General features: G+C 69.8%; 218 protein-coding genes, 2 tRNA genes, 2 pseudogenes and 1 riboswitch (2 of these 223 cut by a window edge). Of the genes and pseudogenes, 119 read left to right on the top strand and 103 right to left on the bottom strand.

Annotation, left to right across the window (positions count from 1 at the left end):
• The 5 genes from BKA15_RS34765 to BKA15_RS36245 all read left to right on the top strand — a co-directional run.
• Window positions 1-859, top strand: the 3' portion of a protein-coding gene (locus BKA15_RS34765; protein WP_376766788.1) for a segregation and condensation protein A. Its footprint begins 71 nt before the window's first position; only the last 859 of its 930 coding nucleotides appear in the window; the start codon falls outside the window, past its left edge; it ends in the stop codon at window positions 857-859.
• Window positions 852-2168 carry an SMC-Scp complex subunit ScpB gene (gene scpB / locus BKA15_RS36735; protein ID WP_312878821.1) on the top strand — a complete coding sequence of 439 codons (1317 nt, stop codon included), beginning with the start codon at window positions 852-854 and terminating at the stop codon, window positions 2166-2168. The genes BKA15_RS34765 and scpB overlap by 8 nt, the downstream gene beginning before the upstream one ends.
• Entirely contained in the window at window positions 2152-2898 is a 747-nt protein-coding gene (locus tag BKA15_RS04575) for a pseudouridine synthase (protein ID WP_376766787.1), read from the top strand. Before scpB ends, BKA15_RS04575 begins: the two co-directional genes overlap by 17 nt.
• A 26-nt stretch (window positions 2899-2924) precedes the next feature.
• The gene (pafA, locus tag BKA15_RS04570) at window positions 2925-4295 is read left to right on the top strand and encodes a Pup--protein ligase (protein ID WP_179748491.1); all 1371 of its coding nucleotides are present in this window, start codon (window positions 2925-2927) and stop codon (window positions 4293-4295) included.
• A 280-nt stretch (window positions 4296-4575) separates the two neighbouring features.
• Window positions 4576-5469 (top strand): FKBP-type peptidyl-prolyl cis-trans isomerase, encoded by an 894-nt coding sequence (locus tag BKA15_RS36245; protein ID WP_312878820.1) that lies wholly within the window; start codon window positions 4576-4578, stop codon window positions 5467-5469.
• A 569-nt stretch (window positions 5470-6038) separates the two neighbouring features.
• Here the strand turns inward: BKA15_RS36245 and gluQRS are convergent.
• Window positions 6039-6941: a tRNA glutamyl-Q(34) synthetase GluQRS gene (gene gluQRS, locus BKA15_RS04560; protein ID WP_179748487.1), complete on the bottom strand. Its 903-nt coding sequence runs from the start codon at window positions 6939-6941 to the stop codon at window positions 6039-6041.
• A 163-nt stretch (window positions 6942-7104) separates the two neighbouring features.
• On the opposite strand from gluQRS, the gene BKA15_RS04555 reads away from it, so the two are divergent.
• Window positions 7105-7887 (top strand): phosphotransferase, encoded by a 783-nt coding sequence (locus BKA15_RS04555; RefSeq protein WP_179748485.1) that lies wholly within the window; start codon window positions 7105-7107, stop codon window positions 7885-7887.
• 268 nt (window positions 7888-8155) lie between these two features.
• Here the strand turns inward: BKA15_RS04555 and BKA15_RS04550 are convergent, their stop codons facing one another.
• Window positions 8156-9199, bottom strand: coding sequence for a LacI family DNA-binding transcriptional regulator (locus BKA15_RS04550; protein ID WP_179748482.1), 1044 nt, complete (start codon window positions 9197-9199; stop codon window positions 8156-8158).
• 133 nt (window positions 9200-9332) lie between these two features.
• Between BKA15_RS04550 and BKA15_RS04545 the strand changes: the two genes are divergently transcribed.
• From BKA15_RS04545 to BKA15_RS04525, 5 genes are read left to right on the top strand one after another with little or no spacing between them, the layout of a single operon-like run.
• Entirely contained in the window at window positions 9333-10661 is a 1329-nt protein-coding gene (locus BKA15_RS04545) for an ABC transporter substrate-binding protein (protein WP_179748480.1), read from the top strand.
• The gene (locus tag BKA15_RS04540; RefSeq protein WP_179748478.1) at window positions 10658-11560 is read left to right on the top strand and encodes a carbohydrate ABC transporter permease; all 903 of its coding nucleotides are present in this window, start codon (window positions 10658-10660) and stop codon (window positions 11558-11560) included. Before BKA15_RS04545 ends, BKA15_RS04540 begins: the two co-directional genes overlap by 4 nt.
• Window positions 11561-11566: 6 nt before the next feature.
• Window positions 11567-12475, top strand: coding sequence for a carbohydrate ABC transporter permease (locus tag BKA15_RS04535; protein WP_246322258.1), 909 nt, complete (start codon window positions 11567-11569; stop codon window positions 12473-12475).
• On the top strand, window positions 12472-13302 hold the full coding sequence (locus BKA15_RS04530; RefSeq protein ID WP_179748476.1) for a DUF6807 domain-containing protein: 831 nt from the start codon (window positions 12472-12474) through the stop codon (window positions 13300-13302). The genes BKA15_RS04535 and BKA15_RS04530 overlap by 4 nt, the downstream gene beginning before the upstream one ends.
• Window positions 13299-14843: a glycoside hydrolase family 43 protein gene (locus BKA15_RS04525; protein WP_179748474.1), complete on the top strand. Its 1545-nt coding sequence runs from the start codon at window positions 13299-13301 to the stop codon at window positions 14841-14843. Before BKA15_RS04530 ends, BKA15_RS04525 begins: the two co-directional genes overlap by 4 nt.
• On the opposite strand, the gene BKA15_RS04520 is transcribed toward BKA15_RS04525, so the two are convergent.
• Window positions 14803-15483: a hypothetical protein gene (locus BKA15_RS04520; RefSeq protein ID WP_179748472.1), complete on the bottom strand. Its 681-nt coding sequence runs from the start codon at window positions 15481-15483 to the stop codon at window positions 14803-14805. The two genes, BKA15_RS04525 and BKA15_RS04520, sit on opposite strands and share 41 nt — an antisense overlap.
• A gap of 223 nt (window positions 15484-15706) precedes the next feature.
• Between BKA15_RS04520 and BKA15_RS04515 the strand changes: the two genes are divergently transcribed.
• The 4 genes from BKA15_RS04515 (at window position 15707) to BKA15_RS04500 (ending at window position 18709) form a co-directional block, all read left to right on the top strand.
• Window positions 15707-16279, top strand: coding sequence for a TetR/AcrR family transcriptional regulator (locus BKA15_RS04515; protein ID WP_179748470.1), 573 nt, complete (start codon window positions 15707-15709; stop codon window positions 16277-16279).
• A 201-nt stretch (window positions 16280-16480) separates the two neighbouring features.
• A complete protein-coding gene (locus tag BKA15_RS04510) occupies window positions 16481-17464 on the top strand; it encodes a helix-turn-helix transcriptional regulator (protein WP_179748468.1) in 984 nt (327 codons plus the stop codon).
• Window positions 17461-18435, top strand: coding sequence for a helix-turn-helix transcriptional regulator (locus BKA15_RS04505; protein WP_179748466.1), 975 nt, complete (start codon window positions 17461-17463; stop codon window positions 18433-18435). The genes BKA15_RS04510 and BKA15_RS04505 overlap by 4 nt, the downstream gene beginning before the upstream one ends.
• 22 nt (window positions 18436-18457) lie before the next feature.
• Window positions 18458-18709, top strand: coding sequence for a type II toxin-antitoxin system Phd/YefM family antitoxin (locus BKA15_RS04500; protein WP_179748464.1), 252 nt, complete (start codon window positions 18458-18460; stop codon window positions 18707-18709).
• Between the two features lie 153 nt (window positions 18710-18862).
• Here the strand turns inward: BKA15_RS04500 and BKA15_RS37465 are convergent, their stop codons facing one another.
• The 3 genes from BKA15_RS37465 to BKA15_RS04485 are packed head-to-tail and all read right to left on the bottom strand — an operon-like array spanning window position 18863 to window position 20775.
• Window positions 18863-19390: a hypothetical protein gene (locus tag BKA15_RS37465; RefSeq protein WP_246322257.1), complete on the bottom strand. Its 528-nt coding sequence runs from the start codon at window positions 19388-19390 to the stop codon at window positions 18863-18865.
• Window positions 19387-19656: a hypothetical protein gene (locus tag BKA15_RS04490; RefSeq protein WP_179748460.1), complete on the bottom strand. Its 270-nt coding sequence runs from the start codon at window positions 19654-19656 to the stop codon at window positions 19387-19389. Before BKA15_RS04490 ends, BKA15_RS37465 begins: the two co-directional genes overlap by 4 nt.
• A 27-nt stretch (window positions 19657-19683) precedes the next feature.
• Entirely contained in the window at window positions 19684-20775 is a 1092-nt protein-coding gene (locus tag BKA15_RS04485; RefSeq protein ID WP_179748458.1) for a substrate-binding domain-containing protein, read from the bottom strand.
• Window positions 20776-20877: 102 nt separating this feature from the next.
• Between BKA15_RS04485 and BKA15_RS04480 the strand changes: the two genes are divergently transcribed.
• The gene (locus BKA15_RS04480; RefSeq protein ID WP_179748456.1) at window positions 20878-24195 is read left to right on the top strand and encodes a CBM96 family carbohydrate-binding protein; all 3318 of its coding nucleotides are present in this window, start codon (window positions 20878-20880) and stop codon (window positions 24193-24195) included.
• Here the strand turns inward: BKA15_RS04480 and BKA15_RS04475 are convergent.
• Together BKA15_RS04475 and BKA15_RS04470 are read right to left on the bottom strand one after the other, a co-directional pair.
• Window positions 24192-25973: an ABC transporter ATP-binding protein gene (locus BKA15_RS04475; RefSeq protein WP_179748453.1), complete on the bottom strand. Its 1782-nt coding sequence runs from the start codon at window positions 25971-25973 to the stop codon at window positions 24192-24194. The two genes, BKA15_RS04480 and BKA15_RS04475, sit on opposite strands and share 4 nt — an antisense overlap.
• The gene (locus BKA15_RS04470) at window positions 25966-27774 is read right to left on the bottom strand and encodes an ATP-binding cassette domain-containing protein (RefSeq protein ID WP_312878819.1); all 1809 of its coding nucleotides are present in this window, start codon (window positions 27772-27774) and stop codon (window positions 25966-25968) included. Before BKA15_RS04470 ends, BKA15_RS04475 begins: the two co-directional genes overlap by 8 nt.
• Before the next feature lie 86 nt (window positions 27775-27860).
• Between BKA15_RS04470 and BKA15_RS04465 the strand changes: the two genes are divergently transcribed.
• From BKA15_RS04465 to BKA15_RS04450, 4 genes are all read left to right on the top strand, one after another.
• Window positions 27861-28109 carry a hypothetical protein gene (locus BKA15_RS04465; RefSeq protein WP_179748449.1) on the top strand — a complete coding sequence of 83 codons (249 nt, stop codon included), beginning with the start codon at window positions 27861-27863 and terminating at the stop codon, window positions 28107-28109.
• 77 nt (window positions 28110-28186) lie between these two features.
• On the top strand, window positions 28187-28462 hold the full coding sequence (gene tatA / locus BKA15_RS04460) for a twin-arginine translocase TatA/TatE family subunit (RefSeq protein ID WP_246322256.1): 276 nt from the start codon (window positions 28187-28189) through the stop codon (window positions 28460-28462).
• A 99-nt stretch (window positions 28463-28561) separates the two neighbouring features.
• Window positions 28562-29404, top strand: a complete 843-nt coding sequence (gene tatC, locus BKA15_RS04455) for a twin-arginine translocase subunit TatC (protein ID WP_179748445.1) — start codon at window positions 28562-28564, stop codon at window positions 29402-29404.
• A 3-nt stretch (window positions 29405-29407) separates the two neighbouring features.
• Entirely contained in the window at window positions 29408-30298 is an 891-nt protein-coding gene (locus BKA15_RS04450; RefSeq protein WP_179748442.1) for a diacylglycerol/lipid kinase family protein, read from the top strand.
• A 110-nt stretch (window positions 30299-30408) separates the two neighbouring features.
• On the opposite strand, the gene BKA15_RS04445 is transcribed toward BKA15_RS04450, so the two are convergent.
• Window positions 30409-31137 carry a M23 family metallopeptidase gene (locus BKA15_RS04445; protein WP_179748440.1) on the bottom strand — a complete coding sequence of 243 codons (729 nt, stop codon included), beginning with the start codon at window positions 31135-31137 and terminating at the stop codon, window positions 30409-30411.
• A gap of 113 nt (window positions 31138-31250) precedes the next feature.
• On the opposite strand from BKA15_RS04445, the gene BKA15_RS04440 reads away from it, so the two are divergent.
• Entirely contained in the window at window positions 31251-32591 is a 1341-nt protein-coding gene (locus BKA15_RS04440) for a glycosyl hydrolase family 28-related protein (RefSeq protein WP_179748438.1), read from the top strand.
• On the top strand, window positions 32588-32980 hold the full coding sequence (locus BKA15_RS04435; RefSeq protein ID WP_179748436.1) for a right-handed parallel beta-helix repeat-containing protein: 393 nt from the start codon (window positions 32588-32590) through the stop codon (window positions 32978-32980). The genes BKA15_RS04440 and BKA15_RS04435 overlap by 4 nt, the downstream gene beginning before the upstream one ends.
• Before the next feature lie 76 nt (window positions 32981-33056).
• Here the strand turns inward: BKA15_RS04435 and glyA are convergent, their stop codons facing one another.
• Window positions 33057-34286, bottom strand: coding sequence for a serine hydroxymethyltransferase (gene glyA, locus BKA15_RS04430; protein ID WP_179748434.1), 1230 nt, complete (start codon window positions 34284-34286; stop codon window positions 33057-33059).
• Window positions 34287-34310: 24 nt separating this feature from the next.
• Window positions 34311-34404: riboswitch (ZMP/ZTP riboswitch) on the bottom strand.
• A 104-nt stretch (window positions 34405-34508) separates the two neighbouring features.
• On the opposite strand from glyA, the gene BKA15_RS04425 reads away from it, so the two are divergent.
• From BKA15_RS04425 to BKA15_RS04410, 4 genes are all read left to right on the top strand, one after another.
• On the top strand, window positions 34509-35750 hold the full coding sequence (locus tag BKA15_RS04425) for an acyltransferase family protein (protein ID WP_312878818.1): 1242 nt from the start codon (window positions 34509-34511) through the stop codon (window positions 35748-35750).
• Entirely contained in the window at window positions 35690-38548 is a 2859-nt protein-coding gene (locus BKA15_RS04420) for a DEAD/DEAH box helicase (RefSeq protein WP_179748432.1), read from the top strand. The genes BKA15_RS04425 and BKA15_RS04420 overlap by 61 nt, the downstream gene beginning before the upstream one ends.
• Before the next feature lie 36 nt (window positions 38549-38584).
• Window positions 38585-40285 carry a serine/threonine-protein kinase gene (locus BKA15_RS04415; protein WP_218871066.1) on the top strand — a complete coding sequence of 567 codons (1701 nt, stop codon included), beginning with the start codon at window positions 38585-38587 and terminating at the stop codon, window positions 40283-40285.
• 76 nt (window positions 40286-40361) lie between these two features.
• Window positions 40362-42002 carry a serine/threonine-protein kinase gene (locus tag BKA15_RS04410; protein ID WP_218871065.1) on the top strand — a complete coding sequence of 547 codons (1641 nt, stop codon included), beginning with the start codon at window positions 40362-40364 and terminating at the stop codon, window positions 42000-42002.
• 11 nt (window positions 42003-42013) lie between these two features.
• Here the strand turns inward: BKA15_RS04410 and BKA15_RS04405 are convergent, their stop codons facing one another.
• The 6 genes from BKA15_RS04405 to BKA15_RS04380 all read right to left on the bottom strand — a co-directional run bounded on the left by BKA15_RS04405 (window position 42014) and on the right by BKA15_RS04380 (window position 47065).
• Window positions 42014-42175: a hypothetical protein gene (locus BKA15_RS04405; protein WP_179748430.1), complete on the bottom strand. Its 162-nt coding sequence runs from the start codon at window positions 42173-42175 to the stop codon at window positions 42014-42016.
• Window positions 42172-42309, bottom strand: a complete 138-nt coding sequence (locus BKA15_RS04400; protein ID WP_179748428.1) for a hypothetical protein — start codon at window positions 42307-42309, stop codon at window positions 42172-42174. Before BKA15_RS04400 ends, BKA15_RS04405 begins: the two co-directional genes overlap by 4 nt.
• A 46-nt stretch (window positions 42310-42355) precedes the next feature.
• Window positions 42356-43495 carry a Cmx/CmrA family chloramphenicol efflux MFS transporter gene (locus BKA15_RS04395; protein ID WP_179748425.1) on the bottom strand — a complete coding sequence of 380 codons (1140 nt, stop codon included), beginning with the start codon at window positions 43493-43495 and terminating at the stop codon, window positions 42356-42358.
• A gap of 150 nt (window positions 43496-43645) precedes the next feature.
• Window positions 43646-44047, bottom strand: coding sequence for a VOC family protein (locus tag BKA15_RS04390; protein WP_312878817.1), 402 nt, complete (start codon window positions 44045-44047; stop codon window positions 43646-43648).
• Window positions 44048-44159: 112 nt separating this feature from the next.
• Window positions 44160-45569 carry a metallopeptidase TldD-related protein gene (locus BKA15_RS04385; RefSeq protein WP_246322255.1) on the bottom strand — a complete coding sequence of 470 codons (1410 nt, stop codon included), beginning with the start codon at window positions 45567-45569 and terminating at the stop codon, window positions 44160-44162.
• Window positions 45569-47065 carry a TldD/PmbA family protein gene (locus tag BKA15_RS04380; protein ID WP_179748421.1) on the bottom strand — a complete coding sequence of 499 codons (1497 nt, stop codon included), beginning with the start codon at window positions 47063-47065 and terminating at the stop codon, window positions 45569-45571. The genes BKA15_RS04385 and BKA15_RS04380 overlap by 1 nt, the downstream gene beginning before the upstream one ends.
• Window positions 47066-47172: 107 nt before the next feature.
• On the opposite strand from BKA15_RS04380, the gene BKA15_RS04375 reads away from it, so the two are divergent.
• Window positions 47173-48279, top strand: coding sequence for a serine/threonine-protein kinase (locus tag BKA15_RS04375; RefSeq protein ID WP_179748419.1), 1107 nt, complete (start codon window positions 47173-47175; stop codon window positions 48277-48279).
• 57 nt (window positions 48280-48336) lie between these two features.
• Window positions 48337-48861, top strand: a complete 525-nt coding sequence (locus BKA15_RS04370; protein WP_179748417.1) for a helix-turn-helix domain-containing protein — start codon at window positions 48337-48339, stop codon at window positions 48859-48861.
• Between the two features lie 27 nt (window positions 48862-48888).
• Here the strand turns inward: BKA15_RS04370 and BKA15_RS04365 are convergent, their stop codons facing one another.
• The 3 genes from BKA15_RS04365 to BKA15_RS04355 form a co-directional block, all read right to left on the bottom strand.
• Complete coding sequence (locus BKA15_RS04365; RefSeq protein ID WP_179748415.1) at window positions 48889-50841, bottom strand: vWA domain-containing protein; 1953 nt, start codon at window positions 50839-50841, stop codon at window positions 48889-48891.
• Between the two features lie 430 nt (window positions 50842-51271).
• Complete coding sequence (locus BKA15_RS04360; protein ID WP_179748413.1) at window positions 51272-52165, bottom strand: hypothetical protein; 894 nt, start codon at window positions 52163-52165, stop codon at window positions 51272-51274.
• Window positions 52162-52620 (bottom strand): DUF4262 domain-containing protein, encoded by a 459-nt coding sequence (locus tag BKA15_RS04355; RefSeq protein WP_179748411.1) that lies wholly within the window; start codon window positions 52618-52620, stop codon window positions 52162-52164. The genes BKA15_RS04360 and BKA15_RS04355 overlap by 4 nt, the downstream gene beginning before the upstream one ends.
• A 76-nt stretch (window positions 52621-52696) precedes the next feature.
• Between BKA15_RS04355 and BKA15_RS04350 the strand changes: the two genes are divergently transcribed.
• The 7 genes from BKA15_RS04350 to BKA15_RS04320 are packed head-to-tail and all read left to right on the top strand — an operon-like array spanning window position 52697 to window position 59066.
• Entirely contained in the window at window positions 52697-53194 is a 498-nt protein-coding gene (locus tag BKA15_RS04350) for a GNAT family N-acetyltransferase (protein ID WP_179748409.1), read from the top strand.
• A gap of 4 nt (window positions 53195-53198) precedes the next feature.
• Window positions 53199-53990, top strand: coding sequence for an imidazole glycerol phosphate synthase subunit HisF (hisF, locus tag BKA15_RS04345; protein ID WP_179748407.1), 792 nt, complete (start codon window positions 53199-53201; stop codon window positions 53988-53990).
• Window positions 53987-54913, top strand: a complete 927-nt coding sequence (locus BKA15_RS04340) for a 2-hydroxyacid dehydrogenase (protein ID WP_179748406.1) — start codon at window positions 53987-53989, stop codon at window positions 54911-54913. Before hisF ends, BKA15_RS04340 begins: the two co-directional genes overlap by 4 nt.
• Window positions 54906-55322 carry an HIT family protein gene (locus BKA15_RS04335; protein WP_179748404.1) on the top strand — a complete coding sequence of 139 codons (417 nt, stop codon included), beginning with the start codon at window positions 54906-54908 and terminating at the stop codon, window positions 55320-55322. Before BKA15_RS04340 ends, BKA15_RS04335 begins: the two co-directional genes overlap by 8 nt.
• Complete coding sequence (locus BKA15_RS04330; RefSeq protein WP_179748401.1) at window positions 55319-56590, top strand: glycosyltransferase 87 family protein; 1272 nt, start codon at window positions 55319-55321, stop codon at window positions 56588-56590. Before BKA15_RS04335 ends, BKA15_RS04330 begins: the two co-directional genes overlap by 4 nt.
• An 11-nt stretch (window positions 56591-56601) precedes the next feature.
• On the top strand, window positions 56602-58296 hold the full coding sequence (gene ilvD, locus BKA15_RS04325) for a dihydroxy-acid dehydratase (RefSeq protein WP_179748400.1): 1695 nt from the start codon (window positions 56602-56604) through the stop codon (window positions 58294-58296).
• Window positions 58297-58298: 2 nt separating this feature from the next.
• A complete protein-coding gene (locus BKA15_RS04320) occupies window positions 58299-59066 on the top strand; it encodes an SDR family NAD(P)-dependent oxidoreductase (RefSeq protein ID WP_179748398.1) in 768 nt (255 codons plus the stop codon).
• Between the two features lie 9 nt (window positions 59067-59075).
• On the opposite strand, the gene BKA15_RS04315 is transcribed toward BKA15_RS04320, so the two are convergent.
• Genes BKA15_RS04315 through BKA15_RS04305 form a run of 3 tightly spaced genes read right to left on the bottom strand, consistent with a single transcriptional unit; the run spans window position 59076 to window position 60721 of the window.
• Window positions 59076-59750 carry an anti-sigma factor family protein gene (locus BKA15_RS04315; protein WP_218871064.1) on the bottom strand — a complete coding sequence of 225 codons (675 nt, stop codon included), beginning with the start codon at window positions 59748-59750 and terminating at the stop codon, window positions 59076-59078.
• Window positions 59750-60265 (bottom strand): sigma-70 family RNA polymerase sigma factor, encoded by a 516-nt coding sequence (locus tag BKA15_RS04310; RefSeq protein ID WP_179748394.1) that lies wholly within the window; start codon window positions 60263-60265, stop codon window positions 59750-59752. The genes BKA15_RS04315 and BKA15_RS04310 overlap by 1 nt, the downstream gene beginning before the upstream one ends.
• Before the next feature lie 3 nt (window positions 60266-60268).
• Complete coding sequence (locus BKA15_RS04305; RefSeq protein WP_218871063.1) at window positions 60269-60721, bottom strand: hypothetical protein; 453 nt, start codon at window positions 60719-60721, stop codon at window positions 60269-60271.
• 168 nt (window positions 60722-60889) lie between these two features.
• Here BKA15_RS04305 and BKA15_RS04300 point away from each other — a divergent pair, with 168 nt between their 5' ends.
• Together BKA15_RS04300 and BKA15_RS04295 are read left to right on the top strand one after the other, a co-directional pair.
• Complete coding sequence (locus BKA15_RS04300; protein WP_179748392.1) at window positions 60890-61348, top strand: Rieske (2Fe-2S) protein; 459 nt, start codon at window positions 60890-60892, stop codon at window positions 61346-61348.
• A gap of 24 nt (window positions 61349-61372) precedes the next feature.
• Window positions 61373-62794 carry a CapA family protein gene (locus tag BKA15_RS04295; RefSeq protein ID WP_179748390.1) on the top strand — a complete coding sequence of 474 codons (1422 nt, stop codon included), beginning with the start codon at window positions 61373-61375 and terminating at the stop codon, window positions 62792-62794.
• Here the strand turns inward: BKA15_RS04295 and BKA15_RS04290 are convergent, their stop codons facing one another.
• Window positions 62795-63811, bottom strand: a complete 1017-nt coding sequence (locus BKA15_RS04290) for a M28 family metallopeptidase (protein ID WP_246322254.1) — start codon at window positions 63809-63811, stop codon at window positions 62795-62797.
• A 280-nt stretch (window positions 63812-64091) separates the two neighbouring features.
• Here BKA15_RS04290 and BKA15_RS04285 point away from each other — a divergent pair, with 280 nt between their 5' ends.
• A complete protein-coding gene (locus tag BKA15_RS04285) occupies window positions 64092-65141 on the top strand; it encodes a glycoside hydrolase family 172 protein (RefSeq protein WP_179758233.1) in 1050 nt (349 codons plus the stop codon).
• Window positions 65142-65259: 118 nt separating this feature from the next.
• On the opposite strand, the gene BKA15_RS04280 is transcribed toward BKA15_RS04285, so the two are convergent.
• Window positions 65260-65766 carry a HEAT repeat domain-containing protein gene (locus BKA15_RS04280; RefSeq protein ID WP_179748388.1) on the bottom strand — a complete coding sequence of 169 codons (507 nt, stop codon included), beginning with the start codon at window positions 65764-65766 and terminating at the stop codon, window positions 65260-65262.
• A 215-nt stretch (window positions 65767-65981) separates the two neighbouring features.
• Here BKA15_RS04280 and BKA15_RS04275 point away from each other — a divergent pair, with 215 nt between their 5' ends.
• Genes BKA15_RS04275 through ilvC form a run of 3 tightly spaced genes read left to right on the top strand, consistent with a single transcriptional unit; the run spans window position 65982 to window position 69343 of the window.
• Window positions 65982-67736: an acetolactate synthase large subunit gene (locus BKA15_RS04275; RefSeq protein WP_179758232.1), complete on the top strand. Its 1755-nt coding sequence runs from the start codon at window positions 65982-65984 to the stop codon at window positions 67734-67736.
• Complete coding sequence (ilvN, locus tag BKA15_RS04270; protein ID WP_179748386.1) at window positions 67733-68266, top strand: acetolactate synthase small subunit; 534 nt, start codon at window positions 67733-67735, stop codon at window positions 68264-68266. Before BKA15_RS04275 ends, ilvN begins: the two co-directional genes overlap by 4 nt.
• A 57-nt stretch (window positions 68267-68323) precedes the next feature.
• Window positions 68324-69343 (top strand): ketol-acid reductoisomerase, encoded by a 1020-nt coding sequence (gene ilvC / locus BKA15_RS04265; protein ID WP_179758231.1) that lies wholly within the window; start codon window positions 68324-68326, stop codon window positions 69341-69343.
• A gap of 68 nt (window positions 69344-69411) precedes the next feature.
• Here ilvC and BKA15_RS04260 read toward each other — a convergent pair whose 3' ends face one another.
• Complete coding sequence (locus tag BKA15_RS04260; RefSeq protein WP_179748384.1) at window positions 69412-69849, bottom strand: LIC_13387 family protein; 438 nt, start codon at window positions 69847-69849, stop codon at window positions 69412-69414.
• The gene (locus BKA15_RS04255; RefSeq protein WP_179748382.1) at window positions 69846-70286 is read right to left on the bottom strand and encodes a nuclear transport factor 2 family protein; all 441 of its coding nucleotides are present in this window, start codon (window positions 70284-70286) and stop codon (window positions 69846-69848) included. The genes BKA15_RS04260 and BKA15_RS04255 overlap by 4 nt, the downstream gene beginning before the upstream one ends.
• A gap of 121 nt (window positions 70287-70407) precedes the next feature.
• Here BKA15_RS04255 and BKA15_RS04250 point away from each other — a divergent pair, with 121 nt between their 5' ends.
• The gene (locus BKA15_RS04250; protein WP_179748380.1) at window positions 70408-71019 is read left to right on the top strand and encodes a TetR/AcrR family transcriptional regulator; all 612 of its coding nucleotides are present in this window, start codon (window positions 70408-70410) and stop codon (window positions 71017-71019) included.
• 135 nt (window positions 71020-71154) lie between these two features.
• On the opposite strand, the gene BKA15_RS04245 is transcribed toward BKA15_RS04250, so the two are convergent.
• Both BKA15_RS04245 and BKA15_RS04240 read right to left on the bottom strand, forming a co-directional pair.
• Entirely contained in the window at window positions 71155-71487 is a 333-nt protein-coding gene (locus BKA15_RS04245; RefSeq protein WP_179748378.1) for a DUF1801 domain-containing protein, read from the bottom strand.
• Between the two features lie 25 nt (window positions 71488-71512).
• A complete protein-coding gene (locus BKA15_RS04240) occupies window positions 71513-72547 on the bottom strand; it encodes a phosphotransferase enzyme family protein (protein ID WP_179748376.1) in 1035 nt (344 codons plus the stop codon).
• Window positions 72548-72754: 207 nt separating this feature from the next.
• On the opposite strand from BKA15_RS04240, the gene BKA15_RS04235 reads away from it, so the two are divergent.
• The 3 genes from BKA15_RS04235 to BKA15_RS04225 all read left to right on the top strand — a co-directional run bounded on the left by BKA15_RS04235 (window position 72755) and on the right by BKA15_RS04225 (window position 74573).
• Window positions 72755-73507, top strand: a complete 753-nt coding sequence (locus tag BKA15_RS04235; protein WP_179748374.1) for a DUF4097 family beta strand repeat-containing protein — start codon at window positions 72755-72757, stop codon at window positions 73505-73507.
• Window positions 73508-73573: 66 nt separating this feature from the next.
• Window positions 73574-74128, top strand: a complete 555-nt coding sequence (locus tag BKA15_RS04230) for a GNAT family N-acetyltransferase (RefSeq protein WP_179748373.1) — start codon at window positions 73574-73576, stop codon at window positions 74126-74128.
• 49 nt (window positions 74129-74177) lie between these two features.
• Window positions 74178-74573, top strand: a complete 396-nt coding sequence (locus tag BKA15_RS04225; RefSeq protein WP_179748371.1) for a DoxX family protein — start codon at window positions 74178-74180, stop codon at window positions 74571-74573.
• On the opposite strand, the gene BKA15_RS04220 is transcribed toward BKA15_RS04225, so the two are convergent.
• Together BKA15_RS04220 and BKA15_RS04215 are read right to left on the bottom strand one after the other, a co-directional pair.
• The gene (locus tag BKA15_RS04220) at window positions 74570-75025 is read right to left on the bottom strand and encodes a hypothetical protein (protein WP_179748369.1); all 456 of its coding nucleotides are present in this window, start codon (window positions 75023-75025) and stop codon (window positions 74570-74572) included. The genes BKA15_RS04225 and BKA15_RS04220 overlap by 4 nt on opposite strands.
• A 13-nt stretch (window positions 75026-75038) precedes the next feature.
• Window positions 75039-76904, bottom strand: coding sequence for a PrsW family glutamic-type intramembrane protease (locus tag BKA15_RS04215; RefSeq protein WP_179748367.1), 1866 nt, complete (start codon window positions 76902-76904; stop codon window positions 75039-75041).
• Between the two features lie 37 nt (window positions 76905-76941).
• Between BKA15_RS04215 and BKA15_RS04210 the strand changes: the two genes are divergently transcribed.
• Complete coding sequence (locus BKA15_RS04210; RefSeq protein WP_312878815.1) at window positions 76942-77823, top strand: RNA polymerase sigma-70 factor; 882 nt, start codon at window positions 76942-76944, stop codon at window positions 77821-77823.
• A gap of 390 nt (window positions 77824-78213) precedes the next feature.
• Here the strand turns inward: BKA15_RS04210 and BKA15_RS04205 are convergent, their stop codons facing one another.
• The gene (locus BKA15_RS04205; RefSeq protein ID WP_179748365.1) at window positions 78214-78753 is read right to left on the bottom strand and encodes a hypothetical protein; all 540 of its coding nucleotides are present in this window, start codon (window positions 78751-78753) and stop codon (window positions 78214-78216) included.
• Window positions 78754-78836: 83 nt separating this feature from the next.
• Complete coding sequence (locus BKA15_RS04200; protein ID WP_179748364.1) at window positions 78837-79400, bottom strand: O-methyltransferase; 564 nt, start codon at window positions 79398-79400, stop codon at window positions 78837-78839.
• 136 nt (window positions 79401-79536) lie between these two features.
• On the opposite strand from BKA15_RS04200, the gene BKA15_RS04195 reads away from it, so the two are divergent.
• Window positions 79537-79710 carry a hypothetical protein gene (locus BKA15_RS04195; RefSeq protein WP_179748362.1) on the top strand — a complete coding sequence of 58 codons (174 nt, stop codon included), beginning with the start codon at window positions 79537-79539 and terminating at the stop codon, window positions 79708-79710.
• A 107-nt stretch (window positions 79711-79817) separates the two neighbouring features.
• Here BKA15_RS04195 and BKA15_RS04190 read toward each other — a convergent pair whose 3' ends face one another.
• Window positions 79818-80876 (bottom strand): 3-isopropylmalate dehydrogenase, encoded by a 1059-nt coding sequence (locus BKA15_RS04190; RefSeq protein WP_179748360.1) that lies wholly within the window; start codon window positions 80874-80876, stop codon window positions 79818-79820.
• 84 nt (window positions 80877-80960) lie between these two features.
• Between BKA15_RS04190 and BKA15_RS04185 the strand changes: the two genes are divergently transcribed.
• Together BKA15_RS04185 and BKA15_RS04180 are read left to right on the top strand one after the other, a co-directional pair.
• Window positions 80961-82046, top strand: coding sequence for a branched-chain amino acid aminotransferase (locus BKA15_RS04185; RefSeq protein WP_179748358.1), 1086 nt, complete (start codon window positions 80961-80963; stop codon window positions 82044-82046).
• Between the two features lie 2 nt (window positions 82047-82048).
• On the top strand, window positions 82049-82531 hold the full coding sequence (locus BKA15_RS04180) for an NUDIX domain-containing protein (RefSeq protein WP_218871062.1): 483 nt from the start codon (window positions 82049-82051) through the stop codon (window positions 82529-82531).
• 273 nt (window positions 82532-82804) lie between these two features.
• Here the strand turns inward: BKA15_RS04180 and BKA15_RS04175 are convergent, their stop codons facing one another.
• Complete coding sequence (locus tag BKA15_RS04175; RefSeq protein WP_312879667.1) at window positions 82805-84004, bottom strand: IS30 family transposase; 1200 nt, start codon at window positions 84002-84004, stop codon at window positions 82805-82807.
• 381 nt (window positions 84005-84385) lie between these two features.
• On the opposite strand from BKA15_RS04175, the gene BKA15_RS04170 reads away from it, so the two are divergent.
• Window positions 84386-85195: an alpha/beta fold hydrolase gene (locus BKA15_RS04170; RefSeq protein WP_218871061.1), complete on the top strand. Its 810-nt coding sequence runs from the start codon at window positions 84386-84388 to the stop codon at window positions 85193-85195.
• Here the strand turns inward: BKA15_RS04170 and BKA15_RS04165 are convergent, their stop codons facing one another.
• Together BKA15_RS04165 and BKA15_RS04160 are read right to left on the bottom strand one after the other, a co-directional pair.
• Window positions 85196-86077 carry a DUF2797 domain-containing protein gene (locus BKA15_RS04165; RefSeq protein WP_312878814.1) on the bottom strand — a complete coding sequence of 294 codons (882 nt, stop codon included), beginning with the start codon at window positions 86075-86077 and terminating at the stop codon, window positions 85196-85198. It lies immediately after the preceding gene.
• A 30-nt stretch (window positions 86078-86107) separates the two neighbouring features.
• Complete coding sequence (locus BKA15_RS04160; protein WP_179748354.1) at window positions 86108-86833, bottom strand: hypothetical protein; 726 nt, start codon at window positions 86831-86833, stop codon at window positions 86108-86110.
• A gap of 73 nt (window positions 86834-86906) precedes the next feature.
• Here BKA15_RS04160 and BKA15_RS04155 point away from each other — a divergent pair, with 73 nt between their 5' ends.
• The 5 genes from BKA15_RS04155 (at window position 86907) to BKA15_RS04135 (ending at window position 95314) form a co-directional block, all read left to right on the top strand.
• Complete coding sequence (locus BKA15_RS04155; protein ID WP_179748352.1) at window positions 86907-88034, top strand: MerR family transcriptional regulator; 1128 nt, start codon at window positions 86907-86909, stop codon at window positions 88032-88034.
• Entirely contained in the window at window positions 88031-89293 is a 1263-nt protein-coding gene (locus BKA15_RS04150; protein WP_179748351.1) for an MFS transporter, read from the top strand. Before BKA15_RS04155 ends, BKA15_RS04150 begins: the two co-directional genes overlap by 4 nt.
• 112 nt (window positions 89294-89405) lie before the next feature.
• Complete coding sequence (locus BKA15_RS36730) at window positions 89406-91691, top strand: Ig-like domain-containing protein (protein ID WP_179748349.1); 2286 nt, start codon at window positions 89406-89408, stop codon at window positions 91689-91691.
• Between the two features lie 219 nt (window positions 91692-91910).
• Window positions 91911-93506: a citramalate synthase gene (gene cimA, locus BKA15_RS04140; RefSeq protein ID WP_179748347.1), complete on the top strand. Its 1596-nt coding sequence runs from the start codon at window positions 91911-91913 to the stop codon at window positions 93504-93506.
• 713 nt (window positions 93507-94219) lie between these two features.
• A complete protein-coding gene (locus tag BKA15_RS04135) occupies window positions 94220-95314 on the top strand; it encodes an IS110 family RNA-guided transposase (RefSeq protein WP_179747892.1) in 1095 nt (364 codons plus the stop codon).
• A 354-nt stretch (window positions 95315-95668) separates the two neighbouring features.
• Here BKA15_RS04135 and BKA15_RS04130 read toward each other — a convergent pair whose 3' ends face one another.
• Genes BKA15_RS04130 through BKA15_RS04115 form a run of 4 tightly spaced genes read right to left on the bottom strand, consistent with a single transcriptional unit; the run spans window position 95669 to window position 98781 of the window.
• Window positions 95669-95839 carry a hypothetical protein gene (locus BKA15_RS04130; RefSeq protein ID WP_179748345.1) on the bottom strand — a complete coding sequence of 57 codons (171 nt, stop codon included), beginning with the start codon at window positions 95837-95839 and terminating at the stop codon, window positions 95669-95671.
• Between the two features lie 22 nt (window positions 95840-95861).
• Window positions 95862-97025: an ABC transporter permease gene (locus tag BKA15_RS04125; protein ID WP_179748343.1), complete on the bottom strand. Its 1164-nt coding sequence runs from the start codon at window positions 97023-97025 to the stop codon at window positions 95862-95864.
• The gene (locus BKA15_RS04120; RefSeq protein WP_218871060.1) at window positions 97022-97750 is read right to left on the bottom strand and encodes an ABC transporter ATP-binding protein; all 729 of its coding nucleotides are present in this window, start codon (window positions 97748-97750) and stop codon (window positions 97022-97024) included. The genes BKA15_RS04125 and BKA15_RS04120 overlap by 4 nt, the downstream gene beginning before the upstream one ends.
• Window positions 97747-98781, bottom strand: coding sequence for an efflux RND transporter periplasmic adaptor subunit (locus BKA15_RS04115; RefSeq protein WP_179748341.1), 1035 nt, complete (start codon window positions 98779-98781; stop codon window positions 97747-97749). The genes BKA15_RS04120 and BKA15_RS04115 overlap by 4 nt, the downstream gene beginning before the upstream one ends.
• Before the next feature lie 220 nt (window positions 98782-99001).
• Here BKA15_RS04115 and BKA15_RS04110 point away from each other — a divergent pair, with 220 nt between their 5' ends.
• Together BKA15_RS04110 and BKA15_RS04105 are read left to right on the top strand one after the other, a co-directional pair.
• Window positions 99002-100234, top strand: a complete 1233-nt coding sequence (locus BKA15_RS04110) for a sensor histidine kinase (RefSeq protein WP_179748340.1) — start codon at window positions 99002-99004, stop codon at window positions 100232-100234.
• On the top strand, window positions 100234-100911 hold the full coding sequence (locus BKA15_RS04105; protein WP_179748338.1) for a response regulator transcription factor: 678 nt from the start codon (window positions 100234-100236) through the stop codon (window positions 100909-100911). The genes BKA15_RS04110 and BKA15_RS04105 overlap by 1 nt, the downstream gene beginning before the upstream one ends.
• Before the next feature lie 80 nt (window positions 100912-100991).
• On the opposite strand, the gene BKA15_RS04100 is transcribed toward BKA15_RS04105, so the two are convergent.
• Window positions 100992-102278 (bottom strand): thymidine phosphorylase, encoded by a 1287-nt coding sequence (locus BKA15_RS04100; RefSeq protein WP_179748335.1) that lies wholly within the window; start codon window positions 102276-102278, stop codon window positions 100992-100994.
• Between the two features lie 59 nt (window positions 102279-102337).
• Between BKA15_RS04100 and BKA15_RS04095 the strand changes: the two genes are divergently transcribed.
• The 8 genes and pseudogenes from BKA15_RS04095 (at window position 102338) to BKA15_RS04065 (ending at window position 109422) form a co-directional block, all read left to right on the top strand.
• Window positions 102338-102715, top strand: a complete 378-nt coding sequence (locus BKA15_RS04095) for a YciI family protein (RefSeq protein ID WP_218871059.1) — start codon at window positions 102338-102340, stop codon at window positions 102713-102715.
• Window positions 102716-102737: 22 nt separating this feature from the next.
• Window positions 102738-103559 carry a fumarylacetoacetate hydrolase family protein gene (locus BKA15_RS04090; RefSeq protein ID WP_179748333.1) on the top strand — a complete coding sequence of 274 codons (822 nt, stop codon included), beginning with the start codon at window positions 102738-102740 and terminating at the stop codon, window positions 103557-103559.
• Window positions 103560-103580: 21 nt separating this feature from the next.
• Window positions 103581-105089: a glutamate--tRNA ligase gene (gene gltX, locus BKA15_RS04085; protein WP_179748330.1), complete on the top strand. Its 1509-nt coding sequence runs from the start codon at window positions 103581-103583 to the stop codon at window positions 105087-105089.
• Window positions 105086-106150, top strand: a complete 1065-nt coding sequence (locus BKA15_RS04080; RefSeq protein ID WP_179748328.1) for a CPBP family intramembrane glutamic endopeptidase — start codon at window positions 105086-105088, stop codon at window positions 106148-106150. The genes gltX and BKA15_RS04080 overlap by 4 nt, the downstream gene beginning before the upstream one ends.
• 35 nt (window positions 106151-106185) lie before the next feature.
• Complete coding sequence (locus BKA15_RS04075; RefSeq protein WP_179748326.1) at window positions 106186-107028, top strand: siderophore-interacting protein; 843 nt, start codon at window positions 106186-106188, stop codon at window positions 107026-107028.
• Window positions 107029-107121: 93 nt separating this feature from the next.
• Window positions 107122-107409, top strand: a pseudogene (locus BKA15_RS37195) (hypothetical protein); the annotation flags it as partial.
• A 57-nt stretch (window positions 107410-107466) separates the two neighbouring features.
• Window positions 107467-108540, top strand: coding sequence for an IS30 family transposase (locus BKA15_RS04070; RefSeq protein ID WP_246322251.1), 1074 nt, complete (start codon window positions 107467-107469; stop codon window positions 108538-108540).
• 363 nt (window positions 108541-108903) lie between these two features.
• Window positions 108904-109422, top strand: coding sequence for an SRPBCC family protein (locus tag BKA15_RS04065; protein ID WP_179748324.1), 519 nt, complete (start codon window positions 108904-108906; stop codon window positions 109420-109422).
• Between the two features lie 54 nt (window positions 109423-109476).
• Here the strand turns inward: BKA15_RS04065 and BKA15_RS04060 are convergent, their stop codons facing one another.
• Window positions 109477-110136 carry a cell envelope integrity protein TolA gene (locus BKA15_RS04060; RefSeq protein ID WP_179748322.1) on the bottom strand — a complete coding sequence of 220 codons (660 nt, stop codon included), beginning with the start codon at window positions 110134-110136 and terminating at the stop codon, window positions 109477-109479.
• Window positions 110133-110666, bottom strand: coding sequence for an RNA polymerase sigma factor (locus tag BKA15_RS04055; protein ID WP_179748320.1), 534 nt, complete (start codon window positions 110664-110666; stop codon window positions 110133-110135). The genes BKA15_RS04060 and BKA15_RS04055 overlap by 4 nt, the downstream gene beginning before the upstream one ends.
• Before the next feature lie 164 nt (window positions 110667-110830).
• Here BKA15_RS04055 and BKA15_RS04050 point away from each other — a divergent pair, with 164 nt between their 5' ends.
• From BKA15_RS04050 to BKA15_RS04040, 3 genes are all read left to right on the top strand, one after another.
• Window positions 110831-111613 (top strand): SDR family NAD(P)-dependent oxidoreductase, encoded by a 783-nt coding sequence (locus BKA15_RS04050; RefSeq protein WP_218871058.1) that lies wholly within the window; start codon window positions 110831-110833, stop codon window positions 111611-111613.
• 67 nt (window positions 111614-111680) lie between these two features.
• Window positions 111681-112667 carry a hypothetical protein gene (locus BKA15_RS04045; protein ID WP_179748316.1) on the top strand — a complete coding sequence of 329 codons (987 nt, stop codon included), beginning with the start codon at window positions 111681-111683 and terminating at the stop codon, window positions 112665-112667.
• 54 nt (window positions 112668-112721) lie between these two features.
• A complete protein-coding gene (locus tag BKA15_RS04040) occupies window positions 112722-113006 on the top strand; it encodes a DUF6247 family protein (protein WP_179748314.1) in 285 nt (94 codons plus the stop codon).
• A 138-nt stretch (window positions 113007-113144) separates the two neighbouring features.
• Here the strand turns inward: BKA15_RS04040 and BKA15_RS04035 are convergent, their stop codons facing one another.
• The 6 genes from BKA15_RS04035 to BKA15_RS04010 all read right to left on the bottom strand — a co-directional run bounded on the left by BKA15_RS04035 (window position 113145) and on the right by BKA15_RS04010 (window position 120921).
• Window positions 113145-115163, bottom strand: coding sequence for a DUF4185 domain-containing protein (locus BKA15_RS04035; protein WP_179748312.1), 2019 nt, complete (start codon window positions 115161-115163; stop codon window positions 113145-113147).
• 144 nt (window positions 115164-115307) lie between these two features.
• The gene (locus BKA15_RS04030; RefSeq protein ID WP_179748310.1) at window positions 115308-116225 is read right to left on the bottom strand and encodes an ABC transporter ATP-binding protein; all 918 of its coding nucleotides are present in this window, start codon (window positions 116223-116225) and stop codon (window positions 115308-115310) included.
• Window positions 116222-117082 (bottom strand): ABC transporter ATP-binding protein, encoded by an 861-nt coding sequence (locus BKA15_RS04025; protein ID WP_179748308.1) that lies wholly within the window; start codon window positions 117080-117082, stop codon window positions 116222-116224. Before BKA15_RS04025 ends, BKA15_RS04030 begins: the two co-directional genes overlap by 4 nt.
• A complete protein-coding gene (locus BKA15_RS04020; RefSeq protein WP_179748306.1) occupies window positions 117075-118004 on the bottom strand; it encodes an ABC transporter permease in 930 nt (309 codons plus the stop codon). Before BKA15_RS04020 ends, BKA15_RS04025 begins: the two co-directional genes overlap by 8 nt.
• Before the next feature lie 5 nt (window positions 118005-118009).
• The gene (locus BKA15_RS04015; RefSeq protein WP_179748304.1) at window positions 118010-119098 is read right to left on the bottom strand and encodes an ABC transporter permease; all 1089 of its coding nucleotides are present in this window, start codon (window positions 119096-119098) and stop codon (window positions 118010-118012) included.
• Window positions 119095-120921 carry an ABC transporter substrate-binding protein gene (locus tag BKA15_RS04010; protein ID WP_179748302.1) on the bottom strand — a complete coding sequence of 609 codons (1827 nt, stop codon included), beginning with the start codon at window positions 120919-120921 and terminating at the stop codon, window positions 119095-119097. The genes BKA15_RS04015 and BKA15_RS04010 overlap by 4 nt, the downstream gene beginning before the upstream one ends.
• Before the next feature lie 267 nt (window positions 120922-121188).
• Here BKA15_RS04010 and BKA15_RS04005 point away from each other — a divergent pair, with 267 nt between their 5' ends.
• From BKA15_RS04005 to BKA15_RS03990, 4 genes are all read left to right on the top strand, one after another.
• Entirely contained in the window at window positions 121189-122187 is a 999-nt protein-coding gene (locus BKA15_RS04005; protein WP_179748300.1) for a VanW family protein, read from the top strand.
• A 30-nt stretch (window positions 122188-122217) separates the two neighbouring features.
• A tRNA-Gln gene (locus BKA15_RS04000) sits at window positions 122218-122289 on the top strand.
• Between the two features lie 80 nt (window positions 122290-122369).
• Window positions 122370-122442 (top strand) — tRNA-Glu (locus tag BKA15_RS03995).
• A gap of 334 nt (window positions 122443-122776) precedes the next feature.
• Entirely contained in the window at window positions 122777-123274 is a 498-nt protein-coding gene (locus BKA15_RS03990) for a hypothetical protein (RefSeq protein ID WP_218871057.1), read from the top strand.
• Between the two features lie 180 nt (window positions 123275-123454).
• On the opposite strand, the gene BKA15_RS03985 is transcribed toward BKA15_RS03990, so the two are convergent.
• Both BKA15_RS03985 and BKA15_RS03980 read right to left on the bottom strand, forming a co-directional pair.
• Window positions 123455-124603: an MFS transporter gene (locus tag BKA15_RS03985; protein ID WP_179748298.1), complete on the bottom strand. Its 1149-nt coding sequence runs from the start codon at window positions 124601-124603 to the stop codon at window positions 123455-123457.
• 52 nt (window positions 124604-124655) lie between these two features.
• On the bottom strand, window positions 124656-124793 hold the full coding sequence (locus BKA15_RS03980) for a hypothetical protein (protein WP_179748296.1): 138 nt from the start codon (window positions 124791-124793) through the stop codon (window positions 124656-124658).
• Between the two features lie 57 nt (window positions 124794-124850).
• Between BKA15_RS03980 and BKA15_RS03975 the strand changes: the two genes are divergently transcribed.
• Window positions 124851-125471, top strand: coding sequence for a helix-turn-helix domain-containing protein (locus BKA15_RS03975; RefSeq protein WP_179748294.1), 621 nt, complete (start codon window positions 124851-124853; stop codon window positions 125469-125471).
• Here the strand turns inward: BKA15_RS03975 and BKA15_RS03970 are convergent.
• The gene (locus tag BKA15_RS03970) at window positions 125460-126149 is read right to left on the bottom strand and encodes a winged helix-turn-helix transcriptional regulator (protein WP_179748292.1); all 690 of its coding nucleotides are present in this window, start codon (window positions 126147-126149) and stop codon (window positions 125460-125462) included. The genes BKA15_RS03975 and BKA15_RS03970 overlap by 12 nt on opposite strands.
• An 88-nt stretch (window positions 126150-126237) precedes the next feature.
• Between BKA15_RS03970 and BKA15_RS03965 the strand changes: the two genes are divergently transcribed.
• From BKA15_RS03965 to BKA15_RS03955, 3 genes are all read left to right on the top strand, one after another.
• Window positions 126238-127584, top strand: a complete 1347-nt coding sequence (locus BKA15_RS03965; protein WP_179748290.1) for an MFS transporter — start codon at window positions 126238-126240, stop codon at window positions 127582-127584.
• Between the two features lie 129 nt (window positions 127585-127713).
• Window positions 127714-127926 (top strand): VOC family protein, encoded by a 213-nt coding sequence (locus tag BKA15_RS34755; protein ID WP_218871056.1) that lies wholly within the window; start codon window positions 127714-127716, stop codon window positions 127924-127926.
• A 209-nt stretch (window positions 127927-128135) separates the two neighbouring features.
• Window positions 128136-128699, top strand: coding sequence for a hypothetical protein (locus BKA15_RS03955; protein ID WP_179748288.1), 564 nt, complete (start codon window positions 128136-128138; stop codon window positions 128697-128699).
• Window positions 128700-129064: 365 nt separating this feature from the next.
• On the opposite strand, the gene BKA15_RS03950 is transcribed toward BKA15_RS03955, so the two are convergent.
• Window positions 129065-129370, bottom strand: a complete 306-nt coding sequence (locus BKA15_RS03950; protein WP_179748286.1) for a MerR family transcriptional regulator — start codon at window positions 129368-129370, stop codon at window positions 129065-129067.
• A 131-nt stretch (window positions 129371-129501) separates the two neighbouring features.
• On the bottom strand, window positions 129502-130494 hold the full coding sequence (locus BKA15_RS03945) for an ATP-dependent DNA ligase (protein WP_179748284.1): 993 nt from the start codon (window positions 130492-130494) through the stop codon (window positions 129502-129504).
• 212 nt (window positions 130495-130706) lie between these two features.
• Here BKA15_RS03945 and BKA15_RS03940 point away from each other — a divergent pair, with 212 nt between their 5' ends.
• Both BKA15_RS03940 and BKA15_RS03935 read left to right on the top strand, forming a co-directional pair.
• Window positions 130707-131135, top strand: a complete 429-nt coding sequence (locus tag BKA15_RS03940; protein WP_281385192.1) for an Hsp20/alpha crystallin family protein — start codon at window positions 130707-130709, stop codon at window positions 131133-131135.
• A gap of 500 nt (window positions 131136-131635) precedes the next feature.
• Window positions 131636-131806: pseudogene (locus BKA15_RS03935) on the top strand (ANTAR domain-containing protein); the annotation flags it as partial.
• A gap of 24 nt (window positions 131807-131830) precedes the next feature.
• Here BKA15_RS03935 and BKA15_RS03930 read toward each other — a convergent pair.
• Genes BKA15_RS03930 through BKA15_RS03905 form a run of 6 tightly spaced genes read right to left on the bottom strand, consistent with a single transcriptional unit; the run spans window position 131831 to window position 139380 of the window.
• On the bottom strand, window positions 131831-132877 hold the full coding sequence (locus BKA15_RS03930; protein WP_218871055.1) for an ABC transporter ATP-binding protein: 1047 nt from the start codon (window positions 132875-132877) through the stop codon (window positions 131831-131833).
• Entirely contained in the window at window positions 132874-133944 is a 1071-nt protein-coding gene (locus BKA15_RS03925) for an ABC transporter ATP-binding protein (protein WP_179748279.1), read from the bottom strand. Before BKA15_RS03925 ends, BKA15_RS03930 begins: the two co-directional genes overlap by 4 nt.
• Before the next feature lies 1 nt (window position 133945).
• Complete coding sequence (locus BKA15_RS03920) at window positions 133946-134806, bottom strand: ABC transporter permease (protein ID WP_179748273.1); 861 nt, start codon at window positions 134804-134806, stop codon at window positions 133946-133948.
• Window positions 134807-134814: 8 nt separating this feature from the next.
• Window positions 134815-135825, bottom strand: coding sequence for an ABC transporter permease (locus BKA15_RS03915; RefSeq protein ID WP_179748271.1), 1011 nt, complete (start codon window positions 135823-135825; stop codon window positions 134815-134817).
• Window positions 135826-135865: 40 nt separating this feature from the next.
• Window positions 135866-137836 (bottom strand): ABC transporter substrate-binding protein, encoded by a 1971-nt coding sequence (locus BKA15_RS03910; RefSeq protein WP_218871054.1) that lies wholly within the window; start codon window positions 137834-137836, stop codon window positions 135866-135868.
• A complete protein-coding gene (locus tag BKA15_RS03905; protein ID WP_179748269.1) occupies window positions 137833-139380 on the bottom strand; it encodes an alpha-N-arabinofuranosidase in 1548 nt (515 codons plus the stop codon). The genes BKA15_RS03910 and BKA15_RS03905 overlap by 4 nt, the downstream gene beginning before the upstream one ends.
• A 78-nt stretch (window positions 139381-139458) precedes the next feature.
• Here BKA15_RS03905 and BKA15_RS03900 point away from each other — a divergent pair, with 78 nt between their 5' ends.
• The gene (locus tag BKA15_RS03900; protein WP_179748267.1) at window positions 139459-140445 is read left to right on the top strand and encodes a LacI family DNA-binding transcriptional regulator; all 987 of its coding nucleotides are present in this window, start codon (window positions 139459-139461) and stop codon (window positions 140443-140445) included.
• A 221-nt stretch (window positions 140446-140666) separates the two neighbouring features.
• Here BKA15_RS03900 and BKA15_RS03895 read toward each other — a convergent pair whose 3' ends face one another.
• The 3 genes from BKA15_RS03895 to BKA15_RS03885 all read right to left on the bottom strand — a co-directional run bounded on the left by BKA15_RS03895 (window position 140667) and on the right by BKA15_RS03885 (window position 143347).
• Window positions 140667-140900, bottom strand: a complete 234-nt coding sequence (locus BKA15_RS03895) for a hypothetical protein (RefSeq protein ID WP_179748265.1) — start codon at window positions 140898-140900, stop codon at window positions 140667-140669.
• 155 nt (window positions 140901-141055) lie between these two features.
• On the bottom strand, window positions 141056-142276 hold the full coding sequence (locus BKA15_RS03890) for an MFS transporter (RefSeq protein WP_179748263.1): 1221 nt from the start codon (window positions 142274-142276) through the stop codon (window positions 141056-141058).
• A gap of 96 nt (window positions 142277-142372) precedes the next feature.
• Entirely contained in the window at window positions 142373-143347 is a 975-nt protein-coding gene (locus BKA15_RS03885; protein ID WP_179748261.1) for a GlxA family transcriptional regulator, read from the bottom strand.
• Window positions 143348-143418: 71 nt separating this feature from the next.
• Here BKA15_RS03885 and BKA15_RS36240 point away from each other — a divergent pair, with 71 nt between their 5' ends.
• From BKA15_RS36240 to BKA15_RS03850, 8 genes are all read left to right on the top strand, one after another.
• Window positions 143419-143544 carry a hypothetical protein gene (locus tag BKA15_RS36240; protein WP_281385191.1) on the top strand — a complete coding sequence of 42 codons (126 nt, stop codon included), beginning with the start codon at window positions 143419-143421 and terminating at the stop codon, window positions 143542-143544.
• 176 nt (window positions 143545-143720) lie between these two features.
• On the top strand, window positions 143721-144695 hold the full coding sequence (locus BKA15_RS03880; RefSeq protein WP_179748259.1) for an ABC transporter substrate-binding protein: 975 nt from the start codon (window positions 143721-143723) through the stop codon (window positions 144693-144695).
• A 49-nt stretch (window positions 144696-144744) separates the two neighbouring features.
• Window positions 144745-145848 carry a FecCD family ABC transporter permease gene (locus tag BKA15_RS03875; protein WP_218871053.1) on the top strand — a complete coding sequence of 368 codons (1104 nt, stop codon included), beginning with the start codon at window positions 144745-144747 and terminating at the stop codon, window positions 145846-145848.
• 19 nt (window positions 145849-145867) lie between these two features.
• Window positions 145868-147112, top strand: a complete 1245-nt coding sequence (locus tag BKA15_RS03870; protein ID WP_179748257.1) for an MFS transporter — start codon at window positions 145868-145870, stop codon at window positions 147110-147112.
• Entirely contained in the window at window positions 147109-147966 is an 858-nt protein-coding gene (locus BKA15_RS03865; protein ID WP_179748255.1) for an ABC transporter ATP-binding protein, read from the top strand. The genes BKA15_RS03870 and BKA15_RS03865 overlap by 4 nt, the downstream gene beginning before the upstream one ends.
• Before the next feature lie 45 nt (window positions 147967-148011).
• Window positions 148012-149406: a hemolysin family protein gene (locus BKA15_RS03860; RefSeq protein ID WP_179748253.1), complete on the top strand. Its 1395-nt coding sequence runs from the start codon at window positions 148012-148014 to the stop codon at window positions 149404-149406.
• Window positions 149403-150428 carry a CNNM domain-containing protein gene (locus BKA15_RS03855; protein WP_179748251.1) on the top strand — a complete coding sequence of 342 codons (1026 nt, stop codon included), beginning with the start codon at window positions 149403-149405 and terminating at the stop codon, window positions 150426-150428. Before BKA15_RS03860 ends, BKA15_RS03855 begins: the two co-directional genes overlap by 4 nt.
• A 66-nt stretch (window positions 150429-150494) precedes the next feature.
• Window positions 150495-150770 carry a hypothetical protein gene (locus BKA15_RS03850; protein ID WP_179748249.1) on the top strand — a complete coding sequence of 92 codons (276 nt, stop codon included), beginning with the start codon at window positions 150495-150497 and terminating at the stop codon, window positions 150768-150770.
• Here the strand turns inward: BKA15_RS03850 and BKA15_RS03845 are convergent.
• Complete coding sequence (locus BKA15_RS03845) at window positions 150760-151446, bottom strand: TetR/AcrR family transcriptional regulator (protein ID WP_179748247.1); 687 nt, start codon at window positions 151444-151446, stop codon at window positions 150760-150762. The two genes, BKA15_RS03850 and BKA15_RS03845, sit on opposite strands and share 11 nt — an antisense overlap.
• Before the next feature lie 109 nt (window positions 151447-151555).
• On the opposite strand from BKA15_RS03845, the gene BKA15_RS03840 reads away from it, so the two are divergent.
• A complete protein-coding gene (locus BKA15_RS03840) occupies window positions 151556-152962 on the top strand; it encodes an MFS transporter (protein ID WP_179748245.1) in 1407 nt (468 codons plus the stop codon).
• 201 nt (window positions 152963-153163) lie between these two features.
• Here the strand turns inward: BKA15_RS03840 and BKA15_RS03835 are convergent, their stop codons facing one another.
• Entirely contained in the window at window positions 153164-153541 is a 378-nt protein-coding gene (locus tag BKA15_RS03835; protein ID WP_179748243.1) for a hypothetical protein, read from the bottom strand.
• Window positions 153538-153843: a hypothetical protein gene (locus BKA15_RS03830; RefSeq protein WP_179748241.1), complete on the bottom strand. Its 306-nt coding sequence runs from the start codon at window positions 153841-153843 to the stop codon at window positions 153538-153540. The genes BKA15_RS03835 and BKA15_RS03830 overlap by 4 nt, the downstream gene beginning before the upstream one ends.
• A gap of 115 nt (window positions 153844-153958) precedes the next feature.
• Between BKA15_RS03830 and BKA15_RS03825 the strand changes: the two genes are divergently transcribed.
• Window positions 153959-154210 (top strand): hypothetical protein, encoded by a 252-nt coding sequence (locus tag BKA15_RS03825; RefSeq protein WP_179748239.1) that lies wholly within the window; start codon window positions 153959-153961, stop codon window positions 154208-154210.
• Window positions 154207-154890 carry a hypothetical protein gene (locus tag BKA15_RS03820; RefSeq protein ID WP_179748237.1) on the top strand — a complete coding sequence of 228 codons (684 nt, stop codon included), beginning with the start codon at window positions 154207-154209 and terminating at the stop codon, window positions 154888-154890. The genes BKA15_RS03825 and BKA15_RS03820 overlap by 4 nt, the downstream gene beginning before the upstream one ends.
• On the opposite strand, the gene BKA15_RS03815 is transcribed toward BKA15_RS03820, so the two are convergent.
• From BKA15_RS03815 to BKA15_RS03785, 7 genes are all read right to left on the bottom strand, one after another.
• Window positions 154836-155831, bottom strand: coding sequence for an ABC transporter ATP-binding protein (locus BKA15_RS03815; protein WP_179748234.1), 996 nt, complete (start codon window positions 155829-155831; stop codon window positions 154836-154838). The two genes, BKA15_RS03820 and BKA15_RS03815, sit on opposite strands and share 55 nt — an antisense overlap.
• Window positions 155828-156841 (bottom strand): ABC transporter ATP-binding protein, encoded by a 1014-nt coding sequence (locus BKA15_RS03810; RefSeq protein WP_179748232.1) that lies wholly within the window; start codon window positions 156839-156841, stop codon window positions 155828-155830. The genes BKA15_RS03815 and BKA15_RS03810 overlap by 4 nt, the downstream gene beginning before the upstream one ends.
• 8 nt (window positions 156842-156849) lie before the next feature.
• A complete protein-coding gene (locus BKA15_RS03805; protein WP_179748230.1) occupies window positions 156850-157701 on the bottom strand; it encodes an ABC transporter permease in 852 nt (283 codons plus the stop codon).
• Window positions 157698-158765 (bottom strand): ABC transporter permease, encoded by a 1068-nt coding sequence (locus tag BKA15_RS03800; RefSeq protein WP_179748228.1) that lies wholly within the window; start codon window positions 158763-158765, stop codon window positions 157698-157700. Before BKA15_RS03800 ends, BKA15_RS03805 begins: the two co-directional genes overlap by 4 nt.
• A 45-nt stretch (window positions 158766-158810) precedes the next feature.
• Window positions 158811-160694, bottom strand: coding sequence for an ABC transporter substrate-binding protein (locus BKA15_RS03795; protein WP_179748226.1), 1884 nt, complete (start codon window positions 160692-160694; stop codon window positions 158811-158813).
• Window positions 160695-160923: 229 nt separating this feature from the next.
• Window positions 160924-161181: a CDGSH iron-sulfur domain-containing protein gene (locus BKA15_RS03790; protein WP_179748224.1), complete on the bottom strand. Its 258-nt coding sequence runs from the start codon at window positions 161179-161181 to the stop codon at window positions 160924-160926.
• Between the two features lie 11 nt (window positions 161182-161192).
• Complete coding sequence (locus BKA15_RS03785) at window positions 161193-162269, bottom strand: iron-containing redox enzyme family protein (RefSeq protein WP_246322250.1); 1077 nt, start codon at window positions 162267-162269, stop codon at window positions 161193-161195.
• Window positions 162270-162375: 106 nt separating this feature from the next.
• Between BKA15_RS03785 and BKA15_RS03780 the strand changes: the two genes are divergently transcribed.
• Complete coding sequence (locus BKA15_RS03780) at window positions 162376-162861, top strand: SRPBCC family protein (RefSeq protein WP_246322249.1); 486 nt, start codon at window positions 162376-162378, stop codon at window positions 162859-162861.
• On the opposite strand, the gene BKA15_RS03775 is transcribed toward BKA15_RS03780, so the two are convergent.
• The 3 genes from BKA15_RS03775 to BKA15_RS03765 all read right to left on the bottom strand — a co-directional run bounded on the left by BKA15_RS03775 (window position 162862) and on the right by BKA15_RS03765 (window position 166454).
• The gene (locus BKA15_RS03775) at window positions 162862-164439 is read right to left on the bottom strand and encodes a phytoene desaturase family protein (RefSeq protein WP_312878812.1); all 1578 of its coding nucleotides are present in this window, start codon (window positions 164437-164439) and stop codon (window positions 162862-162864) included. It lies immediately after the preceding gene.
• Window positions 164432-165382: an SDR family NAD(P)-dependent oxidoreductase gene (locus tag BKA15_RS03770; RefSeq protein WP_179748222.1), complete on the bottom strand. Its 951-nt coding sequence runs from the start codon at window positions 165380-165382 to the stop codon at window positions 164432-164434. The genes BKA15_RS03775 and BKA15_RS03770 overlap by 8 nt, the downstream gene beginning before the upstream one ends.
• A gap of 70 nt (window positions 165383-165452) precedes the next feature.
• Window positions 165453-166454, bottom strand: a complete 1002-nt coding sequence (locus tag BKA15_RS03765; RefSeq protein WP_179748220.1) for a DNA topoisomerase IB — start codon at window positions 166452-166454, stop codon at window positions 165453-165455.
• 117 nt (window positions 166455-166571) lie between these two features.
• Here BKA15_RS03765 and BKA15_RS03760 point away from each other — a divergent pair, with 117 nt between their 5' ends.
• Window positions 166572-166790 carry a DUF2188 domain-containing protein gene (locus BKA15_RS03760; protein ID WP_179748218.1) on the top strand — a complete coding sequence of 73 codons (219 nt, stop codon included), beginning with the start codon at window positions 166572-166574 and terminating at the stop codon, window positions 166788-166790.
• Here the strand turns inward: BKA15_RS03760 and BKA15_RS03755 are convergent, their stop codons facing one another.
• Entirely contained in the window at window positions 166791-167165 is a 375-nt protein-coding gene (locus BKA15_RS03755; RefSeq protein WP_179748216.1) for a VOC family protein, read from the bottom strand.
• Between the two features lie 127 nt (window positions 167166-167292).
• Window positions 167293-167586 carry a nucleotidyltransferase family protein gene (locus tag BKA15_RS03750; protein ID WP_312878811.1) on the bottom strand — a complete coding sequence of 98 codons (294 nt, stop codon included), beginning with the start codon at window positions 167584-167586 and terminating at the stop codon, window positions 167293-167295.
• A 159-nt stretch (window positions 167587-167745) separates the two neighbouring features.
• Between BKA15_RS03750 and BKA15_RS03745 the strand changes: the two genes are divergently transcribed.
• Both BKA15_RS03745 and BKA15_RS03740 read left to right on the top strand, forming a co-directional pair.
• Window positions 167746-168120 carry a PRC-barrel domain containing protein gene (locus BKA15_RS03745; RefSeq protein ID WP_179748214.1) on the top strand — a complete coding sequence of 125 codons (375 nt, stop codon included), beginning with the start codon at window positions 167746-167748 and terminating at the stop codon, window positions 168118-168120.
• A 16-nt stretch (window positions 168121-168136) separates the two neighbouring features.
• Complete coding sequence (locus tag BKA15_RS03740) at window positions 168137-169639, top strand: FAD-dependent oxidoreductase (RefSeq protein WP_179748212.1); 1503 nt, start codon at window positions 168137-168139, stop codon at window positions 169637-169639.
• Here the strand turns inward: BKA15_RS03740 and BKA15_RS03735 are convergent, their stop codons facing one another.
• On the bottom strand, window positions 169640-170077 hold the full coding sequence (locus tag BKA15_RS03735) for a methyltransferase (RefSeq protein ID WP_179748210.1): 438 nt from the start codon (window positions 170075-170077) through the stop codon (window positions 169640-169642).
• 244 nt (window positions 170078-170321) lie between these two features.
• Here BKA15_RS03735 and BKA15_RS03730 point away from each other — a divergent pair, with 244 nt between their 5' ends.
• From BKA15_RS03730 to BKA15_RS03720, 3 genes are all read left to right on the top strand, one after another.
• Entirely contained in the window at window positions 170322-171323 is a 1002-nt protein-coding gene (locus BKA15_RS03730) for a phytanoyl-CoA dioxygenase family protein (RefSeq protein ID WP_179748208.1), read from the top strand.
• 169 nt (window positions 171324-171492) lie between these two features.
• A complete protein-coding gene (locus BKA15_RS03725) occupies window positions 171493-172920 on the top strand; it encodes a polysaccharide lyase 6 family protein (RefSeq protein ID WP_179748206.1) in 1428 nt (475 codons plus the stop codon).
• Window positions 172917-173756: an AraC family transcriptional regulator gene (locus BKA15_RS03720; RefSeq protein WP_179748204.1), complete on the top strand. Its 840-nt coding sequence runs from the start codon at window positions 172917-172919 to the stop codon at window positions 173754-173756. The genes BKA15_RS03725 and BKA15_RS03720 overlap by 4 nt, the downstream gene beginning before the upstream one ends.
• On the opposite strand, the gene BKA15_RS03715 is transcribed toward BKA15_RS03720, so the two are convergent.
• The gene (locus BKA15_RS03715) at window positions 173757-174812 is read right to left on the bottom strand and encodes an aldo/keto reductase (RefSeq protein ID WP_179748202.1); all 1056 of its coding nucleotides are present in this window, start codon (window positions 174810-174812) and stop codon (window positions 173757-173759) included.
• 58 nt (window positions 174813-174870) lie between these two features.
• On the opposite strand from BKA15_RS03715, the gene BKA15_RS03710 reads away from it, so the two are divergent.
• Entirely contained in the window at window positions 174871-175440 is a 570-nt protein-coding gene (locus tag BKA15_RS03710) for an ArsR/SmtB family transcription factor (RefSeq protein ID WP_179748200.1), read from the top strand.
• A 482-nt stretch (window positions 175441-175922) separates the two neighbouring features.
• Here BKA15_RS03710 and BKA15_RS03705 read toward each other — a convergent pair whose 3' ends face one another.
• The 7 genes from BKA15_RS03705 to BKA15_RS03675 all read right to left on the bottom strand — a co-directional run bounded on the left by BKA15_RS03705 (window position 175923) and on the right by BKA15_RS03675 (window position 182963).
• Window positions 175923-176402: a DUF6247 family protein gene (locus BKA15_RS03705; RefSeq protein WP_218871052.1), complete on the bottom strand. Its 480-nt coding sequence runs from the start codon at window positions 176400-176402 to the stop codon at window positions 175923-175925.
• A gap of 47 nt (window positions 176403-176449) precedes the next feature.
• The gene (locus tag BKA15_RS03700) at window positions 176450-178024 is read right to left on the bottom strand and encodes an amidohydrolase (RefSeq protein WP_179748198.1); all 1575 of its coding nucleotides are present in this window, start codon (window positions 178022-178024) and stop codon (window positions 176450-176452) included.
• Between the two features lie 64 nt (window positions 178025-178088).
• Window positions 178089-178754 (bottom strand): class I SAM-dependent methyltransferase, encoded by a 666-nt coding sequence (locus tag BKA15_RS03695; protein ID WP_179748196.1) that lies wholly within the window; start codon window positions 178752-178754, stop codon window positions 178089-178091.
• Complete coding sequence (locus BKA15_RS03690; RefSeq protein ID WP_179748194.1) at window positions 178751-179749, bottom strand: arsenic resistance protein; 999 nt, start codon at window positions 179747-179749, stop codon at window positions 178751-178753. The genes BKA15_RS03695 and BKA15_RS03690 overlap by 4 nt, the downstream gene beginning before the upstream one ends.
• Complete coding sequence (locus tag BKA15_RS03685) at window positions 179737-180864, bottom strand: NAD(P)/FAD-dependent oxidoreductase (RefSeq protein ID WP_312878809.1); 1128 nt, start codon at window positions 180862-180864, stop codon at window positions 179737-179739. The genes BKA15_RS03690 and BKA15_RS03685 overlap by 13 nt, the downstream gene beginning before the upstream one ends.
• 205 nt (window positions 180865-181069) lie before the next feature.
• A complete protein-coding gene (locus BKA15_RS03680; RefSeq protein WP_179748192.1) occupies window positions 181070-182167 on the bottom strand; it encodes a hypothetical protein in 1098 nt (365 codons plus the stop codon).
• Window positions 182121-182963, bottom strand: a complete 843-nt coding sequence (locus BKA15_RS03675) for a hypothetical protein (RefSeq protein WP_179748190.1) — start codon at window positions 182961-182963, stop codon at window positions 182121-182123. The genes BKA15_RS03680 and BKA15_RS03675 overlap by 47 nt, the downstream gene beginning before the upstream one ends.
• Before the next feature lie 171 nt (window positions 182964-183134).
• Here BKA15_RS03675 and BKA15_RS03670 point away from each other — a divergent pair, with 171 nt between their 5' ends.
• Window positions 183135-183977 carry a helix-turn-helix transcriptional regulator gene (locus tag BKA15_RS03670; RefSeq protein ID WP_179748188.1) on the top strand — a complete coding sequence of 281 codons (843 nt, stop codon included), beginning with the start codon at window positions 183135-183137 and terminating at the stop codon, window positions 183975-183977.
• On the opposite strand, the gene BKA15_RS03665 is transcribed toward BKA15_RS03670, so the two are convergent.
• Window positions 183943-185994, bottom strand: coding sequence for a glutaminase domain-containing protein (locus BKA15_RS03665; protein ID WP_179748186.1), 2052 nt, complete (start codon window positions 185992-185994; stop codon window positions 183943-183945). The genes BKA15_RS03670 and BKA15_RS03665 overlap by 35 nt on opposite strands.
• 184 nt (window positions 185995-186178) lie before the next feature.
• Here BKA15_RS03665 and BKA15_RS03660 point away from each other — a divergent pair, with 184 nt between their 5' ends.
• From BKA15_RS03660 to BKA15_RS03650, 3 genes are all read left to right on the top strand, one after another.
• The gene (locus tag BKA15_RS03660; protein ID WP_179748184.1) at window positions 186179-186649 is read left to right on the top strand and encodes a DUF4279 domain-containing protein; all 471 of its coding nucleotides are present in this window, start codon (window positions 186179-186181) and stop codon (window positions 186647-186649) included.
• 72 nt (window positions 186650-186721) lie between these two features.
• On the top strand, window positions 186722-187558 hold the full coding sequence (locus BKA15_RS03655) for a helix-turn-helix transcriptional regulator (protein WP_179748182.1): 837 nt from the start codon (window positions 186722-186724) through the stop codon (window positions 187556-187558).
• Between the two features lie 91 nt (window positions 187559-187649).
• Window positions 187650-188075, top strand: coding sequence for a VOC family protein (locus tag BKA15_RS03650; RefSeq protein WP_179748180.1), 426 nt, complete (start codon window positions 187650-187652; stop codon window positions 188073-188075).
• Between the two features lie 63 nt (window positions 188076-188138).
• On the opposite strand, the gene BKA15_RS03645 is transcribed toward BKA15_RS03650, so the two are convergent.
• The 7 genes from BKA15_RS03645 to BKA15_RS03615 form a co-directional block, all read right to left on the bottom strand.
• A complete protein-coding gene (locus BKA15_RS03645; RefSeq protein ID WP_179748178.1) occupies window positions 188139-188756 on the bottom strand; it encodes a hypothetical protein in 618 nt (205 codons plus the stop codon).
• A complete protein-coding gene (locus BKA15_RS03640) occupies window positions 188753-190432 on the bottom strand; it encodes a dipeptide ABC transporter ATP-binding protein (protein ID WP_179748176.1) in 1680 nt (559 codons plus the stop codon). Before BKA15_RS03640 ends, BKA15_RS03645 begins: the two co-directional genes overlap by 4 nt.
• Window positions 190429-192096, bottom strand: a complete 1668-nt coding sequence (locus BKA15_RS03635) for an ABC transporter substrate-binding protein (protein ID WP_179748174.1) — start codon at window positions 192094-192096, stop codon at window positions 190429-190431. Before BKA15_RS03635 ends, BKA15_RS03640 begins: the two co-directional genes overlap by 4 nt.
• Before the next feature lie 20 nt (window positions 192097-192116).
• Window positions 192117-193121, bottom strand: a complete 1005-nt coding sequence (locus BKA15_RS03630; RefSeq protein ID WP_179748172.1) for an ABC transporter permease — start codon at window positions 193119-193121, stop codon at window positions 192117-192119.
• A gap of 24 nt (window positions 193122-193145) precedes the next feature.
• Complete coding sequence (locus BKA15_RS03625) at window positions 193146-194096, bottom strand: ABC transporter permease (RefSeq protein ID WP_179748171.1); 951 nt, start codon at window positions 194094-194096, stop codon at window positions 193146-193148.
• An 87-nt stretch (window positions 194097-194183) separates the two neighbouring features.
• Window positions 194184-194636, bottom strand: coding sequence for a DUF6314 family protein (locus BKA15_RS03620; RefSeq protein WP_179748169.1), 453 nt, complete (start codon window positions 194634-194636; stop codon window positions 194184-194186).
• Window positions 194637-194695: 59 nt separating this feature from the next.
• Window positions 194696-195439 carry a FadR/GntR family transcriptional regulator gene (locus tag BKA15_RS03615; protein ID WP_179748167.1) on the bottom strand — a complete coding sequence of 248 codons (744 nt, stop codon included), beginning with the start codon at window positions 195437-195439 and terminating at the stop codon, window positions 194696-194698.
• Between the two features lie 1648 nt (window positions 195440-197087).
• Between BKA15_RS03615 and BKA15_RS03610 the strand changes: the two genes are divergently transcribed.
• From BKA15_RS03610 to BKA15_RS03580, 7 genes are read left to right on the top strand one after another with little or no spacing between them, the layout of a single operon-like run.
• On the top strand, window positions 197088-198395 hold the full coding sequence (locus BKA15_RS03610) for an MFS transporter (RefSeq protein WP_218871049.1): 1308 nt from the start codon (window positions 197088-197090) through the stop codon (window positions 198393-198395).
• Window positions 198392-200125 carry a dihydroxyacetone kinase family protein gene (locus tag BKA15_RS03605; protein WP_179748163.1) on the top strand — a complete coding sequence of 578 codons (1734 nt, stop codon included), beginning with the start codon at window positions 198392-198394 and terminating at the stop codon, window positions 200123-200125. The genes BKA15_RS03610 and BKA15_RS03605 overlap by 4 nt, the downstream gene beginning before the upstream one ends.
• On the top strand, window positions 200122-200883 hold the full coding sequence (locus tag BKA15_RS03600; protein ID WP_179748161.1) for a triose-phosphate isomerase family protein: 762 nt from the start codon (window positions 200122-200124) through the stop codon (window positions 200881-200883). The genes BKA15_RS03605 and BKA15_RS03600 overlap by 4 nt, the downstream gene beginning before the upstream one ends.
• On the top strand, window positions 200880-201686 hold the full coding sequence (locus BKA15_RS03595; RefSeq protein ID WP_218871048.1) for a sugar phosphate isomerase/epimerase family protein: 807 nt from the start codon (window positions 200880-200882) through the stop codon (window positions 201684-201686). Before BKA15_RS03600 ends, BKA15_RS03595 begins: the two co-directional genes overlap by 4 nt.
• Window positions 201683-202537: a phosphogluconate dehydrogenase C-terminal domain-containing protein gene (locus BKA15_RS03590; RefSeq protein WP_179748159.1), complete on the top strand. Its 855-nt coding sequence runs from the start codon at window positions 201683-201685 to the stop codon at window positions 202535-202537. Before BKA15_RS03595 ends, BKA15_RS03590 begins: the two co-directional genes overlap by 4 nt.
• A gap of 48 nt (window positions 202538-202585) precedes the next feature.
• Complete coding sequence (locus BKA15_RS03585; RefSeq protein WP_179748157.1) at window positions 202586-203818, top strand: GNAT family N-acetyltransferase; 1233 nt, start codon at window positions 202586-202588, stop codon at window positions 203816-203818.
• 39 nt (window positions 203819-203857) lie between these two features.
• On the top strand, window positions 203858-204400 hold the full coding sequence (locus BKA15_RS03580; RefSeq protein ID WP_179748155.1) for a protein-tyrosine phosphatase family protein: 543 nt from the start codon (window positions 203858-203860) through the stop codon (window positions 204398-204400).
• On the opposite strand, the gene BKA15_RS03575 is transcribed toward BKA15_RS03580, so the two are convergent.
• The 4 genes from BKA15_RS03575 to BKA15_RS03560 all read right to left on the bottom strand — a co-directional run bounded on the left by BKA15_RS03575 (window position 204381) and on the right by BKA15_RS03560 (window position 209641).
• Window positions 204381-205940: an amidohydrolase family protein gene (locus tag BKA15_RS03575; RefSeq protein WP_179748153.1), complete on the bottom strand. Its 1560-nt coding sequence runs from the start codon at window positions 205938-205940 to the stop codon at window positions 204381-204383. The two genes, BKA15_RS03580 and BKA15_RS03575, sit on opposite strands and share 20 nt — an antisense overlap.
• A 71-nt stretch (window positions 205941-206011) precedes the next feature.
• A complete protein-coding gene (locus BKA15_RS03570) occupies window positions 206012-207700 on the bottom strand; it encodes an extracellular solute-binding protein (RefSeq protein ID WP_179748151.1) in 1689 nt (562 codons plus the stop codon).
• Window positions 207701-207731: 31 nt separating this feature from the next.
• Window positions 207732-208652 carry a carbohydrate ABC transporter permease gene (locus BKA15_RS03565; protein WP_179748149.1) on the bottom strand — a complete coding sequence of 307 codons (921 nt, stop codon included), beginning with the start codon at window positions 208650-208652 and terminating at the stop codon, window positions 207732-207734.
• A complete protein-coding gene (locus tag BKA15_RS03560; RefSeq protein WP_312878808.1) occupies window positions 208652-209641 on the bottom strand; it encodes an ABC transporter permease in 990 nt (329 codons plus the stop codon). The genes BKA15_RS03565 and BKA15_RS03560 overlap by 1 nt, the downstream gene beginning before the upstream one ends.
• Before the next feature lie 175 nt (window positions 209642-209816).
• Here BKA15_RS03560 and BKA15_RS03555 point away from each other — a divergent pair, with 175 nt between their 5' ends.
• The 3 genes from BKA15_RS03555 (at window position 209817) to BKA15_RS03545 (ending at window position 212340) form a co-directional block, all read left to right on the top strand.
• Window positions 209817-210566: a GntR family transcriptional regulator gene (locus BKA15_RS03555; RefSeq protein ID WP_179748147.1), complete on the top strand. Its 750-nt coding sequence runs from the start codon at window positions 209817-209819 to the stop codon at window positions 210564-210566.
• Between the two features lie 128 nt (window positions 210567-210694).
• Window positions 210695-211648, top strand: coding sequence for an N-acetylglucosamine kinase (locus BKA15_RS03550; protein WP_179748145.1), 954 nt, complete (start codon window positions 210695-210697; stop codon window positions 211646-211648).
• The gene (locus BKA15_RS03545) at window positions 211648-212340 is read left to right on the top strand and encodes an N-acetylmannosamine-6-phosphate 2-epimerase (protein ID WP_179748143.1); all 693 of its coding nucleotides are present in this window, start codon (window positions 211648-211650) and stop codon (window positions 212338-212340) included. The genes BKA15_RS03550 and BKA15_RS03545 overlap by 1 nt, the downstream gene beginning before the upstream one ends.
• 9 nt (window positions 212341-212349) lie before the next feature.
• Here BKA15_RS03545 and BKA15_RS03540 read toward each other — a convergent pair whose 3' ends face one another.
• Both BKA15_RS03540 and BKA15_RS03535 read right to left on the bottom strand, forming a co-directional pair.
• Window positions 212350-214404 (bottom strand): hypothetical protein, encoded by a 2055-nt coding sequence (locus BKA15_RS03540; RefSeq protein ID WP_179748141.1) that lies wholly within the window; start codon window positions 214402-214404, stop codon window positions 212350-212352.
• Between the two features lie 64 nt (window positions 214405-214468).
• Window positions 214469-215188: an IclR family transcriptional regulator gene (locus BKA15_RS03535; RefSeq protein WP_179748139.1), complete on the bottom strand. Its 720-nt coding sequence runs from the start codon at window positions 215186-215188 to the stop codon at window positions 214469-214471.
• Window positions 215189-215325: 137 nt separating this feature from the next.
• Between BKA15_RS03535 and leuC the strand changes: the two genes are divergently transcribed.
• From leuC to BKA15_RS03520, 3 genes are all read left to right on the top strand, one after another.
• Window positions 215326-216741 (top strand): 3-isopropylmalate dehydratase large subunit, encoded by a 1416-nt coding sequence (leuC, locus tag BKA15_RS03530; RefSeq protein ID WP_179748137.1) that lies wholly within the window; start codon window positions 215326-215328, stop codon window positions 216739-216741.
• A gap of 22 nt (window positions 216742-216763) precedes the next feature.
• Complete coding sequence (gene leuD / locus BKA15_RS03525) at window positions 216764-217375, top strand: 3-isopropylmalate dehydratase small subunit (RefSeq protein WP_179758212.1); 612 nt, start codon at window positions 216764-216766, stop codon at window positions 217373-217375.
• 124 nt (window positions 217376-217499) lie between these two features.
• A complete protein-coding gene (locus BKA15_RS03520) occupies window positions 217500-218045 on the top strand; it encodes an HU family DNA-binding protein (protein WP_218871047.1) in 546 nt (181 codons plus the stop codon).
• A 252-nt stretch (window positions 218046-218297) separates the two neighbouring features.
• On the opposite strand, the gene cofC is transcribed toward BKA15_RS03520, so the two are convergent.
• Window positions 218298-218966: a 2-phospho-L-lactate guanylyltransferase gene (gene cofC, locus BKA15_RS03515; RefSeq protein ID WP_179748135.1), complete on the bottom strand. Its 669-nt coding sequence runs from the start codon at window positions 218964-218966 to the stop codon at window positions 218298-218300.
• A gap of 75 nt (window positions 218967-219041) precedes the next feature.
• Between cofC and BKA15_RS03510 the strand changes: the two genes are divergently transcribed.
• Genes BKA15_RS03510 through BKA15_RS03500 form a run of 3 tightly spaced genes read left to right on the top strand, consistent with a single transcriptional unit; the run spans window position 219042 to window position 223599 of the window.
• Window positions 219042-219755: a lysophospholipid acyltransferase family protein gene (locus BKA15_RS03510; protein WP_179748133.1), complete on the top strand. Its 714-nt coding sequence runs from the start codon at window positions 219042-219044 to the stop codon at window positions 219753-219755.
• Complete coding sequence (locus BKA15_RS03505) at window positions 219752-220750, top strand: NAD(P)H-dependent glycerol-3-phosphate dehydrogenase (RefSeq protein ID WP_179748131.1); 999 nt, start codon at window positions 219752-219754, stop codon at window positions 220748-220750. Before BKA15_RS03510 ends, BKA15_RS03505 begins: the two co-directional genes overlap by 4 nt.
• A gap of 17 nt (window positions 220751-220767) precedes the next feature.
• Window positions 220768-223599, top strand: coding sequence for an AfsR/SARP family transcriptional regulator (locus tag BKA15_RS03500; RefSeq protein ID WP_179748129.1), 2832 nt, complete (start codon window positions 220768-220770; stop codon window positions 223597-223599).
• 17 nt (window positions 223600-223616) lie between these two features.
• Here BKA15_RS03500 and BKA15_RS03495 read toward each other — a convergent pair whose 3' ends face one another.
• On the bottom strand, window positions 223617-224708 hold the full coding sequence (locus BKA15_RS03495) for a trans-sulfuration enzyme family protein (RefSeq protein WP_179748127.1): 1092 nt from the start codon (window positions 224706-224708) through the stop codon (window positions 223617-223619).
• A gap of 116 nt (window positions 224709-224824) precedes the next feature.
• Here BKA15_RS03495 and BKA15_RS03490 point away from each other — a divergent pair, with 116 nt between their 5' ends.
• Window positions 224825-225066 carry the 5' portion of a D-alanine--D-alanine ligase family protein gene (locus BKA15_RS03490; RefSeq protein WP_281385379.1) on the top strand. It continues 871 nt past the right edge of the window, so only the first 242 of its 1113 coding nucleotides appear in the window; it begins with the start codon at window positions 224825-224827; the stop codon falls past the right edge of the window.

Here is a 225066-nt window from a genome sequence, read left to right as displayed (position 1 = left end):
CCACCTGGCGAACTTCGAGGGCCCGTTCGACCTGCTGCTGCAACTGATCTCCAAGCACAAGCTGGACATCACCGAGGTCGCGCTGTCCAAGGTGACCGACGAGTTCATCGCCCACATCAAGGCCGCCGGCGACCGCTGGGATCTGGAGCAGACCAGCTCGTTCCTGGTGGTCGCGGCGACCCTGCTCGACCTGAAGGCGGCCCGGCTGCTGCCGTCCGGCGAGGTCGACGACCCGGAGGACCTGGCCCTGCTGGAGGCCCGCGACCTGCTGTTCGCCCGGCTGTTGCAGTATCGCGCGTTCAAGATCGTTTCCGGCTGGATCGCCGAGGTGCTGTCCGAGCAGGGCCGCCGGCATCCGCGGCAGGTCGGGATGGAGCAGCACTTCACCCAGCTGATGCCCGAGGTGACGATCGGCGTCAGTCCGGAGCGGTTCGCCGAACTGGCGGCCAAGGCGATGACGCCGAAGCAGGCCGATGTCGTCTCGCTGGCCCACCTGCACGCGCCGACGGTGAACGTCCGCGACGAGGCCGTGATCCTGGTGGACCGGCTGCGCCGGTCCGGGGCGCTGACGTTCCGCGCGCTGACCGCCGACGCGACCGATCGGGTCGTCGTGGTCTGCCGTTTCCTGGCGCTGCTGGAGTTGTTCCGGGAGGCGGCCGTCGCCTTCGAGCAGCTCACCCCGCTCGGCGAGCTGACCGTACGCTGGACCGGTTCGGCCGAAGGGGACCTGACCATCTCCGACGAGTTCGACGCGCCGCCGAAACCCGCTGCGGACGAGGCCGCGGACGAGGGTGCCGGCCCGGACGCCGACGACGAACCCGCTCAGCCCGACCAAGATCAGGAAGGCGATCGTGACTGATCAGACCGCCGAGACGACGCCGGCCGAGGATCTCGCCGGTACGGATTCGCCCGCCGACCCCGGCCCGGTGGCGGATCGCTCGCCCGAGAACCAGGCGGCCGCGGCCCCCGAGGACGCACCGGCTGCGGAAGCCGCTGCAGAAGAGCAGGCCGCGGAACCGCCGGCGGCGGAGGGCGGCCCGGCCGAGGCGGCGGCGGAGCAGCAGGACACGCTGGTCGAGATGCCGAAGACCGACGACATCCCCGGCGCCCTGGAGGCGCTGCTGCTGCTGGCCGAGGAGCCGATGAGCGAGACCGTGCTGGCCCAGGCGGTCGGTGCGCCGGTGCACGTGGTCTCCGACGCGCTCGCGGAGTTGGTCGCGTTCTATGACGAGACCGGGCGTGGCTTCGAGCTGCGCCAGCTGGGCGGCGGCTGGCGTTACTACACCCGGGCCGAGCACGCCGACCTGATCGCCGGGCACGTCCTGGACGGGGCCCAGTCCCGGCTGTCCCAGGCGGCGCTGGAGACACTCGCCGTGATCGCGTACCTGCAGCCCATTTCGCGGTCCCGGGTCTCGGCGATCCGCGGCGTGAACGTGGACGGCGTGATCCGTACCCTGCTGGCGCGCGGGCTGATCGTCGAGGCCGGTGCCGACGCCGAGAGCGGGGCGGTGGTGTTCGCGACCACCGACTACTTCCTGGAACGGATGGGCCTCTCGTCGCTCGAGCAGCTGCCCGAGCTGGCACCGCACCTGCCCGAGGCGAGCGAGCTGGAGGCCGAGTTGTCGCAGTTCGCGACGATCAGCCAGGCCGCCGAGGCGGGCGGTCCGACCGAGGCCGTACCGCCGGGGCCCGAGGCCCCGGGAGCGTCCGCGTCCTCCGACTCCCCGGCCTCGGCCGGATCGCCCGACTCACCCGACTCACCAGCGTCTCCCGATTCGCCGGAGTCGCCCGCATCGCCGTCGTCGCCCGACTCGCCGAGTGAGCCGGACTCGCCGAGTGACCCGGACTCGGACGACTCGGAATCCACCGGTTCCGCTCCGGAGAGCGAGTCCGCGGAATCGGTGCGGGACGACGAATCCGAGAACGCGTCTGTCGACGGCGAGTCGGCGGGTACTGGGGACGGCGAGTCTTCCGATGCAGCGCCGGGCCTCGAGCCCACGGATCGCGCGGCGGACTCCGAAGCCGCGGACACGGCTCCGGACGCGGCATCCGCTGCCGCTCCGGACGGCGACGCCGACTCCCGCGACCCCGTACCGACCGACGATCCCAGGTCGAGCCCGCCGGTTCCCGGTGAACCCGCCACTCGGCAAGATGCGCTCGATGAATGACGAGGGCATCCGGCTGCAGAAGGTGCTCGCGGCGGCCGGGATCGCGTCCCGGCGGGCCAGCGAGAACCTGATCATGGCAGGCCGGGTCGAGGTCAACGGTGCGGTGGTGACCGAGCTCGGCACGCGGGTCGATCCGGAGACCGACCTGATCCGCGTCGACGGCGCCCGGATCCCGCCGCCGAGCCGGCATGCGTACGTCGTGATCAACAAGCCACGCGGCGTGGTGTCGACCATGGACGACCCGGAGGCACGGCGCACCCTGTCGGACTACCTGGCGGACCGGACGGACCGGCTGTTCCACGTCGGCCGGCTGGACACCGACACCGAGGGCCTGCTGATCCTGACCAACGACGGCGACTTCGCGCACAAGCTCGCGCACCCGTCGTTCCGGGTCCCGAAGACCTATCTGGCCGAGGTTGCCGGAGTGGTCAGCCGGGAGACGATCCAGCGGCTGCGGCAGGGCGTCACCCTCGACGACGGCCCGGTCAAGCCCGATTCGATCAAGCTCGTGTCCACCGCCGAGGACCGAAGTCTGGTCCGATTGACGTTGCACGAGGGCAGAAACCGGATCGTCCGCCGTACCATGGATCATGTCGGGCACCCGGTCCGTCGGCTCAGCCGGATCGCGATCGGCCCGGTCCGGCTGGGACAGCTGAAGGTTGGTGAGCTGCGCGACCTGACCACGGCCGAGTTGGGTGAACTGCTCGATTTGATCAGCAGGGGAGACTGAATCTCCGAGCCCGGTGAGGAGTGCTGATGGATCGCAGGATCTTCGGTCTGGAAACCGAGTACGGCGTGGCCTGCACCTCCGGCGGGACCCGGCGGCTGACGCCCGACGAGGTGGCCCGCTATCTGTTCCGGCGCGTCGTCACCTGGGGCCGGTCGAGCAATGTCTTTCTGCGCAACGGATCCCGGATCTATCTCGACGTCGGTTCCCATCCCGAGTACGCCACCGCCGAGTGCGACGACCTGATCCAGCTGATCGATCATGACTCCGCCGGGATGCGGATCCTGGAAGACCTGATCATCGACGCCGAGCAACGTCTGCTCAGCGAGGGCATTTCCGGCGACATCTACCTGTTCAAGAACAACACCGACAGCCACGGCAACTCCTACGGCTGCCACGAGAACTACCTGATCTCCCGGATCGGCGACTTCTCCAAGATCACCGATGTGTTGGTGCCGTTCCTGGTCTCCCGGCAGTTGATCTGCGGGGCCGGCAAGGTGCTCTACACCGCCCGCGGTGCCGAGTACAGCGTCAGCCAGCGGGCCGAGCACATCTGGGAGAGCGTGTCGTCGGCGACCACCCGCAGCCGGCCGATCATCAACACTCGCGACGAACCGCACGCCGACCCGGAGCGCTACCGCCGGCTGCACGTGATCGTCGGCGACTCGAACATGAGCGAGACCACGACGCTGCTCAAGGTCGGCAGTACGGAGCTCGTGCTGCGGCTGATCGAGGCCGGCATCGGGATGCGCGACTTCACCCTGGAGAACCCGATCCGGGCGATCCGCGACATCGCCCGTGACAAGACCGGCCGGACCAAGGTGATGTGCGCCAACGGCCGGCTGATCTCGGCGCTGGAACTGCAGAACGAGTACTTCGAGAAGGTGTCCGAGTTCGTCCGCCGGGACGGGCTGGCCACGCCGGCGATCGACCGGGTGCTGGACCTCTGGGAGCGCACCCTGCGGGCCGTCGCGGAGGACAAGCTGGCCCTGATCGACACCGAGATCGACTGGGCGATCAAGTATCAGTTGCTGGATCGTTATTCGGCCAAGCACGGCCTCGATCTGGCCGACCCGAGGATCGCCCAGCTGGACCTCGCGTACCACGACATCCGGCGGGACCGCGGCATCTTCACCCTGATGGAACGCCGCGGTACGGTCGCCCGGGTCACCACCGATCCGCGGATCTTCCGGGCCAAGTCGGTGCCGCCGCAGACCACCCGGGCCCGGCTCCGGGGCGACTTCATCGCGGCTGCGCAGCAGTCCCGCAGCGACTACACGGTCGACTGGGTGCACCTGAAGCTGAATGACCAGGCCCAGCGCACCGTACTCTGCAAGGACCCGTTCGTCGCCGTCGACGAGCGCGTCGACCGCCTGATCGCCTCCATGCGCCGCCCCTGACCTCGGGGCCCCGCAGTTTTTCACGTAACGTGAAAAACTGTCGCTTTACCAGGGAAGCTTCTCTGGTAAAGCGACAGGAAACGTGGTGAGGATCGGGCTCGGGGGCGTGGCTCGGGCGGGCTGACAGGTGGCACACATCGAGTCCGGGTAGGGTTTGCGGGTGCGTCTCTCGACCAAGTCTGCGTTCGCCGCTGTAGCGGCCCTCTCCGTCCTCGCGCTGGGTGCCTGCGGAACCCCTGAACCAAGCACGAGCGCGTCCCCCTCGGGCAGCCAGAGTGCGGTGCCGAGCAGCTCGCCGAGCCCGTCGGCCAGCCCGACGCCGAAGCCGGTCGAGCCGTCCAAGGACCTGTCGGCGATCACCGCCTCGGGGGCGTACGGCAAGGAACCCAAGGTCGAGTTCAAGGCGCCGTGGGCGATCAACGAGACGCAGACCAAGGTGCTGGTCGAGGGCAAGGGCGCCAAGGTCGCCGCCGCCGGGCCGGTCGAGGTCAGCTACTACGGCGTTAACGGGCGCACCGGCAAGATGTTCGACGAGTCGTTCAGCAGCGGCAAGCCGATCGCGTTCGACGTCGACCAGGTGATCGCCGGCTTCAAGAAGGGCCTGGTCGGCCAGAAGCAGGGCAGCCGGGTGCTGATCGCGATGCCGGGCAAGGACGGCTACGACGCGTCCGGCGGCACCCAGGACGGCAGCATCCAGGTCGGCGACACGCTGATCTTCGTGGTCGACATCGTGAGCATCCCGCTGACCGGCCCGGAGGGCAAGGCGGTCAAGCCCGCCGCGGGCCTGCCGACGGTCGCGGACAAGGGCGGCAAGCCGGAGATCACGATCCCGAAGTCCGACCCGCCGAAGGAACTCAAGTCCCAGGTCCTGATCGAGGGCACCGGCAAGAAGATCGCCGAGACCGACCAGGTGACGATCAACTACCGCTGGGTCGCCTGGAAGGACGGTCGCCTGCTGGAGGAGACGTACGGCGACAAGCCGGCCACCACCGCGCTGTCCGGCCTGCTGCCCGGCATGGTCAAGGGACTCGCCGGCAAGACCGTCGGCAGCCGGGTGCTGCTGGTCGTCCCGCCGGACCAGGGCTACCCGGACGGCAACGAGAAGCCCAAGATCGAGAAGGGCGAGACGCTGGTGCTCGTGGTCGACCTGCTGTTCAGCCAGGCAGGCCAGTAACGCGACACGTGGCCGCGCCCACAATTCGACATACGGAACATGCAAGTCGCCTATCTGCGGACATGAAGGCGAGCGTGACTGAAGGTATGACCAGGAATGCAGGCGACACAAGAACTCGTCGACGGCTCAAGCTGGCCATCGGCATGGAGCTCCGGTGTCGTTGACAAATGTCTAGCCCTGCTTCGAAGTGCTCGACAACGGCTGACGTATTGGTGGGCATTCTCACTCCTGTCGTTGCGGTCATTGCGGCTGGTGGTGTGGGTGTCATCGGGTTTCGATATGTATCCGATCGCTTCGACTTCGCGGCGCATTACGTCGCGGGCCTCGGCGGCACGATGCTCCTCCTCACGACACTGTGGCTCTGGCGGAGATTCCGATCGAGCCCTTGGCCCGTCGTGATCGTGGTCCTCGGTGCGTGTGCGCTCGGCGTGGGGGCGATGCACGACCATTCCCTTTTCGTTCGAATCGGAAACGGTCACTTCCGTTGATGTTCATCACGAGCATCAACCCGGGCGTGACGACACGATTTTCCTTGATCTCCGTGGGCGCGATCTTCCTGCTGGCCGGGATCATCCGGCCTGGTGCGGCACCGGTGTGATCAGCCAGGGTTCGCGCGGCAGCCTGCTGACCTCGAACCGGCCCAGCAGCACCTCGGGCGTGACAACCTCGCCGCTGCGAGCGAGGTCGAGCGAGGCGGCGATCATGGTCAGCACCTCGGCCGCGCCGATGCCGTGCCGGGCGAGCGTGCTCAGGGTCACCGCGCCGTCCCGCTTGGCCAGCCGGACGCCGTCGGCGTTCAGCGCCAGAGGTACGTGAGCGTAGGTCGGCACCGCCACGCCGAGCAGCCGCGCGATCCGGGCCTGGGCCGGGGTCGCGTCGAGCAGGTCGTCGCCGCGGACCACCTGGTCGACGCCTGTGTCGGCATCGTCCACCACGACCGCGAGCTGATAGGCCGTGCCGCCGTCGTTGCGCCGCAGCACCACGTCGTCGACCTCGCCGGTGATGGTGCCGTGCAGTAGGTCGGTCGCGGTCTCGGTGCCGCCGCCGCGGAGCCGGATCGCCGGCGCCCGGCGCTGGCGTCGCATCGCGCGTTCGGCCTCGGTGAGGTCCCGGCAGGTGCCCGGATAGCGGCCCGGCATCCCGTGCGGCGCGGAGACCGCCTCGGCGATCTCGCGGCGGGTGCAGAAGCATTCGAAGGTGTACGGCAGCAGGGCGGTCAGCGCCTCCGCGTAGCGCTCCTGCCGGGTCGACTGGACCAGCGGCACGCCGTCGAAGGTGAGCCCCAGTGCGGCAAGATCAGCGGCCTGTTGCTCCGCGTACCCGGGCCGGACCCGGCTCTGGTCCAGATCCTCGAACCGGAGCAGGAACCGGCGCCCGGTGGACCGGGCGAACAGCCAGGCCAGCACCGCCGTGCGCAGATTACCCAGGTGCAGTTCGCCCGTCGGGCTGGGAGCATAGCGACCGGCGGACACCCCGCCGACTCTAGTGGGGGTTGGGCACTCGATGATCGAACCGCGGCTGCTGGGTGAGCTCGGTCTCGATCATGGTGCGCGCCTCGAACCGATCCGGGAGCGGCCCGGTCACGGGGTCTTCCGGGTTCATGATCCGCACGGTTCGTCTGTCCTCAAGGTGTGGATGAAGCAATCGCCGGAGATCGCCAACTACCGGTTGCTGCAGCGTCTCGGTGTACCGACCGTGCGGGTGATCGCAGCCACGAGCACCGCCCTGCTGCTGGAGGACCTCGGCGGCGGCGAGCGGCGGTTGGCCCGCGCGGATGATCTTGCTGACCCGGCCGTGATCACCGCGCTCGCGACCTGGTACCGACGGCTGCACGACGCCGGCTCCGCACCCGGCGACTGGGCCGTGCCGTGGGAGCACGACCACCTGACCGTGGATGCCCTGCGCAGCACCGGCAGACGGCTCGGACTTGATCATGAACCCGCTTGGAACACGGCGGTCGAGTCCCTGGACGGATTGCTGGCCGCCGCACGCCGGCTCCCGCAAACCCTGGTCCACAACGACTTCCACGTCACCAACCTCGCCCTCGCGCGGGGCGAAGCGATCATGATCGACTTCGAGTTGCTGCGCACCGGCACCCGGGCCGGCGACCTGAGGAACGTGACCAGCCAGTTGGAGCCCTCCGCCCGCGAGACGTTCCTGGCGAGCTACGGTCCGGTCCCGACCGAGGAACAGGTGATCGACGCCCCGCTCGCCGTCCTGGGAGCGCTTGCACACTTCTGCGGCGACGCCGCCCGCCTCCCGCGCTGGACCCGGCTCCTGGTCGCCGAGGTCCGGGACGGCACCCTCGCCCGCAAACTCGCTGCCGTAGCGGACCTCCGCCGAACCACTCGCCTCGATCGCGTACTCGACGAGGAGTTGGCTCGCTGTGCCGAGGCGCTGGACCGGCTCGGTCCATGATCTGCGCTGCGCTGACCGTCCATGTTCTCGCGTCGCCTTGGCGGGTCGCCGTCGAGTGGTGAGCTATCGACGTGGTTTCGCGCGAGCAGCGTCGACAACTCACCCTCGAATCAGGACGCTTCGGCCACGCGGGCGGGTGACCGGAACCGAACACGAACCTGCCGCGCGCCGGGTCGTCCGCCAACGCGTCGGTCGCCCGAGCACCCTCCTCGACGCGCCGACCAGTCAATTCAGCAGCGACACGCTCCTTCGACAGGCTCAGGACTGGCTACCGCTGCTTTTGTGACCGGTCGGCGGAATTGGGTGGGCCGGAGCTGGCTCGGACCTGGAGGGTCATCGGGAGCCGTACGCCCTGTTGCAGTTCCCGGAGCCGGTCCGGCGTCGGCTCCAGGAGGTAGTCGATCAGCTGCTCGGCCATCGCACCGAGGGGAGAGGCCAGCGTGGTCACCGCCGGGACGAAGCGGGCGGCCTCGGGGATGTCGTCGAAGCCGACCACGCTCAACTGTTCCGGGACCCGCAGGCCGGCGCCGAGCGCGGCACCGATCAGCCGGGTGGCCAGGTCGTCGTGCGAGGCGACGATCCCGGTCGGCGGCTCGGGCCGGTCGAGCAGCCGCCAGAGCGCGGCCGCAGCCCCCTCCGCCGAGGAGTCGCACCGCTCCACCGGGCCGGCGGAGAGCCCGGCCGCGGCGAGCCCCTCCTGGAAACCGATCTCTCGCTCGACCGCGGCCAGGGCGCTGATCGAGCTGACGAAGGCCAGCCGCCGGTGCCCGAGCGAGACCAGGTGCTCGGTCGCGGCCAGGGCGGCGGCCCGGTGGTCGGCGGTGATCCACGGGGTGTCGGGCTGCGGTTGGTGGGCCGGGTCGATCAGCACGTACGGCAGCGCGTTCTGCTCCAGCCAGTCCGCCTCCCGCTCATCCAGGTCGATCACCGCCAGCACCACGCCGCGGGACTGCCGCCGCGAGATCAGCGCCAGCCAGTTCGCCCCGGCGTCGCGGTTGGTCAGCACGATCGACACCGACCGGCGCGCGGCAGCTTCGTCGAGGGCCCGGAACAGCGCGGCCAGGTAGGCCGACTTGAAGTTCGGCACCACCAGGTCGATCAGCTGCGGCGTGCGCCGGTCGACCAGCTTGATCTCGTACCCGGCGGCCTCGAGCAGTGGCTGCACCAGCCGCCGGGTCTCCGGCGAGACGTTGGAGCGGGCGTTCAGCACCCGGGACACGGTGGACACGGACACCCCGGCCCGGCGGGCGATCGTCTCCAGCTTGGCGGACGGCTGCGCCCTGGCGGCCGCGGCCCGGCGCTGCTTCGTCATCGGCCCTCCACTCGGCCAGGGTACGGGTTGCACCGTGGAATTTGCATGACCTTGACCCGGCTCCGGCCACCTTTATAGAAAGCGGTTACCGAGCCAACGCTGTCCCGGGTGGCGACGAGAGAGGAACGGGTCGATGACGACTGAACTGAGGACGGGCCTGTCCCGCCGCACTCTGCTCCGGCTGTCCGCGAGCGCCGGCGTGACGGCGGCCCTGGCGGCGACCGGCTGCAACCGCTTCGGCGGTGGCGGCCCGGCCACCTCGGCGGGAGAGATCAACTTCGTCTGGTGGGGCGACGCGGCCCGGGCCGCGTCGACCCAGGCGCTGCTGGACCTCTATACGAAGGAGAATCCGGGCACGACCCTGCGCACGGAATATCAGGACAGCGGGCCGTACGCCGACAAGCTGGCCACCCGGTTCGCCGCCGGCGACGTGCCGGACCTGTTCGCGCAGCGGCGGGATTCACTGCGGGAGTACGCCGACCGCGGTGCGCTGCTCGACCTGCGCGAGCACCTGGATCTGCTCGCGCTCGATGGCGTACCGGAGACGATCCAGCAGATCGGCGTCGTCGGCGAGTCGATGTACGGCATCCCGGCCGGGCTGAACGCCGTCGGGTTCGTGATCAACACGACACTGGCGGAGAAGTTCGGCGTGTCCATCCCGGACGGCGACACCTGGTCCTGGGACGACTACTTCGCCATGGCGGCCGCGATCACCAAGGCCTCCGGCAAGAAGGTGTACGGCGGCGATCTCGACTTCGGCACGCTGCAGAACGTCGTCGTCTTCGTCCGCCAGACCGGCGAGGAGCTGTACAACCCGGACGACACGCTCGGCGTCTCGACCAAGACGATGACCGACTGGTTCTCGCTCTCGGTGGACCAGCGCAGGACCGGCGCGCTGCCGCCGGCCGGCTTCGTCGAGGCGCTCGGCGGCGGCGCCGAGCAGTCGTACCTGGCCAAGGGCACGATCGCCTCGCAGGTGATCCCGACCAACAACCTGAAGGCGTACAACAAGGCCGCGGGCGGCAAGCTGCAGCTGAACCGGATGCCGGGCGAGGTGCAGGGGAAGCGGCGCGGGATGTCGATCGACACGGCGATGTACTGGTCGGTCGGCTCGAAGTCGAAGAACATCGACGGCGGCCTGAAACTGCTCGACTTCATCACCAACAGCATCGAGGGCAACAAGGCGGTCGGGCCGACCCGCGGCGTGCCGGCCAGCACGGTCGTCGCCGAGGCGATCGCGGATTCGCTGGACCCGGATGACAAGACGTCGGTCGACTACATCACCGGCCTGAGCAAGGAACAGTTGCCCGAGTCGCGGCCGGACCCGATCGGGGGCTCCGAGATCGCCGACCTGATCGCCAACCTGGCCACCGAGGTGATGTTCGAGCGGGTCGCGCCGGCCGAGGCGGCCAAGCAGTTCACCGACGGGGCGGCCAAGATCCTCAAGGCTGACAACTCATGACCGCCGCACCGATGACCCTCCGACGGCGGGGCCGGCGCTGGGACTGGTCCGGGTACGTGTTCCTGCTGCCGTGGTTCGCCGGGATGCTGTTCACGGTCGTCCCGTTCGGGGCTTCGCTCTATCTGTCCTTCACCGACTACAACCTGCTCAGCGCACCGCGCTGGGTCGGCCTGGACAACTTCGTCGGCATGATCAACGACGAGCGACTCCGGGCGTCGCTGGTGGTGACCTTCGTCTACACGTTCGTCAGCGTGCCGCTGTCGCTGGTGGCGGCCCTGGTCGTCGCCCTCTTGTTGAACAAGGGGATCAGGGGCCTGCCGATCTACCGGGCCGTGTTCTACCTGCCGTCGCTGCTCGGCGGAAGTGTGGCGATCGTCATGCTGTGGCGGCAGGTCTTCGGCACCAACGGGATCGTCAACGGTTTCCTCGGGCTGTTCGGCATCCAGGGCCCGAGCTGGGTGTCGGACCCGCAGACCGCGCTGTCGGTGCTGATCATGCTCAACATCTGGACGTTCGGCGCGCCGATGGTGATCTTCCTGGCCGGGCTGCGCCAGGTGCCCCTGATGTACTACGAGGCGGCCGCCGTCGACGGGGCTTCCCGCTGGCACCAGTTCCGGTCGATCACGCTGCCGCTGATCAGCCCGATCATCTTCTTCAATCTGGTGCTGTCCGTGATCGGCTCGCTGCAGACGTTCACCCAGGGATACGTGATGAGCAACGGGTCCGGCGGTCCGGCCAACTCGACCCTGTTCTACAACCTGTACCTCTACATCCAGGGGTTCAACCAGTTCAACATGGGCTACGCGTCCGCGATGGCCTGGCTGTTGTTGATCATCGTCGCCGTGTTCACCGGCATCAACTTCCTGGCCCAGCGGTTCTGGGTCTTCTACGAGAGCTGAGTCCTGATGGCCACGATCATGATCAAGGAGCCGCGGGCCCGGGCCCGCCGGCCGGAGTCCGACCTCGCCCACGTCGAGCGGTTGGGCAGCAACCGGGGGACCCGGTTCTTCCGGCACGTCGCGCTCTGCGCGATCGGCGCGGTGATGATGTATCCCTTGCTGTGGTTGCTGTCCAGCTCGTTCAAGGAAGACACCGAGATCTTCACCAACCTCGGCCTGTGGTCCACCGATTGGCGGCTGGACAACTACGTCGAAGGCTGGAACGCGCTGCAGTATCCGTTCGACCTCTACCTGGTGAACTCGCTGATCATCGCCGTGCTGACCATCGTCGGCAACCTGCTGTCCTGCGCGATGGCCGCGTACGCGTTCTCCCGGCTCGAGTTCCCGGGCCGGCGGATCTTCTTCGCGCTGATGCTGGGCACGCTGATGCTGCCGGGGCACGTGCTGCTGATCCCGCAGTACGTGCTGTTCTCCTCGCTGGGCTGGCTGAACACGTACCTGCCGCTGGTGGTGCCGAACTTCCTGGCCAGCAACGCGTTCTTCATCTTCCTCATGGTGCAGTTCATGCGGGCGCTGCCGCGGGAGCTGGACGACGCGGCGCGGCTGGACGGGTGCGGTTCGTTCCGGACGTTCTGGCGGATCATCGTGCCGCTCTGCACGCCGGCGTTCGCGACGACGGCGATCTTCACGTTCATCTCGACCTGGAACGAGTTCTTCTCGCCGCTGCTCTACCTGACCGACGCCGAGCTGTACACGGTGCCGCTGGCGCTGCGGCAGTTCATCGACTCGGAGGGGCAGAGCTCGTGGGGTCAGATGTTCGCGATGTCGGTGGTCTCGCTGGCCCCGATCATCGGCTTCTTCATCGCCGGCCAGAAGTATCTGGTCAAGGGCATCGCGACGACGGGACTGAAGTGACCGCTTCCTTGATCATCGACGGCGTGCCGGTCGCCGACTACCGCACCGGCGACGACCTGCCGGCCGACCTGGCGCCGCGGCCCCACCTCCATCCGGTACGGACCCGCGCCGGACTCGTCCTGACCGCCGAGCGCCCGGCCGATCACCGGCACCACCTCGGTCTCTCGCTGGCCGTGTCCGACGTGAACGGCGACAACTACTGGGGCGGCCGGTCCTTCCGGCGGGGGCAGGGTTCGCTGCCGCTGGACAACCACGGCCGGCAGCTCCGCCGTACGGTTCGGATCACCGAGACCGCGATCGAGGAGCGGCTGGACTGGCAGGACCGGGCCGGGGAGGTGGTGATCACCGAGCAGCGGATGATCACCGCGCGGCCGCTCGACGAGGAGTCCTGGTCTCTGGACTGGTCCAGTGAGTTGCGCGCCGAACGTCCGGTGCGGATCGCCTCGTCGGCTGTCAACGGCCGACCTGGCGCCGGCTACGGCGGCATCTTCTGGCGGTTCCCCGACGTCGGGAGGACCGAGGTGACCAGTCCGCTGGGCGACGGAGCGGAGGCGATCCACGAGCGGCGGGCGACCTGGATCGCGGTCCGCCACCAGGCGCCGGACGGTCGCTCCGGGACCGTCGTGCTGACCGAGCCGGGCAGCCGGGATCCCTGGTTCGTCAGGGATTCCGGCTATGTCGGCTGCTGCCCGGCGCCGGCGTCGACGGCCGCGGTCGAGCTGGCCCCCGGCGAGGTGCTGCAATGCCGGCTCGGCGCCGTCGTGCTGGACGGCTGGCACACCGACCCGGAACTGCTCACCGGCCGCCTGGTCCGGGCCGGCTCATGATCACGTACCGGAACCCGATCCTGGACGCGGACTGGCCCGATCCCGATGTGATCCGGGTCGGCGACACGTTCTATCTGGTGGCGTCGAGCTTCAACCGGGCGCCCGGCCTGCCGCTGCTGGCGTCCCCCGATCTGATCAACTGGGAACCGATCGGGCACGCCCTCGCTGCCGTACCGCCGCATGATCATTACCGGCTGCCGCGGCACGGCGGGGGAGTCTGGGCACCGGCGCTGCGCCATCACGACGGTCGGTTCTGGATCTGCTACCCGGATCCCGATCATGGCATCTTCATGATCACCGCGGAGCGGGCCGAGGGTCCCTGGTCGGAGCCGCAGCTGCTCTATCCCGGCCGCGGCCTGATCGACCCGTGCCCGTTCTGGGACGAGGACGGGCAGGCGTACCTGGTGCACGGCTGGGCGGCCAGCCGGGCCGGGATCAACAACCGGGTCTCGCTCTGCCCGATCAGCCCGGACGGCACTCGGGTTCTCGGCCCGAGCCGGACCGTGATCGACGGTGATCAACTCCACGGCTATCGGACCCTGGAGGGGCCGAAGCTGTATCGCCGCGACGGCTGGTATCTGATTTTCGCGCCGGCCGGCGGGGTCACCGACGGCTGGCAGTCGGTGTTCCGCTCCCGGTCGATCTGGGGACCGTACGAGGATCGGATCGTGCTGGCCCAGGGCGGCACCGACATCAACGGGCCGCACCAGGGAGCCTGGGTGGACACGCCGGCCGGGGAGGACTGGTTCGTCCACTTCTCCGACCGCGGGCCGTACGGACGCGTCGTGCACCTGCAGCCGCTGCGGTGGCGGGCGGACGGCTGGCCGGAGCTGGGCCGGACCGGCGAACCGGTCCGGGAGCATCCGGCTCCGGCCGGCCTGACGCCGGGCTCGGACGGCCTCGCCCGCTCGGACGACTTCAGGAGCACCCGGCTCGGACTGCTCTGGCACTGGCAGGGCAACCCGGACGACGGTTGGGCCGACCTGCGCGGCGACGGGCTGCTCCGGCTGCCCGGGTACGGCGACGATCCGGGCAACCTGCGCGACCTGCCCCGGGTTCTCGGCCAGACCCTGCCCGGCGGGCCGGGCACCGCGACCGTGCGGCTGCACCTGGACGGGGCCGCCGGAACGCGGGCCGGTCTCGTCGTGCTCGGCGAGCGGTACGCCTGGATCGGGCTGGAACTGACCGGCGACGGACCGCGGCTGGTCTGCCGGACCGGCGGTGCGAGCCCGGTCGAGGAGCCGCTGGCCGACCCGGTGCCTGCCTCGGCGACGGTCGAGTTGCGGGTGGACTGGGACGCCGAAGCCCGGTGCCGGTACGCGTTCCGCTGTGTTGAACGGGACCGGGAGGACACCGGGTCCTGGGTCTTCCTCGACTGTTCCTTCCAAGCCGTTCCGGGCCGCTGGATCGGCGCCGAACTCGGCCTGTTCGCGACCGCGCCGTTCGGCACCGAGCCGGGCGGCACAGCCGCGTTCGCGGCCTTCTGCCACGAGCACCGGGTCAGGCGGGCGGGAAGTGCTTCAGTCGGCGGGCCAGGCTGATCGCGGCGGCGACGCACCAGGCCATGCCGAGCAACCGACCGGCCAGGATCAGGATCGAGGCGTAGTAGATCGCGAGCGAGGCCAGCGAACCGACCGCGATCACCGCAACGACGATCGCGAAGATCCGGACCGGCTTCGACATCCCGGGGATCCTGGACGCCGCAAGGGCGAACAGACCGAGCAGTGCGACGTGCGCGGTGCCGCCGGCGATGAAGTTGGCGGTACGGAACGCGACGACCGCGTCCGGGCTGAGGCCGGCGACGAGCCCGCCGAGCACCAGGGACAGGACGCTGGAGATCACGATGCCGGCCACCGCTGCCGTACCGGCGGCGATCGACCAGCGCCGGGCCGGGCCGTCGGCCGACCGGGTGATCGCGGCGACCGAGGCCACGAACAGGGCGAGGAACGCGACCGAGACAAGCATCAGGATGGCCTGGACCGCGCTCGCCATGGTGTTCTCGATCAACCAGGCCCGGGTCTCCTCGCCGCTCACGTTCGGCTGCGGCGCGGTGCTGGTCGCGAACGAGGAACTGATCGGCCCGGAGATGAGATAGACCAGCACGAAGCCGGCCGCGCCGACCAGGGCCGGGACTGCCCGGCCCACGCCCATTCCGGCGGTGCTGGTGACCGTGTTCGACATGATGGTGCTCCTTGTGGATTCCGTTGTTCTGTTGGGATTCAGCCTGCTCTGGACGGGGCGCGCTGTCGTCCGTCGGAGAACGGGTTTCCGGCTGCGCCACGCTGCGCGATGCCGTACGTCTGCGTACGTAGTGGGCCTCCCGACGGACCGTGACATTTGTCCCTGGTGGCGCGCTGCGAGGTAAGGTACTTCAACCGTAGTGGTTCACCGCCGGAGGAGATTCATGGTCAGCAACCCGGAGCGTCGGATCGCCCTGCTGGACGCGGCGATCGAGACACTCGCCGACGAGGGCGCGCGGGGGCTCACGTTCCGCATGGTCGACGGCCGGGCCGCGGTGCCGATCGGCACCACCTCGAACTACTTCGCCAGCCGGGACGACCTGCTGACCCAGGTGGCCGCCCATCTCTACGTACGGTTCGCGCCGGACCCGGACGAGCTGGACCGGGCCGCCGCGGCATCCACCGTGGACGAGTTGATCATGGTGATGCAGGGCGTGGTGGCCCGGCTGATCGAACGCCGGTCGGTCTATCTGGCGATGCTGGAATTGCGGCTGGAGGCCACCCGACGGCCGGCCTTGCAGGAGATGTTCACCGAACGGGTCCGGGATGATCTTGCTGCCAACGTGGCCGGTCATGCCGCCTCCGGCGCGCCGGGCGACCGGAACACGGTGATCGTCCTCTACGTCGCGCTGGCCGGGTTGATCATCGAGCAGCTGACGCTGCCGGGCGTGCTGGCGGACGAAGGTTCCACCGACGACCTGGTGGCGCTGGTCGTCCGGTCTGTCGCTGGGGATTGAACTCAACCTCACTTCACGTCCTAGCGTGGACACCCTCAGCGGATTCCGACAGTGAGGAATGTCATGCGTGCGGCAGTCGTGGCCGGGCGAACAGTTGAGATTCCCGGCCTGTCCCGGGCCGGATCGGGGCAATCCGTCTGGTAGCGTTCGAGACCCGTCAATCGCACGGGTATTCGAACGAAGGTGACGCTGGATCCGCCCATGACCACCCGCAAGACCGAACGCATCCTGAACCTCACCATCTGCCTGCTGGTATCCGGCCGGTTCGTCTCCAAGGCTCAGATCCGGGAGGCGGTCGAGGCGTACCACGGGCTGAGTGCGGCCGCGTTCGAGCGCACCTTCGAGCGGGACAAGGACGAGTTGCGGGCGCTTGGCGTACCGATCGAGGTGGGCACCTACGACCCGCTGTTCGAGGACGAGCCCGGCTACCGGATCCGGCCGTCGGAGTTCGAGCTGCCGCCGATCGACCTGACCGCCGACGAGGCGGCCGTGGTCGGGGTGGCGGCGCGGGTCTGGCAGCACGCGTCGGTGGCCGAGTCGACGATGAGTGCGATCGCCAAGCTGCGCGCTGCCGGGATCGAGCCGGACACGTCCCAGCTGGCCTCGCTCGAGCCGTCGGTGCAGGCTCAGGAGCCGGCCTTCGAACCGCTCTGGAACGCCGTACTGCAACGGATCCGGATGTCGTTCACCTATCGCGGCGGGGCCCGGCGGACGCTCGAGCCGTGGGGGCTGACCTCCACCAAGGGCCGCTGGTACGTGATCGGCCGGGACACCGACCGGGACGCGGTGCGGATGTTCAAGCTGTCCCGGATCAGCGACGTGCCGCGGCGGGCCTCGAAGCCGGGCGCGTACCAGGTGCCTGATGATCTTGATCTGCGGTCGCTGGCCAAGTCGCTGGCGCCGGCCGAGCCGACCGCGACCGCGCTGGTCGCCCTCCGGCCCGGCAAGGCGCCGGCCCTGTCCCGGCGGGGCGAGCCGGTGGACGTCCGGACCCTGGGCGTCGAGCTGCCGACCGGGTTCGCGGCCTACCGGGTCGGCTATACCGAGCTGAGGTATCTGGCCGAGGAGATCACCCGGTACGCGGCGGACGTGGTGGTGGTCGAGCCGGCCGAGCTGCGGCAGGCCGTGATCGACCAACTGACCGAGGTGGTCGGCACCGTCCGTACCGTCGAGGCCGTGCGATGACCGGCACGTCGCAGAACCAGGTCCGCCGGCTGCTCAGCCTGGTGCCGTATCTGCGCGAGCACGACGGCGTCTCGCTGACCGAGGTGGCGGCCGCGTTCAACGTCAGCGAGGAGACCCTGCGCGGCGACCTCAACGTGCTCTGGATGTGCGGCATGCCGGGCCTGATGCCGGGCGACCTGATCGAGATCGACATGGACGCGGTGGACGGCGAGGGCGTGATCCACCTGTCCAATGCCGACTATCTGACCCGGCCGCTGCGGTTGGCCGCGGACGAGGCGCTGGCCCTGGTGCTGGCGCTGCGGACGCTGCGCGAGGTGGTCGCCGGCACCGACCGGCGGGCGATCGACAGCGCGCTGGTGAAACTGGAGTCGGCGACCGGCAGCGTCACGCCGTCGGACCGGGCCAGCGTCACCGTGACCGCCGCCCGGGAGGAGGTCCAGGACCGGATCGCCGACGCCCTGCGGCGCGGCAAGCGGCTCGACCTCACCTACGACGTGGCGTCCCGGGCCGAGACCACCCGGCGGATGGTCGACCCGCTGCGCGTGTTCGTCCTCGAGGGGTACGGCTATCTGGACGCCTGGTGCTACTCGGCCGGCAGCCTGCGAACGTTCCGGCTGGACCGGATCGCGGGCGTCGAGGTCACCGACATCGACGCCGAACCGCACCCGGGTGTCGTCCTGAAGGATCTGTCGGTCGGCTGGTTCGACGCGCTCAAGGACGCCCCGCTGGTCACCCTGGAACTGCGGCCGTGGGCGACCTGGATCGCCGAGTACTACCCGACCGAATCCGTGGTGCCCCGCGACGACGGCGGAGCCACCGTGACGCTGCGGGTGACCGACCCGGCCTGGCTGCGCGGCCTGCTGCTCCGCCTCGGCGGCGGTGCCCGCGTGATCGCCCCGCCCGACGCCGGCCAGTCCGCCGCCGAAGCCGCCCGCGAGGCGCTTGATCAGTACGCCGCGATCTTCGGGTAAGTCGAAGGGCAGAGGAGTCGCGATGGATCGGGAATGGAGTGTCACCGCAGCGAAGGCCCGGCTCAGCGAGTTGCTCGACCGGGTCATCAGCGACGGGCCGCACATGATCACCAGACGTGGCCGTGCGATTGCCGTGGTGGTCGCAGTCGACGAGTGGCGGCGCAAGTCGAAGCGTTCTGGCAGCCTGGCCGAGTTCTACGCCGCATCACCTCTGCGGGTTACCGGCTTCGAGATCGAGCGGCCCGGAGAATCGCACCGCGATCTCGCGCTCTAAGTCGCCTGTCACAAATCTGCAACGGAACGGCCTGGTTTTTGCCGGTCGTGGCGTTGGGGCGGCGTTGCATTGCAGATTTGTGACAGGTGGGTTCAGTCGGCTCGATTTCTGGCGAGGGTGCGCCGGATCGACCGCAGCACCCAGTCGGGTTCCTCAGTGAGTTGCGGCCAGGTCGCGTGAAGAACAGTCCAGCCGGCGGCTGGTCGACCGCCGAACGCCCTGCATGATCTGTTGCGAAGGGCCCGGATCGATGGCTGGGTTGGCAATGCCACGGTCGGGGTCGGCGGGGTGCTTTATGTCGCGGACCTGGTGTTTCGCGAGGCGCGCGTCGTGGTCGAGGTCGACGGGTATGAGTTTCATCGGTCCGAGGAACAGTTCCACGGGGACCGGCACAAGTGGACCGACCTCGCCGTTGAGCCAGCGGCGGCGTAGCTCGTTGTTGCGGCGGCGCGGCGTCTGGGCGAGCGCGTCGTCCAGATCGTCGAGGGTGAGGAGTCGGGTACGCCGGACCCGTTCGACCGCGGCGCCGTGGTCGGTGAGCGCGAGGTCGAGAGCGGTCAGTTCCGGTGCCGTGATCCGGATGCCGTCGAAGGTGCGGACCAGCGGCCGCGGGATCGTCTCCTGCACCAGTTCGAATCCTGACGGTGCGGTGCGTTTGCGGGGGAGGGCGGCGGTGATCACCGGGACGGCAGGTCGGGCCAGAAGGTGAGTCGGGCGGCGGCCCAGCGGGTCAGGACGAGGTCGTCGTCCCAGCTGGCGAGGGCGCGGAGCCGGACGTCGAGCCGGTCGACCGCTTCGGGTGGGGCAAGCACGCCGGGCAGCACGGCGGCCAGTCGGCCGCGTTCGACGAGTCGGTGCAGGGTGCGCCGGTGGTCGGGGTGGCAGCGCAACGCGTTCACGCCACGGCCCTGGGTGAGCAGGGCGTCGAGCGGATTCCGTACCTGCATCCGCTGATCATGCAGGCCCAGCCATGATCACGGCGGCGGGGCCGTGCTGGCGCGCAAGATCAACTCGGGGACCAGGGAGACCTGGTAGCCGGGGCGTTGCTCGTGGGAGCGGCGGCCCCGGCTGCGCAGCCGGTCGACGACGGTCTCCACGGCCATCGCGCCGATCCAGCGGCGGCGGGGCGTGACGGCGCTGAGGACGGGGTCGGGGCCGACCCGGACGCCGTCGTACGACAGCAGGGAGACCTGGTCCGGCACGGCGATGCCGGCGGCATCCAGGCGGCGGTAGAGCTCGAGCGCCTCCCAGTCGGCGTGCGCGAAGATCGCCGTCGCAGCTCCGGTACGGCAGCGCTCGACCACCTCGGCCAGCAGCGGCTGCCAGACGGACGGTTCGGGCTCCAGCGTGTCCGGATCGACCGGCACGGCGTGCACCTCGACCGGGCATCCGGGGCTCAGTTCGGCGGCGGCGTACTCGAGGCCGCGGAGCAGCGGAACGGCGGTCGCCGTGCTGCGGACCAGGCAGAGCACGGAGCGGTGGCCGAGGCCGGCCAGATGGCGCAGCCCGATCCCGGCGCCGGCGTGGTGGTCGGAGCAGACGTGGTCGATCTGGTCGGAGTCCGCGGTGTCGGAGTTGAACCGGTCCGGGTGCCAGGGCCGTTCGATCACGACTGTGGTCAGGCCGAGCGCGCGCAGTTGGTGGTAGCCGTGGCCGCGGTAGTCGACGGTCGCGACCAGCCCGTCCAGCCGCACCTCGCCGAGCCGGTGCAGGGCCGCGGTCTCCAGGTCCTCCCGGTAGGCGTAGGTGCCGACAACGAGCCGTACGTTGAGCGCCGCGGCGGCCGCCTCCGCCCCGGCGATGACCTCCTCGTAGTAGTAGTCGCCGACCGGCAGCAGCAGGCCGATCCGGAGCCCAGGTGCCGCCGTTCCCGGCTCGGCGCTGACCAGTCCGCCGTACACCCGCCGGCCGGTGGGCAGCTGGTCGGCGAGCCAGTCCAGGTCGCGCTGCACGGTCCGCTCGCTGACTCCGAGACGCTCGGCCAGCTCGGCCGTCCGGACCGATCCGCGGCGGGCGAACTCGCGCCGGATCGCCGCGCGGCGCTGCTCGGCCAGACCCCCGGTCACCCCGCTCAGCCTAGATGATCTTGTCGGGTTGTGTCGGTTCCGTTGCCGCCCGGCCGGTCCGCTTCCGAAGATCAACACCAACCCGCACACCCAAGGAATCCGATGCGACGACGCGCCTTCCTCGCGGCCGGTGCCGCCACCCTCGGCCTCGGCCAGCTGCTGCTTCAGGTGCAGCGGGCGGCCGCCGAGCCGATCACCGTACGTCCCGAACACCCGCGGCTGCTGCTCACCGACTTCGATCATCCGCGCTCGGTGATCAAGAACGATCCGGTTGCGGCCGCGTGGTACGACAAGATCAAGTCCGCGGCCGACCTGCTGCTCGACAAGCCGACGGTGACGTACCAGATCCCGGACGGGCTGCGGCTGCTGGCCACCAGCCGGGAGGCCCAGCACCGCGTCTACACGCTCAGCTTCGCGTACGCGGTCGAGGGCGACACCGGCTATCGGGACCGGCTCTGGGCCGAGCTCTCCGCGGTGTGCGCGTTCCCGGACTGGAACCACCAGCGGCACTTCTTGGACACTGCCGAGATGACCCACGCGGTCGCGATCGGCTACGACTGGTGGCACGCCGAATGGTCCGCCGAGCAGCGGACGACGCTGGAGACCGCGCTCGTGGAGTACGGCCTCAAGCCCGGCCTGGCGGTCTACGGCGGCGCCCCGACCGCGCACAAGTGGCCGACCTGGACCAACAACTGGAACATCGTCTGCAACGGCGGCATGATCACCGGCGCGCTGGCGGTCGCGGACCGGTTCCCGGACGTCGCCGAGGACGTGATTACGAAGGCGGTGGCCTCGCTGCCGCTGGCGATCGCCGAGTACGCGCCGGACGGTGGCTACCCGGAGGGCGCCGGCTACTGGGAGTACGCGGCGAAGTACCTCGTCCTCTGCCTGGCCGTGCTCGACTCGGCGACCGGCGGCGACTCGGGGCTTTCGGAGTCGCCCGGCGTCTCCACCACGGTCGACTTCCCGCTGCACCTGGCCGGCCCGACCGGCCTCGCGTTCAACTACTACGACGGTGCCGCCGGTGCGAGCCGGATCCCCGAGATGTTCTGGTTCGCCCGGCGGTTCGCCCGGCCCGACTACGCGTGGCTGGCTCGCCTCGGTGCGTCGACCCGGCAGCCGGGCTGGGCCCAATTGCCGGTCGGCCTGATCTGGTACGACCCCGACCGCACCCGCGGTCCGGTCGCCAGCGGCACCGCGCTGGACTCCTATTTCGATCACTGCGCGGTCGCTACCTCCCGCAGTGGCTGGGAGCGCGACGAGGCGCTCTACCTGGCCGGGAAAGCGGGGGACAACGCGACCAGCCATGCCGATCTTGATCTTGGTTCCTGGGTCCTGGACGCGCTGGGCCAGCGCTGGTTCGTCGAACTGGGCAGCGACAACTACAACCTGCCCGGCTACTTCCACCCGCCGCGCTGGACCTACTACCGGAAACGTCCGGAGGGTCAGAACACGCTCGTCGTCAATCCCGGCGAGGATCCCGGCCAGCGCCCGGATGCGGTGGGCAGCGTGGTCGCCCGCAAGTCCGGACCGGCCGAGTCCTGGTTCGTGATCGACGGTACGGGGGCACACCCCGACATCGTTTCCTGGCGCCGGGGCTGGCGGCTGTTCGATCACCGGCGCCGGGTGATCGTGCAGGACGAGATCACGATCAAGGAACCGGGCGATCTCTGGTGGTTCGCGCATACGAGCGCCAAGATCACGATCAGCGCCGACGGCCGCAGCGCCACGCTCGCCCTGGCCGGGCAACGGCTGCTCGCCCGGATCCTGACCCCGGACGCGACGTTCCTCGAACTCTCCGCGCGGCCGCTCTGGACGTCGCCCGATCCGCCGGGACAGGCGAGCAATCAGGGGCTGCGGAAGCTCTCCGTACGGCTGCCGGAGACGACCGCGGCGACGCTGGCGATCGAGTTCGTCCCGCTGATCCCGGGTGCCGCCCTGCCGACCCCGGCGTCGGTGACCGCCCTCGCCGACTGGCCGACGCCGGCGGCCAAGATCGCCACCCTGACCGACCTCGCCGTCGATGGCGAGACGATCCCGGGTTTTGCGCCAGGCAACTTCACGTACGGCGTCGACCTGCCCGACGATCCCAAGATCACCGCCGCGGCCGAGCCCGGAACCAAGATCAACATCCTGCCCGGGCGCAGCGACCAGCCGACCCGGGTGATCACGGTCCGGCCCGGCCACCAGCGAGGCGTCTACTGGGTGTGGCGGCGCACCCCGCTCGGCCTGGGCAACTTCCCGGAAACGATCATCGCCAGCACCGACGACGGCAACGTTCCGGTGAACACGATGGACGGCGACCCGGCGACCCGGTGGTCGGCCGAGGGCGACGGGCAGTGGATCGCGTACGACCTCGGCTCGGACGGCCCGGTCGATTCGATCAAGATCGCCTGGTCCAGCGGCGACACCCGGGTGGCCCGGTTCGACGTCGAGGTGGCCGCGGCGGGGGAGACCGCCTGGCGGCAGGTGTTCAGCGGCAGCAGCAGCGGCACCAGCGCCGAGTTCGAGACGTACGATCTCGAACCCGGCACCGCCCGTTACCTGCGGATCGTCGGCCACGGCAACTCCGCCAACGGCTGGAACTCGATCACCGAGGTCGAGATCCCCGGCCGCTCGGTCGACGTCCGCCGGGAGAACCGGCTGGAGTCACTGGCGCTCGCGGTCGGCCCGGTGCCGATCGGGAAGCAGGTGGCCGGCGAGCTGACCGGGACGATGACCGACGGCTCGGCCGCCGACGTGGCCGGGCTCACCATCGATTACGTTTCGCTCGATCCGGCGGTCGCGACCGTCAGCGCGGACGGCGTGATCACCGGCGTCACCGACGACACGGCCCGGATCGCTGCGATCACCCAGCTGCCCGATCACCGGCTGCTGCACACCCGGACCTCGGTCGCCGTCGCGGACCCGGACCGGCCCAAGTTCCCCTGCGTCGCGGACAGCTACGTCCGCGACGGAACGTATGCGGGGCAGAACTTCGGCGGCCACGGCGGCATGATCGTCAAGTACGTCCCCACGCCCGACAGCGGCTTCACCCGGCGCGCCTTCCTGGCCTTCACCCCGTCCGCGCAGACCCGCCCGATCAGCAGGGTCCTGCTGCACTTCTACGGCCGAGTGGCCGACAACAACGGGACCGAGACCGATCTGGTCGTCCGGCTCGCCGGCGGCGGCTTCGAGGAACGCCAGCTGACCTGGCAGAACCAGCCCGCGCTGGCCGACCGGGTCGGCGGGCTCCATCTCGACAGCACGGCCGGGTGGCACGCGGTCGACCTCACGGCCGGCCTGACCGAGTTGATCACCCGGGGTGCCGCGGTCAACCTGGCGATCGTCCAGGAGCCGGCCACCGGCCAGGGTCTGGCCACCGACCTGAGCAGCCGCGAGTCCGCCAACGCTCCGTACCTGGAGGTCCAGTTGGGCTAGCGGTAGGCGCGGGCCTGGAGTTCGAAGAGTTCGGCGTAGTGACCGTCGGACGAGAGCAGCGCTTCGTGGGTGCCGACCTCGAGGATCCGGCCATGATCGAGAACGACGATCAGGTCGGCCATCCGTACCGTGGAGAAGCGGTGCGAGACCAGCACCGTGATCCCGCCGGTCTCCCGCGCCGCGGCAGCGGCCCGTAGCGCGAAGCGTTCGTAGAGGGCGTGCTCGGCCTCGGGGTCGATCGCCGCGGTCGGCTCGTCGAGCAGCAACAGCAGCGGCCGGTCGCGCATGAACGCGCGGGCCAGCGCGACCCGCTGCCACTGCCCGCCGGACAGGTCGACGCCGCCGCTGAACTGCTTGCCCAGCTGGGTGTCCAGGCCGTCCGACAGCCCGTCGATCACGGTTTGCGCGTCGCCCTCCGCCAGCGCCCGGCGCAGCGCCGCCGGGTCGTCGATCCGTTCCAGGTCACCGATCCCGACGGCCTCCCGCGCCGTGAACTCGAACCGTGCGTAGTCGCTGAACGCCGCGGACAGCTGCCGCCGCCAGCCGTCGGGGGTGATCATGGTCAGGTCGAGCCCGTCGATGATCACTTCGCCCCGCGTGGGGTCGTACATCCGCGCCAGCAGCTTGACCAGGGTCGTCTTGCCGGCCCCGTTCTCGCCGACCAGGGCGACACTGGTGCCGGCCGGGATGCTCAGGTCGAGGTCGCTGATCACCTCGCGGTCGGTGCCGGGATAGCAGAACCCGACCCCGCGCACCTCGATCCCGCTCGCGATCCGGTCCGGAGCCGGCGTCGTGCTGTCCGACCAGGAGTGCTCGCGGGCGAACACCCGGACCTCGTGATAGCGCGCGAACCGGCGCAGCGACTCGGAGAGGAACGTCATCAGCTCGCCGGTGCCACTGGCAGCCCCGGCGACGGTGGGCGCCAGCAAGATCAACAGCGCGACGTCGCCGGCGCGGGCCTGGACGCCGCCGAAGAGGAGCCAGCCGATCGCGGCCAGGAAGGCGGCGGCGAAGATCAGCTGACCGCCGATCTCGATCCCGGCCGCTTTCCGGCGGGCCGTCGCCTGCACCGCGTTGATCGTCCGGACCTGACGCTGGACCCGGTCCAGCAGGACGTCCTTGAGCCCGAAGGTCCGCAACTCCATCGCGTTGGCCGGACTGCGGCAGATCCGGACCAGCTCGTGCACCAGCCGCGCGTTCGGCAGCATGCTGGTGATCGACGTCCAGGTCAGATTGTTCGACAGACGCGCAGCGGCCACGTGGACGCCGCCGACCACCAGCAGCCCGAGAAAGGCCGGATGCACGCTGACCAGCAGCACGCTGACGGTCACCAGGCTGCTGACCGTGCCGGCCGCGAACAACAGCGCGTAGATCGACCGACCCATCATCCGGGACTCGGACCGGAGCAGCGAGATCTGGTCGGCAAGGTCCGGCCGCTCATGCTGCTCGATGCCCGGGATCCCGGCCACCAGCTCGGCCAGATCGGCGTGGAACCGCTGCTCGACCCGGTCGTCCAGCAGTGCGTCCAGCGGCCGCCGCGCAGTCTGCACGACCAGGGCGGCGGCGTAGCAGCCGAGCACCAGCCACAGCGCGGTCCAGATCAGGTTCGGATCGCCTCCCGGGCTGAGGCTGTCCACCACCAGTTTGACCGCGTACGCCTGCGCCGGCGCGATCACCCAGCCGACGACGTTGAGCCCGATCGCCAGCAGGCACAGCGCCGGAGCGGCCCGGAACGCCGTCGCCAGCCAGAGCCGGACCGCGCCGAGTTGATCATTCATCGCCGCTCCCGTTCACCGGGCCACTGGTGTAGCGGGCCGCCTGCAGCCCGAACATCGTCGCGTACCGGCCGCCCAGCATGATCAACTCCGGATGCGTACCGGACTCGACGATCCGGCCGCCGTCCAGCACACAGATCCGGTCGGCGTCGCGGACCACCGAGAACCGGTGCGAGATGATCATGGAGGTGATCCCGGCGGTCAGGTTGAGGTACTGGTCCACCAGCCGGGCCTCGGCCCGTACGTCGAGCGCAGCGGCCGGCTCGTCCAAGATCAACAGCTTGGCGCCGCAGTCGACCGCGAACAGGGCCCGGGCCAGCGCGACCCGCTGCCACTGCCCGGCCGACAGGTCGGTGCCACCGGTCCATTCCTTGTCCAGCACGGTGTCCCAGCCCTGCGCGAGGTCGGGCAGCAGGTCCGCGACCCCGGACCGTTCCGCGATCCGGGCCCGATCGGCGTCGGTCAGCGGCCGCCGGGCACCGAGCGCGACGTTGTCGTCGAGCGACAGGGGATAGCGGGCGAACTCCTGGATGATCGGCGCCACCTGGCGCTGCCAGCGGGCCAGGTCGTCCGGGCCGAGCGTGGCCAGGTCGACGCCGTCGACCAGCACCCGGCCGGAGGTCGGCGGGTAGATGCCGGCGATCAGCTTGGTCAAGGTCGTCTTGCCGGCGCCGTTGACGCCGACCAGGCCGAGCGCCTCGCCGGCCCCGATCTCGAGGTCGAGGTCGGTGAAGACGTCCCGGTCGCTGCCCGGGTAGCGGAAGCCGACCCGCTCCAGCCGGATCTGCCGAGCCGGCGCCCGCCCCAGGTCGGCAGCGGGTCCGGCCGGGTGCGGATGCCGCTCGGCGATCACCGCCGGCAGCTCCATCATGGCCCGGTAGGCGGCGACGCCGCGGGCCACCAGGGCCGCGATCTCGGGCGTGCCGCTGCCGCTGATCGCCAGGATCGCCGTGATCGAGCTGGCCACGGCGGCCAGGCCGAGCCGGCCGGACTGGGCCGCGACGATCACCCAGGCGACCGCGCCCGCATTGACCAGCACGGACAGCACCAGCGGTGCCGAGCCGAGCAGGTAGCCGCGGCGCCGGGACCGCCACAGCTCGTCCATCGCCGAGGTCCAGAACCGCAGATACCGCCGCACCAGCCAGTCCTTGAGCCCGAACACGCGAAGTTCGGTCGGGGCGTCGCCCAGGGCCAGTTCGAACGGGTAGAGCGCCTTCCGCTCGCTCTCGGTGCTGGTGGCCCAGGCGGCGACCTCGTCCCGGACGAACCGGACCCGCCAGCGTTCCGCGGCCAGCACCAGGACGACCAGGGCCGCGGCGATCCACCACTCAGTCAGCGCGCCCAGCACGGCCGCCGAGGAGAGGACGGTCAGGCGTGCGCCGAGCAGGTTCGGCACCTGCCCCAGCGACCAGGTGATCTGATAGCCGCCGGTGCCGGCCGCGCGCTCGGCCTGGTCCAGCACCACCGAGTCCTCGACGTGGGCCACCCGGGCGCCGCCGGCCATCGGCCCGGCCATCCGGAGATAGACGTCGAGGCCGGCCACGTTGCCGAGCCGGTGCGCCGAGGCGGCCTGCAGCGGCGGCAGCACCTTGGTCAGCAGGAACAGGGCCGCGAACGCCGCGAACAGCGCCACCATGGCGGAGCGGTCGGTGACGCCGGCCAGGAAGGCGGGGACCGCGGCGACCACGAGCCCGATGGTCAGCGTGAACAGGGCCTGCGCCACCGCGTCGGCCACGGCCAGGGCCACCACGATCACCGTCGATCCGCGCGCCACTCGCCAGCCGTACCGCAGCAGTGTCAGCACTCGGACACCGTAACGATTCAATGTCCACCCCGCGAACGATTTCGCGGACTCCTTGCCGCATCCGCTCAGTCGATTAGGGTGGCCCCGTGCCGTGGCCATGGATCTTCATCGGAATCGCCGTCGGGGGCCTGGTCATGCTCGTCTGTTTCGGGGTGTGGTTGGCGCACAAGGCGTCGGACCTGTTCGCCGAGCTCCGGGTGCTGGCCCAGCGGGCCGGCCAGGGAGCGGAGCTGCTCAGCCGGATCGAGATACCGGACGGACGTTCGTCCGGTGAACTGATCTACCCGGATCACGATCCAGACGTGGTCGTACGCCACCGGGTGCCGACGACGTAAGATGACGATCACAGGCGTGGCTAGCGTCACAGCAACGTGAGGCAACCCACGGACGGAAAGAGGAAATCATGACCCCAATGGCATTTCCCCTCGGGCCCACCGAGTTGATCATCATTCTGGTCATCGTGGTCCTGCTCTTCGGGGGCTCGCGGTTGGCCGGGCTCGGCAAGAGCACCGGACGCGCGCTGAAGGAGTTCAAGGAGGAGACTTCGGGGCTCCGCAAGTCCGACGAGGACAAGGCCGATGCCGACAAGCCGGCCCCGGACGCCCGTACGACGGCCGAGCTGGACGCCAAGTCCGCCGACGTGCGTGCGGCCGAGCCGACCAACGCCGAGCTTCGCAAAGACGCCTGATCGCGCCCTGCTGCCGTGGCGTTGTCCCTGAAGTGGCGGCCCTCTCGGATCAATCTGAGTTGGCTCAAGCCGCCCAAACCGGCATCTCCGGACGGGTCGATGACCCTGTTCGAGCATCTGGCTGAGCTCCGCTATCGGCTGGTCATCTGTGTGCTGGCCATCCTGGCCGCGTCGATTGTCGCGTTCATCTTCAATGGGCCGCTGGTGAGTCTCCTGACCCGGCCGTACATCCTGGCCGGCGAGTTGGTCAAGGAGACGCGGCCGGAAATCAAGATGGAATTGATCTTGGACGGCGTGACGTCGCCGTTCACGGTGTCGCTCGCCATCGCGGGCTTGGCCGGTCTGGTCGTTTCGTCACCGGTCTGGCTCTATCAGGTCTGGGCGTTCATCGTGCCGGGCCTGCTGGCCAAGGAGAAGAAGTGGAGCCTGATCGTCGTCGGCGCCGCGGTCCCGCTGTTCCTGGTCGGCGTGAGCATGGGCTACTTCATCATGCCGAGGGCGGTCGCCATCCTGGTCGGCTTCACGCCCGAGGACCAGCAGCTCACGAACCTGCAGGGCTTGCCGGCCTTCCTGGGTTTCATGGTCCGGTTGATGGTGATCTTCGGGCTCGCGTTCGAGGTGCCGTTGTTCATCGTGATGCTCAACGTCGTCGGCGTGCTGCCGGCGAAGATGATCTCCAAGTACCGGGCATACATCATCTTCGGCATGTTCGTGTTCGCGGCGATCGCGACGCCGACGCCGGACGCGTTCACCATGCTGCTGCTGGCTCTACCGATGACGGTGCTGGTGATTCTCTCCGAGGCGATCGCGTACGCGCTCGACCGACGCAAGGGCAAGCTCAACAAGAGCGAGGACTCGGTGGACCACAGTGTCGACGACGACGCGGCCTTGCGCGCACTCGAGGCCGAGGAAAGCGGCACCACCAGCGACGAGAAGAAGTGATCGGTGACGCGCCGCGTCACGCTGGTCGTCAATCCGTCCTCCGGCAAGGGTCGGGCGCAGGAACTGCTGCCGCAGGTGGCCGGCCGTCTCCGTGACGGCGGCCTCGACCTGACCATCCAGCTCAGCCGCGACTACGCCGAGGCGCGCTCGCTGATCGACACCGCGGCCGCCGGTGGCGGTGTCGTCGCCGTGATGGGCGGCGACGGGATGATGCATCTCGGGCTGAACGCGGTCGCCGAGCAGTACGCGAGCGGCGACGAGACGGTCGCGCTAGCGATGATCCCGGCCGGCACCGGCAACGACCTCTGCCGCGGGCTCGGCCTACCGTCCAAGGACGCGATCGGCGCCACCCAGTTGATCGTGTCCGGCCGGCCGTCGCTGGTCGACCTGATGGAGGTGGCCGGACGCCGGATCGGCACGGTGCTCGCGACCGGCTTCGACGCGATGGTGAACCGGCGGGCCAACGCGCTGGCGTACCCCAAGGGCTCGATGCGTTATCCGATCGCGACGCTCGCCGAGCTGCGGGTGTTCTCGCCGCTGCGTTACCAACTGGTGATCGACGGCGAGCCGCGCAACCTGGACGCGATGCTGGTCGCCGTCGCCAACACCAGCTGCTACGGCGGCGGGATCCAGATCTCTCCGGATGCCGACCCGCGGGACGGCCGGCTGGACCTGACGATCATCCATCCGGTCGGCCGGTTCCGGCTGCTCCGGCTGCTGCCCAAGCTCTACACCGGCGACTTCGTCACCGACCCGTGCGTCGAGCGGTTGCAGGCCACCGAGGTCCAGGTCGACGGCCCTGGCCTGGTCGCCTTCGGCGACGGCGAACTGCTCGGCGCCACCCCGCTGACCGCCCGCGTCGCCCCCTCCGCCCTCCCCGTATTCACCCCTTAAACCCCGCCGACCGGTCACAAACGCAGGCGTTTGGGCGGCGTGTCGCTGCACAACTGACCGGTCGATCGCCGGTGACGAACGCCCGCACAAGAGCTACAGCGCGCTCTGCGTTACGGGCGGCGCAGGGCGAGCAGGTCGGAGGGATCCGTCGCAGTGCCGAGGCCGCCGTCGACCGCGCGCTGCTCGAAGTGGAGGTGGCAGCCGTCCGGGGCACCGAGGTCGCCGGTCTCGGCGATCGGCTGGCCGGTACGGACTCGGTCGCCTGGCCGGACCAGGACCTTGCGGGCGTGGCCGATCAGGACGTCGGCCGGACCGTCAGCGGTCTCGACCCGGATCCGAAACGCCTTCGCCCCGTAGGCGGCACCCGGCCGGCCCGGCCGGTCCGGGCCGATCACCCGTCCAGCCGCCCCGGCGCGCAGCAGCGTGCCGCAGGGGAGGGCGATGTCGATGCCGTGGTGGAACCCCTCGCCGTCGTCGCAGCGCGAGTCGGGGGAGTAGTACGGGGCGTCGGTGCAGCCGTAGTCGATCATGATCCGGCGCGCGCCGTCGAACCAGGGCGAGCGGTAGCGGCGCCGATCTTCGGTGAAGAACCGCCACCGCGGATCCGGCCGCTCTGCCTCCGGATCCGGTGACTTGGTCGGCGTCGCTGCGGATGGGGTCGGTGTAGCGGAAGGGCTCGTGCTCGACGGGGTCGTGGCAGTGCTCGGATCCGTGGACGGAGCAGGGGAGGACGGCACCGGGGTCGTCCCCGGATCGGGTCGCTCGGAGCAACCGGCCAAGCAGGTGGCCGCGGTGACGATGATCATGATCGCCGCGGCACACCGACCGGTCCGATTCATGACGCGAGGCTAGGTGCCCCGCCCGGGGTTGTCGAAACCGCGACGACCCACTTGAATGGGATACACAGATAGTGGATGTCCATCCCACATTGACACGGCGAGGTTGTCCCATCATGAATGACTCCCCACTGTTCGGTCGGCGCAGCTTTGTCAGGCTCGGCGGCGCCCTGCTCGGCGCCGCGGCCGTGACCCAGTTCGGCGCCCCGACGGCATACGGCGCTCCCCGTGAACTGCACGTCCGCGACTTCGGCGCCCGACCGGACGACGACTCCGACGACACCGACGCGATCCGGGCCGCGATCACCGCCGCGATCGGCTCCGGGCGACCGACCGTCGTACGGTTCGCGGCCGGCACCTATCGGCTGCGGCCGGACACCGACCTCGGCGCCAGCGTGCCGATCACCGGTGCGGACGGGCTGACGCTGGCCGGGGCGACCGCGCCCGACGGTGCGCCGGCGACCAGATTGCTCAGCGCGATTCCGCTCGCCAACGACCTGGCACCGGCGACCCAGTTCCGGCTGATCGACTGCCGCGGGCTGACTCTGCGCAACCTGGTCCTGGACTACGCGCCGCGCGCGACCACCTCGGGCGAGATCGTCGCGGTCGACGCCGCGACCGACTCCGTGACGGTCGACGTGTTCGAGGGTGCGGCCCACTTCGACGGCATGCGCTGCTACTCGGCGAACAGCTGGGACCTCGCGACCGGGCGGCTGAATCACGTGGCACCGTTGACGATCGGCGCGAACCCGGACCAGTTCGGCAACGTCTGGCACAGCCTTCCGGGCGGTTCCGGCCGGCGTTACACGATCACCGGCTTCGGCTTCTCCGACCGGGTCCGGCCGGGCGACGGGGCGTCCTGGCACTTCAACGTCGTCGGCGGCTCGTATAACGTCTACGCCCTGGGTTGCCGGGACCTCCGGCTGGAGAACCTGCAGATCAACAACGCGATCGGTGCCGGCATCCTGGCCGGCTACGGGCACAACCTCACCTGCCGGGACGTCAGCTATGCCCCCGCCGGACCTGATCTTGCGGTCGGTCCGCGCGATGCCATCCACCTGTCCAACAACACCGGCCGGCTGGACTACCGCGGCGGCCGGCTGGCTGGGGTGCGCTGGGACCCGCTGGTGTCGCGGAGCTCCTTCGTCCGGGTCGCCGCGATCGAGAGCGCCCGCAGGCTCACGCTCGAGCCGACGTCGGCGGGATCGCGGCCGCTGCCGTTCCAGGCCGGCGACGCCCTCACGTTCTGGGCCGGTCCGCTCCCGTCGACGGTACGGATCGCGGCCGTGACCCCGGTCGACGAGTCGGATTCGGCCTTCCTGATCATGCTCGACGCGGACCTGCCGGGCACCGTGTCCGTCGGCAGCCTGGTCACCAGCTCGGGTCACGAATGGGACGAGGCCCGGATCAGCTCGGCCACGATCGAGGGCAACATCGGCACCGCCCTCGTTTCATGAACAAGAACCTCGTCGTCGAACACTGCCGGTTCGCCAACAACGCCTACCACGACATCGGGTTCGGGACGACGAGCGGACCCACCGGCTCGTTCGCCCGGAACGTGATCGTCCGGGACAACGTGTTCGCCGGCTCCGGCTGGATCCGCAAGTACTCGAAGTTCGCGTCCAACGGGGCGATCACCACGTTCGCCAACAACGGCGCGTTCACGACGCAGCCGTACAACAGCTCGATCCTGATCGAGAACAACCGGTTCAGCGACCTGGCCGAGGCCGGCGTCTACCTGCGCAACGCCCGCGACGTCACCGTCCGTGGCAACAGCTACCGCCGGGTGACCCAACGCGTGGTGGTGGACGAGGCCTCGACCGAGCAGATCAACGTGGCGGACTGACCGGAATCCAGCCGACATTCGCGGATCATGGGCGATTCGGGCCCGATTCTCGCAAAGTCGGCTGGATTCCGGTCACTCAAGCCGGCAGCCCGGGTGCGGGGTGGGCGGCCATCAGCTCCGCCACCTCGCCGCGCACTCTCTCTTCGTCGCCGGTCCGGATCACCCGGTCGATCCAGTCCGCGATCGTGATCATGTCGGCGGTGCCGAGGCCGCGGGTGGTCACGGCCGGGGTGCCGATCCGTACCCCGGACGGGTCGAACGGCTTGCGGGTGTCGAACGGCACCGTGTTGTAGTTGGCGACGATCCCGGCCCGGTCCAGGGCCTTGGCCGCCGGCTTCCCGCCGATGCCTGTCGTGGTGAGGTCGATCAAGATCAGGTGGGTGTCGGTGCCGCCGGAGACCAGGTCGTAGCCGAGCTCGAGCAGCCGGTCGGCCAGCGCCTTCGCGTTGTCCACCACGGCCCGCGCGTAGTCGGCGAATTCCGGCCGGGCCGCCTCGCCGAGCGCGACGGCGATCGCCGCGGTCGTGTGATCATGAGGCCCGCCCTGCAGCCCGGGGAACACGGCCCGGTCGATCGCCTTGGCCCGGTCGGCGTCGCAGAGCAGCATCGCGCCCCGCGGACCGCGCAGCGTCTTGTGCGTCGTGGTCATGATCACCGGCGCGTGGCCGACCGGTGACGGGTGCACGCCGCCGACCACGAGCCCGGCGATGTGGGAGATGTCGGCGGCCAGCAGTGCGCCACACTCCCGGGCGATCTCGCCGAACGCGGCGAAGTCGATGGTCCGCGGGATCGCCGTACCGCCGCAGAAGATGATCTTGGGTCGCTCGGCCAGGGCAAGATCACGGACCTGATCAAGATCGATCCGGCCGTCCTGGCCCACCCCGTACCGGATTCCGCGGAACCAGCGGCCGGTGGCCGAGACGTCCCAGCCGTGGGTGAGGTGGCCGCCCATCGGCAGCCCCATCCCGAGGATCGTGTCGCCCGGCTCGGCGAAGGCGAGGTAGATCGCCAGGTTGGCCGGCGACCCTGAGTACGGCTGCACGTTGGCATGATCGACTCCGAACAGCCGGGTGGCCCGCTCCGCCGCCAGTCGTTCGACCCGGTCGACGATCTGGTTGCCCTCGTAGTAGCGGCGGCCCGGATAGCCCTCGCTGTACTTGTTCTGCAGCACGCTGCCGGATGCGGCGAGCACGGCGGGGGAGACGTAGTTCTCGCTGGGGATGAGGCGCAGCGTGCTCGCCTGGAATTCTTCCTCGGCGCGGAGAAGCTCCGCGACCTCAAGATCAGTGGTTGCCGTCAGTGTCATGCCAGGGTCCTTCCGGTCGTCGAGACCGGATGCCCAGGCGGGCGGCATCGCGTTTGGGGTTACGTCTTCGCGGCTCCCTCCGGGTTCACTCCCGGGTACGCCAGTCACCGCGACAGCATGATCATAACCACAAGGCTCAGGGCGCGTCTCCATCGAAGGTTGCAGGCGGGATGAATCCGATGGCCGATGTGACTACGGCAGCCGCTGCCTAGCGTCGATGGGGTGACGACGACCTCCCCCGAATCCATCGCCTCGACACCCTCGACCACGACGAGACTGCACGGCCTGGATGCGCTGCGGGCCGGGGCGCTGCTGCTGGGCATCGTGCTGCACGGGCTGATCCCGTTCCTGCCCGACGGCGGCTGGCTCGTGGTCGACCGCTACCGGAGCGAGGCCGCGCTGGCCGTGGTCTACCTGATCCACCTGTTCCGGATGGTGCTGTTCATGACGCTGGCCGGCTACTTCGGCCGGATGGTGCTGCAGCGGCGCGGGCCTGGAGCCTACGTCCGAGACCGGGCGCTGCGGATCGGCCTGCCGGCGGTGGCGTTCTGGCCGCTCGCGGTCGGGTCACTCGCCCTGATCGCCATCGCGGCAGGGACCCTGGACACCTCCACGACGACCCAGGCCGCACCGGACGTGCCCGGGCCGCTGGCGGTGCTGATGCCGGGCCACCTCTGGTTCCTGGTCACCCTGCTGCAGCTGGTGCTGGTCACGGTCGCCGGCCGGGCCGTCCTGGTCCGGGTGCTGGGCCGGGAGCGTTCCGGCCGGCTCGCGGGCCGGATCGGCTCGGTGCTCGCCTCCCCGGCCGGAGTCGGGATCGCGGCGCTGCCGTACCTCGCGGGGCTGTTGCTGCAGGGCGGCCTGGGCGACCTCGGCATCCAGGAGCCGCCGACGATCGTCCCGGTGCCGGGCGCGTCGGTCGCCTACCTGGGCGCGTTCCTGACCGGCTGGTTCCTGCAGGCCCGGTCCGACGCGCTGCCGCGGGTGGGCGGGCGCTGGCCGGTCCTGCTGGTGCTCGCCGCGGTGCTGTCGGTGGTCGGGTGGTTCGGTCCGGACTGGTTGCCGGGCCCGGCCGCGTCGGCGGTGGCCGCGCTGGCCGGCTGGGCCTGGACGTTCGGCCTGCTCGGGCTCGCGGTACGGACGCTGCGGCGGGAGCGGCCGGCCATCCGCTACCTGGCCGACGCGTCCTACTGGATGTATCTGCTGCACCTGCCGCTGCTGGTGCTGATCGAGCTCGGGCTGCGCGATCTGACCTGGCCGATCCCGGTCAAGCTGCTGATCGCGTTCACCGGCTGCACGGCGGTCCTGCTGCTCACGTACGACCTGCTGGTCCGGTCCACCTGGATCGGCCGCTGGCTCAACGGCCGCCGGTATCGGTCCGCCTTGGTACGGTGGGCGACGACATGGAGCAGGCGAGTTCAGATCCGGCCGCGGCGTACGCCAGGTTCCGGCAACGGCAGCTGAGCCCGCAGCTGGCGGAGTTCGCGGGCGGCTACGGCTTCGAGCTGGACGACTACCAGCGCGAGGCGTGCGCCCATGTCGAGAGCGGATCCGGCGTGCTGGTCGCGGCGCCGACCGGGGCCGGCAAGACGATCGTCGGCGAGTTCGCGGTCTTCCTGGCGTTGCGGAGTGGTCGGAAGTGCTTCTACACCACGCCGATCAAGGCGCTGTCCAACCAGAAGTACGCCGACCTGGTGCGCGCCCACGGCGCCGCGTCGGTCGGCCTGCTGACCGGCGACACCTCGATCAACTCCGAGGCGCCGGTGGTCGTGATGACCACCGAGGTGCTGCGCAACATGATCTACGCCCGGTCCGCGACGCTGGCCAACCTCGGCTACGTGGTGATGGACGAGGTGCACTACCTGGCCGACCGGTTCCGCGGCGCGGTCTGGGAGGAAGTGATCATCGGGCTGGCCGAGTCGATCCAGCTGATCGCCCTGTCGGCGACCGTGAGCAACGCCGAGGAATTCGGCGAGTGGCTGACCGAGGTGCGCGGCGACGTCGCCGTCGTGGTGTCCGAGCGGCGGCCGGTGCCGCTGTTCCAGCACGTCATGGTGGGCAAGCGGATCCATGATCTTTTCGCCGACGTGGCGCCGACCGCGCAGGCGACGCCGCAGCCCGGCAAGGCCGAGGTGAACCCGGAGTTGATCAAGATCGCCCGGGACGAGGGCCGCCGGGTCCGGGACGACTCGCGGCGGCCGCGCGGCCGGACCGGGAAGGGCAAACGCACCGTCGCGTACGGCAGCGGGCGGTACGGCGGCGCCGCGCACAAGCGGTTCGCCGACGGTGGCGCCGGACGGCCGTCCCGATCGATGGTGCCGAGCCGGCCGGACCTGGTGGAGCGGCTGGACGCCGAGGCCCTGCTGCCGGCGATCGTGTTCATCTTCTCCCGGGTCGGCTGCGACGCGGCGGTCGGGCAGCTGCTGGCGTCGGGCATCAAGCTCACCTCGCCGGAGGAGCGCCGGGATATCTCGCTGATCATCGAACGGCACGTGTCAGGTCTCAGCGGCGCCGATCTGCGCGCTCTTGATCATGGTCGGTTCGCCGAGGCGCTGGAGCGGGGGATCGCGGCCCATCACGCCGGGATGCTGCCCGCCTACAAGGAATGCGTGGAGGAGGCGTTCGTCCGCGGGTTGATCAAGGTCGTGTTCGCGACCGAGACGCTGGCGCTCGGGATCAACATGCCGGCCCGCAGCGTGGTGCTGGAGAAGCTGGTCAAGTACAACGGCGAATCGCACGCCGACATCACGCCCGGCGAATACACCCAGCTGACCGGACGGGCCGGCCGGCGCGGCATCGACATCGAGGGTCACGCCGTCGTGCTGTGGCAGCCGGGCCTCGACCCGCGGGCACTGGCCGGGCTGGCCTCGCGGCGGACGTACCCGCTGAAGTCGTCCTTCGCGCCCACGTACAACATGGCGGTGAACCTGGTCGGCACCGTCGGCCGGGAGCGGGCCAGAACCCTGCTGGAGCAGTCGTTCGCGCAGTTCCAGTCGGACCGGTCGGTGGTCGGCTGGGCCCGTACCCTCGCCAAGAACAGCGAGGCCGTCGCCGGCTACTGGGAGGCGGCCGAGTGCGAGCGCGGCGACTTCGCCGAGTACGCGAAGCTGCGCGCCGAGATCTCGGCGACGGAAGCCGAACTGGCCCGCAGCCGCAAGTCCGACCGCCGGGCCGAGGCGCTGGAGTCGTTGTTGATCTTGCAGCCCGGCGACGTGATCCGGGTGCCGCAGGGGCGGAGCCAGGGCTGGGCCGTGATCATCGACCCGGGCACCAGGGACCGCAAGGGTTCCTCGGATCCGCGGCCGCTAGTGCTGACCGAGGACCGGCAGGTACGACGGCTCAGCCTGGTCGACTTCCCGACCCCGGTGAAGGCGGTCAGCCGGATGAAGATCAACAAGCGGTTCGACCCGCGGGAACCGGCGTCCCGGCGCAACCTCGCCGCCGCGCTGCGATCCAAGCTGGCCGGAGTCGATCTTGATCCGCAGCGGCACCGGGTGCCGGCCGACCCGGAGCTCACCGAGCGGATCGCCGAGCTGCGGGAGCGGTTGCGGAACCATCCGTGCCACGAGTGCCCGGACCGGGAGGCGCACGCCCGCTGGTCCGAGCGCGCCCTCCGGCTGGAACGCGAGGTGGCCCAGACCGAGCGGCGGATGGCGTCGCGGACCAACACGATCGCGAACCGGTTCGACCGGATCTGCACCGTGCTGCAGTCGCTCGGCTATCTGGCCGACGGCGACGAGGTCACCGACGAGGGCCGGATGCTGGCCCGGATCTACAGCGAGCTGGACCTGGTCGCCGCCGAGTGCATTCGGGCCGGCGTCTTCGACGGGCTGAGCCATCCGCAACTCGCCGCCGTGCTGGCGTCGCTGGTGTTCGAGGCCCGGCGCAGCGATGACGGGATACGCCGGCCGCGGATGCCGGACAGTCGGACCGACGCGGCGATGACCCAGCTGCGGCGGATCTGGCGCGAGGTGTCCCTGGTCGAGCGGGACGCCCGGCTCGAGCCCGGGCCGGAGCCGGACATCGGCTTCAGCCAGGCCGCCTTCGCCTGGGCCGCCGGCCGGCCCTTGTCGGCGGTGCTCACCGACTCCGGCCTGACCGCGGGCGACTTCGTCCGCTGGGTCCGCCAGGTGATCGACTTCGCCGACCAGGTCGGCCACGCCGCCGGGCCCGGCGAGCTGCGGAACACGGCCCGGACGATCGTCACCTCGATGCGGCGGGGCGTCGTCGATTTCGTACCGGACGATTCGGACGACGTCTGACCCCTTGGCCCGACCCTGCTCCCGTAGGCTGACTCCGTGACACAGGAGCGGGGGCCCGGTGATCTGATCGACGGCCGGTTCCGACTGATCGAGCGCCTCGGTTCGGGTGCGATGGGGGCGGTCTGGCGGGCGCTCGACGAGGTGCTGCAGCGCGAGGTGGCGCTGAAGGAGGTCAAGCCGGCCGACCCGGGGCTGGCCACCGATCCCGAGTTCGCCGAGATGCTGCGGACCCGGGTGCTCCGAGAGGCCCAGGCACTGGCCCGGATCGACCACCCGCACGTCGTCACGATCCACCACATCGTCGACCTGCCCGGCGAGGTCCACCCGTGGCTGGTCATGGAACTCGTTCGCGGCGGCACGTTGGAGGACAGGCTCGCCTGCGGCCCGCTGCGGCCGGACGAGGTGGCCGAGCTGGGCCGCGGGCTGCTCGGCGCGCTGCGAGCCGCGCACGCCGCCGGGATCTGCCATCGCGACGTCAAGCCGGCGAACGTGCTGCTCCGGCCGGACGGCAGCCCGGTGCTGACCGACTTCGGCATCGCCGACCTCGCCGACACGTCCCGGCTGACGATGACCGGCGGGCTGACCGGGTCGCCGGCCTACATCGCCCCGGAGCGCCTGTACGGCAGCGAGGGCAATCCGGCCTCGGACCTGTGGTCGCTCGGCATGCTGCTGTACGTGGCCGTCGAGGGGAACCACCCGCTGCGCCGGGCGACGGCGGCCGCCACTCTGGCCGCGGTGATGTCCGGCGTGGTCCCGGCCGCGACCCGGGCCGGGGCGCTCGATCCGGCGTTGCGCGCGGTGCTGGTCGCCGATCCGGCCCGCCGGGCGAACGCCGAGCAGCTCGACGCGCTGCTGGTCCGGGCCCTCCAGCTGCCGCCCGCCGGCCTGGTCGTTGCCTCTCCGCTGCCGTACCCGACGTCGGCCGGCTCCCCGTACCCGGTGGCCGCCAGCGCCGGCTCACCCGCCGTCCAGTCCCTGCCCGGGGGCGGTCAGGGTTCGGCGACGAACCAGCTCTGGCCCCAGGTGCCGCCCAAGGAGCCGGCTTCGACGAAGCGCCGGTCCGGCGTCGGGGTCAGCGTCGCCATCGGCGCCCTGATCCTGGCACTGATCGCGGGTGCCGCGCTGATCGGCAACGCCGTGGTGCCGTGGTTCCGGCAGCAGGCGCTGTCGGCCGAGCAGCGCCCCGAGTGGTCCCCGTCGGCCGACGACGAGCCGGTGGACCCGCCTGCGGACAGGCCTACGAAGGAAGCTGCGAAGCCGACGCCCCGTGATTCACCCGAGGCCGCGAAGACCGTATCGCTGCACACCGAGAAGGGCATGGAGCAAGCGATCCGGGCGCTCAAGAAGAAGGCCGGCACCACGAGGTTCAGCCGGGTCGTCGTCTATCCGGACTACGCGGTCGCCGACGTACCCGTGAAGGGACGCAAGGGTGCCATCGACCGGTACAGCTATCGCGACGGCGTCGCCGAGCAGTCGACCTCGTCCAATGCCGGCCGGGAGGTCAAGGCGGTCGATGCGGCGCGGATCGACTGGAGCATCCTGCCGTCCCTGATGAAGCAGGCCAACAATCGCCTGAATCTGAAGAAGCCGGAGAACCGCTATCTGATCTTGGACGGCACGGGCATCTTCACCGACGGTGAACCGGTGATCATGGTCTACCTCACCGACAAGTACGGCGGCGGCTATCTCACGGCCGACCTGGACGGCACGGTGATCGAGGTCAATCCGGCCCAGTAGCCCGTCCGGAGGCACGGAGGCTCCCGGGACGTGTTCCGCGGGGCTCCGCGTCCCGCGCTCCCGTAGGCTGAGCCGGGTGACACAGGAGCGCGGGCCCGGTGATCTGATCGACAACCGGTTCCGACTGATCGAGCGCCTCGGTTCGGGCGCGATGGGCGCGGTTTGGCGTGCTCTGGACGAGGTCCTGCAGCGCGAGGTGGCGCTGAAGGAGGTCAGGCCGGCCGACCCAGGGCTGCTGGCCGATCCGGATTTCGCGCAGATGCTGCGGACCCGGGTGCTGCGCGAGGCGCAGGCGCTGGCCCGGATCGATCACCCGCACGTCGTCGCGATTCACAACATCGTCGACGTGCCCGGTGAGTTGCATCCGTGGCTGGTGATGGAACTGGTCCGCGGCGGCACCCTGGACGACAGACTGGCCGCGGGTCCGATGGCGCCCGCCGAGGTGGCTGCGATGGGCCGCGGGCTGCTCGGGGCGCTGCGGGCGGCGCATGCCGCCGGGATCTGCCACCGAGATGTGAAGCCGGCGAACGTGTTGCTGCGGCCGGACGGCCGTCCGGTGCTGACCGACTTCGGTATCGCCGATCTGGCCGACACGTCGCGGCTGACCATGACCGGTGAGCTGACCGGGTCGCCGGCCTACATCGCCCCCGAGCGGTTGCACGGCAAGGAGGGCAACCCGGCCTCCGACCTGTGGTCCTTGGGGATGCTCCTGTACGTGGCCGTCGAGGGCGTCCACCCGTTGCGGCGGTCCACCGCGGTGGAGACCCTGGCCGCCGTGATGTCCGGGGTCGTTCCGGCGGCGACCCGGGCCGGGGCTCTGGGGCCGGCGCTGGAAGCGGTGCTGGTCGCCGATCCGGCTCACCGGGCGACCGCGGAGCAGCTGGACCCGCTGCTGGCCCGCGCTCTCCTCCCCAACGAGCCCGGCGCGCCCGAGTCCAGCGGGCCCGGGCTCGTGGCGTCGTCTGCCGGCTCCCCGGGCCCGGCGGTAGCGAGCGGGGGCTCGCCCGCCGAACCGTCGCTGTCCGGTCATCCCGCGGACAGCGCCGCCGTCTCGAGTTCCGCGACCACCCAGCGCCTGACCGTCGAGCCGCCGCCGCGGCAGAGAAGACGCCGGCCGCGCGCCGTCGCCTGGGCGGTCATCGGGACGTTGGTGCTGGCGCTGATCGCCGGTGCTGCCTCGGCCGGGTTCGTGCTGGTACCGCGGTTCCAGGCGGCGCTCGCGGGCCAACCGTCCGGCGGTACGGAACCGACGACGTCGACCGAGGTCCCCGAACCGGTGAACCTGCACACCGAGGACGGCATGGAGGAGTTGATCAAGGTCCTCGAGGAGGCCGCCGGCACGACGGAGTTCAACCATTTCATCGTGTACGAGGACTCCGCTCTGGCCAGTGTCCCGGTCGACGGCGATCCGGAATCGGTCGACACCTACCTGTATCGGGACGGCACCGCCGAGCTGTGGCAGTCGGGCCCCGGAGAACCGGACGCCAGGACGGTCGACGTGTCCGAGATCGACTGGGATGTCCTGCCCAAGCTGCTGAGCCGGGCCGGCAAGAACCTGAAGACGGACAAGTCGACCAGCCGCGAGGTGTGGGTCGAGTACGACCCCTTCTACGGCACCCGGGTGATCAAGGTCCTGCTGTCGGGCAAGGCCGGCAACGGTGGCCGGCTGATCGCCCACCTGAACGGGGAGGTCATCGACATCATTCCTTCCGAGTAGCCATCCCAGGGCTACGGCGGCATGGTGATCGATGTCTCTTCGGACGTCCCTTCGTCGAGGCGCCAAGCGCCGAAGTAGAGCTCGGAGCGAGTCACGGTGGTGATGAGGCTCCGCGCCGAGACCGTGCGCATGAAGTCGATGACCGGCACCGCATCATCGGAGGCGAGACTCATCCGAAGTCGGCTGCGGAGTGATCAGCAGGATCCTCGGGGATGACGGGCTCCTCGCGCGACTCGGACGAACCGAGCCGCGCGAGCAGATCTCCGACCGGGTCATCGTCGAGGTTGCGTACGAGCATCTGGGCCATCGGGTCACCTCCATGATCGTTGCTTTCGATGATCTCACGGGCGTCGTCAGCGCAGTGCGCGCTGGACGGCGACGCACATGATCAGCGCGACCGCGACCAGCGCCCCGGCGATCCATGCCGGGCCCTGCAGCCCGAGGCCGGTGTCGAGGGACAGCCCGGCGACCGCCGGGCCGAGCGCGGCGCCCACGTTGAGTGCCGCGGTCGCGTACGCGCCGGCCATCGTGGGTGCCCCGGACGCCGCGTAGAGCGCTCGTGCGATCAGGGTGCTGCCGACGCCGAACGACAGGGTGCCGAGCAGCAGCACGAGGATGATCAGCACGGCCGGATGCGCGGCGCCGAGCGCCAACGCGACCCAGCCGGCCAGCAGCACCGGGCCGCCGGTCATGATCACCAGCCAGGGCCGTCGGTCGGCCAGCCGGCCGGCGATCGTCACGCCGGCGAAGGACCCGAGGCCGAAGATCATCAGCGTCACCGGCACCCAGACCGGGGCCAGTCCGGCCAGGTCGGTGACCACCGGCGCCAGGAATGTGAACACGCCGAACGTCGCCGCGTTGACCAGCGCGCCGACCAGCAGGATCATGATCAACTTCGGCCGGCGCAGTTCACCCAGCTCCCGGCCGAGGTCGACCGACTGCCGGTCCGGGTCGGGCAGCCGTACGGCCAGGACGCCGAGCACGGCCGGCACGCACAGCACGGCGATCGCCCAGAACGTCGCCCGCCAGCCGAGGCCGGTGCCGAGCAGGGCGCCGCCGGGCACGCCGGCGATGGTGGCGAGGGTCGTACCGGCGAGCAAGATCGACAACGCACGGCCCTTGCGGTCGGCCGGCACCAGGGCGACGGCGACACTCAGCGCGACGGCGAGGAAGCCGGCGTTGGTCACGGCGGCGATCATGCGGGTCGCGAACAGCACGGCGAAGCTGTCGGTGAGCGCTCCGGCGACGTGGGCCACCAGGAACAAGATCAGGAAGCCAGCCAGGGCGGCTCGGCGCGGCCAACGCCGGGCGAAGACGACCATCAGCGGGGCGCCGACGACCATGCCGATCGCGAAGGCCGAGGTCAGCAGCCCGGCCGTACCGACCGGGACGGCGAGGTCGGTCGCCAGCGCCGGCACCAGACCGGCCAGCATGAATTCCGAGGTGCCCATGGCGAACACGGCCAGGGCGAGCAGATAGAGCGGGAAGGGCATGACGAGAAACTCCGAGGTGAGAGGGACGAGGGGTCGTCTCGGTCACCGCGGTCAGCGACGATCAGTTGATCAAGTTCAAGTGATCACGGGGCTGACGGATGACCGGCAGCCCCGGTCCTGTCTGCCTCCGGAGTCGTCACGGCCGCAACGCTAACCGGTCGGGCGCGGCGCCACCAACTCGATTTCGAAGCCGTCGCTGTTGATCAGGTACGCGGCGTAGTGCTCCGGCCCGCCGGCGTACGGGTGCCGGTCCGGGAACAGCAGCGTCCAGCCGTGCCGTACGCCCTCGTCGGCGATCCGGTCCACCGTCGCCCGGGAAGCGTTGAGCGCAAGGTGATTCAGCCCGGCCGCGGTCCGGCGGTGCGGTCCGGGCAACACGTCCGGGGACTGCTCGACGACGACGTACGCGCCGTCGGCGGCCCGCCAGGACCGCCCGTCCTGCCAGTTCTGGTGCAACGACCAGCCCAGTTCGCCGAACAGCCAGGCCCATTCCGGCTCGGCCCGGGCCAGGTCGGTCACCCAGAGCTCGACGTGATGGACCGACGTCCTCACCGGGCCTTCCTGGCTCGCGGCACGTGTATCCGCGACCGCTCCACTCATCCGCGACCGTTGCAACGGTCGCGCGGGCGAGGAACAGTCGCGGCTGGGGTTGAGGTTGTGTTCGTCAACGGGCCTGGCTGACCGTCGACATGTTGAAGTCCGGCACTCGGACCGGAGGCATGACCGTCCGGGTGAACCAGTCGTTCCACTCGCGGCAGAGTGTCTTCTCCGACCGGCCGACCTCGGTGATCCGGGACAGCAGGTCGACCGGGGACTCGTTGAACCGGAAGTTGTTCACGGCGCCGGTGATCTTGCCGTTCTCGATCAGGTAGACGCCGTCGCGGGTCAGCCCGGTCAGCAGCAGGGTCTGCGGGTCGACCTCGCGGATGTACCAGAGGCAGGTCAACAGCAGCCCACGCTCGGTGCCCGCGATCATCTCCTCGATCGTCGCGGTGCCGCCGCCGTCCATGATCAAGTTGTCGATCTCGGCGACGGCCGGCCGCCCGGAGGCCGATCTGGCCGCCCACGCCCGGGTCCGGATCAGCTCGTTGAGGACGCCGTCCTTGACCCATTCGGTACGGGACAAGGGCATCCCGTTGTCGAACACCGAGCTGTTCTCACCGGACCTGCCGGTGATCACGAACGGGTCGCACTCGATGCCCGGCGCGGCCGGGTCGGAGGCGAGCGTGATCGGCAACTCGCTCAGCCGCTGCCCGATCCTGGTGCCGCCTTGCTTGTTGGAGTAGACGTTCCGGCCCTCCTCGGCGGCCCTCGCGCCGGCGGTCCAGTAGGCGTAGATCATCAGGTCGGCGATCGCGCCGGGCGGCAGGATCGTCTCGTACCGGCCGGGCGGCAGGTCGACCGGGTTGGCGTGCCAACCGAGCCGCTGGTTCACCTCGGCCACCAGCCCGGGGACGTCGAGGTCGCTGAAGTCGGCCGTCGCCGCCCCGATCCAGGCGGACGCGGTCAGGTCGGCCGTCTTCGCGTTCAATTCGAGCCGGCCGCTCTGCTGCACCGACCGGCGGCGCAGGCCGTCGCCGGTGGCGAGATAGCTGGTGGTAACGATGTGCTCGGCGAACCCGAACAGCAGCCGGCCTTCGTCGCCGGCCTGCCGGAACGCGTCGCCGAGCGCGGGCGCGACCGCGGTGAACACGTCGATGTCGGTGCCGGCCGGCGGCTCGTCGAAGTCGGCGTCCGGCTCACCGGCGGGCAGCGGCTCGGCGGCGTCATCGGCGGCGGCGGAGGCCCGGGCCGACCGTTCGGCGGCGGCCACCTGACCGGCCACGTCATGATCATCTCCGGCCTGCCGGCTGATCACGCCGGCCGCCGTGCCGCCGGTGACCTCGGCGAAGCTGATCACGGTGAGGTCCCGGCCGTGCATCTGGCCGTTGGTGGTGAGCTGGTTGTTGGCCCAGCGCAGGTTCGCCTGGTACGTCTCGCGGACCAGCACCGTCACCGGCAGCGTGGCGGCCGCCAGGGCGTCGGTGATCAACTGCTGGGCGGACGTCTTGGTCCCGGATTCCATCGCTGCCATCACTGGCCCCCCTCGGACACGGTGTTCAGGATGTTGACCTGGCGGAACAGCGCCGACGGGCAGCCGTGCGACACCGGCGCGATCTGGCCGGGCTGTCCCTTGCCGCAGTTGAAGGCTCCGCCCAGGTAGTACGTCTGCGGCCCTCCGACCGCCTCCATCGAGCGCCAGAAGTCGGTCGTCGTCGCCTGGTACGCCACGTCGCGCAGCTGGTGCGTGATCTTGCCGTTCTCGATCGCGTAGAAGCGCTGCCCGGTGAACTGGAAGTTGTAGCGCTGCATGTCGATCGACCAGGACTTGTCGCCGACGATGTAGATGCCGCGGTCGACCCGGCCGATCAACTCGTCGGTGCTCGGGCCGTTCTCGGCCGGCTGCAGCGACACGTTCGGCATCCGCTGCATCGGGATGTGGCCGGGGGAGTCGGCGAACGAGCAGCCGTTGGAGCGAAGCCCGCGGGCGGCGGCCATCTGCCGATTCAGTTGGTAGCCGACCAGGGTGCCCTCGGTGATGATCGGGAACGTCTGCCCGGCCACGCCCTCGTCGTCGTACCCGACGGTGGCCAGACCATGATCGACTTCGCGGTCGCCGGTCACGTTCATGACTTCGCTGCCGTAGTGCAGCGTGCCGAGTTGATCAACGGTCGCGAACGACGTGCCGGCATAGGCGGCCTCGTAGCCGAGCGCCCGGTCCAGCTCGGTGGCGTGCCCGATCGACTCGTGGATGGTCAGGTAGAGGTTGGTCGGGTCGATCACCAGGTCGTAGCGGCCCGCCTGGACCGACGGCGCCTTCGCGTGCGCGGCCAGCAGCTCCGGCAACTCGGCCACCTCGGCGTCGAAGTCCCAGCCGGTGCCGGTCAGATACTCCCAGCCGCGGCCGGTCGGCGCGGCCAGCGTGCGCATCGACGCGAAACCATGATCACCGACGCTGATCGCGGTCAGCTCGGGCTGCAGCCGGACCCGCTGCTGGATGGTCGTGGTGCCGGCCAGATCGGCGTAGAACTTGTTCTCCAGCACGTACCAGAGCTGGGCCTCGGCGTGGTTCACGCCGTCCGCGGCGAGCAGTCGGTCGCTCAGTTCGATCATCCGGCCGTCCTTCTCGGCATCGGCCACCTGGAACGGATCGAGCTCGTACGCCGAAACCCAGGTCGCGTCGGCGTAGACCGGTTCCGGCGCCAGCTCGACCCGCTCGGTGGTCAGCGGGCGGGACACCTGGGCCGTCCGGACGGCCTGCTCGGCCAGGCCGGCGGCCGCGTCCGTACCGAGGACGATGCCGGCCGCGAATCCCCAGGTGCCCTGGTGCACCACCCGGACCGCGAGGCCCAGCGTCTCGTCGTCCACCGCGGTCTCGATCTTGCTGTCGCGGTAGTTGCGGAGGCTCTGTTTGATCCGTTCGATCCGGACGTCGGCATGTTCGGCGCCGAGGTCCCGGGCCCTGCTCAGGGCCGCGTCGGCGACCGCGCGGAGGGGCAGGTCGGTGAAGGTCTGATCGAGCGCGGGCATGCTGCCGACCCTACCTGCGCGGCCGCCGCGGCGAAGCCGATTTCCCAAGGTCGGCGGGACCGGTGCCCCGGTGGCGATCCGCGACGTCGATCGGCGAGGATGGCGGGATGGGAGAGGTTTTCGCCGGCCGGTACGAACTCGTCGATCTGCTGGACGAGGGCGGCATGGGGACGGTCTGGCGTGCCTGGGATCTGCGCGAGTCGGCGTACCGGGCGGCGAAGGTGCTGAAGCAGTCCGACAGTGCGTCGCTGCTCCGGTTCGTCCGGGAGACCTCCTGGCGGATCGATCATGAGCACGTGATCACGCCGCTGGGCTGGGTCGGCGAGGACGACCGGGTGCTGTTCACCATGCCGTTGGTCCGGGGCGGCACCGCGGCGTTGTTGATCAAGGACTACGGCCGGCTGCCGCCGCTCTGGGCGATCACCCTGCTGGACCAGCTGCTGCAGGCCCTGGCCGCCGTGCACGCGGTCGGCCTGGTGCACCGGGACGTGAAGCCGAGCAACCTGCTGCTGGAGGCGACCGGGCGGGACCGGCCGGTGCTCCGGCTGACCGACTTCGGCATCGCGGCGGCCGTCGACGACCCGCGGCTGACCCGGGTCGGCGAGGTGATCGGCACTCCGGGCTATCTGTCCCCGGAGGCCGCGTACGGCGCCGATCCGGATCCGCGGCAGGACCTCTACGCCGCCGGCCTGGTCACCCTCGAACTGCTCACCGGCGTGAAGCCGGGGCCCCGCCCTGAGATCCCGGCCGAGCTGCAGGCCAGCCCGCTCGGCCCGCTGCTGGGTCGGCTGCTGGCGCCCCACCCGGCCGAACGGATCGGCTCGGCCGAGCAGGCCCGGGCCGAGCTCGCCACGATCCGGTGGTGGGGCGACCCCGGCGCCGAGATCGAGGTCTTCGACCACCTGCCGCCGCTGCCGGCCGGCTGGCTCCCGGACGGGCCGGCGACCCGGCCCCGGCCGCAGCCCGCCGCCGTTTCGGCCGTCTCGGCCGCCAGCGCGCCGGGACCGGTGTCGCCGCCGCAGCAAGCGCCGGAGCAGCCGTCGACCAAGCCCGATCCGGTCCTCCCGTACGCTCCGGCGTCGGGGCAGGTGGCGGCCGGGCCGCGGCCGGCGCTGGCCCCGGAGCGGCGGCGCCGGCTGACCGGGATCGCGATCGCCGCGGTCGGGCTCGGCGCGGTCTGCCTGATCGTCGCGCTGGTGTTGCTGCTGACCTGACCGCCGCTGTTCTCGTACCCTGGAGTCCGTTAACTCATGCAAACGGAGGTCGGTTCGATGGCGGCACCGGACGAGGTCGAGCGGGCCCGCGCGGAACAGACGAGGCTGTACGGCGACACGCTGCAGCGACTGGTCGGGCGCTACTGCGCGGCGCTCGGGCTGAGTCAGGGCAAGCTGGCCGAGCTGCTCGGGGTCTCGGCGCCGATGCTGTCCCAGTTGATCAACGGGCACCGGGTCAAGCTGGCCAACCCGGCCAGTGGGGAGCGGCTGCGGCTGCTGCACGAGGCCGTCGCCGACGTCGAGCTGGGCCGGCTCACACCCGTCGAGGCGATGGCCCAGGTCACCGAGGACCGCTCCGGCGATGTGCTCACGGCCCGTACCCGATCGGTGTCGCGGAACACGGTCCGCCAGGTGCAGGAGGTGTTCCGGCTGGCCGCCGGAGCCGACGAATATGCGGCCGTCGCTGCGGAGGTCCGCGACCGCCATCCCGCGGTCGCGGACCTGCTCCTCGCCTATGGGGTGTCCCGCACCGACGACGCGCTGCGCCACTTCGCCCGGATCACCGGCTCCAACGTCCCCTGAGCCTGTCGAAGGGCCGACGTGGTGCGGTCAGTGGCGGCGCAGCCAGACCAGCAGGCCGGTGCCGCCGCCGACCAGGACCACGGCCCCGGTGACCAGCGCCGCCGTCAACCCGGCCGGCGGTCCGGTCCGGCCGTCGTTCTCCGTACCCTCGCCTGAGCCACCGTCGCCGGGCTGGCCGTTGCCACTGGCCGGCGGGTTCGAGGCTGGCTGAGAGGCCGGCGGTTCGGGCGACTCGCTGGCCGGCGGCTCGCTCGACGGGGTCGCCGACGGACTCGGCGTCTCAGCGGGCGGGGGAGCGTCGTTGGCGTACTGCGGGGCGCCGTTCGGCGTTCCGATGACGCCGACGGTCAGCGTCATCGGGAGCGCGAAGGCGGGTTCGTCCTCGGCCTCTCGATCGAGCTGGATGGTCACGTAGAACTCGCCGGCCAGCGCGTTGTTCTGCTCGTCGCCGGAGCCGTCCCGGTTGGCCCAGCGGACCTCCTTGGTCTGCACCGCCACCTCGTTGCCCTGACGGGAGACGATGGACTGGTAGCCGGCCGGCTCGCCCTTGCCGAAGATCGCCTTCGCCGGGCCGCCGTACGGGGACAGCACGCCCACCGAGTAGCGCCGGGCACCGCGGGCCACCCACTCGTCGGCCTTGGCCAGCTTCGCGATCTGGCCGAGCACCTGAATCCGCTGGCCCCAGTCCGCCTTCACCTTGAACGTCTGGATCTCGCCCGGCATCACGTCGACCTTGTACGTCCCCGAGGTGATCGTCGGGGCATCGGCGAACGAACTGCCCGGCTGAATCGTCTTCGGGTTGCGCGGCGCCATCGACTGCCAGTGCGGGTCGTCCACCTCGGCCGGCAGCCCGACCCGGGTCGACACCGGCGGCTCCTCGTACACCCGGAGCTGGAATTTCTGCCCGGCCAGACTGTCCGAGAAATCCGTGAATCCCACGTGGAGCAGGAACTCCGTCGCCGCGAGGCAGTCCTTGTCCTTGGAGTGACTGCTGACGACGCCGCTCAGCAGCATCCGGGAATGCTTGCCGCCCAAGGCCGACGGGTAGGCCCAGCCGCAGGTCTCGTCCAGGTCCTCGGGGAGTACGAGCTTCATGGCGAGCTGGGTCCGCGAGGAGGGCGCCTGCAGGCTGGCGCCGATCCAGAACGTCGACTGCGCCTTGGTCCGCTTCAGGCGGTAGTACTTGACCGCCTCCGCCTCGGTCGGCAGCTTGTCGAGCCAGGAGCCCGGCCCGAGGTCCGGCGCCGTGGCCGGCTCGTCGCTGCCGGTGATCGGGGTTCCGCCGAGCCGGAACGGGCGGAAGGCCCGGGTGGACAGCCGGCTCAGGCTCTCCTCGAGCTCCTCGGTGTCGTCGGCGTCGTAGTAGTCGCCGTTGCCCTTGTCGGCGACGCAGCGCAGCTGCCGCTCGGCCTTGCCGGAGACGTTGAACCCGACCACGTCGATCTTCAGGTCGATCCCCGCGTCGGCGATCTTCTGGGCGACCGGGCACGGATCCGGTACGCAGGTCTCCTCGCCGTCGGAGACCAGCAGAATGGTCCGCTGCCCCTCGGTGCCGAGGTCCTTCGCCGCCTGCTCCAGCGAGTACGCGATCGGCGTCTCGCCGTACGGCTTGTACTTCCCGATCGCCGCCTTCAGCTTGGCCTGGTTCCCGGTGCCGATCGGCACCACCAGCTGGGTGTCCTGACAGGCGCCCTCGTCCTTGCGGTCGAACACCGTGGCGCCGTAGACCCGCATACCGACCTGGGCCTGGTCGGGCAGCGCGTCGACGACGTTGTTCAGCGCGGTCTTGGCGGCCTCGATCTTGGTCTTCCCGTCGCCCGCCTTCTCCTTCATCGACCCGGACGAGTCGAGGACGAGCAGCAGCTTGCCGTTGCCGTCCTCGGCCGAGGCCGGAGCCATCCCGACCAGCGTCAGGGTGACCAGGATCAGTCCCCCGAGGGCAGCGGCGGTGATCCGCCGAAGTCGTGATCGCCTACTCATTGTGCGTCCTCCCCGCGATCCATGTTTACGAGTGCAAATCTGTGTTTACTATTGCAAACGCGCGGGTCGTTGGCAAGTGCACACGTGGGCCGGTTTCGTCCGCGTCTGGTTCGGACTCCGGCCGAGCATCGCACATTGAACCGGCCAGCCCCAACGAGCGACCGAGCTCCCTGACTGGACGGAAACGGCAGCGGAATCGCTTCGGAAGCTGCCCTGATCGTCCACTCGGCGGGCGCGTCGGAGTCGCCGCTCGGCGGAATCGCCCGGGTGCAGCGAGGTTTCGCGGGGGTTGGCCGGGTGCGGAAGGGCGCGGGCTTCGGCTCTGTGGCGCCACGCTGCTCCGCCGACGGCTTCGGGGCTCCCGGGCTTCATCGAGTGGACGATCATGGCAGCGAAATCAGCCGGCCTCGGAGCTGCCCTTATCGTCCACTCAGTGAGTGCGGCGGTCGAAGAGTTGGGACCACTCTGAAGGGAAGTGTGGTGCAGGGCCGGCGTAGCCGCGGCGGCGCAGGTGATCGTGGACGATGTGGACGAGGCCGCGCGGGTCCCGCATCCGGGCGGCGGTCACCCTGATCACGGCGTAGCCGGCAGCGATGAGTTCCTCCATCCGCTCGATGTCGACGCTCCACTGCCATCCATCCGTACGGTGCTGGTCGCCCTCGTACTCGACGGCGACCCGAAAGTCGTCGTACAGCAGATCGACCTCGGCGATCCGGTGTACGTCGTCGCCGACCGACACATTGCAGCGGGGCTCCGGGAGGCCGGCCAGCGTCAGGAGCAGGCGGAGCTCGGACTCCTTGGGGGAGCGGGCCGTCGATCGGGTCAGTTGCGCAGCCCTCCGAGCCGTACGGCAGCCTCGGCCCGAAGCGGCGTCGGCTGCGGCGACGAGATCGGGGCCGGTCGCCCGGCCGAGTCGCACCAACCAATCCGCGGCGGCAACGGCTTCGACCAGATCAAGTTCGCGGCAGGCGTCGACCCAGGCGGCCACGGGCCGGGCGACCCGTCGAGACTGTTCGGGCAGTGTGCGGGTCCGCGACAGGCTGATTCCTGCAGTGCGTCGGCGCAGGGCCGTTGCGGACGCCAGCCGGATCGGACTCGTGTTCCCGACCGTGATCCCGTGCAGCTGCAGGGCCGTGACGCCGGTGATCACCGCGTCGGCCGGGGCGATCAGGAGCGCTGCGGCACAGCGATCGGCCAGCGTCGGTTCGGCGTCCGCCGGCAGGTAGACACCGCGCAGCACCCGCTGGTACCGCAGTCCCCGCGGTCGCCGCCCGTGCACCTTCTCCCACCGGGCGAGGAGCGCTCGCTGTTCGGGGGCGCTCATTCCAGGCCGTAGCCGAAGAGTGGCTGTGCCTCGGGCGTCATCGAGTAGCCGCGTTGCCAGGGCATCCGGCCCTCCGGATCCGGCCAGACGAGTTGGAGGGCCCGGTCGGCGTGACCGTAGACGGCGGTGACCACACCGAGCTCGCTCAGGTCGGTCATGTCGACCGCTGTCAGGGTTAGTCCGTTGCCGATCACGCGTTCCAGCCGGTCGCCGGGGCGGATGCTCTCTCCTCCGACCAGCCGCTCCGCAACCTGGTTGAGCAGACTCTGCGCCAATCTGGCCGGCAGGCCGAAGATGGCCAACTCGGGATGGCCGGCCGTCGTCAGGCCAACGGTGTAGGCGAATCCGGGTTCGGGATCGCCGATGTCCGGCTCGACGGCGACGACTGACCAGCCGCAGTCGTCGATCTTGGTCAGGACATCGAGCAGGTACGAGTCGATGTCAAAGGTTGGCATCGATGACCACCTCCGCGCTTGCGCTGGCTGAGGCAATCCGATTGCGGCGACCACGGAGACTCAGGACACTGTCCCGGTGCTCGAACTCCGTGTGCTGACCCCGGACGACTGGACGCTGTGGCGGGACCTGCGCCTGGCGTCCCTGCGCGACGCCCCGTACGCCTTCGGCTCGAAGCTGGCCGACTGGGCGGACGCGCCGGAGCAGCGCTGGCGGGAGCGGCTGGACCGGCCCAACTGGCACCATGTCGCCGCGCTGCACGACGACCGGCCAGTCGGCGTTTTGACCGGGCTGCCGGCCGAGGAGGTGGACGTGGCCGAGCTGTTGTCGTTCTGGGTCTCGCCCGAGGCCCGGGGGCAGGGTGTGGTGGCCGCGCTGGTCGGAGCCGTCGAGACCTGGGCTTCAGACCGTCGGGCCGGGGTCCTCCGGCTGACCGTACGGTCGGACAACGCGCGGGCGATCGCGTTCTATCGCCGGTACGGATTCGTCGACACCGGCCGGCCCGGGCACGCGCTGCTTGGCGGGGGCGCGGAGCTGATCTTCGAGAAGCCCGCTCAGTCGGTCGGAATAGGGTAGGCCCGTGACTGTAGCCGTGCGCGTGATCCCGTGCCTCGACGTCCACGGCGGACGCGTGGTCAAAGGGGTGAACTTCGTCGACCTGCGCGACGCCGGCGACCCGGTCGAACTGGGTTCGGTGTACGACGCCGAGGGGGCCGACGAGCTCACCTTCCTCGACATCTCCGCCTCGGTCGAGGGTCGCGAGACGACGCTCGAGGTGGTCCGGCGGACGGCGGAGACGGTGTTCATCCCGCTCACCGTCGGCGGCGGCGTCAGCTCGGTCGCCGACGTGGACACCCTGCTCCGCGCCGGTGCCGACAAGGTCGCGATCAACACGGGGGCGATCCACCGGCCCGAGGTGATCGGCGAGATCACCCGCCGGTTCGGCAACCAGGTGCTGGTGCTGTCGGTCGATGCCCGCCGGTCGCCGGACCAGCCGTCCGGCTTCGAGGTGACCACCCATGGCGGCCGGAAGAGCGCCGGGCTGGACGCGATCGAGTGGGCCCGCCGCGGCGTCGACCTGGGCGTGGGGGAGATCCTGCTCAACTCGATGGACGCGGACGGGACCACGTCGGGCTTCGACCTGGACATGATCGCGGCGGTACGGGCCGTGGTCGACGTCCCGTTGATCGCCTCCGGCGGCGCCGGCCGGGCCGAGGACTTCCCGCCCGCCGTCGACGCCGGTGCGGACGCCGTGCTCGCGGCCAGCGTGTTCCACTTCGGTACGCTGCGGGTCGCCGACGTGAAGGCGGCCCTCGCCGCCGCCGGCTACCCGGTACGTACGCCCGTCGGCGCCGGAGGTGGACACTCGTGAGCCGTCGGGTCTGGCTGCCCTTCCAGGATCTCGCCGAGGCCGAACGCCGGCTCGGCGGCATCCCGGACGGGCTCGAGGTGGACTGCTTCCCCGGCGACGGGGAGTGGCCGGACTCCATCGCCGAGGTCGAGTTCTACGTGCTGTCCAAGGCACCCAAGGAGGCCTTCTCCCGGGCCGCGGAGATGAAGAGCCTCAAGATCGCCCAGATCCTCTACGCCGGGTACGAGGGCGTCCTGCCGCACGTCCCCGAAGGCGTGACGCTGTGCAACGGCGGCGGCATTCACGACACCGCGACGTCGGAGATGGCGATCGCGCTGGCGCTGGCCAACGGCCGGCACCTGGACGAGTTCGCCCGCAACCAGGCCGAGGGCCTGTGGCGGGGCCGGATGGGCGTCGGGCTGGCCGACCAGCGGGTGCTGATCCTCGGCTACGGCCGGATCGGCGCGGCGATTGAGCGTCGGCTGGCCGGCTTCGAGGTCGCGTCGGTGACCCGGGTCGCCCGCCGAGCCCGTACCGAACCGGAGGTGTATCCGGTCGACCGACTGCCGGACCTGCTGCCGGAAGCCGACATCGTGTTCGTGATCGCGCCGCTGACCCCGCAGACCGAGGGGATCATCGACGCGGCAGCGCTGAAACTGTTGCCGGACAATGCGCTGGTGGTCAACGTCGCCCGCGGCCGGCTGATCGACACCGACGCCCTGGTGGCCGAGACGAGCACCGGCCGGATCCGGGCCGCGCTCGACGTCACCGATCCCGAGCCACTGCCGCCGGACCATCCGCTCTGGCGGATTCCCGGGGTCACGATCGTGCCGCACGTCGGGGGTGCCAGCACCGCGGGTGAGCCGCGGTCGGACCGCTTCCTGGCGAACCAACTGCGCCGCTACGCCGCCGGCGAGGAACTGGAGAACGTGATCAATGGCTGATCCGGACTGTGTCTTCTGCAAGATCATCAGCGGGGAGTTCCCGTCCCGCCGGGTGTACGAAGATGATCATGCGATCGCCTTCCTCGACCTGCAGCCCTGGCACCGCGGGCACACCCTGGTGGTGCCGCGCGAGCACGTGGCGAGCGTCGTCGAGGGTGCTCCGGTGATGGCCGAGCTCGGCCCGGCGATCGACCACTGCGCCCGGCTGCTGGTGGACCGGCTCGACGCCGACGGGCTGAACGTCGCCTCGTCGGCCGGTGCGGTCGCCGGCCAGGAGGTGTTCCACCTGCACGTCCACCTGATCCCGCGCTACGCCGACGCGCCCGGCCTGCGCAATCTGATCAAGCCGCAGCCGGCCGAGCCGGCCGAACTGGACGCCGTGCTGGCGCAGATCAACGGAGCCGCATGACCTTGACCAAGGACCAGGAAACGATCACGCGGCGGGTCACCGGCCGGACCCTCGGCCGGCTGGCCCTGGAACTGCTGCCGCCGTTCGCCGTCGCGTTGGTGATCTTGCCGTTCGTGATCTCCTTCGACGGCAGCTACTTCCCCTGGGAGCCGCAGACGATCGACCTGCAGGTGTACGTCTACGCCGTTAAGGATCTGCTGGCCGGCAAGGACATCTTCGCCACCACGACGCCCGGCTGGGGCCTCTACTTCATCTACCCGCCGATCGCGGCGATCCTGATGATCCCGCTCGCCTTCGGCCCGTACGCGATGTGGCAGGTGCTCTGGACCCTCGGCCTGGTGGCGGCCCAGCAGACCGTACTGCGGCGTTGCGGGGTGCCGCGCGGCTGGAAGCTCGCGGTGATCGGGATCGTCGTCGTCCTCGCGGTGGAGCCGATCCGGACCACGCTCGGGTACGGCCAGGTGAACACCCTGCTGATGGCGCTGGTGATCATGGACCTGCTGCCGGACCGGCCGGGGGAGCGGCGGCTGCTGCCGCGCGGCATCCTGATCGGCCTGGCCGCGGCGATCAAGCTCACTCCGGCGCTGTTCGTGATCTTCCTGTTCCTGATCGGGAAGCGACGCCCGGCGATCACCGCCATGATCAGCTTCGGCGTGCTGACCGGCATCGGCGCGATCTTCCTCTGGCCGCAGACGGCGTCGTTCTTCGGCGGGCTGCTGGCCGGCGACACCCGGACCGCGTCCCCGCTCTATGTCGGCAACCAGGCGTTGTCCGGCGTGTTCTTCCGGGTGCTCGGCGACTCGCGCGAGATCACCCTGGCCAGCCTCGCGATCGGCGGGCTGATCGCCCTGATCGGGACCGCGGTCGCGGCTCAGTGGTGGCGCCGCCGGCAGTACGCGTTCGCCGTCGGACTGGTCGGCCTGTGCACCTGTCTGGCCTCACCGCTGTCCTGGACCCATCACTACGTCTGGATCCTGCCGCTCGCGGTGGCGGTGGTGCTGCGGGTGCAGCGACCGGTGTCGCTGGAGCCGCTGCCGCTCTGGACCAAGATCATCGGCGGTGCCTGGGTGGTCTGGGTCTGTGCCTGCCCGGCGCTGGCCCTGCTGCCGTACGGTCAGGGCAAGGAGCTCGCGTACTCGCCGCTGCAGGACTTCGTCGGGCTGTTCGGACCGGTGCTCGGCACGATCATGATCATCGCCCTCGCGGTCGCGGAAGTGCGCCGCAACACGGTCCGTACCAGTGGGAAGCACGCGGTCGGCGGGGCGTAGATTACGGCGCTATGACCACCGATACGACCCCCGGTCCCGACATCAAGCCGCGCTCCCGCGCGGTGACCGACGGCCTCGAGGCCACGGCGGCCCGCGGCATGCTCCGCGCGGTCGGTATGGGCGACGACGACTTCGCGAAGCCGCAGGTCGGCGTCGCGTCCAGCTGGAACGAGATCACCCCCTGCAACCTGTCCCTGGACCGGCTCGCCAAGGCGGTCAAGGACGGCGTCCACGCCGCGGGCGGTTATCCGCTGGAGTTCGGCACCATCTCGGTGTCGGACGGCATCTCGATGGGTCACGTCGGCATGCACTACTCGCTGGTCAGCCGCGAGATCATCGCCGACTCCGTCGAGACGGTGATGGAGGCCGAGCGGATGGACGGCTCCGTGCTGCTGGCCGGCTGCGACAAGTCGCTGCCCGGCATGCTGATGGCGGCCGCGCGGCTCGACCTGTCCTCGGTCTTCCTGTACGCCGGTTCGATCATGCCGGGCCGGGTCGGCGACAAGGACGTGACGATCATCGACGCGTTCGAGGCGGTCGGTGCCTGCGTCCGCGGCCTGATCACCCGCGAAGAGGTCACCGAGATCGAGAAGGCGATCTGCCCGGGCGAGGGCGCCTGCGGCGGCATGTACACGGCGAACACCATGGCCAGCGCGGCCGAGGCGCTGGGCATGTCGCTGCCCGGTTCGGCCTCGCCGCCGGCGGTGGCCCGCCGCCGCGACACGTACGCCCGCCAGAGCGGCGAGGCCGTCGTCGAGCTGCTCCGCCGCGGCATCACGGCGCGGCAGATCATGACCAAGGAGGCCTTCGAGAACGCGATCGCCGTCGTGATGGCGTTCGGCGGTTCCACCAACGCGGTGCTGCACCTGCTGGCGATCGCCAACGAGGCCGAGGTCGAGCTGAGCCTGGACGACTTCGTCCGGGTCGGCAAGAAGGTGCCGCACCTGGGCGACCTGAAGCCGTTCGGCCGGTACGTGATGAACGACGTCGACCGGGTCGGCGGCGTCCCGGTCGTGATGCGGGCCCTGCTCGACGCGGGCCTGCTGCACGGCGACTGCCTGACCGTGACCGGCAAGACGATGGCCGAGAACCTGGCCGACATCAACCCGCCGGACGTCGACGGCACCATCGTCCGGGCGCTGTCGAACCCGATGCACCCGACCGGCGGCATCACCATCCTGAGCGGGTCGCTCGCGCCGGAGGGGGCGGTCGTCAAGAGCGCCGGCTTCGACACGACGGTGATCACCGGCACGGCGCGGGTGTTCGACGGCGAACGGGCCGCGATGGACGCCCTGGAGGACGGCACGATCACCGCGGGCGACGTCGTGGTGATCAGGTACGAGGGTCCGAAGGGCGGCCCCGGCATGCGCGAGATGCTGGCGATCACCGGCGCGATCAAGGGCGCCGGCCTCGGCAAGGACGTCATGTTGATCACCGACGGCCGGTTCTCCGGCGGCACTACCGGCCTCTGCGTCGGCCACATCGCCCCGGAGGCCACCGAGGGCGGCCCGATCGCCCTGGTCGAGAACGGCGACAAGATCACCCTCGACGTCGCCAACGGCACCCTGGACGTGGACCTCTCCGCCGAGGAGCTGCAGCGTCGGCGCGAGGCCTGGACGCCGGTCGAGCGGCCGGCTCCGCGCGGTGTGCTGGCCAAGTACGCCAAGCTCGTCCAGTCCGCCAACGTCGGCGCCATCTGCACCTGATCATGGAACCGGCCGGCATCGTGGTGACCGGCGGCGGCCAGGGCATCGGCCGGGCCGTCGTCGATCGCCTGCTCGCCGACGGCCACCGGGTGATCATCATCGAGCTCGAGCCGGCGGTCACCGCCTGGGCCGATGATCATCCGGCGGCCGACCGGCTCGGCGTCGTCACCGGCAGCGCCGCCGACCCGGCCGTGACCGAACGGGCCGCCGACCTGGCCGGGCCGCTGGCCGGCTGGGTCAACAACGCCGCCGTGTTCCGGGACGCCTCCGTGCACGCCGACCCGCCGGAAGCCGTGCTGGACGCGATCACGCTGAATCTGGCGCCGGCCGTGGTGGGCTGCACGACCGCCGTCCGCCGGTTCCGGGCCGCCGAGACCCCGGGCGCGATCGTCAACGTGTCCTCACACCAGGCGCGTCAGGCGGTGCCCGGCGCGACCCCGTACGCGACGGCGAAGGCGGCCGTCGAAGGCCTGACCCGAGCCCTGGCCGTGGAGTACGGCCGGGACGGCATCCGGGTCAACTGCGCCGCCCTCGGTTCGATCACCACCGCCCGCTACGAGCGCTACCTGGCCGACCTCGGCCCCGACGGCGCCGCCGCCACCGAACGCGAGATGGCCGCCATCCACCCGCTCGGCCGGGTCGGCCGCCCCGAGGAGGTCGCCGCCACCATCGCCTTCCTGCTCTCGCCCGACGCCGGCTTCATCACCGGCGCCGTCGTCCCGGTCGACGGCGGCCGTACCGTCCTGGCCCGCGACCCCGAGGCCCGCTGACGATCCGGCTCAGGGCGCGAGGGTGAGCAGCGTCTTGTTCGAGGTGGTACGGACCTCGATGGCGGCGATCTCGCTGATCGGGTGTGAGGTGGCGGCGGGGAAGCGGGCGTCCTGGCCGGGCTTCACCCGCCAGGCTCCGACCTGCTCCTCGGTGCCGTCCTTGGCGACGACGACCAGCAGGTAGACGCCACTCTTGCTGTAGCCGGGCCGCTTCTCGTACATGCAGTGCATGTCGACCTTGGTGCCCCAGTCGACCTGCTCCAGCCCGATTGTGGCCCAGACCGGGGCGTTGCTGACCGGGCTCATGGTCGCGGTCGGGATGGCGGTCGGCTCGTCGCCGACCGGCGGCCGGAAGATGATCATGATCACCAGGGCCAGGCAGGCGGCAGCGGCCAGCACGGCGGACCCGATCGTGATCACCCGGCGCCGGAGCTGTTCGCGGCGGACCTGGTCCAGCAGCTTGGGCAGCAGGTCCTCCGGCGGCGGGTCCGGGTGTTCGGCGTCGGTCGGCAGCAGGGAGGGCGGGACCTGCGAGAGCAACCCGGGCATCCCGGCCAGTTCCCGAACCGAATTCGCGCAGTCCGGGCATTCCCGCAGATGCTGCTCGTACTCCTGCCGGTCCTTCGGCGAGAGTGCGCCGAGGACATACGCGGCGTCGTAGGTCGCGAATCTGTCCTGTGGCATCACTCGGTCACCCCCATCTCCTCCAGCGCGAGCCGCAGGGCTCGCAGCGCATAGTGCAGCCGCGACTTCACCGTGCCCTCCGGCACCCCGATCCGGTGCGCCGCCTCCGCGACCGAGTGGCCGCGGTAGTGACACTCGACGACCACCTCGCGGTGTGCCGGCGAGAGCCGTTCCAGGGCCTCGGCGATGCTGAACACCAGCATGGACCGCTCGGCCTCGTCGTCGGCCACGGCATACCGCCCGGTGCCCGGCAGTTCGGCGACCGGCACCTCGCTGCGCGCCCGTACGGTGCGCCACTCGTCGATCACGATCCGCTTGGCCACGGTGAACAGCCAGGATCGCGCCGACTCGGCGTCCAGCACGTCGGGGTGCCGCCAGGCCCGGAGCATGGTCTCCTGCACGACGTCCTCGGCCCGGGCCCGGTCGCCGCCGGTCAGCCGGAGCGCGTACCACCAGAGCGCGGCGGCATGATCATCATGCAGCCGGCGCATCAGCTCCGCCTGGCCGTCCGGCACCCGTCACCCCACGGTGTTCGCTCTGGTACGGGATCGTAGCCAGACCACCATGAGCACGACACCGCCGACCGCGGCCACGACCTCCGCCACCGCGGCGAGCACGGCCTGCGCGTCCCAGTTCTGTTCCTGGACGCCGAACAGGCCGACCGTCGCCGAGATCAGGTACGCAGCGAACGTGGCGGCGCCGAAGCCGGCCGCGACGAAGGCCAGGAACCAGTGCCGGATGATCAACAAGGCGACACCGATGATCAAGCCGGCCACCACGTTGACCAGGAACAGTGGGCCGATCACCGGAATGTCGGAGAACCCGTCCAGGTAGAGCACCAGGTGGATGTCGGCCGACAGCAGCACCGCGGCCGCCACCAGGCCTCGGACCACCTGGAGCGCGGGCGTGGCCTCGGCCGTGACCACCGACCGTGCCGCCGACGGCCGCCGCGTCGCAACGGATTCACTCATCTCGAACCTCCCACCGACGTTTTCGCTACCGAAGGGATACGGATCCGGCGGGGCAGGCGTTCAATCTGGGCCAGAAGTTTTCGCGGTACGGGTGAACCGAGGCGAGTCGGCTCCCGTAGTGATGGTTGTTCCCTCGACCCCACTCGACCACGAGAAAGGGCACGACCCATGGAGTTCAGCACCCATCCGTCCCGCCGCCAGATGATCGTCGGAGTCGGCGCCGGCGCACTCGTCCTGGCCGGTTGCAGTCCCACGGCCCCCGAGACCGGAACCCCGGCCGGCCCGGCGAGTCAGCCGGCGGAGGGCGGCGAGTCCGGCCAGCCCAAGGAGGGCACCACGCTGACGGCGCTGGACCAGGTCAAGGTCGGCGAGGCCGTGCTCGTCAAGGCGGACGGCGCCGAGGTCCTGGTCTGCCGGCACTCGGACTCGGAAGCGGTCGCGTTCAGCGCGATTTGTACCCACAAGGGCTGCACCGTGGAGCCGAGCGGCCAGGAGTTGGTCTGCCCGTGCCATCAGTCGAAGTTCAGCCTGACCGACGGTGCGGTGCTCGGCGGCCCGGCCGAGGCGCCGCTGGCCAAGATCGACGTTCACGTGAAGTCGGGTCAGGTCGTCACCGGCAGCGCCTGAGGCCGCGTTTGTCACACTCGAACCATGAGGGGGAGCTGGGCCGCCGCGCTGCTGCTGCTGGTCGCGGCCTGCGCAGTGCCGGCGCCGATGCCCTCACCGGAGCCGACGCCGACTCCGGGTCCGCTCCAGCGCGCCACCAGCCCGCCGGCTCAGAGCCCGGCCCCGAGCCCGACCGCCCCGAGTCCGACCATCCCGAGTCCGACCGCGCCGCGGCAGCGGCTGCCGGTGGTGCTGGCCGTGCACGCCACCCATCCGGTGCTCGACGTGGATCTCGCGGCGGCCCGGGCCGTCGTCGAGCGGCGGGCCGATCGGCTCACGGCGGGCGGAGTGCGGTTCACGGTGGCCGGGCTGGACCGGGTCCGGACCGATCGCTCCGCCGTCGCGGCCGTGCCCGCCACCGAGGTCGACGAGACGGTACGGGTGCTCACGGTCGACGGCCGGCATCCGCTCCGCGACCCGGCCCGCTATCCGCTGACCGCTGCCTCTGACCGGCCGGTCGGTGAGGTCACCACGATCACGATCGCCGGCGACCTGATGCTGGCCCGGCGGGTCGCGGCGGCGCACCGGGACGACCCGGCCGCGACGTTGCGTCCGTACGCGAAACGGCTGGCGGGCGCCGAGATCACCGTCGGCAACCTCGAGTCGACGCTGTCCACCGACGGCGAGCCGACCCAGGGCGACGACTCGTTCGGCGCCGACCCGGCCGTGCTGGACGGGTTGCGGCTGGCCGGGTTCGACCTGCTCTCGCTGGCCAACAACCACATCGGCGACTACGGCCGGGCGGCGATGCTGCAGACCTTCCGCGAACTGGACGCGGCCAAGATCGACTACGTCGGCGCCGGTCGTGATCTTGATCGGGCGCGGCGTCCCGTGGTGATCACCGACGGAGCCGTGCGGATCGGTTTCCTCGGTACGGAATCGATCGGCGAGACTCCGGCCGCAACGAACAGGCGCCCGGGCACCAACCGGCTGAACATGCCGCCCCGCACCGGTCCGCTGGACCGCCGGGCCCTGGACCGGATCGCGGGCGACATCAGGGCGCTCAGCGAACGGGTCGACCTGGTGATCGTGATCCCGCACTGGGGCACCCAGTACACCCATGTCGCCGAGCCGAGCCAGCGCACCGCGGCCCGGGCGTTCGCCGAGGCGGGCGCCGATCTGATCATCGGCGGTCATCCGCACTGGGTGCAGGGCTGGGAGCCGCTCGGCGACGCGACCGTGGTGCATTCGCTCGGCAACTTCGTCTTCGACATGGACTTCCAGACCAAGACCAACGAAGGCGTGTTCCTGGAGATCGTCGCCTGGGACGGCGAGGTGCGGGCCGTCGAACCCGTCCCGTACGTGATCGACGACCGGTTCATTCCGGGGCCGGCGAGCCCGGCCCGGGCCCGCTCGATCCTGGCCGACATCGCCGAGCACAGCCGCGGGCCGTACGCCCGCCCTTGATCAACTCCGACCCAGCCAGGCCCACACGATCCGGGCCGCGCGGGCGAGTTGATCTTGATCGACCACGGACGGCACGTCGTCGGGGGAGTGGTAGCCGGCGTAGGCGATCTTGCCCAGCCGGGCGGCCGGGATCCCCGCTTTCTGGTACGACCAGTGATCGCTGGCCCGGTCCTCGCAGGCCCGGGTCCTGATCTTGGCGCTCCGGGCGGCGGCCAGAAGTTGATCTTGCAGGTCGGCGCCGCGGTCCCCGGCCCGGCAGACCGGCACCCGCTCGGCCGGCACCCCGACCCGGTCCAGCGAGACCATGCCACGGATCGCCCGGCGCTCGGCGGCGGACAGGTCGGCGACCAGCTGCTGGGAGCCGAAGTGGTGCAGCGCGTCGCCGTCGCCGCGCGGCTCCTCAGCTCCAAACGCGACGAACCGGACCGGGACGTCGGGCGGTTCGAGGCCGGCCAGCCGGGCCAGTTCGAGCAGCACCGCGATCCCGGACGCGTTGTCCTCGGCGCCGGGCGCCCGGGCCACGGTGTCCAGGTGGGCGCCGATCACCACATGATCACGGGCGGGATCGAGACCGGGCGAGTCGGCGATCACGTTGGCCGACGTGCCGGCCCGGACCGGCGTACCCCAGGAGTCCCCGGCCGGCACCTTCACCTCGGTCCGCCGGGTCCGGAACCCGAGCTCGCGGAACCGCCGCTCGACCAGGTCGGCCGCCTCGTAGAACGCCTTCGACGTCGCCTCCCGCGGCCCGATGTCCCCGGCCAGCCGTTCGACATCGGCCATCATCCGCCGCGCCGACACCTCGGCCGGAGCCCGGGTCGGCGACGGTGTCGGCGACTGACTCGGCGACGGACTCGGAGGCGAGGACGGTGTCGGCGTCAGACCCGGTGACGACGGGCTCGGCGAGCTGGACGCGGTCGGGGTCGGGGTCGGGGTCGACCCGCTCGGGTCTGGCCCGGCAGTGCAGCCCGCGACCAGGCTGACCATGATCAGCCCCACCCAGACGAGCGCACCGCGCATGCCCCGGAGCGTAGGCGCGGTCGACAAACCATCGGGCCGGCGGCGGATGTCGGGATTCCTCCACGGGCGGGCGGCTTGGCGCGATTGCCACGCGGAAACGTCACGCCCGTGGAGGAATCCCGACAATGTCCCGTCCACGCATCCGGCGGCGGGGACCGGCCGGGCGCGGCGGAGTGAGCGGCCCGCCTAGAGTTTGGGGTCCGACCAACGTCGCCGGGGGAGTAGCCGATGATCGACTGGACCATGATCACCAAGGCATCCGGCGCCGCGGAGCCGCTCGATCAACGCCGAGAACCCGACCGGCGAGCCCGGCCGGGCGGCGACCGAACCTTCGCCGCTCGGTCCGTCGAGGAAGGGCCGGCCGGCGATCGGCATCGACGCCGGCGGCACCGCGACGCTGGCCGAGGTCGAGGGCCCGGGGACGATCCGGCACGTCTGGCTGACCGTTCCGGACCGTACCTCCGCCGGGCCGTGGGTGCTCCGCGACCTGGTGCTCAGGATCTGGTGGGACGACGCCGAGACGCCGGCGGTCGAGGTGCCGCTCGGCGATTTCTTCTGCAACGGCTTCGGCGCCCGGGCCCTGGTCACGTCGGTGCCGATCGTGGTCGCACCGACCGGCGGGATGAACTGCTACTTCCCGATGCCGTTCCGCCGCAACACCCGGATCGAACTGGGCAACGAGCACCCCGGGCGGGTGGACGGGATCTACTACCAGGTCGACTACACGGTCGGCGACGAGCTGTCCGATGACACAGCGACCTTCCACGCCCAGTGGCGGCGCAGCAACGGCACCAGGCGGCTCGGCGAGGACCACGTCCTGCTGGGCGGGGTGTCCGGCGCCGGGTCGTACGTCGGCAGCTACGTCGGCGTCACCGCGCTGGAGCGCTACTGGTGGGGCGAGGGGGAGGTGAAGTTCTACCTCGACGACGACCAGGAGTACCCGAGCCAGTGCAGCACCGGGTTGGAGGACTACGCGGGCGGCGCCTGGGCGTTCCAGGACGAGCTGCGCCGCGACCCGCCGCCCAACCCGATCACCTTCAGCGCCCCGTACTGCGGCTATCCGTACTACTCGGCGACGGACCACACCGAGGCCTCGCCGTTCGCGACGCCCACCGCGCAGTCGCACGGCCTGTATCGCTGGCACCTGCCTGACCCGGTGATCTTCACCAGCCGGATCCGGGTCACCCTGCAGCAGATCGGCGCCTGGGACCACGGCCTCTTCGAACGCAACGACGACCTGTCGACCGTGGCCTACTGGTACCAGTCCGGTTCGACCGATCAGAACGTACGGCAGCCGCTGCCGGCCCGGGAGCTGCGTCGGCCCCGCTGATCACAACGCTCCCTGAGCTCGTCGAAGGGCAAGGCCCGATCTGGCCCGCCCTTCGACAGGCTCAGGGAGCGGTGATGCGGTCTGGCTCGCCGTTCCACAGGCTCAGGGAACGGGCGGGTCAGGCCCAGGCGAAGGCCCAGTCGACGACCTTCCGTACGGTCTCGTCGGGATCGCCGGCGAGCTTCTCGAGCAGCTCGCGCGGGCAGGCACGGTTGGCCGCGACCCAGCCGCGGACCTGGGCCGAGGGGTCGCCGGCCAGCCGGCGCAGCACCTCGGCGGAGGCCGACTCATTCCGGGCGACGCTGCTGCGGACGGTCAGATCGGCGTCCCGGCTCAGCGCGTCGAGGGTCTCCGCGGGAGCCTGCCGCTTGCTCGCGGCCGCCGCCCGGATCAGCGGATCGGGGTTGCGGGCGAGCAGCCGGATCCGGGCCAGGGTGCCGTCGGTGACCGGAGGCATCGGGTGCGCGGCCCGTACCTCCTCCGGACTCAGCTCGCAGGTGACCTGGCCCAGGGTGGCCCGCTGTTCCGGCGACAGGAAGCTGATGCACGACACCCCGCCGACTTTACGCAACCGGGCCGGTCCCGCCGCGTCGTACCCGCCGCAAACGCCAAGAAAGTAGGGCATCCGAGCGTCCTTCCGGATGCCAAGACACGATTGACACCCGGTGACCCGGGAGTAGGGTGTGGCTATGCGTCCGAGCATTGTCGTACTTCCAAAGCGTGTCGACTGAGCCGCCAAGCTCACCGACACGCTCCCTCGTCTGCCATTCGGCGGCGGGGGTTTTTTGTTGAGTACGTAGAGAATCGGCGCGATGATCATGGACGAGACGAGGAGTCATGATGGCTGAGAACGAGGCTGAGGGAGCTCAGCTGACCGGAGCACAGTCGCTGGTGCGGTCGCTGGAGCGGGTCGGCGCCGAGACCGTATTCGGCATTCCCGGCGGGGCGATCCTTCCGGCATACGACCCGCTCTACGACTCCAAGTTCGTCCGCCACATCCTGGTCCGGCACGAGCAGGGCGCGGGGCACGCCGCCGAGGGCTACGCGATGGTGACCGGCAAGGCTGGCGTCTGCATGGCCACCTCCGGCCCGGGCGCGACCAACCTGGTCACGCCGATCGCCGACGCGCACATGGACTCGGTGCCGATGGTGGCGATCACCGGGCAGGTCGCCGGGCCGGCGATCGGCACGGACGCCTTCCAGGAGGCCGACATCACCGGCATCACGATGCCGATCACCAAGCACAACTTCCTGGTCCGGAAGCCCTCCGACATCCCGGGCGCGATCGCGTCGGCGTTCCACCTGGCGACCACCGGCCGGCCCGGCCCGGTGCTGGTCGACATCACCAAGGACGCGCTGCAGAGCAAGTCCGGCTTCGAGTGGCCGACCGAGATCAACCTGCCCGGCTACCGTCCGGTGACCAAGCCGCACGGCAAGCAGGTCAAGGAAGCCGTGAAGTTGATCACCGAGGCGCGCCGCCCGGTGCTCTACGTCGGCGGCGGCGCCTTCAAGGCGGGCGCGTCGAAGGAGTTGGCCGCGCTGGTCGAGCTGACCGGAATCCCGGTGGTGACCACGCTGATGGCCCGCGGGGTGTTCCCGGACAGCCACCGGCTCAACATGGGTATGCCGGGCATGCACGGGACCGTGGCGGCCGTGGGGGCCTTGCAGCGCAGCGATCTGCTGATCTCGCTGGGGGCCCGGTTCGACGACCGGGTGACCGGCGAACTGTCCTCGTTCGCGCCCGGCGCCAAGATCATCCACGCCGACATCGATCCGGCGGAGATCTCCAAGAACCGGGTCGCCGACGTGCCGATCGTGGGCGACTGCAAGGAGGTGATCGCCGAGCTGACCGCGCTGCTGGCCGCGAGCGGCAGCCCGATCCGGATCGACGACTGGGTGTCCTGGCTGGTCGGGGTCAAGGACCGCTACCCGACCGGGTACGACGAGCCGGAGGACGGCTCGCTGTCGCCGCAGGCCGTGATCAAGCGGATCGGCCAGATCGCCGGTCCGGACGCGTACTACGTGGCGGGCGTCGGCCAGCACCAGATGTGGGCGGCGCACTACCTGCCGTTCGAGAAGCCGGGTCACTGGCTGAACTCCGGCGGCCTCGGCACGATGGGCTACTGCGTGCCGGCGGCGATGGGCGCCAAGGCCGGCCGGCCCGACGCGGTGGTCTGGGGGATCGACGGCGACGGCTGCTTCCAGATGACCAACCAGGAACTCGTCACCTGTGCCGTGGAAGGGATTCCGGTCAAGATCGCGGTGATCAACAACCAGAGCCTGGGCATGGTGCGGCAGTGGCAGACGCTGTTCTACAACTCGCGCTACTCCAACACCGACCTGAAGACCAACCGGGTGCCGGACTTCCAGAAGCTGGCCGAGGCGATGGGCTGTGTCGGTCTCCGGGCGGAGCAGCCGGGCGACGTGGACGCGGTGATCGACAAGGCGATGTCGATCAACGACGCGCCGGTGGTGGTGGAGTTCGTCGTGCACAAGGACGCCATGGTGTGGCCGATGGTCGCCGCCGGCACCAGCAACGACGAGATCAAGGTGGCCCGCGACATGGCCCCGAACTGGGAAGGTGAGGAACTGTGACCACGCACACCCTGAGCGTTCTGGTCGAGAACAAGCCGGGCGTCCTGGCCCGGATCTCCAGCCTCATCTCGCGGCGCGGGTTCAACATCGACTCGCTCGCCGTCGGGCCCACCGAGTTCCCCGAGATGTCCCGGATCACGGTCGTCGTCACCGTCGACGACATGGTCCTCGAGCAACTGACGAAGCAGCTCAACAAGCTGGTCGAGGTGCTCAAGATCGTCGAGCTGGACGACGCCGTACGCCGCGAGTTGATCTTGGTCAAGGTGAAGGCCCATGCCGACACCCGCGGCCAGATGATCGAGATCGTCGGGTTGTTCGGCGCCAAGGTGGTCGACATCACCGCGGACGCGATGACGATCGAGGCGACCGGCAGCCCGGAGAAGCTGGACGCGCTGCTGAAACTGCTGGAGCCGTACGGGATCCGGGAGCTGGTCCAGTCCGGCCTGGTCGCCGTCGGCCGGGGCAGTCGGTCGATCACCGACCGGACGATCCGGTCCGAGCGTCCGAAACCGATTCGAGTAGTGTCTTAGCGTTTCCCGGGCCGTAAACCCGATCACCCAAGGAGATTGAAGAACGTGGCAGCAGAGATGTTTTACGACGACAACGCCGACCTGTCGGTGATCCAGGGACGCAACGTCGCGGTCCTCGGGTTCGGCAGCCAGGGGCATGCGCACGCGCTGTCGCTGCGCGACTCCGGCGTCGACGTACGGGTCGGGCTGCAGGAAGGCAGCAAGAGCCGGGCCAAGGCGGAGGCGCAGGGGCTTCGGGTGCTCACCCCGTACGAGGCCTGCGAGGAGGCCGATCTGATCATGGTGCTGACGCCGGATCCGGCGCAGCGCAAGGTGTACGCCGAGGCGATCGAGCCGAACCTGGTGCCGGGCGACGCGCTGTTCTTCAGCCACGGCTTCAACATCCGGTACGGCTACATCAAGCCGCCGGAGGGCATCGACGTGGCCATGGTCGCGCCGAAGGGCCCGGGTCACCTGGTCCGCCGCGAGTACGCCGAGGGCCGGGGAGTCCCGGTGCTGGTCGCGGTCGAGCAGGACGCGACGGGCAAGGCGTGGGACCTCGCGCTCTCGTACGCGAAGGGCATCGGCGGCTTGCGGGCCGGCGGCATCAAGACCACCTTCACCGAGGAGACCGAGACCGACCTGTTCGGGGAGCAGGCCGTGCTCTGCGGCGGGGCCAGCGCGCTGATCCAGGCCGGCTACGAAACCCTGATCGAGGCCGGCTACCAGCCCGAGGTCGCGTACTTCGAGTGCCTGCACGAGCTGAAGCTGATCGTCGACCTGATGTATGAGGGCGGCATCGCCAAGCAGCGCTGGAGCGTCTCGGACACCGCCGAGTACGGCGACTACGTGTCCGGCCCGCGGGTCATCGACGCCCGGGTGAAGGAGAACATGAAGGCCGTCCTGACCGACGTCCAGAACGGCGCCTTCGCCAAGCGGTTCATCGATGATCAGGATGCCGGCGGCCCCGAGTTCAAGGAACTGCGGGCCAAGGGCGAGCAGCACCCGATCGAGGAGGTCGGGCACAAGCTGCGCGACCTGATGGCGTGGGTGAAGAGCCACGACGACGACTACGTCGAGGGCACCGCAGCTCGCTGATCATGACAGCACGGCGCCGGTCGGAGGGGTTAGCCCTTCCGGCCGGCGCTCTTCTTTCGGGTGTACGGTCAGCGCGCCGCCGCCGGCAACGGCTGAGTGCCGGAACGGTTCCGTGATCTTGTGGCCAGGGCGATCACGAAGGCGATCGACGCAACCGCGAACGTGATCACCGGCGGTCCGGGGATCAGGATGATCGCCAGACCGAGCGCGGCCAGCGAGGCGACCAGGGCGACGATGCCGAACGGCCGGAGCCGCTCGGCCGGCACTGCGCGGGTGATCATCCACAGCAGCAGCCCGACCACGAACATGGCCAGGCCCATCGCCAGGCTCACCCCGCGCGTCAACGACTCGGCGTTGAGCGAGACCGGCCCGACCTGGATCGTGGAGGCTCGGAGGGCGGCGTCCATCGCCGGATCACCGCGCAGGACGAACTCGAGGATGTCGTGCACGACGCCGGTGAACATCCAGGCGCCTGCCCCGACCTTGATCGCCGTTGCGTTCATCATGACCTTCCTTCCTTCGACGCCGCTTCGGTCGGTGCCGCGGCCAGGTCCGGCCAGCAGCGGGTGTCGGTGATCTGGCGCAGCGAGGCGACGGTGCCGCCCTTGACCGTCAGGACGTGGGCGAACGGTGCCTCCCAGCCGTCGCCGCGGTAGTGACCCAGCACGACCACCTCGTGATCGCCGGCGGGGAAGGTCCGTTCCGGTTCACAGCGCAGGCCCAGGCCGGGCGGCAGCTGTCCCCAGACGTTCGCCACCGCCGCACCGCGGCCGCGGTGCACCCGGGCTCCCGGCACGGGCAACCCCGGGCTCAGGGTGAGGACGAAGTCGGGATGCAGGGAGTCGAGGAGCGCGCCGAGGTTGTCGGGATGCGCCAGGCTTTCGTAGAAGCGGTCCGTTGCGGACACGGTGAGTTGGGCGACTGCGGATTGGACTCCGTTCATGATCATGAAGCTACGCCTTCGCGGATGACCGTGGCAACGCGAGCTTCGTCACATGCATGCATCCATGTATGTTTTTGATGTGGGATGATCGGCGTACCAGGAAAGGGAGACGAGGGGGAGTATGAGCCAGGTCACGTCCGGGCGCCGCCGGACCCAGGCGGAACGGATCGAACAGACGCGCAGCAGGCTGCTCGAGTCGGCCGCCCGCGGCTTCTCCACCTACGGGTACGGGAACGTGCGGCTGGAGGACATCGCGCGGGACGCGGGCTACACCAGGGGCGCGCTCTATCACCTGTTCGCCAACAAGGACGAGCTTGCGCTCGCCGTGATCGGCTGGGTGGAAGAGACCTGGCGGGCCGAGGTCGGAGATCCCGCCGAGGAGATCGACGATCCGGCCGAGCGACTGGTCTGGACCGCCCGGGCCCACGCCCGGTACTGCCGGAAGCAGGTCGCGGCCGTGCTGATGAGCCTGCGGGTCGAGTTCGCCGGCCGGGACCATCCGGTCGGCGCCGCGCTGTCGGGGGTGATCGGCCCGCTGGTCGCTGACCTGGCGAAGTTGATCACCCTGGGCCGCCGGCGGGGGAGCCTGCCACCCGGCCCGCCGCCCCGGATCGTCGCGCGGGCGTACATCGGAGTGCTGGAGGGCGTCACCTCGGGTGTGACCGGCGCGCCGCACGACGCCGACCTGACCGAGCGCGCCGTCCGCGGCCTGCTCGGCCTGCCGCAGAGCTAGGGACGCACGACACTAGCTACTGCTGTTGATCATGGAGCGGTGGCGGGATGCCGATCCGCGTCGACTCCTCGATGAGCTCCCGGAGCGAGGGGCGAGCGACGTCGTCGAGCGACCTGATCTTGAGACTGCGCATGGTCAGCTTCCCGCCGACCTGGCGGCCGCCCTCCGCGGGAGCAACCCCTGCGGGTCGCTCAGTTCGCCGCCGCGGTAGAAGCCGAGCGTCACGTGGGCCTTGACGGGCATCAGATAGGCGAACTGCTCGGAGAACTTCTTCGGTCCGGTTCCCCAGCCCACCGACCCCTGCTTGGGCCAGACGACCTCGACCGTCCGGGGGAGGACGTCGTACACCAGCGATCGGACGGCCCGGGCCAGCTCCTGCACGTCGGGCGAGTTGCCGGCGATGAGCTGCTCGAACGCAGCGTCCTCCGCCGGCCCGTCGTTGTTGATCATGCTCGCCGGTTCCACCATGGCAGCTCCCTTTCTGTTCGCGACCTCAGCCGAGCAAGGCGTCCTGCCAGGCGGGGAGCTCGGCCAGGACGGCCTGGGCGACGGGCAGTTCGCCGACGACGTGGTTGACGTGTTGCCGGGCGTCGTGATCGTCCAGGACGAGCGCCCACCGGCCGAGGGACCAGGCCGGTTGCCGGGCGATCGCGAGCGGCAGCATGGCCCGCTCCTCGGCGGTCAGCTTCGTCGGGGTCGCCGCATCGTACGCGTCCAGGAAGCGGCGGACCTGACCCCGGTCCTCGGCGGTCGGGAGCGCCCGGCCTGGTTCGAGCAGGAAGAAGTAGATCGTCAGCGCCAGGTCGTCGATCCGCGGCCGTGCCGCCATGAAGTCGAAGTCGAGGACGGCCGCGAGTTCGCCGTCGCGGAAGACGACGTTGTTGTCCCAGAAGTCGCCGTGCACGAGCTGGGTCAGCTGCCGGTCCAGCAGCGGTTCCTCGGCTTCGGCGACCGCCTCGAGATGGCGTACCGCACGGTCGGCGAGACCGGTCAGCACGGGGTCCCGCCAGCCCCGGATCCGGTCCGCGCCGCGCCGGGACGCCTCGAGCGCGTGCTCGGAGTGGATGTGGTTGGCCGCGGTCGCCGTCTCGCCGCCCGCCGGGATCGAGGCGGTCCGGAGCGCGTCGTGCAGCCGGGAGAGCACCCCGAACCCGGCCTCGAGCCGGGGCGCGGTGTTCATCCGCTCGTTCCAGTCGACGAACGGCTCCAGCTCCACCAGGCGCCCGTTGCCGAGCCGGACGAACGAGTGGCCCGAAGGCGTCCGGAGCGGCCTGACTGCGGGGAGACCGGCGTCGGCCACGGCGATCCGCGCCGCCTGCACGGCGGCCAGCCGATCGGGGTCCGTGTAGGCGCCGTGGATCCGGACGACCAGTGGACTCCGGTCCCGGAAGTCCAGCTTGAGGTTCGTCGTCCAACTGCCGCCGAGATCCGTCCAGCGGTCCGGCCGCCTGAGGTCGAAGTGCCCGGCGATCTCGGCCACCACCCCGTCGTCCGCCGCCACCCGCTCCTCGAGAAACACCGCCGTCATCCGGCCATTGTCGATCACCGGCCGTCGGCCTGCCTCCCCATTTCCGCCCCGCCTGACGACATGCATGCCCGCCGACGCCCGCACCACCGAGCCGGCCAGCGGTGGCCAGCCGACCGTTCGACCCGGTCGATGGTGGGGAAAACCCGAGGTCGGACTCGGAGGCTGCCCGGATTCCGGTGGGTCTTGATCATGCCTAGGTTCTTGGGTATGAAGCCGAAACGGGTCGCCATCGTCGTTGTCGTACTGCTCGTGGTCGTCGGGGTCAGCGCCGGCTGGTCCGCCTGGCGCAACCAGAACCCGGAACAGAAGTCGTTCGACTTCACCGGTCCGGAGCTCACCGTGGTCGCCGATGAGGGCGATCTCGAACTCGTCCCGGTCACGGGTCAGGACGGCCGGGTCTCGGTGACCCGGTGGTTCAAGACCAACAAGTGGCTCGGCAACACCGGCGCGGACTGGCAGCTCGAGGGCGGCCGGACGCTCCAGTTGACGTCACACTGCGAGGGCATGTTCGCCCGGTGCGACGTCCGCTACCGGCTGGAGGTGCCGGCCCGCACCAAGCTTCGGGTACGGGCTCAGGACGGCACCGTGCGCGGCAACGGGTTCGTCAGCGACCTGGCGATCGAGACCCGCGACGGCGACATCGAGCTGGACGACGCCCGCGGCCCGCTCAGCCTGGTCACCGACGACGGGACGATCCGCGCCACCGGCCTGGCCACCCCGCGGGTGAGCGCCCGGTCCGGTGACGGCGACGTACGGCTCGACTTCCTGGCCGCCCCGGAGAGCGTGGTGGCGACGACCGACGACGGGCAGATCGACGTGGCGGCCCCGGACGGCCCGTACAAGATCACCACGAAGGTCGACGACGGTGACGCGGAGAGCACGCTGCCACACGATCCCGCGGCCCAGCGGACCATCGACGCCAGCGCGCGCGACGGCGACATCAGCATCCACCGTCGCTGAGCCGGCACGGGTCTCGGCACCTGGTACGCCCGGCGCCCGCCGAGCCGGCCTGCGATGATCAACTCCATGGCCACTGACTCGACGCAACTCAGCCTCCGGCCGGCCGGCCTCGCCGACGCCGGCCGGATCGCCGAGCTCCACGCGGACAGTTGGCGCCGGCACTACCGCGGGGCCTACGCCGACAGCTTCCTCGACGGCGACGTGATCACCGACCGGCACCAACTCTGGGCCGCCCGGCTCGCCGAGCCGGACGGCACCGCGACGATCCTCGCCGAGGACGACGAGGGACTGGCCGGGTTCGTCCACGTGATGCTCGATCATGACGAACGCTGGGGCAGCCTGGTGGACAACCTGCATGTACGGTTCGCCCGGAAGCGGTCCGGCATCGGGCGGACCTTGATCACCGCGGCCGCGGCGGCGGTCACCGAACGGGCCGACCGGCCGGCGCTGCACCTGTGGGTGCTGGAACAGAACACTGCGGCACAAGGGTTCTACGCCGCGGTCGGCGGCATCCAGGTGGAGCGCGGCCTGGTCCCGCCGCCGGGCGGGATCGAGGGCCGACTCAACGGCAGTCCCGCCTGCCTCAGATTCGCCTGGCCCGAACCCGTGACGATCGGCTGACCGGCGGGCTACGCTCGGCCTCACCCGGGGATCCAGGAGAGGACCGAGGATGAGAATCGCTGTGTGGGTGATCTCGGGGCTGCTGGCCCTGTACTTCCTGTTCGTCGGCAGCAGCAAGGCGTTCGTGTCCTGGGAGTCCCTGGAGGCGCTGTCGCTCGGCGTGCCGGTGATCTTGCTCAAGATCGCGGGCTTCGCCGAGATCGCCGGCGCGATCGGCCTGATCGTCCCGGCCGCCACGCGGGTGCTGCCGATCCTGACCCCGATCGCGGCGATCGGACTGGTCGGGACCATGATCGGCGCGACGGCGATCAACATCGGCCTCGGTCAGCCCAGCGTTGCCGCGACGACCGGACTGGCCGGGCTGCTCTCCGCGTTCGTCGCCTGGGCCCGGCTGGCCGGCCCGGCCAAGGTCACCCCGCGCGCCCCCGCGACACCAGCCGCCTAGGGTTGGTCGGCGGGGGACAGCTGCCAGGCCGATCCCGGCCCGACGCTGAGCACCAGGTCGTCCGGCCGGAACAGCAGCCACTGCTCGGCATGATCATCCGCCGGGTCGGTCGAGGTCTCGAACGTGATCAACCGGGAGTCGCCGAACGCGAACGTCGTCGACAACGACGGCCGCTGCAGCGTGATCGCCGTCAGCTCGCGGCCGTTCAGCCGGGCCAGCGCGGCCGCGATCCGCTCGTCGGAGTCCTCGGAGCCGGCCCCCAGTTCGGCGCCGTGCTCGATCCGCCAGGCGCACTGCTGGATCCACAGATGGAACGCACCGCGCTTCGGGTCGGCCTCCCGGGCCGGCCCGAACTGCAGGTCGAGGAAGCTGCCGTGGCCCTTCCGGGCGCCCCACACGGACCGGCCGATCAGGTCCGCGGCCGCGTCCTCCGGCGTCGCCGGTTGGTTCATCGTGTCGTCCTCCTCAGGGGAACATCGCCTTGATGGTCTCGATGATCTCGTGGTAGCCGAGATTCTCGCCCGAGATCTCCTCGTGCACCCGCCGGATCTGATCCCGGGTCAGCGGCTTGTCGCGGTCCCGGTTCGCTGCCCGGACGGCGTCCTTGAACTGCTTGTTCTGGGCCTGGTTGTTGCCCGGCGTGCCGCCGCCACCACCGCCATGGCCCCCGTTCTGGGCAGCGGCCATCAGCGCGATGCCGCTCAGCCCGAGCACGGCCGCGATCTTGAGAATGCCTGCGATCGCGACACCTTCGGCCAGCACCCCGCCGCCGGCGAGGACCAGCGCGCCGCCCGGCGGGAACATCACGAACAGCCCGGCCAGTGCCATCAGGATCCCGACCGCGAGCAACGCCTGCCCGAGTGCCTCCAGGATGTGGTACGTGTCCAGGGCGCGACCGCTGCCCTCGGTGCCGGTCAGCGCGCGGATCACCGCGCCGGTGCCACCCAGCAGCGCGGCGGCGCCGATCGAGATCCGCAGCCCGGCCCGCAGCACGGCCTCGCCCCAGCCACCATGATCACGTTGACGCAGTTCCATGATCAACCGGACCAGCTGCCAGGCACCGTACAAGATCGCGATCACGGTGAGGGCGACCACGCCAAGGAAGACGGCCCGCGACTCCATCAGATTCTGCAAGCCACCGGTCGCCGGCACCGCGCCGACGACGAAGTACAGGAACAACGGCACGCCGAGAATCAGCCAGAGCACGACCCGCCAGTTCGTGATCAACTTCACCGGGTCGACCGACGGCCGCAGTTCCCTGAGCCGATCACCCTGCCAGGCCGCCCGGTCGAAGCTGCTGTCGATCATGACCGCGATCTCGCGCACGGTCGCCTCGAGCGGCGGCGCCTGGTCGGGAGTCGCGGCGCGGGCATAGCGGACCGAGCGCCGCGCCAGCGCGAAGCGAAGGGCCACCAGCGCCGACCAGGGCGGCCCGAACGTCGCGTATCGGAAGAGGACGAAGGCACCGGCCTTGCTGGACCGTTCGGCGCGCGTGACCAGGTGTTCGGTCTCGCGCCGGGCCGACCGCAGCAGGAACAGGTCGATCCCGACGGCCAGCACCAGACCGACCAGGACCAGGAACGGCAGCAGGTTCCGCAGCGCCTCGGCGACCGACAGCAGCCACTCGACGAAACCCTCGTGGTGGCTGACGATCGCGTAGTTGTTCACCGCGTGATCGACGCTGGCGTACAGCAGCGGAGCAAGGCCGAGCAGCCGCCACCAGCCCCGCATCCGGACCAGCAGCCCGAGGCCGAGCCCCGCCAAGGCGGTCCAGACCAGGTGCAGGTTCACCGCCGCGCCGGCCAGTCCGAGGATGTCCGCGGTCCGGACCGGCGGCGGCAGCCAGGTCAGCAGGGTCGGCCCTAGGCCGGTGATCTGCGGCGGCGCCAGACTGGGCAGCAGGAACCCGCCGCTACTGTCACCGATGGCCCGGCTCGCGGCGCCGGCGAACCGCAACATCGCTTCCATCCAAGCGAATCCGGTGCCGATCGCCGCACCGAGCAGCAGGTAGTCGGTCACGCCCCATTGCTTGTGCAGCCGGCGGGCCAGCAGCGCGATCACGATCAACGGCACCACCTTGACCAGTTCCTCGGTGAACGGGTCGACCGTGTGCGAGGCGGTCCTGATCACCTCGTGCAGCCGATCGCCGGTGATCATCGCGACCAGGTGGGTCCAGCCGAGCTCGCCGATCAGGGCGACCGCGCCGCACGCGTACGCCCCGGCCATGGCGGCCAGCAGCAGGGTGGACACCCGCACGCTCCGGGTCGCCGAGCCGAGCAACGCCAGCTGGATCACGCCGTAGCCGGCGGCGATGATCATCAGCAGGACCATGGCCCGAGACTAACGAGTCCGGCGTATTCTCGCCGACGTGATCACCCCGCCTGCTCAAAGCCATTACCACCGGCTGCGGCCCCGGCTGTTCGGGATCGCCTACCGGATCCTGGGTAGCGTCGCGGAGGCGGAGGACGTGCTGCAGGAGGTCTGGATCCGCTGGCAGGACTATCCGCACGAGCGGGTGGAGAACGTCGACGCGTTCCTGGCCACGACGACGACCCGGCTCGCGCTCAACGTCGCCGAGTCGGCCCGGAAGCGGCGGGAGACCTACCCGGGGCAGTGGCTGCCCGACCCGGTGGACACGAGTTCCGATCCCGCGCTCGGTGCCGAACGGGCCGAGGCGCTCGAGACCGCGGTGCTGCTGTTGCTGGAGCGGCTGACGCCGACCGAGCGGGCGGCGTACGTGCTGCGGGAGGCGTTCGACTATCCGTACGAGCAGATCGGCGCCATGGTGCAACAGTCCGCGGCCGGCGCCCGGCAACTGGTCAGCCGGGCCCGCAAGCACCTGGCCGGCAACCTGCGCAGCCGGGTCGACGCCACCGAGCAGCAGCGGCTGCTGGACGCGTTCCTGACCGCGGCCCGGGGTGGCGACCTGGCCGCCCTGGAGGACCTGCTGGCCGAACAGGCCGTCTCCTACTCCGACGGCGGCGGCCGGGTCCGGGCGGCCAAGCTGCCGATCCTCGGCGGGGACAAGATCGCCCGCGTCATCCGGGCCTTCTCGCCGCGGTTCTGGGAGGGAGCCGTGGTCACGCCCCGCCAGGTCAACGGCGCCGCTGCCGCGATGCTGTCCCACGACGGCGTCCCGTACGCACTGATCACGGTCTCGGCCGGCCCGGACGGCATCGACCGGGTGCTCTGGCACCTCAATCCGGACAAGCTGTCCCAACTTCAGGCCGTCCCCGACCTCGCCGGTTGACCGCCCCGACCACCGGCACCGATCGTCACTCTGGCCACAAGTTTTTCACGTAACGTGAAAAACTGTCGCTTCCCACGAGAAGTAACCCGCGTAAAGCGCCAAGAAGTGTGGGGAAGTCACGGGACCTGTCGAGAAGACCGCTACCGCCGCCGCTGAAACGCGGTCCGTGGGGCGGCCGGCGCGTGGAGGCGCGTAGCGGACGGGAGTGAATTCCTGCCGGGCAGTCGCGGCGGAAATCAACTGAGGTCGGACGGTTGCGTCAGAGCGGGGAGCACCAGACCGTTCAGGTGTCCGGTCGTCGGTGCCCTGCTGGAGGAGCGGGCCCTGCTGCCGGGCGATGACCCGGCTATCGGTGCGACCCGCTTCGCCGACCGGCAGGCATCCCGGTGATCAGCGGGACTTGACGCTGAGCGCGATCACTCGGGTGCCGTCCTTGCGGACGCCGGTGCCGACGTTGAAGGTACGGGACTGGTTGCGTTCGTCCTTGGAGCCGAAGACGTTCTCGTTGGACATCGAGCAGAGGTTGGCGAGCCCTTCGGGATCAAGGGCGGTGTGATGATCACCGCAGGCGCCGAATGAGGTGTTCAGGGCCTTCAACGCCGCGTCCGCGGACGCCTTGGGCACTTCGAGGGTGACGTCGAGGGCGTAGTCGTGGGTCACCGTGTAGGTCCCCTTGATCACCACCGTGTCGTCGGGGACGTCGACCTCTCCGTACAACTCGACGTCGGCGAGCGTGACCTTGTCACAGGTGTGGCCGTTGAAGGTGTTCGTGCACTGGGAGCCGTTCTCGGTCTGGAACGAGAACATCGGCACGCCCCAGTAGCCGGCGTAACGGGTGATCACGAAGAGGCAGATGCAGACGAACGCCACCATCAACAGGAGCCCGCCGAGCACCCGCACGAGCTTCGGCAGCCGTTCGCGTTCCGCCACGCGAACAGCATGCCCCAACGAACGGGCAGTTCCAATTCCGCGTAGGTTACGGAAAGGCGTCGCCGCTCAGGTTGCGTACGGCGTCAGCGGCGCACCGCGATCAGGACCGAGGTGTCCTCGGCGACCATCACGTCGACGCAGGCGAACCGCTCGTCGGACAACCAGGCCTGGCGCAGGCTGTCGATCCTCCCCGCCACGATCGGCGGCCAGGAAGCGGTCGGGACGAAGTCGTCGAGGACGATCATGCCGCCGTCGCCGAGCAGATCGACGATCTGTTCCCGTTCCGTGGTCCGGGCGGTGCCGGCATCGATGAAGATCAACGTGAACGGCGCGTGGTCGGCCAGCGTGGTCCAGTCGGCGTGCAGGACGTCGATGTCGTCGTGCTCGAACATCTCCATCACGCCGTGGGCGAGTTCCGGATCGAGTTCGGCCGTGATCACCCGGGTCGCCTTGGGCGCACCGCTGCGCAGCCAGGCGGCGCCGACGCCGCAGCCGGTGCCGCACTCGGCGATGGTGCCGGTCCGGGTCGCCGCGAGGGTCGCCAGCAGCCGGCCGGTCTCGCTGCGGGAAGTCTGGACGTAACCACGCTCCAGGGACATGCGGAGGGCCCGAGTCACCAACTCGGGCATTTCCGGGGGAGCGCTCATGGGCTCAGTGTGGCACCTTCCCCGGCGCCGCCAAGCCGGTCCGAATACTGAGAATCAGGTATCGCATCGTGGGTGCGAATTACTTTGGTGTCCTAGTATTTCTGAAAACTGCGAGGCACGAGTGAGGTTGTTGATCATGTACGAGATGTATCCCGAGGACTGGTCCGCCGCGGCGCGCTCTGGTCGCCGGGTCCTCGACGATCCGGACGCACCGCCGCGCCGTCGGCCGCGCAAGGCCCATTCCGTCACGCCGCCGGTGATCCGGCGTCAGCAGCGGTCCGGCCCGCAGTCGGTCGAGCCCGCCGCCTGATCGGTGTCGGTGCCCTGAATTCGTACCGGACGTCTGTGCTGAGCCTGCCGAAAACCCTTGTTTCCCAGGGATTCCGACAGGCTCAGTTGCCGTGGTACGGGCTCGGCTCAGACCGCGGCGGCGATCGCGTCGCCGATCTCGGTCGTCGAGCGCTGCTGGCCGGTCCGGGCGGCGAGGTCGGAGATCGCGGCCTTCTCCACGCGCGCGGCCTCCTCGGCCAGCCCGAGGTGATCGAGCAGCAGGGCGACCGACAGGATCGCGGCGGTCGGGTCGGCCAGACCCTTCCCGGCGATGTCCGGCGCGGAACCGTGCACCGGCTCGAACATCGAGGGGTACGCGCCGGTCGGGTTGATGTTGCCGCTGGCGCCGAGGCCCATGCCGCCGGTCACCGCCGCGGCCAGGTCGGTGATGATGTCGCCGAACAGGTTGTCGGTCACGATCACGTCGAACCGGGCCGGATCGGTGGCCAGGAAGATCGTCGCAGCGTCCACGTGCAGGTAGTCGGTGGTGACCTGCGGATACTCGGCCGCGACCGCCTCGAACACCCGGCGCCAGAGGCCGCCGGCGTTGACCAGCACGTTGTGCTTGTGCACCAGGGTGACCTTGTTGCGGCGCCGGGTGGCCCGCTCGAAGGCGTCCCGGACCACGCGCTCGACGCCGTACGCGGTGTTGACGCTGACCTCTGTCGCGATCTCGTGCGGGGTGCCGGCGCGGACCACGCCGCCGTTGCCGCAGTAGAGCCCCTCGGTGCCCTCGCGGACGACGACGAAGTCGATCTCCTTGCCCTCGGTGACCGACGGCGCGAGCGGAGTCGGCACGCCGGGGTAGAGCCGGGACGGCCGCAGATTGACGTAGTGGTCGAACTCGAACCGCAGCCGGAGCAGGAGCCCGCGCTCCAGCAGTCCGCTCGGAATGTCCTTCGAGTTCGGGGCGGCGCCGACCGCGCCGAGCAGGATGGCGTCGGTCTCGGCGAGTTCGGCGAGCACCGAGTCCGGCAGCACCTCGCCGGTCCGCTGCCAGGCGGTCGCGCCGAGATCGTACGGCTGCAGCGCGAAGCTGCCCGGCGCCGTGACGGCCTGGAGCACCTTGACGGCCTCCGCAGTGACCTCCGGCCCGATGAAATCGCCGCCGATGACGGCGATCGTCCTCGTAGTGGTCTGATTCACCGGCGCATCGTAGCGAGTCGGCTGCGGCGGTCGGCCGGGTATCTCGCAGAGCAGTAACCTCAGATCGACGAAGGAGTGCCACCGATGACTTTGAACTTTCCCCTGACCGCGAACCCGCAGCCGCGCAGCGACGCCGAGCGCGCCGCGATCCTGGCCAACCCGGGCTTCGGCAGCAACTTCACCGATCACATGGCGGTCGCCACCTGGACCGCCGACCAGGGCTGGCACGAAGCCGGCATCGTCCCGTACGGCCCGTTCAGTCTCGATCCCGCTTCGGCGGTGCTGCACTACGCGCAGGAGATCTTCGAGGGGCTGAAGGCCTATCACCACGCCGACGGCTCGGTCTGGCTGTTCCGGCCCGAGCGCAATGCCGCGCGGTTCCACCGGTCCGCGGTCCGGCTGGCGCTGCCGCCGCTGCCGGAGGAGGACTTCCTGGCCAGCATCGAGGCGCTGGTCGCGGCCGACCGGGCCTGGGTGCCGACGCTGGAGGAGCAGAGCCTCTACCTGCGGCCGTTCATGTTCGCGTCCGAGGTGTTCCTCGGGGTCCGGCCGGCGGCGAGGGTGACGTACAGCTGCATCGCCAGCCCGGCCGGCGCGTACTTCAGTTCCGGCGTGAAGCCGGTGAAGATCTGGGTCTCGACCAGCTACACCCGGGCCGCTCCTGGCGGCACTGGCGCGGCCAAGTGCGGCGGCAACTATGCGGCCAGCCTGATCGCCCAGGCCGAGGCCGCCGAGAACGGCTGCGAGCAGGTCGTCTTCGCCGACGCCGCCGAGCACACCTGGCTCGAGGAGCTCGGCGGGATGAACGTCTACCTGGTCACCGCCGATGATCAACTTCTGACGCCGGAGCTGTCCGGCACCATCCTCGAGGGAGTCACCCGGGAGTCGATCCTGATCTTGGCCAAGGACCACGGGCTGACGCCGGTGGAGCGCAAGATCAGCTTGGCCGAGGTGCTCGAGGGCGTCGGCTCCGGGGCGATCAAGGAGGTGTTCGCCTGCGGCACCGCCGCCGTGATCACGCCGATCGCCGAGCTGAAGGACGCCGACGGCAGCCACCGGGTCGGCATCGGCGAGGCCGGCGAGGTGACCGCCGCGATCCGGTCGGCCCTGCTGGACATCCAGTACGGTCGCGCCGAGGACACCCACAACTGGCTGCGCCGGGTCTCCTGATCTTGATCACACCGCACCGGCTCGCGGTTCGGGCCGCCGAACGGGTCTGGCGATCACTCCGCGGGAAGGCGCAGTGGCGGCTGCTCTGGCTCCGGCACGCGACCTTCATGATCGGCGTCACCGGTGCCGTGTTCGACTCGCGCGGCCGGGTGCTGCTGTTGCGGCACCGGTTCTGGGCCGGCTGTCCGTGGGGCCCGCCGTCCGGGTACGTCGAGCGCGGCGAGACCTTCGAGCAGACGCTGCAGCGCGAGGTCCGGGAGGAGACCGGACTGGAACTGACCGACGTCCGGCACCGCTTCGACCGGTCCGGCTTCCGGCTCCGGGTCGAGGTCTACCTCTCCGGCCGGCTGGTCAGCGACGGCCCGCTCCGGCTGGAGGAGGACGAGATCCTCGAGGCCCGCTTCTTCGAGCTCGACGAACTCCCACCCGACCTGCGCCGGATCCACCGCGAGTTGATCGAACAGGCCCACGCCGACCTCACCTAGACGTTCCTGAGCCCGAATCCACCGAACCCCAACCGAAGCGCTGGGCCGAAGTCGCGGCTTGTTGCGGCCAGGTGCGGGCGTGCAGCCGAGCGGACGATGTGACCTCGATCCCGGCGACGTTTCCCGGTCAAGCAGTCCGCTCGGTGATCCAGGGGCTCCGATCGTGACGCAACGGGCGCGGTGAACGGTAGTGGTGCGCGCACGGGCGGGCCGGGCCGGAGTGTCGCGATTTCTCTTCGCATCAGAGAGTTCAACGTTGCACCGAGGGCGGATTCAAGCTGCTGTCGCAACAGTGAGTAGTTGTTCAAGCTTCTCAGCGGGGGTCTGGTAGTTCAAGACTTTGCGGGGGCGTGTGTTGAGCAGGCGCTCGACTTCGGCGACTTGCTGGTCGGTGATCTTGGTGAAGTCGGTGCCTTTGGGGAAGAATTCTCGGATCAGTCCGTTGCCGTTCTCGTTGGTCGGGCGTTGCCAGGGCGAGTGGGGATCGCAGAAGAACACGGGGCAGCCGGTGGCGATGGTGAACCGGGCATGTTCGGCCATTTCCACGCCCTGGTCCCAGGTCAACGATCGCCACAACGCTGCGGGGAGCCGGGCGGCCATCTCGGTGAGCCGGTCGGTCACGGTGGCGGCGTCGTGGACGGTGATGCGGCTGATCAGGCAGAACCGGGTGTTGCGTTCGAACAGGGTGATCAGGGCCGAGCGCTGGTCACCGCCGATGATCAGATCGCCTTCCCAGTGGCCGGGCACGGCCCGGTCAGCGGCCTCGGCTGGTCGGGCCGTGATCTTGGCCTCGCCGATCCAGGACCGGTTGGACCGCGGCCCGAGCTTGGACCGGGGACGGCGGCTGGTCCGGCCCGACCGCAACGCCTTCTCCACGGCCAGCTCGTGCCGCAACGCTCCGGCGCCCTGGACGTAGAGGGCCTGGTAGATCGTTTCGTGGCTCACCTGCATAGCGTCACGCCCGGCGAAGTCTCGGGCCAGCCTGCCGGCGATCTGCTCGGGTGACTGCTTGGCGTTCAACCGGGCGATCACCTCGTCCCACAGCTCGGTCCCGGGCCTGAGCTTGACCCGGTCCGACTTCGGCCGCCGCCGCCGCTCGTCGGCCCGCCGCTGAGCGATCTTGCACCGGTAACGACCGTCCACGCTGCCGGCCTCGACCTCACGCTTCACCGTCGACCGGTGCACCCCCAGCTCTCGGGCGATCGCAGCATGCCGCCGGCGTTCCCGGAGCCGGATCGCGATCACCACCCGCCCGGCCAGCGTCAACCGGCCGTTCTCAGCCAGATAGTCACCCTCGGGCAGCACCCGCGGCTGCCGCGACCGCGGCGACCGCCGAAACGCACTGACCCCTGGGATCCCACCGATCCGACCCGGCTGCAATTCCATGCCCGCCAGATTGGCCCACCGCATCGCGCTCCGCCGGTTAACACCGACCCGGCGCGCCGCCTCCGAGCACGACTCGCCCGCCGCCACCAACTCCAACACCCGCGCCCGCAAACCAGCATCGACCGCCACAACAACCTCCAAGATCGTTGTTGCGACGACCGTATGAGCCCGCCGAGCGGTTGCGGGCGATGCCAAGAGAAATCGCGACATCTCACCCGCGCAAAATCGAGGGCGCGAACGGGGTTGGCGGATCCGGGCTGAGCTTGTCGAAGGGCAAGGCCCGATCCGGCTTGGCCCTTCGACAGGCTCAGGGCTCGAACTCCGGCTCGGCACGTCGACGGGCTTCAGCGCAGTTTCACCCCGGGGTGTGAGGCGGGTCACGTCAACGGGATGTCAAAGAGGGTCGGGGAGCTCCGAGGTAGCAGTGTTCGCGGAGCTACCGCGGCAACCGAGACCGAGGAGAACGCCATGTCCGAACTGTCCACCGTCACCTCCGCCGACGGCACCACGATCGCCTACCTGCAGACGGGCTCGGGTCCCGCGCTGATCGTCGTCAGCAACGTCGCCGAGGACCACACCGGGGTCGCCGGGTTGGTCGAGGCACTGGCCGCTGACTTCACGGTGATCAGCTACGACCGCCGCGGGCGCGGGGCCAGCGGCGATCCGCAGCCGTACGACCCGGCTCGGGAGATCGACGACCTGGCCGCGCTGATCGAGGTCGCCGGCGGCTCCGCGGCACTGGCCAGCGGGTCCGGCGGCAGCGGGTTGACGCTCGACGCGGCCAGCGCGCTGGGCGACAGGGTCACCGGGGTCTGCCTGTACGAGCCGCCGTTCATCGTCGACGACGCGAAGACGCCGGCGCCGGCCGACTACGTCGAGCACCAGGAGGCCCTGGTGGCGGCAGGGAAGCGCAGCGAGGCGGTCGAATACTTCATGACCGAGATGATCGGCGTCCCGGCCGAGTACCTCGGCCTGATGAAGCAGGACCCGTCCTGGGACGCGATGGCCGCGCTCGCGCACACGTACGCCTACGACGGCCGGATCCTCCGCGGCCTGCAGGACGGCACCCCGCTGCCCAGGGACCGCTGGACGATCGACGCGCCGGTCGCGGTGGCCGTCGGCAGCGAGGGCGAACCCTTCATCAAGGCCGGTGCCGAAGCCCTGGCCGGGGTGCTGCCGAACGTCACCGTGCTGACCCTGGACGGCCATGATCATTCGGCGTTCTGGATGGCGCCGCAGCCAGTGGCCGAGCAGATCCGCACCTTCCTGCTCGGCTGATCAGAACAGGGCTTCCTGGGTGTCCTCCGGCGGCGGCTCGACCGCCCGGACCGGGGCCGTGAAGGCGGCGCCGGCCGGGGCCGGGTCCAGCGGCCAGCCGGCCAGCAGCCGGGAGTCGATCATGGTCAGGCCGCGGTCGGTGCCGAGATAGAGGTCGGCGCCGATCGCGCAGTCCAATCGGCCCGCGAGCACCGCGCCGGGCACGAGCGGGAGTAGAGCCGCCCGCGGCTGCAGGCCGGAGTCCGGCAGCCCGTACGCCGAGCAGTGATCAACAATCTCGGGATCGGCGGTCCGAACCTGGCCGCCAGGCCAGTCCAGGGCGGCGGCCCGGTCGGCGGCCGCCAGCAGTTCGCGGGCCCGGTCGGCCGCAGTTCCCGGTCGGGTACGGGCCTCGTACTTGATCACCGAGCTGATCCGGTCCGGATAGCCGAGCGCGGTGCTGACCAGATGCTCGACCCGCCGTGCGGAGAGCAGCGGGCCGGCGGAGATGATCATGGACGCCAGCGCGCCCTGCTCCAGCAACCTGGCACGGCCTCGCTCGGTCGCGGTGATCCCGATCTTGATCTTGGTCCCATGATGGGCCAGATAGACGGAGAACTCGCGCGGATCGTCCAGCCGGGTGTCGGCGGCGACGGAGTCCCAACGGTCCAGGGTCTGGCACTCCGGGCAGACCGGACCTCGGGCCGAAGCAGGAAGCTCGCTGCGGGTCGGGCACGGGATGTGCCGGTCGCGGCGCCAGAACCCGACACAGCGCCGATCGGCCCCGACGGTCAGCGCGAGGTCGGCCCCGAGCGGCAACGGACTGGACGTCTCGTCGGACCAGTTCAGCTGCGCCCCGGCCGCGCTCCAGCCCGTACCCAGAACCCGCCGATCCGTCGCCACCCGGTCATTCTTCAGTACGCCACCGACACGTCACGAGGTCCGGCGTCGTGCGGGGTCCACCCGCTGCAGCCGTACGGCAGCGACGGTCATCGCGATCTCCAGCAGGATCGCGACGACCGCGAGCCAGAGGATGCCTTGCGTCATCGCGATGCCGATCACGACTGCGCCCAGGACCAGGAACGGCATCAGGGCCAGGGCCGCCCGGTTGCGGCGGAAATGCTCGGGCGAGCGGTCCAGCCGATTCTCTGCGATGGCCTGGCGCGGACGCAGCAGAATCTGCAGCGGACACAGCACCACGACGTAGAACGTCAGCGCCAACAGCAGGCCGGCGACGTAGCCGAGCAGGCCGAACAGGACCGACGGCACCGCCGGCCCGTCGGCCGGGAACCAGTAGTGCCACTTGTCCGCCGCCTGGGCCGCAGCCAGGGCGCCGGAGCTCCGTACCGAGAGCTCGGCCAGGCCCATCGCGATGACGGCACCGGCCGCGCCGAACACCGGGTACAGGAACCAGCGGCGCACCACGGTCGGCAGCGAGAGATCGTGTTCGCGCTGCCAGGCCAACTCGACCGTCGGGAACGCGCCGGCGATCGCTGGGCCGAGGAACATGAACCAACTGAGCGGGTTCTCGCCCTCCGGGTCGCCGACGGCCACGACGAACCCGGCCGCGCTGGACAGGACGCCGAACGCGGTGACGATCATGGCCGGCACCGTGTAGTTCTTCGCGATCCAGTTGCGGACGCGGCTGCGGTTCGCCATCCGGTGACCCTAACGGGCACTGTCGGCACGCCGCGCTTGACCTTCAGGTTGGTCGAATCAGCACGATGGTGCCGTGATCTCCCCGGACCTGCTCACCATCGGAGCCTTCGCCCGCCTGGTCGGGCTGACCCCCAGTGCGCTCCGGTTCTACGACGACTGCGGGCTGCTCCGGCCGCGCGAGATCGATCCGCAGACCGGGTACCGCTACTACGGGCACGACCAGCGCCGGGCGGCCGTGCTGCTGCGCCGGACCCGGGAACTCGACCTGCCGCTGGCCGAGGTCGAGGCAGTGCTCGCCGGGCCGCCCGAACGGTCGGTCGAGATCATCAGGGACCATGCGGCGAAGCTCGGCGCCCGGGCCGAGCGGACGGCCCGGACCGCGGCCGAACTGATCGCCGGACTGGAGGCCGAATCGCGTTCCGGTACGGAAGCCGAGCCGGTCGCCGAGACCACGGTCGAGGTCGCCGGCCCGGAACTGGCCGCGGCGATCCGCCAGGTCCGCAGCGCGGCGGAGCCGGCCTCGGCGCCGCGCGGTGTGCTGTTCGACCTGGGCTCGGTCGAGTCGGACGGCTCCGGCGAGCTGGCCGTCGTGGCCGACGGTCCGGCCTGGCTCGCGGTACGCACGCTGCCGGCGGTGATCACCGGCCTGGCCTCGGCCCGCCGGCTGCCGATCGCAGCCGCGGACACCGAGCCGCTGACCCAGCTGGCCCGCCGGCAGGACCGGCTGACCGTCCGCTTCGGGGCCGGCCGGATCGGTGCCGCTGCCGTACCGCCGCAGGTCGTCGCGGACCCCGACCGGCTGATCCTGCGCCACGAAGTCGATCTTCATCCGAGTCACCGGGCGGTCTTCGCCGACCTCGCGCCGTGGCGGTCCCGGGTGATCATGGACCGGGCGGCGGCGTCGGCCGCGCTGCCGGCCGACGCCAGCGTCCGGCTGGTGATCGACCATGATCACGTCGAGTTCCACGGCGGCTCGCTCGGGCCGGGCGAAGCGGGTGGCCCGCGGCGAGTGCCGGCGGTGTGCCGAGGCGTATCGCTGACGGTCGCGTTCGCCACCGAGGTGCTGGCGGCCGCACTGAGCGCCGGCCTCGGCCCCGACGTCCTGCTCGAGTCGAGCGGACCGGACCGGCCGGTCCTGGTCCGCAGCGCCGACCAGGGCAGCTTCACCTTGTTGATCATGCCCCAGCAGCCGCTGTCATGACGATCCGGGTCGCCGACCGGGTCCGGTCGAGGACGGCCGGCCGGGCGTTGTGGATCGGCGGGACCACCGTCGTCGGCACCGCCGACGTGATGCTCTTCTTCGTTCTCGCCTGGATCGCGTCCGGGCTCGGTGCCACCGCCAGCACCTTGATCAACTTGCTGATCACGGTACCGCGGACGGTCCTGCTGGTGCTCGGCGGAACGCTCGGCGACCGGTTCGGCGCCCGCCGGATGTTGATCATCACCGACGTGTGCCGGGTGGTCACCGTGCTGGTCGGTACGGCCGCGATCCTGGTCGCTCCGCCCGGCCTGGCCTGGCTTGCCGCGTTCACGCTCGCGCTCGGCGTGATCAGCGCGTTCTCGATGCCGGCGGCGAACACGATGCCGCGGCTGTTCGCGACGATCGACGAGCTGCCCAAGTTGTGGGCGAAGGTGAGCGGGCTGTCCCAGGTGGGCCGGATGATCGGCCCGCCGCTCGGCGGGGTGGCGCTGATCGCGATCGGTACCGCCGGCGTGTTCCTGGTCGACCTGGCCACCGCGTTGATCATGATCGGTGTCCTGGTTCTGGTTCGGCCGCCGTACCAACTGCCGACCGAGCCGCCCACAGAGTCGGTGCTCCGGCAGTCCTGGGCCGGGCTGCGGGCCGCCGCCCGGACACCGGGCATCCCACCGATCTACGGCGCCACCGCGCTGGTCGCGTCGGGCATCCTGCCGATCGTGTTCCTGTGCCTGCCGCTGCTCGCCCGGGAGCGCGGTTGGACGGCGGCCGCGACCGGCGTGGTCGAGGCCGGCTGGATCGCCGGGTCGCTGGTGATCACGCTGCTGATCGCCCGCCGCGGCATCCTGCACCGGGCCGGACCGGCCATGATCATCGGGCCGCTGCTCGCCGCAGTCGGGGCCGGGCTGCTCGCATTGGCGCCCTCGTATCCGTACGCACTCGCCGGCGCGGTCGCCATGGGTATCGGCACGGTGATCTTCACCAGCCACCTCGGGCCGCTGCTGCTGGACTGGACACCGGACGGCATGGTGTCCCGGTTCCAGGCGCTGTTCGTGCTGGTCCAGTCGGCGCCGCAGGTGATCACGATCGCCGCGTTCGGCGCGGTCGCCGAGCTGGCCGGACCGGTGCCGGCAACCGGCTGCGCAGCCGTGGTCTGCGCGGCCGCGAGCCTGGTCGTTGCGCTGAGCCCACGCCTGAGGACGGCCACCAGGCCCGTCGCGGACGGCGCCCCGGCCGAGGACGAGCCGGACTCGGCACCCTGAATCCCAGCTCGGTCGACCGAGTCTTGACACTCCTCAACCGCCCACGCATATTAGGGCCAGTCTCTATTTAGTGTCATGGTCGCCCGTAATAGATCGCAGGATGGAGTTCTCCGTGCGAACCGTCCCTCAGCGCCTCGGCCTGGTCCCGATCCTCATCGCGCTGGCGCTGGTCCTCGGCACAGCGCCGGCCTCCGCCGAGCCCGTTCGGCCGGGTCCGGCGGCCGAGCTTCCAGCCAGGTTCGCGGAGCCGGAGAACCTCGGCCCGCTGATCCGTTCGGTGGCCGTGTTCGACAGCGCGTACGGCGTCGAGAACGGCCGCGACGTGTTGTACACGACCGTGACCGGTTCGCCGGCGACCTTCCAGGTGATCGATCTGGACAGCCACACGCTGCTGCGGACGATCCCGCTGCCGGGTGCGGCGGACTCCTGGTCGCACGCCGTTGATCATGACGGCAGCGTGATCATCTCCGGCGGCGGGCACCTGTTCCGCTACCAGCCGTCCGACGCCACCGTGCGGGACCTCGGCCGTGCGCCCGGGGCGAGCGTCCTCTACGGCGTGTCCCCGGACGGCGCGGGCAACGTCTACGCGGGCACCTATCCCGATGGCAAGGTGATCAAGTACGACAGCGCCGCCGGCACCTTCACCGACTTCGGGTCGGTCGTGCCCGGTCAGGACTACGTCCGCGGCCTGGCCTACCACCGGGGCACTGTGTACGCGGGCGTCGGGATCACCGGGAGTCTCTGGTCGATCGACCCCGGCACCGGGGCCAAGACCGAGATCCCGCTGCCGGCGCGCCCGGAGTTCGACCCGGCGAGGCCGCCGAGCATCTACAGCCTCAATACCGCGGGCGATCTCCTGTTCGTCCAGCTCTCCGACGTCAACCTGTTGCTGATCTACGACACGGTCGCAGGCGCCTGGCTGGATACCGCGGTCAGCCAGTACCGCGGCCTCTACACGTCGCCGGAGCGGGACGGCAAGACGTTCCTGGTGGCCGGCGGGCGGCTGCGTTCGTTCGATCTGGCCACCCATGAACTGGTCGACACCGGGATCGCCTTCGGCACCTACCTGCGGCACTCGGCCTGGGTGGACGTCTCGGCGACGAATCCGGAGCTGCCCGGGCTGAGCCTGGTGACCGTGCAGTACGGCGGCGCGGTCAGTTTCCTCAACCCGCAGACGGGCCGGGTGATCAGCAAGCCGTCGATCCTCGAAGGCTCGCCGATCACCCTGCAGACCCTCGAGCGCGGCCCCGATGATCGGCTGTACGCGTCCGGCTATCCCGGCGGCACCGGCGCCCGGTTCGATCCCGAGGGCGGCGGCCTGACCAACTTCGCGCTCGGCCAGTCCGAAGGCATGGCGACGCTGGGGGACTCGCTCTACCTCGGCAACTATCCCGGCGCGATCATGCACGAACTCGACACCACCAAGCCCCTTGGTGCCGGAACCAACCCTCGGCAGGCCCACGACATCGGCGATGATCAAGATCGCCCGTTCGCGATCACGGCCGGCGACGGCAAGCTCTTCGTTGGCACCATCCCGACGTACGGAGCACTCGGTGGCGCGGTAACGATCAAGGACGGTGCCGTCTGGTCGACGTACCGCAATGTCGTCCCGGGCCAGAGCGTGATGAGCCTGGCCTACCGGGACGGCAAGCTGTACGGCTCGACCACCGTCTGGGGCGGTCTGGGCATCGAGCCGACGGAGACCGTGGCTCGCGTCTTCGTCTTCGATGTCGCGACTCGGACCGTGGAGAAGATCATCACGCCGGAGCTCCCTGGTGCGGTGACCGCCAAGGCGATCGGGGCGCTCAGTTTCGGTCCCGACGGGCTGCTCTGGGGTGCCGCCTGGGGAACGATCTTCGCGCTCGACCCCGCGACCCTCGAGGTGGTGAGGAGCCGCGAGATCGTCGCCACCGACTGGAACTTCAATCACCTGTGGCGCCCGATCCAGCTGCGCTGGGCTGCCGACGGGCTGCTCTACACGACGCTCGGCGGCAACCTGACCGTCGTTGAACCGCGATCGCTGAAGTCCCGTACGCTGGCCGCCACCGCGCTGATGACCCTTGCCGCGAACGGCGACGTCTACTACGCCGACGGCCCGGACCTGATCCGGATCCGCGACATCACGGCGCCCGACGCGCCCACGGTCAGCGCGCCGGCCCGTCCCGGACCGAGCGCCGACGACACTCCCGAGGTGTCGGTCCGGAGTGAGGCCGGGGCGCTGATCCAGCTCTGGAACGGCGACCAGGAGGTGGGCCGCGACACCGCCGGGTCCGACGGGGCGGCGACGGTCGTGGCCGGTCCGTTGGCCGACGGGACGTACCGCCTTCGGGTCACCGCCACGGATGCCGCCGGAAACCGGAGCCAGCCCGCCGACGTACCGCTGATCGTCGTTCGGTAGCGGGTTTTCGAGAGTCCGTGCCGACGGTGATCTGTCTCAGAACCTGGGACTGTTGGCACGGATTCCGGTTCGGCGGGGTAAGACTTAGCTCATGGTCTCGTCCTCGATCATTATCAGCTAGCGCGCCGAACGCCAGTTTGTCGCGCAAACCTCTCGTACCAACACGAGAGGTTTTTTGTTTGCCGCAAACGACCCCCCGATCCCGAAGGACCACGAATCATGCGAACCCAGCCCGAGGAGTTCCACGTCTTCGACACCACGCTGCGCGACGGTGCGCAGCAGGAGGGACTGCGGCTCTCGGTGCCGGACAAGTTGGCGATTGCGGGGATGTTGGACGAGTTCGGGGTGGACTACATCGAGGGCGGCTGGCCGGGCGCGAACCCCAACGACACGGCGTTCTTCCAGGCGATGGCCGAGGGGGAGGTCCCGCTGAAGAACTCCACCCTGGTCGCGTTCGGATTCACCCGCCGGGTCGGCGGCAAGGCGGCCGACGACCCGCTGACCGCGGCACTGCGGGATTCCCGGGCACCGGTCGCGTGCATCGTCGCCAAGAGCCATGACCGGCACGTCGAGCAGGCGCTGCGGACCACGCTGGACGAGAACCTGGCCATGATCACCGACACGGTGCGGCACCTGAAGGCCGAGGGGCAGCGGGTGTTCGTGGACTGCGAGCACTTCTTCGACGGCTACCGGGAGAACCCGGCCTACGCCCTCGAGGTCGTCCGTACCGCCAGCGAGGCCGGCGCCGAGGTCGTCGTGCTGTGCGACACCAACGGCGGGATGCTGCCGCAGTGGATGGGCGACGTGGTGACCGCGGCCGCGGGCACCGGCGCTCAACTCGGCGTCCATTGCCACAACGACACCGGCTGCGCGGTGGCCAATACGCTGGCCGCCGTCGACGCCGGCGTGATGCACGTCCAGGGCACGTTCAACGGGTACGGCGAGCGCACCGGCAACGCCGACCTGGTCACGATCGTGGCGAACCTGGAACTCAAGTACGGCTGGCAGCTGCTGCCGGCCGGCTCCCTGTCCGAGGCGACGCGCCTATCCCATGCGATCGCCGAGGTGACGAATGTTCCACCGAGCAATCGTCAACCCTATGTTGGCTTGTCGTCGTTCGCCCACAAGGCGGGCCTGCATGCCAGCGCCATCAAGGTCGACCCGAATCTCTACCAGCACATCGATCCGGCGCTGGTCGGCAACGACATGCGGATGCTCGTGTCCGACATGGCCGGCCGGGCGAACATCCAGATCAAGGGCTCCGAGCTCGGGTTCGACCTGTCCGACCGCGACGTGGCAGCGAAGATCACCGAACAGGTGAAGGACGCCGAAGCGGCCGGGTACACCTACGAGGCGGCGGATGCGAGCTTCGAACTGCTCCTCCGCCGTGAGCTGGGGCAGCTGCCGGAGTTCTTCTCCGTGCTGTCCTGGCGGGTGTTCACGCAGTCCACCCATGATCAGGAGACCGACACCGAGTGCACGCTGCGGATCACCGCGAAGGGCGAGAGCCATCGCGTGGTCGGCGAGGGCAACGGTCCGGTGAACGCTCTTGATCATGCCGTCCGGCAGGCGCTGCTGCCCGCCTATCCGGTGGTGGAACGGTTCGAGCTGATCGACTACCGGGTCCGCATCCTTGATCAAGGTCACGGCACCGACGCGACCGTACGGGTGCTGATCCAGACCAGCAACGGCCGCCGGGCCTGGACCACCGTCGGCGTCGGCCAGAACGTGATCGAGGCCTCCTGGGAGGCGCTCTACGAGGCCTACCTGTACGGGCTGATCCACACCGACGAGGACGCGTCGCCGGCGACCTGAGACGTCGAACGTGCCCTGAGCAAGGAACGTGCCAAGCGGGCGGCCGTGCCGAGCCGGATGTGTCGCGGGGCTGGGTATGGCGGCTGTGGCGGGCCGGATCGGTCGCGGGGCTGGGTATGGCGGCTGCGCCGCGCCCGATCTGACCTGCCCTTTGGCCTGGCACAGCCGGATCGTCCGCTATCCGTCGCTTGCTGGCCGAGCACGTCGCCGCCGGCCGCGAGATCGGCGCGGCTCGGACCGCGAGCCGCTGATCCCGCGCCGGGGAAGTCGATTTCTCTTGAGGTCGACCGATAGGCGGCCGTACAACGTTGCACCCTCTGACGCGAAGAGAAATCGCGACATGTGGCCCGGGGCCACCGCGACCTCCACGCCCGACCGCGAACCGCTGCGCCACCATCGCAGGCTCGCCATCATCGAGCGGACTGCTTGACCGGCAGAACTCGCCGGAATCGAGGTCATATCGTCTGTGAGGATCGTCAAGTGCCGTTCGCGGCGGTGGGTCTGACTCGCAAATCGTCTGGGCTTGGTGCCTTTGAGCGGATCTGTCGGCCTGTCGCTGCGAGCGGTGCTTGCTGCCACCGGGCGGCTGGGGGCGTGTCCCGATAGGGGCCTTGCCGTCACAAGAGCGCCATCACAGTCCTGACCGCTCCCTTGTGCCACCCGGTGACGGCCAATCCGTTCCCAAGCACAGGAGGAGATCGACCTTGTCCAGCATGCCGCAATCGCCAGTTCATTCCCAGCCCGGTCCCGACCCCGCCGGGGAGGTGGTGCTGGGGGTCGACACCCACAAGGATTTCCACGTCGCGGTTGTGCTGTCCCTGCTCGGCCAGGTGCTGGGCACACGATCCTTCCGGACCACGGCGGCGGGCTATCGGGCCCTGCTGGCCTGGGCGCAGAGTTTGGGGGTGGTGCGCCGGGCCGGGGTCGAGGGCACCGGCAGTTACGGCAAGGCGTTGACCCGTCAGCTGCTCGCCGCCGGGGTGGCGGTGGTTGAGGTGAATCAGCCCGACCGGGCCGAGCGGCGCCGGCGCGGCAAGACCGACGCCATCGATGCCGAAGCCGCGGCCCGGGCCGTCTTGTCGGGCCGGGCCACCGCGACCGCGAAGACCGGTAACGGGCAGGTCGAGATGCTGCGGATGTTCAAGCTGGCCAGGGAATCCGCGGTCAAAGCGCGCACCCAGACGCTCAACCAGCTCAAGACCATGATCATCACCGCCGATCCCGAACTCCGCGACCAGCTGACCGGCCTGACCACCCCGAAACTCGTCCGGCACTGCGCCGGCCTGCCCGACCAGCCCGTCACCGACATCACCGCCGCGGCCCGCTACACGCTGCGCCTGCTGGCCCGGCGCGTGCAGCAACTCACCGCCGAGATCACCGACCTCGCCCGCCAACTCAAAGCCACCGTCACCGCCCTGGCCCCCGCGTTGCTGCAACAGCAAGGGATCGGGCCCGACCACGCCGCGCAACTCCTGATCACCGCCGGCGACAACCCCGACCGGCTCCGCTCCGAAGCAGCGTTCGCCGCGCTCTGCGGCGTCAGCCCGATCCAGGCCTCCTCCGGCAACACGACCCGGCACCGGCTCAACCGCGGCGGTGACCGCCACGCCAACTCCGCGCTCTACCTGATCGTGGTCTGCCGGCTACGCCACTGCCCAGCCACCCGCGCCTACACCGCCCGCCGCACCGCCGACGGAAAGTCCAAACGCGACATCATCCGCTGCCTGAAACGCTACATCGCCCGCGACATCCACAAGATCATCACCGGAGCCCTCCGACCCGCAGAACCCGCACCCGCGACCCCTTGACAAACATAGGGGCATCCGCTCAGCGACGTACGCCGCTACTGCAAGCACCAGGTAGCGGATCCGCCGAGGTTCGGCCCGCCAGCAGGTTCGCGTTCGCGTTGATCGGGTGCTGTGCCCGCGCCGCGGCCGCGACAGCCACGGCCCTGCCCAGCTACTGGGTTCGGTGCCGTGGATTCGGGCTCGGGGAACGTGCTGCCTGCCGTTCGACAGGCTCAGGGCACGGACGTCCGTGGGGTCAGCCGACCGGTCGGGCGGTGTCGCGAAGTCTCCTGAGGTCGACTGCACGCTCTGATGCGAAGAGGAATCGCGACACGCCTTCCACGCTCTGGCTCTTCGACAGGCTCAGGGAATGGGTCAGCCGAGCAGGCCGGCGGGCAGCAGGCGGCCGAGTGCGAAGCCGATGCCGAGGGCGGCGATGATCCAGCCGACGACGACGGTCTTGGCGACGCCTCGCGGCCGGGCGGAGGGCAGGGTGATCGCTCGGTGCCCGGCCTGTTGATCTTGGTCGGGTGCGGTGGTGGTCACGGCGGATTCCTTTCGGTGGAGGCTATTCGAAGCGGAGGGCGTCGACCGGCTGCAGCCGCGCCGCGACCTGGGCGGGCCAGGTGCCGAAGACGATGCCGACCAGCGCGCTGAAGCCGAGCGCCAGGGCGAAGGTCGCGGGCTCCAGGGTGAAGGCCCAGCCGCCGAGCGCGGCGACGATCGCGGAGACGCCGATGCCGAGGCCGAGCCCGATCACGCCGCCGGTCAGCGAGAGCACGGTGGCCTCGATGATGAACTGGGTCAGGATGTGCCGGCGGCGGGCGCCGATGGCCCGGCGGATGCCGATCTCGATCGTCCGTTCCCGGACCGAGACCAGCATGATGTTCATGATCCCGATGCCGCCGACGACGAGGCTGATCGACGCGATCCCGCCGAGCAGCAGGGACAGCGTCGCCTGCACGGTCGCCAGCGTGCTGACCAGGGCAGCGAAGTTGGTCACGCTGAACGGCGCGTCGTCGCCGGCCAGCGAGTGCCGGGCCTTGAGGGTCGCGTTGATCGCGGCCTGGACCTCTTCGATCCGGTCCGGGTCGTCGACCTCGACCGTGATGGTGCCGAGGTACGGGGTGGCGGCGAACATGCCGCGCGCCGTGGCCAGCGGGAGGTAGACCGCACCGTCGGCGCCGAACCCCTGCGCGTCGTCGAGGATGCCGACCAGCAGGAAGTCGCTGCCGGCCACGGTGATCGTCCGCCCGATGTCCGAGCCACGCACCCCGAGCGCGTCGGCGGTGGCGCTACTGATCACGGCGGTACGGCTGTCGCCGGCCTCAGCCCAGTCGGGCAGGAACGCACCGGCCGCCAGCGTCGGCGCCGCCACCTCGGCATAGGTCGGCGAGACGCCGGTCAGGCTGGCCGTCGTCTCCTGCGCGCCGAACCCGACGGTGCCCCGGGTCGCGGCCTGGCCGCTGGTCTGCGCGACGCCCGGCAGGGCGGCGATCGCGGCGTCGTCGGCGTCGGTGAGGTAGGTGTCCGACTGGGCCGAGACGGTGATCCGGCTGGAACCGAGCGCGGACAGCGAACCGGTGATCCCGCTGATCGCCCCGTTGACGATCGAGGTCAGCGCGACCAAGGAGGCGACGCCGATGATCACACCGAGCATGGTCAGGAACGAGCGCACCCGGGCGGCCAGGATCCGTTGCAGCGCGAGCCGGGCGATCGCGAACCCGCTCATGATCGAACTCCGGTCGCGGCTCGGGTAGCGACGGGCGCCCGGTCGACCAGGTCGTCGCTGGTGATCTTGCCGTCCCGCAGGTGGACGTGCCGGCCCGCGACGGCGGCGACCTCGGCGTCGTGGGTGATCAACACGATCGTCCGGCCGTCGTCGTTGAGCCCGCGCAGGATCTCCATCACCATCTCGCCGGACCGGCTGTCCAGCGCCCCGGTCGGCTCGTCGGCCAAGATCAACGCGGGATCGGTGACGATGGCGCGGGCGATCGCGACCCGCTGCTGCTGCCCGCCGGACAGCATGGTCCGATCATGGGTCAGCCGGTCGGCCAGGCCGAGATCGCCGAGCACGTCGGTGGCCAGCCGCCGGGCCGCGCGGCGGCTCATTCCCTGGTACAGCAGGGGAGACGCGACGTTTTCCAACGCCGACATCCGCGGCAGCAGCTGGAACTGCTGGAACACGAAGCCGATCGCGCGGCTGCGCAGCTCGGTCAGCGCGTCGTCGTCGAGCCGTTCGGTGTCGTAGCCGGCGATCTCGACCCGGCCCGCGGTCGGCCGGTCCAGGCAGCCGATCAGGTTCATCATCGTCGACTTGCCGGAACCGGACGGTCCGACGATGGCCAGGAACTCGCCGGGCTCGATGATCAGCGACACCCCGGCCAGCGCCGAAGTCACGGTCTCGCCGGTCAGGTAGTCCCGGCGGACGTCGCTGAGCCGGATCACCGGGGTCATCGGCCGGTCTCCCCGGCTGCCGTACCGCCACCGGCGCTGTCGTCGTCGAACGGGCCGCCGCCGAACTGCGGCGCCGGCTGTGGCGCGCCCTGCCCGGCATCGCCGATGATCACGTCGTCGCCGGTCCGCAGGCCCTTGGTGATCTCCACCCGGGTGTCGCCGACCAGGCCGACCGTGACCGGCCGGACCTCGATCGTCCCGTCCGCGCGCAGCAGCCGTACGGTCGAGTCGCCGTTCTGGTCCGCGACCGCGGTCAGTGGCACCGACAGCGCCTGGTCCCGGGAACTGATCGTGATCTTGGAACTGACGCTCATCCCGATCCGGGCTGACTTGGGCAGCCTGCTGACCCGGATGATCACCTGGTACGTCTGCACGGCGGCATCCGAGCCGGCCCCGTCCGAACTCCCGTTGCTGGTGGCGCTCTGCGCGATCTCGGCGATCGTCCCGTCGAAGCCGGTCCGGTCGGTGTCCAGGCTGAGCTCGACGTTCTTGTCCTCGGCCAGCCGGATGACGTCGTACTGGCTGACCTCGACGACGACCTCGGATCGGCCGACGCCGAGCGTCGCGACCTCGGTGAGGACGGCCTGCTTGGCCGAGCTGACCGACCGTACGACGCCGTCGAACGGGGCGTCGACGTCGACCTTCTCGTCGTCGGCGTCACGGACGACGGCGAGCAGGTCGCCCTTCTCGACCCGCTCACCGGGACCGACCTTGAGCTCGTCCAACGTATACGTCGCCGTCTCGGTCGAGCCGGACGTGGAGCCCTGCGAACCGGACTGCTCCGTCTCCTGGCCGTGGACTGCGAGCAGCACCGGATCGGCCTCCGGCCGGATCGAGTACGTGTAGCGGTCCGCGATCACGCCGGTGTCGCTGACCGTCTTGCGGACCACGCCCTTCCCGACCGACTCGGTCAGATGGCTGCTGCCGGCCGTCGGCGCGGCCGGCCGGCCGAGGACCAGCCCCAACCCGGCGGCGGCCACCCCGATCACTGCCAGGGTCGCCGTCGCCACCCCGCGTGCTGCCCGTCCCATCGCGGCTCCTTCGTATCGCCGGCCGTGCCGACCGGTCTGCTGTCGAGCCTGGCTCGGCGGGACCGCAAAAACATCGTGCAGCCGGCGCACTCGGCCTACTGCGGGCGCAGTAGCCGGATCTACGCCGGACGGGGGATCGAATGCGGGCGGAAGATCGGGAATGATCGATGCAGCGCCGGCGCCGGTGCGTCCACTGCGGGGTGGTCGAGAGGAGATCAGCGTGGCCCAGACGATCTCGCCGCACCGACCAGCGGTGCTGCCCAGCCACTGGTCCGCCCTGCCGCGGCCGGTCCGCGACGCCGTGACCGCGGCGGTGCTGCTGGCCTTCAGCGTCATTCCACAGTTCATCACCGTGCTGCGCACCTCGCCGTGGCTCGTCGCGCTGTCCGCCGCCGTGGCCGTGGCCGTCGTGCTGCTGCGGCGCCGGGTCGAGCTGGTCGCGTTCGCGGTCGCCGGGTCCGCCCTGGTGCTGACCACCGTCGTCGACCACACCTATCCGGGCGCGATCCTGCCGGCCGCCGTCGCGCTCTACACGGTGACCAGCCGGCGTGGCCGGCGGGCCGGCCTGATCTGCCTGGGCTGCGCCGTCGCGGCCGTCCTGCTGGCGTACGTCCTCTCGCCGACCGCCACCTGGAGCGGCCGCGGCGACGGCCCGAACCCGCTGACCGGGCCGGCTCTGCTGACCGCGGCGGCGGCCCTGGGCGAGACGCACCGGGCTCGGCGGGCCTACATCAGGGAGATCACCGAGCGGGCCGAGCGCGCCGAGGCGACCCGGGAGTCGGAGGCGCAGCGGCGGGTCGCCGAGGACCGGCTGCGGATCGCCCGCGACCTGCACGACGTGGTCGCCCACCAGATCGCCGTGATCAACCTGCAGGCCAGCGTCGCCTCGTCCGCGCTGCCCGACCGGCCCGAGGCGGCCGAGGCCTCGCTCCGGGTGGTCCGGGACTCGGCCCGCTCGGTGCTGCAGGACATCGGCGGCCTGCTGGCGATGTTGCGCGACGAGTCCGAGGGCCGGGCCGTCGCGCCGGCCGAGCCGGTGGCCTCGCTGGACCGGCTGGACGAGCTGGTCGACGGGTTCCGCCGGGCCGGGCTGCGGGTCGAGCTGGCCTGGTCGGCGGCTCCCGGCACGCTGCCGCCGGCGGTCGACCTGGTCGCGTACCGGGTGATCCAGGAGGTCCTCACCAACGCCCACAAGCACGGGACCGGCGAGGTCGCCCTGACGGTCCGCCGCGATCCGTACTCGCTGATGATCATGGCTGACAACCCGGTCCCGGACGGCACCGAGCCGGTGGGGATCGAGGGTTGGGGACACGGGCTGCAGGGGATCCGGGAGCGGGTCGGGTCGGTCCGCGGCGCCGCCGAGGTGTTCCGGCCGGACGGCAGGTTCATGATCACGATCCGGATCCCGCTGACGCCCGATCGGGTCGCCGCGGGCGTGGAACAGGAGTCCTGATGACGGTCGGCGTGATCATTGTGGACGACCAGGCCTTGATCAGGTCGGCCGTCCGCAGCCTGCTCGACGGCGACCCCGAGCTCACCGTGCTGGGCGAGGCCCGCAACGGCGCCGAGGCGGTGCAGCTGGTCCGGACGCTGCGCCCGGCCGTGGTCGTGATGGACATCCGGATGCCCGGGATGGACGGCATCGAGGCCACCCGGATGATCATGGACGACCCGGAGACGGCCGGCTGCCAGGTGCTGATCCTGACCACGTTCGAAGATGATCACTACGTGTTCCAGGCGCTGCGGGCGGGGGCGAGCGGCTTCGTCGGCAAGGGCGCCGGCCCCGACGAACTCGTCCAGGCGGTCCGGACGATCGCACGTGGCGAGGCCCTGCTCTCGGCCCGCGCCACCCGGGCCCTGATCGACCGGTTCGTCCCGCGGACCCCGCAGACCGTGCCGGAGATCACGCCGGAGGCGGCCGGGCTGACCGAACGGGAACTGGAGATCGTCGTCCTGGTGGCCCGCGGGCTGTCCAACGACGAGATCGCCGAGCACCTCGTGATCAGCCCGCTCACCGTGAAGACCCACATCAACCGGTCCATGGCCAAGCTGTCCGTGCACGACCGAGCCCAGCTGGTGATCTTCGCCTACGAGCACAACCTATTCTCCCGGTACGGCAACGTCGGCTGAATCACCGTCGACGCTTCGGTGATCGGAAAACGCCCCGGAGATGTCGAGCGCGCGATATCGGCATCGGAGTCCTTCGCCGGTCAGGCGAGCCGGTCGATGATCACCGTGCGCTCCGGTACGGAAGCGTCGGCGATCGACCAGCCGCCGTCCAGCGCCTCCCGGGCCCGGCCGAAGCGCTCCGGCGTGTCGGTATGCAGCGTGATCAACGGCTGACCCGTGGTCACCCGATCACCGGGCTTGGCGTGCAGCTGGACCCCGGCCGCGGCCTGCACCGGATCCTCCTTGCGGGCCCGGCCGGCACCCAGCCGCCAGGCCGCGATCCCCACCGCGTAGGCATCCAGCGTGGCCAGGATCCCGTCCGCCGGCGCGGTGATCACCTCGGTCTCCCGGGCGGTCGGCAGCGCCGCGTCCGGGTCGCCGCCCTGCGCGCTGATCATGGAACGCCAGACGTCCATCGCCCGGCCGGAGGCCAGCGCGTCGGCCGGATCCTGATCATCGCGGCCGGCGGCGGCGAGCATCTCCCGGGCCAGGGCGAGGGTCAGCTCGACCACGTCGGCCGGGCCGCCGCCGGCCAGCACCTCGACCGATTCGGCGACCTCGAGCGCGTTGCCGGCGGTCAGCCCGAGCGGCGTCGACATGTCGGTGACCAGCGCCACCGTACGCACGCCGGCCGCGCCGCCGAGCTCGACCATGGTCCGGGCCAGGGCCCGGGCATCCTCGGGCTGCTTCATGAACGCACCGGACCCGACCTTCACGTCCAGCACCAGGGCCCCGGTGCCCTCGGCGATCTTCTTGCTCATGATCGACGACGCGATCAGCGGGATCGACTCGACCGTCCCGGTGACGTCGCGGAGCGCGTACAGCTTCGCGTCGGCCGGCGCCAGCCCGGCCCCGGCGGCGCAGATCACCGCGCCGACGTCCTCCAGCTGCCGCAGCATCGCCTCGTTGCTGAGCTTCGCCTGCCAGCCCGGGATGGACTCCAGCTTGTCCAGCGTGCCGCCGGTGTGGCCGAGTCCGCGCCCGGACAGCTGCGGCACCGCGACCCCGCAGGCCGCCACCAGCGGCGCCAGCGGCAACGTGATCTTGTCGCCCACCCCGCCGGTCGAGTGCTTGTCCGCGGTCGGCCGGGATAGCCCGGAGAAGTCGAGCCGCTCGCCGGTGTTGATCATGGCCTGGGTCCACCGGGCCAGCTCGGTGCCGTCGAGTCCGCGGAAGAAGATCGCCATCGCCAGCGCCGACATCTGCTCCTCGGCAATCGCGCCGCGGGTGTAGGCGTCGATCAGCCAGTCGATCTCCGCCTCGGCGAGAACCCCGCCGTCGCGCTTGGTCCGGATCAGATCGACCGTGTCGAAGGGCTCTGCCGTCATGCGAGCGAGTATGCCTGAGTCGGCCCGGCGCGGGTGACTCCGGCTGCGATGATCGGACCATGCCCATGTTTCTGATCACGATGGCGGAGCCGGCCCACTTCGATCGATGGGAGGCGATGACGGACTCCGAGCAGCAGGCGGTGCTCGATGCCTACGGCGCCTTCGTCGCCACGGTGCGGGAACGCGGGTCGGTGCATTACGGCGACGCCCTGGCCCGTCCCGACCAGGCCGTCACGCTGCGGCCGGGGTCAGCGGCCGACCGGGTCGCGGCTCCGGGACCGTACACCGAAACGGACCTGCAGCCGCACGGGATCTATGTCATCGAGCAGCCCGATCTGGAGGCGGCTGTGGCGGCGGCCCGGCTGCTGCCGGCGCCGTGCAGTATCGAGGTCCGGCCGCTGCTCGACGTGTACCACCACGCCCACCAGCCGGGCTGACGGCTGCGGCTACTGTGTCGCCATGCGTATCGCTCGTTTCTCGACCGGATCGGACCCGCAGTACGGCATCGTCGAACTCGCCGAGGACGGCGGCCAGCATCCCGACACCGTGGCGGTGCTCAACGGCGACCCGCTCGCGACGCCGGTCCAGCTGACCGGCGAACGGATCGAGCTCGACGCGGTCCGGCTGCTCGCCCCGGTGATCCCGCGCAGCAAGATCGTCGCGGTCGGCCGGAACTACGCGGCGCATGCGGCCGAGCTCGGCAACGAGGTGCCGGCCGTACCGCTCACGTTCTTCAAGCCGAACACGTCGGTGATCGGCCCGGGGGAGTCGATCATCCATCCCGACACCAGCAACGAGGTCAGCTTCGAGGGCGAGCTGGCGATCGTGATCGGCCGGATCGCCAAGGAGGTGCCGGCCGCCCGGGCCAAGGACGTGATCTTCGGCTACACGGTCGCCAACGACGTCACCGCCCGGGACCTGCAGAAGTCCGACGGCCAGTGGGCGCGGGCCAAGGGGTACGACACGTTCTGCCCGCTCGGTCCCTGGATCACCACCCACCAGAGCATCGAGGAGGTCAGCGACCTCACGATCCGGACCACGCTGGACGGCGAGGAACGGCAGCACGGCTCGACCAGCCTGATGATCCGCAAGATCCCGGAGTTGATCGAATACATCTCCTCCTACACGACCCTGTTGCCCGGCGACGTGATCCTGACCGGGACCCCGGAAGGCGTCGGTGTGATGAAGGCGGGCCAGGAGGTCAGCGTCGAGATCGACGGGATCGGTATCCTGACCAACCTGGTCACCGGCGGTTCCGGGACCAGCACTCCGACCACCTGAACGAACCGTAAGGAAAGCTCGATGACCCCCGACCCGGTGCTGGGTGACCTGGCACCCGAACAGGTCCGCGTCCGGTTCCCGCCGTCGCCGACCGGCAACCTGCACATCGGCAACGTCCGGAGTGCCTTGTACAACTGGGTTTTCGCCCGGCACCACGGCGGCACCTTCGTCCTGCGGATCGAGGACACCGACGCCGAACGCAACCTGGCCGAGTCCTACCGCAACATCTACGACTCGCTGCGCTGGCTCGGTCTGGACTGGGACGAGGGTCCGGAGAAGGGCGGGGAGTTCGGGCCGTACCTGCAGTCGGAGCGGCGTGAGCTCCACGCCGAGGTCGCGGCGAAGCTGCTCGAGGCGGGGCTGGCGTACAAGTGCTTCGACACGCCCGCCGAGCTGGAGGCGCGGCAGAAGGACCGGCCGAAGGGCGCTCCGCAGGGGTACGACGGCATCCACCGCAACCTGACGCCCGAGCAGGTGGCCGAGTTCGAGGCCCAGGGCAAGCCGTACGTGATCCGGATGAAGATGCCCGAGTCCGGCGCGATCACGTTCACCGACCTGGTCCGCGGCGACGTCTCGTTCGACGCCGCGCACCAGCAGGACTACGTCATCGTGCGGGCGAACGGGAATCCGCTCTACACGCTGGTCACCCCCGTCGACGACGCGCTGATGGGGATCACCCACGTGCTCCGCGGCGAGGACCTGCTGCCGTCCACGCCGCGCCAGATCGTGCTCTACCGGGCCCTCGCGGAGATCGGCGTCGGGCCGGGCCGGATCCCGATCTTCGGGCACCTGCCGACCGTGCTGGGCGAGGGCAACAAGCGACTGTCCAAGCGGGACCAGGGCGGCGGCCTGGCCGAGTACCAGGAGAAGGGCTACCTGCCGGAGGGGCTGCTCAACTATCTCGCCCTGCTCGGCTGGGGGATCGCCGACGACCGCGACGTGTTCACCATCGCCGAGATGGTGCAGGCATTCGACATCCGCAAGGTTAACGCCAGCCCGGCCCGGTTCGACCCGAAGAAGTGCGAGGCGATCAACGCCGAGCACATCCGGATGCTCGCGCCCGCCGAGTTCGTCGAGCACCTGTCCGGATTCCTCGGCCGCACCGGCCTGATCGGCGACCCGGCGACCGATGCGGAGCGGAAGTTGATCACCGACGTGGCGCCGCTGATCCAGGAGCGGATCAACACGCTGTCCGACTCGGTCGCCATGATCGACTTCCTGTTCACCGCCGACGACAAGATCATCATCGCCGCCGACGCCGGGTTGAAGGCAGACTCCGTCCCGGTCCTCGACGCGACGATCACCGCCTTGTCCGGACTCCAGGAATTCGATCATGAGGCGATCGAGGCCGCTCTGCGGTCGGCCCTGGTGGACGGCCTCGGCCTGAAGCCGCGGCACGCGTTCGGCCCGGTCCGGGCCGCGGTCACCGGGAAGCGGATCTCGCCGCCGCTGTTCGAGTCCCTGGAGTTGCTCGGGCGCGAGTCGACGCTGGCCCGGCTCACCGCGGCGCGGTCAGGCCTCGGCGGATGAACGATCGACGCCGGCAGCGGTCCGGCAATCCGGCGGTCCGCGGCGGCGCGGCCGAACCGAAGGCTCCCGCGAAGCCTCCGGCGCCGCGGCCGCAGCCGAAGGCCTCGTCCGCCGGGAGCGCTCCGGGCGGCAGGTTCGACGACGCGCTGGAGGTTCCGGCCGCCGGGCTGACGTACCCGCAACTGCTCCGGGTGCCCGGTTCGGCCTGGTGGCGGTCGCTACTCGGCGTCGCCTGCGGCCTGGCCCTGTTCCTGCTCCTGACGACGGTGATCAACCAGGCCATCGTGTTCGGCTTCTGGGCGGTCGGCTCGCCGCAGACACCGTACGGGGACTATGTGGCGGCCGCCACGCGGTTCGAGACGCCGGTCGGCATGCTCGGCGCAAACCTCGGCCTGGCCACCTTGATCGTGATCTGCGCGGTGCTGATGCCGCTGGTCCACCGGGTCAATCCGCGCTGGCTGATCTCGGTCCAGTCACACCTGCGCGGCCGCTATTTCGCGATCTGCCTTGCCCTCGGCATCGTCGCTCCGGTGCTGATCCAGGGACTCTCGACGCTGGTCGAGGGCGTCCCGGTGATCAAGCTCAATGATCATTTCTGGCTGTTCCTGATCGTGATCATCCTGACCTCGCCGCTGCAGGCGGCGGCCGAGGAGGTCTTCTTCCGCGGTTACCTGCTGCAGGCGCTGGGCAGCGTGATGAAGACTCCATGGTTCGGCATCCTCGCCTCGTCGTTGATCTTCGCGCTGTTCCACGGCGTGCAGAACCCGGCGCTGTTCGTCGACCGGTTCGCGTTCGGGCTGCTGGCCGCGATCCTGGTCTGGCGGACCGGCGGCCTGGAGGCGGGCATCGGGGCACACGTCGCGAACAACGTGCTGGCCTATCTGCTGGCCGGGCTGACCGGGACGATCTCCGCGACCCGCGGGATCCGCGAGATCGGCTGGGAGAACGCGGCCTTCGACGTCGGCGGCTTCGCCCTGTTCGCCCTGCTGGCCTTGCTGGTCGCGTCCCGGCTCAAGATCAGGCGAACCGTTCCGCCGCTGCCCCAACAGCAGTTTGGATAGGGTAACCTAACCTTCTCATTGCGAGGAGGGTTGCTGTGGCGCGGACGAATCTCACGGCTCGACGGATCAAGCCGGAGACCACCGAGTTGATCACGGTACGGGTGCTGCGCCGGGAGCTGATCTCGGAGCACTTCGTGCGGGTCACCGTCGGGGGAGCGGAGCTGGAACGGTTCGTGCCGCTCGGCTTCGACCAGTGGTTCCGGCTGTTCCTGCCGGTGCCCGGTGGCACCCTGGACCGGGTGCCGAGCCGGCTCACGACGCTGTCGTACGCGCGCTTCCTGACCGTGGCCAAGCTGGAGCGGCCGGTGCTGCGGAACTACACCGTGCGGGCCTTCCGGCCGATAGGTCCCGAGGGCCCGGAACTCGACATCGACTTCGTCCGGCACGGCTCGGGTTCGAACGGCTCTGGCGACGACGCCACCGCTGGCCCGGCCACGGTCTGGGCAGACACGTGCGAGCCGGGCGATGTGGCCGCGATCCTCGACGAGGGCGTCGGCTTCAACCCGCCGCCGGACACCGACCGGGTGATCCTGGTCGCCGACGAGACCGGACTGCCCGCCACCGCCGCCATCCTGGCCTCGCTGCCGGAGGGCACCCGAGGCGTCGCCGTGATCGAAGTGCCTGCGCTCGGCGACCGGCAGGAGCTGCCGGTGCCGTTCGGTGTCGAGGTCACCTGGGTGACGCGAGCCGACCCGACCGCCGTCCCCGGCCAAGCCGCCCTCGCCGTCGCCACCGACCTCGCCGGCCCCGACAGCACCGGCTACGGCTGGGTGGTGGGGGAGCAGTCGCTGGCCTCCGGCCTCCGCCGGCACTGGGTCCGAACCGGCACCCCGAAAGATCGCGTCATGTTCTGCGGCTACTGGCGCAGTCTTCGGTGAGATTCCGCCGCAGGGCGTTGCAGAGTTCGGTCAGTAAGGAACCATCGCGAACGAGTCTTGCGGTCCTGACCTGGCTCGAGGCGCACACCCGGAGTGAGTTTCAGCCGGACTTTGAGCCTGTTGCGGAATGGGGCCCAAGGGCGTTGCAGGTCGGACGGGGCCCGGTGCCGGGCGGCCCAACGTCGAGCGTGGAAGGTCAGGCCGCGTCTTGGCCCAGGTGACACAAACCTGCAATGGAACAGGCCTTGCCATCGATTTCGCGGCGGCGGGCTCAGACGGTCGTCGCAACAACGGTCTTGGGAGGTTGTTGTGGCGGTCGATGCTGGAGTGCGGGCGCGGGTGTTGGCGTTGGTGGCGGCGGGTGAGTCGTGTCGTGGTGCGGCGCGCCGGGTCGGGATTTCCTATCGGAGCGTGGTGCGGTGGGCCAATCTGGCCGGTATGGAGTTGCAGCCGGGCCGGATCGGCGGGATCGCTGGGGTCAGTGCGTTTCGGCGGTCACCGCGGGCGCGGCCTCCGCGGGTGCTGCCGGAGGGGGACTATCTGGCTGAGAACGGCCGGTTGACGCTGGCCGGGCGGGTGGTGATCGCGGTCCGGCTCCGGGACCAGTGGCGGCCTGCCGCGATCGCCCGGGCGTTGGGGGTGCACCGGTCCACGGTGAAGCGTGAGATCGAGGCCGGCAGCGTGGACGGTCGTTACCGGCCCAAGATCGCCCAGCGGCTGGCCGACGAGCGGCGTCGTCGGCCGAAGTCGGACCGGGTCAAGATCAGGCCCGGGACCGAGTTGTGGGACGAGTTGATCGCCCGGCTGAATGCCAAGCAGTCACCCGAGCAGATCGCCGGCAGGCTGGCCCTGGACTTCGCCGGGCGTGACGCTATGCAGGTGAGCCACGAAACGATCTACCAGGCCCTCTACGTGCAGGGCGCCGGGGCGCTACGCCACGAACTGGCCGTGGAGAAAGCGCTGCGGTCGGGCCGGACCAGCCGCCGGCCACGGTCCAAACTCGGACCACGGTCGAACCGGTCCTGGATCGGCACCGCCACCATCACCGCCCGCCCGGCCGAGGCCGAGGATCGGGCCGTGCCCGGTCACTGGGAAGGCGACCTGATCATCGGCGGCGGTAACCAACGCTCGGCGCTGATCGCCCTGTTCGAACGCACCACCCGGTTCTGCCTGATCAGCCGGATCACCGTCCATGACGCCGCGACCGTGACCGACCGGCTCACCGAGATGGCCGCCCGGCTCCCGGCAGCGTTGTGGCGGTCCCTGACCTGGGACCAAGGCGTGGAGATGGCCGACCACGCCCGGTTCACCATCGCGACCGGTTGCCCCGTGTTCTTCTGCGATCCCCACTCGCCCTGGCAACGCCCGACCAACGAGAACGGCAACGGCCTGCTCCGAGAGTTCTTCCCCAAAGGCACCGACTTCACCAAGATCACCGACGAGCAAGTCGCCGAAGCCGAACACCTCCTCAACACCCGCCCCCGCAAGATCTTGATACCAGACCCCCGCTGAGAAGCTTGCTCAACTAATCACTGTTGCGAAAGCAGCTTGAATCCGCCGGCCTTCGGGCAGTGGTTGCCTTGCAGATTTGTGACACCACCTCCTGCCTGGACTGGTGCGAACCGGACGGGACGCGCAGGGTTGTCGCGTCGAGGGCTCAGGTCGGCGCCGTCCGGTCGATGCAGCCTGTCGCCGCGGAATCTGCGACGGGCCTCTCGTGGCGGCGGAAATCCGCAGCAGTACGTGTCGTTTGGTGAACGGGCTGAATCCCCAACACGGTCAACTCCCGGCGAGCACTCCCACTCACCGGCGGAAGTTCACTGCGCAGCGGGGTTGGCCGATGAGTTCTCGGTGTCTTCGAGGTCAGTCCCGGGTATGACGCGTGATCGATGGGTACGCGAGAATCCGAGGTCCCTCGAGGCCGGCCGGGTGATCGACGCCCCGGTCGGCGACATCTTCCGCTTCCTGAGCGACCCGAGGAACCATGCCCGGCTCGACACCAGTGGCATGGTTCGCGGCGCCGCATCGGATGCCGTGATCACCGGGGTCGGGGACGTGTTCGTGATGAACATCTGCAACGAGTTCAAGGGCGAACACCAGGATGAGAACCACGTGGTGACCTTTGAACCCGGCCGCGCCATCGGCTGGGCTCCGGCGGAGCCCGGTGCGGTCCCGGCCGGCCACACGTGGACCTGGCACCTGGAACCGCTCGGTGCTGACCGGACCCTGGTGCGACACGCCTACGACTGGTCCCGCTTCACCCATCTCGCGATGCTGCAGCACCTGCCCGTGATCGACGGCCGCCAGTTGCAGGAGTCGATCGACCGGCTGGCCGCCGCGCTCGGTCCGGCAAGGACCCAAGATCAAACTGACCACACTGAGCGGACGCGTTGACCTCGATTCGACCTCGGTTTGTCGGTCAACGCGTCCGCTCGGCGCAGCGGTCGGTCAGCGCTCGGTGGCTCGGCGCTTCGCCTCTTCTTCGGCTTGCCGCTTGGCCGCTTCGTCCTTCGCGGCTTTCGCCGCTTCGCGTTCGGCTGCCTCCTGCTTCGCCGCCTTCTCCGCGGCTTCGCGCTCGGCGGCCCCGCCCTTCTGCTTCTGCTCCTGTTCGGCGGCGCGTTTCTCGGCTTCGGCCTGCTTCTGCTCCTGTTCGGCGGCGCGTTTCTCGGCTTCGGCCTGCTTCTGCTCCTGTTCGGCGGCGCGTTTCTCGGCTTCGGCCTGCTTCTGCTCCCGTTCCTTGGCGCGTTTCTCGCCTTCGGCTTGCTCGGCAGCGCGCCGCTCGGCCTCGGCCTGCCGCTTGGCGGCCTCCTCCTTGGTGCCCTCCCGCTCCGGCCCGGTGCGCTCTTGATCACGACTGGCAGTCGCGGCGGGTGGCTTGGGCTGGTCGGCCGGCTGGCTGATCGTGCCGGCGCTCTGCAGGGTGCCGATCAGCAGGGCGGACAGGGCCAGGGCCGCGATGCCGCCGGCGGCTGCACCGGCGTTGCGGCGGCGACGCTGCCGCGCCGAGCGGGCCCGAGCAAGATCATCGGCGACCGAGCCGGCCGGCGGTTCGCCCACGTAGCACTCGGTGAAGTCGATGGTGTCCTGTTGATCATGATGAAGGCTCATGGTTGTCCGTTCCTTCCGGTGCCGACGGGGTCCGCCGGTGTTCCGAGCTGTGCTGACAAGATCGTGTTGAGGCGTTCGAGGGCTCGCGAGGTCTGGCTCTTCACGGTGCCGGTGGTGATGCGGAGATCCTTCGCCACCTCGGCGACCGAGCAGCCCCAGCAGTGTCGGAGCACGACGATCCGTCGTTGCCGGGCCGGCAGCTGCTGCAGTGCGTCGAGCAGTGCCGAACGCTCCTCGTACGCCAGCGGTGTCGACTCGTCCACCAGCTCGAGCAGAGCGTCGTCGGGCACCGTGCGCCGCCTCGACGCGCTGCGCCACTCGTTGATCGCGGTCCGGCCGATGATCCGCCGGAGGTACCCTTCGGCACCCTCCGGCCGGACCCGTGGCCAGGCCAGGTAGAGCTTGATCAGCGCCTGCTGCACGATGTCCTCGGCGAGTCCCCAGTCACCGCACATCAGGTACGCCGCGCGCCGGCACCTGGTTCGGTGCGCGGTGACGAAGTCGGTGAACTCCGCGTCTCGCCCGTTCATCGCCCTCCCGTGATCGGTTTCGATTCCCTCACCGTGACATACACCGGGCGGACCCGATCGGTTGTCAGCCGACCCGGAATCTTCGGTTCGGGCGGGCGGGACGCGATCTTGACATCCCGGTCGGCAATGAGAGTGTGAGGTACGCCGTCGAAAGGATCATGATCATGAGGTTCACCGACAAGGTCGTCGTCGTCACCGGCGGAGCTGCGGGCATCGGCCGCGCCACCGGCGAGCTGATCGCCGCCGAGGGCGGGTCGATCGTCGTCGCCGACCTGGACCAGGGGCTGGCCGACGAGACCGCAGCCGCACTCCTGGAGCTCGGGGCGCCGCGGACCATCGCGGTCCGGGTCGACGTGGCCGACGAGGAGGACGTCCGGGCGCTGGCCGACCGGTGCCGGATCGAGTTCGGCCGGGTCGACGTCTTGATCAACAACGCGGCGGCGCGGCTCTGGGGACCGGTCACCGACGCGACCGTGGAGTCCTGGCAGCAGATCGTCGCGGCTAACCTGATCAGTGTCGGGCTGACCGGCAAGCACCTGATCCCGCTGATGCCGCCCGGCGGCGCGATCGTCAACGTGTCCTCCGCCAACGGCATCGTCGGCCGGCAGGGGATGGCGCAGTACGACGCCACGAAGGCGGGCGTGCTCGGGCTGACCCGGGCGATGGCTTGTGATCATGCCGAGGCCGGGATCCGGATCAACGCCGTGCTGCCCGGTCCGACGCTGACCGACTTCCACAAGAACCGGCTCCGGGCAGAGGGCAGGGAGATCGATCTCAGCCGGCTGGAGCCGCACAAGGGCGGCCCGGGCATCCTGCGGCGGCAGGCCCGGCCGGTCGAGATCGCGCACCCGATCGTGTTCCTGGCCAGCGACGACGCCTCGTACATCACCGGGACGATGCTGTCCGCCGACGGCGGGCTGGCCGCGGTCTCCGGCCACATCGGCTGACGTCCGGGCCGGGATTCGCCGCAGGAAAGGGGTTCCGGGGCCTCCCGGCCGGCCGTAGAGTGTGATCATGGAAGCCAGACTCACCTCGCGGCGGTCACTGTTGATCGGCGCCGGAGGACTCGCACTGGCTGCGGGCATGGGTACGCACGCGGAGGCACTCGGGCGGCACCCTCAAGATCATTCGAACCGGCTGCCGGAGACGGTTGCGCTGCCGAACGGGTTCCGACCCGAGGGCATCGCCTCCGGTCCCGGCACCCGCGGCTACGTCGGGTCGCTCGCCGACGGCGCGGTGGTCGCGGGCAGCCTGCGCGCCGGGCGGCTGGAGCCGCTCTGGCCCGGTGAGCCCGGCCGGGCCGTGCGCGGAATGATGTTCGATCACCGGACGGGGCTGCTCTGGGTGGCCGGTCAGGTCCAGGCAGCCGGCTTCGTCTGGGCGATCCAGGCCTGGTCCGGGGCTGTCGTCACGGCGATCCCGGTGCCTGGCTCGGTGTTCCTCAATGATCTCGTGATCACCCGGTCCGCGGTCTGGGTCACCGACTCGCGGCTGGTGCCCGACCGGCTGACCAAGATCGCGCTGCGGCGCACCGGCAGACCGACCGGGTCCGATCCGACCTTCCTCCCGCTCGGCGGCGACTGGCCGGCCGGCAGCGGCTCCGGCGTCAACGCGAACGGCATCCGCGAGCTGCCCGACGGCTCCCTGTTGCTGAACAACTCGGCCGTCGGCGGCCTCTGGCAGGTCGACCCGCGGACCGGCGACACCAGGAACGTGCCGGTGCACGGCGGTCCCGGGATCACCGCCGGCGACGGGCTGCTGATCGAGGGCCGGACGATCTACGTGGTCCGCGGCTCCGGTCAGGCCGAGATCTCGGTGCTGGCGCTTGATCGTTCCCGCACCGGTTGGAGCGCACAGTGGCGCGGCACCCGGACGGCCGACACGCTCGACGTCCCGTCCACTGCGACCCTGGCCGGCGGCGCACTCTGGGCGGTCAACGCCCGCTTCGGCGTGCCGGACCCGGGCACCGCCGAGTACTGGATCACCCGACTCCGCCGGTGACGGGTCTGGGCCCAACTCGGCTGCGATGTCGGTGGTCGGCCCTAAGCTGACATCATGAGCGCACAGCCGGTCCACGACGACAGCGACCCCGAGGACCCCGCTGAGATCTTGCGGGTGCTTCCCGAGAAGTGGCATTCGAGCTTTCTCGACGATTACCACGCGGCACTCGAGGCGGCACACGAGGTTCAGCATTGGGGAGAACTCCGGCTCCTGCTTCGTCTTTGGAGGCTGCGATCAATCGCCTACAGCAACCCCGAGTTCGAGCGGTCGCTCCTGGAAGCGAGTCGAGCACGACCGGGCAGTGGTACGCCGGTTCCCGGGCTGGACGACTGGAAGTGACCTATCGGGCGCAACTCATCGCCCAGGGAATGCTGCAGTTCCACGAACTCCAACGAGACCACGAGGGACTGATCTCGTTCTACGTAGACGATGACGCCGAAATCCTCTACATCTTCAACCTGGTGTGGGCGGGTTAGTTCAGCCCTCGACCGCGCGTAGCGCGATGTCGTCCAGTTGCAGGATCGCGTCTCCGCCGTCGGCGCCGTACCCGAGCAGCACGGTGATCGTGTCGACGCCCTCCGGGACCTCGATCACGGTCGACTGCTTCAGGTAGCTGTCCGCGACCGTCGGTGCGACTTCCTTGATCGACTCGCCGCCCTCCCAGCGGGCGCCGATCATCACCCGCCGGACCACCGCTGAGGTACGGAACCAGCCGGACAGTTCGATCTTGCTGCCCGGGACGACGCTGATCCGCTGGGTCACGTACTGTTCGCCGAGCGTCTCCGAGGTTCGGACCCAGGCGTTCTTCTCGCCCGAGTGGGACAGGTTGCCGCCGCCGTCGAAACCGTGGCCGGCCTTGCCCTCGAAGCCCCAGACGGGTCCGTAGTCGGAGGTCTGTTCGAAGCCGCCGTCGATCAGTTGCTGCCGGTGCGAGGCGGACAGCTCGGCCAGTGACGTGTAGCGGTGATCACCGCCGGCCGGCCCGATCAGCCGGACCCCGGTCGCGGACACGGTCGGGAACCGCAACGTGTACGCCTTCCGGGCGCCGGCCCGGCCGGCGACGAAGGCCGGGCTGATCAACTGGCCGCGGACGTCGACCCAACGGCCGTCCACCCGGGCCTGCACCTTGGGCGTGGAGACGAACCAACCGCCGTCCCGGCCGGCCCGCCCGGTGGTGAAGTCGACCCGGTTCAGGTCGACCTGCTCCGGCCAGGTGTAGCCCCACCAGCCCTGGTCCTTCACCTCGCCGTCGCGATCATCGACCTGGCTTTTCGCCGACCCGTCCCGGAGCGCCTCCAGGTCCGGCTGCCGGGCCGACTTCGACACCGGTACGGCATCGTCCCGCCGGCCAAGATCAACATCGGCGACCGGGTTGTCGGCCGGACCGTCCCGCAGCGGGACCAGCTCGACCCGCCGCAGCGAGTAGTGGTAGGAGACGCTCGGGTTCGGCAGGCCGCAGCAGACGTTGGACTGCAGCAGCATCGACCGCCCGTCCTCGGACAGGAACTTCGACGGCAGCGTCGTGCCGTAGCCGCCGAAGATCTCCGGCTGCAGGTTCAGCGCGGTGTAGTCGCGGTCGGCCATCCGCCGCCACGGCCCCCACGGCTGCGGCGCCTCGTACAGGTGGTGCGCATACTCCGACCAGCTCGAGTAGAGGTAGCGGCCCAGCGGCTTGTCGTACAGCACGTGTCCCTGCGACAGCACGGAAAGATCGTTCCGCAGACCTTGATCGAACATCCGCTGATAGACACGGCGCTCGTCGGTCAGCACCGGTTTCCGATCATCGATCTGGGCTGACCAGGCGGGTGCCGAAGCCGTGCCGGAGAAGAACTCCCAGGCCGTCCGGTCGGCGACCTGCTCGGCCGGCACCCGGGCCAGGAACAGGTCCGTCGGATCCGGAACGGTGTCACGATAGGAGTCGCGCCAGTTGCCGTCCAGCCCGTACGCGTAGACGTAGCCGTCCGGTGCCCAGGCGCCGCCCTTGCCGTAGTCGGCGAACCAGATCGTCGTAAAGACATGATCATCGAACATGGGCCCGGTCTCGTCCCAGGTCCAGGTCTTCCCGCCGTCCTCGGACTTCGCGATCGTCGCGGCCGGCGCGTCGTCGAAGTTGTGCGACAGGTCCTGCACGGCGAGGTAGAGCGTGTTGCCGACGCAGACCATGCCGGTCGGCTTGCGGCTGTAACCGCCGGTGGTCCAGACCCGGCCCACATCGTCGCCGACCGCGAGGTTGGCGCCGGCAAGATCATCGGCGGGCCCGGTGAGTTTGGCGACCCCGATGTCGAAGAAGGCGCCGTCCAGATCGAAGCCCCGTCCGTCGCCCCAGGCCGAATACAGGTTGTCGTCGTCGGCCCAGCAGGACGGCCAGAGATCACCGTCGGCCGCGGTGCCGTACCGCTCCGCCGATTCGATCCAGGCCGTCCCGATCCAGTCGCTCGGTTCGGCCTCCTGGCGGGTCGCGCGAGGCTCGGCCCACGCCGAGGACGCACCGATCATGATCAGAAGGATAGCGATCACGAACGTGCCCTGAGCCTGTCGAAGGGTCCTGGTCGGGGGCTTCGACAGGCTCAGCCCGCGTGTTCTCGGTGATCCCGCCAGTCGACACCGCATCGTGTCATCCCTTCGTTCCTCGGTTCGTTCCTAGGAGAGCCGTCCGGCCTGTTCCGGATCTGGTGCCACGGTAGCGGCTCCTTCCTCCTCCTCGGCCTCGACCTCGGCCAGGTTGATCCGGTCCTTCCAGCGCCGGTTCGGGTCGGGGATCGGCACCGAGGCCAGCAGTTGCGCCGTGTAGGAGTGCTTCGGCCGGGTCATCACCTCGCTGACCTTGCCGCGTTCGACGATGACACCGCGGTGGATCACCATCACGTCGCCGCCCAGATAGTGCACCGTGGACAGGTCGTGCGTGATGAAGAGGGTCGTCATCCGGTAGGTCTCCTGGAAGTCGAGCAGGATGTCCAGGAAAGCCTTGCGCACCTGGGCGTCCAGCATCGACACCGGTTCGTCCGCGATCACGAACGCCGGCCGCAGCATGTGGATCCGGGCCAGCATGATCCGTTGCCGCTGGCCGCCGGAGAGCTGGTGCGGATAGCGACCGAGCACCTGCTCCGGGTCCAGCCGGACCGCCTCCAGCGATTCCTTGATCAACTCCAGGCCGTCCTGGGGCGTCTTGGCCAGCCGGAACTTCTTCACCGCGGTCTGCAACACCCGGTCCACCCGGTAGAACGGGTTGAAGATCGCGTACGGGTCCTGGAACACGGGCTGGACGTTGCGCCGGTAGTCGTCCGAGGCGGCCCGGCTGAGCCGGTAGATGTCCTGCCCGTTGTACGTGATCGTCCCGGCGGTCGGCTTCTGCAGGCCGAGGATGTTCCGGGCGATCGTGCTCTTGCCGCTGCCGCTCTGGCCGACCAGGCTGATCACCTGGGGCGGCTCCGAGGTCAGGTCGAAGGTGGCGTCGTCGACCGCGGTGAGGTAGCCGCCGGCCGCCCCGCGGGCGTGGAACCGCTGCTGCACCTGCCGCAGCTCGATGATCTTGGACTCCGGTGCGGGCGTATTGGTCATCGGACCGCTCCTTCTTCCTGGCCCGACCGTTCGGGTGTTTCCATCCGGGGGATGGAGGCGATCAGGCCGCGGGTGTAGTCGTCCTTGGGTGCGTCGAACACCTGGAAGACGTCGCCGACCTCGACGATCCGGCCCCGGTGCATGACGGCGACCCGGTCCACCAACTGGGCGTGGACGCCCATGTCGTGGGAGATCACCACCAGCGTGACCCCGTACTGCTCGCGAAGATCGGCCAGGCTCTGAAGGATCACCCGCTGGATCGTCACGTCCAGCGCGGTCGTCGGCTCGTCGGCGATGATCAGGTCCGGCTCCAGCGCGACGCAGATCGCCATCAGCACCCGCTGCTTCATGCCGCCGGACAGCTCGTGCGGATACATCTGGGCGACCCGGGTCTCCAGCCCCACCTGGCGGAGCAGCCGCGGCACCATCTCCCGCACCTCGCCCTTCCGGTTCGGCGCATGCTCGATGATCACGTCGGCGAACTGGTCCCGGATCCGCATCACCGGGTTGAGCGAGTTCATCGAACCCTGCGGGAGATAGGAGAGGTTGCGCCAGCGGAGCGCCCGCAGGGCGCGGCCCTGGGTCTTGATCAGGTCGACCGGCGTGCCGCCGTCGGGCCGGAACGTGATCGAGCCCTGGGCGATCTGGCCGGGCGGCTTGAGCAGGCGGAGCAGGGCCAGCGCGAGGGTGCTCTTGCCACTGCCGGACTCGCCGGCGATGCCGAGGATCTCGCCGCGCCGGACGTCCAGGTCGACGCCCTGGACGGCGGTGAAGGCGCCGGTGCTGGTCGCGTACTCCACCGTGAGGTCGGAGACCTCGAGGATGTTGTCCGTTGCTTTCTCGGAGTCGCTAGGCACCGGTCACACTCCTCAGCCGGGGGTTGTAGACCTCTTCCAACCCGATGTTGATCAGGTTCAGCGCCGCGAACAGCAGAGTCAGCAGCGCGATCGGCACCACGAACATCGGCCAGGCGCCGAGGGTCAGGGCGCCGGTGTTGATCGCGTTGAAGATCAGGTGACCGAGATCGATCACGCCGGACGGCCCGAGACCGATCACCTCCAGACCGATCAGGCCGAAGATCGCGCCGAGCGCGGCGTTGGCGAAGCCGACGCCGATGTACGGCAACAGGTTCGGCAGCAACTCCTTGATGATGATCTCCAGGTCGCGGGCCTTGCTGACCTTGGCCAGCTCGACGTACGGCCGGGATCTCAGGCTGAGCACCTGCGACCTGATCGTCTTCGCCGCGAACGGCCAGGCGAAGATCGACAACATCAGGCCGACCTGGAACAGCGTCACTTCGCGGGTGTACGCAGACAGCGCGATCAGCAACGGGAAGGTCGGGATCACCAGCAGGATGCCGGTGAAGGTGGACAGGACGCTGTCCACCCAGCCGCCCTTGTAGCCGGCGATGAACGCGACCACGACGCCGACGGCGGTCGAGATGACGCCGGCGATGCCGCCGATCTGCAACGAGACCGCGGTGCCCTTGACCACCATGGCCAGTACGTCCCGGCCGAACTGGTCGGTGCCGAACGGGTGCGCCGCGGACGGCCGCAGCCATTTCCGGTACGCGGCGATCTCGATCGGGTCGGCACCCTGACCGATCGCGCCGACGATCAGTGGCGCCGACAGCGCGAACAGGACCAGCGCGGCGATGATGATCAGGCCGGCCAGCAGTTTCGGGCTGCCGGCGATGGTCCGGCCGACCGCGGCGACGAACCGGCGGGCCCCGCCCGCGACATCGGGCCGACCGGTGTCGGCGACTTCGGATGAGGACATGATCATCACCGCCAGTACTTCACTCGGGGATCCAGCAGCGGAAGCAGCAGATCCAGGATCAGGTTCGCGGTCAGGACGAAGAAGATCGAGATCGTGGTCACGGCGAGCACCGTGTTGAAGTCGAGCTGGTTGATCGCGGTGACCAGGGTGAAGCCGAGACCGGGGTAGTTGAACAGCTGCTCCACCAGCAGGTTGCCGTTGAAGATGAAGCCGAGCGAGATGCCGAAGCCGGTCACCTGCGGCAGGTAGCAGTTGCGCAACGCGTACCGGGTCAGGATCCGGTTCGGGTGCAGTCCCTTCGCCTCGGCGTAGTGCAGATAGTCCTCGCCGAGGATCGGCACCATCAGCATCCGGGTCGACAGCAGCCAGTTGAACACGCCGATGATCACGATCGAGCCGGCCGGCAGCAGCCCGTGCTGGATCAGGCTGCCGATGAACTCGGGGGAGAAGGCGACCGGGATCGCGGAGTCGTACGCCGAGCGGTTCGGCAGGATGCCGAGCAGGTAGGAGAAGACGTAGACCAAGATCAACGCCAGGAAGTAGAACGGCACGTGGCCGAGCGCGATCGACGTCGTGGTGGCCACCTCGGCGCCGATCTTGCCGCGCCGCCAGCCGGCGACGGCGCCGGCCAGGATGCCGAGGACGAAGGCCAGCACGGCGGAGATGCCGAGCAGCCCGACCGTCCAGGGCAGCGACTGGCCGACCACCTCGAAGGCCGGCGTCGGATAGTTGATCAAGGACGGGCCGAGGTCCTGCTCGAAGATCAAGCGCTGCATGAACCGCAGGTACTGGACGAAGATGTTGCCGTCCAGGCCGAACTCCTCGCGGTACTTGTCGATCACTTCCTGGCTGGCCTGCTGGTTGTAGACGTAGTTCTGCGCCAGCGTCTGGATGAACGTCTGCACCGGGTCGCCGGGGATCAGCCGGAAGAAGAAGAACGCGATCGTCAGCGAGCCCCAGAGCTCGACCAGATAGAGGCCGAACCGCCGGATCCCGTACTCCAGCAGGGGATGGGCGGACAGGAACCCGCGCAGGACAGGTGTCTTCGCCGGCCCGGGGCTGCTGCGCTCCCGGACCGCCGTGTCGGCACTCACGGCTCGACCTGGCCCGTGGGCTCCAACCTGCCGATCACGAACATGAAGTGTCCCCACCAGTTGAGCGGGACCTGGTAGAGGTCCTCGTCGGTCGGCCAGCCCTTCCAGTACGTGGTGTTGTAGTACTGCGGGTACCCGGTCTGGATGATCGGGATCACCGGCAGGTTCTGGTAGTAGATCTCCAGCGCCTGGTCCAGCAGCGGCTTGGCCTCCGGCGAGGTCGGATCCATGTTGGCCAGCTGCTTGGAGAGTTGATCAAGCTGCGGGTTCCGGAACCGGGTCTTGTTCTTGTCCACCGCGTTCTTGCCGACCGGCTGGGCGCGGTCGCTCTCCAGGTCGCGATACAGCTGCTCCGGGTCCTGCGAGATGTGACAGACCCAGTTGTCGGCGATGTCGAACTCGCCCTTCTGGAACTTCTCGTCGTGCACCGAGCCGCTCAGGCTGCGCATCGTCGTGGGTACGCCGAGCTTGTCCAGCTCGGTCTTGAGCATCGTGCCGATCACGTACTCGGGGCCGTCGACCGGGACCGGCGTGATGATCTCGATGGTGGCCGGCTTGCCCTTGTAGGTGCGCTTGCCGTCCGTACCCTTGGGGGCGATCTCGTCCAGCAGCTGGGCGGCCTTGGCGGGATCGTAGGTCAGCGGATACTTGTCGGCGATCGCCGGGTTCTTCCACTGCTCGAGGCTGGCGTAGTCGGCCCACGGGTACTGGGCCGGCGCGGTCTCCACCGGCCAGACCGCCCGGGCGATCTTGGGCCGGTCGATCAGGTAGCTGACCACCCAGTGCATCTTCGGTTCGGAGATCAGGCCCCGGGACGGATCGTTGTTCAGCCAGAACGCCCGCGGGCACGGGTCGTTGAACTGGGTCGTGATCAGATTCGGGTAGCCCTCGGCCCGGAGCTGCTTGGCGTGTTCCTCGTTGATCGACCCGACGTCGATCTGGACCCGCTCGAACGCCAGTGCCGCCGCGTCGGCCTGCTTCGCGGTGCTCTGGTAGATCACGTACTCCGGCTTGGGGTCGAGATTCTCCTTGTTCCAGTAGTCCGGGTTCTTCTTCCAGACGAACATCTTCTGGTTCTGGATCGCCTCGTCGAGGACGTACGGGCCGGTCCGGATCGGCGGGTTGTCCTTGAACTTGGTCGGTTCCTGCTTCTCCCAGATGTGCTTCGGCCGGACGTCGAACGAGCCGAGGATCGTGGTGATGAAGCCGTAGTGGATCCGCGGGTTCGACTTCTTGAGTTGGAGGACAGCGGTCTGCGGGTCCGGCGTCGCGACATCCTTGAGGAACTCCGCCCAGTCACCGCCACCGCCGAGCAGGTCCTTCCGGTCGCGCAGCAGCCGCAGTGTGAACTGCAGGTCCGCGGAGGTGAACGGCTCGCCGTCGCTCCACTTGGCCCGCGGCTCCAGGTTCAGCGTGAGCTCGGTGAAGTCGGGGTTGTAGCTGTAGTTCGTGGCCAGCCAGTTGATCCGCTCGCCGGTGGCCAGGTTGAGGTAGAAGAGGTATTCCTTGCAGAACACGTCCATGCCGGAGCCGGAGGGGACCCCGTTCGGGACGAACCCGTTCCAGCTGTTGAAGACGGTGTATTCGGTCTGGCCGACGATCAGCGTCTGCTCCCGCGGGGTCGGGATGTTCGCCTTGGCGATCTTCACCGTCCCGGTCGGCGAGGGCTTGCTGGAGCCGGTCGGCTCGTCACCGTACGACCCGCCGTCGTCGCCGGAGCATCCGGCCAGACCGGCGAGGGCCGCCGCGCCGCCGAGGCCGAGCAGCCCGCGGCGGTTGAACTGATAATCGAGTACGTCTCGCACATTCTCGTACTGGGCCATGGCAGACCATCCCTTCGGGCGCAACGTTGCGGGGATCTGAAAATCCGAGTTGGTTAAATCAATCCCTTTTAGTTGTTCTGGTCAAGGTCCATCTCACGGCCCGCAGCCCGCTTCGTCCGCATCGTGGAACCGGCGGATTCGTCAACCCTTCCGGGGGGCTCCTTGCACAACAAGTCGGCAACGAAATGTGCGATCGGCATGCAACGCGGGCCTACCGTCACGGCGTATTCGTACCGGACGGATCGGTGACGAGGTCGGGGAGGGAAGATGCGGGTGGAGTTCGACCACGCCGGCGGTGACGGTGCGGCTGCCGTTCGACAGGCTCAGGGCACAGCGGAGGATCGGGCGCCGGGCGCGGGCGGGAAAGAGGCTGCGTTGCCGGACGGGTTCCGGTTGCCGGCGGCACTGCGGGAGCGGAAGGCGAGGCTGACCGAGCGGTTCCCGGTCCTGTTCCCGGCCGCCGTGGCGCTGCGCCGGTTGCGCCGGAGGGCGTACTGGGCGGCGTCCGGCATCGAGTGGGCGAGCCGGCGCCAGGCCGAGGATCTGCCGGTCCGGGTGAAGCACCATGAGTCGCTGCTGCTGCGGAAGCTCGGCCAGTCCGAGATGTGGATGCAGCACAACAAGGTGACCAACCTGCGGCTCGCGGTGGAGCGGCTGGACGGTCTGATCATCGAGCCCGGCCAGGAGTTCTCGTTCTGCCGGACCGTCGGCAAGACCTCCCGTCGCAAGGGCTACATCGAGGGGATGCTGCTCGACAACGGCGAGGCGAAGGCCGGCGTCGGCGGCGGGATCTGTCAGCTGGCCAACCTGCTGCACTGGCTGGTGCTGCACACGCCGCTGGTGGTGACCGAACGCTCCGAGCACTCCTTCGACCCGTTCCCCGACGACGGTCGGGTGCTGCCCTGGGGCGTCGGCTGCACGATCTACTACAACTACGTCGACTTCCGGTTCCGCAACGAGGGGCCCGCGACCTACCAGCTGCGAGTGTCGGTGGGGGACCGCCATCTGGTCGGCGAGATCCGGTCCGACCGGCCGCAGAACGAGTCCTACAAGGTGTTCGCGGTCGACGAGCAGTTCGTCCCTTACCGCGGTCAGTGGTACCGGATGAACGAGATCTGGCGCAACGTGATCGACCGCCGCACCGGCGACCAGGTCCGCAAGGAGTTGATCAAGGAGAACTGCGCGATGATCAAGTACCCACCGCCCGGAGTGGCCGCGGCGGCGCGCCGACCCGCCGGTTTGGGCGAGGCCGAGGTCGTACAGTAAAGTTCATCCTCGTGCCGCGGCAGCGGCCGATGGGGTATGGGGTAATTGGCAGCCCGACTGATTCTGGTTCAGTTAGTCTAGGTTCGAGTCCTAGTACCCCAGCGACGGAAGCTTCCGATTCGCTGGATCGCAGAGCGTTTTGGTAGTCTTCCGCAGGCTGATCGGAGACGATCAGCAGCTAGGGCCCCGTTGTGTAGCGGCCTAGCACGCCGCCCTCTCAAGGCGGTAGCGCGGGTTCGAATCCCGTCGGGGCTACGAGCGGTAAAGCGCCCCTCACCAGGAACGATGCCTGGTGAGGGGCGTTTTGCTGTGTCCGGCTGGTGGCGGTTGGAACCGGGTGTCTACGGCTGTTCTCGGTCAATACGCGGTGAAGGTTTTCTGTGGCTGGCAGAGGCGCCTCGGAGTCGTCAGCCGGCGTGGATGCACTGGGGTGGTAGATCTGGAGACGGACATCGACGGGGTCCGCCGAGACAGCTGCGAAGGCGAGCGCTGCGATGCATCCGAACGTGGTCGAGCGGAACCGACCATGGAGGCCGGCGAGTTCTTCGCCAAGCTCAACAACCCGACCCAGAGCCAGGCGGGCTGACCGATGGCGACCGACGCCACGTTCACGACGCGCCGGCTGGCCGAGCAGCTGCGCGGCTGGGCCGCCGGCCTGTACGGGACCGAGGCCGCGGTCGAGCTGCTGATCCGGGCCTGGGCGGCAAGTTGTTGTCCGGCCCGTGGGATCCGCAATGAGGACAGCGCGGTCTGGTTCGACCCGGCCGGCATCGATGAGCCGAACCATTTGTCCGGTGGCGAGCGGCGCCTGCCTGAGGTCGCCAGGTCGTTGGCGTCGACCCGGCCAGTCCAGCTCGGCGATGCCGTGTCGGGGCTCGGCCGGCACGGCCTGGAGTTGATCCCGGCTGCGATCGCGCTGCCGGCAGTCACCAGCATTCCCGGCCGATCCTCGACGACCAGGGCGTGCCGACCGGGTTCGAACCGCTGGCCACCTTGTACCCGTGGCCCGAGGAGAAGCATCAGAGTTGATCATGGCCAAGTTGAACGCGGCTGCGCGGCAAGACGCCGGCCTCGGGGTGATGGCTGAATCGACCGCGGGCAGGTCACCAGTCGCAGCGCGGAACACGTCGAATCGCTGTCACTGGAGCCGACCACGGCATCTCGCGACTTCCGCTGATCATCCTCGGCACCGCAACCTAGGTCCGGACTCACCGGGGCAGCGACCAGGCGTCGTGACGATCATCGCCAGCGGCTCGACGGCTCGCCCTCATGCCCTTGCAGTACCGAGCAGACGCGGCAGGGCGACGCCTAGCAGCAGCATCGGGATTGCCATCGCGGCCACGGCGGTGGAGATCGGAAGCCCTACCGACAGGCCGGCGATCGAGCCGTAGGTGATCAGGGCGGCGCACTCCCTTCCGAGCCCGGCCGCCGATGTCACCGTGGCACGGACTTGGCCGGTGATTGCGTGCTGCAGCCGGATCTGCGTACACACTGTGACAAAGGTGGTCGCGGTCAGGGCCGCCGCCAAGCCGACGAATCCGACCGGATGCATGATCAGCGCGCCCCCCGCAAGAGCTACCGCGCCGATGATCAACGCGACTGCCGGGACCAGCGATCGGGTCGTCGACCAGCGCCCCGCCGCCCAGCTCGCCGCCGCGGTCATCACCGCCTGAGCGGCCAACAAGACCGGGATGATCACGGTCGGGACGCCGTCATCGCGCAGCAGCAGCGGCACGTATTCGTCGATGGCACCGAGGTTCAGGCACACCAGCACAATCAACACAAAGAACACGGCCCGATTCCGCCGCGTCTCCACCAGCCCGTCCCGCAGCGTGCGCAGGTAGCCACGGACGCCACCGTCGACGTGCCGAACCTGCGGCCGCTCCGGAAGCGTCCAGGACACCACGGCGGCGGCCAGACTGACTGCGGCGCTGATCCAGCCGACCAGCGGATACCCGCCCAGGGCCAGCAAGGGAGCGGCAGCGAGGGTCGCACCGACACCAGCCAGCGGCCCGATCGTCCCCGCGGTCCCAATCAACCTGCCATACGACCGCTCGCTGCCGGTCGCGGCCAACTCGTCGTACACCAGCGCCTGGAAGGTGCCCGATCGCAGCGCGCCCGCGACACCCCACAACACGAACCCGATCGCGAAGATCGGATACGACGGCACCGTGACCAACAATGCGCATCCGGCCGCTCGGAGCAGGCCCTCGATGATCAACAGCCGACGCCGCGAAACCCGATCGGCCAAGGCACCGGAAGGCACTTCCAGCGCAAAGGCAACGGCAGACCAGACGAAGAACAAGGATGAGATCTGCGCGGCCGACAATCCACTATCAGCGAAGATCAGCGCGTACACCGCAAACAGCGGGAGCGCCTCGCCAAGCGCCGACAGCGCGTAGACCTTGATCCGCAAGCCTCGCGGAAGCCAAGCAGCCCGGAGCCTGGTCATGGCAGTCTCGCCTCGCTCAGCTACCGGTGATCATGGGCGACGAACCGGCGCGCGGAACGGATGCGCGCGTCCAGCGCTCGCGGCGCAGCGATCGCCTGGCAACCAGTTCGTCGTACGTCCGCATACTCGTCACGACCGCCAGCGTGGTCGACACCGACCGACCGTGTCCACCGAATTGAGCGGCCGCGCGACACCAAGCCGCGGCCAGCTGATGACCGCTTCCGACCGAGACCGCCTGGCCGAGCAGATCGACCAGGCCCGCCGGCGGATGATCGGTGATCAGCTAAGCGACGAGATCGCCGCGGCCAGCTGGACATCACTGGCCGAGCTGGTCGGCCGGCGCGCTGCCGCAACCGTGATCGACACCGTCGTCGATCGCTGCACGGCCGACCTGACCGACGACATGCTCGGCCCGGACCGGACCGCCGCCTACGACGCCGCGACCCTGCTGCTCGACCAGCTGGCCCCACCCGCCAGCCACGGTTCGAGCTGGCAGCTGACCCCGCTGGGCCAGGCCGTCACAGCCGAGACCGTCACCGCGACGTCCGAGACCGTCACCGTCGCCCAGGCCGCCGAGCTGCTCGGCCAGACACCACGCAAGATCCGTTGGATGATCAAGACCGGCCGGCTCGCCGCCGACACCACCAGCGGTCGGCCGATCCTGGCCGCCGTGCTCGACCCGCTCGCCGACCAGAAGTCTCGCAACGGCGCTGACAGCCGTCAGGACGCCGGTACGGCAACCGGGCGGCACGTCTACGTCCAGGGCTGGGGCCGGTTGCCACTGCAGTGTTCTGATTGCCGGTGGTTTGTTTACTTGGCGTCATTCGGATGAGGGTGGCGTGCTGGCGTCGGGATCGATCGGTGGTGGGGGCTGCCGGAACGAGCCGATCAGCCGGACGATGGCCCTCCGGTTGCCTTCGATCATGATCAGGTTGTCGTCGATGGCCTGGTCCAGCGGGCGTCCGGTATAGATCAGGTCGCGCAGGATCGGTGGGCTGGTGGTGATCACCGCGTCCGGCAGGACCGCGGCGGCGCGGGCGACCTGGATCTCCGGACCGTCCAGGACAACTCGGAACCGGTCCGGCTCGAGCTGGAGTTCGTACTCGACACGTCGAGTCGAGCGAGTCCGTGGCTGGTAGGTCGCGCGGAGTGCGAACATCAATGCGTCGGTGCTCAATTCCGCGCCGGATGTGATCGGCAGGTCACTGCCCCAGCGGGCCAACTCCAGAAGGATCGGTTCGAGGCCGTGGCCACGCTCGGTCAGGCGGTATGCCCGGGTGGCGGCGGGCGGCCCGAGTCGGATCTGTTCCACGATGCCGTCTCGCTGCAGCTCGCGGAGCCGTTGCGCGAGGACGTTCTGGCTGGCCCCGGGCAGACCCCGGCGAACATCGGTGAAGCGTTTGGGGCCGAAGACGAGCTCTCGGACCAAGAGCAGCGCCCAGCGTTCACCCACCAGGTCGAGCGCCCGCGCGATACCACACGGATCGTCGTAGCTGCGTTCGCCGCGCATGGACACCTCCACAATCAGAGTCTATTGTGAGCACTAAGAAGTGCTACGTTAGCACCAAATAGTGCGGGCGGAACGAGGCGGGGAGATCATGACCGAGGAGAACCTGACCGGGACTGCCGCACCAGTGGTGCCCGAACCGTGGCGGCGTAACGTCGCGCTGTTCCTGACCGGACAGACGGTGTCGCTGTTCGGCTCGATGATCGTGCAGTTCGCCGTGATGTGGTACGTGACACTGGAGACTCGCTCCGGTCTGGCCGTCGCCCTCTTCGTGATCGCGGCATTCGCGCCGCAGGGGGTGGTGTCGATCTTCGGCGGCGTTCTGGCCGATCGGATCAATCGACGGAGGCTGGTGATGGCGGCCGACGCCGGGATCGCCGCTGCCACGTTGATGCTGGCGCTGTTGATGCTGAACGGCATCACCGATCTGTGGCTCATCCTGCTCGCGGTCGGCATACGATCGCTCGGTGCCGGCGTACAGACGCCGACCGTGCAGGCGATGATCCCGCAGATCGTGCCACCCGATCAGCTGATGCGGGTGAACGGGGTGTTCCAGACCATCCAGTCGATCATGGGGCTGGCGGCACCGGCGGCCGCGGCGGCGATCTACGCCTTGGCCGGTATCGTGCCGGTCTTCTTCCTCGACGTGGTCACAGCGGTGATCGGGATTGGGTTCCTCGCCCTGGTCCGCGTCCCCACACTGACCCGGGTGTCGCAGGCCGCGACCAGCTACCGCCAGGATCTGGTGGAGGGAATGCGGTGCATCTGGTCGCGGGGGATCGTCCGCTGGCTGGTGGGTGTGTTCGCGATCATGTTCCTGCTGACCGGAGCGCCCGGCTCCATCACCCCGCTGTTGGTCGCCCGCAGTTTCGGTTCCGAGACATGGATGCTGGCTGTGCTGCAGATCGCCTTCAGTGTCGGCATGATGCTCGGCGGTGTCTTGGTGGCAACCATTCTCGCGAAACGGAGCCGGATCGGTTTGATCCTGTTTGCCACGTACGGCCTCGCAATCTTCATCACGCTGCTGGGCTTTGCCCCGAATCTGTGGGTCTTCTACGGGTTCATGTTTACCCTTGGCCTGCTGGTGCCGTTGTTCTCGACGCCGTTCATGACGCTGATCCAAGAGACCGTCGAGCCGGGGCAGCACGGTCGAGTGTTCAGTTATGTCGCAATCGTGATGGCACTGGGCACACCGGTCGGCATGGCCGTGTTCGGGCCGCTGGCGGACATCATCAGCATCGAGAGCCTCTTGATCACGACTGGTGCGGTCGGGGTCGTGGTGATGACGATCGCCATCATGCTGCCGTCCGGACGCGCAGCGCTGGCTGCTGCCCGCGCACCAAATCCGGCATCAGACGACAACGGCACACCGAAGGATCCCGAATCGGGTCCGGAAGAGCCCGTGGCGGGTTCCGGTGGATCGGCGATCACCAGGTGATCGGGTGCAGGCCCCAGGCTCCCAGCCCTGGAACGCAGCAGCCGCTCAGTCGGCACCTCCAGTTGAGCTACTTGCCGAAGCGACAAGGGCGCGACGGGGACAAGATGGGGACACGAACAAGGAGAGACAATGAGCGAGCTGACCACCAAGCAGCCGGCCGGCACACCGACCTGGATCGACCTGGGCATCCCGGATCTCGACCGCGCGATGACCTTCTACGGCGCGTTTTTCGGTTGGGAGTTCGACGTGGGACCGCGCCGAGCTGCTTGGCCAGTCACCACGCAAGATCCGTTGGATGATCAAGACCGGTCGGCTCTGCCGACACCACCGGCAGCCGGCTGATCCTTGCGGCAGTGCTTGACCTGCTCGCCGATCAGGAGTCCCGCAGGCGGCGCTGTGAGCAGCCAGGATGCCCGTACGGGCAGCTGGGCGGCCGGTTGGTGCCCCGGACGGCCGGGAAATCTTGTCTGAGAGCGATTCTGAGCTGTGTGGCCCCCGTAGCTACGGGCCCGTCTGTTGCCGGCCAATGTTAATGCTCATAACATAGCCGCATGACTCGACGCCATGCCCGACCGATCCGATGGGCAGCGGCCCGGTTCGGGGTGTGCGCGTCGGCCGCGCTCGCCGCGCAGCTCTGGTTGCAGGCCACCTATCGGCAGGTCGAAGCGCCGGTCGCGCTCGCGGTCTACGGGTTGGAGACCGACGCGGCCACGTTGCGCGGCTGGTACGCCGACCTCGCCGAACGGTCCCGTCTGCTGCTGCTGATTCGGACCGAAGTGGTCGATCTCCTCTGGGCGGTTGCGCTGGCCGCGACCTTGATCAGCTTGGTGCACCTGGTCGCCGGCATCGGTGCGCGCCAGAAGCCGCGGCTGACCGAGGCGATGCGCCGGTGGGCGCCGCTGTTCGCACTGGGCCCGACCTTCGACCTGATCGAGAACGCGTTCTCGCTCGCGATGCTCACCGATCCGGCCGGATTCCCGAACTGGTGGGCGATGGCCCACGGCACAGCGTCACGGCTGAAGTTCGGATTCTCCGCCCTGAGCGCCGTCATCGGGCTCACGCTCACGGCCGTCGTGGTGTGGTCCGCGCGGGGTGGCCGAAACATCGCGGAGTGACGATCACTCCTGCCCAGTGTCTTGGTCCGAACGGCCGACACCGGCTGACTTCTTGATCATGAAGCCTGGACAACGACGACCTGTCGATCTCCGAAACCGGCGCGCGCAGCAGTTTCGGCGATCCGGTCGCCTTCTCGCGTCGCTTCCGAGCCCGGTACGGACTCTCACCGCGCGCCTTCCGCGCGGAACCGTTAGGAGCTCGCAGCCCAGAAACGCTGCGCCGCTGGCAGTTCGAGCCGGCGCATTCTGCGCCAACGACCAGATCGGCTGAGGTCTCGTGGCCAACCACAGGAAAGCCCGCCGTCTTCGACAAGATGCTCGCCACCACACGTGCCGCCGCGCAGAGCCGAATCGGCGGGCGGCCGCTACCGGTCCGGGGCGTCTCGTTGCTGGTCGAGTTGGCGACGGAGGCGGTCGTTTTGATCTTGGAGGTCGAGGACCATGGCGACGCCGGCGAGATTCAGCCCGGCGGTCATGAGCTCGGCGATCCGACGGAGCCGGTCGATGTCGTTGGGGCTGTAGCGGCGGGTGCCGCCTTCGGTCCGGTCGGGTTGGAGCAGTCCGGCACGTTCGTAGGCGCGGAGGTTCTGCGCTCCGGTCCCGCTCAGTTCGGCGGCGACGGTGATGCCGAAGACACCACGGTCAGGATCGGTGGTGCGGTAGCGGTTCATGCTGGCCTCCACTGCTGCGTCCAGGTCGAACTTTGTTCACCACCCATCCTAATCTTCTCGATCGCCATAGATTTGGTGTCAGAGGCGCATCGATCCCTGCTCGGGTACGTCGAGGCGCCCGGTGACCCTCCTCATGCCTCGAGGCGGAGGCCTTCGGGGATCTCGGCGGGGGTGAGATCGGGGCGGAGGCGCCGGAAGCGAAGCTGGCCGGGCCAGGAGTCGCGGGCGCGGCTGCGGCGGGCAGTGTCGAACCGGATCTCCACCACGCTGGTCGGGTCGACCTGGTGGTAGCTGCTCGGTTCGTACTCGTGCAGGGCGAGCGGCAGCTCCGCGGGCCAGGGGTGATGGCCCGAGGGTGGTTTGACGACGGCGGCGATCTGTCGGGCCGCGGGCGTGGAGAGTTCGGCGGTCCGGCCGGTGACGTGGAGCCGGCCATCGGGGTGTCGGCGGCCGACGATCAGGTGCAGCGGCTCGCTGAGACTGCCGGTGACGCCGCCGATGATCACCTCGGTCGAGGCATAGCGCTGAACCTTGCACCAGCCGCGGACGCCGGGCTGGTAGGTGCTGCCGGCGTGCTTGGCGATGATGCCGTCGATGCCGAGCCCGGCCAGGGCGCGGGTCCAGATCGTCGCGACGTTCACGTCGGCGGTCTGCAGCACCAACATCAGCTCCGACGGTCGCCCGGGCGGGATCCACTGCTGCAGCAGCTGCCGCCGCTGGGACAGCGGCCAGTCGGTCACATCGCCGTCCTGAGGGGAGCGCAGGACGTCGAACACGACGAAATGGCAGCGTTCGGAGTGCACCTCGATCGGCACCGGAGCGAGGTGGAGCAGTCGTCGCTGGAGTGCTTCGAAGTCGAGCCGGCCACCGGCCGACCAGTGCACGATCTCGCCGTCGATCATCGCACCACTGGGTACGGTGTCGGCCACGGCGGCCGCGATCTCGGGGAAGGCCCGGGTCAGGCCGGCACCGTGTCTCGACGTGAGTGACACCGATCCGGTGTCGCCGACGGTGGCGATACATCGAAGGCCGTCGAGTTTCGGCTCGAACAGCCAGCCCGGACCAGCGGGAAGCCGGTCGGTCAGCTTGGCGAGCATGGGTGAAGGCCTGCCTGGTCCCGTCATCTTGCCACCTCCCGTCTCGACGAAGTACCCACCGGGCGGGAACGTCAGACGCCGCTCGGCGCGATCGCGTTCTGTCGCCCGGGACTCGTCGTCTCCTCTCGATCCGGCCTTGAATCACTGTGACACGTTGATATTATCTGTGGTGATGACACAGATTAGGTGTCCCTGTCATCCATCAACGTGAGGCGTTCGGTGACTTGGGAGGTGAGGCCATGATGTTGATGCGCACTGATCCGTTCCGTGAGTTCGATCGGCTGACCCAGCAGCTTCTGGGTACCGCGACCAGGCCGGTGTTCATGCCGTTGGATGCCTGGCGCGACGGCGACGTGTTCCGGGCCGAGTTCGATCTGCCGGGCATCGATCCGTCGACGATCGACCTGGACGTCGAGCGGAACGTGTTGACGGTGAAGGCGGAGCGGCCGGTGGTGGAGACCACGTCGGAGCAGATCGCGGCCGAGCGTCCGCGGGGCGTCTTCAGCCGCCAGTTGATCTTGGGCGACAACCTCGACCTGGACCGGATCGAGGCGGGCTACACCCATGGGGTGCTGCAGGTGAAGATCCCGATCGCGGAGAAGGCGAAGCCGCGCAAGATCGAGATCACGACCGGCGCAGGCTCGGACCAGAAGGAGATCGCGGCCTGATTCGGGGCCGTGGTTTCGGCCGTCGTCCGGAAGGAGGCCGGCCCTCCAGTCTCTTCGGAACCGGACTGGAGGGCCGGACTTTTCCGTTCCGTCCTTGATCACCATGACGGCGACGCGCTGGCGATCCGCGTTCTGACCTGAGGCATGACCTCGGACAGCCGGGCGATGCGGACACCATCGTCTGCGCGAGCCTGCGGCCGTACGGCGAGCCGACCGACGCGTGGTGTGCGACCAGGAGGCGTTGAACGCCGTCCTCGCCGGCGACTGGGAGAGCTACCTCGCGCACCGCCTGGGCCGGCTGGCGCCCCGGACAGACCCCGCAGCGGATCCGTGCCGACACAGCGATCGATGGGCGGCACGATCGGATCGACACCGGAGCCGGAACAAGATCAACCTGAACCTCCCGACCTGGCGGGCCTGGATTCGCGGCTTCCCCACACGCGAGGTGTAACGTCGACTGGCCGCTCTCTCCGGCCGAGGTCGCCGCCCGAACGCGGGCGGCGCTGGACGGGAGGGCAATGATCGAGTACGCCAAAGGTGTCCTGGCCGAGACCCACGGCCTCACCATGGATGCCGCGTTCGACCGGCTGGTCGTCCTCTCCCGTGATCAGCAACGGCCGCTGACCGTCGTTGCCACCGAGGTGGTCGACCGGGCCTCGGCTCGTCACTGACGTTCCCGTGCCGGCAGGGCATGATCATCTTCCGTGATCACGTTCCTCAGTGAACGTGCCCGTCACGCTGCCACCGGCGTTGTCGTACAGGAAGCACTTGACCAGCCGGTTCCCGACCGGGAAATCGGGCGGGTTGGTTGACCGGCACCGCTCCATCACGTGCGGGCAGCGGTTGGCGAACTTGCAGCCGACCTGGCCGAACTCGCGGGCCTCGGTCGCGCCCAAGGTGATCTGTTGCGTCCAGGCGGCCTTGTCCTCCGGTACGGGCTCCGGGATCGACTCCTTGAGCAGCTGCGCGTACGGGTGCGCGGGATGATCAAGAACCTCCTCGACCGGGCCCGACTCGACGACGTGCCCTCGCAGCATGATCGCGATCCGGTCCGAGACGTAGTACGCGGTCGCCAGGTCATGGGTGATGTAGATGACCGTGACGCCCTCCTCGTCCCGCAGCCGCTTGAAGACGTTGACGATCTCCATCCGCAGCGACGCGTCGACCATGGAGACCGGCTCGTCGGCGACGATCACCTTGGGGTTCGGGATCAGCGCCCGGGCCACCGACACCCGCTGCAACTGCCCGCCGGACAACTCGTGCGGGTAGCGCTGCTGCACCTCCGCGAGGGAGAGGCCGACCGTTCGCAGCGCGGCGTCCACCGGCTCGGCCGCCTGCTGGCGGTTGTTCGCGATCTTGAAATTGATGGCGGTGTCGAACAGATACTCCTGCACGTGGCGCAGCGGGTTGAACGTCTCGAACGGGTTCTGGAAGACGGGCTGGACCTCCGCCATGAAGGCCTTGTGGCCGCCAACTCTGATCACCTCCGCGACCGGCGTGCCCTGGAATCTCACTGCGCCGCCCGACGGTGCTTGATCACCCAGCAGGACGCGCGCCAGAGTCGTCTTTCCGCTGCCGCTCTCACCGGCCAGCGTGAAGATCTCCGGCTTCTCGGCGGCCAGGCGCAGCGAGACGTCGTTGACGGCGACGAGCCGGCTCCCGGCCAGCAGCGAGCCGATCCGGAACGTGACGACGGCCCGGTCCAGTTCGAACAGCGGCGCTTCGGCCGCACCCGAGGTCACCGCAGATCCTCCGTCCGGTTCGGATCGGCCGCTCCGCCGCCGGCCGCCGTGAGGTCGGGCTCCGGCACCGGGAGCCCTTCCTCCAGGGCCACCGCGTGACAGGCCACCCGGTGCCGGTTCACGAGGTGCAGCGTCTCGGGGACCACCGTCCGGCACACGTCCATGGCCGCCGGGCAGCGGGGATGGAAGCGGCAGCCGGCCGGCGGGTCGGAGAGGTTCGGTGGACTGCCCGGCAGGCCCTGCCGAGCCGTCCGTTCCCCGATCTTGGGCAGCGACCCGATCAGATGTTTCGTGTACGGATGCCGCGGCGCCTGGAAGATCGTCTCGGTCAGACCCTCCTCCATGATCCGCCCGGCGTACATGATCATGACCCGGTCCGCGACGTTGGCATGGACCGCCATGTCGTGCGTCACCAGCAGGACCGTGTTGCCGCTGTCGGCCTGGATCTGCTTGAGCAGCTGCAGCACGCCTCGCTGCACCACGACGTCGAGGGCCGTCGTCGGCTCGTCCGCGATGATCAGGTTCGGCTGGAAGATCGTCGCCAGCGCGATCGCCACGCGTTGCCGCATGCCGCCGGAGAGCTGGTGCGGGAACGACCGGAGCACCTCGGACGGGAGTCCGAGCCGGGCGAGGTGGTCGCTCATCTCCTTGCGGAACGCTGCCCGGTCGCGGAGGCCCCGGTGGGTGGCGACGATGTCGGCGAACGTGTGCACGATCCGGCGGACCGGATTCAGTACGCTCATCGAGCCCTGCATGACGTACGAGATCCGTTTCCAGCGCATCGTCTTGCGCAGTTCGTCGGTCGTCATCGTCGCCAGATCGCGGTCGATTCCCGGTGCCGTGAACCGCACCTGGCCGTCGACCACCCGGAGCGGGTTCTTGATGTTGCCCGAGATGACCTTGATCAGCGTGGTCTTCCCGCAGCTCGACTCGCCCGCGAGGCCGTAGATCTCGTTCGGATACAGGTCGAACGAAACCCCGTCCACCGCACGGACGGTCCGGGAGACGCCGTAGGCCTCCGTCCGGTAGTACGCCTTGAGGTCGGTCACGCTCAGCAGGGGTTCCATGTCAGGCTCCGATCAGCCGAAGTCGGGTGCGGGGATCGATGTACTCGTTGACGCTGGACATCAACAGGTACAGGCCGACGAACAGCACCATCGCCACCAGCACGGGAGCGCCGATCCACCACCAGACGCCGGCCACCAGCGCCTGGTGCTGGTTCGCCCAGTACAGCGACGTGCCGAGGCTCGGCCGGCTCAGGTCCGACAGGCCGAGCACGCTCAGCGTGACCTCCATCCCCATCGACCACAGCATGTTGTTGATCGACGTCGCGAACACGATCGGCAGGACGAAGGGCAGGTGCTCGGCGATCATGATCCGCCACGAGCGTGCGCCGCTGTAGGAGGCCGTCCGGGTGAACGCCCGTTCCTTCAGGCTCAGCACCTGGGACCTGATCAGCCGGGCGTCCCAGGGCCAGCCGAACAGGCCGAGCAACACCGCCAGCAGATAGATGTTGAGCTGACCCTTGAACAGGAAGCCCAGCAAGATCAGGATCGGCAGCAGCGGCATGACCACGAACGAGTCGTTGATCGACATCAGGACCCGGTCGATCCAGCCGCCCCGGTAGCCGGCGGTCAGGCCCACCGCGATCGCGATCACGCGGCTGATCAGCGCCGTCATCAGACCGAGCAGCAGCGAGTTCCGTACACCGAAGGTCATCCACCAGAACAGGTCCTGGCCGCGGGACGTGGTGCCGAACGGGTGCTCGAGCGAGGGGCTGGAGTCCATGGCCACCACGAAGGTCTTGTCGGGCGAGTACGGCGAGACGAACGACAGCAGCACCATGATCAGGATCAGCCCGATCATCGCGAACGCGAAGCGGAACCGGACGTCGTACTTCAGGAGATCCCGGATGACTTTGATCATCATTGGCCGCCTCACTGGTGCCGGACGCGCGGGTCGAGCAGCGGATAGAGGAGATCGATCACGAAGACGGCGGTCGCGACCCCGACGATCGAATAGAGGGTGATGCCCATCATCAGCGAGTAGTCGTTGCGGAACACCGCCTGCAGGCTGAGCAGCCCGACGCCCGGATACCCGAAGACGACCTCCATGATCAACGCGCCGGAGAAGACGGTCCCCAGATCCATCCCCAGCCCGGTGACCTGCGGCAGCATCGCATTCCGGGCGACGTAGTGCGGCACGATCCGTCTCGGCGCGATGCCCGCCGTCTCGGCGTAGACGACGTAGTCCTCGGAGATGACGTTGCTGGTCAGCGCTTTCATCCCGACGAACCAGCCGCCGAAGCCGACCAGGATCAGGGTCGCCGCGGGCAGGGCCGCGTGCCACAGGTAGTCCAGGGCGAAGGTCAGGCTGAGCTCCGGCGTGGTGCCCACCCGGTAGGCACCGCTGAACGGGAACAGCGGCAGGACGTAGGCGAAAACGACGAGCAGGATGATCGCGACGACGTAGTACGGGATCGGCCGGATCGCCTGGCTCGCGACGTCGATCACGCCGAGCAGCCGCTTCCTCGGGAAGTAGCTCGCCAGGACGCCGAACAGGTTGCCCAGCACCCAGGCCAACAGGGTGGCGGCGAGGACGATCGACAACGTCCACGGCATCGCCCGCCCGACCAGTTCGCTGACCGGGGTCGGGAAGCTGGACAGGGAAGGTCCAAGATCACCGCGGAGCAGCCGGCCCCAGAACGCGAAGTACTGCTGGAGCGGACTGCCGGACAGGCCGTACATCTCCGTCAGCGACTCGCGCAGATGCTGGATGGCCTCCGGATCGATCGACGAACCGCTGCTGGTGATCAAGCCGATCTGCGACTCCACCGGGCTGGTCGGCGAGAGCCGCGGAATGATGAAGGCCACCGTCACGCCGATGAAGATCACGACGAGATACTGCACGATGCGCGGTATCAGGTAGCGCAGCAGGAAGGTCCGCACTCGCCTCTCCTTCGGGGTTGCGGGGAAAAGGTGACGGTGATCAGCTCTTCGGTTTGATCTGGGTGAACATGTATTTCGTGTTGCCCCAGTTGGGCACCGGATTCGTGTACGGGTTGTCGGCCGTGGGATAACCGGTGAAATACGTCGTGTCACAGACGGTGAACACGTTGTAGCTCATCATCGGGGTGACCGGCATCTCGGCCGCCGCGAGCTTGATGAACTCCTGGCCAAGCTCGATGCCCTTCGGATCGTCGAAGTCCAAGCTTTGGATCTCGGTGATGATGCGATCCAGGTCGGGATGCTTCCAGCGCATGGTGTTCGAGCCGGCGGCCCGTTTCCCGGACGGGACGTAGAACCGCGAATGCCACGAGTTCAGGAAGTAGAACAGGTCGGGATGGCCGCCCCAGGTCTCGATCGTCCAGCCGACCGCCGCGGAGTAGTCGCCCGGGCCGACCAGGTCGCCGGTGTTGTCGCGAGCGTCGTGGCTGGCATCGATGCCGAACTCCTTCCACGATTCCACGACCATGCTCGCCGCCCGATTCATCGTTGGATTGCTCTCGGCGGCACTGAGCAACGCGATCTTGAACGGTGAGCCGTCGGGCAGGGCCCAGGTGTCGCCCGCCTTCTTCATCCCGGCCGCCTGCATCAGCTGCTCGGCGGCCGCGAGATCGTGCTTCCACCAGCCGCGGCCGAGCGCGGTCTTGATCTGCTCCGGGTCGGTCGGGACAAGATCACCGAGGGTCTTGCGGGCCTCCTCGGCGGCGCGATTGGACGCGTCGGCGTCGAACGGCTTGTACGGCGTGCCGCCCACGTCGATGGTGAACTCGTTCAGCCACGATTCCAGCGGATCGAAGTAGTACTGGGGATACAGGCCGGTCGGCGGGACGTGGATCGCCGACAGCGTGGCCGCGCCGCGGTACGAGGCGAGCGATACCCGGACGATGTCGATCGCCAGGGTGAGCGCCCACCGCACCTCCTTGCGATCAAGACCGGGCTTCTCGTTGTTGTAGATGACCATCGGCAGCGTGGGGTCCGGATGCGCCCACGGGAAGCTGGGGAACCAACCCACCGACGACTTGCTCTCGTTGGCGAGTTTGATCATCCCCTCCGGCGCCAGGTCGTGGATGACGTCGAGGTTGTGCTGGGTCTGGGCGATCACGCGCTTGTCGCTCGGGCCGGGGGCGGTGTACATCGCGAACTTGGGGCCGGGCTCGCCGATCAGGCCCATGGAGGTCTTCTGCCAGTCCTCCCGCTTCTCCCACAGATACCAGTTGCCGTTCGGGTCGAAATCCTTGAGCTTGTACGCGCTGAGGCTGACCGGCGGGTTGAACTTGAACGCGAGCGGGTCGGATTCCTTTTCGAAGATGTGCTTGGGCATCATCCAACAGGCCGCCCAGCGGACCGTGAAATAGGCGTGGAACCGCGAATTCGGCTGTTTGAGGTTGAAGACCACCGTGTATTTGTCCGGCATCTCCATGCTGGCGACATTGCCCCGGAACTGTCCGGTGAAGGACCACCCGTCATTGTTCATGTGCAGGTCGACCGTGTAGTGCAGGTCCTCGGCGGTGAATTCGACCCCGTCGCTCCACATCAGGCCCTCGCGGAGCTTGACGGTCATCTGGGTGAAGTCGTCGTTGTAGATCGGCTTCTCGGCGGCGCAGGCGTTGTCCCAGACGCCGTTCACGCCGGCGTCCGGATCGATGTACCAGAGCGCGTCCAGGGCGATCTGCTGGAGTCCGGTCGACGACCCGGTGAAGCCGGGGCGCCACCGGTTGAAGTCGTCCGGCGTGGTGATCCGCCCGGTGGGGTTCTCCAGGATCAGGCAGTCCTTGCGCTGTACGCCGGGCGCGACCTCCCTGGTGCCGTCGGGTGGGGGAGCCTCTTCGCCGGGTGCTTGGCCGGGCCCCTGATTGGGGGCGCCCCGGTCGAGGTTGCAGGCGGCCAGGCCGGTGGTGGCGGCCGCGGCGGTGGCGGCGGCCAGGAAGCCGCGCCGGGTGATCGGATGCATCATCGTTGGTCCTCCGATTCGGATGGATGGGTACGGCCGGTCTCGAAGCCGACCGTGATGAAGGAGTGGGCCGGGATCGTGACCGTGAGCGTGTTCTCGGACAAGGTGGCGCCGTCGTAACCGACCGGCGCCACGGCGTCGGGTGCTTCACGGGTGTTGTGGGCCTGCGGGGAATCCGCCCGGAGGATCCGTGCGGACACGTCGGACGGGCTGCCGCCGCGCAGGTCGTAGGCGACGGTGTGGTCGGCCTCGGGATCGAGGTTGGTCAGCGAGATCAGCGCGCGGCCGTCCTTCGCGGTCGCCGTCGTCGTGACCAGCGGCACGGTGGCGTCGTCATGGTGCGCGGTGGGGGTGGCATCGAGCAGGTGGACGTCGAGCCGGGCGGCGTCGTGATGATCTTTGTTCATCTCGAAGACGTGGTACGTCGGCGTCTTGATCAACACGTCGTCGGAGGTCAGCAGCATGGCCTGCAGGACGTTCACCGTCTGCGCGATGTTGGCCATCACCAGGCGCCCGGCGTTGCGGTGGAACGCGTCGAAGTGCAGGCCGGCGATCAAGGCGTCCCGGAGGGCGTTCTGCTGGTAGAGGAAGCGCGGGTTGGTGCCGGGCTCGACGGCCCACCAGGTGCCCCACTCGTCCAGCACCAGGCCGATCCGGCCCTCGGGGTCGTACACGTCCATGACGTTGCTGTGCCGTTTGATCATGGTCTCGACCCGCCACGCGTTGGCCAGCGATTCGAGGTATTCGTCGGTGCTGAAGTCGGTCGCCCTGCCGGTCTTGCGATCCGTCATGGTGGTGTAGAAGTGGAACGAGACGGCGTCGAAGTAGTGCTTGGGGTTGCAGCCGCAGCCGTAGTCGCCCAGGGTCTGCATCAGTGACTGGGTCCAGGCGTAGTCGTCGCTGCGGGCGCCGGAGGCGATCTTGTACAAGACGTTGCCGTCGTGGTTGCGGCAGTAGGTGGAGTACTGCCGGGCAAGATCGGCGAAGTAGTCGCCGCGCATGTTGCCGCCGCAGCCCCAGGTCTCGTTGCCGATGCCCCAGTACTTCACCCGCCAGGGGTCGGGCCGCCCGTTCTCGCGGCGGAGACTCGACATCGGCGCCTCGCCGCCGCGGGTCAGGTACTCGACCCATTCGGCCATCTCGCGGACCGTGCCCGAGCCGACATTGCCACTGATGTACGGCTCGGTGCCGAGCTGCTCGCACAGGTCCATGAACTCGTGGGTGCCGAAGCTGTTGTCCTCGACCACGTTGCCCCAATGGGTGTTCACCATCGACGGCCGGTCCGCGCGCGGACCGACCCCGTCGCGCCAGTGGTACTCGTCGGCGAAGCACCCGCCGGGCCAGCGCAGGTTCGGGATCGCGATCTCCCGCAGCGCCTCGACGATGTCGGTCCGGATCCCCCGGACGTTGGGGATGGCCGAGTCCTCGCCGACCCAGATGCCGCCGTAGATGCAGGCCCCGAGGTGTTCGGCGAAGTGGCCGTACAGATGCCGGCTGACGGTCGGACCTGGCACGTCGAGATTGATCACTGCGCGGAGCTGGGACACGGATTCTCCTCAGTTGTTGGCGTCACGACCAGGGGTGGTCAGGAAAGGGGCTTCGCTTATAGTCGAGTGGTGACAGCGATGGCGGACGTTGCTCGTCGGGCCGGCGTTTCGACGATGACCGTCTCGCACGTCATCAACGGGAACCGGCCCGTGCGCGACGAGACGCGGGCTCGGGTGCTGGCCGCGATCGAAGAACTCGACTACCAGCCCAACCTGGCCGCGCGGGCCCTCCGGCGCGGGCGGGTCGGCGCGATCGGGCTCGCCGTCGGTCACATCGAGCACCCGTACAACGCGGACCTGGCCCGCGCGGTGACGGCCCAGGCCTCCGCCCTCGGCTACCACGTCGCGATCGAGGCGACCGGGGGACAGCTGGACGCCGAGGTGGCGACCTGGCAGCGATCGCCGCTGTTCTACGACGGCCTGTTGATCAACGCCACCCAGCTCGAACGGCTGCCGGACGGCGTACGGAACGACTTTCCGGTGGTGTTCCTCGGTGAGAGCATGTCCGATCCCGCGGTCGATCATGTGGCGATGGCGAACGTCGAGGGGACCCGGCTGGCCACCCGGCACCTGCTGGACAAGGGCTGCCGGCGGATCGCCATGGCGGGCGGCAGCCTGACCGCCGACACCCGGATGGTGACCCTGCGCACCGAGGGCTACGTGAGCGCCCTGACCGAGGCCGGGCTGCCCGTCGATCCGGCGCTGGTCGTCCGGACCGCCGGCGGTATGCCGCTGCAGGCGGGCGCGGCCACGGTCGCCGCGATGGTGGCCGCCGGTACGCGCTTCGACGGTGTCGTCTGCACCACTGACAGCTATGCGCACGGCGTGCTCCGCGGCCTGGCCGACGCGGGCCTGGGCTGCCCGGAGGGCGTCCGGGTGGTCGGCTTCGACAACCTCCCCGACGCGAGGTACGCGATCCCCAGCCTGACCTCCGTCGATCCCGACAACGAGAACCTCGTCGCGGCCGCGCTGGCGATGCTGATCGAACGCATGGAGGGATTCACCGGCCCGGGCCGCAGCATCACGGGGACGTGCTCGCTCATCGAGCGAGAATCCACCCGCTGACTCCGTCGTCGTCTGCCCCGTCATTGGCGCCGGCACCCTTCTTGTATCGATACACCAAGAGTGGTTGGACCGACTGTAAGCGACGTATCGCCCGAGCGGAAGGGCCGAAGGCCGCGACCCGGGACGTTGCCGGTCCGGGCTGCTCGATCGCGGCCCCGGGCGGACCGCATGCCGGGACGCGCGGTCGGACTGGCTGCGGGCGTGCCGTCGGCAGGCAGGGACTATCCGGGTGCCGGCCCGTCGCCGGGCCCGGCGGGTCCTTGGTGCGGGGGACCCTGGTGCGGGGGTCGCTGGTGTTCCCAGCCCTGGGCCGGCAGCGGACGGTGTGCCGGGGGCCCGTACGGCGCGTTCGGCGCGGGCGGGTACGGAGGTGTCGGGGTGCGGGCGGGCTTGCGGCGAGCCAGGACGACGATCAGCACGACCGCGCCGATGATCACCGGCAACCCGATGATCATGATCAGGATCAGTTCGATGGGGCCGATCGGGAAGGCGAGCGGGTGGATGGGAGTCTCCTGGTGAATGGTGGGACGGGGTCGTGGTTCCCCACGACGATAACAGCGTTATAGGCTCAGGGTCTGCGATCCTCCAGCCCGCGGCGAGCGGAGAATGATCATGGACGGACCGGCGCCGCGCGGCAGCGGTGTTCGGCGAGCCGGCGCTGCCGGCGGGCGCCCGGGGGACAGAACGGGACGGCCAGGGCGACGACGGCGGCCGCGGCCACGAGGGCGGTACCGTAGCCGAACCGATCCGCGCCGAGCCCGGCCAAGGCGGGTCCGATCAAGGTGCCGAGGGTGACCGCCACGTTGACGGCCGCCAGGCCTGCCACCGGATGGCCGGCGAAGACCCGCGAGCTCCAGATCCCCTGGGCGGCGAGGACGCCGTTGTAGAAGACGCCGAAGAGGATCGCGGCCGCTGTGGCCGTGGCGAGGTGACCGATGGCGAGGCCGAGCAGGGCCAGCGATCCGGCCAGCAGCAGACAGCTGGCCAGGTAGCCGCGGCGCAGGCCCCACCGGCCGAGGGCGCCGCCGCCGAGGGTGGCGAGGATGCCGGCGGCACCGCAGACGGCGTAGACGATCCGGGCCGTCGTCGGGTCGTGGCCGGCTTCGCGCAGGGCGTCGACGCAGAACGCCCACCAGACCGCGCTACCCAGGCCCAGCAGGACGGCCGAGACCAGCAACGGCCGAGACTTCGGGCAGATGAACCAACTCGGACTCAACTGCGGCATCCGCGCGGAGCCGCCCTCCCTGGGCGGCGCCAGCAGGACGGCGGCGATGCCCACGCCGACCGCCGCCACGACGAACGCGGCCCAGACCAGGCGCCAGCGATCACCGGCGACGATCGCGATTGGTCCGGCCAGCGCGACGCCCCACCCGGTGCCGGAACTGATCGCCGGCCAGACCCGGTCGCGGCGGCGCGGCTCCACCCGGGAGGACACCAATCCCGAGTACGGCGGCAGGGCCAGGCCGGAGGCCGCCCCGGCGACCAGCACGCCGAGCGTCAGCACCGCGGGATCGGATGCGGACGCCATGATCACCATGCCGCCGGCGGCCAGGGCCGCCGCCAGGCCGATCGTGATCTTGGCACCGAAGCGGTGCATCAGGACGACCACGGCGACGTTCGCGACCAGGTAGGCGGCATAGGTGGCCGACGCGATCAGGCCGGCCAACCCTTCGCTCAGGGAGAACTCCGACCGCATCTCTGGCAACAGCAGCCCGTAGCCGTAGCGGGCCAGGCCGAACGTAACCGCGATCAGGGCGACGCCGGGCAGCAGGGTGCGAACAGCGGGCTCGTAGGCAGTGCTCTGGTCCTGCCGAACTCCGGGCGTCGTCACGAATGCTCTCTACCCACCCAACCGCGCCCTCACTCCCACTCGTTGAGCGACCCTCAGACAGGGTTCGGGCGAGACCCGCGGCCCGCCGGCTCGGGCTCAGGCCGACCTCGTCGGCGCTGCGAAGGAGCGCCGGTAGGCGACCGGGCTGGTCCCGACCACGCGGCGGAAATGCTGGCGAAGCCCGATGGCGGTGCCGAAGCCGGCCCGGGAGGCGATCTCCTCGACCGAGAGGTCGGTCGTCTCCAGCAGTTCCCGGGCCCGTTGCAGCCGCCGCTGGATGAGCCACTGCCACGGAGTGGTGCCGGTCTGGGCCCGGAACGTGCGGTTGAGCGTCCGTACGCTGGTCGCTGCCTGCTCGGCGATCTCGGCCAGGGTGAGGTCGCGCTCGAGCCGGTCCTCCATCCAGCGCATGACCGGCTCGAGGCTGCCACCGGATTCGGGCTCGGCGTGGTGGATGAACTGGGCCTGGCCGCCGTCGCGCTGCAGGGGCATCACGGTGAGCCGCGCGGTCTGGGCGGCCACCGCGGAGCCGAAATCGCGCCGGACCAGGTGCAGGCAGAGGTCCAGTGCGGCCGCGCCGCCGGCCGAGGTGACGATGTCGCCGTCGTCGATGTAGAGCACCGAGTCCTCGACCTGGATGTCCGGATAGCGCGCCGAGAGCTCCGCGGCATGGCCCCAATGCACGGCCGCCCGGCGCCCGGCCAGCAGCCCGGCCGCGGCGAGCACGAACACGCCGTTGCAGATGGAGCCGATCCGGACCCCGCGACGGTGCGCGTCGCGCAGCAGGTCGACGATCTCCGGCGGTGGCGGGACGTCGTGCGGGTTCAGCCCGGGCACCAGGATCGTGTCGGCCTTGGCGGCCTCGGTCAGGGGGTACGGCGGCGTGACCTTGAACGTCTTGGTCCCGCCGGAGAAGGTCGTGGTCACCTCCGGCCCGCTGACCCGCACGTCGTACAGGGCTCGACTCCCGTGCCGCAGCGGCTGCGGGTAGGTCTGGCCGAAGATCATGCAGGGCATGGCGATGTCGATCCCGCCGGCCCCGTCCAGGGTGATCACCGCGACGACGTGCATGACCAGAATCTATCGGATCATGTCATTCTTGCCACTGGGTCGGCGCAGCCGCCGCGGGAACCATGGCGGTCATGGAGATCGGTGCGTTCCTGATTGCCCTGGCTGCGGGCGGCTTCGGCCTGGTCGCGCTGCTCGGGCTGGGCTGGTGGTTCGAACGCCTGCTCTCGCTCCACAGAAGGCGATCGGGCGGATCTTGAGCGACAGCGCCGACCGAAAGAGCGTGCGGCAGGTGGTCCAAGTCCGTTGGCCGGCGAGGCGTCATCTAAAATGACACTCATTATCGTTCCGTCGGTGAACGTGACCTGCCTGTCCTGAAAGGACCGCCCCCTCGATGCCTGTTCCCGTCCCTCGGCAAAGTCTGGTTCGGCGGTTCGTGGCTGCGCTGGCCCTGATGTCGGCCGCCGGATTGATCACCGCCTGCGGTGCCGCACCAGCTGCGCCGGCCGGTTCCGGCGGCAGCTACCCGATGACGATCGAGAACTGCGGCCGCCAGGTCACCCTGCCCGCGAAGCCGGAGCGGCTGTACGTCATCGGCGGCGAGGCCGGAACGATCGTGGAGGCGGCCGGCGGTGCGGCTTCGGTGGCCGTCTTCTCGCCGCTGGTCGGCGAACCGCTCGGCAAGGCCGAGGGTGCGTTCAGCCAGGCGACCAATACACCGATCAAGAGCTCGAAGGACATCTCCCGCGAGGTGATCATCGCGGCCGAGCCGGACCTGCTGGTGACGTACGGGCTGAACGAGTTCGCGCCGGAGGATCTGGCGGCGGCCGGCATCCCGACGATCATCCTGAGCGGCTACTGCGGTGGCTTCGGGGCCGGGCAGTCCGAGGTCCAGGATCCCCTCGAAGGCGTCTACCAGGATGTGGAGACGCTCGGTCGGGTGCTGGGCACCGACGAGACCGCCCGGGCGGCGGCAGCGGAGCTGCGCAGTCGGGTGGCGGCGATCCGTGACGGCGCCCGGCAGACGCCGCCGTCGAACAGCAAGGCGGCCGGCGTCTTCGTCGTCAGCGGGGACAGCCCGCTCGGCGCCTACGGCAGCCGGAGCATGCTGCATCAGCAGATGGAGGCGGTCGGACTGACGAACGTCTTCGAGAGCACCAGCGAGCGGTACTTCGAGCCGAACGTGGAGGCGTTGATCGCCGCGCAGCCGGAGCGCATCATCGCGCTCCACGAGCCGGGTGACACGACCGAGGAGCAGGCGCGGCTGGCCGTCAACGGGCGGCCCGAACTCCGTAGCCTCCCGGCGGTCTCGTCGGACGCGGTGCACGTGCTCAGCTTCTTCTACTCGGGACACGGGACGCTCGCCGTGGACGGCCTGGAACGGCTGGCCGAACTGCTCCGGGACCGATGACCGGTAGCGCCGCGGGCGTCTCGCGGCAGCCAGAACCGACCGGCCCGCGGTGACGAGGACGGCGGTCGACGCCACCGCCCTGGCGTCGACCGGTGCGGGTCGGACCGATGATCTTGATCATCGCCGGCGCCGGGTCCGGGTGATCGTGTGGATCACCGGACTCGCCGGGATCTTGATCATCAGCATTCCGGTGTCGGTCGGTCTCGGCCCCGTCTGGATCGGTCCGGGCACCGTGATCGCGATCGTCCTCGATCATCTCGGCTGGGCCGCCGCGGTGCCCGGTCAGGAAGCGGCGGACAGCATCGTCTGGCAGGTCCGCATCCCGCGGGTGCTGCTCGCCGTTGTCGTCGGCGCGGCCCTCGCGATCTCCGGCGCCGCACTGCAGGCGCTGGTCCGCAACGTGCTGGCCGAGCCCTATCTGCTGGGCGTGAGCGCCGGCGCCTCGACCGGTGCGGCACTGACGCTGCTCTTCGGGTTCGGTGCCACGATCGGGGCGGGGGCGCTCACGGGCAGTGCCTTTCTCGGCGCCCTGGCGGCGACGGCGCTGGTCTTCGTGCTCGCCACCCGGGGAGGCAAGATCACCTCGGTGCGGCTGCTGCTGGCCGGCGTCGCGGTGGGCTACGTGTTGAACGCGGCGACCAGCTTCTTGATCTTCGCGTCGGACACGCCCGAGGGGGCACGCGCAGTCCTGTTCTGGCTGCTCGGCTCACTGACCCGGGCCTCCTGGACGTCCGTACTGATCGCGAGCCCGATCGTGCTCGCCGGGCTGATGATCTTGGTCGTGATCTCCAGGAGGCTGGATGCGCTCAGCCTGGGGGATGACACCGCGCTGGCGCTGGGCAGTTCGCCGACCCGGGTCCGGGCGCAGGGGCTCGCGGTCGTCGCCCTCTGCGTCGGCGCGGCGGTGGCCGTCTCCGGTGGGATCGGGTTCGTGGGGTTGATCGTCCCGCATGTGGCCAGGCTGCTGGTCGGCGGTGTGCATCGCCGGCTGCTTCCGGTCGCCGCCCTGCTCGGTGCCTCGTTCCTGATCTGGTGCGACGTCGCGGCGCGGATGATCTTCGTGCCGCGCGAGCTTCCGCTGGGCATCATCACCGCGGTCGCCGGCGCGCCGTTCCTGATCTTCCTGGTCCGCCGGATGCGGACGACGAGCTGATCGACGGTGAGGTCCTGAGATGCTGTCGATCCTGCGTAACGCGCGGTTCCGTACCGCCTGGCTGAGCTACGTGACGTCGGCGGCCGCCGGTTCGCTGACGCCGGTGGCGATCACGCTGTTCGTCCTCGACACGTCCGGCGACCTCGCGGTCCTGGGATTGGCGCTCGGCGCTCGGACGGTCGGCTTCGTCGCGGGTTCGGTGCTCGGCGGTGTGATCAGCGACAGCTTTCCGCGGCGGAGCGTGCTGATCGGGTCGAGCCTGCTCCGCGGAGCGGCGATCCTGGCAGCGATCCCGGCGTTCGCCGCCCCGGTGCCGCTGCTGTGCCTGGCGATCTTCGTTGCCGGGACCGGCGAGGGGACGTTCCGCGGGGTCTACCAGGCGCTGGTCGGCGAGTCGGTGAACGGGCCGGAGCGGCAGCGGGCCAACGCCCTGTCGACCTTGAGCAGCCGGATCCTGCTGGTCGCCGGGCCGACGATCGCTGCGCTCGGCTACGCGGTCGTCGGTGGTCCGGCGACGCTCGCCTTCGCGGGCCTGCTGTGGTTGACCTCCGCCGCGACCGCGCTGATCCTGCCGCGCGGGGAACGTCCGCCGTCCGATGCCGCCCGGGCCCGGCCGTTCGCCGACTACGGCGAGCTGCTGCGCGAGGTGGTGCGGCATCGCTGGTTCGTCGCGGGCCTGGCCGCACTGGTGATCTGGCTCGCCCTCGGCTTCGCGGTCCAGCAGTTGACTCTGCCGCTGGTCAGCCGGACCCACTTCGGCGGCGACGTGTTCCTGGGTGTGGCCCTGGGTTGCTACTCGGCCGGCGCCGTGGTGGCTGCGCTGGTGCTGGCGCGCTGGCAGCCGGCGAAGCCGGGCCTGGTGGGCTTCGTGGGGCTGAGTCTGTACGGGCTGGTGCCGCTCGCCCTGGCCTGCGCCGCGGTCAGCCCGGAGGTCGCGCTGGTGTTGATCATGGCCGGGTACGCGCTCGGCGGGGCCGGGATCGAGGCGTTCAACATCCCGTGGTTCAGCGCGATCCAACGGGAGTTCCCGCCCGAGCGGCTGGGCCGGGTCTTCTCGTTCGATTTCATGATCTCGCACGGTGTCGCCCCGCTGGGATTGATCTTGCTGCCGTACGCACTCGACGCGGCCGGAACGATGGCCGTGCTGGTCGCCTGCGGACTGGCCACCATCGCCGCGGCACTCGGAGCGCTCGCCGTACCCGGGTCACGCACGTTCGCAGAGCCGAGGCTGGTCGCCCAACGGGTGGCGGAGGGAGATCGATGATCGAAGCGACTGGGCTGTCGTACGCCTACGACGGGATTCCGGCCCTGGCCGATGTCGATCTTGAAGCCGGGCCCGGCGCGATCGTCGGCTTGATCGGGCCGAACGGCAGTGGGAAGTCCACGCTGCTCCGTCTTCTCTATCGTGCCTTGACGCCGCAGTCGGGGAGCGTGATCATCGACGGCGTCCCGGTGCAGGCGCTCGGCTCCCGTGAACTGCCGCGCCGGGTCGCGGTGGTCGCCCAGGAACCGCCGGCGGAGATCTCGCTCACGGTGGCCGAGCTGGTCCTGCTCGGCCGGTCTCCGCATCGCTCGTCGCTGCAGGCCTACACCGGGCATGATCATCGAGTCGCCGCCGCCGCGCTGCACCGGGTCGGGATGCGGGAGTTCGCCGACCGAGGAGTCGGCACGTTGTCCGGCGGCGAGAAGCAACGGGCCCTGATCGCCCGGGCGATCGCCCAGGAGGCTGATCATCTTCTGCTGGACGAGCCCACCAACCACCTCGACATCCACTACCAGCACGAGGTGCTGCGGCTCGTCCGGGCGATGGGCGTGGCGACGGTGATCGTACTCCACGACCTGAATCTCGCGGCGCGCTACTGCGATGCGCTGGTCCTTCTTGATCATGGTCGCGTGGTGGCGTCCGGAACCGTCCGCGACGTGCTCAGGCCGGAGATTCTCGGGCCGGTCTACCGCGTCGGTGTGCGGGTGATCGACGACGACGGCTGCCCGCAGCTGATCTTCCGGCCCGATCTCGAGGAGCCTGGTCCCGGAGCCGAGACGGGCCCTGGATCACCGTTGCTATCCTCTGATCACCCACTGTCACCAAGTCTGGAAGGCTTCGATGGACCCCGGTAGTCCCTGCCCCCTCTCGTCGTGCACCGCGTCGGGAGGGGGATCTTGATGTTCTGGCTTCTGTCGTTGCTGTTGGGTCTGTTGATCGTCCTGGCGATCACGGCCGCGACCGGGTACTTCGTGGCCCAGGAGTTCGCCTACATGGCGGTGGACCGGTCCCGCCTCGCGGCCCGGGCCGAGGCCGGCGACCGGGCCGCAGCCCGGGCCTTGAAAGTGGCCCGGCGCACCTCCTTCATGCTGTCCGGCGCTCAACTGGGCATCACGGTCACCGGCCTGCTGGTCGGCTATGTCGCCGAGCCGTTGATCGGTGATGCCCTCGGGACGGCCCTGGGCGGCGTGGGAATCCCCGCTCCGGTCGGGTTCGCGGTCGGCACGATCACCGCTCTGCTGCTGTCGACGCTGATCCAGATGCTCTTCGGCGAGTTGTTCCCGAAGAACCTCGCGATTGCCCGGCCCGAGCAACTGGCCGTGTGGCTGGCCCGCTCCACGACGGTCTACCTGACCGTGTTCGGTTGGCTGATCAGCATCTTCGACCGGGCTTCCAACCGGCTCCTCCGGCTGGTCGGGATCGAACCGGTGCACGACGTCGAGCACGCCGCCACCGCTCGCGACCTGGAGCACATCGTCGCCGAGTCCAGCCTGAGCGGCACGCTGTCACCGGAGCTGTCCACGCTGCTGGACCGGATCATCGACTTCCCGAAACGCGACGTCGAACACGCCATGATCCCGGCGCCACGGGTCCAGACCGTGACGACCACGGACACGATCGGGCAGGTCCGGGCCCTGATGAGCACCGGACATTCCCGGTACCCGGTGCTCGACGCGGACCAGGACATTGCCGGCGTGGTGCAGCTGCTGGACCTGGTGGCGACCGGCCCCGGCCGGGACTCCGATCCGGTCACCGCGATCATGCGGCCGCCGGTGCTGGTGCCGACGTCGATGCCGCTGCCGAAGGCGCTGGAACACCTGTCCAGCCAGAACGCCGAGCTCGCCTATGTCATCGACGAGTACGGCGGCATGGCCGGCATCGTCACCCTGGAGGATCTGGCCGAGGAGGTGGTCGGCGACGTGAACGACGAGCACGACCTGCCGGATCCGGAGCCGGAGATCGTGATCGAGGACGAGTCCCGGTGGTCGATGGCCGGCGACGTCCACCTCGACGAGGCGGAACGCGTCCTGGGCCGCGACCTGCCCCGGGGCGACTACGAAACCGTCGCCGGTCTGGTGATCGCCGAGTACGGCGCACTGCCCGAGCCCGGCGCCCGGCTCGAGGTCGGGCTGCCGATCGACCCGGCCGAGTTGACCGAATCAGACCATCCGGAGGCCAGATCCATGATCATCGAGATCCTCGAGGTGGAGCGCCACGTCCCGTCCCGGGTACGGATCGCCCTCGACCGCGGGACCGCGCCCGCCAGCACCCCGGACGGGGGTACGGACCGATGACCGACCATCCGGCCGTCATCATCCCGGTCACCATCGGGCTGATCATCTTCAGCGCGTTCTTCGTCGCGGTCGAGTTCGCGCTGCTGGCTGCGAAACGGCACCGACTCGAGGACGCGGCCGCCTCCAGCCGGTCGGCCCGAGCCGCCCTGCGCAGTTCGACCGAGCTGACCGTCCTGCTCGCAGGCGCCCAGCTCGGCATCACGGCCGTCACCGTCGCCCTGGGCGCGATCACCAAGCCGGCCGTGCATCACTGGCTGCTGGTGCCGCTCGAGCTGGCGCATCTGCCGGGCGTCGTCGCCGACGTGATCTCGTTCGTCCTGGCGCTGTTCATCGTCACGTTCCTCCATCTCGTGATCGGGGAGATGGCCCCGAAGTCGTGGGCGATCGCGCACCCCGAGCGCTCCGCGACCCTGCTGGCGCTGCCGATGCGCGGGTTCATGGCGCTCACCCGGCCGCTGCTGCGGGCGCTCAACGGCGCGGCCAACTGGTGCCTACGCCGGGTCGGGGTGACGCCGGTGAACGAGGTCGCGACCGGGCAGACCAGCGATGATCTCCGCCAGCTGGTCGAACACTCGGCGAATGTCGGCGCGCTCGATGCCCGGTTCTCGGCCCAGCTGACCGAAGCGCTTCAGCTGGAACGGCTCACCGTGTCCGACCTCGTACCGCCGGGGAGTTCTCCGGCCACCGTACGACGAGACGCGACGGTGGCCGACCTCCAACTCGTCGCCGTCCGGTCCGGTCACCAACGGATCGTCGTCACCGACGACGAGGGCCGGCCCACCGGAATGGTGCACACCCGGGACACCCTGACGGTTTCGGGCGCTGCGCCGATCGGACCGCTGATCCGGCCCGTGCTGCGGCTGCCCGCGGCCACGTCGGTGGCCGAGACGCTCGCGGCGATGCGCAGCACCAACACTCAGCTCGCCGTCGCCACCACCGACACCGACCCGCTGGCCGGTGTCGTCACGATCACCGACGTCATGAAGCGGCTCCTTCCCGCGGTCGGGGTCACCACTGCGTAGACCTTGCTTCTACGTCTCGTAGAATCGCCGGGCCGGCGATCAACGTGACGCAGCGACAGGAGTTTCATGACGAGCCAGCCCGGGGCCACCGATCGATCACCCGGAACGGCCGGATTCTCCTGGCAGCCGCGGCAGGATGCGGTCCTCACGGTGTGCAAGGCGTGCCGGCCCGACGACGCCGCTCGCTGGTTGCGGCAGTTCCGATCAGCGGTCCTGCGTGCCCTCCGGGCCGACGCGATCGCGATCACCCTGGCCGGCTGCACCCGACTCTGCCCTTGCGATGGCCGGGTGGCGCTGGTGCTCAGCCTGCCGGGGGCCGCCGTCGGCCTGATCACTCGGTGAGCCGGCCCCGGATCTGAGCGGTGACCGTGGCGATGAGGCTCTCGAACTGCTCGTCCGGCGTCGGAGCGGGCAGGGCCGCAGCCTCGCGCAGCGTCGGGAGGTCGAGGTCTGCCCGGGCCTCGAGCCAGGCCTGGGGGACGAGTGGCGAGCCGCCCGCCGTGCCGGCCTGGTCGGCTGGATAGTCGACCAGTAGGGCGAAGGACAGCAGTTGCAGGGCGAGGTGTCGGTGGACCTCCAGTGCGGCCGGCAGGCTGAGCCCGACGTCGCACAGGAGTCGTAGCAGGCGCTCCAGGTTGATCAGGCGATTCGGGTGGACCGCCGTCGGGGGTGCGTCCTCCTCGATCGAGATCAGCAGCGCCCGGGGCCACCGTCGATAGAGACGGCGCAGCGAGCCGGCGTAATCGGCGATGGACTGCTCCCAAGCTTCCGGGTCGAGCGTGGGCGGCTCCCAGGCCTCGATCATCAGGCCGACCGCGAGATCGATCACCTGCTGGCGGTCGTCGACGTAGTTGTACAGCGCGCGTACGGTCACGCCCAGCTCACCGGCCAGGGCGCGCATCGTGACGGCACGGAAGCCCTGCACTCCGGCCAGTTCGAGAGCCTTCTCAGCGATGGCGGCACGGGTCAGGACCGGGCGTCCCTTCCTGGTCGCGGGGCGGCGTCGCTGGCTCGGCACGACGACAGGGTACGCCGTTCGTTAAACTTCACATGCGTTGACTTTAGTGAATGCACCACCAAGACTGAAGACGTCCCTTTCACCCTTCGCACAGCCGGAGAGAGTACGAATGCCCGCCGAGAAGTCCCGCCGTGTTCCGCCCTTCACCGGGGTCCTGCTGCTCGTCATGGTCACCACGGGCCTGGTGGTCGTCGACGCCACGATCGTGACCATCGGGCTCCCGCAGATCGGCGCCGAGCTCGCCGGGGGTTCGTCGGCCGAGTCGGTGGTGGTGACCTATCTGATCACGATGGGTGCCGTCACCCAGGTCGCCGGCAGTGTCTCCGACCGATGGGGGCGGCGACCGCTGGTCCTGGCCGGGATCGCCCTGTTCACGCTGGCGTCGCTGGCGGCGACCCAGGCACCGACACTGGTGTTCCTCGACCTCGCCCGGGTGGCTCAGGGCGTCGGGGCGGCAGTGATCATGGTGAACGGTATTCCGCTGCTGGCCGGCCGCTATGACGGCGAGGAACGCAACCTCGCGATCGGCGCGTGGGGAAGCTTCGCGACCGCGGCCGGGCTGATCGCGCCGGCCGTCGGTGGACTGCTGATCGACACCTTCGGCTGGCGGGCGGTCTTCGCGATCAATCTGCCGCTCGGGGCGGCGGCCCTGCTGCTGGCGGCGCGGGTGCTGCCGCGGTCACGGCGGGCGGGACCGGAACCGCGTCCACGTCCGGACTGGGCCGGCAGTTTGTTGATCATGGTCGGTCTGGGTACGGCGACGATGATCATGCTGCGGTCGGACCGGGCCGCGTGGACGGGCGCCGACACCGTGCTGGCGGCCGTCGCCGCCGTGGCGTTGATGATCTTCATCATCGTTCAGTTCCGGGTGGGTTCGCCGACCCTGGAACCGCGGCTGTTCGCGAAACCGGCGTTCTCCGGTGCGATGGTCGCGATCTTCCTCTCCCGCGCCCTGACCACCGGGGGCGCCGTCTACCTGGTGCTGTACTTCGCCGAGGCTCTCCGCCTCGGCCCGACCGAGGCGGGCCTGCTGATGACACCGATCTTCGTCGCGCAGATGATCACCGGCATGGTCGGCTCGAAGCTGCTCAGCTACTGGCCGCCCGGCCTGGTGATCGGCCTCGGGTACGCACTCAAGGCCGTCGGACTCGCCGCCCTGGCCGTCCTGGTCACGCCGGACACCCCATGGTGGGTGCTCCTCGTCCCGCTGCTCGCCTGGGGTGGCGGCGGCGGAATCGCCGGTGCCCCCGTCATGGCCGTGGCCGTCAACGTCACCGACCCCGACCGCGTCGGCATGGTGGCCGGCACGGTCTCCAGCCTGGCCTCGCTCGGAGCCGGTGTCGGCACCGGGATGCTCGGCGCTGTCTTCGCTGGCTACGGGGGGAGCAGCCCGCAGGCTGTTGCCGACGGTGTCCGGGCCGTCCTCCTGGCGGCCACGGCGCTGGCGGTGCTGGCCGTACTCACCACCCTTGTCCTGATCAACCCGCGCCGGGTCCCGCGTCCGACCCCGCAGTGACCGTTGGCGGGGGAGTCACCAGGGCACGGCCGCTCGCGGCTCGGGCACTCGAAGGTTCAGAACGGAGCGGAGTCGGGACCAACGGCCCGCCACGACGTCGCCATGCCGAAATGATCATCGAGCGGACGGAAAGGGCAGGTTCTGCGCAAGATCGTTGCCATGAGCGTCCACTGGATGCTCGACCGGCTCAGGAACTGATGATCAGGCCTTGCTGGACTGGTTGCCGGCTCTGGAGTTCACGGACCCGGTCCCGGGCTGCTCGGGCCGGAGCAGTGCCCAGCCGAGGAAGCCGAACAACAGCATCCAGCCGGCAATGGTCAATCGAGCCAGGACGAACGGCCCGAAGATCGCCGGCGTGAGCGGAACGATGACGTAGATCCCGAGGACGAGCAAGATCAACCGTCGCCACCCGCGCCACTGCCCGGCGGTGAGCGCCGCGATCCCGAAGATCATCAGCGAGACGCCGTTCAGCAACGACACCGCGCCGTAGATGCCGCCGATCACGCCGGCCAACTCCGATCCGGAAGCCGAATCGGCGGCCAGGATCGCGACCAGTTCGGCTCCCGCCAGCAGGCTCATCGAGACCACGGCGAGAATGCCGCCCACCGCCGCGAAAACCGGCCACCGCCGGCTCGTCCCGAGCGCCACACCGTGAGCAGGCCGTAGGCGAGCGCGACCTGGTGCACGAAGAAGAATGCCTGGATCGCGGTGTATCCCGGAGGGCTGAGCGGAAAGCTGTAGCGGTCCGCTCCGACCGCAGGCGGTACGAACGCGAGGAAGACCCCCGCCGCCGTGCCGGTCAGCCCGGCGATGACCAGCGCCCAGCCTCTCGGGCGAACGTCGATCGTCGCCGCTGTGACGCGTGCCGTCGTGGTCGTCATGATCTGCCTCCACCTCTCGATGGGCCCGCGATCTTGCGGGCCCGTACGAGGATCGACCGTAGAATCTGGCTCAGCCGCGCACATCCGTGGAATCACTCAACTGTTCGGGGCGCCCATGAGTACCGACCCCTCACCTCCCGCGCCGGCGCCCGACCCGCGCCGGCTGCTCGACCTGGCCCGCTCCGAGTACCGGCGGGGGTCACTGGAGCGGGCCTGGCAGGCCTGCCGGGAGGCCGCCGCGATCGGCCGGGCCACCGGCGATGCGGGCCTCCTGGCCGACGCCGCGACCGTCATCCCGGGTCCGGCCGTGGGAGCGTGGAGCCTGACGGCCGAGCGGCATGCCCGGCGCAGGAGGCGCTCGCCATGATCGGCGCGGACGATCCAGAGCGGGCCGTGCTGCTGCAGGCTGTGCTGGTCGCCACCCGGGACCCGTGGAATGCTGCGGAATCCCTTCCGAACAAGAGGATCTCGGTCGCCGAGGCGCAGAAGACCTCGGCCCGGCTGCACGCCGAGCTGGCGGCCGCAGTCGGACCGGCCGCGGTGCTGACCCGGCTGGACCGGGCTCGGGAACTGGCCGAACTCGCCGCGGCAACGGGGCGCGACGAGGATGCGGCCTGGGCGTCGCTGTATCGGCTCGAGGCCCACTATCAACGAGGCCGGCGGCTGGAGATCAATGCCGAGTTGATGCGCCTGGCCGCAACCGTACGGAGGCTGCGCACGCCCGTCTGGGACTCGCGGGTCGCTCCGGGATCGCGGCTGCGCTCAGGGACGCTGCCGATCGTCGCCGGCCTTGCTGATCTTGTCGTCCGGGGCGAACTTGAGGCCCAGCGCGGCGGTGATGATCAGCAGCAGGCAGGCGATGATGGCCAGGTTGTCGCCCATCATCCCTTGTTCGGTACGGATCGCCGGCCGGATCACGACGCAGATGATCAACAGGCCGAGGCCCATCCGGAGCAGCACCCGGGCGGCTGTCTTCATCATGATCGTCGTCCTCAGGCCGCGTCGTCGGTGAGGTGGACCAGCGGCGGGACCTCGTCGGAGAAGTGACAGGCCGACCGGTGCCCGGTGCCGATCTCGGTCAGGGCCGGGGCCTGCTTCCGGCAGACGTCCTGTACCAGCGGGCAGCGGTTGGCGAACACACAGCCGGAGGTCGCCGGCTCGCCGATCATCCGTTCCGGGTCCCGTCCCTCCTCGTCACGCTTGCGGACCAGCACCGGGTCCGGCACCGGGATCGCCTGCAACAGCATGTGGGTGTACGGGTGCCTCGGTGACGTGATCAACTCCTCGACCGGGCCCTCCTCGACGATGTAGCCGAAGAACATCACCGCGATCCGGCCGCCCTGGGCGAAGTACCGCACCACCCCGAAGTCGTGGCTGATGAACACGTACCCGATGCCCCGGTCGCGCTGGAAGGACAGCAGCAGGTCGAGGATCGCCACCCGCATCGACACGTCGAGCATGCTGGTGACCTCGTCGGCGACGATCAGGCTCGGCTGCAGGCTGATCGCCCGCGCGATCGAGACCCGCTGCCGCTGGCCGCCGGACAACTGGTGCGGGTAGCGCTGCAGGAACGCCGGGGTGGCGTCCAGGCCGACCTGCTGCAGCAGCTTGATCATCTCCGGCTGCACGGTGCGCCAGGTGGCCAGCTTGTGCTGCAGGATCCCGGGGGCCAGCGTGCTGCCGATGGTCAGGCCGGGGTTCAGCGAGCCGTACGGGTCCTGGTGCACCATCTGCACCTTGCGCCGCCACTGCCGGCGTCGGTTGCCGCGCAGCCCCGCGATGTCGGTGCCGTCGAACGAGATCCGGCCGCTGCTCGGCTCGTGTAGTCCGGCGATCAGCCGGCCCAACGTGGTCTTGCCGCAACCGGACTCGCCGACCAGCGCCACGATCTCGCCCTCGCCGGTGGACAGGTTGACGTCGTGCAGCACCGGACGTCCCGAGCCGGTGGCGTACGTGTGGGTCACATCCTGGATCTCGAGCAGACTCACGCCTTCGACACCTCCACCAGTTCGGGCCTGCGGTTGACGACGTGACAGGCGACCAGATGTCCATGATCATCGCCGAGCAGCGGCGGCTCAGTCTCGTGGCACAGGTCCTCGGCCCGGGCACAGCGCGGCGCGAACCGGCAGCCGCCCGGCAGTTCGGCGAGGTTCGGCACCGCGCCGCCGATCGGCCGGACCCGGAGCCCGGCGTCCAGCACGCTCGGGATCGCGTTGATCAACGCCTCGACGTAGGGGTGCCGGCGGCCCGCCTTGAAGATCTCCTCGACGGTGCCCGACTCCACCAGGCGGCCGGCGTACATGACCGCGACCCGGGTGGCGAGCTCCGCGACCACGGCGAGGTCGTGGGTGACGAAGATGATCGTCACCCCGAGCGTGCGGTGCAGATCCTTGAGGATGTCGATCACCAACCGCTGGTTGAGCACGTCCAGCGCGGTCGTCGGCTCGTCCAAGATCACCACCGACGGCCGCAGCAGCAGCGCGACGGCGATCGCCACCCGCTGCTTCATGCCGCCGGACAGCTGGCTCTCGTACGACTTCCAGATCCGGTCGGCCGGCAGTTGGACCAGGTCGAGCAGATGCCGGAAGTAGTCCCGGCCGTCCTTCGGGTCGGCGAACACCTCGGGATGGGCCTGCAGGATGTGGTCCACCTGGGTGCCGATCGTCAGCACCGGGTTGAACGCGTTCATCGCGCCCTGGAACACCATCGCGAGCTCGGCGCCGCGGAGGGCGTTCAGTTCCCGCTTCGACATCGTGGTGGTGCTCGCCCCGCGGAACCGTACCGTGCCGCCGGTGATCTGGCCCGGCGGCGGCACGATCTGCAGCAGCGAGTACGCCAGCGTCGACTTGCCGCAGCCGGACTCGCCGACCAGGGCGTAGATCTCGCCGGCACCGACGCTGAGGCTGACGTTCTCGACCGCCCGCACGGAGCCGGGGCCGTCACCGAACGCGACGGTCAGGTCGTCGACCTCGAGCAGGTGTTGATCGTCGTTGGTCACGGGGGAGCTCACTGGACACGCAGCCTCGGGTTGAAGACGCTGTCCAGCGCCCGGGAGAAGAACACGAAGGACACCTGCAGGATGACGATGGCGGCCATGGGGGAGAACAGGTAGAAGGCGCTGTCGGTGGTGTACAAGGCGCCCTGCGCCATCGCCAGGTTGATCATGATGCCCCAGTTGTTGCCGCTGATCGGCGCGATGCCGAGTAGGAACAGGCCGACCGAGGCGTAGATCGCGCCGGTGATCGCGAGCAGGAAGTGGATCGCGACGTACGGGCCGACGTTCGGCAGCAATTGCCGGCCGATCATGTTGCCGAGCGAGACCCCCTGGAGCTGGGCGGCCTCGACGAAGTCGCTGCTGCGCAGGCTCATCGCCTGGGACCGGATCGCCCGGGCCAGGCCCGCCCAGGCGGTGATCGACAGGATGCAGGCCAGCACGAACGGGTTGGTGGTGTGGATCACGCTGGCCAGGACGATGATCAACGGCAGACCGGGGATGGTCAGGAAGATGTCGGTGATCCGCATGACGATCGTGTCGACGACACCGCCGATGTAACCGGTCAGCAGGCCCACCGCGACACCGATGAAGATCGTGATCACCGCCGACATCACGCCGACGATCATGATCGGCTGGGTGCCGACGATGATCTGCTCGAGCACGCCCTGGCCGAGCGAGTCGGTGCCGAGCGGGTGCTCCCAGGACGGCGGCTGGTAGGCCTGGCTCGCATCCTGCTCGTCACCCACCTGGACGAAGACCGGCCCGAAGATCGCCACCAGGCCGTAGATCAGGACGATCACGCCGCCGACCAGGGCACCCTTGTCGTTGCGCAGGATCCGCCACAGGTCACTGAGGAACCTCATGCCATCGTCCCTCCGGCCGGCAACACTTCCTGGTCCGGATCGGCGGTCTTGTCCACGGCCCGCTTGCGCGCCGCCGGATTGGCGATCCGGGGATCGACCAGCGGATAGAGCAGGTCGACCAGCAGGTTCGTGACGATCACCGAGACGGTGATCAATAGGAAGCAGCCCATCATCAGCGAGTAGTCCCGTTGATTGACCGACTGGATCATGTAGAACCCGATCCCGGGGTACTGGAAGTACGTCTCGATGAAGACCGAGCCGCCGAACATGAAGCCGATCGAGAGGGCCAGCTGGGTGACCATCGGCAGCATCGAGTTGCGGCCGACGTAGGACTGGGTGATCCGGCGGTCGCTCAGGCCGCGGGCTTCGGCCGCCCGGACGTACTCCGAACCGAGGACCGAGATCGCGCTGCCCTTCATGCCGAGCGCCCAGCCGCCGAAGGAAGTGATCACCGACGCCACGATCGGCAGGAAGGCGTGGTAGAGCACGCTGAGCAGGTACGGCCCGTTGAAGCCCGGCGTCACGTCGACCGCGTAGGCGCCACCGGACGGGAAGACCTGGTAGACGCTGGTCAGGAAGTACAGCAGCGCGATGGCCACCAGATAGCTGGGCACGGCGCTCAGGAAGGACACGATGAACGTCATCGCCTGGGAGAACCGGCTGTTCTGGAACGCGGCCATCATCGCGCCGATCGCGATCCCGATCAGGAAGCTGATGATCAGCGACACCGCGACGACCATGATCGTCCACGGCAGCGCCTCGGCGATCACCGCGGTCACGGTGGTCCCGGGGTTCATGATCGGAACCCCGAGATCGCCGCGGATCGCACCCCACACGTACTGCAGATACTGCTCGCCGACCGGCGCGTTCGGCGTCACGCCGTAGACGGAGCTGATCCGCTGCTGGATCTCGACCTCGCTCAGGCCGCCCTGCATCCGCAGCTGCGCCTCGAGCGCCGCCATCGGGTTGCCCGGCATCAGCCGGATCATGAAGAAGGACAGCGAGATGACGATGTAGATGATCAACAGCGACATCGCCAGTCGCTTCACGACATAGGAAACCATCGGCGCCTTCCGGATAAGGGGGTGTCACCGGGTGACGGGGAGGGGTCAGGGCTTCGGGGTGATGAAGCCCTGCTGGATCGCCAGCGAGACGCCTCCGTTCATGTCGGCGGCGATGATGTCCCACAGCTCGCTGGTGTTCTGGTCGTTCAGCGGCGGCCAGTTGGTGAATTCCTTGGTGGAGAAGGGGAACTGGTAGACCTTGGTCGCGTACCAGATGTACGGGACCTCCTCGTTCACCAGCTGGGCCCAGTTCCAGACCTGGGCATTCATCTCCGGACCCGGCTCGATGGCACGGACCTGGCCGTCAATGGTGCTGACCACGTCCACCTCGCCGAGACCGGGGACGTTCTTCGTCGGGCCGAAGCCGATGCCGCGCTTGCCGGCGTAGTTGCCCAGCTTGCTGAAGTTGTAGCCCGGACCCAGCAGCGAGTTGTACATGCCGAGCGGGTTGTTGCCGCCGACGAAGCCGGAGCCGATGTCGAAGTCGCCGTTGTGCTGATCGGCGTTCTGCTGGGCGCCGGAGGTCGCGTTGACCTCGGACTTGATCCCGAATGCGGTCAGCGCCTTCGCCGCGGAGTTGAACGAGGTGACGATGTCGGTCGTCTCGGCGTTGGCGATGAAGGTCAGCGTGAACGGCTCGCCGTCCGGCTTGATCCACTGATCACCCTTCTTGGTGAAGCCCTCGCCCTCCAGCAGTTGGGTCGCCTTGGCCTCGTCCACCGGGTACTTGTTCAGCTGGTCGAGCTTGCCCTGGTCCAGATAGATCGCTTCCAGGGAAGGCGAGATGCCGGTGTTGACTTCCTTCCAGGTGCCGCCGGCCGCCTCGTCGGTGCCGTAGGCGGCCTCGCTGATCTGCTGCCGCGGGATCACGTATGCCAGCGCCTGCCGGACCGCCTTGGAGTCGAGCGGCTTCTTGCTGCTGTTGAACAGCATGGTGAACCCGAAGGCGAGCGGCAGCGCCGTGTTCGAGTCGGGGGTCTTCTTCCAGCGCTGCAGGATCGGCGGCGGCATGTACACGTTGGAGAAGTGCACGTTGCCGCTGAACAGCTGCGGGTAGACCGTCTGGGTCGAACCGTTCAGGTAGCGGATCCCGGCGAACGTGATCTTGTTCGCGTCCCAGAAGCCGTCCCACTTGACCAGCTTGGCTTCCTTGGTGGTGATGTTCTCCAGCTGGAACGGGCCATTGCCGATCAGCTTCTCCACCTTCATCGCGGCCAGGTCCTTGAACGCCGCGCTCATCCGCTTGAACTCCGGCAGCTTGCCGGCCTGCTCCGGGTCCCGGTGCGCGGTCGTGTAGTACTTGATCACGTCCTGCTTCAGCTCGTCGGTGACGAGCTTGCCGTACACGCTGGACGGGTACGGCCGGATCGCGTTCAGGATGTCCAGCTTGGCCAGCGATTCCGGCTGACCCTCCTTGAGCGTGAACGCGACGGTGTGATCATCGACGATGTCGACGCTGGTGATGTCGTTCCAGAACCCGTCGCCGCGCAGCGCGTTCAGGATCGCGGTGTCGTGCAGGTCCTTGCTGGTGACCGGGGTGTCGTCCTGCCACTTCGCGTCCTCGCGCAGGTGGACGTTCAGCTTGCCGTCGACGATCTCCCAGGTGTCGGCCAGCTGCGGGATGAACTCGGTCAGGCTGGGCGACTTCACGATCGCCAGCCGCAGCGTGACGAAGTCGTTCTGGATGCCGAGCCCGTTCACGTTGTACGGGTTGAACGACCAGGTCGTGTTCCAGCTGCAGCAGGGGAAGAACGTCAGGAACTTGCTCGAGTCTCCCGGCGCCGTGGGGTCGGAGGCGGCACCGGCGCCCGGCGTGCCGCCACCGGCGGTGCCGGCCGTGCAGGCGGCCATCAAGATCAGCGCCGTGCCGGCGGCGATCAGGGCCAGCAGGTGTTTCTTGGCGCGCACAACCGTTCGATGTAAGGACATCGTTGATCCTCCTCGGCCCCGAGGCCGTCCGCGTAGATGGGCAAGACCGATCATGACCGAGGACGACAGCATTAGTAAAGGGGATGGAGGAATTTGTGATCAAGAAGCTGGAAAGTGGTCGCTCGCTACGCGGGGCGTGTCCGTTCCGCGAACATTCTCGTCCGTTTCGAACCTGTACCGAGCTTGGCCTGATGCGTAGATTCCGGATCGCGATGATCACTCGTGATGATCATCGTTCGGTCTGGTCCGCCCCGGCGGCTCGTTGCCGGCGCTGGACCAGCTTGTGCATCCCGTCGCACCACGGCGGCTGGGTCGAGGTCCCGCAGCGACAGACCGCGACGACGGGCCGGAGTACCGGGTGCGCCTGATCGTCCTCGTCGATGATCATCGTGGCGCCGCGGACCAGCACCGGGCCCTCCGGGCACGGTTCCAGGTCCAGAGTCTCGTCGCCGACGCACCGCAGCGGTGTCCCGGCGGCGTTGATCATCCGGCAGCTGATCATGATGACGTCGCGAACTCGGTGAGCGACCGCGGCGGTGCCGGTGGATCGACCAGGTGCCGGTCGTCCTGCCAGGCCGCCAGCAGCGGCCGGGCACTCAGGTCGTCCACCGCGAGGCAGGCCACGGCGCCCAGCGCGATGTCGCGCTGCAAGCCGGGCTCGTCCTTGATCATCGCCGCGCAGATCCCGCGGACGGCGAGCTGTTCGTGCACGGCGTCGGCCTCGACGTGCTCGTCGAAGTACTGGGCCACGTTGTCGCCCAGGCCGACCCGCCGGATCCCCGCTGCGTAACGGCGAGAGGGCACCGAGCTGGTGGCCTCGAACGCGGCGAGATGTCCCATCGCCGCACCCCGGCGGCCACGATGCAGGCAGAACCGCGACATCACGGTGCTGATCGCGAGGGTCTCGGCCGGCACCACGTCGACGTAGGCGCCGTAGCCGGGGTCGAGGCCCGCGCCCCGCAGCGCGGTCGCGAAGAGGTCCTGATGCACCCGGTCGGCCCGGCCGTCGCCGTACTCGTCGTACTGCAACTCGACCAGCCCAGCCTTCGCCGCTCCGGTCAGCCGCGGGATGGTGAAGCTGTGCGGGTCGGCCTCCTTGAGTTGGTAGATGCTGCGCAACAGCAGCAGCTCCCGGACCTGGTCCAGCGTCGCGCGCCGCTGGACGTGCTCCGCGACCGGCGGGCTGTCGAAACTCTCGGTGAGCGCGAACAGCTGATCCGGGAAGTCCTCGGCCGGGACCGCGGCCAGCAGGTCGACCGGGCCGGCGCATTCGCGCTCCAGGGCGATGTCGAAGATCGTCTCGAGGGCCCCGCGGACGGCCAGCAGGACCGGTGACCACTCGGCCGCGTCCGGCGCGTCGTCGAAGGAGCGGTAGTGCAACTCGTACAGCACCCACAGCGTGAGCTGAAAGTCGGGATCGTGCAACGCCACATCGGGCTCGGGCAGGTCGGGCACCTTGATCAGTGACTCGTCCGGCCGGCGGATGGCGGCCGTGACGGCTGCGCTCAGCGGGCCACGCGGGTGGGGCAGCAGCATGATCGTTCCTCTCGTCTCGGCCGTGCGGCCGGTGATCATGGACTACCCGGGATCCGGCTCCCGAAACATCCGGGCGCGCCCGGCGCTGCGTTTGCGGCTCCGTCCCGCGGGTACCTGTCCGGCGAGCCGAGCGGAGGAGTGGCCGATGGAATCCCGGACCGGGCACCGCCCTGGGGGCAACACGGTCAGCCTGCGGATGACGGCGTCGGCGGCCGAGGTCTTCGCCGTGCTCGGCAACGGCTGGCTGTATCCGAGCTGGGTGGTCGGCGCGTCCCGGATGCGTGAGGTCGACGAGGACTGGCCGCTGCCGCGGTCCGAACTGCACCACTCGTTCGGCGTCTGGCCGCTGTTGATCAACGACACCACGACGGCGCTGGAATGGCAGTACGGACGCCGGCTGGTGCTGCGGGCCCGCGGCTGGCCGGTCGGTGAGGCCACCGTCGTGATCACCCTCGAACCGATCCCCGACGGCTGTGTGGTCTCGATCGACGAGGACGTCGCCGCCGGACCGGGCCTGGCGGTGCTCGCTCCGGTACGCCGGGGCCTGTTGCGGGTCCGCAACCGGGAGGCGCTGCGCCGGCTCCGGTTCCTGGCCGAGGGCGCCGCGGGGACGTACGAGGACCAGGCCTGATCAGGCCGACCGGCTGAGCCGGCCGAGGGCGGCCGCCGTGAGGGCGGCGCGCGCCGCGTTCGCGCCGCAGGCGCCGTGCACCGCGCCGCCCGGGTGCGCCGACGACGAGGCCAGGTAGAGCCCGCGGAACGGGGTGGTCGGCCGGCCGGTGCCCGGGATCGGCCGGAAGATCAACTGCTGGTGCAGGCCGGCCGTCCCGCCGCCGAGAGCACCGTCGGGCAGCCCCTCGTTCCGCTCCTCGAGCTCGGCCGGTCCGAGGATGCGGCGGGCGAGGACCGTACTGTCGAAGTCGGGCGCGTAGCGGCGCAGCCGATCCTGCACCCGGTCGGCGAACCGTTCTTGATCATCGGCGGACAGCCGGCCGCCCTTGATCACGCCGGCCTCGTCGGCGTGGATCTCCCGCGGCAGATGGGTGTAGGCCCACAACGACTCGGCACCGGCCGGGGCCCGGCTCGGATCGGTGATCGCCATCTGGCCGACCAGCAGGAAGGGCCGTGCCGGGACCCGGTGATGCGCGACCTGGGCCACCGCCAGGGCCAGGTCGTCGGTCGAGTCGGCCAGGTGCACCGTGCCGGGCGCCACCACCGGCGGAGTCCGCCACGGTACCGGCCCGGACAGCGCCCAGTCGATCTTGAACGTCGCCGGGTCCGGGTCGAACACGGCCATCGCCGCCCGGACCCGGGCCGGCAGATCCTCGGCCGCGATCAGGTCGCCGTACAGGCTGGTGGCGGGCACGTCCGCGATCACCGCCCGGGTGCGGATCCGTTCCCCGTCGGCGGTACGCACTCCGACCGCCCGGCCGCGGTCCAGCAGGACGGAGTCGACCCGGGAGTCGCATCGCAGTTCACCGCCCCGGGTCGCCAGCCGCTCGGTCAGGCTGCGGGTCAGCGAGCCGGCGCCGCCGCGGGGGACCGGGAACCCGTGGGTGTGGCCGACCATGGCGAGCAGGAGGCCCATCAGGCCGGAGCCGGACGCCGCCAGCGGGATGTCGGCATGGGCGGCCAGGCCGGTCAGCAGCAGCCGGGCCCGCTCGCCGCCGAAGCGACGTTCGGCCAGCGTGCTGGCCGGTTCGAGCAGCAGCCGGACGAAGCCGAGCCCGCCGGCGCGGCGCAACCGGGCCAGCAGCGCGAGCCCTGGCCCGAGCGGCGGGAACGGCTGCAGCAGCGCCGTCGTGAGCTGAGTCCCGGCCGCGCGCCAGCGTTCGTACAGCGCGAGCCAGGCGTCGCCGTCGCCAGGATGATCATGATCGAGGTCCGTCGCGGTCAGCTCGGGATCGCGGTGCAGGATGGCCCAGTCGCCATCGGGGAGCGGATGGCCGATCACGGCGGGCGCGTGCACCCAGTCCAGCCCGAACGCCTCGAGCCCGAGGCCACCCAGGGCGGGCGAGACGGCGGCCAGCGGATAGAAGCTGCTGAACGTGTCGTGGACATAGCCGGGCTGGACGTCGGTGTCGGACCGGACCGCGCCGCCCGGCTCGGGCTGCGCCTCCAGCACCAGGACGTTCCAGCCCCGGTCGGCGAGCAGGTTCGCGGCGACCAGGCCGTTCGGCCCCGAGCCGATGATCACGGCGTCACGCACGCGCGGCCTCCCGGGCCCGGTCCCGGGCCGCCTGCCGCGCACCCCGAGCGCGCCGGAGGCGGAGCAGCCGCCGGGCCAGCGCCCGCAGGCCGGCCGCGCCGCGATCCGTGCCGAGGGCGGCGGCACCGGCGTCCAGCACGCGGGTGGGCAGCAGCCGGGTCGCCGCGGCGACCAGTCGGGCGTGGCCCGGTACGAACTGTCGGGCCGGCGGCGCGGAACGGGTCAGGGCGCGGGCCACGGCCGCGGCCATGGCGGCCGGATCTGCACCGTAGCGATGGGCCAGCAGGGCCACCGTCGGTGCCGCGTCGAGCAGCGCCCGGTAGCGGTCGTCCGAGCGGTGCCGCGGCAGCCGCAGAACTTGATCATGGGCGCGCAGCCAGATCCGGGTGGCGAAGACGCCGGGTTCGATCAGGCTGACCCGGATCCGTTCCGGGGCGAGTTCGGCGCGCAGCGAATCGGTCAGTCCGACCAGGGCGTGCTTGGTCAGGGCGTACGGACCGAACAACGGCAGCGGCACGGCGGTGATCAAGGAGCCGACGAAGATCACCCGCGCGTCGCCGTAGCTGTGCCGGGCCTGGCGCAGCGCCGGCAGCAGTTCCTGGGTCAGCCGCAGCGGGCCGACGACGTTGGTCGCCAGCAGTTCGGTGATCATGGCCGGATCCGCATGTTCCAACGGCGTCGGTACGGCAGCGCCGGCGTTGTTGATCACCGCGTAGAGCGGGCCGCTGCTCCGGAGCCGGCCGGCCGCGCGCTCGACCGACTCGGGATCGGTCAGCTCGAGCAGAACCGGCCGGATCCGATCGCCGTCGCGTCGCAGCGCGGCGGCGTCGGCCTCGGTACGGACCGTTCCCCAGACGTCGAACCCCGCCTCGTCCAACTCGGCGGCGATGGCCCGGCCGAGCCCGGACGAGACACCGGTCACCAGGACCTGACGTCGCATCATGTCTCCTCACCCGGGTCGCTGCCTGGTGTTCGGGTACCCGGCACGGTTCGCGGACAAACCCCGGCCGCGGTCAGCCGAGCAGGTCGACGACGGCGCGCTCGACCCGCAGCGGATAGGGCGGTGCGGCGTCCGCGCGGAGGCCGGCCACGACGGCGGGCGGCAGCACCGCGCCTTCGTGGAACAGGTCGATCAGCCGCGGGTGAATGTACGCGGAGCGGGCGATCGAGCGGGTGTTGCCGAGCCGCTCGGCGACCTCGTCGATCACCTGCAGGACCTGGGTCCGGCGGCGCCGGTCGGTGCCGGCCGGGTCCGCCAGCGCCAGCAGGAACCCGGCCTGGACGGTGGCGTGCCAGGTGCGGAAATCCTTGGCGGTGAAGTCCGGGCCGATCACCGTGGCCAGGTAGTCGTTGATGTCGTCGGCGGTCAGGTTGTGCCAGCGGCGACCGTCCTTGAAGGCGAGCAGTTCGGTGCGCTGCGCCCGCCGCCGGGCGAGGGTCCGGACGACGTCGGCGGCCAGCCGGTCGGTCACCTCGATCTCGGCGAGCTCACCCGACTTCGCCGGGAAGACGAAGGTCATCGTGGCGCCGGAGAGGTGGACCTGGTCCGGCCCGAGCGAGGCCAGGCCGAGGCTGCCGTACCGCTGCTTGTAGGACTCCGAGCCGACCCGGAACAGGCCGCGGTCGAGCAACCGGAACGCCGCGGCCAGCGCCTTCGCCCGCGGCAGCCCGGTCGCCTTGAGGTCGCGGACGACACGCCGCCGGGCGGGCGGCAGCCGCTCGGCGAGGCCGAGGATCCGGTCGAACTTCGCCTCGTCCTGCCGCCGGCGCCAGTCCGGGTGGTAGAGGTACTGGACCCGGCCGTCGCTGTCCGTACCCACGGCTTGGAGGTGGCCGTTCGGGTCCGGGCAGATCCAGACGTCGGTCCAGGCCGGCGGGATGGCCAGGGCCCGGCACCGGCGGACCTGGTCGTCGGCCAGGGCCGAACCGGCGTCGTCGAGATAGCTGAAGCCCCGCCCGCAGCGCCGGCGCCGCCAGCCCTTGGTCCGGTCGGTCACCCGGCGCAGGCGGGTCACCCGGAACCGTCCTCAGGAAATCCCCGATCCCGTCGTGATGGCCTGCCATTCTGGGTACCTTGCCGGCCGAGCCGGTCTCGGCCGTCGATCGGCCTGTCCCGAGCGAATGGAGGTCGCATGACCCGTACCGAGTTCCATGTCGTGCCCGACCGGGGCGCGTGGGTGATCGAGCATGCCGGGCGGTCCCTCGGCCGGCACGACAGCTTGGCTGCCGCCGTCGTCGCGGCCAACGACCGGGCGCGGCGGGTGCAGCCGTCGCGGGTCATGGTCCACGACGAGGACGGCCGGGTCTTCGACCAGGCGAGGCCTGACGCCCCGATCCCGGCCCGCACGTGATCATCGCCGGTCGAGTTCCGGGTGCGGCTCGGTGAACACGCAGAACTCGTTGCCCTCCGGATCGGCCAGCACGACGAAACTCTCCGAGCCGGTCTGACCGACGTCGCAGTGCCGGGCGCCCAGCTCGAGGAGGCGGGCCACTTCGGCCTCCGGGTCTGCCGCGCCGAAGTCGAGGTGCAGCCGGTTCTTGACCCGCTTCGGATCGTGGGTCGGCTGCAACCAGACCGAGGGCCCGGTGCTGCCCTCCGGCGGGTGCAGGTGGATCGACTCCGTACGGGCCGGCTCGGTCGGGTAACCGAGGGCGGCGGACCAGAACTCGGCCTCGCGCTGGACGTCGTCGACATCGAGCGTCCACTGGGCAACGGCGATCGGCATCGGGGGGCCACCTTTCGGTCGAGTGCTTGCCGGTTGAGGTTCCCTCCCCGCGGTGTCCTCAAACCCGGCGCTCGCGCCACCGACGCATCGTCAAGGCCGCATCGCGCATCTCGCGCAGCAGCAGGAGTTACGCCGCAGAGAGCGGCCGCACATCAGCGAGGATCTGACCGCGGATGTACTTGTTGATCGACTTGCGCGCGACCAAGTCGACCGGGCGACCAAAGATGTCCGCGAGCTCGTCCTCGAGGTCGAAGAGTCTGAAGCCGAGGCGAGCGTGGGGCTTCAAGACGTACAGAAGATCGACGTCGCTCTCCGGTCCATCCTCCTCGCGGGCGGAGGATCCGAAAACCTCCAAGGACGCGACACCGTAGCGCTCACATACTTCGCGCAAGCGCTCCAGGTCGGCCTTGGTGATGAGCACAGTGAAAGATTAGCCGAGAAGCGGCGAACGGATACGGCACGCGCGACTGTCCGCCAGGCCGCCTTCCCGGTCGCGCGGTCGCTCGAACCTCGGCGCCCCTCGCGGGATTGACCCCCACCGGTTCCGGGTACGGGAGCGGTGAGCGACTGAGGAGGGGTCATGACCATCGGGAACTGGGACGCCTGGAACTTCCGGTCCGAGCCGAATGAGGCGTGGCCGTTGATGGCCAAGCTGGTCGGCTTCCGGGTCCACGCCACGGACGGCGAGATCGGCAAGATCACCGACGCGTCGACGGAGGAGAACGCGAGCTGGATCGTCGTCGACACCGGGCCGTGGATCTTCGGCCACCAGGTCGTCCTGCCGGCGGGCACGATCAAGCGGGTCGACTGGGAGCACGAGTCGGTCGGCGTGGATCTCAGCAAGCAGGAGGTGGCGGACGCGCCGCCGCCGGAGACCGAGTTCGGCTCGGTCCAGGACGAGGAGTACCGGGGCCAGTTGGGTACCTATTACGGGACCGTCGTCACCTCTCGTTGATCTTGGAAGGAGTCCGATGGAGCAGGGCAGCGTGTGGCTGGCGACGGCCGAACTGCCGCGGCACCCGGCGCTCGCCGCCGATCTCGAGGTCGACGTTGCGGTGGTCGGCGGCGGACTGGTCGGACTGACGACGGCGCTGCTCGTCGCTCGCGACGGTGCCCGGGTCGCGGTGCTCGAGGCCGCCGGGATCGGCGCCGGCACCAGCGGCCGGACCACCGGGAAGGTGACCTCGCAGCACGGGCTGATCTATGCCGACCTGGCCGACCGGCACGGCGGGGACGTCGCCCGCGGCTATGCCGAAGCCAACCAAGAGGGACTGGCGAAGGTCGCCGAACTGGCCGGGCAGCTCCCGGTCGACTGCGAGGATTCTCGGCTGCCGGCCTTCGCCTACGCGGTGCGGCCCGAGGGCCGGGAGCGGATCGCCGCGGAGGTGTTGGCGGCGCAGCAGGCCGGCCTGCCGGCGACCGGGACCACGGACGTTCCGCTGCCGTTCCCGGTCTCGGCGGCGATCCGGTTTGATGATCAACTTCTGATCCATCCCGGCCGTTATCTGGCCGGATTGGCCGGTGCGGTGTCGGCCGCCGGCGGAATGATCTTCGACGGGACCAGGATCGGGGAGTTCGACAAACGTGGCAACGACGGAGTGCGGCTCACCGCGGTGAACGGGGTACGGGTGCACGCGGACCGGGCCGTGCTCGCCACGCTGCTGCCGCCCGGCCTGGTCGGCGGCTACTTCGCCCGGACCCGGCCGACGCGGTCGTACGCCCTCGCGGTGACGCTGCGTGGTCCGGCTCCCGAGGCGATGACGATCTCGGTGGACGACACCCCGACCCGATCACTGCGGCCGTGGCGATCGGACGGGCTGATCGTGGTCGGGAATGATCATGAACCCGGTGCGGAGGCCGACACCGAAGCCGGCTATCGCGACCTGGAGACCTGGGCCCGGGCGAACTTCGACGTCGTCTCGGTCGATCACCGGTGGGCGGCGCAGGATTACCGGACGCCGGACCGATTGCCGTACGTCGGCCGGACGCCCTTCAGCAGCCGGATTCTGACCGCGACCGGCTTCGCCAAATGGGGCCTCAGCAGCGGCACCGCGGCCGCCCTGGTGCTGGCGGACCTGATCGCCGGCCGGCCGGGCCGCCCGTGGCAGTCGATCTTCGACGCCACCCGGATCGGTGACGCCGCGTCGGTCGGCAGGTTGATCAAGGACAACCTCTCGGTCGGTACGGAGTTCGTCGGCGGTCGGTTCGGTGCGGCGGGCGATCCGGCGGACCTGGCACCGGGCCGGGGCGGTCTGATCATGCTCGACGGCAACCGGCTGGGCGGTTACCGCGATCCCGGCGGAACCCTGCACGCTGTCACCCCGACCTGCACCCACCTCGGCTGCCCGCTGCACTGGAATCAGGCCGACACGAGTTGGGACTGCCGGTGCCACGGCTCGCGCTTCGACGCCGACGGCGCGGTGCTGGAGGGGCCCGCGGTCGAGCCGCTGGCCCGGCACGAACCGGCGGAATGATCAGGAACCGGACCGCAGATCCACCTCGCGGAGCGGATCGCCACCGTCGATGAAGAGCCGGCCGTGCGGCGCCAACGCGGCCGCGAGCCGAGCCCGCGCAGCCACGCCGGCGACCGGATGCCGGCCGTCCAGGGCGCCGACCCGGACCGCGAAGGCGAGATCGTACTGCGGCTCGCCGGGCTCGAGTTCGAAGTCCTCGACGGCGACCCGGCGCAGCCGGAGGACCCCGGCGGCGATGAGGTCCGCGGAACCGTTGCTGGCCTGCTCGATCGCCGTCGCCGAGCGGTCGATCATGAGGATCGTCCCGCCGCCGGTCAGCCGTTCGGCGACGGCGCGGGCGGCGGCACCGGGCCCGCCGCCGATCTCGAGCACCCGCAGGCCCGGGGTCAGCGGGAGGGCGTCGACGATCTGCCGCAGCCGCGGTGAGAGCTCTGCCATGAGAGTGATCCTTTCGGTCGAGAAGGGTTGTCGTCCGGTAGGACCGCCGCGCGAGGGCAGAATCGTCGCTGATCAGCACCGAGTTGGATCACGTCTGGCAATGGCCGACCTCAGGCAGCTCAATGAATCTTCCAGTCGCTGGGCGGATCGGGACGACCGATTGACTGCCGACATCCGACGATTTAGCTTCGAACGGGACGGCGAGGTTTCCACCGTCGCCCGGGGCCCAACCGTGAGGGTGATCATGACCGGCACATTGACTGCCGCCGAACTGGACCATTTCGAGACCGAGGGTTTCCTGCTCAAGCGGGGCCTGCTCGACCCGGCTGCTGATCTTGCGCCGGTGCTGAGCGAGTACGCGGGCGTTCTCGACGGCCTGGCCGAGCAACTGCACGCCGACGGCATGATCAGCTCGACGTACGCGGAGCTTCCGTTCGCCGACCGGGTGAACGCGGTGTTCGCCGAGAGTGGCCGGGACCACACCCAGCACTTCGACTTCTCGCTGCCGCAGGGCGGGACCAAGCCGGACACCCCGCTCTGGGTCGGCCCGGCCGTGTTCGCCTTGCTCCGCAACGCCGCGATCCTCGACGTGATCGAGTCGATCATCGGCCCGGAGATCTGGTCGAATCCGGTGCAGCACGTCCGGCTCAAGGTCCCCGAGCACCTGATGCCGCCGGATCCGGAGACGGGCCGGCCGAAGAACGTCGCCACTCCGTGGCACCAGGACAACGGCGTGATCACCGAGGACGCCGATGACACCGAACTGGTCACGGTCTGGCTGCCGCTCGGCGACACCGATCCGGCCAACGGCTGCCTGATGGTGAAGCCGCGCAGGCACCGGGAGGGACTGCTGCCGCACTGTCCCGGGAACTCGCCGATGGGCGCCCGCCGGGGCGGCGTCGGCGGCCTGGCGATCCCCGGGATCCACCTCGGTGGCGAGACCCTCGACCTGCCGATGGCGGCCGGTGACGTGCTGTTCATGCACCGGCGCACCCCGCACGCCGCGCACCGCAACACCAGTGATCATCTCCGGTGGAGCTTCGACCTGCGCTACCAGCCGATCGGGCAGCCGTCCGGCCGTGACGCCTACCCGGGCTTCGTCGCCCGCAGCGCGGCCGATCCCGGTGCGGAGCTGCGCGACCCGCAGGCCTGGGCCGACTCCTGGTACGCCGCTCGGGCCGCCTCCGAGCTCCCCTCGGACCGGCGCTTCAACCGCTGGGACCCGGACGCCGCCGCCTGCGCCTGACCCGACGGCCGTTCCCTGAGCCCGTCGAAGGGGCAGCTGACTTGCCCTTCGACAAGCTCAGGGAGCGGTGCAGTATTCATCGAATGAATCCTTGACCGGTGCGCGAACTCGTACCTACTCTGTAACAGAATTTGCGCGAATCAGTGCAAATCTGAACAGGGGAGGGTTCATGCAGCGTCGTACGTTCCTTGCCGCCTGCGGAGTCGTCGCGGGCACGGCCGGGTCGATGATCACGGGCACCGCGGCGGCCGCCGACGCGGTCCGGGTGGACAGCCTGGACGGGCTCCGCCGGGCGGTTGCCGAGGCCCGGCCGGGTTCGGTGATCGTCCTGGCCGCCGGCAGCTATCAGGTCCCGGCCGGGGAGCCGCTCGCGATCACCGGCAAGCACGGCACCGAGCGGGCACCGATCATGATCAAGGCCGCCTCGGTCGGCGGGGTGGAGCTGACCGGTGAGCAGAGTTTCGACCTCACCGACTCCTCCCACCTGGTGATCAGCGGCTTTCTGTTCCGGCAATCGACCACGCTGGAGGTGCCGGCCGACTGTCACCACGTCGAGCTGTCCCGGAACTCGTTCCGGCTGGCCGATCTGGAGGGCCTGCACTGGGTGATGATCCGCGGTGATCATTCCGTGGTCGATCGCAACTCGTTCTCCGGCAAGTCCACCCTCGGCATCTTCCTCGGCGTCGAGGGCGGTGCCGGCGCCGACGTGATGGCGCAAGGCGTCAAGATCACCAGGAACCACTTCACCGACCACACGTTCGCCGGCAGCAACGGCGGCGAGCCGATCCGGCTCGGCCTCAGCGGGCGGGCGCTCGGCGACGCCGGAGCCCTGGTGGAACTGAACCTGTTCGAGCGCGTCGACGGCGACCCGGAGGCGATCTCGGTCAAGTCGTCCGGCAACCTGATCCGGCACAACACGATCCGGGACTCGCTGGGCGGCATTGTGCTCCGGCACGGCAACGGCAACCGGGTCGACGCGAACCATCTGCTCGGCGGCCGGAACGGGATCCGGATCTACGGCGATGATCACCTGGTGATCAACAACTACCTGCACGGGATCACCGGCTCCGGGATCGTGCTCGGCAGCGGCAGCGTCCGTGATCATCTGCCGGGGGAGTCGCCGGAGTCGCGGCGCGGCAACGACGCGCCGGACCGGGTCACCCTCGCCCACAACACGGTGATCGACTGCGGCACCGGGATCAGTGGCGAGTCGCACCGGACGCTGCCGCCGCTGGACTGCGTGCTGGCCGACAACATCCTGGTCGGCGCGGCCGGCCGGCTGACCAACCTGCCGTTCCAGGACGGTACGGCCTGGGCCGGGAATCTCTTCTGGGGCGAGGCTCTGGACGGTACGGCGCCGGCCGGTGGCTTCCGCCGGATCGACCCACGGCTGGCTGCCGGACCGGACGGCGTGCACCGGCTGACGCAGGGGAGTCCGGCGATCGGTGCCGCCTCGCGCCGGCACCCAGGCGTCGGTCATGATCTTGACGGCGACCAGCGCGGTCGGCTGCGCGACGTCGGCGCCGACGAGTACGCGACCGGGCGGCCCCGGTTCCGGCCGCTGGTCGCCGCGGACGTGGGACCGCTGGCCCGGTGAGCGGCGTCGACGAGGTCGTCCGTGCCCAGCTCGACCGGCTCCGGCTCGACCTCGTCGTGGCCAGCCGGATCACCCGGGTGCCGCGTTCCTGGGCCCGGCCGAGCCAGCCGGATCCGTACAGCAGGCTCTATCTGATCTTGTCCGGCGAGGGTCTGCTGCGGGTCGGTGACACGGAGCTGTCACCGGGCCCGGGTGATCTCGTCTATCTGCCGGCCGATCGTCCGGTGGCGTACGGAACGGTCAGCGACGACACGTACCTCAAGCACTGGCTGCATTTCTCCGCCCTGATCGGCGACAGCGATCTCGGCGAGGTGCTCGAGCTGCCGTACGTGGTGCCGAGCCGCGATCCCAAGATTGCCGCCGGACTCTTCGAGCGGGTGGCGGCGATCGACCGGGACCCGCCGACGCTGGCCACCCCGCTGCGCCTGCGGGCCGCCCTGTCGGAACTGTTCGGGCACTACCTGGAGAGCGCGCCGCCCGGCTCCGTGCGGCTGGCCGGGGGACCGCAGCCCGAGGGAGCCGGCGCCTTCCGGCGGGTGGTCCGGTTCGTCGACGGTGCGCTCGCCGAGTCACTGACGCTGGACCGGCTGGCCGCCGAGGCGGGCCTGCCGCCGGCCGAGTTCGCCCGCCGGTTCAAGATCGAATTCGGCCTGTCGCCCAAGCAGTACGTGAAGCGGGCCCGGATCGAACACGCGCAGCGGGAGCTGGTCGACACCGACCGGCCGATCGAGGAGATCGCCGCCGACGTCGGGATGGACCAGTCCTACTTCAGCCGCGCCTTCCGTCAGGTCAGCTCGATCACGCCCAGCGACTACCGGCGGCTGTACCGACCATGATCAACGCCAGGGAGCGTTGGGCTTCGGCGGCTCGACGTACCGCCGCCGGGACGGGTCGGCCAGCCAGGGTGGCGGTGCGGGCGCGGTCGGCTCGTAGACATTCGTGCCGGGCGGGACGATCTCGTCGATCCGGTCCAGCGCAGCGTCGTCGAGCCGGGCCGGCGCGTCCAGGATCGACGTGAGTTGATCTTCGGTACGGGGACCGAGCAGCACCGCACTGACCGCGCGATGGCTCAGCGGGAAGGCTGCCGCGAGGGCCGGCAGGGTACTGCCCAGGTCCGCGGCGACCTTGATCAACTCCTCGACGGCGTCGAGCTTGCGCGCGGTCACCGGGTCGGCCGGGTCGAACCACTCCGGCCGCAGCCTGGCCCGCGCTCCCGGCTCGGTCGTGGTGTCGCCGCGCCGGTAGCGGCCGGTGAGGAAGCCCCAGGCCAGCGGGCTCCAGGTCAGCACGCCCATGCCCTGCCGCTCGGTGACGACCAGCACGTCCCGCTCGATCCCGCGGGCCAGCAGGTTGTACGGCGGCTGCTCGGTACGGAACGGCCGCAACCCGTGCCGGTCGGCGATCCGCTGCGCCTCGACGAGCTCGAACGCGGGGTAGACCGAACACCCGAAGACGCCGATCTTGCCGGCCTGCTGCAGGTCGGTCAGGGTGGCCAGCGTCTCGGTCAGGTCGGTGTCCCAGTCCGGCCGGTGGATCTGGTAGAGGTCGACGTGATCAGTGTCCAGCCGGCGCAGGCTCGCCTCCACGGCCCGGGTCAGGTGGCGGCGGGAATTGCCGCTCCGGTTCGGACCCTCGGCGAGCGGATAGTGACCCTTGGTCGCCAGCACGACGTCGTCGCGATGTCCCTTGAGTGCCTTGCCGACGATCTCCTCGGATTCGCCGGCCGAGTACATGTCGGCGGTGTCGATCAGATTGACGCCGCGGTCGAGGGCGGCGTGCAGGATCCGGGCGCACGCCTCGTGATCGGGATTGCCGGCCGAGCCGAACATCATTGTGCCGAGGGCGTACTCGGAGACCTCGAGGCCGGTCCGGCCCAGCTTGCGGTAGCGCATGATCACGAGAGTAGGTCCGCAAGAAAATTTGCGCAAATATGCTTGCTAGGCTGGGCGGATGCGAGACGGTTCACCCGGTGACGTCCGGCAGGTCCACGATGCCCGGGCGCTGGCGGCCCTCGGTCATGCGGACCGGTGGCGAATCATCGATCGGCTCGCCGTGTCCGGCACGGCGACCACCGGAGAACTGGCCGATGCCCTCGGCCTGGCCACCGGCAGCATCTCGCACCATCTGAGGGTGCTCGCCGAGGCCGGGCTGGTGGAGCGGGCGCCGGACGGTGACGACCGGCGGCAGCGTAGTTGGCGGCTGGTCAGCCGCGGCCTGCGCTGGAGCCCCGCCCAGTTCCGGGACAGCGCCGCCGAGGCGGTCGCGACGGCGGCGGACGGAGCGCTGCTGGCCCGCCAGTTCGAGAGCGCCCGGGCCTTTCTCGCCTCGGCCGAGGAGCCGTGGGACGAGGCCGCGTACGGAAGCCATGTCTGGCTCCGGCTCACCCCGGCCGAACTGGTCGAACTCGGCGCCGAACTGGACGAGCTGCTGCTCCGCTGGCGGCGGCGCGAACTCCCCGACGACGGCGCCGAGCGGACCACCGTCCTCGCCTTCGCCCGCGCCTTCCCCACCGACCCCTGAAAACCCCGCCGACCGGTCACAAAAGCAGCGGTTTTGGCGGCGTGTCGCTGCAGAGTTGACCGGTCACGGCGCCCGGCCACGCCTTCAACCTCACCCCGAGTCGCCGTGCCCATCGAGCCGGATGTGCCCTCGATTCAGTCGGTCTCCTTGGGGTGTCCCAGCGTGGCCACATCCAGCCACACCGTCTGCCGACCGTCGTCGATCCGATACCAGAGACGACCTCCGCCGGTCACCTCGAGTTGCCACACCTCGAGGCCGTCCTTGGTACCGAGCGCGCCCTTGAGTCGGTGCTGCCGATGGTCCGGCCGGCTCGGTCGGGGATGGGATCGGAGCACCTGCCAGGCACGCAGCGCGTTCCCGGTTGCCTGGGCGCAGACGTCTTCCCACCCACGCGCGGCTTCGTTGGTGCCATACCTGACCTCCCACTCATCAGGGCCCGGAGGTGGTGCGACTCGCTCCCTCCGCTTCGGAGCCATGGCCGGTTATGCCGTCGGCCGAGTGACCTGGCCCGCATCGACGGTGTCCGGACTGCGAAGGGCGCGGAACAGTTCGGGATCCGCGTAGACCTCGGCGGAATGACGCCACTGCTCGATGAGATCGAGCATCGGAGTGAAGTTGTCGAGTTCTTCGCAGGCCTCCATGACATCGATCAGCTCTCGGGCGAACTCCAGCCGGTCCTCGTCCGGGAGGAAACGAACCCAGCGGAACACCATCGGGAGCAGGTCGAGCAGGTACTGCGACCTGGTGGTCGGGCTGGCCATGATCGCCCGCAGGAGCCGGATGGCGACACCGACGACCTCCTGATCTTGGCTGGCTTGAGTGGCCGCGACCAGGACCAGGTCCTCGGCTCCGCGACGGTTGAGTCGGAGCGCATGCCGAGGTGCCCGGTTCAGCTTCTCCACCGTGTCCTTGGGAGACTGAATCAGTTCCGAGAACGTCACTTCCTGCAGATTCTGCGGCATACTTCAAAGGTACCTTTGAAGTCACGGGCGGACAAGCCGATGGGTGATCAACGCGGCCAGCAGCGCTCGCCGGCGATCCAGGTCTCGCCGACCCGTACCTCCGCGAGTTCCTCGGCCGGCACCGTGAACACGTCGCGGTCCAGGATCACGAAGTCCCCGGCGGCACCCGGCTCCAGCACTCCGACCGGACCAAGATCGGCAAGCGTCCGGGCCCGGCCGGTGTAGAGCAGTAGGGCCTGCGGCACGGTGACGGCCTCGGGGCGGCCGATATCGGTGCCGTCGTGGGCGATCCGGCGTACGGCCGCGGCGACGGAGCAGAACACGTCGTCGGCGTCGTCCCAGGCGGTGGCCGGGCGGTCCGAAGTCAGCGCCAGCGGCAGGTCGGAGTCGTAGAGCGCCCGGATCGGGTACGCGACTCGCGCCTGGTCCGGCCCGAGGTTGTTCCGGTAGGCCGAGGTCTCGGCGAACAGGAAGATCGTGTGCGTGGCGATGCCGAACCGGACCCGGGCCCGGGTCAGTCGATCCACCAACTCCGGCGCGACCAGGGTCGCGTGCTCGATCCGTACCGACGGAAGGCCGTCCAGCCACGGCTCGTCGTCGCCGAGCAGGTCGACGACGCGGTTCAGGGCCCGGTCGCCCATCGCGTGGACGGCGAGTTGGACCCGGTTGCGGCGGGCCCAGCCGGCGGCCTCGCGCAGTTCGTCGTCGCCGATGCTGCGGAGGCCGTGCTCGCAGGAGTCGGGGTACGGGTCCTCGACCCAGGCCGTCCGGTTCGAGAAGGCGCCGTCGGCGAACACCTTGATGCCGGCGATCCGGATCGGGCCGGTGCGATCGTCGTCGGTCAGGTCGGCGAGTTCGGGCTGCCAACCGGGATAGAGCGCGACCCGCGGCCGGAAGCCGAGCTCACGCGCGGCCCGGAAGGCCGCCAGCGGGTCCGGTACGAAACTCGACAGCAGATCGCAGACGCCGGTCAGGCCGTGGGAGAGGAAGTGCTCGTTCAGGTCGGCCAGCCGCCGCGCGATCGTCGCAGTGTCGGGCTCCGGGATCCGCTCCGCGACGGCATCGACCGCGGCGATCTCGGTCAGCACGCCGGTCGGGCTGCCCTCCGCGTCGCGTTCGAAGCGGGCGCCCGGCGGGTCTGCCGTCGCCGCGGTGATGCCCGCGAGTTCGAGGGCACGGGTGTTGCACGAGGCCGAGTGGCCGTCGCAGCGCCGGACCAGCACCGGCTGCGTGGTCGACACGCGGTCCAGGTCGGCCGCGTTCGGTGTCCGGCCCTCCGGGAATCGCGCGTCGTCGAAGCCGGTGCCGAGGATCCAGGTGTCCGGCTTGCCGTACGACGGATGCTCGCGAAGCCGGTCCAGCAACGCGGCGAGCGAGGACACCCGCGGCGGCAGGCAGTCGATCGCGTCGGCCTGGGCGGCCATGACCGCGGGATGGGTGTGGACGTCGAGCAGGCCGGGCAACACCACTCGGCCGCCGAGGTCGGTGCTCGGCTCGCCCGTCACCTCGGCCGCGTCGCCGACCCAGCTGACCCGGCCGTCCTCGATCCGGAACGCGGTCGCGAAGTCGTCCTCGGCGCGGCCGGTGAAGACCTTCGCGTTGCTGAACAGCCCGTCGCTCATCGACACTCCCGGCCGCGGCGCAGCGGCTGGATGATCATGGATTCAGCCCGGTGATCATGGACCATCAGACGAGGGTAGCGGCGAGGACGGCGTCGCCGCGGACCGGGTCGACGTGGTGCGCGGCGACCCGGCCGAAGCCGGCGGCCAGCAGGGATTCCCGGTGATCCTCGATCGTCATCGCGTTGCCCGCGCCGAGCGCCTCGGCACCGCGCCGGGCGAAGGCGTCGGCCAGCCGAGGCTCTCGCCGGGCGTCGCTCCACCACTGCTGCCAGCCGGCCAGCGCCTGCCGGTCCGGCACCGTCGGGCCGAACCGGTCGGCGTTGATCAGGGTGGCGCCGCCCGGCAGTCGTTCGGCGAGCCGCCGGTAGAGGTCGGCCACCTCGTCCCGGCCCGGGTAGTGCAGCGCCCGTACGGCGACGACGACGCGCGGACGGGACGCAGCGAGCCAGGCGGTGTCGCGGAAGTCGGCCTCGATCACGTTGACGGCGTGCACCTCGCGGGCGAGCAGGAGCAGGACCGGGTCGGCCTCGACACCGGTGAGCCGTGGCCGGTCCCCGACCCGGGCGCGGAGGGCGGCCAGCAGGGATCCGGTGCCGCAGCCCAGCTCAACGACCGGTCCGCTGGACGCCCGGGTCAGGTCGGCCACGAGCGGAAGACAGCGCTCCAGGCCGGGGCCGAACCTTGGCTGCAGCAGTTCGAACCGTGCCGCCAGGATCCCGAGCTCGCTCACCGTACGGCCGCCGGACGCCGGCGCAGCAGGGCGGTGAGCATGATCAGGTGCGGGAACTCGATCAACATCCCGGCGACGATGGTGGCCACCACGGCCGGCCGGTCCGGGAAGGTGACCGCGGCGATCGCGATCATCAACGGCGCGTTCCGCGCCGACGTCGTCATGGTCAGGAGGACCTGGTCGGGACGGTCGAAGCGGCCCGCCCGCCGAACCAGCTCGCCGATCGCGAGCATGATCAGGAAGAAGGCCGCGACCGTGCCCAGGATCCGGGGCAGCCCGGGCAACTCGGCGACCAGCGTGTCGGCGTGGCCGGCGAAGATCGTGACGATCAGCGCCGCGATCGTCCACGGCACCAGCCGTCGGGCGGTGGCGATGATCACGTCGACCGCTGCGCCTGGCAGCAACGACCGGATCAGTTGCCGGGCGAGGACCGCGGCCAGCAGGGGAGCGACGAACCACTGTCCGACCGTGATCGCGATCGCCTCCGGCCGGTAGCCGAGGTCGGCGGCACCGAGCACGGCCCAGTAGACCGGGCAGAGCAGCAACTGGGCGATCAGGTTGATCGGCAGCAGCACGGACCCGGCCGCCACGTTGCCGTCGGCGAGCCGGGTGAAGCCGAGGAACCAGTCGGTGCAGGGAGCGGTCAGGTAGATGATCAAGCCCAGCCAGACCTCCGGCCGGTCGCCGCCGAACAGCCGGGCGATCAGCACCGCGAGCAGCGGCACCAGCAGGAAGTTGATCAAGAGCGCGACGACGATCACCCGGCGATGGCGGCGGAACCGGCGTATTCCAGACAGCCCGACGTCGAACAGCAGCAGGAACACCAGCAGCAGCACCAGAGCATCGGTGCCGGTGGCGAGTACGGCGCCGGCCGGCGGACTGGCCAGGCCGACCAGGGTTCCGATGATCACCGCAGCGACGAGCAGGCCGGGCAGCAGCGGGCCGACGGCGGCGGTCCGGCCGGTGGCCGCGGCCGGCGGGGTCAGCAGGCGCATTCCGTACCACAGCAGGAGAGATCGTCGGTCCACATGCCGGCCGAGCGCCAGTACTCCAGGGCCGAGGCGTCGCGGCCCAGCCGGTCGGCGACGGTCCGGGCCACCTGAGCGAACCGCTGCCGGAACTTGTAGATGAAGCAGAATCTCAGTTGGTCGTGCCGCAGGCCGGCGCCGGCCAGGAAGACGCCCGGGGTGGTGGTCGACTCGTCGTTGGCGTCGACCAGTGGCCACCCGTCCGGGCGCCGGGCGAACAGCGGGCTCGCCGGACCGAGCCCGGAGCCGTAGCCGGTGGCGACGATCGGCGCCGAGTCGGTGATCAACTCCGTCCCGGTGCTGGTGCGGGCTCGGTAGCGGCCGTCGTCCAGCGCGGCGAGTTCGGTGATCCGGGCCGTGCCGATCAGTGTGAGCCGCCCGGTCTGCTGGGCGGTCCGGAGCCGTTGCCGGGTTCGCGGTGCCAGCAGGAACGACGGGTCCGAGCCCTGCCGGGCGTCCCACGGGTGCTCCGGGTCGACGACCGTCACCTCCGCGCCGTGCCCGATCTGGTGGCAGGCGAGGTCGATGCCGGACTCGTACCCGCCGATCACCAGCACCCGGCCCTTGCGCGGAGCCCAGGCCGGCTCGGTCGAGGCGTGCTGGCCGAGTTCGGCGCCGTCGAACGTCGGCCGCCCCGGATCGCCGAACTCGCCGCCGGCCCAGACGACGGTCCGGGCCCGCAATGCTCCCCGGGAGGTGGCGAGCCGGAACCGCCGCGGCTCGGCATGGATCCGGTGCACCTCGGTACGGGACCGGACCGCGATCCCGAAGTGCTCGGCGACCGCACCGAGATAGCGGGCGTAGCCGGGTCCGTCGGGGTAGTCGACGCCGAGCGAGAACGCCGGCGAGGTCATCGGATGCACGGCATTGAGGTCGGTGGCGCCGAAGCCGTTGCCGGTGAACGAGGGCGTCAGGAACCGCTGCTCGGCCGGCCAGTCCAGAAACGTCTGGCCGATCCGGCCCCGCTCGACGACGGTCCAGGTCAGGCCCCCGATCGCGGTCAGGGCAATCGCCGTCCCCAGTCCCGCCGGACCGGCCCCGATGATCACGCAGTCCAGCTCCCGACTCGTTCGTCGCGCCACGCCCGGCCTCCTCTTATTGAAAATGGATGTCAATAAGATAGAGCAGGTACGTGCTCGTGGGGCGACCGGGTCAGCTGATGGGACTCACGGGGCCCGCTTCCTGCGACGTACGATCCGGCCGATCGCGGCGACCGGGTCCGGCCCTGACGCACCCGGGATCGCGTGACCACGGCCGGCTGGGCCCCTTCAGTTCCGAGCTCGTGACCTACCAGCCGAGGACAAGGTCGCCGGTCGGGTGCCGAAGCTCGAGCTTGCGGTCGCCGAACGCGGAGCGGCAGTACGCATTCTCGAACCGCGGGTAGTCGGCCAGTGAGATGGGTGCTCCGTTCACGACAAACGGGTCGTTCCAACCGAACTGAACACGTCCGCAGGACGGAGAGGCATACTCCATTCCCCAGGCATCCCCGGAGACCTCCGAATCCACAAGGCCGTCAACGAACTCTTCGAAGGAACCGCAGGTTCTGGCGCTGCCGAGCTCACAGATCCACACATTGTTGTGGCCACGCGCGACGAGATCGTAATGATCGGCGACCTCGGGACGAACACAATCGGCGAACCACTCCGACGGAAGTCGGGTCTCCGGGTCGTCACGTTGCCAATGCGTCGGCATCAACGAGTACAGACCCACGTACGCATCACTGCGTCGCCCCAGAGTCCAGTTGCCCCGCTCGACCACGTCCTCAAAGTGGCCCTGCGGAAAATAGGCGTGCGTGAAAAGCTTGGGATACTGCGGATGATACGCGAGGTCAGGTCGAATGTGGTACAAGCCGACGAAAATGTTCCGGTAGGCCATCCCTTTGGGTAGTACGCCATCACCGATCCAATAGTTCGGACGCCCGGCAAGGTTCGGAGAGCCCGGATGTGTCGTATAGACCACTGCCTTTCCGCCGAGCGATGCCTTCCAGACCTGCTGCTGATAGGCGGCCTTTCCGTACCGATACTGCTGCACCGCGCCGAGCATGAACTCCCGCGTCCGATAGGTGTACACATTGGCCTGCTCCATCGCCGTCGGGTCTGGATTGCGATCGTACGGCTGGCCCGCTGAATCGAGAATGCGATAGTAGTCGTGATAGGCCTTGATCAGAGGGTACATTCCATAATCCTCCGGGCAGAACTCGACCGACGACTGCACGACGTCTCGATGGTTGTACATCTGCGCACCCCAGAAGAACATGAGGTCGCGCGGATCGTCCGGCCGAACGCCGTACTTCGGGGCATCCTCGACGGTCAGGCTGTGGCGTTCGCGATTCTCGAACTCAGGAGGATCGTCCGCGCTGATGGCGTCCAGGACGTCGGGAATCACGTAGGAGGATGACACCGCGAACCCGAGGACGAAATGATACTGTTCCGGCGCGCCGCCATGACCCCAAGTACAACCACTGCAGTCCCCGCACGTCCTGAAGTGCCGGATTGATCGCTTGTCTGAAGTAGGTCCGCCCCTGGGTGCCGCCAAGGTCTCCATCGAACGAATTAAGCAGAGTATGAAACATGATCAGGCTGATCACGTCGCCCGCCTTCTTGCGGATCACCTCATCCGGTGCGAAGTCATAGAGGTTCAGAAGTGCCGCCAGGTCCTCCGCGTAGTAGCAGGAGGAGTTCCACTCGCTGAAGCTGAACCGCATTCTCCAGTCAAGCCAGCGCGTCAGCATCTGCTCCGCATGTTCACGGTGCCATTGACCGCTTCTGCCGTCATTCCCGAACACAGCGTCAGGGCCGAGCAGGTTTGCCGCGAGGTACTCGTTCGAGTGAAAAAGGATCTGATGGTTCTCAGTGAAGTAGCAGCCACCTGGTCCGCCCGGTTCGTCCATCCAGTAGCGGTCTGCTTGAAGGGTGCCCAGCAACTCCTCTCGAATCTCGGCCGGCAGGATCTTCGACTCCGGGTAACGGTAAAGGATTCGGAGAATGCTCGCTTGAGCGAAGTCGCAGCAATCCTCCCGATCGCGGATGGCCTGGATGGCTGCCGCGTACGAGGTCCGCTCGGCGGCCGCGACTGTCTCCCCGCGGCGCTCGAGTTCTAGCCGAGCGAGCTCAATCCCGATCAGGTTGGGGAATCGCTGTTGCATTCCGGAAGGTACCGAATCGACCGCGTCCTTCAACATCGATATCCCTCGACTGTCGCGATCCGCGGCGTGCGTCGTCCTGGCTGAGTACCCAGTCGCCATTGTCGTCCCTCCAGAGGTTCCCTGTGGTTTGCGTGCTCTCCGTGACCTTGAACCATCCTGACGCACGTCGTCCGGGCAGGGGATTTCCGCGTCGCTAGGGTTGGGGTCATGACAGTCGGAGCACGGGGGAGTGGTGATGATCTTCGGCTCGTCGATGATCACCGGATCGGTGCCGGCGTCCGCGAGGTGATCGTCTACGGCCGGGACTGCCCGGAGCTGGCCGAGGCCGGGATCTCGATGGTCGGGCTGTCGGATGTGTTGGACGAATTCCGCTTCGTGCGTACGGATCCGGCCGAGGCCCAGCTGCTCGCCTGCCGGGACGGCCGCGGCGCGGTCTGGGTGGACGGGAAGTGGGTCACCTGCCGGCCCGGCTTCGCCTACCTCACCCCGTCGCACGCCCCGCACGCCTACCGGGCCTACGAGAACACGCCGTGGTCGGTGGCCTGGGCGTCGTTCCGGCCGCTCCGGGCCGGCGTCGCCGGGCCGCTGCTGCGGCCGGTCGAGGCCGAGCTGTGGACCCAGTTGATCAAGGCCCTGCACACGGAGCAGGCCGGCGCCGCCGATCCCGAGGTTGTCCGGATGCTGAGCGGGCTGATCACGCTCTACCTCTCCCGGCAGCTGGACACCGGGGCGGATCCGCGGCTGGCCCGCCTGTGGCGAACGGTCCGGCAGCGGCTCACCGACGACTGGACCCTGGACCGGCTCGCCGAGCAGGCCGGGATGAGCGCGGAACACTTGCGCCGGCTCTGCCTTCGCGAGTTCGGTCAGACGCCGTCGGCGATGGTTCGGGGCCTGCGGATGGAGCAGGCCCGGCTGCTGTTGCGGACCACGGACCTGACGCTCGCCTCGATCGCCCGGCAGACCGGCTACCGGGATGCGTTCTCGTTCTCCCGCGCCTTCCGACGCGTCGTGTCGATCAGTCCCGACCGCTGGCGCCGCCGGCACCGCTGACCCGGGTGTTCCACTTCTGCCGGCGCTCCGGATCGGCGAGCAGTTCGACGAACGCGCCGCCGACCACGGACCTGGCTTGGAACGGCCCGCCGACGTCGGCGACCCGGCCGTCGTCGGTGTGGTATACGTCGGTCAGCGCGATCCGGGACGGCGTCTCGTTCAGCCAGCGGTAGGCCGCGTTGATCATGATCGCCCGGAAGTCGGCGTCGTCGATCAGCGCAGCGGTCCACAGCGACCAGTCGAACTTGGTGTAGCTCTCCCGGTTGTCCAGCGGCAGGCCGTACGGGTTGATCTTGGTCCGGTAGTACGCGAGCTCGCGCTCGATCACCGTGCGCGGCACCAGGTCGAGGCCGAGCAGCCGGTCCCAGACCAGGTTGTACTTCTGGCTCCAGGTGTCCTGGGCGCCGAACGCGAGCGCCGTGTGATCATCGAGGTCGGCGTCGGCGTACCACTGTTTGATCATGGACTCGGCCGTGGCCCGGTAATCGGCCGCCGCGGCCGGATCGCCGAGCGCGGCCGAGATGTCCGCGTAGCAACGGATGCCGACGATCGCCTTCGCGGCCAGGTTGACGTTGTCGGCGAACGGACCGGCGAAGTCGTCGGTGCACAGCTGCTCGGCCGGCGAGGCCCCGTGCTCGACCAGGTAGTCGGCCCAGGTGCGCAGCAGCTCGGGGTGCCGCTCGGCCAGGCTCCAGTCGCCGGTCAGTGTCCCGAGCGCCCCGATCAAGATCAACATGTTGCCGCACTCCTCGAGCGGCATCTGGTGATCCTCGGTGTCCTCGCCGCCGCCGTACACCTGGCCGTTGGCCAGCGGATAGGTGCCGAGGTCGTGCGGCGCGTACCGGAAGCGCCAGCGCGGCGACGCCGCGTAGTCCATGATCGGCAGCAGCTGGGCGATCAGCAACTCGGGCCGGAACAGCAGGAACATCGGCGCCGACGGGTAGGTCACGTCGACGGTGCCGATGCAGCCGTTGGAGTAGTTCTCCTTGGAGAAGTAGAGCAGCGTGCCGTCGTGGTCCTGGACCAGTTTGTGCGCCGCGAGGCACTGCCGATAGGCGAGCGAGGCGACGGCCGCGTACTCGGGACCGCCGACCGCGGCCAGGTCGGCCTCGACCTCGGCGTCGAAGGCGACGCAGCGTGCCTTGATCGACGCGAATTCGGCGGCGGCCCGGCGCAACAGCTGCTCGGCGGTCAGGCCCTGCGCCCGCCAGTACGGCCGCAGCTTGCGCTGGTGGTACTCGATCGAGAACTGGTCGTCGTAGGCGACGATCAGGTGGCGGGTCTGCGGACGGTCGCGGCCCACGGTGAGGGAGGCCGTGCAGGCCGCCGCGGGAGCCTTGCGGCCGGCCGGTGCCGGGAACTCCAGCGAGTCGCTGGCCGGCAGCGGTTCACCGGCGGTGAAGGCGTCCAGCGCCGCGCCGCCGTGCACCATCACGGAGCGATCGAACTGGCCGTCGGCGAAGGCGAGGTAGGCCCAGCCCCAGTCGATCCGAAGATCATCACCGCTCCGGTTCAGCACCCGCTGATCGGCGTTGCCGAAGCCGGCGACCATCAGCCCATCGACCGCCGGCCGCACCGCGACCACGGACTGGGTGCCGCTGTCGACGCTCAGTTGGGCCGGCAGCTGGAAGAACAGCTCGACGTCATGATCATCACCGTCGACCGACTCGACGCCGAATTCGAGATAGGTGACCGGCCAGGACAGCAGGACCAGGTCGTCCGGCAGCGCCGGGGTGATGAAGCTGAGCGTGAGCCGTACCCCGAGCTCCTCGAACCGGTAGACCGTCCGGGTCGGATGCACGGCCACGTCGAGCTGCGGCATCGCCTCCGCGCCGTGCCGCCCGATCACCCGCCGCGCCGTGCCATCGATCCGGATCGCACCGACCAGCGGCTGCACCGCCGACGTCCAGTGCTTCGTCGGTGCGTCGGTCAGCCGGTCCGCCATGGACCAGACGCTGAGGTACGGATCGACGGTGATCAACGGGACCGCCGGCGGGCGCAACGCTGCAGAACTCATGCCCCCGAGCCTGCCCCGCCCCACCCCACCGGACCATGGCCCCGCTCCACCTCTCCCTACCCCGAATCCACGCCACGCACGACACGCTCAGGGAGCGTCGTGGCTTGCCCCTCGACATCGGATCAGTGAACCGACTGCTGCTCGGTGCTGGAATTCCTGGTCCGGCAGCCCTAGCCTCGGGTCGGTGCGAATTCGGCAGTACGTCTACCTCGCCCTGACCAGCAGCAAGGTCTCGGCCGTTCAGATCGGCCGGCGGATCGGCCTGGAGCCGGACGAGGTCGGGGTGCTGGGCAGTCGCCGGGCCGATCCGCCGAGACCGCCGCGGCACAGCTGGAAGTTGGTCTGCCGGGAGCCCGGGCTGCGGGTGGACGAGCAGATCGGGCAGGTGCTCGAGCGGCTCCGGCCGCACCGGGACACGATCGCCGAGCTCGCCCGCGAACTGCGCCGCGACGACCCGACCCACGGCGGCGGGCGGTTCTTCGTGGTCCGTAACTTCGATCACGAGGACGGCGAGGAGGAGCTGCTCAGCCCGCCCGACGCCGAGCTCCAGAGATTGCCGGGCCAGCACCAGTTGCTCGGCTTCGACCTGGACGCCGAGCTGATGGCCTTCCTGGTCGATGCGGAAGCCGACCTGGACGTCGACGAGTACGGCTGAGCCCGGCGAAATCCGCACCCGCGGCACCCGCTTCGTGGCACGCTGCTCCCAGCGGGCGTCGGAGGGGAGGCCATGTCACGATCGGGAGCCGAACTGGGTGCGTTCCTGCGCGCTCGCCGGGCCGGACTGCAGCCGGGAGACCTCGGTCTGCAGAGCTACGGCAGCCGTCGGGTCGCCGGCCTCCGGCGCGAGGAGGTCGCGTTGCTGGCCCAGGTCAGCACGTCCTACTACACCCGGATCGAGCAGGGTACGGCCGGCGTCATCTCGGCCGCCGTTCTCGAGTCGCTGGCCCGGACCTTCGAGTTGGACGACGATGAACGGGCTCACCTGTTCCGGCTGGCCAAGGTGGCGCCGGCCGAGCCGGAGCCCGGGCCGGGTGGCCTCGACCGAGACCTGGACCGGCTGGTCAAGGCGATCGATCCGGTCCCGGCCGCGGTCCTCGGCCCGTCGATGGACATCCTCGGCTGGAACCGCACCTGTCACCTGATCTTCGGCAGTCACCTGACGTTCGAGCTGCCGATCCGGGAACCGGAGCGGTCGAACTGGATCCGGCTGTTGTTCGTCGATCCGGAGTATCGGCGGCTGTTCGTCGACTGGACCGAGGTCGCCACCGACGTGGTCGGCCGGTTGCGTACGTCGTCGGGGCGCTGGCCGGCCCACGGCGGGCTGCGGGAGTTGATCACCGACCTGGGTGAGCGCTGTCCGGAGTTCCTCGAGCTGTGGCACCGCCATCCGGTGCGCGACCGGCCGCTCAGCGGGGTGCGACTGGCCCATCCGGTGCTCGGACCGCTCGAGCTGTCCGACGTGGTGCTGAGCCCGGTCGGGCGGGACGATCTGCGCCTGCTGATCTTCCTGGCCGAGCCGGGAAGCCCGACCGCCCGAGTGCTCGACCGGCGCCGCGCTTCCTGACCCTGACAGTGGCAGGCAGCACACGGTCTGGAGCGCTGCCGGCGGAGGCGCCATCGTGGGTGGTCCAGCCCCTCCACGTCAGGAGATGATCATGAAGTTGACCAGTGTCTACCCGGTGCTGATGGCGCGCGATGTCGCTGCCGCGGCGGCGTTCTACCGCGACGTCCTCGGGTTCGAGACCACCTTCGAGGCCGACTGGTACGTCAGCCTCCGGCAGGGCCTGTGGGAGCTGGCTCTGCTCGACCCGGACCATCCGACCATCCCGGAGGGCTTTCGCGGTTCACCGGCGGGCGGCGTCCTGCTCAACCTCGAGGTGGCCGACGTCGACACCGTGTACCAGGACCTGACCGCCCGCGGCGTCGAGGTCGCGTTGCCGCTGCGCTCGGAGGACTTCGGCCAGCGGCACTTCATCGTGCGCGGGCCGGACGGCGTGCTGATCGACGTGATCACGCCCATTCCGCCGCAGGGTGAGTACGTCGAGCAGTTCGCCGACGCGGCGACGCCGGTCGACGGCTGACCCCACGGGGTACGAAGAACGCCGCCGCCACGACCAGCGTGGCGGCGGCGTTCGCCGTCCGGCTCAGCGTCGCAGCGACCGGAACTGCAGGGTGGCGAACACCCCGACCACCGCCGCCTGGACCAGCACCCAGCCGCGGCCCAGGAGGCTCGGCTCGGCAGCAGCCAGCGCGAAGACGATCGACGCCACCACCCAGGCGAGATTGATGATCACCGGCAGCCAGTCCGCCGGGCGCGGCTCGGGTGCGCGGGCGGCCATGATCAGCGGCACGGTCACGAGCACCAGGAACAGCCCGACCCCGACCAGGAGGGCCGGCGCGACGCCCAGCACCGGGGCGATCCGGTCGGCGAACACCAGATAGCCGAGGCCGTTCAGTCCCGTCACGGCCGCATCCAGGCCGAACCACAGCCGCCGCCGGTCGACCTTCGACTGCGGTATCGCGGTGGCTGGTCCTCCGGCGGTCATCGCCGCCACCCGGCGCAGCGATCGGTGATCATCAAGATGAGCTCGGTCATGATCAACTCCTTCCTCGAGCCGGCCGGTCCGGCCCGGATCCCAGCTTGGGCGGGAATCCGTGGCACAACCAGACCGCGGCGCGGGTGCCACTGGCAGTGGCAGGCAGCAGTGGCAGGCACCGGCGGCCGGTGCGGCGGCGAGTTCGGGTCGGGTCGTGATCATCATTCGCCGGAGAGCTGCAGCCAGGCCTCGCGGCGCTCCCGCTGCTGGTCCGGATCGGCGACCGGCACGGCGGCCAGCAACCGTTGCGTGTAAGGCTCCGCGGGCCGGCTGAGCACCCGCTCGGTCGGCCCGGTCTCCACGACCCGGCCCTGCCGCATGACGGCGATCCGGTCCGTCAGCTGGCCGACCACGGCCAGGTCGTGCGAGATGAACAGGCAGCCGAAGCCGAGCTCGCGGTGCAGGTCGGCCAGCAGCTCGATGATCGTCTGCTGGACCGAGACGTCCAGCGCACTGGTGGGTTCGTCCGCGATCAACAGCTCCGGGTCGTTCGCCAGCGCGCGGGCGATCGCCACCCGTTGCCGCTGCCCGCCGGACAGCTCGTGCGGCAGCCGCTGGGCGAGCGCCGGCCCGAGCCGGACCGCGTCGAGCAGTTCCAGGACGCGGCGCCGGCGAGCTGTCGGCGCCGCTCCGGCCAACTGCAGCGGCTCGGCGATGCTGTGCTCGATCGGGTGCCGCGGATTGAGGCTCGACCCCGGGTCCTGGAAGATCATGCCGAGCCGCGATCGGGCCCGGTGCAGCACCCGCCGGTTGGCCCGGGTGATGTCGATCCCGGCCAACTCCACCGAACCGGCGGCGGCGCGGACCAGCCCGGCCAGCGCCCGCCCGATGGTGGACTTGCCGGAGCCGGACTCGCCGACCAGCCCGACCAGGTCACCGCGGCCGATCCGCAGGTTCACCTGCTCGGCCGCGGTGACCGCCCGGCCGAACCCGCCGCCCGGGTAGGTCACCGTCACCTGTCTCAGCTCGGCCGCCGGCGGAGTGTCGGATTCGCTGTCCGGTAAGGGATCCGGCGCGGGCTCGGCCTCGGTGATGGTCAGCCCGGCCAGTTTCGGTACGGCGCCGAGCAGGGTTCGGGTGTAGTCGTCGCCCGGGTCGGCGAACAGCTGCCGTACCGGCGCCGATTCGACCAGCAGGCCCGACCGCAGCACGGCCACGTCGTCGGCCAGATCGGCCACCACGCCCATGTCGTGAGTGATCAACAAGATCGCCATGCCGAGCTCGTCGCGGAGTCGCCGGAGCAGGGCGAGGATGCCGGCCTGCACCGTGACGTCGAGCGCCGTGGTCGGCTCGTCGGCGATCAACACCTGCGGGCCGTTGCCGATCGCCATCGCGATCATGCAGCGCTGCAGTTGACCGCCGGACAACTCGTGCGGATAGGACCGGGCGATCCGCAGGCCGTCGGTGAGCCCGACCTGGGCCAGCAGTTCGCGGACCCGGTGCCGGGCGTCGGCCGGGGACAGGTTCCGATCATGCGCCCGGAGCGCCTCGGTGATCTGCCAGCCGACCGAGTAGACCGGGTTCAGCGCGCTGGCCGGCTCCTGGAAGATCGTCCCGATGGTGCCGCCGCGGACTTGGCGCAGCCGTTCCGGCGGTGCGCCGAGCAGTTCCTCACCGGCGAGCCGGATACTGCCGGCGACGCGCGCGGTGTCCGGCAGCAGGCCGAGCGTCGCCAGCGCGCTGACGCTCTTGCCGGAACCCGACTCGCCGACCAGCGCGAGCACCCGGCCGCGCTGGACCGCGAAGCTCACCCCGGCGACGGCCTCGACCTCGGCGCCGCGTCCCGACCGGGGCCGGAACGTGACGCCGAGGTCGGCGACGTCGAGGACGGGAACGCTCATTGCTTGAGCGTGACCTTGGTGTAGTTCGGATAGGCCGGGAACGTGCCGATCGCGAAGTTCTGCACGTTGGAGCCGTGCAGGAACGAGTTCTTCGTGTACGTCAGCGGGATCACCGGAGCGTCGGTCATGATCTTCTTGTCGATCTCCGCCCAGATCGCCTCGGCCGCGGCCGGGTCGATCGTCCCGGTCGCCTTCTTGACCAACTCGTCCACCTCCGGATTGCTGTAGCGGGAGATGTTGTAGTTACCGTTGCCGATCTGGCTGGACGCGAACAGCGGCTGGATGTTGCCGTTGGCCGACGGGAAGTCCGGCTGCCAACTGCCCAGGTACAGGTCGTAGTCGCCCTTCGGCCCGGTCGCCGTCTGGATCAGTGCGTTGGAGTCCAGCGGCCGCAGGGTGACCGTCACGCCGGCCTTCGCGAAGCCCTGCTGTAGCGCCTGCGCCTGGGCCTGGTCGGAACCGTCGTCGCCGACGATCAAGGTCAGTTTCAGGTCGGACTGGCCCGCGTCGGCGAGCAGCGACTTGGCCTTCTCGATGTCGCCGGTCGCCGGGGCCGGGTAGAGGTCGTACACCTGGCGGCCGGGGATGCCGGGCGTGATCAACGTGGTCGCGTAGTCGCCGGAGATCGGTCCGCCGACCGCGGTCAGGTACGCCTTGCGGTCGACCGCGTACTGCAGCGCCTGGCGAACCTTCACGTCCTTCAGCGCGCCGCGCTGGGTGTTCATCGCGAGGTAGGACAGGGCACCCGGCTCGGACGTGACCAGCCGTTCCTTGGCCTGCGGGTTCGCCTGGGCCTGGGCCAGTTGGGCGGCCGGTACGAAGCCCGCGCCGAACGCGTCCTTCGCCTCGCCGGAGTCGGCGATCAGTGCCTGGGCGGCGACCGTGTCGTCCTGGCTGAGCTTGAACGTGATCTTGTCCGGGCCGGCGGTGCGGACCTGGTCGGTCTCCCGCTTCCAGTTCTCGTTGCGGGTCAGCCGCATCGCGACGCCCTGGTCGTAGCTCTCGACCGTGTACGGACCGGAGGCGGCCGGCTTCTGGCCGTACGTCGCCGGGTCGTTGTCCTTCGCCTTCGGCACCGGCGAGAACGCGACCGTCGACGCCACCCACGGCCAGTCGCCGTAGGGCACGTCGAGCTCGAAGACGATCGTCCTGTCGTCCGGCGTCTTGATCGAATCGAGCTCCTGGCCCTGGTACGGACCGTCGTAGTCGCCGCCGCCGGTCAACAGCGTCTTGTGGTACGAGAGTCCGCCGGACAGCTCCGGCGCGAAGGACCGCTCGATGCCGTACTTGATGTCGGCGCTGGTGATCGGCGTGCCGTCGTCGAAGGTCAGCCCGTCCTTCAGGGTGAAGGTCCAGGTCTTGCCGTCCTCGCTGGGCGTGCCGGTGTCGGTGGCGAGGTCCGGGACCACGGCCGGCGGCTTGCCCGGGGCGATGTCCCAGGCGGTCAGCCGGCGGTGCACCAGGGCGTTGGAGGTGATCGCCAGGCCCTGGCTCTTGGCCGGGTCGAACGCCATCTCGGTGGCCGACGTGAAGATCGTCAGTGAGCCGCCGGTGGTCGGCGGGGCCGAGTTCCCGCCGCCCGGGCTGGGCGCATTGGCGTTGCAGCCGGTCAGCGCGATCACCGCCGCGGCGATCACCGCTCCCGCGAGTTTCAGTCTCTTCATGATCAGGTGGATCCTTCCGTTCAGTGCACCGCAGCGCGTCGGGCGCGGGGGTCGAGGAGGCCGTACGCCAGGTCGATGACCAGGTTGGCCAGGATGATCAGGAACGCCGAGAACAGGGTCACCCCGACGATCACGGGAAGATCGAGATTGCCGACGGCATCCAGCAGCAGGGCACCGAGCCCGGGCATCGAGAACACCCGCTCGGTGATCACGGCGCCGCCGAGCAGGCCGCCGAGGTCGAGACCGAACACCGTCGCGATCGGCAGCAGCACGTTGCGCAGCGCATGCAACGGGATGATCCGGCGCTCCCTGAGTCCCTTGGCCCGGGCGGTGCGGATGTAGTCCTCGTTGAGCACCTCGAGCAGTTGGCCGCGGGTCAGCCGGGTGTAGATGGCGGCGTTGATCAAGGCCAGCACACACCAGGGCAGCACCAGGTGCCAGAGCCAGTCGATCATGCCGTCGGCGATCGGTGAGTAGCCGCCGATCGGCACCATGTCGAGCGTGAAGCCGAACAGTAGGATGCCCAGCAACCCCACCAGATAAGAGGGTGCGGAGACTCCGGCGATGGACAGCGTCATCAGGGACCGGTCCAGCAGACTGCCCCGGCGCAGCGCGGAGATGGTCCCGGTGCCGACGCCGATGATCAGCCAGAGCACCGCCGCGCCGATGGCCAGCGAGAACGTCACGCCGATCCGGTCCATGATCAGCTCGGTGACCGGCTCGCTGAGCCGGAACGAGTAGCCGAAACAGGGCGCGTCGCACTGGATCGCGGCCGGGCCGGAGCCGAACGTGCGGCCGGCGACGATGCCGAGGCCGAACTGGACCACCTGGGTGTACCAGGGCGAGTCGAAGCCCATGAACGTGCGGGCCTGTTCCAGCCGTTCCGGGGTGCACGGGCGGCCGCAGGACAGCTGGGCCGGGTCGGCGGGGGACAGGTAGAAGACGGCGTACGTGACGAACGTCAAGATCACCAACACCAGCAGCATGCCGCCGATGCGGCCGGTCAGGTAGCGCAGCAGGTTCATCGCACAGTGCTCATCGGTTTGGGCTCATCTCCCGATCCCGGCCCGGGCCGTGACGGCCGTGCGCGGATCCAACGCGTCGCGCAGTCCGTCGCCGAACAGGTTGAACGCCAGCGTGATCAGGAACAGCGCCGCACCGGGGAAGATCAGGAACATCGGGTCGGTCCCGACCCAGCCGATCGCCTCGCCGATGGAGCGACCCCAGGCCGGTGTCGGCGGTGGCACGCCGACGCCGAGGAAGGACAGCGCCGCCTCGGTGCCGATCTTGCCCGGGATCGAGATCGTGGCGAAGACGATCACGGTCGCCGCGAGGTTCGGCAGCAACTGGCGGAACAGGACGTGCGCCGTGCCGCCGCCGGCGATCTGGGACGCGATCACGAAGTTGCGGTCCTTCAGCACCAGCGTCTGCGACCGGACCACCCGGGCGATGCCGGGCCAGCCGAAGAAGCCGATCACGACGACGATCAACACCGGTTTCGGCAGCCAGGCCGGCACGATCGCTCCCAACGCGATCATGAACACCAGGCCGGGGAAGCCGAACACGACGTCGGCGGTCCGGCCGAGGATGCGGTCGGTCCAGCCGCCGAAGTAGCCGGCCAGCAGGCCAACGACGACACCGATCACCACCGACACGACGGTCGCCGCGATGCCGACCACGAGCGAGGTCCGCGACCCGTGCACGACGATGGCGAACAGGTCCCGGCCGGTCAGCGGCTCGACGCCGAACCAGTGCCGGGCGCTGATCCCGCCGCCGAACCCGGCCGGGGCGCCGGTGGCGTCGAGGGCGTCCAGGTCATAGGTGTACGGGTCGTGGCCGGAGACCATCGTGATCACCGGGGCGAAGATCGCTGCCAGCACGAACACGGCGATCGTGACCGCTCCGAAGACCGCACCCGGGTCGGCGCGAAGACGCCGGAGCAGGCTCCGGGCGCCGGTGACCCGGTCGGTGACGCCGGCGTCGGCGTACCCGTCGGTCATCGTGTGGCACCTCCCTCGTCCCCCGGTCCGCTGCACGGTGTTGCCACGCGTGATGTTGCCACGAATGCCATCCGGAATCGCGTCATCTCACGTCGCCTCGGCGGTCGCGTCGGCCCCGTACGGTCTGGTAAAGGTGAGCCTGGTGGTGCTCGTGTAGTCCTTGCGCGGCCCGGTCACCCGCCACACGATGATCATGCCGCCCGTCTCCGGAGCGGGTTCGACGGTGCCTGCGTAGTCGTCGTCCCCGCAATCGTGCCGGACCGTTTCGCCGGGCCGCCAGCGATGGAAGAGCCGGCCGTCGTCGAAGGTGAGCCGCCAGCCGTCGGGGCCGGGCGCCAGGTAGTAGGTGCGGGTCGCCGGGCCGCGGTAGTCGCGCCACTCCAGAAGGCATTCCTCGAACCAGCGGAGCCGGTCTCCGGCCGGCTCCGGAGCGAGGGTGAGCCGCCCGGTGGCCGTACCGCGGACGTTGTTGCGGCGGTCGTCGATCACCCGGTCCAGCTGCCAGGTGCCGAGCAGGGTGAGCGGATCCGCGACGTTCATCGCGCGCTGATCACCGCGTTGTCGATCATGTGGCGTGGCCGATCATGAGGCGGCGCCGATCATGTGGCAGGCCCCGGTTCGATCGCGGCGAGCCGGGCCGAGGCGGTGGCCATGTGGGCGGCCATCGCCGATGCGGCGGCATCCGGGTCCCGCTGGCGCAGCGCGTCGTAGATCGCGGCGTGCTCACGTACGGCGGTCTCGGCGTGCTCGCCGTCCTGGACCGCGCGGTCGACCCAGATCCGCAGCAGGGAACGGACGATCTGGAGCAGGTCGAGCAGGACCGCGTTGCCGGTACTGGTGGCCAGCAGATGATGGAAGGCGAGATCGGCGTCGACGAACGCGGCAAGATCACCGACGCCGGCCCGCATCCCGTCCAGGTGCTCGCCGAGCCGGGCGAGTTGATCATCGTCCAGCCGCTCCGCGGCGAGCCGGGCGGCGAAGATCTCCAGGCCGGACCGGACCTCGATCAACTCCAGCGTGCTCCGCTCGCCGATCACCATGCCCCAGCGCAACGACTGCGGCAGCAACTCGCTGGCGTGGCCGCGCAGGTAGGTGCCCGACCCGGGCCGTACGTCGACGATGCCGAGGATCTCCAATGCCGCCAGCGCTTCCCGAACCGCCGACCGGCCGACCCCGAGCGTCGTCGCGAGCTGCCGTTCCGGCGGGAGCCGGGTGCCGGGCGCGATCGAGCCGCCGGTGAACAGGTCGAGCAGCCGGTTGGCCACCGCCGACACCGCGGACCCGGTCGGCAGCGCCCCGAGCGCGGCGCTGATCTCGGCCGATTGATCCCGGTACGCAGGCATGTCGCAAACCCTAACCCCCACCCCCATCCCGCCGACCAGTCACAAAAGCAGCGGTTTCTACGGCGTGTCGCTGCACTTGTGACCGGTCGGCGAGCGCGGGCAGCCGTCGGGGTGGGGCGAAGACTGCTGGGCGACTGACCAAGCGGCGGCTCGATTCCTTCGTGGTGATCGTTGGCGGGCGGTCGGGATCAGGGCGAGTCGTCGACGCGGTTCGGCGATTGCCGCGTCGACTTCTCGCCAGTCGGCGGCGGTGCTGTCCGGTCGACGGAGGCCCGACGTCGCGAGGGCCCGAGTGGGGTTGCCTGCCGCGGGGTCGGGCCGCCCGGCGTGGAGGCGGGACAGACGGGCGGACTCCGGGCGGGTCGGGGTCGAGGTCGGGCGAGGTCGGGGCGGGCGAGGCGAACTCGGGGCTGGGTGGGTCGAGGTGGGTGAGGTCGGGCCGGGTCGGGTCGAGGTGGGGTGGACTCGGATCGGGGGTCGAGGTGGGGCGGACTCGGATCGGAGTCGAGGGGGGCGGACTCGGATCGGGCGGGGTCGAGGCGGGTGGGACCCGGGCCGGGCAGCAGCGCCGTGGCGGGCCGAACTCGGGCTGGCGGGGCGAAGTCGGGCGGGCGAGGGGAACTCGGGGCTGGGCGGGGCCGAGGTGGGGCGGGGCCGGCAGGGGCGGGGTCGAGGTGGGCGGACTTCGGGCTGGCGGGGCGAAGTCGGGCGGGCGAGGCGAACTCGGGGCTCGGGGCCGAGGTGGGGATGGGCCGGGCAGGGCGGGGTCGAGGTGGGGCGGACTCCGGGCGGGGTAGAGACCGGGGCGAGTCGGGGGCGGGCGGGGCCGAAGGGGGCAAGCTCGTTGCGTGCGATGGGGCGAAGTCGAGGCGGGGTGGGACGGACGCATCTCGCCGGAGTCCTGTCGCCAAACTCCACGAGTCGTGACCTGGAGGCCGTATTCGGCTCCTAGTGCTCGAGTTGCGGAGTTCTGGCGACACCCTGAGCCCGTTAGCCGCAGCGGCGGGGGTGCCGATTTGGGGAGCGGCGGGCCGGACTCGGGGCGCGGACCAGAGGTGGGGCGAGGGGGCCGAGGCGGGGCGAAGCCGGGGCTGGGCTGGGCCGAGGTGGGGCGGACTCCGAGCGGGCGGGGCAGAGTCGGGGCGGGCCGTGGGCGCGGACCAGAGGCGGGGCGGGGGCCGAGGCGGGGCGGGCCGTGGGCGCGGACCAGAGGCGGGGCGGGGGCCGAGGCGGGGCGAAGCCAGGACCTGAACCGATAGCCGCGGCGGGGGCCGACTGGGGCGAGGCTGCGGTTGCCGGGTGGGCCGGGCTCGGGAGCTCGGCGCGATGATCCGGGGTGCAGAACACGCTGCGATCCTCGCGCGCGTTCCGGGACTGGGGGAGCCTCGATGGCGAAGCCGGCACCTTGACGCGTCCGGTCGGCGTCGCGCCCTTACCCGGAGTCTCGGGTTCGCTCACCCTCGGGCCGATCGACCGGTCACAAGTGCAGCGACACGCCGTCAAAACCGCTGCTTTTGTGACCGGTCAGCGGAAATGGGATTGGTCAACCGGTTGACAGATTCGCGGCGGGCGGGTGAACATGATGCGCATGAGGGCAGTGCAAAGTGGCCAGGAGCCTCGGCAGCATCCGACAGCGGCAGCAGGAACGGTGGAGCGGTCGGCGATTCGGAAGATCGCCGTGCGGCTGGTCCCGTTCGTCGCATTGATGTTCTTCATCAACTACCTGGATCGGACGGCGATCGGGTTCGCCGCACCGAACGGGATGAACACCGATCTCGCGCTGTCGGCGGCGCAGTTCGGGTTCGCCTCCGGGGTGTTCTTCATCGGCTACATCCTGCTGGAGGTGCCGTCGAACCTCGCTCTGCACCGGTTCGGGGCCCGCCGCTGGCTGGCCCGGATCATGATCACCTGGGGCATCGTGGCGGCGCTGTTCACCTGGGTGCAGGGGTTCGAGCAGTTGGTCGTGCTGCGGTTCCTGCTCGGCGTCGCCGAGGCCGGCTTCTTCCCGGGCGCGATCCTGTTCCTCAGCCTGTGGGTGCCGGCCCGGCACCGCAGCAAGATCCTGGCCCTATTCTACCTGGCCCAGCCGCTGACCACGGTGATCGGCGCTCCGCTGGCCGGCGTGTTGATCAACCAGCACGGCGTGTTCTTCGGGCTCGAGGGTTGGCGGTTCATGTTCCTCGGAGTCGCGTTGCCGGCCATCGTCGTCGGCGTGATCGCCTGGTTCTACCTCAAGGACAGCCCCAAGGACGCGCGCTGGCTCACCGACGCGGAGCGGGACTGGCTGACCGCGGAGTTGCGCGCCGAGAACAGCGGGGACCAGCGGCCGCACACGTCGATCAGGCACGCGTTCGGCAGTGGTCGGGTCTGGCTGTTGTCGATCATGTACTTCGGGTTCATCTACGGCCTGTACGCGCTCGCGTTCTTCCTGCCGACGATCATCAAGGGGTTCCAGGCGGCGAGCGGGACCACGTTCGACGTGGTGCAGCAGGGGCTGATCACCGCGATCCCGTACCTGCCGGCGGCGGTGGCCCTCTACCTCTGGTCGCGCGACGTGACCCGGCGCGGTCTGCGCACCTGGCACATCGTCATCCCGGCGGTGCTCGGTGCGGTCAGCATCCCGCTGGCCCTGTTCGCGCAGAGCCCGGCGCTGACGATCGCGATCATCACGATCACTGCGATGTCGATCTTCTCCGTGCTGCCGAACTTCTGGACCTTGCCGACCCGGTTCCTGTCCGGCGCCGCCGCGGCGGCCGGGATCGCGTTGATCAACACGGTGGGCAACCTGGCCGGCTTCTCGGCGCCGTACGTCACCGGCGCGGTGCACGACCTGACCGGCGGCTATCAGGTGCCGATGTTCATCGTCGGCGGCTTCCTTGCCCTCTCGGCGGTCGTCATGGTGGTGCTGGCCCGGCGGGGTAGCGTCGCCCTGAACCCTGACGAGGAGGCCAGATGACCCGACTGTTCAACGACCCCACCGCGTTCGCCGACGAGTTCGCCGAGGGCTTCGTCGCCGCCAATCGGCGCACCGTCCGCGCCGTGTCCGGCGGTGTGGTGCGCGCGACCGCCGTCCCGCCCGGCCAAGTGGCAGTGATCATCGGCGGCGGCTCCGGCCACTACCCGGCCTTCGGCGGGCTGGTCGGCCAGGGCCTCGCCCACGGCGCCGCGCTCGGCAACATCTTCGCGTCGCCGTCGGCCGGCCAGGTCTACTCGGTGGCGAAGGCCGCCGAGACCGGCGGCGGTGTGCTGCTCACGTACGGCAACTATGCGGGCGACGTGCTCAACTTCGACGCGGCCCAAGATCGCCTCCGGGCCGAGGGGATCGCCTGCGAGACCGTCACGACGACCGACGACATCTCCAGCGCCGGCCCGGCGGAACGGGATCGCCGCCGTGGCGTGGCCGGCAACCTGTGCGTGTTCAAGATCGCCGCGGCCGCCGCCGAGGAGGGCCGCGAGCTGGCCGAGGTGGTCCGGCTGGCCCGGCTGGCCAACGACCGGACCCGTTCGATGGGCGTGGCGTTCGGGGGATGCACGCTGCCCGGTGCGGGGGCGCCGCTATTCGAGGTGCCGGCCGGCAAGATGGCCGTCGGCCTCGGCATCCACGGCGAACCGGGCCTGTCCGAGACGGACGTGCCGACCGCCGACGAATTGGCCGAACTGCTGGTAGGCAACCTGCTGCGGGAACTGCCGGACGGCGTGCCGACTCCGGCCGGCGCGCGCGTGGTGCCGATCTTGAACGGGCTCGGTTCGGTGAAGTACGAGGAGCTGTACGTCGTCTACCGGCGGGTCGCCCAACTGCTCGAGGACGCGGGCGCGGTGATCGTCGAGCCGGAGGTCGGCGAGTTCTGCACCAGCCTCGACATGGCCGGCGCCTCGCTGACCCTGTTCTGGCTGGACGACGAGCTCGAGGCGCTGTGGCTGGCCCCGGCCGACACTCCGGCGTACCGGAAGGGTTCCGTGACGGCGGCCGCGGCGGTGGACCAGGCGACGCTCGACGCCGCCGCCGACGCAGACGTCCCGCCGGCCAGTGACGAGTCCCGCGCGGCCGCGGTGATCATCGATGCGGCGCTGGCGGCGATCCAGGACACCCTCGACCGCTCCGTGGACGAACTGGGCCGGCTGGACGCGATCGCGGGCGACGGTGATCATGGGATCGGCATGCAGCGCGGGGCCCGGGCCGGCCGGGCTGCCGCGGCGGAAGCGCTGGCCGCCGGCGCGGGCGCCGGGACGCTGTTGATCAAGGCCGCGGACGCCTGGGCCGACCGGGCCGGCGGCACCTCGGGCGCGCTCTGGGGTGTCGCACTACGGGCGCTGGGGGAGCGGCTCGGCGATGCCGACCCGGCCTTCTCGGCTGCGGTGGTGGAAGGCGTCGCGGCGGCCCGCGACGGAGTGATCAACTACGGCAAGGCCGAGGTCGGCGACAAGACCATGGTCGACGCGCTGGTTCCGTTCGCGGACACCCTGGCCGCTGCCCTCGGTGAGGGTGCCGACCTGGTCGAGGCCTGGCGCCGCGCGGCGGACTCCGCGACCAAGGCCGCCGCGGCGACGTCGGATCTGCTTCCCCGCAAGGGAAGGGCGCGGCCGCATGCCGAGAAGAGCCTCGGCACGCCGGACCCGGGTGCGCACTCGTTCGCCCTGATCGTCGTCGCCGTCGGCGACGTCCTGGACGGTGCCGTCGGCGGATGAGTCAGCACAAGATCACCATCGGCGTGAGCCTGAAGATGTACTTCGGGCACGCCCGGACGCTCGCCTGGTGCCGCGACGTCGCGCGGGTCGCGGCACAGCGGCCGGGCATCGTGCCGGAGCGGGTGGAGTTGTTCGTGCTGCCCACGTTCCCGGCGCTGGCGCCCGCGATCACGGCGATCGACGGGGCTCCGGTGGCGGTGGGCGCCCAGGACCTGCACTGGGCCGACTCCGGCGCTTATACGGGCGAGGTGTCGGCGGTCGAGCTGGCCGAACTCGGCGTCCGGTACGTCGAGGTCGGGCACGCCGAGCGGCGCCGGCTGTTCGGCGAGACCGACGAGGTGATCAAGCTCAAGACCGCCGCCGCCCTGCGGCACGGCCTGGTCCCGGTGCTCTGCGTCGGCGAACCGGACCGGGTCGACGCGGACGCGGCGATCGGCATCGTCCATGATCAACTCGATGCCGCGCTGGCCGAGGCGCCGGCCGGCCGGGTGATCATCGCGTACGAGCCGGTCTGGGCCATCGGGGCGCCGCAGCCGGCACCGGACGAGCACATCCGGGCCGTCTGTGCCGCCCTGCGCGGCAGCGGCCGTGACACGGCTTCGGTGATCTACGGCGGCGCCGCCGGGCCGGGCCTGCTCGGCCGGCTCGAGGGGACCGTCGACGGCCTGTTCCTGGGCCGGTTCGCGCACGACCCGGCCGCGCTGGCCACCGTGCTCGACGAGGCGGCGGCACTGGTGATCAAGGAGGACGCTCGGTGAACGGCAGGCTGGGTCTCGGCAGCTACGCGTACTTCTGGCGGCATTCGGAGCGTGCGCCGGAGCCGCTGACGCTGGCCGACGAGCTGCGCCAGACCTGGGACGCCGGCCTCGACCTGTTCCAGATCTGCGACTACGCGCCGCTGCTGGACTTCACCGAGGCCGAGTTGCGCGCGACCAGGGCGGTCGCGGACGACTGCGGGGTCGAGCTCGAACTCGGCACCAAGGGCGTCGCCGTCGATCACCTGACGCGGTTCGCCGAGCTGGCCGTGATCTTGAACGCGCGGCTGGTCCGCAGCATGGTGCTGCCGGCCGACCGGGACGCCGGGTTGGCCGAGGTCGAGGCCGGCCTGCGCCAGGTACTGCCGCGGTTCGCCGAGGCCGGGATCGTCCTCGCCCTCGAGACGTACGAGCAGCTGCCGTCCACCGACCTGGTCGCCCTGATCGAGAACGTGGCCGACCCTGCGCTCGGGATCTGCCTGGACCCGGCCAACAACGTGGCCGCCCTGGAGCATCCGCGCGACGTGGTCGAGCGCTGTGCGCCGTACACGAAGAACGTGCACGTCAAGGACTTCGCCTTCACCCGGACCGGCGGCTGGATCGGCTTCACGCTGGAGGGCGTGCCGCTCGGCACCGGGCTGCTCGATCTCGATCACCTGCTGGCCACGGTCGACCCGGTCGGCCGCGGCATCACCATGATCACCGAGCACTGGCTGACCTGGCGCGGCGACTACGCCGAAACCGCCCGGCTGGAAGGCGAATGGACCGATCAGACGATCACCAGAATGAAGGAGCACCTGACATGACCGAGCAACTGACCATCGCCGTGATCGGAGCCGGCGGCAAGATGGGCATGCGGATCTCGAACAACCTGCAGCGCACCGCTCATGCCGTCCGCTACGCCGAGACCTCGCCGGCCGGCCGGGACCGGGTGACCGACGCCGGTCGCGAGGTCGTGGACTCCGCCGAGGCCGTCAAGGGCGCGCAGGTGATCGTGCTGGCGGTGCCGGACCTGGCCCTCGGCCCGGTGACCGAGGAGCTGGTGCCGCTCGCCGAGCCCGGGGCGATCGTGCTCACCCTCGATCCGGCCGCCGCGTACGCCGGGCTGCTGACCACCCGGGACGACGTGATCATGGGCGTCGCGCATCCCTGCCATCCGTCGGTGTTCCTGGAGCGGACCAGCAAGGAGGAGTGGGCCGACACGTTCGGCGGGATCGCCGCGCCGCAGGACGCGGTGGCGGCGATCGAGTCCGACGACCCGGCCCAGAAGTCGATCTTGGAGACCGTGATCCGGGCGATCTACGCGCCGGTGATCGACGTGCACTGGGTGACCGTCAAGCAGTTGGCCCAGCTGGAGCCGACGCTGGTCGAGACCGTGGCCTGCATGATCGGCCGGCTGCTGAACGAGGCGCTGGAGGAGGCCGTCCACACGATGGGCGTGCCGGAACCGGCCGCTCGCGCGATGCTGCTTGGCCACACCCAGGTGGCGCTGGCCAACGGGCTGCGCGGCGACAACCCGTTCAGCGACGCCTGCCTGATCGCCATGGACTACGGCCAGGAGACGATCATCAAGGAGGACTGGAAGAAGATCTTCTCCGACGACGAACTGGACAAGAACCTGGCCCGGATGCTGCACCTGGAGTCCATCCAGCGCTGACGTACGAAATCGCTGGAACCGCCGTCAGCGGGGTGTCATAGTGCGGACATGACCGACCCGACGGCCGCCGATGATCTTGTCCCGCTCGCCGACGGCCTGGTGCTGCGGCAGGCCCGGGCCGCCGAGCTGGATCAGATCGGCGCGCTGCTCACCGATCGCGGAGAGCCGGGCGATGCCCTTGATCATCGGCTGGTCGTCCAGGACCCCGATCTCGGCTGGCCGGCCTGTGCCGTGGTCGTCGACGGCGAGCGGGTGGTCTCGACGGCGACGCTGCTCGACGAGGTGATCCGGGTCGGCGACGTGCTGCTGCCGGCCGGCCAGGTCGAGCTGGTCGCCACCGACCGGGCGTACGAGGGACGTGGCCTGGTCCGCGCCCTGATGGCCTGGGCCCACCGCCGGTCCGCCGCCCGCGGTCAACTGCTGCAGATCATGATCGGGATCCCGTACTTCTACCGGCTCTTCGGGTACGAGTACGCGATCGACATCAACCCCGCCCGACCGGCCCAGGCGCCGACCGGGCCCGTCGGGGCAGGCTTCCGGCCGGCCCGCGAAGAGGACCTGCCCGGCCTGGCCGCACTACAGCAGCGCAGCCAGGCCGGCTTCGATCTTGCCGTGCCCCATCCGGCGGCCCGCTGGCGCTGGCTGCTGCACCAGGACGCCAGCGAACTCTGGGTGCTGGAGCGGGCCGGCAACCTGGCCGCCGGGGGCCGGGTCCGGCGCGGCGACGACGAGCTATTGCTCGCCGAGGCCGCCGCGGACGACGAACCGGCGGCGCTGGACCTGCTGCGCGGCGTCGCCGGCCTGGATCCCGACGCGGCATTGCGCGTGGTGGAACGGCCGGGCACCCTGGCCGCGACGGCCTGGCGGCCTCACCTTGATCACGAAGCGCCCCAGCGGGCCGAGGAGTACTACGTCCGGATCCCCGACGCGGCTGCCCTGTTGGACCGGCTGCGGCCGTTGTTCTGGCGGCGGTTGGCCGGTGCCGGACTGGACGCCGGCGGCCGGGACCTGGTGATCTCCACCTTCGGTGCGCACTACCGGCTGCCGACCGGCGACGACGGCCTGGGCCCGGTGATCACCGGCGGTCCGATGCAGAGCCCCGGTGTTGCCGGTGCGGTCGGCGTTGCGCCGGACCAGCTCGGGGCGCTGCTGTTCGGACCACGCGGGCTCGACGGCCTGACCCGGCTGAGGCCGGATGTGTACGCTGCCGACGCGGAGTTCTACGGCGCGATCTTCCCGCCGCTCACCGCCGACGTGCTCAGCTACTACCTGCCCTACTGACAGGCCGGCCGCGACAAGGGTTTTCGGGAGGTGGAGCTGGTGCAGGTCAGTCAGGTCGTCGTCTGTCCGCAGTGCCGGACGTTCTGGCCGGTGGGCGGTCCGGCCCGGTGTTCCGCTCCGGGCCATGATCATCAGCGGCACGAGGTGCATCGGCATCGCGACATCGTCGAGCTGCCCGACGCGACCCGGGTGACCGCGGTGTCCTTCGACGTGACGGATCCGTACGCCCGGGACCGGCGGCCCGACTACGGCGTCTACCTGGACCGGGCCTGGCAGCCGCCGTGGCCGCATGATCATCTCGACTGGCCCGACTTCGGCCTCCCCACGGATCAGGAAGCCATGATCACAAGCCTGCGCCGGGTGCTGGACCGGGCGCGGGCGGGGGAGCGGGTCGAGCTCGGCTGCCTCGGCGGCCACGGACGCACCGGCACCGCCCTCGCTGCTCTGGCCGTCCTGACCGGACACCCGGCCGCCGACGCGGTCGCCTGGACCCGTACCACCTACTGCCCGAAAGCCATCGAAACCCGGGCCCAAGAGTTGTTCATCACCCACCGGATCGGCGTCAGTTGCGGTCGGACCTGATACCGCAGCAGCGGGCGACGACGGTCTCCGCGGCCGGCGGCGGAGTCACCTTCGCCTCGGCCTCGACATCGGCGAGCATCTTCTCTCGTTCTGCCCGAGTGATCAGCTTGCCGCGCGTGATCACCGCGTGGATCTTCTGGGTGTTGCGGATGTTCGCCAGCGGGTCGGCGTCGACGACGAGGAGGTCGGCCCACTTGCCCGGCCGCACCGTCCCGCTCAGATGGCCGAGATCGACTGCCCGGGCCGCGTCGCGTGTCGCCGCGAGGATCGCCTGCATGGGAGTGAGTCCGCCGTCGACGAGCCAGCCGAGCTCGTCGTGGACGCCGAACCCGGCGAAGATGTACGCCACCAACGTGCCGCCATCGGTGCCGGCGATCAACGGGAGCTCGGCCTCGGCGAGCTTGCCCACCAGTCGGAGGGTTTCCTCGTGGTACGCCTGACGGGTCGCCGTCTGCTCCGGGCTCCACGGCGGGCCGAGCGAGTCGTTCCAACGCTCGATCAGCCAAGGCGGCAGGTACTTCGCGCGCGGGTCGTCCTGGTGGACCTCGGGCGGAAGATTGAAGAACCGGTGCACGGTGAGGGTCGGCGTGAGGAACGTGTTGTGGCGGCGCAGGGTGGCGTAGAGCCGCTCCGCACGACGCTCGTCGTAGGACTTGATCGCCTCCATTTCGAGGTTGCGGACGAAGAAGTACGACTCGTAGGGATTGGCGGGGTCGACGGGCCTGTTCGCGATGAGTGTGCGGTACTCGTCCGCCATCGCCGAAGTGTCGATCGGGATGCCGTGCAGGTGCTCCTGCGTCCGGATTCCCAGCTCGGCCGCCCGGGAGAGGGAGACCTTGTCGGGCACGTGGCCGGAGAACGGTAGGCCCTGACGGCGCGCCTCGCGGGCGATGACCTCGAACAGCTCGGGCGACATGAGCGACCAGTGCTTGACGAAGTCGGCCCCGGTCTCCTTGGCCTCGCGTACGGCGGCGCGCGCCTCCTCCGGCGTCTTGACGACAAGGCTCGCGCCCGGGAACGCGGCTTGTGCGATCGGGCCGTCCATCAGCTTGCTCCCGATGATCATGCGGGGGCCGAGGATCTGGCCGGCCTCGATCTGGTCGCGCATCCCGCTGAGGTGGGGAAACCCCATCATTTCGCGGACCGCCGTGACTCCGTTCGCGATGAACAACGGGAGCAGGAGCTTCGGGTAGTTCTCAGTGTGAGCGTGCATGTCCCACAGGCCGGGCAGCACGTACTTGCCCCGTACGTCCACGACCTTGACACCGGCTGGAAATTCGTGACGTGACTGACCACCAACGGCGATGATCCGGTCGCCGACGATGACGATCGTGGCCCGGCTGAGCGGCTTCTTCCCGGTGCCATCGATGAGGGTGCCGCCGACCAGGACGAGCACGTCGCCCTTTCCCTCGGCGAATGCCGCCGGCGCCGCCGCGATTCCCGTGAGTGCCAGCCCACTCGTGGAAAGCCATGCCATGAATGCTCGTCTACTGAGTCCCGCCATCGTGTCTCCTCCATTGGAGTCAAGGTCGTCGGCCATCAATCTAATGCCGCGCAGCCCGATGGCTCTACAGCGCCGACGCCGATCACCCTCAAGTCGGCATGGGGAGGTCAGCGGGTGGCGAGCTGCTGCTCCAGGTCTGCCTTGATCTGATCACCGCCGCGCCGATGCCACTCGGTCTTGAACGCCTCGAAGTCCGACAGCGGCCGGCGGCCGGAGACGATCTGGTTGATGTAGTCGTCGGTGATCTTCTCCAGCACGCCGCCGAGCCGATCACCGACCTCGGACGGCAGGCTGGCCACCGGGTTGTCGAAGCCGTCGGCGGCCAGCGCCTCGGCATAGGCGAGCGCGTCGGAATACCCGGTCGGCGTTCCCGGGTAGTAGTACGCATGCGGGTAGCCGGTGAGACCGGTCAGCTCGGCCTGCAGGGTCGGGTCGTCGACCGACGTCGGCTCGTGATCGTCGTTGTAGTTCCAGTGCCGGCCCTCAATGCCGAACCGGTTGATCATGTATTCCTTGGTGCCGAAGCCGGCGGCCAGGTAGTCGAGGCAGCGCAGGATCGTCTCGATCCGGCCCGGCTTCTCGGCGGCCTTGGCGGAGATCGCGGCGCGGGAGAACCAGCCGGTCGTCTTGACCCACTTTCCCTGGCCGCCGTCGTGGCCGGGCGGCAGCAGCGGGATCGTGCCCGGATGCTTGACGATCATCTGCCGGCCCTCGGAGGTCGCGGCGAAGGCGTACCCGATGCCGCCCTTGGCGATCCCGATCTGACTCGAGGTGAACATGCCGAGGACCTTGATCTCCTGCGCGTTCAGGGCCAGCGCGTCCGGATGGTAGCCGCCGGCCTGCCAGAGGTCGCGACACCAGGTGATGGCCTGCTCGTACTCGGGGGTGTCGACCCGGGCGACCAGCCCGCCGTCGGTGACCTGCCAGTCCGGGCCGACCCGGAACATCGAGAGGATGAACGGCATGATCGACCCGGGGAAGGCGCCGATGCCGTACGGGGTCTGACCGTTCTGCGGCGGGATCGCCTTCGGGATGTTGATCAGGAACTCCCGGAACTCCTCGGCGTTGGCCGGCGGTCCGGCCAATCCGATCTTCTCGGCCCAGTCGCCGCGGAAGATGAAGACCGTGTCCACGGCGGGCACCGGGTTCGCCACGCCCATCACCCGGCCGTTGATCATGGTGTTCTGCCAGGCCGCCACCGGGATGTTGGCTGCCAGGTTGGGATAGTTCTGCATCTTGTCGCCGGCGAGGTGGTCGGTCAGATCGGCGAAGGCGCCCTGCTTCAGCGCCTTGTCACCGATCGGGTTCGGCAGCAGCCCGGTCACGTCCGGCAGGTCGCCGCCGGCGAGCAGCGTGGCCAGTTTCGACTCGTAGGCATCCGACGGACCCCACACCTTCCTCAGGTCCATCCCGAGCCGGTCGTTCAGGTCCGCCCAGAAGGGATTCTGGCCGACCGGGGGAGGCGGCGGCGACCAGATGATCGAGAACATCGACATCGAGGTGCCGTCGCCGGGCTTCTCCGGCCAGGACACCCGCAGCGGGTCCGGCACCTTGGCGTAGGCGTTCGGCAGGCCGGGCACCTTGCTTCGGATCTCGCCCTCCACCGGCGGCGCCGGGATGTGCTTCGGCACTTCGGCGGGCCCGCCGGACGCGACCGGCGGCGCACCGGCACCCTCGCCGGTGATCGCCGAGCAGCCGGCGCCGGCCACCGCCAGCGATGCGCCGATCCCGGCCCGGAGCAGGCGGCGCCGGCCCAGCGGGCCCTCGGTCAGGGCGGGAATTCCATGATCACTCATGACAAGTCGACCTCTCTGCGTGCGCCGGCGATCAGCCCTTGATCGCACCGGTCAGCACGCCCTTGGTGAAGTACTTCTGCAGGAAGGGATAGACGAGCAGGATCGGCAGCACGGCGAGGGCGACGACGGCCATCTGTACCGACTCCGGCTGCGGTGGGGTGTGGTTCGGGTCCTCGATCTGCGGCATCGGGGATCCCTGCACCACATAGAGATTGAGGACCAACTGGATCGGCCACTTGGTGGCGTCGTTGATGTAGAGGAGCGCGGTGAAGAACGTGTTCCAGTAGCCCACCGCGTAGAACAGGGCGATCACTGCGCTGACCGCCTTGGACAGCGGCAGCACGATGCTGGTGAAGATCTGCCGGTCGTTGCAGCCGTCGATCCGGGCCGCCTCGATCAGTTCCCGGGGCAGCTGCAGATAGAAGTTCCGCAACACCACCAGGTTGAACGCGCTGATCAGGCCGGGCAGGATCATCGCGGCGTAACTGTCCAGCAGGCCGAGGCTCTTGATCAACAGGAAGTTCGGGATCATCCCGGCCCCGAACAGCATGGTGAAGAGTGCCAGATACAAGATCACCCGCATCCCCGGCAGGTCGGCGGTCCGGGTCAGCCCGTACGCCATCATCGACGTGCAGACCATCGAGCAGGCGGTGCCGACGAGCGTCACGCCGATCGACACCAGCAGGGCCCGGGTGACGATGCCGCCGCGGAGGATCGAGGTGTACGCCTCCAGACTGAACCGCTCCGGCAGCAGGCCGCCGAATCCGACCTCGGCCGAGTCGGCGAGCGACACGGCGATCACGTTGAGGAACGGGTAGAGCATCAGCACCGTGATCAGCACGATGACGATGATCTTGAGCGCCTGGACCGGCGGCGACGGCTTGCCGACCCAGATCGGCCGGGTCTCCCGGACCCGTGGCCGCCGTCCTGTCGCACTCGAGAGAGTCGCCATCAGAACAGTCCCTCCGCGCCGAACCGCTTGGACAGGGCGTTCGCGCCGAGGACGAGCAGCGTGCCGACGACGCCCTTGACCAGGCCGACCGCCGTGGAGAAGCCCCAGTCGCTGCCGACCACCCCGCGGAAGTAGACGAACGTGTCCAGCACCTCGGCCGCCGCCGCTCCGACCGTGTTGTACTGCAGGTAGATCTGCTCGAAGCCGACGGTCAGCACGTCACCGAGGCGCAAGATCAACAGCAGCAGGATGACCGGCAGCAGCCCGGGCAGGGTGACGTGCACGATCCGCCGCCAGGCGCCGGCACCGTCCACCGCCGCGCTCTCGTACAGCTCGGTCGGGATGGTGGTGAGGGCGGCGAAGAAGATGATCGTGCCCCAGCCCGAGTCCTTCCAGATCACCTGCGAGGTGACCAGCAGGTGGAACGTCTCCGGGTTGCTCATCAGATTGACGTGCTCGATGCCGACCCGGCTCAGCACGTCGGTGACGATCCCGGTGCCGCCGAGGATCTGCTGCCAGATCGAGATCACGATCACCCAGGAGATGAAGTGCGGCAGATAGACGATCGACTGCAGCCACCGCTTCACCCGCGTGCTGATCAAGGAGTTCAGCAGCAGGGCCAGCGCGATCGGCGCCGGGAAGGCGAAGATGATCTGCAACAGCGACAACTGCAACGTGTTGATCACCGCGTGTCCGACGTCCGGGTCGGTGATCAACCGCCGGAAGTTCTCCAACCCGACCCAGGGGCTGTTGGCGAAGCCGAGGAACGGGGAGTAGTCCTGGAACGCCGCGACGTTGCCCAGCATCGGCACGTAGGCGAAGATCACGAAGAAGATCAATCCGGGCAGGACGAAGGCATACATGCGCCAGTGCCGCCGGGCCAGCAGCCAGCGCCGACGTCGGACCCGCCCGGACGTTGCGGCGGCCCGATCCGGCACCGCGGCTCGCGCCCCGAGCCGGCCCAGTTCGGGGCCGGTTTCGCTGATCACGGACACACGCTCCTTGGGTCGTCGCGCAGGATGTCGCACTGAGCCGACGCAGTCATCGTCGAACGGGCGCAGGTGCCGCCACAACCGCCCTGGTTAGACCAGTCGTTACCTGTTTCCGCCCGACTCGGTGCAGACTGGTTCAGCACAGCTCGTCGTGGGACCCGAAGGAGCGAACGTGACGCAGGAGGCGGTGACCTCGAAGGTCGACCTGGTCCGGACCCAGCTGCTAAACCTGATCGACCAGACCGAGGAGGGTACGGCGCTGCCCTCGGAACGGATCTTGGCGGCCCGGTTCCAGGTCGCGCGGATGACGCTGCGCCGGGCCATGGATGATCTTGCCTTCGACGGCCTGATCGTCCGGCAGCACGGGCGCGGCGTGTTCACGGCGCGGCCGAAGGTGGCCGGCAGGCTGGCCGTGTCGTCGTTCTCCGAGGACACCCGGCGGCGCGGCCTCACGCCCGGGACCCGGGTGATCGCGTTCCGGAAGGGCCGGGCCGACCGCAACGTCGCCCGCCAGCTGAGGATCCCGGTCAACGACTTCGCCTACTTCTACACCCGGCTGCGGCTGGCCGACGGGGTTCCGATGGCGCTGCAGCACTGCACGCTGGTGGCCGACGCGGTGCCGGACCTGACCGAGGAGGACCTGACCGGTTCGCTGTACGAGTCGTTGGAGCGGCGGTACGGCGTCAAGATCAACGGGGCGACGGTCGATCTCGAGGCCGTGATGCCGGACGCCCGCAGTGCGGAACTGCTGACCATCCCGGTGAGCCAGCCATGCATTCAGCTCCGCGGGTTCGGACTGGACCAGACCGGCCGGGTGGTGGAGATCGGCCGCAGCCTGTTCCGCGGTGACCGGTATCGGCTCAGCAGTTCGTTCTCCCGCGGCGATCTGGGCCCGCGGCGGGCCCGGCCGAACGCGCGTTGAGGCCCGATGATCAACATGGTCAGCTGGTCTAATCCGGATCGCCGGAGTCCCTGGCCGGGACCGTCCCGGCCACCTAGCTTCGTTCCCGTTGGCAGGGCCGTTGCCGGACCGAGGCCGAGGAGGCGGGCGTGAGGCGCTGGATGGCGATCGACGTCGGCCAGACGACGGTACGCGTGCGTACCTCCTGGACGTCGGAGGTGATCACCGCGCCCGGCTTCCACGACCCGGCGGCGGACCCGGTCGCGGCCGCCTTCGGTGCCGTGCGGCCGATCCTCGCGGCGTTCGCCGGCTCCATGATCGACGACGTGCCGGTCGTGCTGGCGATCGGCCACACTGGGTTGCCCGAGCCGGCGGAGGGACTGGATGCGGTAGCGAAGTTGATCTTGGCCGAGCTGCCGGTGGTGAGCGAGGTGCGGTTGTTCCCGGACGCGGTGACGGCGCATGCCGGGGCACTGTCGGGGCGGGCCGGCGTCGTCGTGGCGGCCGGGACCGGCACCGTCTGCCTCGGTGTCGACAGCGCCGGCCGGGCGGCCCGCGTCGACGGCGTCGGTCACCTGGTCGGTGACGCCGGGAGTGCGTACGACCTCGGCCGGGCCGGCCTGCGCCAGGCGGTCTGGCACCAGGAACGACGGGAAGCGGCGTCGGCCCTGTACGAGGCGGCGCGGCGCCACCTCCTGGACGACCTCGACCTCGGCGACGACCTCGGCGCCTCCCTCCGCCGGCTGTGCTGGCTGCCGGATCGGGTCAAGCTCGTCGCCGCGTTCGCCCGGCCGGTGATCGACTCCGCCCAGGCCGGCGATCAGGTCGCGGCCCGGCTGGTCGGGCAGGCGGCGGCGGACCTGGCCGCGACCGTGCGAGCCTGCGCCGCCCTGATCGAACCGGCCGCCGAGGACCGCCGGATCGCCTGTGTCGGTGGGATGTTCGCGAGCGATGCGCTGGCCCAGCCGTTCCGGGCCGCGCTCGACCTGGCCGACTGGCGGGTGGTCCCGGCCGACGGGACCGTACTGGACGGCACGGTGCTGCTCGCCGGAGACTCGCCGGGCCTGCATGCTTCGCTGGGCCACTTTCGGAAGGGATCGTGATGACCGCGACGTTCACCGAACAGATTCCGCAGCACGGGCTGATCGTCTCCTGCCAGGCGACCACCGGTTCGCCGTTGCGCGAGTCGATGATCATGGCGCTGATGGCCGAGTCGGCGGAGCTGGGCGGCGCGGCCGGGTTGCGCGCCAACGGGACGGCGGACGTCGCCATGATCAGCTCGCGGGTCGACCTGCCGCTGATCGGGATCAACAAGCTCGGCGACCCTGCGGGCGTCTTCATCACCCCGAGTGTCCAGGCGGCACTGGAGATCGTCGACGCGGGGGCGACGATCATCGCCCTGGACGGGACCCAGCGGCCGCGGCCGGACGGCAGCTCGCTGGCGGACCAGCTCGCGATGATCAAGGCCGAGACCCAGGTGCCGATCATGGCCGACGTCGACACCGTCGAGGCCGGGATGGCGGCCCGGCGGGCCGGCGCGGACGTCGTGGCCACCACGCTGTCGGGCTACACCGGCACCGGCGACGGCGGTCCCGGCCCCGACCTCGGCCTGGTCACTGCCCTGGCCGCCGCCGTCGACTGCCCGGTGATCGCCGAGGGCCGGATCCGGGACGAGTCCGAGGCCCTGGCTGCCCTGGCCGCCGGCGCCTACGCGGTCGTCGTCGGCAGCGCGATCACGAACCCGGTCCTGACCACCCGCCGCTTCGTGGACCGCCTGGGCACCTTCGCCAGCTGAGCCGGTCGATCACTCAGTCCCGACGGTGACCGGGATCATCGAGTTGATCACGTCCTGCGCCTCGGCCGGGTCGGGCCGGACCTTGGCCAGCTCGTCCCAGAGGGTGCTGCCGCGGTCGCGCAGGGCAAGGGCGGTGACGCCCCAGGCCGGCGCCCAGCCGAGCTCGAGGCACCAGGCGCCCCAGCCGGCGTCGCCGGAACTGCCCCAGTAGGCCCAGCGGCGGAAGTCGAAGGAGCGGAACCAGCTCCCGTCCAGCTCCGGCCGGTCGCTGCGAAGTTGGATCCTGATCAGATAGTCCGCCAGCCGGTCGGCGGCATCGGTCACTCGATGATCATCGAGGACGCCGGCCGCCTCGTACAGGCCGAGCAGGGCGAAGCCGGAGGAGTAGAGCTGGTCGGAGGCGGGGTCGCCGGTCGCGAAGATGATCGGCTCCTCGGTGGTGCCGTACTCCTCGTTGCTGCGCGCGACCTGGAACAGATCGATGCCGCCCGCCTCGACCTCACCGATCCCGCCGCTCGCGTCCTGGCGGCTGAGCAGGGCGTCGATCACGTCGGACAGCCAGCCGCGGAACCGGTCCGACGGCTCGACCCGGAGCTGCCAGGCCAGCGGCAGCAGGATCCGGGCCAGCTCGGTGACGTCGTTGCGCCGCCAGCCGCCCGGGAAGCGTTCCATCATGGTGATCAGGGCGGTCCGGGTCCGGTCCAGGAACGGCCGATAGCCGGTCGCGGCGTAGGCCCACTGGTAACAGGCCCACAGGTACGCCTCGAAGTGCGCACTGGGATTGATCAAGGATCCGTCGAAGTAGTGCTGCCAGCCGTGCTCGGCGAGCTGCGGCTGATCGATCCGGTCACCGCGGAAGCCGGTCCGGCCGGTGGTGCGGAAGTTCGCGGTGATGGCGCTGATCAACTCGCGGTGCCCGTCCGGTACGGCGAGCGTCGCGTCGGCGAGCAGCCAGGCCAGGATGACCCGGGCGTTGTCATCGCCGTAGTTCGCGATCTCCCAGGCGGGCGTCCCGACGCCCCAACCGATCAGTCCGTACGAGGGCCGCGCCGGATCGGACCGCTCGCCGCCGCACAACCCGGACGGTCCGCGGAGGTAGTCGATCAGGTTGCGCGCGGTCCGCGGACCGTCCGACCCGCGGTCGTCGAGGGCCAGCACCATCGCGGTCTCGGCGATGCAGTCCGCCCGCAGCGGCAGCCGGATCCGCTGGCTGCCGTCCGGCTGGATCGTCGACTCGAAACCCTCCGCGACCCCGTGGCTGCCGTCGCCGGTGCCGGCCGGCAGCCGGTCCCGCTGCACCGCCTCGCCGGTGATCATGAGCTCCCGCACCGCGCGTTCCTGATCTTGGTCGAGCAGCAGGCCGGCCCGGCGCAGCCAGTCCTGATAGGCCGTCACGGCCGCGGCGGCCGCGTCGGCGGGCAGCACGTCGTCGCGGCCGAACCGTGGCGACACCGCTCCCGGGATGATCATCGCCGGCGGCTCGACGGTCGGCTGCAGGACGCGCAGGATTCCCTGCCACAGGGCGATCCAGGCCGACTGGGGCTCGTACCGGCCGCGGCCGAAGCGGCTCAGCTGGGTGGTGGCGACCAGCACCGGTGCGTCCGGCAACCGGTAGAGGGCCGACCAGGCCGTCTCCGGCAGCCCGTACACGGCGGTGTCGAACCCGGCCACCCGGGCCAGCCAGAGCAACGTGTCCGGCTGCCGAGTCGGCAGATAGCGACAGGCGTGCACGGCGAGCAGACCCAACTCAGGGCCGAGCCGGGGATCGGTGATCACCAACCGCTCCAGCGTCGCCGTCTCCGGCTCGGCGTCGAGTCCGGGCAACTCGGCCGGGTACTCGACCAGCACCGACACCTGTCGTTCGGCCGCGACGGTGATCAACTCCGCCGGAAAGGCGGTCCGCCGCTCCGGATAGCCGTCGGCGAGCACCAGCACCGTGTCACCGGCCGCGGCGGCGTCCAGGGCCGCGGCCGGCTCCTCGTACCGGAGTGGACGGTGATCATCGGTGGTCAGCGCTCGGAGCAGGTCGTTGTCCGCCGTGCAGCAGAACAGAATCCGGTTCATGGACCGTCACGCTAGTGATCATGACCGGGCCCGACACCCAACTCCGTTAGACCACCCGCGCGGGTCAGTCGCCGCTGCGGCGCAGGACCTCGCTGAGCCGCTCGGCGGCAGCGATCACGGCCGGCGCGTGCAGCCGGCCGGGCTGCCGGGACAGGCGCTCGATCGGACCCGAAACGCTCACCGCGGCAATGACCTTGCCGGACGGGGACCGCACCGGGGCCGAGACCGACGCCACACCGGGTTCGCGCTCGCCGACGGACTGGGCCCAGCCGCGACGACGTACCGCGGCGAGTGCCACGGCCGAATAGCGGGAGCCGCGCAGGCCGCGCTGCATCCGGTCCGGCTCTTCCCAGGCCAGCAGGACCTGCGCCGCGGAGCCGGCGCTCATGGTCAGCTGGGTGCCGACCGGGACGGTGTCGCGGAGCCCCGAGGTGCGCTCGGCGGTGGCCACGCAGACCCGGTAATCGCCTTGCCGGCGGAACATCTGGGCGGATTCGCCGGTGATGTCACGGAGCCGGGCCAGCACCGGTCCCGCGGTGGCGAGCAGCCGGTCCTCACCGGCGGCGGAGGCGAGTTCGGCAAGGCGAGGGCCGAGGATGAAGCGTCCTTGCAGATCGCGGCTGACCAGTCGATGATGTTCGAGAGCGACGGCGAGCCGATGGGCTGTGGGCCGGGCCAGTCCGGTGGCGGCGACCAGTCCGGCCAAGGTTGTCGGTCCCGTCTCCAACGCACTGAGCACCAGTGCGGCTTTGTCCAGCACCCCGACACCGCTAGAGTTGTCCATGTCCTGATATTGCCGTCTCGGATGCTGGAATGCAAGTCGACAACAGGTAGCTCCGGCAACTAGGACGAGAGCCTGGAGATTCGTTGCGGGACGAGTATCTCCGACGACATTTTTCATTTTTCAGAGGAAGTGGACCAATGGGCAAGACGTTGAGCGAGAAGATCTGGGACGACCACGTCGTCCGATCGCATGCCGGGGAACCGGACCTCCTCTACATCGACCTTCACCTGGTCCACGAGGTCACCAGCCCCCAGGCGTTCGACGGCCTGCGCCAGGCGGGCCGACCGGTTCGCCGGCCCGATCTGACCCTGGCCACCGAAGATCACAACACGCCGACCCTCAACATCGACCAGCCGATCGCCGACCCGGTGTCGCGGACGCAGGTCGACACGCTGCGCAAGAACGCCGCCGACTTCGGGGTACGGCTGCACAGCCTGGGTGATCTTGATCAGGGCGTGGTGCACATCATCGGCCCGCAGCTGGGCCTGACCCAGCCCGGGATGACCGTCGTCTGTGGCGATTCGCACACCTCGACCCACGGTGCGTTCGGTGCGATCGCGTTCGGCATCGGCACCTCCGAGGTCGAGCACGTACTGGCCACCCAGACGCTGCCGCAGGCGAAGCCGAAGACGATGGCCGTCAACATCAACGGCGACCTGCCCCCCGGCGTCGTCGCCAAGGACGTCGTGCTGGCGTTGATCGCCAAGGTCGGCACCGGCGGCGGTCAGGGCTACATCGTCGAGTACCGCGGCTCCACCATCGAGAAGATGTCGATGGAGGGCCGGATGACGATCTGCAACATGAGCATCGAGTGGGGCGCCAAGGCCGGCCTGGTGGCACCCGACCAGACCACGTTCGACTATGTGCAAGGCCGTCCGCACGCTCCGACCGGCGCCGACTGGGACGCCGCGGTGGAGTACTGGAAGACGCTGCGGACGGATGAGGACGCGACGTTCGACGCCGAGATCGATCTTGATGCGGCGCAGCTGACGCCGTTCGTCACCTGGGGCACCAACCCCGGCCAGGGCGTCCCGCTGTCGGCTGACGTACCGGATCCCGAGGTGTTCCCGGACTCCGACGACCGCATCGCGGCGACGAAGGCCCTGGAATACATGGATCTCCGGCCGGGCACGCCGATGCGGGAGATCAAGGTCGACACCGTCTTCCTGGGTTCCTGCACGAACGGCCGGATCGAGGACCTGCGCGCCGCGGCCGAGGTGATCAAGGGCCGCCAGATCGCCGACGGGGTACGGATGCTGGTGGTGCCCGGGTCCGCCCGGGTACGGCTGCAGGCCGAGGGCGAGGGCCTCGACGTGATCTTCAAGGAGGCCGGCGCCGAGTGGCGGGCCGCCGGGTGCTCCATGTGCCTCGGCATGAACCCCGATCAACTGGCGCCGGGGGAGCGGGCGGCCTCGACCTCCAACCGGAACTTCGAAGGACGGCAGGGCAAGGGCGGCCGGACCCACCTGGTCTCGCCGCCGGTCGCCGCCGCGACCGCCGTCACCGGAACCCTGGCCGCGCCGGCCGATCTGCCGGCCGCCGTCTCGGCCTGATCGTCAAAGGAATCGCGTGATCATGGAAAAGTTCAGCAGTCATACCGGTACCGCGCTGCCGCTGCGTCGCAGCAACGTCGACACCGACCAGATCATCCCGGCCGTCTACCTGAAGCGGGTCACCAAGACCGGCTTCGAGGACGGGCTCTTCGCGGCCTGGCGGGCCGATCCCGACTTCGTCCTCAACCGGCCGGAGCACGCCGGCGCGACGATCCTGATCCCCGGACCGGACTTCGGCACCGGGTCGTCTCGCGAGCATGCCGTGTGGGCGTTGCAGAACTACGGTTTCAAGGTCGTGATCGGCTCCCGGTTCGGCGACATCTTCCGCGGCAACTCGGGCAAGGCCGGACTCTTGATCGCGGTGGTCGACCAGAAGATCATCGAGGAGCTGTGGGAGTACGTCGAGGCCGACCCGAGCCGTGAGCTCACCGTCGACCTGGCCGAGCGCAAGATCACGGGCGACGGCTTCGAGACCACGTTCGAGATCGACGACTACACGCGCTGGCGGCTGATGGAGGGGCTGGACGACATCGGCCTCACCCTGCGGCACGAGGAGTTGATCGACGGGTACGAGAGCAAGCGCCCGTCGTTCAAGCCGGCCACACTACCCGCCAAGGTCGAGTCGGCCGGCTGAGCTCCGGAAAGGGTGCCGAACGGCCCGATTCTCTTGCGACACGGCGTTTTCTCCGCGTTGGTGTTTGTCAGGACGCGTGGACTTCCCTAGCGTTATTCCTGCAGACGTACGGTACGGCTGCCCATTGGCCTACAACAAGGCTTGGAAAGTGTTCGTAAGAAGGGAAGCTGTGAACAAGGCTGAGTTGATTGAGGCGTTGTCGACTCATTACGAGGGCAACAAGGCTGAGGCGGCCCGGGCGTTGAACGCGGTGGTGCAGACCATCACGTACCAGACGGCGTCTGGCGAGAAGGTTTCGATCACCGGGTTCGGCGTCTTCGAAAAGGTGCACCGGTCGGCTCGGATGGTTCGCAACCCGCGGACCGGCGAGCGCAAGCGCGCCAAGGCCACCGCGGTCCCGCGGTTCCGTGCCGGCTCGGATCTGAAGGCGTTCGTCTCCGGTGCCAAGAAGGTGCCGAAGACCACCGCCAAGAAGGCCGCCGCGAAGACGACGGCCACCGCGACCGCCGCGAAGAAGACGGCGGCTCCGGCGAAGCGCGTCGCCAAGGCCGCACCGGCCAAGACGGCGGCGACCAAGAAGGCAGCGGTGAAGGCGCCGGCCAAGAAGGCCGCACCGGCGAAGAAGGCTCCGGCGAAGAAGGCAGCGGCGAAGAAGACCGCGAAGCGCTGAGCCACGCACCACTGAAGATCGAAATCCGGGCCGACTGCAACTGGTCGGCCCGGATTTTCATGTCCGCAAGGTGTTCCGCGGCACGGATCAACGGCGCGACCCGATGATCACCCGTGCCCCATCCGACCCACCTCACCAACTTTCCTGTCGCTTTACCTGAGAAGTAACTCGCGGGAAGCGCCAGTTTTTCACGTAACGTGAAAAACCGACGGGCAGCGATGTGGGGTCGGCACAGGGGGTCGCGGACGGGGGTCAGGCGATGCGGGACCAGGCGCTGACGGCGGCGCGGGAGGCCGGGCCGAGGCCGAGGCCGGCGATCTCGGCAAGATCATCCTCGGTGTCGACGTCGAGCCGGGCGTCCGGTACCGGGCGGCCGATCAGCGGATCGGTCAGGGCGACGGCGCCGCTGGCTCGGTGCGCCGCCGCCGAGCCCGGACCGAACCGGGGGTCGAGCGGCACGCCGTCGGCGAACAGCATGGTGGTGCCGATCTCGTCCGCGTCGGGGAGGAAGCTGCGCGGCTGCCGGGCAGCGGTGTCGATCACCGCGCGGAGTGTCTCCGGACGCAGCGCCGGCAGGTCCGCGACACAGGCGAACAGCCTCCGGATTCCCTGCCGGTGCAGGAATTCCTCACCGGCGCGCAGTGCCTGGTTGAGCCCGCCCGGCTCCGTCTCCGCGACCAGGTCGACCGACAGGCCGTGATCAACGAGCCGCGCCTGCAGGTCCGGTTCGGCGGTGACGATCACGGTCCGGGCGGCGCCGGACAGGACCCGTACCGTGTCCAGCAGCATGGCCCAGACCAGGTCGCGGCGGAGCGGACCGGGCAGGGTCGTCAGCCGCGATTTCGCCAGGCCCAGAGGCTTGATCGCCACCACCGCGCCGAGGACGGGCGCGGGGCGGAGCGTCGCCGAAGGTGCTTCCATGGCAGCCATGGTGCCACCGTCGTCCCAGCGGCATGCCTGAGCCCGTGTCCGACCACACGCCCTAAGGTGTGACTGGTGGAGCATCCCCGTCGCCTGCCGGACATCGTGGCCCGGGTCGCCGAGCCCGGCGAGCCGGCGCTGCGGCGTACGGTGTGGCTGTTGAACGCGACCTTCGGGCGGCTGACCCGGCGGGACTGGCGTGGCGCCGACAAGATGCCGCCCACCGGCGGCCTGGTGATCGTCGCCAATCACATCTCCAACGTCGATCCGCTGGCGCTCGGTCAGTTCGTGGCCTATGCCGGCCGCTGGCCGCGCTTCCTGGCCAAGGAGTCGCTGTTCCGGGTCCCGGTGTTCGGCGCGTTGATCACCCGATGTGGCCAGATTCCCGTGCAGCGCGGCACGCAACAGGCCGGACACGCGCTCGATCGCGCGATCGACGCGGTACGATCCGGCCGGTCCGTGATCATCTACCCGGAAGGAACGATCACCGTGGACCCCGACCTCTGGCCGATGGCCGGCAAGACCGGCGCTGCCCGGGTCGCGCTCGCCACCGGTTGCCCGGTGATCCCGATCGGGCAGTGGGGCGCGCAGGAGATCATGTACGGCAAGCGGATCCACCTGCCGCGACTGCTGCCGCGGAAGACGCTGCGGTTGATCACCGGGGATCCGGTACCGCTGGATGATCTTCGGGACCGGCCTCTCACCGCGGATCTGCTGCGGCAGGCGACGGACCGGATGATGGAGTCGATCACGGCGCTGGTCTCGACGCTCCGGAACGAGGATCGATGACCGCCCGGGTGACAGTGATGGGCTCCGGTTCCTGGGGAACCGCGTTCGCCCTGGTGCTCTCCGACGCCGGCCAGCAGGTCACCCTGTGGGCCCGGCGCCCGGAGCTGGCCGCCAAGATCAACAGCCAGCACTGCAACCCGGACTACTTCCCGACGATCGACCTGCCGGACACGTTGCGCGCCGATCATGATCCGGACCGGGCCATGGCGGACGCCGAGTACGTCGTGCTCGCCGTGCCCGCGCAGTCGTTGCGGGCCACGATGGCGGGCTGGCGGATCCCGGCCGATGCCGTGGTGATCAGCCTGGCCAAGGGTATCGAGCTCGGCACCGGCTACCGGATGAGCCAGGTGATCAGTGAGGTCGGCGGGATCGGTGCCGACCGGATCGGCGTTGTCACCGGCCCCAACCTGGCCCGGGAGATCGCCGAACGGCAGCCGTCCGCGAGCGTCGTCGCGAGCACCTCGCCGGAGACCGCGATCCGGCTGCAGGAGCTCTGCCACACCAGCAGGTTCCGCGCCTACACCAACCACGACGTGGTCGGCTGCGAGCTGGCCGGCGCGACCAAGAACGTGATCGCGCTGGCGGTCGGGATGGCCGCCGGGCTGGGCTTCGGCGCTAACGCGACGGCGTCGGTGATCACGCGCGGGCTGGCCGAGACGGCCCGCCTCGGCGTGGCCCTGGGCGCGGACCCGTACACGTTCTCCGGACTGGCCGGCCTCGGTGATCTTGTGGCGACCTGCTCCTCGCCGCTGTCCCGGAACCGTACCTTCGGCGAGGAACTCGGCTGGGGCCGGACAGTCGCGGAGATCTCCGGCGAGACCCGGCAGGTGGCCGAGGGCGTCAAGTCCTGTGCGTCGATTCAGGACCTGGCCCGGCGTTCCGGCGTGGAGATGCCGATCGTCGACCAGGTCGCCGCGGTGATCGCCGGCACGATCACGGCCAAGGAGATGATTCCCGCGCTGATGTCGCGATCGGCCAAACCGGAGCGGTACTAGTCCGTGCGGGCAGAATCATGATCACGGTGCAGATCCGGGTGCTGGGTGAGGTCGAGCTCTGGCGGGACGGCCGGCGCGTCGAGTCGCTCGTCGGCAAGCAGCAGGCGCTGCTGGCGACCCTGCTCACCGCGCCCGGGTTCGCCGCCAGCCAGGACTTCCTGATCGAACAGCTCTGGCCGGACAGCGAGCCGGCGGCGGCGACCGCGGCCCTGCACTCCTGCGTCTACCGGATCCGCAAGGCGATCGCCTCCGATGCGGTACGGCTGCGCCGGGACGCCCGGAACTACCAGCTCGAACTGGAGCCCGGGGTCGTCGACCTGCAGCGGTTCGAGGCACTCGCCGAGGGCGGTCGCGCGGCCCTGGACCGGGGCGACCACCAGGGCGCCACGACACAGCTGCGGGCGGCGCTGGAGCTGTGGCGCGGAGATTCCTTCTCCGGCGTCGATCTGCCCTCGGTGCGGGACCGGGCCCGGTCGGTGGACGAGGCGCGGCTCGACGTCGCCGAGTGGTGGCTCAGTGCGGAACTTGTGCTCGGTCACCACGAGGAGGTCGGCCGGGAGGCGGCCACCTTGATCTCCCGGAATCCCTTGCGGGAAAGGCTTTGGGAGCTGGAGCTGCTGGCGCTCTACCGGGCCGGCCGGCAGACCGTCGCGCTGGAGCGGTACGGGGAGCTGCGCCGGCTGCTGGCCGACGAGCTCGGCATCGACCCGTCGCCGGCGCTCCAGGAGCTGCACCGGAAGATCCTGGCCGGCGCCGAGGACCTGCGGGCCGACCGGCCGGACCGGGCCGTCGATCGGCGACCGGTCGCCGTGCCCCGGCAGGTGCCGGCCGGAGTCGGCCGGTTCGTCGGCCGCGCCGCGCTGCTGGCGGAACTGACCAGGCTGTCCGGGCGGCCGCGGGCCACGGAGCCCTTGCTGGCGGTGATCACCGGGCCGGCCGGGATGGGCAAGACGACGCTTGCCGTGCACTGGGCGCACCTGATCGCCGGCGACTACCCCGGCGGTCAGCTCTACGTCAATCTGCAGGGATTCGACCCGTCCGGTCAGGTCCGGACGGTCGGCGACGTGGCCCGCGGCTACCTGGTCGGGCTGGGCGTGCCGGACGGTGACCTGCCGGCCGACGTCGATGATCAACTTGCGCTGTTCCGGACGATCACCGCCGACCGGAAACTGCTGATCATCCTGGACAACGCCCGGGACGCCGAGCAGGTCCGGCCGCTGCTGCCGTCCGGCCCGGGCTGCTGCGTGGTGATCACCAGCCGTGATCAACTCGCCGGCCTGATCGCGACCGAGGGCGCCTGGACGCTGCCGCTGACGTTGCTCGAGGACGCGGAGTGCGAGGACCTGCTGGCCGGCCGGATCGGTGCCGATCGGGTCGCGGCCGACCGGCAGAGCGCGGCCAAGATCATCGAGATCTGCGGCCGGTTGCCGCTGGCGCTGGCGATCGCGGCGGCCCGGGTGTCCGGCCGGCCGCAGTTGTCCCTGGCCGGCGCGGTCGAGTCGCTGTTCGATCCGCGGCGCGGGCTGGACGCCCTCGATGCCGGCACCGCGGTCGGCGATCTGCGCCAGGTCTTCTCGTGGTCGTACGCGACGCTGGATGCCGAGGCGGCGCGCCTGTTGCGACTGCTCGGGGTTCATCCGGGACCCGAGATCGGGAGTGGGGCGGTGGCCAGTCTGGCCGGGCGCCCGCCGGCCGAGGTTGCCCGGCTGCTGGACCGGCTCGTCGCGGCCAGCCTGATCACCGAGTACGAGCCCGGCCGCTACCAGTTGCACGACCTGCTGCGCCGCTATGCCGCGGAGCTGGCCGACCGGGTCGACGGGGCGACGGAACGGCGGCAGGCCGAACTGCGGGTTCTTGATCATTATCTGCGCACGGCCGCCCGATCGGTGGCCCTGGACGAGCCGTCCCGGCCGCCGATCGAGCTGCCACCGCCGGAGCCGGACGTCACGCCGGAGGAGCTCGACCACAACGACCTGCTGCGCTGGTGCCGGGTCGAGCACACCGTGCTGACCGCGGTCGTGCGGCGCGGGATCGAGCTCGGGGCCGACCTGGCGGTCTACGCCCTGGTCTGGGCCATCCGTACCTATCTGGCCACGATCCAGCCGCCGCTGCCCGACCTCGCGTTCAGCCGGGCGGCCCTGACCGCGGCGCAGCGGATGGGCGATCCGACGGCCGAACTCGGTGCGCGCAGTTACCTGATGTACAACTACGCCGATCTCGGCAGACTGGACGACGCGCTGCGGGAGGCCGAGATCGCGGGAGAACTTGCGGCCGCGCTGGACCGGCCCCGGGAACGGGGCGTCGTCCTGATCGCCGCCGGTCACGTTCGTTCCACCAAGACGGGCAACAAGGCCGACGAACTGCCGTACAACCGGGAGGCGCTGCACTGGTTCCGGAAGGCCGGGTACACCCGCGGCGTGGCCTTCGCGCTGAACGCGGTCGGTGAATCCGAGTTGTCCCGCGGCAACGGCGCGGCCGCGCTGCAGCACTGCCTGGAGGCGGTCGAGACCTATTCGGGCGAAGGGGACGACGCCGGCCTCGGTGATCTGGTGGACACGCTCGCGGCGGCGTACGCGACGACGGGGGACCTCGACCTGGCGGTGACGACCTTCAGCCGGGCCATCGAGCTGTACCACAGCGCGGGCTTCCACCGCGCCGCCGGCGATTCCTGGGTCCGGCTGGCCGGCTTCTACGAGGAGGCCGACCGCTCGGCCGACGCGCTGCACGCCCTGCGCCAGGCGCTGGCGATCTATCAGGAGACGGCACCGGACCGCGCCGATCAGATCCGGCGGCGAATGGTCAGTGCCGCGACGCTGCGTCGGCTGCGCGACCGGAGCCGCGCGTCCTGATCAGCCCATCCGCCCGATCAACCCAGCCCGCGCAGGGCATGATCAAGATCGGCCCAGAGATCCTCGACGTGCTCGACGCCGACGGACATCCTGATCAAGCCCTCCGGTACGGTCGGCAGCTCGCCCGCCCAACGGCGGCGGCGCTCCAGCATCGACTCCACGCCGCCGAGGCTGGTCGCGAACACCCAGAGTCGCAGCGCCGCCACGAACCGGTCCGCCGTCTCGGCGTCGACCAGTTCGATCGACAGCAGGCTGCCGAAACCGGGGTAGCGCACCTTCCGTACCGCGGGCTGGGAGACCAACCGCTCCGCCAAGATCATCGCCGACGCCTGGGCCGCCGCCTGCCGGAGCGGGAGCGTCCGCAGCCCGCGCAGGACCAGGTACGTCTCCAACGTGCCCGGGATCGCACCACCGAGCTTGCGGGACACCTCCAGCCGCTCGAAATGATCATGGTCGTCGCGGTCCCGCACCACGACCGCGCCGAGCAGCGCGTCCGAGTGCCCGGAGATGATCTTGGTCGCCGAGTGCAGCACCAGGTCGGCACCGTCCCGCAGCGGCTGCTGCAGCAGCGGCGAGGCGAACGTGTTGTCGACCACCAGGACGGTGCGCGGGTCCCGGCCGGCCGCGATCGCGGCCAGGTCGGCGACCTCCATCATCGGATTCGTCGGCGACTCGAGCCAGATCAGGTCCGCGCTGCGCGCCGCGGCCAGGAACGCCTCGGTGTCGGTCAGATCGGCCTCCCGGACCGTCCACCCGTGGCGCAGCGCCCGCTGCTCCATCGCCGCGGCGACGCCGAGGTAGCAGTGCGCCGGCCGCACCACGACGGTGCCGGGCCCGAACAGGTCCAGGATCGCGGCGGCCGCGGCCATCCCGGAGGCGAAGGTCAGGCAGCGGCCACCTTCCAGCTCCCCGATCGCCTGCTCCAGCGCCTGCCAGCCCGGGTTGCCGTAGCGCCCGTACCCGATTTCCGGGCCGTCGGTGCGCGGGCTGCCGACGTACGTCGCGGCCGGGATCAGCGGCGGATTCAACGGAGCGTCCGGAACCCGCTGCGGGCGCCCGGCGGTGACGGCGACGGTCTCGGGGCGCAGGCGTGGCTGGCTCTCGGTCATGGCGACAGACTAGGAAGGACACGCCCGAGGCCGGGGCGCGGGGTGGACTCGACCGGGACCGACTTGGGTAGGGTCGGCTGCGTCAACGGCCTAGGGAGTACCTGATGAGCGATGTCCTGACCCGACCCCGGGTTGCGGTCGTCTTCGGCGGCGTCAGCAGCGAGCACAACGTGTCCTGCCTGACGGCGGCGGGCGTGCTGGGCGCGATCGACCGGGACGCGTACGACGTGATCGGTGTCGGCATCACCAAGACCGGCCGCTGGCTGGTGATGGAGCCGGACGCGGTGCTGGCGCTCCAGGTCAGCGATCACCGGCTGCCGGAGCTGACCGAGTCCACCGCCGACGCGGTGCTGGTCCG

It is taken from the genome of Microlunatus parietis (assembly GCF_013407955.1).
Taxonomy (GTDB): Bacteria; Actinomycetota; Actinomycetes; order Propionibacteriales; family Propionibacteriaceae; genus Microlunatus; species Microlunatus parietis.
The sequence above is the reverse complement of the archived record's forward strand: the minus strand, read 5'-3'. Positions and strand labels throughout refer to the sequence as shown.

What these genes read in the sequence shown, in the direction of transcription:
- BKA15_RS04575 (WP_376766787.1), top strand. Translation starts at nt 2,152, where the DNA reads ATGCGCTCGATGAATGACGAGGGCATCCGGCTGCAGAAGGTGCTCGCG.
- pafA (WP_179748491.1), top strand. Translation starts at nt 2,925, where the DNA reads ATGGATCGCAGGATCTTCGGTCTGGAAACCGAGTACGGCGTGGCCTGC.
- BKA15_RS04555 (WP_179748485.1), top strand. Translation starts at nt 7,105, where the DNA reads ATGAAGCAATCGCCGGAGATCGCCAACTACCGGTTGCTGCAGCGTCTC.
- BKA15_RS04550 (WP_179748482.1), bottom strand. Translation starts at nt 9,199, where the DNA reads ATGACGAAGCAGCGCCGGGCCGCGGCCGCCAGGGCGCAGCCGTCCGCC.
- BKA15_RS04545 (WP_179748480.1), top strand. Translation starts at nt 9,333, where the DNA reads ATGACGACTGAACTGAGGACGGGCCTGTCCCGCCGCACTCTGCTCCGG.
- BKA15_RS04540 (WP_179748478.1), top strand. Translation starts at nt 10,658, where the DNA reads ATGACCGCCGCACCGATGACCCTCCGACGGCGGGGCCGGCGCTGGGAC.
- BKA15_RS04535 (WP_246322258.1), top strand. Translation starts at nt 11,567, where the DNA reads ATGGCCACGATCATGATCAAGGAGCCGCGGGCCCGGGCCCGCCGGCCG.
- BKA15_RS04525 (WP_179748474.1), top strand. Translation starts at nt 13,299, where the DNA reads ATGATCACGTACCGGAACCCGATCCTGGACGCGGACTGGCCCGATCCC.
- BKA15_RS04520 (WP_179748472.1), bottom strand. Translation starts at nt 15,483, where the DNA reads ATGTCGAACACGGTCACCAGCACCGCCGGAATGGGCGTGGGCCGGGCA.
- BKA15_RS04515 (WP_179748470.1), top strand. Translation starts at nt 15,707, where the DNA reads ATGGTCAGCAACCCGGAGCGTCGGATCGCCCTGCTGGACGCGGCGATC.
- BKA15_RS04510 (WP_179748468.1), top strand. Translation starts at nt 16,481, where the DNA reads ATGACCACCCGCAAGACCGAACGCATCCTGAACCTCACCATCTGCCTG.
- BKA15_RS04505 (WP_179748466.1), top strand. Translation starts at nt 17,461, where the DNA reads ATGACCGGCACGTCGCAGAACCAGGTCCGCCGGCTGCTCAGCCTGGTG.
- BKA15_RS04500 (WP_179748464.1), top strand. Translation starts at nt 18,458, where the DNA reads ATGGATCGGGAATGGAGTGTCACCGCAGCGAAGGCCCGGCTCAGCGAG.
- BKA15_RS04490 (WP_179748460.1), bottom strand. Translation starts at nt 19,656, where the DNA reads ATGCAGGTACGGAATCCGCTCGACGCCCTGCTCACCCAGGGCCGTGGC.
- BKA15_RS04480 (WP_179748456.1), top strand. Translation starts at nt 20,878, where the DNA reads ATGCGACGACGCGCCTTCCTCGCGGCCGGTGCCGCCACCCTCGGCCTC.
- BKA15_RS04475 (WP_179748453.1), bottom strand. Translation starts at nt 25,973, where the DNA reads ATGAATGATCAACTCGGCGCGGTCCGGCTCTGGCTGGCGACGGCGTTC.
- tatA (WP_246322256.1), top strand. Translation starts at nt 28,187, where the DNA reads ATGGCATTTCCCCTCGGGCCCACCGAGTTGATCATCATTCTGGTCATC.
- tatC (WP_179748445.1), top strand. Translation starts at nt 28,562, where the DNA reads ATGACCCTGTTCGAGCATCTGGCTGAGCTCCGCTATCGGCTGGTCATC.
- BKA15_RS04445 (WP_179748440.1), bottom strand. Translation starts at nt 31,137, where the DNA reads ATGAATCGGACCGGTCGGTGTGCCGCGGCGATCATGATCATCGTCACC.
- BKA15_RS04440 (WP_179748438.1), top strand. Translation starts at nt 31,251, where the DNA reads ATGAATGACTCCCCACTGTTCGGTCGGCGCAGCTTTGTCAGGCTCGGC.
- BKA15_RS04435 (WP_179748436.1), top strand. Translation starts at nt 32,588, where the DNA reads ATGAACAAGAACCTCGTCGTCGAACACTGCCGGTTCGCCAACAACGCC.
- glyA (WP_179748434.1), bottom strand. Translation starts at nt 34,286, where the DNA reads ATGACACTGACGGCAACCACTGATCTTGAGGTCGCGGAGCTTCTCCGC.
- BKA15_RS04420 (WP_179748432.1), top strand. Translation starts at nt 35,690, where the DNA reads ATGGAGCAGGCGAGTTCAGATCCGGCCGCGGCGTACGCCAGGTTCCGG.
- BKA15_RS04405 (WP_179748430.1), bottom strand. Translation starts at nt 42,175, where the DNA reads ATGAGTCTCGCCTCCGATGATGCGGTGCCGGTCATCGACTTCATGCGC.
- BKA15_RS04400 (WP_179748428.1), bottom strand. Translation starts at nt 42,309, where the DNA reads ATGGCCCAGATGCTCGTACGCAACCTCGACGATGACCCGGTCGGAGAT.
- BKA15_RS04395 (WP_179748425.1), bottom strand. Translation starts at nt 43,495, where the DNA reads ATGCCCTTCCCGCTCTATCTGCTCGCCCTGGCCGTGTTCGCCATGGGC.
- BKA15_RS04385 (WP_246322255.1), bottom strand. Translation starts at nt 45,569, where the DNA reads ATGGCAGCGATGGAATCCGGGACCAAGACGTCCGCCCAGCAGTTGATC.
- BKA15_RS04380 (WP_179748421.1), bottom strand. Translation starts at nt 47,065, where the DNA reads ATGCCCGCGCTCGATCAGACCTTCACCGACCTGCCCCTCCGCGCGGTC.
- BKA15_RS04375 (WP_179748419.1), top strand. Translation starts at nt 47,173, where the DNA reads ATGGGAGAGGTTTTCGCCGGCCGGTACGAACTCGTCGATCTGCTGGAC.
- BKA15_RS04370 (WP_179748417.1), top strand. Translation starts at nt 48,337, where the DNA reads ATGGCGGCACCGGACGAGGTCGAGCGGGCCCGCGCGGAACAGACGAGG.
- BKA15_RS04365 (WP_179748415.1), bottom strand. Translation starts at nt 50,841, where the DNA reads ATGAGTAGGCGATCACGACTTCGGCGGATCACCGCCGCTGCCCTCGGG.
- BKA15_RS04360 (WP_179748413.1), bottom strand. Translation starts at nt 52,165, where the DNA reads ATGAGCGCCCCCGAACAGCGAGCGCTCCTCGCCCGGTGGGAGAAGGTG.
- BKA15_RS04355 (WP_179748411.1), bottom strand. Translation starts at nt 52,620, where the DNA reads ATGCCAACCTTTGACATCGACTCGTACCTGCTCGATGTCCTGACCAAG.
- BKA15_RS04335 (WP_179748404.1), top strand. Translation starts at nt 54,906, where the DNA reads ATGGCTGATCCGGACTGTGTCTTCTGCAAGATCATCAGCGGGGAGTTC.
- BKA15_RS04330 (WP_179748401.1), top strand. Translation starts at nt 55,319, where the DNA reads ATGACCTTGACCAAGGACCAGGAAACGATCACGCGGCGGGTCACCGGC.
- ilvD (WP_179748400.1), top strand. Translation starts at nt 56,602, where the DNA reads ATGACCACCGATACGACCCCCGGTCCCGACATCAAGCCGCGCTCCCGC.
- BKA15_RS04320 (WP_179748398.1), top strand. Translation starts at nt 58,299, where the DNA reads ATGGAACCGGCCGGCATCGTGGTGACCGGCGGCGGCCAGGGCATCGGC.
- BKA15_RS04315 (WP_218871064.1), bottom strand. Translation starts at nt 59,750, where the DNA reads ATGCCACAGGACAGATTCGCGACCTACGACGCCGCGTATGTCCTCGGC.
- BKA15_RS04305 (WP_218871063.1), bottom strand. Translation starts at nt 60,721, where the DNA reads ATGAGTGAATCCGTTGCGACGCGGCGGCCGTCGGCGGCACGGTCGGTG.
- BKA15_RS04300 (WP_179748392.1), top strand. Translation starts at nt 60,890, where the DNA reads ATGGAGTTCAGCACCCATCCGTCCCGCCGCCAGATGATCGTCGGAGTC.
- BKA15_RS04295 (WP_179748390.1), top strand. Translation starts at nt 61,373, where the DNA reads ATGAGGGGGAGCTGGGCCGCCGCGCTGCTGCTGCTGGTCGCGGCCTGC.
- BKA15_RS04290 (WP_246322254.1), bottom strand. Translation starts at nt 63,811, where the DNA reads ATGCGCGGTGCGCTCGTCTGGGTGGGGCTGATCATGGTCAGCCTGGTC.
- BKA15_RS04280 (WP_179748388.1), bottom strand. Translation starts at nt 65,766, where the DNA reads ATGCCCTACTTTCTTGGCGTTTGCGGCGGGTACGACGCGGCGGGACCG.
- BKA15_RS04275 (WP_179758232.1), top strand. Translation starts at nt 65,982, where the DNA reads ATGGCTGAGAACGAGGCTGAGGGAGCTCAGCTGACCGGAGCACAGTCG.
- ilvC (WP_179758231.1), top strand. Translation starts at nt 68,324, where the DNA reads ATGTTTTACGACGACAACGCCGACCTGTCGGTGATCCAGGGACGCAAC.
- BKA15_RS04260 (WP_179748384.1), bottom strand. Translation starts at nt 69,849, where the DNA reads ATGATGAACGCAACGGCGATCAAGGTCGGGGCAGGCGCCTGGATGTTC.
- BKA15_RS04255 (WP_179748382.1), bottom strand. Translation starts at nt 70,286, where the DNA reads ATGAACGGAGTCCAATCCGCAGTCGCCCAACTCACCGTGTCCGCAACG.
- BKA15_RS04250 (WP_179748380.1), top strand. Translation starts at nt 70,408, where the DNA reads ATGAGCCAGGTCACGTCCGGGCGCCGCCGGACCCAGGCGGAACGGATC.
- BKA15_RS04245 (WP_179748378.1), bottom strand. Translation starts at nt 71,487, where the DNA reads ATGGTGGAACCGGCGAGCATGATCAACAACGACGGGCCGGCGGAGGAC.
- BKA15_RS04240 (WP_179748376.1), bottom strand. Translation starts at nt 72,547, where the DNA reads ATGACGGCGGTGTTTCTCGAGGAGCGGGTGGCGGCGGACGACGGGGTG.
- BKA15_RS04235 (WP_179748374.1), top strand. Translation starts at nt 72,755, where the DNA reads ATGAAGCCGAAACGGGTCGCCATCGTCGTTGTCGTACTGCTCGTGGTC.
- BKA15_RS04230 (WP_179748373.1), top strand. Translation starts at nt 73,574, where the DNA reads ATGGCCACTGACTCGACGCAACTCAGCCTCCGGCCGGCCGGCCTCGCC.
- BKA15_RS04225 (WP_179748371.1), top strand. Translation starts at nt 74,178, where the DNA reads ATGAGAATCGCTGTGTGGGTGATCTCGGGGCTGCTGGCCCTGTACTTC.
- BKA15_RS04220 (WP_179748369.1), bottom strand. Translation starts at nt 75,025, where the DNA reads ATGAACCAACCGGCGACGCCGGAGGACGCGGCCGCGGACCTGATCGGC.
- BKA15_RS04215 (WP_179748367.1), bottom strand. Translation starts at nt 76,904, where the DNA reads ATGGTCCTGCTGATGATCATCGCCGCCGGCTACGGCGTGATCCAGCTG.
- BKA15_RS04200 (WP_179748364.1), bottom strand. Translation starts at nt 79,400, where the DNA reads ATGAGCGCTCCCCCGGAAATGCCCGAGTTGGTGACTCGGGCCCTCCGC.
- BKA15_RS04195 (WP_179748362.1), top strand. Translation starts at nt 79,537, where the DNA reads ATGTACGAGATGTATCCCGAGGACTGGTCCGCCGCGGCGCGCTCTGGT.
- BKA15_RS04185 (WP_179748358.1), top strand. Translation starts at nt 80,961, where the DNA reads ATGACTTTGAACTTTCCCCTGACCGCGAACCCGCAGCCGCGCAGCGAC.
- BKA15_RS04170 (WP_218871061.1), top strand. Translation starts at nt 84,386, where the DNA reads ATGTCCGAACTGTCCACCGTCACCTCCGCCGACGGCACCACGATCGCC.
- BKA15_RS04160 (WP_179748354.1), bottom strand. Translation starts at nt 86,833, where the DNA reads ATGGCGAACCGCAGCCGCGTCCGCAACTGGATCGCGAAGAACTACACG.
- BKA15_RS04150 (WP_179748351.1), top strand. Translation starts at nt 88,031, where the DNA reads ATGACGATCCGGGTCGCCGACCGGGTCCGGTCGAGGACGGCCGGCCGG.
- cimA (WP_179748347.1), top strand. Translation starts at nt 91,911, where the DNA reads ATGCGAACCCAGCCCGAGGAGTTCCACGTCTTCGACACCACGCTGCGC.
- BKA15_RS04135 (WP_179747892.1), top strand. Translation starts at nt 94,220, where the DNA reads ATGCCGCAATCGCCAGTTCATTCCCAGCCCGGTCCCGACCCCGCCGGG.
- BKA15_RS04125 (WP_179748343.1), bottom strand. Translation starts at nt 97,025, where the DNA reads ATGAGCGGGTTCGCGATCGCCCGGCTCGCGCTGCAACGGATCCTGGCC.
- BKA15_RS04120 (WP_218871060.1), bottom strand. Translation starts at nt 97,750, where the DNA reads ATGACCCCGGTGATCCGGCTCAGCGACGTCCGCCGGGACTACCTGACC.
- BKA15_RS04115 (WP_179748341.1), bottom strand. Translation starts at nt 98,781, where the DNA reads ATGGGACGGGCAGCACGCGGGGTGGCGACGGCGACCCTGGCAGTGATC.
- BKA15_RS04105 (WP_179748338.1), top strand. Translation starts at nt 100,234, where the DNA reads ATGACGGTCGGCGTGATCATTGTGGACGACCAGGCCTTGATCAGGTCG.
- BKA15_RS04100 (WP_179748335.1), bottom strand. Translation starts at nt 102,278, where the DNA reads ATGACGGCAGAGCCCTTCGACACGGTCGATCTGATCCGGACCAAGCGC.
- BKA15_RS04095 (WP_218871059.1), top strand. Translation starts at nt 102,338, where the DNA reads ATGCCCATGTTTCTGATCACGATGGCGGAGCCGGCCCACTTCGATCGA.
- BKA15_RS04090 (WP_179748333.1), top strand. Translation starts at nt 102,738, where the DNA reads ATGCGTATCGCTCGTTTCTCGACCGGATCGGACCCGCAGTACGGCATC.
- gltX (WP_179748330.1), top strand. Translation starts at nt 103,581, where the DNA reads ATGACCCCCGACCCGGTGCTGGGTGACCTGGCACCCGAACAGGTCCGC.
- BKA15_RS04080 (WP_179748328.1), top strand. Translation starts at nt 105,086, where the DNA reads ATGAACGATCGACGCCGGCAGCGGTCCGGCAATCCGGCGGTCCGCGGC.
- BKA15_RS04070 (WP_246322251.1), top strand. Translation starts at nt 107,467, where the DNA reads ATGGAGTTGCAGCCGGGCCGGATCGGCGGGATCGCTGGGGTCAGTGCG.
- BKA15_RS04065 (WP_179748324.1), top strand. Translation starts at nt 108,904, where the DNA reads ATGACGCGTGATCGATGGGTACGCGAGAATCCGAGGTCCCTCGAGGCC.
- BKA15_RS04060 (WP_179748322.1), bottom strand. Translation starts at nt 110,136, where the DNA reads ATGAGCCTTCATCATGATCAACAGGACACCATCGACTTCACCGAGTGC.
- BKA15_RS04055 (WP_179748320.1), bottom strand. Translation starts at nt 110,666, where the DNA reads ATGAACGGGCGAGACGCGGAGTTCACCGACTTCGTCACCGCGCACCGA.
- BKA15_RS04050 (WP_218871058.1), top strand. Translation starts at nt 110,831, where the DNA reads ATGAGGTTCACCGACAAGGTCGTCGTCGTCACCGGCGGAGCTGCGGGC.
- BKA15_RS04045 (WP_179748316.1), top strand. Translation starts at nt 111,681, where the DNA reads ATGGAAGCCAGACTCACCTCGCGGCGGTCACTGTTGATCGGCGCCGGA.
- BKA15_RS04040 (WP_179748314.1), top strand. Translation starts at nt 112,722, where the DNA reads ATGAGCGCACAGCCGGTCCACGACGACAGCGACCCCGAGGACCCCGCT.
- BKA15_RS04035 (WP_179748312.1), bottom strand. Translation starts at nt 115,163, where the DNA reads ATGATCGGTGCGTCCTCGGCGTGGGCCGAGCCTCGCGCGACCCGCCAG.
- BKA15_RS04030 (WP_179748310.1), bottom strand. Translation starts at nt 116,225, where the DNA reads ATGACCAATACGCCCGCACCGGAGTCCAAGATCATCGAGCTGCGGCAG.
- BKA15_RS04020 (WP_179748306.1), bottom strand. Translation starts at nt 118,004, where the DNA reads ATGTCCTCATCCGAAGTCGCCGACACCGGTCGGCCCGATGTCGCGGGC.
- BKA15_RS04010 (WP_179748302.1), bottom strand. Translation starts at nt 120,921, where the DNA reads ATGGCCCAGTACGAGAATGTGCGAGACGTACTCGATTATCAGTTCAAC.
- BKA15_RS04005 (WP_179748300.1), top strand. Translation starts at nt 121,189, where the DNA reads ATGCGGGTGGAGTTCGACCACGCCGGCGGTGACGGTGCGGCTGCCGTT.
- BKA15_RS03990 (WP_218871057.1), top strand. Translation starts at nt 122,777, where the DNA reads ATGGCGACCGACGCCACGTTCACGACGCGCCGGCTGGCCGAGCAGCTG.
- BKA15_RS03975 (WP_179748294.1), top strand. Translation starts at nt 124,851, where the DNA reads ATGACCGCTTCCGACCGAGACCGCCTGGCCGAGCAGATCGACCAGGCC.
- BKA15_RS03970 (WP_179748292.1), bottom strand. Translation starts at nt 126,149, where the DNA reads ATGCGCGGCGAACGCAGCTACGACGATCCGTGTGGTATCGCGCGGGCG.
- BKA15_RS03965 (WP_179748290.1), top strand. Translation starts at nt 126,238, where the DNA reads ATGACCGAGGAGAACCTGACCGGGACTGCCGCACCAGTGGTGCCCGAA.
- BKA15_RS34755 (WP_218871056.1), top strand. Translation starts at nt 127,714, where the DNA reads ATGAGCGAGCTGACCACCAAGCAGCCGGCCGGCACACCGACCTGGATC.
- BKA15_RS03955 (WP_179748288.1), top strand. Translation starts at nt 128,136, where the DNA reads ATGACTCGACGCCATGCCCGACCGATCCGATGGGCAGCGGCCCGGTTC.
- BKA15_RS03950 (WP_179748286.1), bottom strand. Translation starts at nt 129,370, where the DNA reads ATGAACCGCTACCGCACCACCGATCCTGACCGTGGTGTCTTCGGCATC.
- BKA15_RS03945 (WP_179748284.1), bottom strand. Translation starts at nt 130,494, where the DNA reads ATGACGGGACCAGGCAGGCCTTCACCCATGCTCGCCAAGCTGACCGAC.
- BKA15_RS03940 (WP_281385192.1), top strand. Translation starts at nt 130,707, where the DNA reads ATGATGTTGATGCGCACTGATCCGTTCCGTGAGTTCGATCGGCTGACC.
- BKA15_RS03925 (WP_179748279.1), bottom strand. Translation starts at nt 133,944, where the DNA reads ATGGAACCCCTGCTGAGCGTGACCGACCTCAAGGCGTACTACCGGACG.
- BKA15_RS03920 (WP_179748273.1), bottom strand. Translation starts at nt 134,806, where the DNA reads ATGATGATCAAAGTCATCCGGGATCTCCTGAAGTACGACGTCCGGTTC.
- BKA15_RS03910 (WP_218871054.1), bottom strand. Translation starts at nt 137,836, where the DNA reads ATGATGCATCCGATCACCCGGCGCGGCTTCCTGGCCGCCGCCACCGCC.
- BKA15_RS03900 (WP_179748267.1), top strand. Translation starts at nt 139,459, where the DNA reads ATGGCGGACGTTGCTCGTCGGGCCGGCGTTTCGACGATGACCGTCTCG.
- BKA15_RS03895 (WP_179748265.1), bottom strand. Translation starts at nt 140,900, where the DNA reads ATGATCATCGGGTTGCCGGTGATCATCGGCGCGGTCGTGCTGATCGTC.
- BKA15_RS03885 (WP_179748261.1), bottom strand. Translation starts at nt 143,347, where the DNA reads ATGCACGTCGTCGCGGTGATCACCCTGGACGGGGCCGGCGGGATCGAC.
- BKA15_RS36240 (WP_281385191.1), top strand. Translation starts at nt 143,419, where the DNA reads ATGGAGATCGGTGCGTTCCTGATTGCCCTGGCTGCGGGCGGCTTCGGC.
- BKA15_RS03870 (WP_179748257.1), top strand. Translation starts at nt 145,868, where the DNA reads ATGCTGTCGATCCTGCGTAACGCGCGGTTCCGTACCGCCTGGCTGAGC.
- BKA15_RS03865 (WP_179748255.1), top strand. Translation starts at nt 147,109, where the DNA reads ATGATCGAAGCGACTGGGCTGTCGTACGCCTACGACGGGATTCCGGCC.
- BKA15_RS03860 (WP_179748253.1), top strand. Translation starts at nt 148,012, where the DNA reads ATGTTCTGGCTTCTGTCGTTGCTGTTGGGTCTGTTGATCGTCCTGGCG.
- BKA15_RS03855 (WP_179748251.1), top strand. Translation starts at nt 149,403, where the DNA reads ATGACCGACCATCCGGCCGTCATCATCCCGGTCACCATCGGGCTGATC.
- BKA15_RS03850 (WP_179748249.1), top strand. Translation starts at nt 150,495, where the DNA reads ATGACGAGCCAGCCCGGGGCCACCGATCGATCACCCGGAACGGCCGGA.
- BKA15_RS03840 (WP_179748245.1), top strand. Translation starts at nt 151,556, where the DNA reads ATGCCCGCCGAGAAGTCCCGCCGTGTTCCGCCCTTCACCGGGGTCCTG.
- BKA15_RS03835 (WP_179748243.1), bottom strand. Translation starts at nt 153,541, where the DNA reads ATGAGCCTGCTGGCGGGAGCCGAACTGGTCGCGATCCTGGCCGCCGAT.
- BKA15_RS03830 (WP_179748241.1), bottom strand. Translation starts at nt 153,843, where the DNA reads ATGACGACCACGACGGCACGCGTCACAGCGGCGACGATCGACGTTCGC.
- BKA15_RS03825 (WP_179748239.1), top strand. Translation starts at nt 153,959, where the DNA reads ATGAGTACCGACCCCTCACCTCCCGCGCCGGCGCCCGACCCGCGCCGG.
- BKA15_RS03820 (WP_179748237.1), top strand. Translation starts at nt 154,207, where the DNA reads ATGATCGGCGCGGACGATCCAGAGCGGGCCGTGCTGCTGCAGGCTGTG.
- BKA15_RS03805 (WP_179748230.1), bottom strand. Translation starts at nt 157,701, where the DNA reads ATGAGGTTCCTCAGTGACCTGTGGCGGATCCTGCGCAACGACAAGGGT.
- BKA15_RS03800 (WP_179748228.1), bottom strand. Translation starts at nt 158,765, where the DNA reads ATGGTTTCCTATGTCGTGAAGCGACTGGCGATGTCGCTGTTGATCATC.
- BKA15_RS03795 (WP_179748226.1), bottom strand. Translation starts at nt 160,694, where the DNA reads ATGTCCTTACATCGAACGGTTGTGCGCGCCAAGAAACACCTGCTGGCC.
- BKA15_RS03790 (WP_179748224.1), bottom strand. Translation starts at nt 161,181, where the DNA reads ATGATCAACGCCGCCGGGACACCGCTGCGGTGCGTCGGCGACGAGACT.
- BKA15_RS03785 (WP_246322250.1), bottom strand. Translation starts at nt 162,269, where the DNA reads ATGATCACCGGCCGCACGGCCGAGACGAGAGGAACGATCATGCTGCTG.
- BKA15_RS03780 (WP_246322249.1), top strand. Translation starts at nt 162,376, where the DNA reads ATGGAATCCCGGACCGGGCACCGCCCTGGGGGCAACACGGTCAGCCTG.
- BKA15_RS03770 (WP_179748222.1), bottom strand. Translation starts at nt 165,382, where the DNA reads ATGATGCGACGTCAGGTCCTGGTGACCGGTGTCTCGTCCGGGCTCGGC.
- BKA15_RS03760 (WP_179748218.1), top strand. Translation starts at nt 166,572, where the DNA reads ATGACCCGTACCGAGTTCCATGTCGTGCCCGACCGGGGCGCGTGGGTG.
- BKA15_RS03755 (WP_179748216.1), bottom strand. Translation starts at nt 167,165, where the DNA reads ATGCCGATCGCCGTTGCCCAGTGGACGCTCGATGTCGACGACGTCCAG.
- BKA15_RS03745 (WP_179748214.1), top strand. Translation starts at nt 167,746, where the DNA reads ATGACCATCGGGAACTGGGACGCCTGGAACTTCCGGTCCGAGCCGAAT.
- BKA15_RS03740 (WP_179748212.1), top strand. Translation starts at nt 168,137, where the DNA reads ATGGAGCAGGGCAGCGTGTGGCTGGCGACGGCCGAACTGCCGCGGCAC.
- BKA15_RS03735 (WP_179748210.1), bottom strand. Translation starts at nt 170,077, where the DNA reads ATGGCAGAGCTCTCACCGCGGCTGCGGCAGATCGTCGACGCCCTCCCG.
- BKA15_RS03730 (WP_179748208.1), top strand. Translation starts at nt 170,322, where the DNA reads ATGACCGGCACATTGACTGCCGCCGAACTGGACCATTTCGAGACCGAG.
- BKA15_RS03725 (WP_179748206.1), top strand. Translation starts at nt 171,493, where the DNA reads ATGCAGCGTCGTACGTTCCTTGCCGCCTGCGGAGTCGTCGCGGGCACG.
- BKA15_RS03715 (WP_179748202.1), bottom strand. Translation starts at nt 174,812, where the DNA reads ATGCGCTACCGCAAGCTGGGCCGGACCGGCCTCGAGGTCTCCGAGTAC.
- BKA15_RS03710 (WP_179748200.1), top strand. Translation starts at nt 174,871, where the DNA reads ATGCGAGACGGTTCACCCGGTGACGTCCGGCAGGTCCACGATGCCCGG.
- BKA15_RS03705 (WP_218871052.1), bottom strand. Translation starts at nt 176,402, where the DNA reads ATGCCGCAGAATCTGCAGGAAGTGACGTTCTCGGAACTGATTCAGTCT.
- BKA15_RS03700 (WP_179748198.1), bottom strand. Translation starts at nt 178,024, where the DNA reads ATGAGCGACGGGCTGTTCAGCAACGCGAAGGTCTTCACCGGCCGCGCC.
- BKA15_RS03690 (WP_179748194.1), bottom strand. Translation starts at nt 179,749, where the DNA reads ATGCGCCTGCTGACCCCGCCGGCCGCGGCCACCGGCCGGACCGCCGCC.
- BKA15_RS03675 (WP_179748190.1), bottom strand. Translation starts at nt 182,963, where the DNA reads ATGTTGAAGGACGCGGTCGATTCGGTACCTTCCGGAATGCAACAGCGA.
- BKA15_RS03670 (WP_179748188.1), top strand. Translation starts at nt 183,135, where the DNA reads ATGACAGTCGGAGCACGGGGGAGTGGTGATGATCTTCGGCTCGTCGAT.
- BKA15_RS03665 (WP_179748186.1), bottom strand. Translation starts at nt 185,994, where the DNA reads ATGAGTTCTGCAGCGTTGCGCCCGCCGGCGGTCCCGTTGATCACCGTC.
- BKA15_RS03655 (WP_179748182.1), top strand. Translation starts at nt 186,722, where the DNA reads ATGTCACGATCGGGAGCCGAACTGGGTGCGTTCCTGCGCGCTCGCCGG.
- BKA15_RS03650 (WP_179748180.1), top strand. Translation starts at nt 187,650, where the DNA reads ATGAAGTTGACCAGTGTCTACCCGGTGCTGATGGCGCGCGATGTCGCT.
- BKA15_RS03645 (WP_179748178.1), bottom strand. Translation starts at nt 188,756, where the DNA reads ATGATGATCACGACCCGACCCGAACTCGCCGCCGCACCGGCCGCCGGT.
- BKA15_RS03640 (WP_179748176.1), bottom strand. Translation starts at nt 190,432, where the DNA reads ATGAGCGTTCCCGTCCTCGACGTCGCCGACCTCGGCGTCACGTTCCGG.
- BKA15_RS03635 (WP_179748174.1), bottom strand. Translation starts at nt 192,096, where the DNA reads ATGAAGAGACTGAAACTCGCGGGAGCGGTGATCGCCGCGGCGGTGATC.
- BKA15_RS03630 (WP_179748172.1), bottom strand. Translation starts at nt 193,121, where the DNA reads ATGAACCTGCTGCGCTACCTGACCGGCCGCATCGGCGGCATGCTGCTG.
- BKA15_RS03625 (WP_179748171.1), bottom strand. Translation starts at nt 194,096, where the DNA reads ATGACCGACGGGTACGCCGACGCCGGCGTCACCGACCGGGTCACCGGC.
- BKA15_RS03620 (WP_179748169.1), bottom strand. Translation starts at nt 194,636, where the DNA reads ATGAACGTCGCGGATCCGCTCACCCTGCTCGGCACCTGGCAGCTGGAC.
- BKA15_RS03615 (WP_179748167.1), bottom strand. Translation starts at nt 195,439, where the DNA reads ATGCCTGCGTACCGGGATCAATCGGCCGAGATCAGCGCCGCGCTCGGG.
- BKA15_RS03605 (WP_179748163.1), top strand. Translation starts at nt 198,392, where the DNA reads ATGACCCGACTGTTCAACGACCCCACCGCGTTCGCCGACGAGTTCGCC.
- BKA15_RS03600 (WP_179748161.1), top strand. Translation starts at nt 200,122, where the DNA reads ATGAGTCAGCACAAGATCACCATCGGCGTGAGCCTGAAGATGTACTTC.
- BKA15_RS03590 (WP_179748159.1), top strand. Translation starts at nt 201,683, where the DNA reads ATGACCGAGCAACTGACCATCGCCGTGATCGGAGCCGGCGGCAAGATG.
- BKA15_RS03585 (WP_179748157.1), top strand. Translation starts at nt 202,586, where the DNA reads ATGACCGACCCGACGGCCGCCGATGATCTTGTCCCGCTCGCCGACGGC.
- BKA15_RS03575 (WP_179748153.1), bottom strand. Translation starts at nt 205,940, where the DNA reads ATGGCCGACGACCTTGACTCCAATGGAGGAGACACGATGGCGGGACTC.
- BKA15_RS03570 (WP_179748151.1), bottom strand. Translation starts at nt 207,700, where the DNA reads ATGAGTGATCATGGAATTCCCGCCCTGACCGAGGGCCCGCTGGGCCGG.
- BKA15_RS03565 (WP_179748149.1), bottom strand. Translation starts at nt 208,652, where the DNA reads ATGGCGACTCTCTCGAGTGCGACAGGACGGCGGCCACGGGTCCGGGAG.
- BKA15_RS03545 (WP_179748143.1), top strand. Translation starts at nt 211,648, where the DNA reads ATGACCGCGACGTTCACCGAACAGATTCCGCAGCACGGGCTGATCGTC.
- BKA15_RS03540 (WP_179748141.1), bottom strand. Translation starts at nt 214,404, where the DNA reads ATGAACCGGATTCTGTTCTGCTGCACGGCGGACAACGACCTGCTCCGA.
- BKA15_RS03535 (WP_179748139.1), bottom strand. Translation starts at nt 215,188, where the DNA reads ATGGACAACTCTAGCGGTGTCGGGGTGCTGGACAAAGCCGCACTGGTG.
- leuC (WP_179748137.1), top strand. Translation starts at nt 215,326, where the DNA reads ATGGGCAAGACGTTGAGCGAGAAGATCTGGGACGACCACGTCGTCCGA.
- leuD (WP_179758212.1), top strand. Translation starts at nt 216,764, where the DNA reads ATGGAAAAGTTCAGCAGTCATACCGGTACCGCGCTGCCGCTGCGTCGC.
- cofC (WP_179748135.1), bottom strand. Translation starts at nt 218,966, where the DNA reads ATGGAAGCACCTTCGGCGACGCTCCGCCCCGCGCCCGTCCTCGGCGCG.
- BKA15_RS03505 (WP_179748131.1), top strand. Translation starts at nt 219,752, where the DNA reads ATGACCGCCCGGGTGACAGTGATGGGCTCCGGTTCCTGGGGAACCGCG.
- BKA15_RS03500 (WP_179748129.1), top strand. Translation starts at nt 220,768, where the DNA reads ATGATCACGGTGCAGATCCGGGTGCTGGGTGAGGTCGAGCTCTGGCGG.
- BKA15_RS03495 (WP_179748127.1), bottom strand. Translation starts at nt 224,708, where the DNA reads ATGACCGAGAGCCAGCCACGCCTGCGCCCCGAGACCGTCGCCGTCACC.